The sequence below is a fragment of the Rothia sp. LK2588 genome, from assembly GCF_040946465.1.
Taxonomy (GTDB): domain Bacteria; phylum Actinomycetota; class Actinomycetes; order Actinomycetales; family Micrococcaceae; genus Rothia.
This window is the reverse complement of the sequence record NZ_JAYWLS010000002.1, coordinates 402,062-597,644: the sequence shown is the minus strand read 5'-3', so window position 1 is coordinate 597,644 and position 195,583 is coordinate 402,062. Positions and strand designations below refer to the sequence as shown.

175 protein-coding genes, 3 tRNA genes and 1 CRISPR repeat array (1 of these 179 only partly in view) are annotated in these 195,583 nt (G+C 62.5%); of the genes, 88 read left to right on the top strand and 90 right to left on the bottom strand.

Annotated elements, in window-relative coordinates; genetic code table 11:
* Positions 1–78: 78 nt before the first annotated feature.
* The 7 genes from VVR12_RS07095 to VVR12_RS07065 form a co-directional block, all read right to left on the bottom strand.
* Positions 79–897: a shikimate 5-dehydrogenase gene (locus VVR12_RS07095; RefSeq protein ID WP_368550493.1), complete on the bottom strand. Its 819-nt coding sequence runs from the start codon at positions 895–897 to the stop codon at positions 79–81.
* 22 nt (positions 898–919) lie between these two features.
* Positions 920–1,222 carry a glutaredoxin domain-containing protein gene (locus VVR12_RS07090; RefSeq protein ID WP_409349891.1) on the bottom strand — a complete coding sequence of 101 codons (303 nt, stop codon included), beginning with the start codon at positions 1,220–1,222 and terminating at the stop codon, positions 920–922.
* Positions 1,223–1,395: 173 nt separating this feature from the next.
* A complete protein-coding gene (locus VVR12_RS07085) occupies positions 1,396–1,578 on the bottom strand; it encodes a CsbD family protein (RefSeq protein WP_368550469.1) in 183 nt (60 codons plus the stop codon).
* 50 nt (positions 1,579–1,628) lie between these two features.
* Positions 1,629–1,784, bottom strand: a complete 156-nt coding sequence (locus VVR12_RS07080; protein WP_368550468.1) for a hypothetical protein — start codon at positions 1,782–1,784, stop codon at positions 1,629–1,631.
* A gap of 19 nt (positions 1,785–1,803) precedes the next feature.
* Complete coding sequence (locus tag VVR12_RS07075) at positions 1,804–1,977, bottom strand: ribosome recycling factor (RefSeq protein WP_368550467.1); 174 nt, start codon at positions 1,975–1,977, stop codon at positions 1,804–1,806.
* A gap of 264 nt (positions 1,978–2,241) precedes the next feature.
* Positions 2,242–3,615: a galactokinase gene (locus VVR12_RS07070; protein ID WP_368550466.1), complete on the bottom strand. Its 1,374-nt coding sequence runs from the start codon at positions 3,613–3,615 to the stop codon at positions 2,242–2,244.
* Between the two features lie 47 nt (positions 3,616–3,662).
* Positions 3,663–4,187, bottom strand: coding sequence for a TetR/AcrR family transcriptional regulator (locus tag VVR12_RS07065; protein WP_368550465.1), 525 nt, complete (start codon positions 4,185–4,187; stop codon positions 3,663–3,665).
* Positions 4,188–4,286: 99 nt separating this feature from the next.
* Here VVR12_RS07065 and VVR12_RS07060 point away from each other — a divergent pair, with 99 nt between their 5' ends.
* The 4 genes from VVR12_RS07060 to VVR12_RS07045 all read left to right on the top strand — a co-directional run bounded on the left by VVR12_RS07060 (position 4,287) and on the right by VVR12_RS07045 (position 7,287).
* Positions 4,287–5,045, top strand: a complete 759-nt coding sequence (locus tag VVR12_RS07060; RefSeq protein ID WP_368550464.1) for a hypothetical protein — start codon at positions 4,287–4,289, stop codon at positions 5,043–5,045.
* A 149-nt stretch (positions 5,046–5,194) separates the two neighbouring features.
* Positions 5,195–6,403 (top strand): biotin synthase BioB, encoded by a 1,209-nt coding sequence (bioB, locus tag VVR12_RS07055; RefSeq protein ID WP_368550463.1) that lies wholly within the window; start codon positions 5,195–5,197, stop codon positions 6,401–6,403.
* 206 nt (positions 6,404–6,609) lie between these two features.
* Positions 6,610–7,017 carry a hypothetical protein gene (locus VVR12_RS07050; RefSeq protein ID WP_368550462.1) on the top strand — a complete coding sequence of 136 codons (408 nt, stop codon included), beginning with the start codon at positions 6,610–6,612 and terminating at the stop codon, positions 7,015–7,017.
* A 9-nt stretch (positions 7,018–7,026) separates the two neighbouring features.
* On the top strand, positions 7,027–7,287 hold the full coding sequence (locus VVR12_RS07045) for a hypothetical protein (protein ID WP_368550461.1): 261 nt from the start codon (positions 7,027–7,029) through the stop codon (positions 7,285–7,287).
* Between the two features lie 27 nt (positions 7,288–7,314).
* Here the strand turns inward: VVR12_RS07045 and VVR12_RS07040 are convergent, their stop codons facing one another.
* The 3 genes from VVR12_RS07040 to VVR12_RS07030 form a co-directional block, all read right to left on the bottom strand.
* Positions 7,315–7,815 carry a MarR family winged helix-turn-helix transcriptional regulator gene (locus VVR12_RS07040; RefSeq protein ID WP_368550460.1) on the bottom strand — a complete coding sequence of 167 codons (501 nt, stop codon included), beginning with the start codon at positions 7,813–7,815 and terminating at the stop codon, positions 7,315–7,317.
* Between the two features lie 328 nt (positions 7,816–8,143).
* Entirely contained in the window at positions 8,144–8,962 is an 819-nt protein-coding gene (locus VVR12_RS07035; RefSeq protein WP_368550459.1) for a CE1759 family FMN reductase, read from the bottom strand.
* A gap of 12 nt (positions 8,963–8,974) precedes the next feature.
* Complete coding sequence (locus VVR12_RS07030) at positions 8,975–10,090, bottom strand: LLM class flavin-dependent oxidoreductase (protein WP_368550491.1); 1,116 nt, start codon at positions 10,088–10,090, stop codon at positions 8,975–8,977.
* A 160-nt stretch (positions 10,091–10,250) separates the two neighbouring features.
* Between VVR12_RS07030 and VVR12_RS07025 the strand changes: the two genes are divergently transcribed.
* The 3 genes from VVR12_RS07025 to VVR12_RS07015 all read left to right on the top strand — a co-directional run bounded on the left by VVR12_RS07025 (position 10,251) and on the right by VVR12_RS07015 (position 11,902).
* Positions 10,251–10,673 carry an Ohr family peroxiredoxin gene (locus tag VVR12_RS07025; RefSeq protein WP_368550458.1) on the top strand — a complete coding sequence of 141 codons (423 nt, stop codon included), beginning with the start codon at positions 10,251–10,253 and terminating at the stop codon, positions 10,671–10,673.
* Positions 10,674–10,824: 151 nt separating this feature from the next.
* Positions 10,825–11,523 carry a type 1 glutamine amidotransferase domain-containing protein gene (locus tag VVR12_RS07020; RefSeq protein ID WP_368550457.1) on the top strand — a complete coding sequence of 233 codons (699 nt, stop codon included), beginning with the start codon at positions 10,825–10,827 and terminating at the stop codon, positions 11,521–11,523.
* Positions 11,524–11,701: 178 nt separating this feature from the next.
* Entirely contained in the window at positions 11,702–11,902 is a 201-nt protein-coding gene (locus tag VVR12_RS07015; RefSeq protein ID WP_368550456.1) for a hypothetical protein, read from the top strand.
* Between the two features lie 120 nt (positions 11,903–12,022).
* A CRISPR array of direct repeats spans positions 12,023–14,248; the repeat unit is 29 nt; unit sequence GGGCTCATCCCCGCAGGCGCGGGGAACAC.
* Between the two features lie 76 nt (positions 14,249–14,324).
* Here the strand turns inward: VVR12_RS07015 and cas2e are convergent.
* The 9 genes from cas2e to VVR12_RS06970 all read right to left on the bottom strand — a co-directional run bounded on the left by cas2e (position 14,325) and on the right by VVR12_RS06970 (position 24,582).
* A complete protein-coding gene (cas2e, locus tag VVR12_RS07010; RefSeq protein WP_368550455.1) occupies positions 14,325–14,687 on the bottom strand; it encodes a type I-E CRISPR-associated endoribonuclease Cas2e in 363 nt (120 codons plus the stop codon).
* Positions 14,684–15,625 (bottom strand): type I-E CRISPR-associated endonuclease Cas1e, encoded by a 942-nt coding sequence (gene cas1e / locus VVR12_RS07005; protein ID WP_368550454.1) that lies wholly within the window; start codon positions 15,623–15,625, stop codon positions 14,684–14,686. Before cas1e ends, cas2e begins: the two co-directional genes overlap by 4 nt.
* Positions 15,625–16,296 carry a type I-E CRISPR-associated protein Cas6/Cse3/CasE gene (gene cas6e / locus VVR12_RS07000; protein ID WP_368550453.1) on the bottom strand — a complete coding sequence of 224 codons (672 nt, stop codon included), beginning with the start codon at positions 16,294–16,296 and terminating at the stop codon, positions 15,625–15,627. The genes cas1e and cas6e overlap by 1 nt, the downstream gene beginning before the upstream one ends.
* On the bottom strand, positions 16,296–16,988 hold the full coding sequence (gene cas5e / locus VVR12_RS06995) for a type I-E CRISPR-associated protein Cas5/CasD (RefSeq protein WP_368550452.1): 693 nt from the start codon (positions 16,986–16,988) through the stop codon (positions 16,296–16,298). Before cas5e ends, cas6e begins: the two co-directional genes overlap by 1 nt.
* A complete protein-coding gene (gene cas7e / locus VVR12_RS06990) occupies positions 16,988–18,112 on the bottom strand; it encodes a type I-E CRISPR-associated protein Cas7/Cse4/CasC (RefSeq protein WP_368550451.1) in 1,125 nt (374 codons plus the stop codon). Before cas7e ends, cas5e begins: the two co-directional genes overlap by 1 nt.
* Before the next feature lie 27 nt (positions 18,113–18,139).
* Complete coding sequence (casB, locus tag VVR12_RS06985; RefSeq protein ID WP_368550450.1) at positions 18,140–18,799, bottom strand: type I-E CRISPR-associated protein Cse2/CasB; 660 nt, start codon at positions 18,797–18,799, stop codon at positions 18,140–18,142.
* The gene (gene casA / locus VVR12_RS06980) at positions 18,796–20,445 is read right to left on the bottom strand and encodes a type I-E CRISPR-associated protein Cse1/CasA (RefSeq protein ID WP_368550449.1); all 1,650 of its coding nucleotides are present in this window, start codon (positions 20,443–20,445) and stop codon (positions 18,796–18,798) included. The genes casB and casA overlap by 4 nt, the downstream gene beginning before the upstream one ends.
* The gene (cas3, locus tag VVR12_RS06975; RefSeq protein WP_368550448.1) at positions 20,442–23,303 is read right to left on the bottom strand and encodes a CRISPR-associated helicase Cas3'; all 2,862 of its coding nucleotides are present in this window, start codon (positions 23,301–23,303) and stop codon (positions 20,442–20,444) included. Before cas3 ends, casA begins: the two co-directional genes overlap by 4 nt.
* A gap of 424 nt (positions 23,304–23,727) precedes the next feature.
* Positions 23,728–24,582, bottom strand: a complete 855-nt coding sequence (locus VVR12_RS06970; protein WP_368550447.1) for a PRD domain-containing protein — start codon at positions 24,580–24,582, stop codon at positions 23,728–23,730.
* A gap of 671 nt (positions 24,583–25,253) precedes the next feature.
* Between VVR12_RS06970 and VVR12_RS06965 the strand changes: the two genes are divergently transcribed.
* Positions 25,254–26,633, top strand: a complete 1,380-nt coding sequence (locus VVR12_RS06965; protein ID WP_368550446.1) for a carboxylesterase family protein — start codon at positions 25,254–25,256, stop codon at positions 26,631–26,633.
* A 22-nt stretch (positions 26,634–26,655) separates the two neighbouring features.
* Here the strand turns inward: VVR12_RS06965 and VVR12_RS06960 are convergent, their stop codons facing one another.
* Positions 26,656–27,633 (bottom strand): sugar-binding transcriptional regulator, encoded by a 978-nt coding sequence (locus VVR12_RS06960; protein WP_368550445.1) that lies wholly within the window; start codon positions 27,631–27,633, stop codon positions 26,656–26,658.
* 28 nt (positions 27,634–27,661) lie between these two features.
* Between VVR12_RS06960 and VVR12_RS06955 the strand changes: the two genes are divergently transcribed.
* The 6 genes from VVR12_RS06955 (at position 27,662) to VVR12_RS06930 (ending at position 32,797) form a co-directional block, all read left to right on the top strand.
* Positions 27,662–28,228 (top strand): CrcB family protein, encoded by a 567-nt coding sequence (locus VVR12_RS06955; protein WP_368550444.1) that lies wholly within the window; start codon positions 27,662–27,664, stop codon positions 28,226–28,228.
* The gene (locus VVR12_RS06950) at positions 28,225–28,659 is read left to right on the top strand and encodes a CrcB family protein (protein WP_368550443.1); all 435 of its coding nucleotides are present in this window, start codon (positions 28,225–28,227) and stop codon (positions 28,657–28,659) included. The genes VVR12_RS06955 and VVR12_RS06950 overlap by 4 nt, the downstream gene beginning before the upstream one ends.
* A gap of 199 nt (positions 28,660–28,858) precedes the next feature.
* Positions 28,859–29,308 (top strand): hypothetical protein, encoded by a 450-nt coding sequence (locus tag VVR12_RS06945; RefSeq protein WP_368550442.1) that lies wholly within the window; start codon positions 28,859–28,861, stop codon positions 29,306–29,308.
* Positions 29,309–29,528: 220 nt separating this feature from the next.
* Complete coding sequence (locus tag VVR12_RS06940; RefSeq protein ID WP_368550441.1) at positions 29,529–30,185, top strand: VanZ family protein; 657 nt, start codon at positions 29,529–29,531, stop codon at positions 30,183–30,185.
* Between the two features lie 105 nt (positions 30,186–30,290).
* Positions 30,291–30,596: a hypothetical protein gene (locus VVR12_RS06935; RefSeq protein ID WP_368550440.1), complete on the top strand. Its 306-nt coding sequence runs from the start codon at positions 30,291–30,293 to the stop codon at positions 30,594–30,596.
* A gap of 962 nt (positions 30,597–31,558) precedes the next feature.
* Positions 31,559–32,797, top strand: coding sequence for a hypothetical protein (locus tag VVR12_RS06930; protein WP_368550439.1), 1,239 nt, complete (start codon positions 31,559–31,561; stop codon positions 32,795–32,797).
* On the opposite strand, the gene argE is transcribed toward VVR12_RS06930, so the two are convergent.
* Complete coding sequence (gene argE / locus VVR12_RS06925; RefSeq protein ID WP_368550438.1) at positions 32,794–34,023, bottom strand: acetylornithine deacetylase; 1,230 nt, start codon at positions 34,021–34,023, stop codon at positions 32,794–32,796. The two genes, VVR12_RS06930 and argE, sit on opposite strands and share 4 nt — an antisense overlap.
* A 74-nt stretch (positions 34,024–34,097) precedes the next feature.
* Positions 34,098–34,598, bottom strand: a complete 501-nt coding sequence (locus VVR12_RS06920) for a flavin reductase family protein (RefSeq protein WP_368550437.1) — start codon at positions 34,596–34,598, stop codon at positions 34,098–34,100.
* A 165-nt stretch (positions 34,599–34,763) separates the two neighbouring features.
* Between VVR12_RS06920 and VVR12_RS06915 the strand changes: the two genes are divergently transcribed.
* The 6 genes from VVR12_RS06915 (at position 34,764) to VVR12_RS06890 (ending at position 40,950) form a co-directional block, all read left to right on the top strand.
* Positions 34,764–35,291 carry a gluconokinase gene (locus VVR12_RS06915; protein WP_368550436.1) on the top strand — a complete coding sequence of 176 codons (528 nt, stop codon included), beginning with the start codon at positions 34,764–34,766 and terminating at the stop codon, positions 35,289–35,291.
* Positions 35,292–35,349: 58 nt separating this feature from the next.
* Positions 35,350–37,464, top strand: a complete 2,115-nt coding sequence (locus tag VVR12_RS06910) for a DUF6541 family protein (RefSeq protein WP_368550435.1) — start codon at positions 35,350–35,352, stop codon at positions 37,462–37,464.
* A gap of 92 nt (positions 37,465–37,556) precedes the next feature.
* The gene (locus tag VVR12_RS06905; protein WP_368550434.1) at positions 37,557–38,300 is read left to right on the top strand and encodes a glycosyltransferase family 2 protein; all 744 of its coding nucleotides are present in this window, start codon (positions 37,557–37,559) and stop codon (positions 38,298–38,300) included.
* Positions 38,301–38,711 (top strand): DUF2304 domain-containing protein, encoded by a 411-nt coding sequence (locus VVR12_RS06900; protein WP_368550433.1) that lies wholly within the window; start codon positions 38,301–38,303, stop codon positions 38,709–38,711.
* Between the two features lie 33 nt (positions 38,712–38,744).
* Positions 38,745–39,620, top strand: a complete 876-nt coding sequence (locus tag VVR12_RS06895) for a glycosyltransferase family 2 protein (protein WP_368550432.1) — start codon at positions 38,745–38,747, stop codon at positions 39,618–39,620.
* Position 39,621: 1 nt separating this feature from the next.
* Positions 39,622–40,950, top strand: a complete 1,329-nt coding sequence (locus VVR12_RS06890; protein ID WP_368550431.1) for a hypothetical protein — start codon at positions 39,622–39,624, stop codon at positions 40,948–40,950.
* On the opposite strand, the gene VVR12_RS06885 is transcribed toward VVR12_RS06890, so the two are convergent.
* Positions 40,928–41,923 carry a glycosyltransferase family 2 protein gene (locus tag VVR12_RS06885; RefSeq protein WP_368550429.1) on the bottom strand — a complete coding sequence of 332 codons (996 nt, stop codon included), beginning with the start codon at positions 41,921–41,923 and terminating at the stop codon, positions 40,928–40,930. The two genes, VVR12_RS06890 and VVR12_RS06885, sit on opposite strands and share 23 nt — an antisense overlap.
* 22 nt (positions 41,924–41,945) lie before the next feature.
* Complete coding sequence (locus VVR12_RS06880; RefSeq protein ID WP_368550428.1) at positions 41,946–42,941, bottom strand: glycosyltransferase family 2 protein; 996 nt, start codon at positions 42,939–42,941, stop codon at positions 41,946–41,948.
* Between the two features lie 170 nt (positions 42,942–43,111).
* On the opposite strand from VVR12_RS06880, the gene VVR12_RS06875 reads away from it, so the two are divergent.
* Entirely contained in the window at positions 43,112–44,401 is a 1,290-nt protein-coding gene (locus tag VVR12_RS06875; protein ID WP_368550427.1) for an MFS transporter, read from the top strand.
* Positions 44,402–44,469: 68 nt separating this feature from the next.
* Here VVR12_RS06875 and VVR12_RS06870 read toward each other — a convergent pair whose 3' ends face one another.
* Positions 44,470–44,946, bottom strand: a complete 477-nt coding sequence (locus tag VVR12_RS06870) for a GyrI-like domain-containing protein (protein WP_368550425.1) — start codon at positions 44,944–44,946, stop codon at positions 44,470–44,472.
* A 24-nt stretch (positions 44,947–44,970) separates the two neighbouring features.
* On the bottom strand, positions 44,971–46,416 hold the full coding sequence (locus VVR12_RS06865) for a sugar porter family MFS transporter (RefSeq protein ID WP_368550424.1): 1,446 nt from the start codon (positions 46,414–46,416) through the stop codon (positions 44,971–44,973).
* Between the two features lie 200 nt (positions 46,417–46,616).
* Between VVR12_RS06865 and VVR12_RS06860 the strand changes: the two genes are divergently transcribed.
* Entirely contained in the window at positions 46,617–47,147 is a 531-nt protein-coding gene (locus VVR12_RS06860) for a PTS glucose transporter subunit IIA (RefSeq protein ID WP_368550423.1), read from the top strand.
* A gap of 28 nt (positions 47,148–47,175) precedes the next feature.
* Here VVR12_RS06860 and VVR12_RS06855 read toward each other — a convergent pair whose 3' ends face one another.
* Positions 47,176–49,287, bottom strand: a complete 2,112-nt coding sequence (locus tag VVR12_RS06855) for a fructose-specific PTS transporter subunit EIIC (RefSeq protein WP_368550422.1) — start codon at positions 49,285–49,287, stop codon at positions 47,176–47,178.
* Between the two features lie 112 nt (positions 49,288–49,399).
* Between VVR12_RS06855 and VVR12_RS06850 the strand changes: the two genes are divergently transcribed.
* Entirely contained in the window at positions 49,400–50,341 is a 942-nt protein-coding gene (locus VVR12_RS06850) for an aldose 1-epimerase family protein (RefSeq protein WP_368550421.1), read from the top strand.
* 20 nt (positions 50,342–50,361) lie between these two features.
* Entirely contained in the window at positions 50,362–50,904 is a 543-nt protein-coding gene (locus VVR12_RS06845; RefSeq protein ID WP_368550420.1) for a GNAT family N-acetyltransferase, read from the top strand.
* Between the two features lie 48 nt (positions 50,905–50,952).
* Here VVR12_RS06845 and VVR12_RS06840 read toward each other — a convergent pair whose 3' ends face one another.
* On the bottom strand, positions 50,953–51,564 hold the full coding sequence (locus tag VVR12_RS06840) for an arsenic metallochaperone ArsD family protein (RefSeq protein ID WP_368550418.1): 612 nt from the start codon (positions 51,562–51,564) through the stop codon (positions 50,953–50,955).
* A gap of 225 nt (positions 51,565–51,789) precedes the next feature.
* Between VVR12_RS06840 and VVR12_RS06835 the strand changes: the two genes are divergently transcribed.
* On the top strand, positions 51,790–52,275 hold the full coding sequence (locus VVR12_RS06835; protein ID WP_368550417.1) for a PTS glucose transporter subunit IIA: 486 nt from the start codon (positions 51,790–51,792) through the stop codon (positions 52,273–52,275).
* 129 nt (positions 52,276–52,404) lie between these two features.
* On the opposite strand, the gene VVR12_RS06830 is transcribed toward VVR12_RS06835, so the two are convergent.
* On the bottom strand, positions 52,405–53,814 hold the full coding sequence (locus tag VVR12_RS06830; RefSeq protein ID WP_368550416.1) for an MFS transporter: 1,410 nt from the start codon (positions 53,812–53,814) through the stop codon (positions 52,405–52,407).
* A 31-nt stretch (positions 53,815–53,845) separates the two neighbouring features.
* Positions 53,846–56,911, bottom strand: coding sequence for a glycoside hydrolase family 2 TIM barrel-domain containing protein (locus VVR12_RS06825; RefSeq protein WP_368550415.1), 3,066 nt, complete (start codon positions 56,909–56,911; stop codon positions 53,846–53,848).
* Positions 56,912–57,138: 227 nt separating this feature from the next.
* Here VVR12_RS06825 and galT point away from each other — a divergent pair, with 227 nt between their 5' ends.
* Both galT and galK read left to right on the top strand, forming a co-directional pair.
* Positions 57,139–58,275, top strand: a complete 1,137-nt coding sequence (gene galT / locus VVR12_RS06820; RefSeq protein WP_368550414.1) for a galactose-1-phosphate uridylyltransferase — start codon at positions 57,139–57,141, stop codon at positions 58,273–58,275.
* Positions 58,275–59,603 (top strand): galactokinase, encoded by a 1,329-nt coding sequence (gene galK, locus VVR12_RS06815; protein WP_368550413.1) that lies wholly within the window; start codon positions 58,275–58,277, stop codon positions 59,601–59,603. The genes galT and galK overlap by 1 nt, the downstream gene beginning before the upstream one ends.
* A 123-nt stretch (positions 59,604–59,726) precedes the next feature.
* On the opposite strand, the gene VVR12_RS06810 is transcribed toward galK, so the two are convergent.
* From VVR12_RS06810 to VVR12_RS06800, 3 genes are all read right to left on the bottom strand, one after another.
* Entirely contained in the window at positions 59,727–61,118 is a 1,392-nt protein-coding gene (locus tag VVR12_RS06810) for a hypothetical protein (RefSeq protein WP_368550412.1), read from the bottom strand.
* Positions 61,119–61,354: 236 nt separating this feature from the next.
* Positions 61,355–61,678 carry a hypothetical protein gene (locus tag VVR12_RS06805; RefSeq protein WP_368550411.1) on the bottom strand — a complete coding sequence of 108 codons (324 nt, stop codon included), beginning with the start codon at positions 61,676–61,678 and terminating at the stop codon, positions 61,355–61,357.
* A 251-nt stretch (positions 61,679–61,929) separates the two neighbouring features.
* Positions 61,930–62,973 (bottom strand): nitronate monooxygenase, encoded by a 1,044-nt coding sequence (locus VVR12_RS06800; RefSeq protein ID WP_368550410.1) that lies wholly within the window; start codon positions 62,971–62,973, stop codon positions 61,930–61,932.
* Positions 62,974–63,241: 268 nt separating this feature from the next.
* Between VVR12_RS06800 and VVR12_RS06795 the strand changes: the two genes are divergently transcribed.
* Entirely contained in the window at positions 63,242–63,424 is a 183-nt protein-coding gene (locus VVR12_RS06795) for a hypothetical protein (protein WP_368550409.1), read from the top strand.
* Positions 63,425–64,216: 792 nt separating this feature from the next.
* Here VVR12_RS06795 and VVR12_RS06790 read toward each other — a convergent pair.
* From VVR12_RS06790 to VVR12_RS06775, 4 genes are all read right to left on the bottom strand, one after another.
* A complete protein-coding gene (locus VVR12_RS06790; protein ID WP_368550408.1) occupies positions 64,217–64,819 on the bottom strand; it encodes a GNAT family N-acetyltransferase in 603 nt (200 codons plus the stop codon).
* A gap of 149 nt (positions 64,820–64,968) precedes the next feature.
* Positions 64,969–65,940, bottom strand: coding sequence for a sucrase ferredoxin (locus VVR12_RS06785; RefSeq protein ID WP_368550406.1), 972 nt, complete (start codon positions 65,938–65,940; stop codon positions 64,969–64,971).
* Between the two features lie 107 nt (positions 65,941–66,047).
* Positions 66,048–67,304, bottom strand: a complete 1,257-nt coding sequence (gene fmdA / locus VVR12_RS06780; protein WP_368550405.1) for a formamidase — start codon at positions 67,302–67,304, stop codon at positions 66,048–66,050.
* Positions 67,305–67,367: 63 nt separating this feature from the next.
* Entirely contained in the window at positions 67,368–67,652 is a 285-nt protein-coding gene (locus VVR12_RS06775; RefSeq protein WP_368550404.1) for an FmdB family zinc ribbon protein, read from the bottom strand.
* 162 nt (positions 67,653–67,814) lie between these two features.
* Between VVR12_RS06775 and VVR12_RS06770 the strand changes: the two genes are divergently transcribed.
* On the top strand, positions 67,815–68,201 hold the full coding sequence (locus tag VVR12_RS06770) for an RNA-binding S4 domain-containing protein (protein WP_409349890.1): 387 nt from the start codon (positions 67,815–67,817) through the stop codon (positions 68,199–68,201).
* A 70-nt stretch (positions 68,202–68,271) separates the two neighbouring features.
* On the opposite strand, the gene VVR12_RS06765 is transcribed toward VVR12_RS06770, so the two are convergent.
* A complete protein-coding gene (locus VVR12_RS06765) occupies positions 68,272–69,948 on the bottom strand; it encodes an FAD-binding dehydrogenase (protein WP_368550402.1) in 1,677 nt (558 codons plus the stop codon).
* 299 nt (positions 69,949–70,247) lie between these two features.
* Positions 70,248–70,457: a hypothetical protein gene (locus tag VVR12_RS06760; RefSeq protein WP_368550401.1), complete on the bottom strand. Its 210-nt coding sequence runs from the start codon at positions 70,455–70,457 to the stop codon at positions 70,248–70,250.
* A gap of 330 nt (positions 70,458–70,787) precedes the next feature.
* Here VVR12_RS06760 and VVR12_RS06755 point away from each other — a divergent pair, with 330 nt between their 5' ends.
* The 6 genes from VVR12_RS06755 (at position 70,788) to VVR12_RS06730 (ending at position 77,553) form a co-directional block, all read left to right on the top strand.
* Entirely contained in the window at positions 70,788–71,786 is a 999-nt protein-coding gene (locus VVR12_RS06755) for an NADPH:quinone reductase (RefSeq protein ID WP_368550400.1), read from the top strand.
* A gap of 29 nt (positions 71,787–71,815) precedes the next feature.
* Complete coding sequence (locus VVR12_RS06750; protein ID WP_368550399.1) at positions 71,816–72,757, top strand: arylamine N-acetyltransferase; 942 nt, start codon at positions 71,816–71,818, stop codon at positions 72,755–72,757.
* A 307-nt stretch (positions 72,758–73,064) separates the two neighbouring features.
* The gene (locus tag VVR12_RS06745; RefSeq protein ID WP_368550398.1) at positions 73,065–74,102 is read left to right on the top strand and encodes a GNAT family N-acetyltransferase; all 1,038 of its coding nucleotides are present in this window, start codon (positions 73,065–73,067) and stop codon (positions 74,100–74,102) included.
* Positions 74,103–74,440: 338 nt separating this feature from the next.
* Entirely contained in the window at positions 74,441–74,932 is a 492-nt protein-coding gene (locus tag VVR12_RS06740; protein WP_368550397.1) for a pyridoxamine 5'-phosphate oxidase family protein, read from the top strand.
* Positions 74,933–75,734: 802 nt separating this feature from the next.
* On the top strand, positions 75,735–75,926 hold the full coding sequence (locus VVR12_RS06735; RefSeq protein WP_368550396.1) for a hypothetical protein: 192 nt from the start codon (positions 75,735–75,737) through the stop codon (positions 75,924–75,926).
* A 250-nt stretch (positions 75,927–76,176) separates the two neighbouring features.
* Complete coding sequence (locus tag VVR12_RS06730) at positions 76,177–77,553, top strand: MATE family efflux transporter (RefSeq protein WP_368550395.1); 1,377 nt, start codon at positions 76,177–76,179, stop codon at positions 77,551–77,553.
* Between the two features lie 39 nt (positions 77,554–77,592).
* Here the strand turns inward: VVR12_RS06730 and VVR12_RS06725 are convergent, their stop codons facing one another.
* The 3 genes from VVR12_RS06725 to VVR12_RS06715 form a co-directional block, all read right to left on the bottom strand.
* Complete coding sequence (locus VVR12_RS06725; protein WP_368550394.1) at positions 77,593–78,171, bottom strand: LGFP repeat-containing protein; 579 nt, start codon at positions 78,169–78,171, stop codon at positions 77,593–77,595.
* Positions 78,105–79,475, bottom strand: coding sequence for an SGNH/GDSL hydrolase family protein (locus tag VVR12_RS06720; protein ID WP_368550393.1), 1,371 nt, complete (start codon positions 79,473–79,475; stop codon positions 78,105–78,107). Before VVR12_RS06720 ends, VVR12_RS06725 begins: the two co-directional genes overlap by 67 nt.
* A gap of 113 nt (positions 79,476–79,588) precedes the next feature.
* Positions 79,589–80,083 carry a GNAT family N-acetyltransferase gene (locus VVR12_RS06715; protein ID WP_368550392.1) on the bottom strand — a complete coding sequence of 165 codons (495 nt, stop codon included), beginning with the start codon at positions 80,081–80,083 and terminating at the stop codon, positions 79,589–79,591.
* 193 nt (positions 80,084–80,276) lie between these two features.
* Here VVR12_RS06715 and VVR12_RS06710 point away from each other — a divergent pair, with 193 nt between their 5' ends.
* Positions 80,277–80,594 (top strand): hypothetical protein, encoded by a 318-nt coding sequence (locus VVR12_RS06710; RefSeq protein WP_368550391.1) that lies wholly within the window; start codon positions 80,277–80,279, stop codon positions 80,592–80,594.
* A gap of 223 nt (positions 80,595–80,817) precedes the next feature.
* Positions 80,818–82,311 carry a DUF1846 domain-containing protein gene (locus VVR12_RS06705; RefSeq protein WP_368550390.1) on the top strand — a complete coding sequence of 498 codons (1,494 nt, stop codon included), beginning with the start codon at positions 80,818–80,820 and terminating at the stop codon, positions 82,309–82,311.
* On the opposite strand, the gene VVR12_RS06700 is transcribed toward VVR12_RS06705, so the two are convergent.
* From VVR12_RS06700 to VVR12_RS06690, 3 genes are all read right to left on the bottom strand, one after another.
* A complete protein-coding gene (locus VVR12_RS06700) occupies positions 82,308–83,222 on the bottom strand; it encodes a transcriptional regulator (RefSeq protein WP_368550389.1) in 915 nt (304 codons plus the stop codon). The genes VVR12_RS06705 and VVR12_RS06700 overlap by 4 nt on opposite strands.
* 134 nt (positions 83,223–83,356) lie before the next feature.
* The gene (locus tag VVR12_RS06695) at positions 83,357–84,730 is read right to left on the bottom strand and encodes an L-serine ammonia-lyase (protein ID WP_368550388.1); all 1,374 of its coding nucleotides are present in this window, start codon (positions 84,728–84,730) and stop codon (positions 83,357–83,359) included.
* Between the two features lie 77 nt (positions 84,731–84,807).
* A complete protein-coding gene (locus tag VVR12_RS06690) occupies positions 84,808–86,178 on the bottom strand; it encodes a serine/threonine transporter (RefSeq protein ID WP_368550386.1) in 1,371 nt (456 codons plus the stop codon).
* A 604-nt stretch (positions 86,179–86,782) separates the two neighbouring features.
* Here VVR12_RS06690 and VVR12_RS06685 point away from each other — a divergent pair.
* Entirely contained in the window at positions 86,783–89,695 is a 2,913-nt protein-coding gene (locus VVR12_RS06685) for a DEAD/DEAH box helicase (protein WP_368550385.1), read from the top strand.
* A 111-nt stretch (positions 89,696–89,806) separates the two neighbouring features.
* Here the strand turns inward: VVR12_RS06685 and VVR12_RS06680 are convergent, their stop codons facing one another.
* A complete protein-coding gene (locus VVR12_RS06680) occupies positions 89,807–91,618 on the bottom strand; it encodes a tryptophan-rich sensory protein (protein ID WP_368550384.1) in 1,812 nt (603 codons plus the stop codon).
* A gap of 48 nt (positions 91,619–91,666) precedes the next feature.
* Here VVR12_RS06680 and VVR12_RS06675 point away from each other — a divergent pair, with 48 nt between their 5' ends.
* The 3 genes from VVR12_RS06675 (at position 91,667) to VVR12_RS06665 (ending at position 94,253) form a co-directional block, all read left to right on the top strand.
* Entirely contained in the window at positions 91,667–92,332 is a 666-nt protein-coding gene (locus tag VVR12_RS06675) for a CPBP family intramembrane glutamic endopeptidase (protein ID WP_368550383.1), read from the top strand.
* On the top strand, positions 92,332–93,096 hold the full coding sequence (locus VVR12_RS06670; RefSeq protein WP_368550382.1) for a fructosamine kinase family protein: 765 nt from the start codon (positions 92,332–92,334) through the stop codon (positions 93,094–93,096). Before VVR12_RS06675 ends, VVR12_RS06670 begins: the two co-directional genes overlap by 1 nt.
* 218 nt (positions 93,097–93,314) lie before the next feature.
* Positions 93,315–94,253 carry an SPFH domain-containing protein gene (locus tag VVR12_RS06665; protein WP_368550381.1) on the top strand — a complete coding sequence of 313 codons (939 nt, stop codon included), beginning with the start codon at positions 93,315–93,317 and terminating at the stop codon, positions 94,251–94,253.
* Between the two features lie 66 nt (positions 94,254–94,319).
* On the opposite strand, the gene pdxT is transcribed toward VVR12_RS06665, so the two are convergent.
* Positions 94,320–94,901, bottom strand: coding sequence for a pyridoxal 5'-phosphate synthase glutaminase subunit PdxT (gene pdxT, locus VVR12_RS06660; protein ID WP_368550380.1), 582 nt, complete (start codon positions 94,899–94,901; stop codon positions 94,320–94,322).
* Positions 94,895–95,812 (bottom strand): pyridoxal 5'-phosphate synthase lyase subunit PdxS, encoded by a 918-nt coding sequence (gene pdxS, locus VVR12_RS06655; protein ID WP_368550379.1) that lies wholly within the window; start codon positions 95,810–95,812, stop codon positions 94,895–94,897. The genes pdxT and pdxS overlap by 7 nt, the downstream gene beginning before the upstream one ends.
* Before the next feature lie 89 nt (positions 95,813–95,901).
* Here pdxS and VVR12_RS06650 point away from each other — a divergent pair, with 89 nt between their 5' ends.
* The gene (locus VVR12_RS06650) at positions 95,902–97,428 is read left to right on the top strand and encodes a PLP-dependent aminotransferase family protein (RefSeq protein WP_368550378.1); all 1,527 of its coding nucleotides are present in this window, start codon (positions 95,902–95,904) and stop codon (positions 97,426–97,428) included.
* On the opposite strand, the gene VVR12_RS06645 is transcribed toward VVR12_RS06650, so the two are convergent.
* The gene (locus VVR12_RS06645; RefSeq protein WP_368550377.1) at positions 97,419–97,640 is read right to left on the bottom strand and encodes a hypothetical protein; all 222 of its coding nucleotides are present in this window, start codon (positions 97,638–97,640) and stop codon (positions 97,419–97,421) included. The two genes, VVR12_RS06650 and VVR12_RS06645, sit on opposite strands and share 10 nt — an antisense overlap.
* A 314-nt stretch (positions 97,641–97,954) precedes the next feature.
* Between VVR12_RS06645 and VVR12_RS06640 the strand changes: the two genes are divergently transcribed.
* Entirely contained in the window at positions 97,955–98,383 is a 429-nt protein-coding gene (locus VVR12_RS06640) for a hypothetical protein (RefSeq protein WP_368550376.1), read from the top strand.
* Positions 98,384–98,392: 9 nt separating this feature from the next.
* Here VVR12_RS06640 and VVR12_RS06635 read toward each other — a convergent pair whose 3' ends face one another.
* From VVR12_RS06635 to VVR12_RS06620, 4 genes are all read right to left on the bottom strand, one after another.
* On the bottom strand, positions 98,393–100,699 hold the full coding sequence (locus VVR12_RS06635) for a heavy metal translocating P-type ATPase (protein ID WP_368550375.1): 2,307 nt from the start codon (positions 100,697–100,699) through the stop codon (positions 98,393–98,395).
* Between the two features lie 107 nt (positions 100,700–100,806).
* Positions 100,807–101,022: a heavy-metal-associated domain-containing protein gene (locus tag VVR12_RS06630; protein WP_368550374.1), complete on the bottom strand. Its 216-nt coding sequence runs from the start codon at positions 101,020–101,022 to the stop codon at positions 100,807–100,809.
* A 40-nt stretch (positions 101,023–101,062) separates the two neighbouring features.
* On the bottom strand, positions 101,063–101,383 hold the full coding sequence (locus VVR12_RS06625) for a metal-sensitive transcriptional regulator (protein ID WP_409349889.1): 321 nt from the start codon (positions 101,381–101,383) through the stop codon (positions 101,063–101,065).
* Between the two features lie 155 nt (positions 101,384–101,538).
* A complete protein-coding gene (locus VVR12_RS06620) occupies positions 101,539–102,921 on the bottom strand; it encodes a glycoside hydrolase family 1 protein (protein WP_368550372.1) in 1,383 nt (460 codons plus the stop codon).
* A 137-nt stretch (positions 102,922–103,058) separates the two neighbouring features.
* Between VVR12_RS06620 and VVR12_RS06615 the strand changes: the two genes are divergently transcribed.
* Positions 103,059–105,149 carry a glycoside hydrolase family 15 protein gene (locus VVR12_RS06615; protein ID WP_368550371.1) on the top strand — a complete coding sequence of 697 codons (2,091 nt, stop codon included), beginning with the start codon at positions 103,059–103,061 and terminating at the stop codon, positions 105,147–105,149.
* A gap of 59 nt (positions 105,150–105,208) precedes the next feature.
* Positions 105,209–107,368, top strand: a complete 2,160-nt coding sequence (locus VVR12_RS06610) for a prolyl oligopeptidase family protein (protein WP_368550370.1) — start codon at positions 105,209–105,211, stop codon at positions 107,366–107,368.
* A gap of 25 nt (positions 107,369–107,393) precedes the next feature.
* On the opposite strand, the gene VVR12_RS06605 is transcribed toward VVR12_RS06610, so the two are convergent.
* The 4 genes from VVR12_RS06605 to pta form a co-directional block, all read right to left on the bottom strand.
* On the bottom strand, positions 107,394–108,368 hold the full coding sequence (locus VVR12_RS06605) for a bile acid:sodium symporter family protein (RefSeq protein ID WP_368550369.1): 975 nt from the start codon (positions 108,366–108,368) through the stop codon (positions 107,394–107,396).
* Between the two features lie 100 nt (positions 108,369–108,468).
* Positions 108,469–109,677: a M48 family metallopeptidase gene (locus VVR12_RS06600; RefSeq protein ID WP_368550368.1), complete on the bottom strand. Its 1,209-nt coding sequence runs from the start codon at positions 109,675–109,677 to the stop codon at positions 108,469–108,471.
* A 157-nt stretch (positions 109,678–109,834) separates the two neighbouring features.
* Positions 109,835–110,971 carry an acetate/propionate family kinase gene (locus tag VVR12_RS06595; RefSeq protein ID WP_368550367.1) on the bottom strand — a complete coding sequence of 379 codons (1,137 nt, stop codon included), beginning with the start codon at positions 110,969–110,971 and terminating at the stop codon, positions 109,835–109,837.
* Positions 110,972–111,054: 83 nt separating this feature from the next.
* On the bottom strand, positions 111,055–113,151 hold the full coding sequence (gene pta, locus VVR12_RS06590; RefSeq protein ID WP_368550490.1) for a phosphate acetyltransferase: 2,097 nt from the start codon (positions 113,149–113,151) through the stop codon (positions 111,055–111,057).
* A 238-nt stretch (positions 113,152–113,389) separates the two neighbouring features.
* Here pta and VVR12_RS06585 point away from each other — a divergent pair, with 238 nt between their 5' ends.
* Positions 113,390–113,701: an MTH1187 family thiamine-binding protein gene (locus VVR12_RS06585; RefSeq protein ID WP_368550366.1), complete on the top strand. Its 312-nt coding sequence runs from the start codon at positions 113,390–113,392 to the stop codon at positions 113,699–113,701.
* An 83-nt stretch (positions 113,702–113,784) separates the two neighbouring features.
* On the opposite strand, the gene VVR12_RS06580 is transcribed toward VVR12_RS06585, so the two are convergent.
* Positions 113,785–114,408: a GNAT family N-acetyltransferase gene (locus tag VVR12_RS06580; protein ID WP_368550365.1), complete on the bottom strand. Its 624-nt coding sequence runs from the start codon at positions 114,406–114,408 to the stop codon at positions 113,785–113,787.
* 55 nt (positions 114,409–114,463) lie between these two features.
* Between VVR12_RS06580 and VVR12_RS06575 the strand changes: the two genes are divergently transcribed.
* A complete protein-coding gene (locus VVR12_RS06575; RefSeq protein ID WP_368550364.1) occupies positions 114,464–115,378 on the top strand; it encodes a spermidine synthase in 915 nt (304 codons plus the stop codon).
* Between the two features lie 33 nt (positions 115,379–115,411).
* The gene (locus tag VVR12_RS06570; protein WP_368550363.1) at positions 115,412–116,566 is read left to right on the top strand and encodes a polysaccharide pyruvyl transferase family protein; all 1,155 of its coding nucleotides are present in this window, start codon (positions 115,412–115,414) and stop codon (positions 116,564–116,566) included.
* Positions 116,567–116,659: 93 nt separating this feature from the next.
* On the opposite strand, the gene VVR12_RS06565 is transcribed toward VVR12_RS06570, so the two are convergent.
* From VVR12_RS06565 to VVR12_RS06540, 6 genes are all read right to left on the bottom strand, one after another.
* Positions 116,660–117,085 carry a YchJ family protein gene (locus VVR12_RS06565; RefSeq protein ID WP_368550362.1) on the bottom strand — a complete coding sequence of 142 codons (426 nt, stop codon included), beginning with the start codon at positions 117,083–117,085 and terminating at the stop codon, positions 116,660–116,662.
* A gap of 7 nt (positions 117,086–117,092) precedes the next feature.
* Positions 117,093–118,589, bottom strand: coding sequence for an NCS2 family permease (locus VVR12_RS06560; RefSeq protein ID WP_368550361.1), 1,497 nt, complete (start codon positions 118,587–118,589; stop codon positions 117,093–117,095).
* 749 nt (positions 118,590–119,338) lie between these two features.
* A complete protein-coding gene (locus VVR12_RS06555) occupies positions 119,339–120,925 on the bottom strand; it encodes a DUF4041 domain-containing protein (RefSeq protein ID WP_368550360.1) in 1,587 nt (528 codons plus the stop codon).
* Between the two features lie 1,081 nt (positions 120,926–122,006).
* Entirely contained in the window at positions 122,007–122,195 is a 189-nt protein-coding gene (locus tag VVR12_RS06550) for a hypothetical protein (protein WP_368550359.1), read from the bottom strand.
* A 410-nt stretch (positions 122,196–122,605) separates the two neighbouring features.
* Positions 122,606–124,531: a hypothetical protein gene (locus VVR12_RS06545; RefSeq protein WP_368550358.1), complete on the bottom strand. Its 1,926-nt coding sequence runs from the start codon at positions 124,529–124,531 to the stop codon at positions 122,606–122,608.
* Between the two features lie 10 nt (positions 124,532–124,541).
* Positions 124,542–125,270 carry a hypothetical protein gene (locus VVR12_RS06540; RefSeq protein WP_368550357.1) on the bottom strand — a complete coding sequence of 243 codons (729 nt, stop codon included), beginning with the start codon at positions 125,268–125,270 and terminating at the stop codon, positions 124,542–124,544.
* Positions 125,271–125,454: 184 nt separating this feature from the next.
* On the opposite strand from VVR12_RS06540, the gene VVR12_RS06535 reads away from it, so the two are divergent.
* Positions 125,455–125,991, top strand: a complete 537-nt coding sequence (locus VVR12_RS06535; RefSeq protein WP_368550356.1) for an NADPH-dependent FMN reductase — start codon at positions 125,455–125,457, stop codon at positions 125,989–125,991.
* 206 nt (positions 125,992–126,197) lie between these two features.
* Positions 126,198–127,595, top strand: coding sequence for an FAD-dependent oxidoreductase (locus tag VVR12_RS06530; protein WP_368550355.1), 1,398 nt, complete (start codon positions 126,198–126,200; stop codon positions 127,593–127,595).
* Positions 127,596–127,831: 236 nt separating this feature from the next.
* Here the strand turns inward: VVR12_RS06530 and VVR12_RS06525 are convergent, their stop codons facing one another.
* Positions 127,832–129,208, bottom strand: a complete 1,377-nt coding sequence (locus tag VVR12_RS06525) for a D-arabinono-1,4-lactone oxidase (protein ID WP_368550354.1) — start codon at positions 129,206–129,208, stop codon at positions 127,832–127,834.
* A 214-nt stretch (positions 129,209–129,422) separates the two neighbouring features.
* On the opposite strand from VVR12_RS06525, the gene VVR12_RS06520 reads away from it, so the two are divergent.
* The 4 genes from VVR12_RS06520 (at position 129,423) to VVR12_RS06505 (ending at position 131,148) form a co-directional block, all read left to right on the top strand.
* A complete protein-coding gene (locus VVR12_RS06520) occupies positions 129,423–130,442 on the top strand; it encodes a universal stress protein (RefSeq protein ID WP_368550353.1) in 1,020 nt (339 codons plus the stop codon).
* A gap of 362 nt (positions 130,443–130,804) precedes the next feature.
* Positions 130,805–130,877, top strand: a tRNA-Glu gene (locus VVR12_RS06515).
* Between the two features lie 69 nt (positions 130,878–130,946).
* A tRNA-Asp gene (locus VVR12_RS06510) sits at positions 130,947–131,020 on the top strand.
* 55 nt (positions 131,021–131,075) lie between these two features.
* Positions 131,076–131,148: transfer RNA gene (locus VVR12_RS06505), tRNA-Phe, on the top strand.
* Positions 131,149–131,300: 152 nt separating this feature from the next.
* Here the strand turns inward: VVR12_RS06505 and VVR12_RS06500 are convergent.
* On the bottom strand, positions 131,301–132,056 hold the full coding sequence (locus VVR12_RS06500; protein WP_368550352.1) for a type 1 glutamine amidotransferase domain-containing protein: 756 nt from the start codon (positions 132,054–132,056) through the stop codon (positions 131,301–131,303).
* A 79-nt stretch (positions 132,057–132,135) separates the two neighbouring features.
* On the bottom strand, positions 132,136–132,936 hold the full coding sequence (locus VVR12_RS06495) for an exodeoxyribonuclease III (RefSeq protein WP_368550351.1): 801 nt from the start codon (positions 132,934–132,936) through the stop codon (positions 132,136–132,138).
* A gap of 379 nt (positions 132,937–133,315) precedes the next feature.
* On the opposite strand from VVR12_RS06495, the gene VVR12_RS06490 reads away from it, so the two are divergent.
* From VVR12_RS06490 to VVR12_RS06455, 8 genes are all read left to right on the top strand, one after another.
* Positions 133,316–134,578 (top strand): hypothetical protein, encoded by a 1,263-nt coding sequence (locus tag VVR12_RS06490; RefSeq protein ID WP_368550350.1) that lies wholly within the window; start codon positions 133,316–133,318, stop codon positions 134,576–134,578.
* 72 nt (positions 134,579–134,650) lie between these two features.
* Entirely contained in the window at positions 134,651–136,600 is a 1,950-nt protein-coding gene (gene pelF, locus VVR12_RS06485) for a GT4 family glycosyltransferase PelF (RefSeq protein ID WP_368550349.1), read from the top strand.
* A 3-nt stretch (positions 136,601–136,603) separates the two neighbouring features.
* Entirely contained in the window at positions 136,604–137,758 is a 1,155-nt protein-coding gene (locus VVR12_RS06480) for a putative glycoside hydrolase (RefSeq protein WP_368550348.1), read from the top strand.
* 83 nt (positions 137,759–137,841) lie between these two features.
* Positions 137,842–138,906, top strand: coding sequence for a 3-hydroxyisobutyryl-CoA hydrolase (locus VVR12_RS06475; protein ID WP_368550347.1), 1,065 nt, complete (start codon positions 137,842–137,844; stop codon positions 138,904–138,906).
* A gap of 68 nt (positions 138,907–138,974) precedes the next feature.
* The gene (locus VVR12_RS06470; RefSeq protein WP_368550346.1) at positions 138,975–139,259 is read left to right on the top strand and encodes a DUF6457 domain-containing protein; all 285 of its coding nucleotides are present in this window, start codon (positions 138,975–138,977) and stop codon (positions 139,257–139,259) included.
* A complete protein-coding gene (fdhD, locus tag VVR12_RS06465) occupies positions 139,246–140,076 on the top strand; it encodes a formate dehydrogenase accessory sulfurtransferase FdhD (RefSeq protein ID WP_368550345.1) in 831 nt (276 codons plus the stop codon). The genes VVR12_RS06470 and fdhD overlap by 14 nt, the downstream gene beginning before the upstream one ends.
* A 305-nt stretch (positions 140,077–140,381) precedes the next feature.
* Positions 140,382–140,990, top strand: a complete 609-nt coding sequence (locus VVR12_RS06460) for an RHS repeat-associated core domain-containing protein (protein WP_368550344.1) — start codon at positions 140,382–140,384, stop codon at positions 140,988–140,990.
* Positions 140,991–141,956: 966 nt separating this feature from the next.
* The gene (locus VVR12_RS06455) at positions 141,957–144,251 is read left to right on the top strand and encodes an FdhF/YdeP family oxidoreductase (protein WP_368550343.1); all 2,295 of its coding nucleotides are present in this window, start codon (positions 141,957–141,959) and stop codon (positions 144,249–144,251) included.
* A 199-nt stretch (positions 144,252–144,450) separates the two neighbouring features.
* Here the strand turns inward: VVR12_RS06455 and VVR12_RS06450 are convergent, their stop codons facing one another.
* Complete coding sequence (locus tag VVR12_RS06450; RefSeq protein WP_368550342.1) at positions 144,451–145,545, bottom strand: 2,3-butanediol dehydrogenase; 1,095 nt, start codon at positions 145,543–145,545, stop codon at positions 144,451–144,453.
* Between the two features lie 254 nt (positions 145,546–145,799).
* Complete coding sequence (locus VVR12_RS06445; protein WP_409349892.1) at positions 145,800–147,182, bottom strand: glyceraldehyde-3-phosphate dehydrogenase; 1,383 nt, start codon at positions 147,180–147,182, stop codon at positions 145,800–145,802.
* 364 nt (positions 147,183–147,546) lie between these two features.
* Between VVR12_RS06445 and VVR12_RS06440 the strand changes: the two genes are divergently transcribed.
* The 6 genes from VVR12_RS06440 (at position 147,547) to VVR12_RS06415 (ending at position 152,069) form a co-directional block, all read left to right on the top strand.
* Positions 147,547–148,494 (top strand): carbohydrate kinase, encoded by a 948-nt coding sequence (locus VVR12_RS06440; protein ID WP_368550340.1) that lies wholly within the window; start codon positions 147,547–147,549, stop codon positions 148,492–148,494.
* 102 nt (positions 148,495–148,596) lie between these two features.
* Positions 148,597–149,115 carry a YbhB/YbcL family Raf kinase inhibitor-like protein gene (locus VVR12_RS06435; RefSeq protein WP_368550339.1) on the top strand — a complete coding sequence of 173 codons (519 nt, stop codon included), beginning with the start codon at positions 148,597–148,599 and terminating at the stop codon, positions 149,113–149,115.
* Between the two features lie 12 nt (positions 149,116–149,127).
* Entirely contained in the window at positions 149,128–149,934 is an 807-nt protein-coding gene (locus VVR12_RS06430; RefSeq protein WP_368550338.1) for a Cof-type HAD-IIB family hydrolase, read from the top strand.
* A 197-nt stretch (positions 149,935–150,131) separates the two neighbouring features.
* Positions 150,132–150,641, top strand: a complete 510-nt coding sequence (locus tag VVR12_RS06425) for a hypothetical protein (RefSeq protein WP_368550337.1) — start codon at positions 150,132–150,134, stop codon at positions 150,639–150,641.
* Between the two features lie 72 nt (positions 150,642–150,713).
* The gene (locus VVR12_RS06420; RefSeq protein ID WP_368550336.1) at positions 150,714–151,127 is read left to right on the top strand and encodes a hypothetical protein; all 414 of its coding nucleotides are present in this window, start codon (positions 150,714–150,716) and stop codon (positions 151,125–151,127) included.
* Positions 151,128–151,259: 132 nt separating this feature from the next.
* On the top strand, positions 151,260–152,069 hold the full coding sequence (locus VVR12_RS06415; protein WP_368550335.1) for a glycerophosphodiester phosphodiesterase: 810 nt from the start codon (positions 151,260–151,262) through the stop codon (positions 152,067–152,069).
* On the opposite strand, the gene VVR12_RS06410 is transcribed toward VVR12_RS06415, so the two are convergent.
* Positions 152,026–153,474, bottom strand: coding sequence for a uracil-xanthine permease family protein (locus VVR12_RS06410; RefSeq protein WP_409349888.1), 1,449 nt, complete (start codon positions 153,472–153,474; stop codon positions 152,026–152,028). The genes VVR12_RS06415 and VVR12_RS06410 overlap by 44 nt on opposite strands.
* Positions 153,475–153,604: 130 nt before the next feature.
* Here VVR12_RS06410 and VVR12_RS06405 point away from each other — a divergent pair, with 130 nt between their 5' ends.
* From VVR12_RS06405 to mnhG, 6 genes are read left to right on the top strand one after another with little or no spacing between them, the layout of a single operon-like run.
* On the top strand, positions 153,605–156,775 hold the full coding sequence (locus VVR12_RS06405) for a Na+/H+ antiporter subunit A (RefSeq protein ID WP_368550334.1): 3,171 nt from the start codon (positions 153,605–153,607) through the stop codon (positions 156,773–156,775).
* Positions 156,772–157,248, top strand: a complete 477-nt coding sequence (locus VVR12_RS06400) for a Na(+)/H(+) antiporter subunit C (RefSeq protein WP_368550333.1) — start codon at positions 156,772–156,774, stop codon at positions 157,246–157,248. The genes VVR12_RS06405 and VVR12_RS06400 overlap by 4 nt, the downstream gene beginning before the upstream one ends.
* The gene (locus VVR12_RS06395; RefSeq protein ID WP_368550332.1) at positions 157,245–158,918 is read left to right on the top strand and encodes a Na+/H+ antiporter subunit D; all 1,674 of its coding nucleotides are present in this window, start codon (positions 157,245–157,247) and stop codon (positions 158,916–158,918) included. Before VVR12_RS06400 ends, VVR12_RS06395 begins: the two co-directional genes overlap by 4 nt.
* Complete coding sequence (locus VVR12_RS06390; RefSeq protein WP_368550331.1) at positions 158,915–159,529, top strand: Na+/H+ antiporter subunit E; 615 nt, start codon at positions 158,915–158,917, stop codon at positions 159,527–159,529. The genes VVR12_RS06395 and VVR12_RS06390 overlap by 4 nt, the downstream gene beginning before the upstream one ends.
* Positions 159,526–160,014 (top strand): monovalent cation/H+ antiporter complex subunit F, encoded by a 489-nt coding sequence (locus VVR12_RS06385; protein WP_368550330.1) that lies wholly within the window; start codon positions 159,526–159,528, stop codon positions 160,012–160,014. Before VVR12_RS06390 ends, VVR12_RS06385 begins: the two co-directional genes overlap by 4 nt.
* A gap of 8 nt (positions 160,015–160,022) precedes the next feature.
* Positions 160,023–160,376 carry a monovalent cation/H(+) antiporter subunit G gene (gene mnhG / locus VVR12_RS06380; protein ID WP_368550329.1) on the top strand — a complete coding sequence of 118 codons (354 nt, stop codon included), beginning with the start codon at positions 160,023–160,025 and terminating at the stop codon, positions 160,374–160,376.
* Between the two features lies 1 nt (position 160,377).
* Here the strand turns inward: mnhG and VVR12_RS06375 are convergent, their stop codons facing one another.
* The 6 genes from VVR12_RS06375 to VVR12_RS06350 all read right to left on the bottom strand — a co-directional run bounded on the left by VVR12_RS06375 (position 160,378) and on the right by VVR12_RS06350 (position 166,434).
* On the bottom strand, positions 160,378–161,115 hold the full coding sequence (locus VVR12_RS06375) for an ABC transporter permease (RefSeq protein ID WP_368550328.1): 738 nt from the start codon (positions 161,113–161,115) through the stop codon (positions 160,378–160,380).
* A 3-nt stretch (positions 161,116–161,118) separates the two neighbouring features.
* Positions 161,119–162,312, bottom strand: coding sequence for an ABC transporter substrate-binding protein (locus VVR12_RS06370; protein ID WP_368550327.1), 1,194 nt, complete (start codon positions 162,310–162,312; stop codon positions 161,119–161,121).
* Positions 162,305–163,027 (bottom strand): ABC transporter ATP-binding protein, encoded by a 723-nt coding sequence (locus VVR12_RS06365; protein ID WP_368550326.1) that lies wholly within the window; start codon positions 163,025–163,027, stop codon positions 162,305–162,307. Before VVR12_RS06365 ends, VVR12_RS06370 begins: the two co-directional genes overlap by 8 nt.
* Positions 163,028–163,035: 8 nt before the next feature.
* Entirely contained in the window at positions 163,036–164,094 is a 1,059-nt protein-coding gene (locus tag VVR12_RS06360; protein WP_368550325.1) for an acyl-CoA dehydrogenase, read from the bottom strand.
* Positions 164,095–164,241: 147 nt separating this feature from the next.
* Entirely contained in the window at positions 164,242–164,781 is a 540-nt protein-coding gene (locus VVR12_RS06355; protein WP_368550324.1) for a DUF4242 domain-containing protein, read from the bottom strand.
* Between the two features lie 177 nt (positions 164,782–164,958).
* Positions 164,959–166,434 (bottom strand): peptide MFS transporter, encoded by a 1,476-nt coding sequence (locus VVR12_RS06350; protein ID WP_368550323.1) that lies wholly within the window; start codon positions 166,432–166,434, stop codon positions 164,959–164,961.
* A 187-nt stretch (positions 166,435–166,621) separates the two neighbouring features.
* Between VVR12_RS06350 and VVR12_RS06345 the strand changes: the two genes are divergently transcribed.
* The 9 genes from VVR12_RS06345 to VVR12_RS06305 all read left to right on the top strand — a co-directional run bounded on the left by VVR12_RS06345 (position 166,622) and on the right by VVR12_RS06305 (position 174,736).
* Positions 166,622–167,176: a hypothetical protein gene (locus VVR12_RS06345; RefSeq protein ID WP_368550322.1), complete on the top strand. Its 555-nt coding sequence runs from the start codon at positions 166,622–166,624 to the stop codon at positions 167,174–167,176.
* Between the two features lie 90 nt (positions 167,177–167,266).
* Complete coding sequence (locus VVR12_RS06340) at positions 167,267–167,596, top strand: rhodanese-like domain-containing protein (protein WP_368550321.1); 330 nt, start codon at positions 167,267–167,269, stop codon at positions 167,594–167,596.
* Between the two features lie 41 nt (positions 167,597–167,637).
* Positions 167,638–169,017, top strand: coding sequence for an anthranilate synthase component I family protein (locus VVR12_RS06335; RefSeq protein WP_368550320.1), 1,380 nt, complete (start codon positions 167,638–167,640; stop codon positions 169,015–169,017).
* Between the two features lie 58 nt (positions 169,018–169,075).
* The gene (locus VVR12_RS06330) at positions 169,076–169,486 is read left to right on the top strand and encodes a hypothetical protein (RefSeq protein WP_368550319.1); all 411 of its coding nucleotides are present in this window, start codon (positions 169,076–169,078) and stop codon (positions 169,484–169,486) included.
* Between the two features lie 35 nt (positions 169,487–169,521).
* Entirely contained in the window at positions 169,522–170,103 is a 582-nt protein-coding gene (gene pyrE, locus VVR12_RS06325; RefSeq protein ID WP_368550318.1) for an orotate phosphoribosyltransferase, read from the top strand.
* 2 nt (positions 170,104–170,105) lie between these two features.
* Positions 170,106–170,828: a TrmH family RNA methyltransferase gene (locus VVR12_RS06320; RefSeq protein ID WP_368550317.1), complete on the top strand. Its 723-nt coding sequence runs from the start codon at positions 170,106–170,108 to the stop codon at positions 170,826–170,828.
* A 316-nt stretch (positions 170,829–171,144) separates the two neighbouring features.
* On the top strand, positions 171,145–172,788 hold the full coding sequence (locus VVR12_RS06315) for an MFS transporter (RefSeq protein ID WP_368550316.1): 1,644 nt from the start codon (positions 171,145–171,147) through the stop codon (positions 172,786–172,788).
* A gap of 173 nt (positions 172,789–172,961) precedes the next feature.
* Positions 172,962–173,984: a class II fructose-bisphosphate aldolase gene (gene fbaA, locus VVR12_RS06310; protein WP_368550315.1), complete on the top strand. Its 1,023-nt coding sequence runs from the start codon at positions 172,962–172,964 to the stop codon at positions 173,982–173,984.
* Positions 173,985–174,316: 332 nt separating this feature from the next.
* Entirely contained in the window at positions 174,317–174,736 is a 420-nt protein-coding gene (locus VVR12_RS06305; RefSeq protein ID WP_368550314.1) for a DUF3151 domain-containing protein, read from the top strand.
* Positions 174,737–175,055: 319 nt separating this feature from the next.
* On the opposite strand, the gene ald is transcribed toward VVR12_RS06305, so the two are convergent.
* Positions 175,056–176,138 carry an alanine dehydrogenase gene (ald, locus tag VVR12_RS06300; RefSeq protein WP_368550313.1) on the bottom strand — a complete coding sequence of 361 codons (1,083 nt, stop codon included), beginning with the start codon at positions 176,136–176,138 and terminating at the stop codon, positions 175,056–175,058.
* Between the two features lie 237 nt (positions 176,139–176,375).
* Between ald and pheA the strand changes: the two genes are divergently transcribed.
* The gene (gene pheA, locus VVR12_RS06295; protein WP_368550312.1) at positions 176,376–177,326 is read left to right on the top strand and encodes a prephenate dehydratase; all 951 of its coding nucleotides are present in this window, start codon (positions 176,376–176,378) and stop codon (positions 177,324–177,326) included.
* A gap of 101 nt (positions 177,327–177,427) precedes the next feature.
* Here pheA and VVR12_RS06290 read toward each other — a convergent pair whose 3' ends face one another.
* A complete protein-coding gene (locus tag VVR12_RS06290) occupies positions 177,428–178,669 on the bottom strand; it encodes a diacylglycerol kinase family protein (RefSeq protein ID WP_368550311.1) in 1,242 nt (413 codons plus the stop codon).
* 64 nt (positions 178,670–178,733) lie between these two features.
* Between VVR12_RS06290 and serS the strand changes: the two genes are divergently transcribed.
* Positions 178,734–180,044 (top strand): serine--tRNA ligase, encoded by a 1,311-nt coding sequence (gene serS / locus VVR12_RS06285; RefSeq protein WP_368550310.1) that lies wholly within the window; start codon positions 178,734–178,736, stop codon positions 180,042–180,044.
* Between the two features lie 99 nt (positions 180,045–180,143).
* On the opposite strand, the gene VVR12_RS06280 is transcribed toward serS, so the two are convergent.
* Entirely contained in the window at positions 180,144–181,145 is a 1,002-nt protein-coding gene (locus VVR12_RS06280) for an SDR family NAD(P)-dependent oxidoreductase (RefSeq protein ID WP_368550309.1), read from the bottom strand.
* Between the two features lie 230 nt (positions 181,146–181,375).
* On the opposite strand from VVR12_RS06280, the gene VVR12_RS06275 reads away from it, so the two are divergent.
* Positions 181,376–182,569 carry a zinc-dependent alcohol dehydrogenase gene (locus VVR12_RS06275; protein WP_368550308.1) on the top strand — a complete coding sequence of 398 codons (1,194 nt, stop codon included), beginning with the start codon at positions 181,376–181,378 and terminating at the stop codon, positions 182,567–182,569.
* A gap of 132 nt (positions 182,570–182,701) precedes the next feature.
* On the opposite strand, the gene VVR12_RS06270 is transcribed toward VVR12_RS06275, so the two are convergent.
* Positions 182,702–184,912 carry a catalase gene (locus VVR12_RS06270; protein WP_368550307.1) on the bottom strand — a complete coding sequence of 737 codons (2,211 nt, stop codon included), beginning with the start codon at positions 184,910–184,912 and terminating at the stop codon, positions 182,702–182,704.
* 209 nt (positions 184,913–185,121) lie between these two features.
* Between VVR12_RS06270 and VVR12_RS06265 the strand changes: the two genes are divergently transcribed.
* Positions 185,122–185,640 (top strand): hypothetical protein, encoded by a 519-nt coding sequence (locus VVR12_RS06265; protein WP_368550306.1) that lies wholly within the window; start codon positions 185,122–185,124, stop codon positions 185,638–185,640.
* Between the two features lie 7 nt (positions 185,641–185,647).
* Here VVR12_RS06265 and VVR12_RS06260 read toward each other — a convergent pair whose 3' ends face one another.
* The 10 genes from VVR12_RS06260 to VVR12_RS06215 form a co-directional block, all read right to left on the bottom strand.
* On the bottom strand, positions 185,648–186,676 hold the full coding sequence (locus VVR12_RS06260) for a HoxN/HupN/NixA family nickel/cobalt transporter (protein WP_368550305.1): 1,029 nt from the start codon (positions 186,674–186,676) through the stop codon (positions 185,648–185,650).
* A gap of 27 nt (positions 186,677–186,703) precedes the next feature.
* A complete protein-coding gene (locus VVR12_RS06255; RefSeq protein WP_368550304.1) occupies positions 186,704–187,624 on the bottom strand; it encodes an urea transporter in 921 nt (306 codons plus the stop codon).
* A gap of 8 nt (positions 187,625–187,632) precedes the next feature.
* Positions 187,633–188,514, bottom strand: a complete 882-nt coding sequence (locus tag VVR12_RS06250) for an urease accessory protein UreD (RefSeq protein ID WP_368550303.1) — start codon at positions 188,512–188,514, stop codon at positions 187,633–187,635.
* 3 nt (positions 188,515–188,517) lie between these two features.
* Complete coding sequence (gene ureG, locus VVR12_RS06245) at positions 188,518–189,135, bottom strand: urease accessory protein UreG (RefSeq protein ID WP_368550302.1); 618 nt, start codon at positions 189,133–189,135, stop codon at positions 188,518–188,520.
* A 22-nt stretch (positions 189,136–189,157) separates the two neighbouring features.
* Positions 189,158–189,841, bottom strand: coding sequence for an urease accessory protein UreF (locus VVR12_RS06240; RefSeq protein WP_368550301.1), 684 nt, complete (start codon positions 189,839–189,841; stop codon positions 189,158–189,160).
* On the bottom strand, positions 189,841–190,332 hold the full coding sequence (ureE, locus tag VVR12_RS06235) for an urease accessory protein UreE (RefSeq protein ID WP_368550300.1): 492 nt from the start codon (positions 190,330–190,332) through the stop codon (positions 189,841–189,843). The genes VVR12_RS06240 and ureE overlap by 1 nt, the downstream gene beginning before the upstream one ends.
* Positions 190,333–190,350: 18 nt before the next feature.
* Complete coding sequence (gene ureC / locus VVR12_RS06230; RefSeq protein WP_368550299.1) at positions 190,351–192,066, bottom strand: urease subunit alpha; 1,716 nt, start codon at positions 192,064–192,066, stop codon at positions 190,351–190,353.
* A gap of 33 nt (positions 192,067–192,099) precedes the next feature.
* The gene (locus VVR12_RS06225; protein WP_368550298.1) at positions 192,100–192,531 is read right to left on the bottom strand and encodes an urease subunit beta; all 432 of its coding nucleotides are present in this window, start codon (positions 192,529–192,531) and stop codon (positions 192,100–192,102) included.
* Positions 192,532–192,552: 21 nt separating this feature from the next.
* Positions 192,553–192,855, bottom strand: a complete 303-nt coding sequence (locus VVR12_RS06220; RefSeq protein WP_368550297.1) for an urease subunit gamma — start codon at positions 192,853–192,855, stop codon at positions 192,553–192,555.
* A 324-nt stretch (positions 192,856–193,179) separates the two neighbouring features.
* Positions 193,180–194,736 (bottom strand): FMN-binding glutamate synthase family protein, encoded by a 1,557-nt coding sequence (locus VVR12_RS06215; protein WP_368550296.1) that lies wholly within the window; start codon positions 194,734–194,736, stop codon positions 193,180–193,182.
* 244 nt (positions 194,737–194,980) lie between these two features.
* Here VVR12_RS06215 and VVR12_RS06210 point away from each other — a divergent pair, with 244 nt between their 5' ends.
* Positions 194,981–195,583: the 5' portion of an HAD family hydrolase gene (locus VVR12_RS06210; RefSeq protein WP_368550295.1), read on the top strand. 246 nt of this gene lie beyond the right edge of the window; only the first 603 of its 849 coding nucleotides appear in the window; the start codon lies at positions 194,981–194,983; its stop codon lies off the right edge, out of view.

The window sequence follows — 195,583 nt, the reverse complement described above, 5'->3', positions numbered from 1 at the left end:
TAAAGCCCGCGGGGGGGGGGGGGGGGGGGGGCCCCCCCCCCCCCCCCCCCCCGCCCCCTGTATCTGAATGGCAGACGCCTAGCTAGCCTGTGCCTCCGACTCGGCGACGTCCTCCGGGGTGAGCTCGTGACCGGTGTAGAGGCGGAACTGCTCCGCCGCCTGCAGCGCGATCACCTCACCGCCGGTGATGACCTCCTTGCCGGCGTCCCGCGCCGCGCGAATCAGCGGGGTCTCCACCGGCATGGCCACCACATCGAAAACCACCTCGGTGGCCTCGATCGTGGACTGCGGGTACGAGAGCTTGTGCTCCTCGGCCCCGCCCTCCATGCCGATCGGGGTTACGTTCACGATCACCGGTGCGGTTAGCGAACCCGGCTCGGGCGCCCAATCGTAACCGTATTTGTCGGCCAGGGCGCGCCCGGTCTGCTCGTTGCGGGCGATGATCGTGCCGCGGGTGAAACCGGCGTCGTGGAAGGCGCCGGCCACCGCCGCGGCCATACCTCCGGAACCGCGCAAGAGAATCGGCAGCGAGGGATCTACACCGTGCGTGCGCAACAGCGAGGCCACCGCGATCACGTCGGTGTTGTAGGCGTGCAGGTGCCCGTCGGTGTTCACGATCGTGTTCACCGCGCCGATCACCGACGCCGAATGGTCCATCTCATCCATGAGCGGAATGACGTCTTGCTTGAACGGCATCGACACCGAACAACCGCGAATGCCCAGCGCGCGCACGCCGGCGATAGCGGCCTTGATGTCGGTAGTCGTCATCGCCTTGTACAGGAAGTCCAGCCCGAACTTCTCGTACAGGTAGTTGTGGAACTTGATGCCGTGATTCGAGGGGCGGCCCGAGAGTGAAATGCAGACGGTGGTATCGCGATTCAGCGGCGGGCGGCCCACATGCTTCTTCTCTGCCATCGCTTTAACGACCCGACTTCTCGATCATCAGCGACACGATCTTCGCCGCCTTCGACGACGCTGCCACGAAGGACTTCTCGGAGTTGGTGACGGTCGGAACCACGGCGTTGCCATCGTTGACCGACTCCACGAAAGCCTTCGCGTCGTCGTCTTCGTAGATATTCACCCAGGTTGCGCGATCACCGATATCACCGAGACCCTCGTCCAGGGCCTCGCAGTACGGGCAACCGGGGCGCCAGTAAATCACCACGCCGCCGTCGTCGATAACCTGCTTCGCTTCGGCCTGGGTAGCCTGTGCACGTGCCATGATGTCTCCTTCGATGGGGAATGTTCTTCCAGAGGTAGCCTAACGCGGCCGCCAAAAATTCCTCCCCCGCGCCGCTAGGGCATAAGAGCGGATAAAGCGATTAAACGGCGGACGCCGCAGAACGGGAAAACCCGAACCGCGGCGTCCGATGCTGAAAGGGGGAGGCGCAAGCCTTACTTGTTGAAGGAATCCTTCAGGCCAGCTGCGTGATCCTTGACGTCGTTGACGGTGTCCGAAACCTTAGCCTGAGCCTGATCGCCCTGGCCCTCAGCCTTCAGACGGTCGTTATCGGTTGCCTTGCCAGCGGCTTCCTTTGCCTTGCCAGCCATATCGTTGAGCTTGTCTCCAAGTGCCATGATGTTTCTCCTTTGTTTATTGTTAAAAATCTTGAGTGACCGAAGCGCTGTTACTTGCCGAAGCGCTCGCGCACGTCATTAATCTGCTGATCAGCCTCGACGTTCGACTGCTGCGCCTGCGCCTGATCGATGACCTTGCCATCGTCGTTCTTGACGTTCTCGGCGGCTTCTTTGGCCTGCTGTTCGATGTTGTCTTTTTCTAACATGGTCAGCTTCCTTAAAGTCTTACTTGCCGAACTTGTCGGTCAGGCCGTCGATCTGCTCGCCAGCTTTGTCCTTGGCGGTGTTGGTGTGATCGTCGTTGACGATGTCCTTGCCAGCCTTCTCGTTGATGGCGTCCTTGCCGCCGTCAAGGCGCTCGTTGGCCTGATCCTTGATGCCATCGGTGTTGAAATCCATGTTTCTTCCTTTCGGTAGAAGTGAGCCTGTGTTCTACGACTCGTTGTGTTCCTCAGTCTACTGATCGATGGTGTGTGTTCCAATACTTTCCCGCGAAATCGCCACCCTATCGCCCCATTTCCCACCCTCTATGTGAGCCCAAAAACCCCGGAAATCCGGGGTTTTCAGAGAGAACTCGACTGTCTCTTGAGAAAACCCCGTGAATCCGCGACACGACCAGACATCTAGGGGCGGCAACGGGCGCCCGTTCTGGCGGCGGGCGTCCTAGAGGTCTTTGTCGGCCGCGAACCCGGCGACCATCGGCAGGAACTCGGGTGCTGCGTAACCGTGGGCGGCGTAGGCGTTGGCCACCGCCTGCGAGGTCGGGTGTAGCTCGTTCTGTTTGACCAGTGCCATCACGGCCCCGCCGAAACCGCCGCCGACGATGCGTGCCCCGAGCGCTCCGGAGTCGAGGGAGGTCTGCACGGCCAGGTCGATCTCCGCGCGGGAGACGCATAGCTCATCGCGCATAGATACAAATGATTCGGTGAAAAGATGACCCAGCTCCACCCAGGCGGGCTGGCCCAGAGTGGATGTATTCTTCAGCAGGTATGCGGCGCGTTCCACCAGCGCCATGTCGTGGAAGACGTGACGGATCCACCCACGCGGGAACTTCGGGGGTTGATTGGTTCCCTCGAGCGCGTCCAGGGCGCGGGTGGTGGTTTCGTCCACGAGGTTCAACCGCCAGAGTTTGGCCTGACGCTCGTCCATGGTTGCGCACCGCAGATCCTCGGGGAGGGCGTCGCGCAGGTGGTGCAGCCCCAGCGCTTCGGCACACGCCTCGGACGCCGCCCGCCGCGCCGCGAACTCCCCGCCGGCCAGCTCGTGCGGGGTGTTGGTGTTGATGACCAAGAACGCCAGCTCGGCCGATTCGAGGTCGGCCTTGATGGGTTCGATCGAAAAATCGCGGAAGTCGATCAACAGCGCCTTGCCCGGTTTTGAACGTAGCGAGGTGGTCTGGTCGAGGCCGCCGGTGCGGGCGCCGGCCACATCGTTTTCGGCGCGGATGCACACCTGCGCCAATCGTGCGCGCAGGGCGTCGTTGGTGGGGCCGCAGTCCGAGGGTAGGGGTTCGGTGGTTTCACAGTCCGCACGTAGCGGGCAAGAGAGGTCGAGTAGGGCCAGCGCGGTGGAGCACTCCAGGGCTGCCGAGGACGACAGCCCGCCGCCCACGGGTACGCGCGAGTCGATCACGAGGTCGGCTCCGAAGTTCTTCGGTAGCGCGATGTCTCGGCCGCCCTCCTGATTCATCGACCAGGCCACCCCGGCCACGTAGGTGAACCAGCCTTTCAGTCGCCCGGGTTCGATGTCGCGGATCACCACGGTGCGCTCGTCCCCGGGCATCTGCAGGGACTCTGCGCGCAGCACGCCGTCGCTGCGCATCTTACCGGCGATGTAGGTGCGGTAGGGCAACGGCATGGGCATGCACGAACCGCCGAGAAAGTCGATGTATTCCCCGAGCAGGTTGAGCCGGCCGGGAGCCGACCAGACACCGTCGGGCTCCTGGCCGTATTTCTCGATGAAGGCGTTCCGGACGGCGCGCACCTGTTCTTCGTGGTCGGGCAGCACGCCCCAGTGGGGTTCGGCAAAGGTGCTCATGGTTCTAACTTTCTGGTGGGTGCGGAATGCTGGCTGGGCGATGCGGGTTAGCTGTGCGCGGCGGGGTGGGACCACCCGGTGATGGTCGCGCGCACAACCGCTCGAAAGCGGTCGGGAGGGTCACCCGGGGCGGTGGTCCCGGCCAGCAGGGCACGCGTCTGTTCCTCTTCGATAATGCTCATGCAGGCATGGAGTAGTGAGGCCGCCGCGAGGCGGTGTTTTTCCTGGTCACCCTCGGGATCGAGCGCGCTGAAGCATTCCATTCCCGCCGAGACATACTTGAGTTCGCTCGGGTTGAGGGCCAACGCCAACCGGATCACCTCGGCCGATTCCCGCACCGGCGAGAGCTGCCGGTAGAGCTCTTCGGCCGAGAACTGCAGGCGTGCGGCGGGGTGGGGGCCTTCAAAATACACGTTCTCAAGCATGCGTGAGGCCAGCGAGGCCAGCAGTTGCTGTTTGTTCTTTACGTGGTAGTACAGCGCACCCGGGGCCACGCCCAGTTCGGTGGCGAGACGGCGCATGGAAAGATCCGCCAGACCGTACTGGGTCAGGAGGTTAAAGGCGGAGTCCATGATTTTCTCGCGGGTTAAAGGCACCCGTTCATTGTAAAACGTGTGCGCGCAACCGCGGACAACAGACCATTACCCATGAGTCTGAGGTTGAATAGAGATATGACGTTAAACTTTGCTGAATTCACCCAGAAGATGCGCGCCGGCGCGACCCCCACCGAGCAAGACCTGCTCGACATCATCACGGCCGGCCCCGGCGCAACATTCGCGTTGGTGGAATTTGCCGCTGAATACCGCCGCACGTACTTCCGCAACACCGTTGAGGTGGTGAACCTGTTGGGCGCCTCGGGGTCACTTCCCGAGACGGGCGAGCCGGTCGGCGCCGTGGTGAACGTGGGTGACGGCGAGAGTGCCGAGCAGCTGGCGGCGTCCTTGGCGAAGGCCGGTGGCGACGATTCGACAGGGCGTGTGATCGTGAACTTCCTCGTACCCACCCCCGAGCAGGATGCTCCCGGCGCCGCTGATCTGACCCCGATGCAGTGCCTGCGTGTATTGGCCGCGGCGCGTCTGGCGGCTCCCGCGAAGAGCCTGCGTGTGGGTGAAGGCCGCCGCGTGCACCTGCGCTCCTTGCAGTCCCTGGCGATGCACGTGATCGACTCGATGTATCTCAGTGACTACCGCGAGTCTGAGGCCGCCGCGGTGTTCGAGGACCTCAAGCTGATTCAGGGTGCCGGCCTGCAGGTGATCGGGGCCGAACAGCGTGATCTGGCCGCCGACTACGTGTCATATCTGCGCGGTGAGGGTGTGGAAGACGCCCAGGCCTACGCCGATACCATCCTGGGTGAGGATGAGCCGGACGCGGCGTCCGGCGGGGGCTGCGGCGGCAACTGTGCCTGCGGCAGCGGAGGGTGCGGGGCGTAACCTCCCTGAATCGGGTCGCGGTCTGATTCGGGTCGCGGTTCGCGTCGGGTCGTGGTCTAAGAGAGGTTTCACGGGCGCTCGCCTGGGTGCCCGCTACCTGCCCGCGTCATCAATTTGAACACTGTTCAAATTAAGTGTTCACTAGGGGCATGACAGTAAACTTCTCAGACATCGCCGCCCGCGTGCTGGAAGGTGGCGCCCCGGTCAGTCGCGATGAGGCGCTGGCCATGATCATCGCTGACGATCTGCACACCTTTCCCCTCGTCGAGGCCGCCGCGACCCTGCGTCGGCACCACTTCGGCAACACCGTCAAGGTGAACTACCTGGTGAACCTCAAGTCTGGCCTGTGCCCGGAAGACTGCACCTATTGTTCGCAACGACTCGGGTCCGAAGCGGAAATCCTCAAATACTCCTGGATCAAACCCGACGAGGCCATCACCCAGGCCGGTTTCGGCATCGCCGGCGGAGCCTCTCGGGTGTGCATGGTCGCCTCCGGCAAGGGCCCGACCGACCGCGATGTCGAGCGTGTGGCCACCATGGTCGAGGGTCTCAAAGACGAGCACCCCGACGTTGAGGTCTGCGCCTGCCTGGGCATCCTCAAAGACGGCCAAGCCCGGCGCCTGCAGCAGGCCGGCGTGGACGCCTACAACCACAACCTCAACACCAGCGAAGACAAGTACGCCGACATCTGTACCACCCACAGCTTCGAGGATCGCGTGAACACCGTGCACTCGGCTCAGGACGCCGGCCTCTCGGCCTGCTCGGGCCTGATCGTGGGCATGGGGGAGACCGACGAGCAGTTGGTAGACGCCATCTTTTCGCTGAAGGATCTCGGCGGCGATTCGATCCCCGTCAACTTCCTGATGCCTTTCGAGGGCACCCCGCTGGCCGGCATGAACGAGCTGACCCCGATGCGCTGCTTGCGGATCTTGGCCGCGGTGCGCATGGTCAATCCCGACACCGAGGTGCGGATGGCCGGTGGCCGTGAGATGCACCTGCGTTCTCTGCAGCCGGTGGCGTTGAACGTGGTCAACTCGCTGTTCTTGGGCGACTACCTGACCTCGACGGGCCAGTCGGCGCTGGATGACCTGAAGATGATTCGCGACGGCGGGTTCGTGGTACTCGGTGCCGAGGATCGCGACCTGGTGGCCGAACACGAACAGCATCTGCGCGAGCACGGCGTGGTGGGCCACGAGGCGGACGGCTGTGGTTCCACAGCGGACGCCGGGTGCGGCGGGTGCGCCTCGGCGGCCGGGTGTGGAGTAGCTTCCCCGGCCGACGCATCGGATACCAAGGTCACGCTCACCCCGGAGTTGCGGAAACGCGGTGTGGGAACCGACCTCTCACCGAACGCCTAATTTGGTGAGGAGAAATTCCGGGGAAAGTGCTAGTCGCTAGCTGTCAGTGAAAGGCGTGAAGGCTCCAACCTAACGGTCAGAAAAGTGCCCTACACTTAAGGGAAGACTTTTACCGCACAGGCTGGATTGAGGGCCCCCGCCTATACCCTCTCAGCTATAAGTACAGGTGAGACCGCACAATCGGCCGCCGAAGAAGTTAAGGAACAATGAACAGCAAAGATCTTTCCCCGGCATTCTTGACCTCTATTGCAGTGATCTTCGTCGGAGCGCTCTTTATCGGTAGCGCCTCGGGTGGCGCCAGCGCGTTTGGCTGGCTCCTGTTGCTCGTCGGGTTGGGTCTGAACGTGTTCTCGGCGTGGGTCTCTATCCAGCGTCTCAAGGGCGGCCCGCTGCCACCGATGCTGACCGGCTCGGCGCACGAGCAGCACGACGAGTTTATTGAGGTTGAAGAGGTTGAGCACGAGGAGCAGCCGCGCGAGCGTCGCTCGGTGGCCGCGTCCGAACTCGATACCGAGGAGCACCCGGTGATCACCACCGAGCAGCTGGATCAGGTGGAGCCTTCCGACGAGAAAATCTTCCGTTCCTCGCGCACCCCGCGCCCGCGTAACCGATAGGGGAGTGCCGTGAATACTAAATTTTTGCTGTCCCCGGCGTACCTGGCGTCCGTTCTTGCTTTGCTGGTGGGTGCGTTGCTGAGTAGCACCCGCTTCATGGTGCTGGGGTGGATCATCTTTATTATCGGCCTGGCGCTGAACACGATGGCGCTGGTGGTGCTGGCCAACCGCGAGCACCTGCACCGTGCGCAGATGGTGGGGTCGGTACCGAAGGCCTCGGCGAAGCCGCATTCGGGCGAGGTGCACGAGGCGGACGCCACCGAAAAGTAGGCGCCGCGCCCGCCTTAATCGAGGCGATTAGCCGTGGAGCTGTTCTTCCATGGCTTCGAGAATGTGCTTGATCACCCGGTCGACGACTTCGTAGTCGCCGTCGGGGATTCCGGAGAGCAGGGTTTTGTTCAGCGAGTCAATGTGGAGCGTGAACGCCTTGCAGAAAATTTCGTACCCGAGGTCAGTAATGCGTGCGCCCTTGCCGCGGCGGTCGTGGGGGATCTCTACGCGTTCTACCCAACCCAGCTGTTCGAGGCGGTTGACCTGGTAGGTCAGGCGCGAGGGGGAGGCGTTGAGGGCCTTCGAGAGCTCGCCCATGCGAATGAGGGGGAAGTCGTCGAGGTCGGGGTCCCCATCGGTGAGCACCGTGAGGATCTGGTAGTCGTCTAGCTTAATCTGTGCGCCATCACGCAGGGAACGGTCGAGATGGCTGTTGAACCCGCTGTAGAGCTTGGTGTATTGCTTCCAAAGATTCGAGGTGCGCACGGTTTGCAAGCGGATCTCTTCGGGGGAGAGTTCGGTTGTCATCGCGGGGCAATCATACCTTTCTCGGTATCTCTCGATGCACCTTGTGTGGTTCCCTGGTGGTTCATCGTGATGGGCAGGACACGTGACTACTTAGGTCACCCTCACCATTCTACGGCAGATTATGTAAAACAAGGGCCTTGTATAGCAGAAAACTTCAAAAGGTGGTATCGAACACGCCGATGAAAGTTGACTAAGAAAGTTAATCCCTGAATTAGTTAACCTCTGCTTAACCTTGTCAGGGCGGAATCGGTGCGGCGCACCCTAAACCGTTAATGCACCGGCGGCCGGCACCTCCTCGCGAGGCACCGGCCGCTGGCGTTTTTGCTGTCTAGGAGTTCAAGAGTTGCTCAAACGGGGTGACCTGCAACGGTGGCAGACCCGTGCTCACACCCTTCTTCGTGCCCTTATCCTCGGCGGTCGGTTCCACGGCTACCCCGAAGAAGTGGCCGCTGTTCGCGCCGGCGCGCTCGACGTCGTCCTCGACGGGATCGCTTGCAACGCCGGACGCTCCGCCCGCGGTGGGGTCGGTGACCTCCGCCCCGGAGTCGGTCGCGGCGTCTGCATTATCGACCGACGCGGTAAAGGTCGCCCCGGCAGTACCGGCGCTCCAGCCCAGCATCTGCACGAGCTGGCCGGCGGCGGCGTCGATGCGGTGCTGTAAACCGGTGTCGTGGCCGAAATCGTCGGTGGCCGCGAAGACCCCGGTCGGCACGATCTGCATCTTCAAATAAGAGAACAGCGGGCGCATCGCGGTGTCGATCATCAGCGAATGACGCGCCGTGCCGCCGGTCGCCGCCAACAACACCGGCTTGCCGTGCATCGCGTCTTCATCCACGACGTCCCAGAAGCTCTTGAAAAGCCCCGAGTAACCGGCCTTGAATGTGGGGGTGACGGCGATGATGGCGTCTGCCTCGCGCACCGCGTCCAGCGCCTGGGCGAGATCGCCCACCGGAAAACCGGTGAGGAAGTAGTTCGTGATGCCGGTGGCCAGCTCCCGCAACTGCAGGTGAGTGACCTCAACACCGTCAAGGCCAGGGTGTGCCTGCGCCGCGGCGACCGTCGCCTCGGAGAGCTGGTCGGCCAGCAGGGCGGTCGACGAGGGCACCGAAAGCCCCGCCGAAATCACTACGATCTGAGGTGTCTGCATAGCTAAGCCTCCTTATGCCTGGTTGCGGGTACCGCCGGGAACCGGATCCTCTCCGCGCTCGTGGCGGGCACGCAGGGACTCGTGGGTCGGGGCGTTGGGAACGGCGGCCGGGCGGTTCTTCGCGAACTCCTTGCGCAGTACCGGCACGACCTCCTCGCTCAGCAGATCCAACTGCTCGAGCACGGTCTTCAGCGGTAGTCCCGCGTGATCCATCAGGAAGAGCTGGCGCTGATAGTCGCCGGCGTACTCGCGGAACGAGAGGGTCTTCTCGATTACCTGCTGCGGGGAGCCCACGGTCAGCGGGGTCTGCGCGGTGAAGTCTTCCAGCGAGGGGCCGCCACCGTAAACCGGCGCATGGTCGAAGTACGGGCGGAACTCGCGTACGGCGTCCTGCGAATTCTTGCGCATGAAGGCCTGGCCGCCGAGGCCCACGATGGCCTGCTCGGCGGTGCCATGGCCGTAGTATTCGAAACGCTCGCGGTAGAGGTCGATCATCTGGCCGGTGTGTTCCTTGTTCCAGAAGATGTTGTTGTGGAAGAAGCCGTCACCGTAGTAGGCGGCCTGCTCTGCGATCTCGGGGGTGCGGATCGAACCGTGCCACACGAAGGGGGCCACGCCGTCCAGCGGACGCGGGGTGGCGGTGAAACCGTTGAGCGGGGTGCGGTACTTGCCGGCCCAGTTCACGCGGTCTTCGCGCCAGAGCTTGTGCAACAGTGCGTAGTTTTCGATGGCCAGGCCTACGCCTTCGCGGATGTCTTTGCCGAACCAGGGGTAGACGGGGCCGGTGTTGCCGCGGCCGAGGGTGAGGTCCATGCGGCCGTCCAGGTGGTGTTGCAGCATGCCGTAGTCTTCGGCGATGCGTACCGGGTCGGTGGTGGTGATCAGCGTGGTCGCGGTCGAGAGGATGATGTTCTTGGTCTGCGCGCCGATGTAAGCCAGCGTGGTGGTGGGGGAGCTGGTGACGAAGGGCGGGTTGTGGTGTTGGCCGAGCGCGTAGACATCCAGGCCGACCTCTTCGGCCTTCTTAGCGATAGTGACGTATGACTTGATGCGTTCGTGCTCGGTGGGGGTTTTGCCGGTGGTCGGATCGGTGGTGACGTCGCCGACACTGAAAATTCCGAATTGCATCATGGCTGGCTTCCTTTGGTTGTGACTTGTTTCTTCGACAAGGTCGAATCTACACCCCAATACTTTCTTTGTAAAGTAATAATTGAGGTGATGCTCTCCATTCAGACCATCGTGTGGAGTAGAGTTGAGCTGTTCACCGCCAAATCGTCAGGAGTACCCCATGGAGTCCGTCTACACCACCGAAGCCCGCTCGACCGGCTCGGCGCGCGACGGGCGAGCCTACCTCACCGACCGCACCCTCGAGATCCAGATGGGACTGGTCGAAGAACTCGGCGGCAACGGGGACGGCGCGAACCCCGAACAACTCTTCGCACTCGGTTACGCCACCTGTTTTCACCAGGCCGTGAAGATCGTCGCGGGTAACGACCGCGCAGACGCCACCGGCTCCTCGGTGCAAGCCCGCGTGCACCTCTATATGGACGATGACGGCAACTACAACCTCGCCATCGACATCGCTGTCTCCCTGCCGTTTGTCGAGATGGATCGCGCCCGCGAAATCGCGGCCCGCGCGCACAGCGCCTGCCCGTACTCCCGCGCCACCCGCGGCAACATCGACGTCAAGGTGACCGTCGTCGAACAATAGGGCTAGTCAGCTCCTGGTTTTGGGGGAGGGGTGGCGCTCGCAGAATTAACCCCCACGCCGAGCGATGTAAACCCCGTGTTTTTCTCGCCCGGATAGGTTGAGGGTCAATCCTGAACCCCCTGCCATCTGCGGAGGACCCGTGAAGATTCTGATGCCCCTCACCGCTTGCGACTTTGATCGACTGGGGTCTTCGCGCGCGCCCACAGGTTTTTGGGCCAGCGAAATGGTCGACGCCCACCGCACGTTTACCGTTGCCGGTTGCCAGGTGCAGGTGGCTACTCCTGGCGGCGCGGTACCCACGCCGTCCGCGGCGAGCCTGAGTGAGGCGTCCTTGGGGTGCCGGGCCGACGCGAAAGCCATGCGCGACCGGCTGGATGAGATCGCCTCGTGCTGGCAACACCCAGTTGCACTAGAGGACGTGCGGGCCGAGGACTGCGTGGGGGTGTTCATTCCCGGCGGCCGCGCGGTGCTCAGCGACTTGATGACACACCGCGGGTTGGGTGCGGTATTGATGGACTGTGTACGGACGGGTCACCCGGTGGGTGCTGTTGGGTATGGTGTGGCGGCGCTGCTGTCGGCGCGCGAGGCCGACGGACGCTGGGCGTTTCGGCACCTCCGCCTCACCGGACCCTCCGACGAAGAGCGGCGCCTGGCCGGTTCCCGCGACAAGTTCGGGTTCTCGGTGCAGGCCGCGATGAAGGACGCCGGCGGCAGGTTCTTGGCGAACCGCTCCCCGTTCGAACCGCACGTGGTGGTCGACGAGCGGCTGGTGACCGGCGCGAACCACGCCTCGACGACGGCCGCGGCGAAGTCGCTGTTGGCGCTCGCGCGGCGGGGTGCGCTGGTTTAGGCCCGCTGCCTTGCGCCGAAGTCCGCGTATCTTCTCGGGGTCCTACCAGCCTTGGTAGGATCTCGGCGTTTAGGTAGGACGTCGGGGCATCCCTTGCCCATGATTCACTTCACAGATAATCTATTTTTTAGGTGCAAGCCTTATTCAATCGCCCGTAAATACCGGAGAAAACCCCACTATGCCACAGACTGCTGCCCAGAAATTTACTGTTGCCACTCTGTTGACCATCGCTTTCTATGTCGGGTTCGTGTGCATCAAGGCTCTCTTGTTCGGAGCCGGTTGGCAGTGGCAAGAAACCATCGTTACCGCAGTAGTCTTTGCACCCATGGCTACTTGGCTGATCTGGAGCCTTTCGAAGCATAGCTCTGCCCAGGAGTAACGCCGAAGTCCGCGTATCTTCTCGGGGTCCTACCAACCTTGGTAGGATCTCGGCGTTTAAGTAGGACTTCGTCGCGAGGATGCAGTGCACACTCCCGACCGGGCCTATATCTATTGGGCTGGGCTCATCCCCGCAGGTGCGGGGAACACGCGGTCGTAGTCTTGCCTACGCCGCCTTTGGCGGGCTCATCCCCGCAGACGCGGGGAACACCACCTCGAAGGGGACGTATCCTCCGGTGGTGTAGGCTCATCCCCGCAAGCGCGGGGAACACCGCTGACCTCTCATCGAACACCGGCATCGGCCAGGCTCATCCCCGCAGGCGCGGGGAACACCCGAGAGGGCTGTTGGTTGTGGTGCTAGTACGAGGCTCATCCCCGCAGGCGCGGGGAACACTAAGTCGTATCGGCTCGGAGTAAGCTGCCGCAGGGCTCATCCCCGCAGGCGCGGGGAACACTCACCCGTGTGATGAACCTTCGCGACCTCACCGGGCTCATCCCCGCAGGCGCGGGGAACACGCCCACTTCGATTACAGCGCGTGCCACGATTTGGGCTCATCCCCGCAGGCGCGGGGAACACGATTATTGCCGTGGTGAGGGGCAGGGGCGGCAGGGCTCATCCCCGCAGGCGCGGGGAACACGGCATGGGCAACCGTGACCTACCAAAGCAACGGGGCTCATCCCCGCAGGCGCGGGGAACACCCCGGTAGCACCTTATCGCCTACGCTATCAATGGGCTCATCCCCGCAGGCGCGGGGAACACGCGGAGACCCCGCTTGGACCCGATTTCACTAAGGGCTCATCCCCGCAGGCGCGGGGAACACGTGTGGATACTGTTTCCTTGGAGTCTGGAACCGGGCTCATCCCCGCAGGCGCGGGGAACACACCGTTGCCACGGGCTTGTTGGTACTGAGGGTGGGCTCATCCCCGCAGGCGCGGGGAACACAGCACCGCCACATACTCCTGTAGCTTGCGCCGGGGCTCATCCCCGCAGGCGCGGGGAACACCAGAGCCGAGTTGTTGCAGCCCGGTGATGCCAGGGCTCATCCCCGCAGGCGCGGGGAACACTTGTGGCCGGGATCAGTAATCAACCTCGTGGAGGGCTCATCCCCGCAGGCGCGGGGAACACACGCGGCGGCCGCAATAGTCGAGCTTGAACTGCGGGCTCATCCCCGCAGGCGCGGGGAACACTCCCTCATTTGTGGGTGGTGTCGGTGAGTCCGGGGCTCATCCCCGCAGGCGCGGGGAACACTCGGTGGCTTGACCGGGGGTTGGGGTGTGGTGGGGCTCATCCCCGCAGGCGCGGGGAACACCCAGCGCGACGGTGTTTTTAGCTTTGCCGCTGGGGCTCATCCCCGCAGGCGCGGGGAACACCATCGTTCGAGTACCACGCAAGAAGGTGCGGAGGGCTCATCCCCGCAGGCGCGGGGAACACTGCGGCGACGGTAAGCGTAGGTGTATAGATCGGGGCTCATCCCCGCAGGCGCGGGGAACACAGCGGGCCTAGCGTCGTAGTGTAGAGGCTCTTGGGCTCATCCCCGCAGGCGCGGGGAACACGTCGGTGAGCTGTTGCTGGCCGACGCTATCGAGGGCTCATCCCCGCAGGCGCGGGGAACACAGCCACATGAGCGGCTTTTGGGTGAGCCACAGGGGCTCATCCCCGCAGGCGCGGGGAACACGGCCAGCCGCTGACCGTAACGCACCTGGGTTCGGGCTCATCCCCGCAGGCGCGGGGAACACGCAGGACACGAAGATGCATTTCGCGCTTCAGCGGGCTCATCCCCGCAGGCGCGGGGAACACACCTCCAAAAGCTGATAGGCGTACCCGGATCCGGGCTCATCCCCGCAGGCGCGGGGAACACTGGGATAAGTCCACGACGCAGGAGACTAAAGAGGGCTCATCCCCGCAGGCGCGGGGAACACCAATGGGGACGGAACGGCGACCATTGGCTAGTGGGCTCATCCCCGCAGGCGCGGGGAACACGCGGTCCACGAAGATGAGTTTCCGCTTCTCGAGGGCTCATCCCCGCAGGCGCGGGGAACACTTGCCGATGCAGGCCAGTTCGATCTCGGAGGTGGGCTCATCCCCGCAGGCGCGGGGAACACACGCGAAGAGTTCTTCACGCTTGCTGCATCTTGGGCTCATCCCCGCAGGCGCGGGGAACACACGCAAGGCGAAAATGTGGTTTCGCCGACATTGGGCTCATCCCCGCAGGCGCGGGGAACACCTGATGGTGAAGCTCCGCTGGGGTTGATGTTGGGGCTCATCCCCGCAGGCGCGGGGAACACCAAAAGTAATCCCAGGTGCAACGCACGATGCCGGGCTCATCCCCGCAGGCGCGGGGAACACACTTGCTGACGTGCGGAAATACCTCACATCAATGGGTATTCCATTTACTTTTGCAACAAATGATCTATGACCTAGTCTACAACTTGTCTCGCCAGGAGGGATGGCGTGATCGTAGTTGATTGCGGGCATTGCTCCACCCGGTGCGTCTCTGAGCAGACTTGGCAGGAGCAGTAGGGCGCAACATCAGAGTCAAACCTTCAAAATCAGTAGGTTCCCACTCATGCTTATTAACTCTGAATTTCATTCGTTGTTCATTGTCCGAGTTATAAACCATAAGAGCACGGCCTGTTCCTGTGTTCATGCAAACGCGTTCCCAAAGGGCGTCTCGTACGCGAGCTGAAACATTGCCCACAAAAGTCCCAGGACTGACCTCAAGCAACCACCGAGTAAGGTCGCCACGTAACCCTGTGGGGCAAGCGGAGAGAACAACCACAATCATGAATACTGATCCTCATAATTCAATCCGGCTCCCACCTCACCTTTGCCAGGCCCAGCCCACAATGACAATTCATCAATTTGTTCCCATTCGGTTGCTAGGTCAGGCGCTAACAGATTAGTGATATCACGGGCACACCGCTCTAATAGACGATTCTTTACTACCGCATCTCGAACATGACGCCGCACGTCAGAAGCTAAATTCTCACTTCCAGCGGCCACCGCATCAAATGCAGCAGGAATTGTAATTTCAGCTTTATATAAATCAGCCACATCAAACACGAAAGAACGATCATGACCGGTGTGAACAAAACCTAAACCGGGGGTGCACCCCAATGCCACCACCACTGAATGCACTACTCCGTAGAGGGCCGCATTAGCAGCGGTTAAAGCTTGATTGATTGCATCGCTTTGATCAAAAGCACCAGGTGCGTAATTACGCTTACCCCAGATAACGCCCGTGCGCTCGGAATGTTCACGATAAACCTTACGCACACGGGCACCTTCACGACCACGTAATTGTTGCATGGTCAATCCAGAGACATCTTCGCCTGGAAAACGGTATGCATACATCTTCCGAGCCACGTCTAGACGCGCCCTATTATTCGAAACCAAGTGCGCTTGAGCTTCAAGTAACCTAGAGCTTCGAGCTAGAGAACTCCCATGAGCGTAGAATCGAACCCCATTCTCACCACACCACACAACGCTTGCACCACAATCCCCTAATAGAGTCATCGCCGCGTTGGTTATCTTCGTGCCGGGACCCAACAAGAGACAGCCGAGCGTAGCAGCCGGGATATGTGCTGTGCCTCGGTCGGTGGTAGCAGTGACGGCGTTGGCATCCCGATGGATTGAACACCTCTCCAAATAAACAAAAGAGAGGCGGTCTCCCACACGAGCCAGTTCGGTTCGTGTGGGAGGAGGTGTGCCTACCAAACCCATTAACTTAGCCTCCGCAAGGTCATGAGACCGCAACCATACGCTTTACCCTTGCCGATGCCGTTGATCAGCGCAGATTTCAATGCGTCTGCATCGGTTACTTTCAGCACGCCATCGAACTGTACGTTTCGTAAGGTTACTTGCCGGCGACGTCCACCGAGGTTCTCATCGTTACGGTCAAATCGTAGATCTTCACGACGAGTGACCGAGACTGAGGGTTCCTCACCTTCATGAGGCATTGTGGTAAAACCTAGTCTTTCGCTACGGTTTACCAACCAGTGAACCTGTTGAATGGGGGTGACGTGAGGCAAAACCTTACCTCTGCCTCCAGCAATATGCTGGCGCTTCACAGGGTTAGCTTGCAGGCGGAAACCCCACTCTTGACCCACCATTAACTTCTCCAAAAAACCGCCGTAATCAATAGAGTTCCACGTCTGAGATAACCAACCGGCGTTTTCCACGATGTGGGTGAAATCTGGTTCAACTGGGCTAACCACATACAACGTATGTGCATGTTTCTCGCTATCGAGCCGCCACAGTACGCGACCGCCTGTCTGTCCAATTGCATGCGGTGGAAACGCCTGCAGGACTGCCTTATGCATTTCTTGGCGGTTGGCCAGAAGTATACGGCCCATGCGTTTCTGTGGATTAATCGAAATAGAGCTAAACCACACTAGAGACTCCTTACCGTTTCTAGGAAGGGATCAATATTCTTCTTGCCCTGTGGATTGTCGAGAGTAACAGGGGCGGCCTCAAACACCGTGCGCCAATGGTAGGAACGATTTTCCTGTGAGAAGCTACGGGGAGTATCCCGCAACGAGTCACCATCCTCTCCTGCCTGCGCGTCCCGAAAAAGCGGCAGATGAACCTGATCTGCGCGGGAGGCTCGATGCCATTCAGACGCGTGCCACGGTTCGGCACGTAGCGCCTCCTCGATTCCACCGTCTCGCAACCCGAGGAACAAATCTGGGTTAGCGGGGCATGACCGTCGACCAAGAAAGAGCGGGAACTGCGGAGACTTAACTGCGTCAGCCAATGACTCGATGAGTGAATCCTCCCCGCTCACAGCGGCGATGAAGACGGCATCTGCGAGGAAATACCGGTAAGAAAGACGGGGATTAACCGCCTTTTCTTCCCGCGCGGTCTGAAAATCGCGTTCTAACGTGCCCGGTTGATCAACACGCACACCAAACTCCAACTTAGCCAAATCGGCGATATCGTCTGTGCGGGCACGTCCTTGAGCTGCTGCCAGCAACCCCAGGACGCCCGACTTAGTGGGTTCGGTGTGGGTTGAGCGGGTTCTGTACCTGCTACTAGAACCCCAAGACTGCAGAGGTCCTTTTAGCTTGAGAACGAGGGTTTTCACTACTGGTCACCCTCTGCAACCAAACCCTCCAGAGCGGAACGAAGCCCGTTCAAGAGCTCCGAGCGGTTAACCCCCTGTCCCAAAGCCTCTAGTTCTGCCTTCAATGCGGGGAGAGCAACTACCCAAGCGGATTCGGGTTTTGAATCATACATTTCATCGATTGCCTGAGCCTCTTCCGCCATCTTGCGTGCGGCCAGGACTCGACGCCCGGTTTCAGAATTCGGAGCGACCGGGGTCTCGAAAGCATTGACCCAGCTCACCGGTCGGTCGGACCGCACAGTCACCACTACTGCATCAGGCAGAGTGCGGTTTGCGAAGGTGTTCTGTTTGCCGGTCGGCATGGAAGTCATGAACGCATCTACAAACTCCACGCTTGCCTTGATAGCGGCCTCGGAATCCCCCAGATTCTTGGCGAGGTCATCAAGATTGATGGTGGCGAATCGGTAGAGGGTCGAAGACATCATTTCCACCGTACCCATCATTCCCGCGCCTGTTTCTTCTGCATCGCGCACTGCATCGTCTACTGCAGTGAAAAAATCGAACTCGGGTTCAGCGCCCGAGACTCCGATGGCGTGAGCGACCTGTACCGAAGCATCCACATTGTATGAAGCATCGTCAGCAACCATACGGCCAAAGAGCGCTAGATCAATGGAATGATTCTGATCGAAAATCTCCTTGGCTTCCTTCTTGGCGATCTTCTCACCGGAGACAATTGCCTGAGCTGCGTTGTGAATCTGACGGTTGCTCAAGAACAAAAGGTAGCCAGATTCTGCGACACCTTCGTCTTCGGTCCCCTGTTTCTTCTTCGGTTTTTCAACCTTAAATCCGGCCGTCTTGAGAAGCGCCTCAACCTGGGTCTCAGCATCGACCTCGCTCCAGGAATCGTCAATCTGCATCACTGCGGCACCAATCTTTTGAACCACACGCTTGGTGCGAATGCCCATTTCTTCAGCGCTGAGACGGGTCTTCAGGTCATTGCGAATAGCGTGCTTCCAGGCCTGTGAGGAGACGCGTTGCCGGGCGACGCCGCCAAAAGTCGCCGTCTTCGGGGAGCCAGTATCGTCTCGGTTAATGTTGCTCGGAGGGAGGGTCTGCAGTGCGTGAATGTCGATGTACAGAGACATGTTTTTCTTCTTTCTGTGAGAGATATTTTAGGAATTCAGGTCGTTGTCAGTAGGTGATTGGTGGCTTGCTGAACCACCCCACAAGCCACGGGCATAATCGCGCCCCCAGCGAAGGATCACTCCCTCTTTATCGTGGGGGTAACGGTTGTTCCACAGCCGTCGGAGATCTTCAGCTAAGCGTCCATAATCGAGCGGGATATCGTGACTGTTGAGCATATTGACGATAGAGCGTAAGTGATAGGTTGTAGCGTTCTGCGTCGATGCCGTTACAAGTGCGTCAAGACGGCTCTTAGTAGATCCGCTCTTGGTGGTCTTTTCTAGCTGAGCCACCGCGTACCCGAGTGATCGGTTGCTCTTGACATGCATAGGTTGTGACTGCGACCGCTGGTGTAAGGCATACAGTGTGAGTGCTGTATACGCGGCAACTTCAGTGGTGCTCGGTTCGTCTCTATTCCATGAGCTGTCGAGCTCTGGGAGGATTTGCTCGAGCACAACCGCCCAGGCCAAGGGATCCTTCTCCGGGGTGCGGCCAGCAGCTTGGCGGAGACGTGCCAGTTGGGCCCGCGTAATCGGTGAATCGTATGTTCCCGTTACACCGCTTTGCAACCGGTGAACCGCTGAGGCGACTGCACCGTAAAGAGTAGGTTTTCCGGGAGTAGATACGACGGGGTGATCAGTTTCCGTCATCGTGTTTCTCCTGTTCTTTCGAGGGTTTTCTTGAGCGATCTGTGGAGGCGGTCGAGAGCTGTTGCAGTGGAGAACACACGTGGTGAACCTGTGGCAGACTCTGATTCCTCTACTCGCCCGATGAGCGCTTTCTGACCCGCGCTCCGGGTTAACACCGTGGCGTGTTCTTTAATGCGTGATTCAACCAGGTCGTACCAGGCATTGCGGGCTTTGATGGCATCCGTCTCAGGGGTAAAGGAAATCAGCCAGCGTTTGAAATCGGCTTGCAGGTCGTGGAGAACGCGCTCTGTTGCACCGGGAACGAACTCGTAGGTGTCTCCCGCCGCTTCCTTGAGAAAGCCCGCGAATTGACCAAGGTTGATTGCGGCGGCAACCGCCTGTTGCGCACCTGACACGATCGCGTTTGCTTGAGAACTGTAGTCTTCAAGGAATGTGGTGAGCTTGAACGGGATGACCTCGTGGATCGACTCCGTGATGATCGATGACTGGGGGCCGTAAACGAAACCCACCAGCTCTACTCGGATTGTTTGATCTCGCGAAATCAGCCTGTCGCTCTTGAGGGTGGCGAGCCGTTCGATAGTTGCTGCCCGGCGATCAGAGGTTTCACGTTGGGCCGGAGTTGCATCCGCAAGCTCCCTGATCAGAAGGGCGTCAATACCGCGCCAGAGAGTGCGCTCTTCAGCATGCGTTTTCGCGAAAAGTACCGGAGCGCCCTTCTTCGACTGGTTCTTGCTGTAGCGGTATGCGGTCATGGGGTCGGCGAACTGATTGCGAATCTCGATTTTGTCGCCGTTGGTAACAAGAACCCCCGTTACTAACCCTTCGTCCGTAAAGAGACGTACGCGGCGGGTCTGCCACGTCAGCACGTCGCAAGGACCTGCAGGGTAGTCGGTGTCGCGAGGGACAGAAGTTTGAGCTTCGCGTTCCCACGCCGGAGCATCTTGCAATGCTTCCTCGCGGCTAGGAAAGATCTCCGAGGGATCAGTGTTGAGCAAAAGGGTCTGGCCCAGGTTGTCACCGTGGATTACGATGCCACCGGTGTTACCCGACCACCCCGTACCGATGGGATACCCCTTGCCGCCTTTGACGCGAGGGTCTCCCCACGCGCCGGGTTTGATGCCTGAATAGTCCCAAGCGTGAATTGCGATGAGCCACCGTGCCGCCTCGGCAAAGGTGAGGGTTTCGCGCCCAGAGCCTGCCCTTAGCGTGAAATAGTCAAGTTCAGCTTCCGGTATCAGTCGCCGAACACCGGAGCGAACACCCTTGCTGGTTTCCAACGTCCCGGCCTGCATGAAGGGCGCCGTAGCGTCAAAGAGCTCAAAGCGTTCTTTCCACTCGTCGAGATAATCGAGGATCGGTCCAACGAACTCCTCTTCATCGACCTGTTCGAAAAGATCGGCCCACCAATCATCCGGGTAGTCAATTTCTTCGTCGAGTCGTTGATGAGTTCGCCAGAAGATCGCTAACAGAACCCGCATGACGGCATAGTCCTGCTGCGGTGAATCGCCGGAGAGTTGTCGGATAGAAGCCCGGTCTTCGAAGACCTGGCGCAGAGAGAGTAGCGAGATGGTTCCGTCCATCATCTGACAGGAGACCCAGGGGTCATCTACCAGATTGAATGACTGTACTGTATTCGTTTCACTCATTCCTGCTCCTTTCGTGAGTAAGACGGAGTCAACAACTGCAATCCAAGCTCGGGGCTGTATTGCACAGTGAGACCGCTGATGGTTGCTGAAAAGTTGTGGTCAAGATTGAGCTGCAGCTGCCCCTTAAGGAACAATGACTTCTCCCAGCCTCTGTCGGTGTTTTCCTCAAGCTCTGATATCGCCTGATCGAAGAGACTCGGATACCTAGAGAATTGGTAGGGGAGGCGCACCGTTGAGGTGGCTAATAATCGAGCGGTTTCCCTATCCGGCTCCGTTCCCCGCGCAAGCTGCTGATCAGCGAGCTCGCTATCTAGCCAGGGGAGAGGGGAATAATATCCGTCCCCAGTGGCGCGGGTCAGCACAACTTCAATCGTGGGGTCTGTATCGCGCACCTGAGCCACCCCCTCTTCTTCCGTGGCGTCTTGCTTGTTCCCCTGCCAGAGTTTTACAAAGGGAGGATTCTTGAACGGCGGAGGGAACTGAAAGGTACTGGCTCTGCGTTGTGAGGTCTCAAGTTCATTCTCTAGGTCATGTCGAGCTTCGCCATAGGCCTCTTGCCATCCCGGATGAACCTGCGGGTTCGAGTACACCGCTTGGACTAGTTTCGGGATGTCGTGAGGCAGGCTGACTTTAATCGCAGAGCTTTCGTCTACGAGGCAAAGCTCCGAGCACGTGGGCAAGAGAATAGCGGGATGGTAGACGGCATCGACTCCCCTGCTAAATTCCGGAGGTGTCGTCTCTGTGCCGAGACGCTGCATGCCGCGGATATACACTCGGGGTTCACGAGCCCACGCAGGACGGTCGCTCTCCGGCCGCGCATGGCGGTGCACTCGTCCCATGCGCTGCAGTAGCAAATCGATGGGCGCGACGTCGGTGATGATGCAGTCGAAATCCACATCGAGTGACTGCTCTACGACCTGGGTAGCGACAACAACACGACATGCCGGTCGCCCATGATCGCGGTTAGCTCTCGGACCCAACTCTTCGACGAGATCCTGCTCCTTGCCCACCCGCTCAATAGCGGTAAATCGAGCATGCAGAAGGCGCGCATCATCCCCCACGACATCCTGGGCAACGGTGAAAGCCTCTTGAGCTCTGGCCACCGTATTGCACAAAACGAGAACACAACCGCCTTTTTCAGCCACCGGTTCTAGCAGAGACCGTAGAGTCACCTTGTCATCATTGACCGGTTGAACAGAGAAAGTCTGAACGGAGGCGCTCTGCTCTACCTCCGAGACCTCCACACCGTGAGCGGTAGCGGTGGTAATGACCGGGTACGAGAGGCCTGTTTCTGGAACCTCAATGGATTCGCGATCTGAGCCGCGGAGGCCACGATGATATGCGGTGACGAGCTGAGACTTGATGGAATGGGGGAGGGTAGCCGAGAGCAGAACGACGGGCACGCCATAGTACCCCAACCATTGCAAGGCCTTGGCTAAATAGGACCCCATAAAGGCGTCGTAGGAATGCACTTCATCAATCACGACCACCTTGCTGGCCAAACCCAAGTGGCGTAACATGGCATGTTTGCTCTGAAGCGCCAGCATGAGTATCTGGTCAACGGTACCCACCACCATGTTGGAGAGGATGCCTTTCTTCCGACCCCACAGCCACTGATGCGCAATAACATCTGTGTGATCACTGCAGTCTTGTTGATTGGGCGTCCCTTCCGGGGCGACTCGCATACGCGACCGTCGAGGCATAGAACCGAACTCGGCGTTCAGCTGATTCTTCGAATGCCCGAGGTACATGGAAGTCACACCGGCCTCACCTAGCTGGGCCCACGCCTTCGTTCGACTGAAGAGGGAGTCGGACGTCGCCATGGTGGGTGCTCCGAAGAAGACCCCACTGCGGCCTGTTTTGTGAGCAAGTATTTCGCTCGCCAGAAGAGCAGCCTCTGTTTTGCCGTTGCCCATGGGCGCTTCGATGCAGATCAGGGCTGGGGCTTCAAGTTTTCGCGCGATATCGAAAGTCGCCCGTTGCATAGGACGCGGGGCTACTGTTTCCGGCCAACCGAAACTTGCGCGGTAGGCGTCGTCTGCGCTCGCGGTATCGAATCCTCTCGGTTGCCAAGGCCCGGGAAGGCTTACTCGTGAGATCCCGGTGGCGAAGCGTTGATTGTTATCGCCGGAGGGTGCTCCGACGAGGGGAAAGAAGTCTGCGTTCGAGGCGATCCAGTCGGCCATGATGACTACTCCGGTCAGAATCATCTTGAGATCTGAGCCGGGGCGGTACTTGCGGTTCATGAGTTTCTTGAGGACCTCTTCGGTCTTTGTGAACTCGATGATGTTGCTGATGAGCTCGTCCTGAACGCGGATCCAATCGGGAGCGTTCTCGCGTCGGTCCGTCGACCGCTTCATCATTTCGCTGCTCGCGGGCAAACCGTGATGAGCCCCGAAAATGTCACCGAGGTGGTTAGCGAAACGGGGGTGTGTTCCGAAATGTTCTTCAGCGTAGAAAGCCCAGGCGGCCCGGCTTTCTGCGGAGTGTGGGTACCAGTCATTTTCTGCGACATTACGCGGGAGGGGTAAACCCTGTTGCTCGATCTGATCGCATAGCCAAGCTCTGCCCTGCTGCTTGGACACTTGCGCGGCAAAGGGTACGGATGCCTTGCCTACGTCGTGAAGACCACAGACCCACGAGACGAACTTGGTGGTCTCCTCGGTAGAGAGCTCGAGTTTATCCTCGGCGTGTTTGCGAACTCCAGGCCCCACCCAGTGATCCCAGAGATAGGAGCCAACCATAGCGCTGTCCATCATGTGCTGGGGGAGGCATAGCCACTCGTCTTCTTCTTGACCGGTCTTGGCCCATAATGACGCGGCCGCAGGTGACCAGGTGAGGGCGGGGAAGTCGTTCATGAGCTACCTCTAAGTGACGGTGATTGGGCGGTTATTGTGTTGCCTAGCTCATACTTTAAGGTCGCCCGCAATTTAAGTCAATAACTTATTAGATATATTCGATTATTTATATGTAAGAGATGAAAAGGTCGAAAAAGGCCCCGGAGATCCTCCGGGGCCTTGGGCCTCGCTGAAGCGCGAGGAGCATATTGATATATCTAATAAGTTGGGCTCATCTACACCAATGCGCGTAGAACACGTGGTGCAGGGTCTCGTGTACGTCCTATATAGGTACGGCTACACCACACGCTCCATGTTCTCATCTCTGGGAAGCAGGTGCACCCCCGCCTTGTGCCGAAGTCCGCGTATCTTCTCGAGGTCCTACCAACCTTGATAGGACGTCGGCGTTTAAGTAGGACTTCGGGGACTGCGGCGCAGGGGCGTCCTACTCCACCAAGCCCAAGTCCTTCGCCAAGCGGGCGAGGTGGATCGTCAGGTAGGTCAGCTCGTCCTCGGAAAGCGCCAACCCGAACTGCATCTCCAGCAGCAGGTAAACCTTCTGCGCGCAAGCGAAGGCCTTCGGGTACGAGGTGCGCACGGCATCCAGTAGAACGGGGGAGGCCGTGTCTTCGGAGGGTTTGCGCCCCTCGGAACTGCGCACGAACAGGTAGCGCAGGTGGGTGACGAAGCGGGCGGCGCTCATCGAGTCTTGGTCGATCTCGCGCCCGTAGGCGGTCTTGAAGAGGTCGAAGATCTTCGAGAAGATCTCGGTCATGCGGTAGGTCTGCGACATGTCCGCGGTGGCAAACTGCGAGTTGACCAGGTGTAATGCCAGCGGGATGGCCTCGTGCTCGGGTAGTTGCACGCCGGTGCGTTGGGCGGTGAGAGCCACGGCGCGGCGTCCAAATTCGACCTCGCGCGGGTAGAGCTGCGAGACCTCCAGGGCCAGCGGGTAGTCAACCGTGATGCCCTCGCGGGCGCGGGTCAGCGCGAAGTTGAGGTGGTCGGCCATCGGGATGATGAACGAGTGGGAGACCGAGAAGTTGCTGTCGGCGCGCACCTGTTGCTCCAGCTCGGTGGCCAGCGCGAGAACCTCGGGCGGGATCTCGGCCAGGGACCAGCGTAGCCGCTCGTCGGAGGTGCCTTCTTCGGGTACGAAGGTCTGTTCAACGCGCGTGGGGTCGATGAGGTCACCCTTACGCTTGCCGAAGGCCAGACCGCGGCCGATCACCACGGTCTCTACGCCGGTGTGGCTCGTGGCGAGGGCAACGTTGTTATTGAAAATACGCGAGATGCGCAACGGGCCCTCCTTCGAATCGTGCTAGGTGCCGCCAATGGCGCGTTCTTTACCCTAGTTTAGGTTACGAGGACGCCGCGGGCGGGGGCCGTCGGTTGGGGCAGGATGTTGCGGAATAGTTGCGGATTATCGCGTAAGTACCTGCGGGGCTGGCGGAAGTGTGAGGTGGCTAGCCGTTTCTTAAAGAAGAGAGGCTCGTGCCGGGGGGAACCACAACCACCGACACGAGCCCGTCTCAACGAATCGTGAGCTTGGCTCAGCGATTCAGTCTCGCACACACCCAAAGGGTGTAATAGTTGACAACGAAATCACTATATCGCTAAATCGGTTTCGCGGGCAAGTAATTTTAGAAATGTTTCCAAAAGTTTACTGAACGGTAGCTGTTAATCGGGTTTATTATCTACCCCTGTCGTCTGAGGTGCATAAAATACCTAGTCAGAACGATGTTTTCACCGATAACTGGGTGTCTTATATAAAACAATTAGTCAGGTTGAGAGCCCTTACCTAATCAAATGACCTAACCAAATGACCCACAAAACCGCAAGCAGTTTTAAATCCTCCTTCAAAAATGAAGGTTTCCTTGCTACCTCTCTCACCCACCGCCACGCGGTAGGCTGGAACCTGCTCCCGGCGTCCTGACTAGTCAGCCCCACAAAACGCGCGAAAGGTAACCCGTGCCCTCGACCACCACCCATTCCGAGCCGCTCATTTACGCGCCCGCCGGCACGATTCAACCGACACTCCGCCAGACCCGCGGCGGCACTGTGTGCGAGGCCCTCGGCATCCCCTACGCCCGCGCCGTCCGATTCGGCTACCCGGCCCCGGTCAACCTCCCCGACTTCGGTGACCCCTTCATCGCCGACACCCCCGCACCCGCCGCGCCCCAACACCTGCGGGGTGCCTCCGACGACATTCGCCAGTCCGTGCTCATGAGTGAAGAGTGCCAAAACCTCTCCGTCATCGCCCCGGCAGACGCACCCGCCTCCGCCCGCGAACGAGCAACCGGTGGAACAACCGCGGCACCCACCCTGCCCGTCATGGTCTACTTCCACGGCGGCTCCTACGTGGTTGGCAGCGGCGACGGTGCCCGTTACAACCCCGAACGGCTCGTGCTCGACGAACGCGTAATCGTCGTGCGCGTGACCTTCCGTCTCGGCCTGCTGGGATTCCTCGGCGGCAGCGAAGAACGGCCGGCGAACCTCGGCCTGCTCGACGCCCGCGAAGCCCTCCGCTGGGTCAAGGCCAACATCGCCGCATTCGGCGGCGACCCCGACAACATCACCATCTTCGGGCAGTCCGCCGGCGGCGACCTCGTCACCCAGCTGCTACTCACCGAGGGCGTGCTGGACGAAGGCCTCGTGCACCGTGCGATCTGCCAGTCCGCGCCGATCGAGTTCGTCAACCGCAAACAAAAACTCAACGCGGCCATGCTCAAAGCCACCGCGAAAATCCCCGCCGACGCCCCCGCCGAAGTCTTCGGCACCCGCGCCTGGAAGATGGTCGTGCAGAGCCCGCTCCACGACGGCCTCTATTCGGCGATGATGCCCTTCGGCACCCAATACGGTCACTACCCGCTACCCGACCTCGCCGACGTACCCGCCGCCTGGGAGGCCATCGCACCCCGCGTGCAGGTGCTCATCGGGGCGAACCTGCGCGAATCCGCCTACTTCGTGCCCGACCCCGCCCGCAAGCTCGGCCGACTCGGACGCGCCGCGCACCGCGTTGCCGAATACTTGGTGCACAAGGGCTCCACCGAGATGTACATCGAACCGGCCCGCCGATTCATGCAGCGCCACCGCGCTGCCGGGGGAGAGGGAGCCAGTTACACGCTGGCCGTGGGCCACCCGCTCAACCACCTCTACTCGGCGCACTGCACCGAGCTCGCGCTACTCTTCGATAACCCGGCCTGGGCAGGTTCAAAATTGCGTGCCGGGGCGTTGCCGGGCGAATTCCAACCCCAAGGGGTTGCCTTCCGGGGAATCTGGGCTGGCTTCGCGCGCACGGGTGAGATCCGCGAAGACCTCGCGGCGGTTGCGCGCATCTCTTTCGAATAGAGTGGCGTGAGCCCGGGGGGGTCTAGTCCTCCAGCAGCGCCGCGGCGGTTTCGCGGTCCGTGACCAAAGCCGAAATGTAGCGTCCTTTCAGGGCGCCGCGGATCGCCGCCAGCTTCTGCTCACCCCACGAAACACCCACCACCAGCGGCAGCGAACGCAACTGCTGCAGGGTGATGCCGATGGTGCGGCCACTCAGCGGGGTGAGCACGTGCTCGCCCTCCGCGTTGTAATGATGACCGCAGATGTGGCCCACCGCGCCCGCCTCATCCAACACACGGCTGGTCTCGGGATCGGTCAGGCCGTTGAAGATGTGCGCCGAATCGTCGCGGTCGATGGCCCCGATGCCCACCAGGCCCATGTCGGCGCGGGCGCCCACGTTCAAAATAGATGCCACCTGCGGCGACTGCCCCAACGCGGTCGCAACCTCGGGGGAGGAGACCACGAGCGGGGCCGGCAACGCCACGTGTTTGCCGCCGAGCTGACTGGCCAGGCGTCGGCAGGTCTCGGAGGCGTCCACCGATTCATCAGGCGCCTGCACCGAACCCAGCGCCTGCACCACGCGCGACTGCGTCCAGTTCAACTTCGGCATCGCTTCGATCGTCGCGTTGACCGCGTAACCGTTCGAGATCGTGATGATCGCGTCTTCATAGGAGGTCTCGACCACGTAATCCGCCGCGCACCGGGCCACCTTCTGCGTGAGCGAGGCACCCTCGGTCGGCTCGGCGATGCGGGCATCTTGCAGGCCGAACTTCTCGACCAGCGCGCGCTCCATGCTCATCGCGCGCTCGAGCGGGTGGTGGATGCGGATGTGAACCACGCCCTCCTCGCGGGCCTGGGTGAGCAAGCGCGAAACCGTAGGACGCGAGTACCCGACCTTCTTCGCGATCTGCGCCTGGGTCGCGCCCTCCTCGTAGTACATGCGCGCCACCTGTAGCAAGAGGCGAACATGCTCGCGCTCGTCTGAGGTAGACGAGCGGTGCAGTCGGGGAGGGGTTTCCATGAGACTCCTGTGCTGAGGCGGTGCGTGAATGCTGACATTCATTGTAGGCGAGTTCCGGGTTCGCCGCGTCGGCCGCTCGGTGTACCGTAAAAACGTGAAATTACAAGAAATTCCGGCCGGTGTATTGGTCGCCGTGGGTGGCGGCCTGGGTGCCGCACTGCGTTACGGTCTCGGGTTGGCGGTGCCCGCCTCGGGCGCTGACTCGACGGGCGGCCCGTGGGGTGCCGTGGGTGCGCTCGCGGTGGCCCCGCCGATGGTGCTAACCCTTCTTATTAACGTGTGCGGTGCATTGATACTCGGGTTCGTGCTGACCCTGTTGCCGATGCTGGGCGACGAAGACGAGTCCTTCGGCGGCGGGGTGCGGCGCGCCGTGCGCCTCGGCGTGGGCACCGGCGTGATGGGTGGATTTACCACCTACTCGACGTTCTCGATGCAGTCGGTGCAGTTGTTCCACCAGGACGCCTGGGGTGGCTTTTTCGTCTATGCGTTGGGCACGCTGTTGCTCGGGTTCTTGGCCTGCTGGGTGGGTGTCGTGGCTGCCGAAAAAATGGGGTTTCACGTGAAACGTCAACCGCAGCGGGGTGATTTCTCGTGAGTTTGCTGTTGTTTCTCGGGGTTTTCGTGTTCGGCGGACTGGGGGCTCTGTGCCGGTTTGCGCTGGATTCCGCGGTCAAGCGGCACTGGCGTGGGTCGGTTCCGGTGGGAACCTTTCTGATTAACGTGCTGGGGTCTTTCGCGCTGGGTCTGCTGACGGCTGTGGTGGCCGGTTTTGCTGCCGGGGCCGGGGTCGCTGGCGCGGGGGCCGCCGGGGGTGGAGGCGCCGGGGGTGACGCTGTATGGTTGCATGCGGCGTCCACGGTGTTGGGCGCCGGGTTCTTGGGTGGCTTCACCACCTTCTCGACGGCCACGGTAGAGCTCGTCACACAGGCCCGCAAGGGTCGCCCCGGCGGCACGCTGGTGCTCGGCCTGCTGCAACCGGCGGTTGCGATCGTGGCGGCCCTGCTCGGGTTCGTTCTGGGTGGGTAGGGTTTCGCCACCGACTCGGTTTTCCGCCGAAAGGCCGTGTGGAGGGCGGCCTTTCGGCGAGGGGCCGTCTCCCTGTCGAGAGGCCGCATGTAGGACGGCCTTTCGACGATAAGCCGGCCTTTCGACGGGGAACCCCCTGGGGAATGCGACCTTTCGGCGAGCGTCCGGCCAGGGGCCACCACCCAGTACCCTTAAGTCCATGAAGAACACCCAAATCAAAGAGACCGCCTACGCGCTGGCCCGCAAACACGGGTGGGAGCTTGAATACGCCGGCGGGATCGAGCTCGACGGCGAATTCCTCGACGACGCCGATCTTTCCTGGCCCGCACCGGCCTCCGGCGGGCGTCCGGAACAATACGTGCTCAACATCAGCTGGGCCGAAACCACCGCATACGGTTTTACCCTCACTCGCGAAACCGCCGCGTCGGCCGGCGCGCCATCGGGGAATTCCTTCGGTGCGGCGGGCGGATTCTCGGGCAGTTCCTTCGGCTCGATCGTGACCGACCCGGACGCCGGTGCCTCCTTCGTTGACCTCGGCGCCTTCGCGTCGCAGGGCCCCACTCTGGCGGAAAAGTATTACATCACGACCGTCGCCGAGCTGGTCGAAGTGGTAGAGGCGGCGGTGACCGGTTTGCCGTCCGGTCAATAAAAGAGGTTGAGGGCTACGGTTCTTTGGGGGTTTTTCATCGAGGGGCCGCATGTAGGGCGGCCTTTCGGCGATGAACCGGCCTTTCCGCCGGAGGGAGGGCGGGGCAGGCCTCAGAAACCCGGCCTTTCGACGGGAACGTGCGGGAACGATCGGGAGTGGACGCGGGTCCACGGGGTACCCTGGAAAAGCAAACGATGAGCGAGCCATCCTTAAGGAGATCATGAGAACGCTCCTCCGATGGGGTGGACCCATCCTAGAACAGGCCCTCGTCCTGGGCCTCTTAACCTGCCTCGTGGTGCTCCCCATCGTGGCCTATCTTCACCGCCGCCGCCACGGGACCTTCGCCGGTTCGTGGAGGTGGCGCGCGCCGGTAGTGATCCTCTACCTCGTGGGCATTGTCTCTTTCACGTTCCTGCCCCTGCCCGATCCTCACAGCCTCGTCTGCAACGGCACCGTCAATTATCCGCGCTTCTTCGCCGGGTGGAGCGTGCGGCATGCCCTCCGAGAAACCGCAGGGTCGGGGCCTCTCGGGCTGTTCACCTGGTATTTCGTGCAGATCTACCTCAATATTCTGCTGTTCGTACCCTGGGGTGTGGCGGCCCGCTGGTTCTTCCGTAGCTCACTGCGCACCGCATTCCTGAGCGCCTTCGCCGCCTCGTTACTCATCGAACTCACGCAGCTCACCGGCGTCTGGGGTTACTTCGACTGCCGCTATCGCACCTTCGACGTCGACGACATGATCACCAATACCCTCGGTGCGATCATCGGTTGGTTCCTCGTGTGGGCGGTGACCACATATCGGCGGGCACGTGTGGGCGCTCGAGCCCCGCGTCGTGCGCTAAAGAGAGAGGAACCACATGCCGGCACCGGGTGCTGATCCCCGGCATAATGGAAATCTCCCCGCATTCCCCGTAATTACTCAGAACTGTCCTGGTGGAACTTCCCCCAACCACTGCACTTTTAGATGAATAAAGGGAACTCCATGTCATTACTCGCGGACCACAATGCCCAGAGCATCGCCGCTTCGGTGACCGCTTGGCGGGGCGAAAGCACCTCTATCGACGTTCTCGAGCTACTCAACATCTCCGATGAGGGCGCCACCGTGCACCTGGTCAATTTCAACGGCACCGCCCTGAACTGGTTGGGCACTCCGCACGGAGCTGCTTACGTTGTGCGCGACCGGGTGATCTTCGATGGGGATTCCACGGGGGAGACCGTTCTCGAGGTATGCGCTTGCTTCCCCGACGGGTCAGAGCGCAACGCTAGCATCCACCTTCGCGTGCAGTAGACGCACGATAGGCCGGCAGGACGCCGCACGCGGCAGGTGCCGCTCGACCGTCCCACCGTGCCTAGCCTCGCCGCCGCGTGCATGAAACGGGCAGGACGCCCGTGGCTGCTTCTCGGGCGCATCCACCAGACGGGTTTCGCGCCGGCGCCGTGCCCGGATGTGAATTTTAAACTAATATTTTTGTCCCACTTCACACCGGTGTATGGCTAAGCGGTCAAATCCCTCAATATCCTGCTGACCTGCGGCGATGCCCCGTGACGACAAAATGGCCGCGGAGAGGTGTACTTTCTTTTTAGCCCAGCGAGAGGCCCCTTTTTTGTAAGGGAGGGGGCTGAAATCCCCATTTGTGTTGGTATAGACTCGTGAGCAACGAGAAGGGGACAGTCGGAATTTCCCCCAAGTAGCCGACAATAACCTCTCGTGGGGACTGACTCTCTGATTGAAGAGAGCGACAGCCCGTAAAGGTTTACTACCCCATGGTGAACCACATAATTACAGATGATCTGAAGCCGGTGGCCAGGCGTGCAAGGTGTGGTCACCGGCTCTTCTGTATCCCGGGGTTGTGGGTCGTTTTGAATTAATACCGTGTCTGAGTTTCTCTCACGTACCACTACATTCATCCCCGTTGCCCCCTAAAAAGCGACAGTGACACGCCGCTGTGTGGCTCAATATTTAATATTTGTACTAGTCAAAGACTGAGTTTTGGGTGGAGCGAGGAAAATAATCCTCTATCCCCCTTACAATGAACATGTCCACCAAAAAGCGTCTATATACTGTGTTCTGCGGTCCTCACGAGGTTCCCCCCAAGTGTCACCCCCCATGTGGCGCACCCCAGCCCCATCGTGAACGGTTCACTCTTTTCCGCGACTCACGCCGACTCTGGCGCCCGGCGCGATGCAAAGCAGTAGTCGAGAACCGTCAACAACACTCCCTCAACACACAAGAGACGCCTGAGTTCCCCCATGAAGAATAAATTCCTCAGCCTCGCCAGCGCCGTAGCGATCACCGCATGTGGCTTCGGTTTTGGCCTCCCCGCCGCACACGCCACAGAGCATGACCCGTCTGTAGAGAGTGTGACTTATTACCTCATCTTCCACCCCGCAGACTCTTCACCGGTGGAGCGTAGTATCGACGATAGGTTCAAGAATCCGGAATCGGTGCCCTTGCCGAATGAGACAGAATCGCCCGAACCCTACCAGACGTTGGAACCGAACCCCACCCCGGAACCCACTCAGGCGCCGACGCCGCCCCAAAGCTCCGAGTCTCTTCAAGCTCAGGAAACTTCGCCGTCCGTACAACCGAGCGATACGCCCACTGAGGAGTCCGCTCAGTCTCCCACGTCGACCCAGGCGCCTGACTCTCTCAAGTCAACGGAACCGGCCCAGGCTCCCGCCCCTGTCGATACTCCTGCCTCGAAGCCTTCTCACGAGCACGCCCCCACCCAGGACGCACTTGGTGACGAGGACACCCAGGGTGACGAGGACGAGCTGGGTGATAAGGACGCGCAGTCCCACAAGGCGGTCGAGCCGGCACCCGTTCAGACCCCCGAGCACCGTGAGTCTTCGGTGCCCGACGAGGCCGCCCAGCCCGCAGAGTCGCAGAATCCGCATCCCGGCGAGGGCGTTCAGCGTAGCGAGACGGCACAACCCGCCCAGCCCAGCGAGGCTGTGCAGCGCACCCACTCTGCTCAGCCCAGTGCGCAGCCTGGTAAAGCAGTTCAACTCGGTGAAGCAACTCAGCCCACCCAGGATTCTCCTGCCCCGGTGACCGGCCATCCTGAACCCTCTCAGCCCGCCGCGCCGTCTGTACCGCAGACCTCGGCCACAACGGTTGCCGGCTCGGCCCCCTGGGCGCACACGGTGACCGCGGCGGCTCAGGTCTTCACTGGCGTCCCGCAGACGTCAGCACCGCTGGCCGCGATGCCCGCGGTGGCACCGGCTCCGCTGGCGCAGACCGTTCATCAGGCGGCTGCCACTCTCGCCCCGGCCCAGCCGAAGTCTGATTTTGCGGTGTCACAGGGCAAGAGCGCCGCTCAGCCGCCCGCGCCGAACTCCACCCAGGCCGCGGCCCAGCCCCAGGCTTTGCCCGCCATTGATCCGGGTAACCCCGCCACGAAGCTGATCGTCGGCGGCGCGGTGGTCACCGCGTTACTCTCCGCGGGAGCCTCGATTTTCTCCCCGCGCAACTACATCGTCGACTAAGCCTGAACCCACTCCAGCACGCGCTCCATGAAGCGCTCGCACTCGCGCACCTGCTCCAGCTCGATCCACTCGTTGGCGGTGTGCGCCTGGGCGATGTCGCCGGGGCCGCACACGATCGCGCCCATGCCCGCCTGCTGATACTGGCCGGCCTCGGTGCCGTAGGTGACCTTGACCGGGTCCGCCTCTAGCACCTCGGGCTTGCCCACCAGGCGGGCACCCAGCGCCACGATCTCGTCGTCGGGTCGATCCTGCAGGGCCGGCACCTCCGCCAGAAGCTCGTGCTCGATCGCCACCTGCTCGCGCAGGGAACCCGCTTCGGCCCCCGAAAGACGCTCGGCCCGTTCGGCCTTGGCCTGCAACTCGGGGAGCAGATCGTCGAAAAGCTTGCGCTCTAACCGGGCCACGACGTCCTGCGTGGTCATTGCCGGGATGGTGCGGAAGTCGTATTCCACCGTGGCCTCCTCGCCCACGATGTTGTACTGCAGGCCGCCGCGCATGAAGTTCGCGCCCGCCGTAGAAGTCGGCGTCACGAAGCCGTCGTCGAAGGGGCCGTTCTCGAGCCAGTCGTCGGCCATGTCTTCGATAAACGCCACGAACTTCGCCGCGGCCGCCACCGCGTTCACCCCGTAGGGGGCCAGCGAACCGTGCTTGGCGACTCCGCGGAACGTCGCCCGCCCGCGATGGGCGCCCTTGTGCGCCACGATCGGATGCATCGACGACGGCTCGCCCACGATCGCGAACTCCGGCAACACGTCGCGCTTCTTCAGCTCCGCGATCATCGATGGAGCGCCCACACAGCCGATCTCTTCGTCGTAGGTGAAGGCAAAATGCAGAGGACGCTTGCGGTCGGCCTCGGCGAACCGCGGCAACATCCACAGGGCGGCCGCCAGATAAGACTTCATGTCGGCCACGCCGCGCCCGTAGAGCTTATCTCCCTTGACGGTGGCGGAAAACGGGTCGGTATCCCAGGCCTGACCCTCCACCGGAACCACGTCGGTGTGCCCGGAGAGCACCAGGCCGCCGGAGGTTGTGCCGTCGTGGGCGGGAAGAGTGACGAAGAGGTTCTTCCGCTGGCCGTCCTCCGAAGAGGTGTACCACGGGGTGAAGCCGTGCTTTTCGAACTCCGCCGCGACCGCCTCGATTAACTCGATGTTGGGGGTCTGTGCAATCGTGGGGTACGAGACGAGCTTCTCGATCCAGGGGAGGGAAGCAGGCAGGCTACTCATGGAATCACCTTCGGTCGCTAGAGAAATAAATCTTTACTCCACCATATCGAGCGGCCCCTGGGGTCGGGGCAAAACTAGATCTCGTAGAACTCCCCGAGCTGGTGGAACTTGCGCGCGTGATAGACCACCGGGGTCGCCTCGAGGTCGTGTCGCACGAAATCGGTGACCTTGGCGAGGAACACCACCGCCGGATTCGCCTCGACCACCGAGACCGGCTCCACGCGGAACACCCGGCCGACGCCCGCCAACAGAGGCTCACCGGTGGGTAGTAGCTCCCAGGTGGAGGTATCGGCAAACTTGGGGAACTTGCTCGTGGCAAAGTTCTGGGCCAACTGTACGTTTTCACCGCCGACCAGGTGAATCAAGAACGACGAGGCGTCCACGATCTTCGCCGCCGAACCGGTGCGGCCCTGAAAAGAAAAAGCCACCATCGGTGGCTCCGCAGAAACCGAGGATAGCGACGAAATGGTGAGCCCGGCGGGCTGACCGTCGGAACCCTGGGCGGTAATGATCGCCACGCCGGCAGCCTGTGCACCGAAACTTTCGATGAAAAGTTCTTTATCGGTCTTATCCATCGTTACCTTCTTGCTGGATTACTCGTGGAGACAGTGACGGCAAGCCCTGCGTGCGCCACGCGTTTACAGGGTAAAACTCCTCTCCACCCTAACGCCACGTTGTGTCGCTATGTGTAAGAGAAGAAGTTTTGTTACGCCCACTACCGCGGTGGAACAATACAGAATATGGATCACCACCGGCTCACCCACTATGTGGTCATGGGCGTCTCGGGAACCGGCAAAACCAGCCTCGCCCGCGCGCTCGCCCGCACCCTGGGGTACACCTTCATCGAGGGGGATGACCTCCACCCCGGCACCAACATCGCCCTCATGCGATCCGGCACGCCGCTCACCGACGCCGACCGCGCCCCCTGGCTTCAACTCATCGCAGACGCTGTGAGTGAGCAGCACGCCCTCGGGCAGGGCACCGTGGTCACCTGCTCCGCGCTCAAGCGGAAATACCGGGACGTGCTGCGCACCGCGTCCGGAAAAATAGTGTTTGTGCACCTCACCGCCCCACGCGAGGTGATCCTGCAACGCGTCACCGACCGCCGCGGCCACTTCATGCCCCCGGCGCTGCTGGACTCGCAACTGGCCACCCTTGAGGTCCCCGGCGACGACGAACCCCACCTGAGCGTGGACGCTACCGGCTCCTGTGAAGAGGTACTCAACGCGGTGATGAGCCGGCTCCCAGCTACGCCTCCCTATAATTGAACGGATGAGGGGAGCTCACCCCCGAACCACAGTGTAGAAGCGAACGGAGAACCCTCTCGTGTCATGGTCAGCGATGTTCCTGCCGGCAGTCTTGTGCGCGGTCGTGATCTTCCTTCCCGGCATCTTGGTTGCCCTGGCCTCGCGCCTGCGTGGATTCGACGCGTTCGCTGCCGCCCCGGCGCTGTCGGTGGCCATGATCTCTATCAGCGCGATCCTCGCCCCCATGCTCGGGGTGGGCTGGTCGCTGTGGATTCCCCTGGTCTTCGCTCTGCTGGTGGCCGCCCTCGGATTCGTTTTAACCTGGGCCGCCGGACGCCTGGGGTCACGCCGTAACCGCACCGCAACTGCCAACGGGGCAGCTGACGAGGTGGCGGATGTCCGCGTCGGCGAGGGCGCCACCCTCCTGCCGCAGCGCTGGTTCTCGCGCGATCAGGGCCTATACTGGATCAGCTTCGCCATCGGCGCGATCCTGCTGGCCCGTAACACCACCAACTCGCTGGGAAATCCCGAGTGGATCTCGCAGACCTGGGATAACAACTTTCACCTTAACGTCATCCGCTTCATCGAAGACACCGGCAACGCCTCATCATTGCACGTGGCTGCGCTGACCTCCGGAGACAATCCCGTCTTTTTCTACCCGGCCGCCTGGCACGACATCGTCTCCCTCGTATTCCTCAACGCGGATATATCGATTCCCGCGGCGACCAACGTGGTGGCGCTTCTGACCGCCGCCGTCATCTGGCCCCTGAGCGTACTGTTCATGGTGCGCCAGATCGTCACGCTGAACGCCCCGGCCGTCCTGAGCCTCGGCGCGCTGTGCGCCGCCTTCACCGGCTTCCCGATTCTCCTGCTCTTCTTCGGCGTGCTGTACCCGAACCTTCTGGGCATCTCCGTGCTCCCGGTCGGCATCGGCCTCGTCGCGCAGCTCTTCCGCGTGGGATGGGTGCGCCGACTCGGTCTGACCCAAACGCTGTTCCTCGGATTCTTCGTCGGCATCGGCGTGGCGATCTCCCACCCCAACGCCGTGATGTCTCTGCTGGTGATCGTCGTCCCGATCTTCATCACCCGCGCGATCCTGCAGATCGTGGCCGCGGTGCGCTCGCGCACCCCCTGGTGGGTGGCCGCGTTGCAGGTAGCCGGCATCGGCGTACTGCTCTGGGTCGTGAACTACCTCTGGGGTGTGGTGCGACCCGAGAAAGAGGCCGGCATCATTTGGAACCCGATGATCTCCCAGGCTCAGGCCTACGGTGAGGCGGTGCTCAACGCACCCATCGGGGGTATCCCGCAGTGGTTCGTCACGATCCTCTTGTTGCTGGGCATTTTCGCCCTCTTTAAGGACGGCGGCCGCCACCTCTGGCTCGTGGCCAGCTGGTGCGTTGTGGCGTTCTTCTACGGCGCCGCCCGTTCCCTGCCGTGGGAGGAAGACCGTTACTGGGTGGTAGGCGTCTGGTACCACGACTCTTACCGCTTGGCAGCGTTGTTACCCCTCGTATGTATTCCAGTTGCGGCATATGGCATATCTTGGCTGACCCGGAAGATCGCGGATTCCGCCGCATTCGGTGCCGCCACGCGCGCACTCGCCGATCGTAAAGCGGCCGGATTCGGTTCGCGCGCGGAAAGTGGCGAAGCGCTCGGCGCCGACCGCGCCCGCCAGCTGGTTACCGGCGTGCTGGCCGTGATCGCCGTTCTGCTCGTGAGCTACTTCGGGCAAACCGCCAAGGCCATCACCGACCAGGTCGCCTCCACCTACTTCTCTTACGTGCCCGGCCCTGACTCCCGTCTGCTCTCCACGGACGAGAAGAAGTTGCTCGACGAGCTCGACAGCTACGTGCCGGCCGACGAGCAGATTCTGGTGCAACCCTTCACCGGCGGCTCCCTGGCCTACGCCTACGCCGATCGCAAGGTCAGTGCCGCGCACGCTATCTACGAAGCCACGGACAACGTCTACTACCTCGAACAGAACCTCAACAAGGCCAAGACCGACCCCAAGGTGTGTGAGATCGTCAACAAGGACAACCTCAACTACTACCTCGATTTCGGCAAGAAAGAGGTCAACGGAGACGATCACACCCACCGCTTCCCCGGGTACGAGAACCTCAAGGGCAACGGCATTCTCAAGGAAGTCAAGCGTGAGGGTGACGCGGCTCTCTACGAAGTCGCCGCCTGCGACTGATCGTCTCAGCCTGCGTGGAGGTTCAACTGTTAGACTGAAGCGCAGGCTGACACCGCCTGCAACCACCCTCAACGACCCTTGGAGCAACGGAGATGATGAGCGACAACCCAGCGCCTGCCAAGCGCCCGCGCGTGCTTGTCATCATGCCTGCCTGGAACGAGGAAGAAGCCATCACTGCTAGCATCCGCGAGTTGCGACGCGTGGCGCCGTGGGCTGACCTCGTGGTGATCAACGACGGCTCCACCGACCGCACCTCCGCGGTGGCCAAGAGCGCCGGAGCGTTCGTGATCGACCTGCCTTACAACATGGGTGTGGGCGCGGCCATGCGAACCGGGTACAAGTACGCCCGCCGCATGGATTACGACATCGCCTTGCAGATGGACTCCGACGGTCAGCACCCACCCGAATACATTGAGACCCTCATTGCCGGTCTCGAGCGCGCCGACATCGTGATCGGCTCTCGCTTCGCCGAGGCAAAGAACTACAAGGTCACCGGCCCCCGCAAGTGGGCGATGGGACTGTTGTCGGTCATGTTCTCGGCGATCTCGGGAGAGAAATTCACCGACGTCACCTCCGGATTCCGCGCCGCCAACCGCAAGGGCATCAACCAGTACTGCGAGTTCTTCCCCGCAGAGTACTTAGGCGATACCATCGACTCCACCGTGATGGCGATCCGCGCCGGCTGCAAGGTCATCCAGGTGCCCGTGCAGATGCGCGAGCGGCAGGGCGGCACGCCGTCCTCTGGCCCGATCAAGTCCGCGATCTACCTGGTGCGCTCGTTCTTCGCCTTCGGCATCTCCATGACCCGCAAAAAGACTTCGGTGCAGGAGCCCTAAATGCCCTCCAATATCTTTTTCTTGATCCTCGCCATTCTCATCTTCATCATGGTCTTCGCGCAGGTGCGCAACCAGAAGATGAAAGAGAAGTACGCCGCCCTCTGGCTGATCGTCTCGGCGGTGATCATCGTCTTGGCGATATTCCCCGGGTTACTGTATTGGTTTGCAGAAGTAACGGGCGTGGTGATGCCCGTGAATCTGCTGTTCCTCTTGGCGATCATCATGCTCATCGGCGTGAGCCTGCACTTGACCCTCGAAGCCTCCCGTAACGCCGACGAGACCCGCGCCCTGGCCGAAGAGGTGGCGATTCTGCGCGCCGCCCTCGAACAGGGCAACCCCGGCGACCACCGCGGTAGCCCGGATCGAGTCGAAGAAGACCCCTCCGCCGCGATCTCCCCCGATCCTCGATAAAACGACTAAACCCCCTGACCACAGGAGTTAAAAATGACCGTTGATGTGCTGTTCCCGTACTACGGCGACGTTGATTTCATGAAGCAGGCCGTGCATTCCGTGCTGGGGCAGACCAACCCCGATTGGCGCCTGATCGTGGTGGACGACGGCTATCCCGACGACTCGATTCCCGGCTGGTTCGCCTCGCTGAACGACGACCGCATCACCTACATGCGCAACGAAAAGAACCTGGGTGCCAACGGCAACTACACCAAGGCCCTGACCTTCGTCGAGAACGAGCTGGTCACCGTGATGGGTGCCGACGACGTCATGCTCCCCAACTACATCGACTGGTTCATTTCCGCCGCTGAGCGCAACCCCAACGCGAAGATCTTCCAGCCCGGTTGCGTGGTGATCGACGAAAACAACGCGCTCTCGAACACCCTGGTCGAAAAGACCAAGGCCTACTACCGCCCCAAGACCACCACCGAGCTCTCCGGTGAGGATCTCGCGGTTTCCATCTTGCGCGGTGACTGGCTGTACTTCCCCTCGCTGGGTTGGCGCGCCGAGACCATCGTGGGTCTGGGCTTCCGCGAAGGCCTGAACGTGGTGCAGGACATGGCGCTGGTGCTGGACGTCGCGATGTCCGGTGGATCGCTCTACTACGACGAGGCAGTCGCCTTTATGTACCGCCGCCACAAGGCCTCCGATTCTTCATGGCGTGCCCTCGAGGGTACTCGCTTCGACGAGGAGCGCACCTACTTCCAGACCATCGCCGGCGAGATGCAGGCACGGGGCTGGAACAAGGCCGCCAAGGTCGCCCGCCTGCACTTCTCCTCGCGTATGCACGCCGCCACCCTGCTGCCCAAGGCCGCTATGGCGAAGAAGTGGAACGGCGTAAAGAACCTGGCTACCCACCTGGTCAAGTAGGTTGAGCCAAGAACGCACGATCACCAAGAAGGAATCGACCTCGATCCTTCTCGCCTCAGTACTGGCCGCCGCCTCTACCTTTATCGCCACCGTCATCGTGCAGCGGGTGCTGGGTGGCACAGCCGTGACCGAGTTTATGCTCTTTTGGGCGTTGCTCTTCGGCGTCTACGGCGTGATCGGGGGCATTACCTCTGAGGCCACCCGCGCCGTCGGCGCACAGCGGCTCCGCGAGATCGCGCAGAGCGACCCGTCCGGAGAGAGCCTGAGCGGCTCGGTCTCGACGGGGCCGGCCGGGGCACGCCCAACGTATGTTGCCATGGGAATAGGTGCGGTGATCGGCGCCGTGCTGGTGCTCAGCTCACCGCTGTGGATCGGCGAATTCCTCAAGCAGAATACCTTGGGGGTTGTGGTAGCGATCGGCGTGGCCTGCCTTCTGTACGCGGTACAGGTTGCCATGAGTGGTAACGCCGCCGGCCTCAATAGCTGGTACATGATGGCCTCCATTACCGCTAGCGAAGCGCTCTGGCGTTTAGTGGCGATGCTCGTTGTGGGCATGGTAGTGGGTTCGCTGTGGGGTCTGGAAGCGGCCGCTATCTCACCGGCACTTCTGTGGCCACTGTTGGTACTTTTCTCGAAGACTGGCCGCAAAGTTTTCAACGCCCGCGCCGACGTCCCGGTTGCACGACTCACCCGCAATATCTTGCTGGCCATGGGATCTTCGGCGGCCTCGGCTGCGCTGACTGTCGGGTTCCCGCTCATGATGCAGGCCTCCGGCGACGAGAAGAATGATGCCTACCTGAAGATGATGATGGGCGCGCTGATCCTGGCCGTCTCGATCACGCGAACCCCCATCATGTTGCCGCTACAGGCGTTCCAGGGCGTGGCGATCTCGATGTTCCTCAAGCAGGCGCATCGGCCGCTGGCCGCCCTCCTTAAACCTGCGGGCGCCCTGTTGGGTGTCGGCGCGATCGGTGGCGTGCTCGCGTTTTTGATTGGCCCCTGGCTCTTCCTGCTGATCTACGCGCCGAAACCCGAGCAGGTGCAGGCCTACCACGAGGTGGCGCAGGGGTGGACGCTGGGCGCCCTCACCTTCGCCTCCGCTTTTATGGCGCTGTTGGTGCTCACCGGCACCGCGGTGCTCGCCCTGAACCTCCACAAGGTGTATGTGGCCGGCTGGGTGATCGGCGCCGCCGTGAGCCTCGCATTGCTGTTCCTGCCGATGGACCTGGTGCCGCGCGTGCTGATCGCCCTTTACGGCGGCCCCATCTGCGGTATCGCCGTGCACCTAGCGGGCATGGTGGCCCGAGCTAGAGACCGTAAGTCCGCTTAACGTAGGCGCCGTAGAGCGTGCGGTACAGGGCCGGTGAGACCTTCAAGAGGATCGCCGCGGCGCCGAACATCTTGTTCGCCCGTACCGCCGAGAGTGCCTGCCCCCAGCCGATCTCGCGGCGGCAGTCTGCGATGACCTGGCGGCCCGCGGCGTCGTCGCGGAAAAGCGCCTGCTGGGCGTTGTTGAGGTAGGTGATCACCGACGAGGTGTCGTAGGCGCGTTTGCCGGGGCCGGTATGGAGGAGGTCACCCAAGATCTCCCGTTGCAGCTCCATGAGGCGACGAGATTCCTCGAGGGGCGTGATGCGGCCCCAGGTCAGGCCCGTGGAATCCATGAAGTATTCGTTGAGCACTTCGTCGGTCATTACAACCTTTTGGGCGGCGCGGCAGAGCGCCAGAATGGTGAGCGCATCCTCGCCGCGATGGATTCCGGCGGGGAAGCGAATGTTCTCGAAGAGGCTCGCGCGCACGAGTTTGTCGCTCACATACGGGGTCATGCCCTGGCCCGTGAGAAGCGAGATGGCGGCCTCATCACCGGTATATTCCGTGGTGGGAATGCCCGTGCGGTCGTTCACGGAACCATCCGCGGCCTTGACGATCGAGAGCAACGAGCCGACCATATCTGCCCCGTACTTGTCCGCGTACCCGTGCAGAGTCTCGAGGAGAGCCGGGCGCATCGTATCGCCCGAATCGAGGAAGGCGATCCACTCACCGCGGGCTTCATCGAGACCCTGGTTACGTACGGTGGAGACGCCGCGGTTTTCGGGATTGTCGAAAACCCGCACGCGCTCGTCGGGGCGGTTCTGGAGGTATTCGGCAATCACACGGGAGGAATCGTCGGGGGAGCCGTCGATGAGCACGAGCAGCTCGAAGTCGGGGTCGGTCTGAGCCAGCACCGAGTCGATCGAGAGCGCAATGCGGTCTTCGGCGTTGTAGACCGGCATGATGATGGACGTGCGGGGCGAGGGGGTCATGACTTCCTTGGGTTCTCGAGGGTTACAGGCCGTAGACGCGCTTGATATATGCGCCGTAGAGAATGCGATAGAGCTCCGGTGAGGCCTTCAACAGCACGGCCGCGGCACCGAAGACCGGGCGGCTGGCCAGTGTCTGGCAGGCGGCGGCCCAGCTGATTCTTTGCCGGGCTCCGCGGATCACCGCGTCGGACTCGTTACCGCCGACGACCAGCGCCTGCTGGGCGTTGTTGAGAAAGGTCAGCACCCGTTGCGTGGTCAACGCCTTGCTCCGCGCCCCGGACGCCGGCAACGACTGCGCGGCCGAGGTCAGGTAGTCCATGAGCCGTTCGCTCTCGTCCAACGGGGTGATGCGGCCCCAGGTGAGACCGCCGGCGTCTACCGTGTAGAGGTAGACCGGTTCGGCGCAGGCGACCACGAATCGGGCCTGGGTGAGCGCGGTGAGCACCACCACGGCGTCTTCGGCGCGGTGAATGTCTTCGGGGAAGTGCACCCCGCCCAGCGTCTCGGCGGTGAAGAGCTTGTCCCAGAGATAGGGGGTGAGCGAGTCGTCCAGAAGTTTCAGGCTGGCCTGCTCGCCGGTGTAGAGCCCCGGGGTGGCGCGGGCACGAACGGTCCGGGTACCGTCCTGCTCGGTGAGGGTGTGCGCCCCGATGGCGATGTCTGCGCCCGACTCCCGGGCGTAGATGTGCAGCGTTTCGAGAAAGTGGGGTTCGAGGCGGTCGTCGGAGTCGAGAAAGGCGATCCAATCACCGCGGGCCTCGCTCAATCCCTGGTTGCGCACTGCCGATACGCCGCGGTTTTCGGGATTGTCGAAAACCCGCACGCGGTCGTCGGGGTGGTTCTGGAGGTATTCGGCGATCACACGGGAGGAGTCGTCGGGGGAGCCGTCGATGAGCACAAGTAGCTCGAAGTCGGGGTCGGTCTGGGCCAGCACGCTCTCTACGGCCCGCACCACCGTGGTCTCGGTCTTGAAGACGGGCATGATGATCGAGGTGCGCGGAGCGGAAGGTGTTGCCATGTGGTTACCCATTCTGTGCGGCGAAAGGCTCTGAACTAAAAGTATAGGTGCTCGGGTTTCATTCACTGGGCACGGGGTTACCGCCTGCCCTCACTTGCGGGTATGGTTTTTCTACCCCTAGATTGCTCACCCCATGACTATGGGGGAGGGCACTACGCGAAAGAGGACACATGGCAGAGACCCCGCAGATGAAGTCGCCTCGTCGAGCCGCCGTCGCCAGCTGGATCGGTTCTGCCCTGGAATATTATGACTTCGCGGTCTACGGCACCGCCGCCGCGATCGTGCTCAATCACATCTTCTTTCCCGAAGACGCTCCCGCCGCGGCAGTTCTGAAATCTATGGCCGTGATCGGGGTGGCGTACGTGGTGCGCCCACTCGGCGCGATGCTGGTGGGGCCGCTCGGTGACCGGTTCGGACGCAAGTTCGTGATGATGCTGACCCTCTTTCTCATGGGCGGTGCCACGTTTGCGATCGGGTGCCTGCCCACTTTCGATTCGGCGGGGCTGCTTGCTCCCGGTCTGCTGGTGCTCTGTCGTATGCTCCAGGGGTTATCGGCGGCGGGCGAGCAGGCCAGCGCCATTTCGATGTCTCTGGAACACGCGCAAGACCATCAGCGCGGGTTCATCACCAGCTGGACGCTCCAGGGCACCCAGTTCGGCTCGCTACTGGCGACCGCGATCTTTATTCCGTTTGCGGCATTGCCCGAGGAGCAACTATATTCCTGGGGCTGGCGCGTGCCTTTCTGGCTTTCGGCGTTCGTGGTGGTGGCCGCGTGGTTGATTCGCCGCCGTCTGCACGAGCCGCCCTCCTTCACGAAGCGGGACGCCGCGTCCCGCACCCCGCTACGCGCCGTGCTGGCCGGCCATAAGGTGATGGTGGCCCGTATCGCGGTCTGTGCGATGGTGAATACCGTGAACATGGTGTTCACGACTTTCGCGCTCTCGTACGCCACCCACGCGGGCATTGAGCGCACCACGATGCTGTGGGTGCCGGTGGCCTCGAACCTGCTGGGGCTGCTCGCGATCCCGCTGTTTGCCGTGCTGTCGGACCGCGTGGGGCGGAAACCGGTGTTCATCACTGGTGCGTTGGCCTCGTCGCTGACGATGCTGCCCTATCTGCACGCGGTGCACGAACAGCAGATCGTGTGGGTTTTCGTCTGGGGCGTGATCATGCACGGTGGTTTCTACTCCATGGCCAACGGGATCTGGCCGGCGTTCTACGCCGAGATGTTCCCCGCCCCGGTGCGCGTGACGGGCCTGGCGCTGGGAACCCAAATCGGGTTTGCGGCCTCGGGTGGTTTGGCTCCGGCGGCGGCCACGTACTTTGCCGGCCCCGAGTTGGAGAGCTGGCTGGGGCCGTCCTTGTTCACCGTGGCCATGTGCCTGCTGGTGGTGGGTGCGGCGGTCACCGCTCGCGAGACCGCGCGCACGCCTCTGTCAGCTATCGACGAGCGCCCCTAACCTTTCGTGGATATGCACCCTTAAAACCGGTTTTAAGGGTGCATATCCACGAAAAGTGAGTACGGGCTTTAGCGATGCTCGGCGGCCTTGATCGGAACCCACACCTGCATCATGTAGTCCTCGGCGGTGGTGTCTCCGGGGCCGAAGATCTCCATGGCCGGGCCGGTGGGCACGAGGCCGCGGTTGGGAATGAAGTCGCCGATGAGGTAGTCCATTCCTGTGGCCGACGCCAGCAGGGCCGGGCCCTGGACGTCCACGATGGCGTATTCGCCGGCCGGCACCTCTGCGGCGTTGAGGCCGAGCTTGGCCGCGCTTTCACGGGAGTCGATGACCACCCCGGCCATGTAGTCGAACTCCTGGTTGGCGTTGGCGCCGAACATGATCGCGATCTGCTGCGCCTGGGAGACGTCTGCCCCGGCCAGGGTGATCGAGTTGACCACTTCTTTCCACAGCTCGGCGTAGCCTTCGGGCGGTTTGATCGTCTTGCGCAGGCCCGCAACCACGAGGTCGGGCTGGTGCTCGATACGGGCGATTTCTTCAGTCATAGGCTCAATTCTAACGAGCGGGCCTTACCGCGAGCCATGGACGGTGTGGATGGCACCGGTGGCCACCTCGGCCTCGACCTCTTCGAGCGACTTGCCGCGGGTCTCGGGGATCATCTTGAACATGACGAACACCGCTACCGCATTGATGATCGCGAACGCGAAGAAGGTGGTGTTCAGGCCCACCGCGTTCAGCGCGATCGGAAAGACGTAGGCCACCAGGGCGTTCGTCAGCCACAGGCAGAGCACCGAGAAGCCCATGCCGAAGGCGCGGATCTTCTGCGGGAAGATTTCCGAGAGCAGCACCCAGGTTGCCACGTTGAGGAAGGTCTGCATCGAGCCCACGAAGGCGACGATGAGGATCAGCAGGATCCACGGACGCGCCGCGAGGTGATCGGGGATGAGCAGGGCTCCTAACCCGATGAGCAGGTGCAGGAGGGTCACCAGCGCGTATCCGGTGATCATGGTGGTACGGCGGTTGATGCGCTCCATCATCCACAGCGCGATGAAGGCACCGATCACGGCGATCACGCCGTTGGCGGTGTTGGCAATGAGCGCGGCGTTGGTGGAGAACCCGGCGTCTTCGAGCACGATCGTTCCGTAGAACATGATCGAGTTGATACCGGTGAGCTGCTGGAACACGGCGATGGCCACACCGGTCAGCACGATGTGCCGCATCCAACCGGTCTTGAGGATTTCCCCGACACTCGGGGTCTCTTGGTGCTTCTCGTCGTGCAGCGCTCGTTCGATCGAATTCAGCTCGGCCACGGCGCGGTCTTCGGAGCGTACGGTCTTCAACACTGCCAGCGCCTGGTTGTGCTGCCCCCGGTCGAGGAGCCAGCGGGGTGACTCGGGCATGCGTAGCATACCCACGAAGAGGAAGATGGCCGGCAGGGCGCAGATCGCCAGCATGTAGCGCCAGACGTGGTCGTGGTGGCCCAGCGTGGTGCCCAGGATGGCGTTGATGACGAAGGCGGCGAGCTGACCGACCACGATCATCATCTCGTTGCGGCCGGAGAACGAGCCGCGCACTTCGAAGGGGGCGAGCTCGGCGAGAAAGACCGGCACTACCGTGGACGCGCCACCGACCGCCAGGCCGAGCAACACGCGTCCGATCAGCAACAAGACGAGGTTGGGGGCCAGCGAGCAGGCGACGGCGCCGATGAAGAAGAGTACGGCCAGGGCAAGGATGATCTTGCGCCGCCCGATCGCGTCGGAGATCTTCCCGGAGACAAGTGCGCCGATCGCGGCGGCCAAGAGCAGGGACGAGGTCACCAGGCCGATGCCGGAGGCCTCCAATCCGAGTTCTTTGGTCATCGGCGTGATCGCGCCGTTGATCACGCCGGTGTCGTAACCGAAGAGAAGTCCACCGAAGGTGGCCACGAGCGCGACCCTGCCGAGGTGCTTCTTGTGGGGTCCTTCGGTGAGCGGGGGGAGTGAGGCTTCATATCCGGTGGGTTGATAGCCCGACATGCATGCTCCTTTGATCAGTCTGCTGATCCTGAGTGTATAGCTTTTCAGACGACCGGGGGGCGGGGTCGGTGGCCGCCGCGCACCCCGGGCGGCAAATTTTTCGAATTTTGAATACCCTCGGCCCCGGTTCTGATGTGACCTAAACCTCACGGGGCGGGTAGGCTCAAAGGAAGAACACAATCACCACTGAGGGAGTATCCATGTTTGGTTTTGGAAAGAAAAAGAAGGACGTCGCCCAGCAGCCCGCCGCCACCCCGTCGGCTTCCGCTGTGGCCGAGCCGCTCGTCGCCCCGGCGACCGGGCAGTACAAGAAGCTCGCGGACGTCCCCGACCCGGTGTTCGCACAGGGCACCATGGGCGATGGTTTCGCCGTCGTGCCGGAGGATGGCGTGGTCGTCTCTCCCGTGGCGGGCGAAGTCGCCATCCTGCAAGACACCCTGCACGCCTTCCTGGTCAAGACCCCCGCCGGGGCCGAGGTGCTCGTGCATGTGGGTATCGACACCGTTGAACTGGGCGGCCGTGGGTTCACCGCGCGCGTTTCCCGCGGGGACACCGTGGCCGCGGGTCAGCCCGTGCTGGAGGTCGACTGGGCCGCGATTGCCTCCGAGGTGCCCGCCACCGACGTCATGGTGATGGTGACCAACTCTAAGAAGTTCGCGCTGACCAAAAACAACGACGCCGCCCACCCGGTCACCGCAGGTGAACAGGTAGGCAGCGCCGCCGCTCTCTAAAAACCGGTTGTCTCGACCGCGCCCTGGGCTAGTTCAGGGCGCCGTTGATCGCGGTCAGCGCCTGAGTCTCGGTGCGTGCGGTCAGCAACTCCTGGCGGAAAGGTTCGCGCATCAGCGACCGCGCCAGTTTCGAGAGGATGCGTAGGTGCTCGTCGCCGGCGGACTCCGGCACGGCCACCAGAAACACCAGGCGTACCGGTTGCGCGTCGGGTGCGGACCACTCCACGCCCGGCTCGGCCAGCCGCGCAAAGACCAGGGTGGGTTTCTTCACGGCCGCGCACCGGGCGTGCGGGATGGCCACACCGTGACCGACCGCGGTGGTGCCCTGATCCTCGCGGGCGAAGGCGGCGATCACTACCTGATCGGAGTCGGTGAAGCGACCGTGCACTCCGGCCACGCGCGCCAACGAGTCGATCACGGAGTCGCGGCCTTCGCTGTCGACGGGTTGATCGAGCACGATCAGGCCCTCGTGAATGAGGTCTTTGATGCCGGTGTGGTTATATTCCGCATCGGTCATCGGTGCGGAACCGCCGGCGGTCGTCGTCGACGCGCGTGCCGGCTCGGTCTCGCCGGCCTCGGCGGTAGCCGCCGCGGCGGTGGCGGGAACGCGCTCGTCGTTGCGGTCAGCGGCGTCCTCAAGGCCGTGGCCCGCCCGCGCCGCGCGCCGGGTCGAGAGTCCCAGCAGGGTGAGCATGACCGCGACCGTGACCGCGATGCCTGCCAACAGGGCCAAGAAGAACAGGGCGACGCCGTCCACCGCGCCCAGGAGCGCGACGATGGGGCCGCCGTGCATCACGTTATCTTTCACGCCCCACAACCCGGCCAGGGCTCCGGCGGTCGCACCACCGGCCACGTTCGCCGGGATTACCTGCAGCGGACGCGCCGCCGCCAACGGAATCGCGCCCTCGGTGATGCCGAAGAAACCCATGAACAGGGCGGCGATTCCCGAGTCGCGCTCGGTCTGCGTGAAGAGCTTGCGGCGCAACAGCGTCGCCACGCCCACGGCCAGCGGGGGAACGGCGATGGCCGCCGCGGTCATGCCCATGGGGGCCGCGTTGCCCGAGGCGATCATGCCGCCGCCGAAGAGGAAGGCGGTCTTGTTGAAGGGCCCACCCATGTCGAAGGCGATCATGGCACCTAGGATCGCGCCGAGAATGATCATGGACGCGCCGTCGAGGGTAGAGAGCCACTGCGTGAGGTTCTCAAACAGGGCGGCGATCGGGTTGCCCAGCAGGTACACGAAGAGCAGACCCACGATGGTGGTCGTGAGGATCGGGATCACGATGATCGGCCAGATGGCGGCCAGATACTTATTCACCCGAATCTTGCGGATCGCCAGGGCCACGTAACCGGAGAGGAAACCGGTGATGATGCCGCCGATGAATCCCGCGCCGGTCTCGGTGCCGTAGAGCGAGCCGGTGGTGGCGATCAGGCCGGTGATGAAGCCGGGAGCCAGGCCGGGGCGGCCGGCGATGCCCGAGGCGATGAAGGCCGAAAGCACCGGAACCATCAGGCTAAACGCCAGGGAGCCGATCTGCAGGATGGTGTTCCAGAACGAATCTTCAGGAACTTTGAGGCCCTCGGGGGTGGGTTGGCCGCCCAGGGAGAGGGCCACCGCGATCATTAGACCGCCGCAGACCACGAAGGGGATCATGTGGGAGACGCCGTTCATGAGCGCCTGGTACATCGAGCGGCCCAGCGAACCCTTACCGGTTTCATTGCCAGCCACCACGGACGTCCCCGCGCGGCCGGTCTCGGACGCCGCCACAGACTCGCCACCGGCCGCCTGGCCTGTCCCGGCACCCGCCCCGGCACCGTACACCGGGGCAGACTGGGCGCGGGTTAGCAGGTCGTTGGGGTTCTTAATCGCCTCGGAGACCGAAGCGGTCAGCAGGCGTTTGCCGGCAAAACGCTCTTTATCGACGGCGGTATCGGCGGCAACGAGCACGGCGTCTGCTGCGGCTACGTCTGCCTCGCTGAAGGTGCCCTCCACGCCGATCGAACCGTGGGTCTCGACCTTGAGATCCATGTTGAGCTCGGCCGCCGCCGCGGTGAGCTTCTCGGCGGCCATATAGGTGTGGGCGATACCGGTGGGGCACGCGGTGATCGCCAGGATGCGTGGCTTGTTGTTACTTGTCATGGGTTCCTTCTCGGTTTGTCCCCGCACAACAACGGCGCATGTCGCGAGTGACACGCTCAGATAATTCCGGGGTACATTAGCCTTAATCATCCCACTCCCGCGAAGGAACATCATGACACAGCGCCGCACACCGTCCGTCCTCGGAAAAATCGTGACCATCAACGCCGGCGGGTACACGGCCCGCATCGCCGAGGTCGGCGCCACCCTGGTTTCCCTCACGGGCCCCACCGGGCGGCAGCTGGTGCTCCCGGCGTCCGAAACCGAGATCAACACCGCCTACCGCGGTGCCCTGCTCGCGCCCTGGCCCAACCGCCTCGAAGACGGCCGGTACACCTGGGAAGGTGCGGAATATCAGGCGCCCATCACCGAGGTGGAACGCAACAACTCCAACCACGGCCTGCTGGCCTGGCAACGGTTCTCGCTCCAGGCCACCGAGTTGGAGGAGAACCACAGTCTCACCGCCCACCTGGATCTGGTGCCGCAACCCGGTTACCCCTTTCAGCTCGAGTTCACCGTCACCTACACGGTCAGCGGCGAGGGGTTGCACTGCCGGCTGAGCGCCACCAACATCGGTGCCGACACAGCCCCTTACGCGATGGGCGCCCATCCCTACCTCGTCGCCTCCGGTGAGCCCGAAACCCCCGGTGCGGTGGACGAGTGGACCCTGCGCGCACCGGTGACCTATCAGTTGCCCGTGACCGACCGCATGATCCCGCTGAACGGCGACCAAGAACTGCCCGCCAACCGCCGGCTCGACGAAGGCCTGGCCCTGGTCGGCGTGAATCTCGACGACGCCTTCGGCGGCATCACCCGCGAAGGCGACGGTAGCGCGGTCGTGCGGCTCACTACCGCAGACAACACCGGCACCGGCCTCAGCTTCGGGGAAGACATCGCGTGGCTACAGTGCTACACCGACGGCGAGACCCGGCGCGGGGTGGCCGTCGAGCCCATGAGCGCCCCGGCCAACGCCTTCAATTCGGGAACCGATCTGACCCGTCTGGAACCCGGTGAGACCCACACCGCCACCTGGACCATCTTCGAGATCACCGCCTGAGACCCCCTCGAGAGAACGCCATGCAGAGAACCACCCACGACCCGCAACACCCGGCCACCAGCTATCGGCTTCGCGTGCCCAGACCTGAGGACGCCGAGGCCTTCGCCGCCGTGCGTCTGGCCAGTTGGCGGGCGGCCTACCGGGGCGTGTTTGACGAGCGCGTTTTCGTGGAGCAGGAACAGCAGAACCCCCAGCGGGTGGAAGGGTACCGCTGGTGGTTTGAACAGATGGACGCCACCGGTTACGACACCGAAGCCCGCACCGAGGCGCAGCGCCGCGGCTTAGTCGCAGTGGACGCCGCCGCCCGACTCGTCGGGGTCGCCTCCACCCGCACGGCGCCCGGCGAGATCACCGAGCTAACCCTGCTCTACACCCTCCCCGAGGTCTTCGGCGCAGGGGTCGGGCGGATGCTACTGAACGAGCTTCTCGGCGACCAACCCGCCCGACTAGAGGTGCTCGCCGCCAACCCGCGCGCCATCGCCTTCTACCGCAAACACGGCTTCGCCGAGACCGGCAAAACCGCTACCTTCGGCGGGCACAAAACACTGGTGATGGCCCGCTGAGCGCGGGGATCATCCGTTGACCGCGGGGCCATCCGTTAAACCCGGGGACTAGCTACAGCCGCAACCACCGCAGCCGCAACCGCCGGCGTTGGGGGTGGAGCCTTGGGCCGGGTTGGCGCTCGCGGAGGTGGCCGATTCGCCCGCACCGGGCAGGCCCTGGCCGAAGTCGCCGCCCATGAGGTTGCGGCGCATGCCGATCTCGGGGCCGCCTGCGGGCTTCTCTGTTACCCCGGCCAGCTTGGCCGCGAAACCCGCCGGCTCCATGGTGGGCGCCACGGGGGCGTCCGATGCGCCACCGCCACAGGCCGCCGCGGCCGCGGGGAGCTTCTTCTGCTTGACCGTGCGCGCTTTCGAGAACCGTTCTAGCTGCTCACGGTCGGGGTAGTTGTACGAAACCTTGACCGTGCCGTCCACCAGCAGGATCGGCAGTACCTCGGCGCCGGCCATCTCGATCTGCTCGGCCACCGGGGCGCAGTCGGTGAAGGCGGAGGGGTAGGAGTCGGTGGAGTAGACCGCGATGTCGTGCCCGGCGTCCAGTAGCTGTTGCGCGGTGGCGAGGAACTCCTCGCGCTCGACGTCCTTCGGGTCGTCCTCGTTCTCACCCGGGCCGGGGATGAAGACTTCCAGCTCGGCGTAATCGGGGGTTTCGGTCTGCGTCACGGTGATCTCCTCGGGGCCTTCTACCGGGGCGCAACTTGCGGGTGTGCACCCCCGGTCATGTCTCTTCAGTACAACGTTACAACCAGGGACCAAAATTCCACCCCCTAAAAGTCGCGCCTGCATCTGTCGAGGGGGTAGGCTCAAATGAAAGATAGATCACTGCATCCGTGAGGAGCGAGAGAATTGTTCGGTTTCGGCAAGAAGAAGAAAAAAGATTCTGCTTCTATGAAGCCCGATGGCCGTCAGGGCCTGCTCGGTGAGGAGCTGGTGGCTCCCGTGGGCGGCCAGTACCAGATGCTGTCTGAGGTGAGCGATAAGGTCTTCGCCAGCGGCCTCATGGGGGAGGGCTACGCGGTGATTCCCCACGAGAACACGATCGTCGCCCCCGTCTCCGGCGAGCTGGTGCTCATGCAGCGCACCCGCCGCGCGTTCATGATCCGCACCCCCGACCGCGCCGAGGTGCTCGTGCACATCGGCGCCGAACCCGGAGAGCATAAAGGGCGCGGGTTCACCGTTCTCACCGAACCCGGCCAGCAGGTCACCGCGGGTCAGCCGATCGTCGACATCGACTGGATGGCGGCGAACATGGTGCAGCCCGAAACGGAGATCATGGTGATGGTGACCAACAAGAAAGATTTCGGTGTTCGCCCGATTCAGGACGCCGCACGCACCGTAGTCGCCGGCGAGCAGGTCGGCAACGTGGAGCGTTAACCCCTGTACGGTAGCGTTAAATCTAGAACGCGGGGCGCCCAGTGTAGAACCACTGTGCGCCCCGCGTTCGTTTGGGAGTGAATCCCCACCGGCGGAGGATAACCCCCGCCGTCGGGGCGATGCTAGATACTAGCGATCGATGATTTGGTAGTTGAGCGGTGCATTCTCGCGCAACTCCCGGTTAGCCTTCTCCACCTTGAGTTTGGAGAGAAGGAAAATGACCAACAGATTGATGATGGCGGGGATCCATACGTACATGACGTACAACATGTTGGTGGCCGATTCAGACTGGGTCTCGGCGTTGGCCACGTAGCCGGAGGCCGCCAGTAGCCAACCGGTCACCGCGGTGCCGATGCCGCCGCCAATCTTCACACCCAGCGAGGTCGCCGAGAACATGGTTCCGTCGATGCGCTTCTTCTGGGTGAGGAAGGTGTGTTCCGATGCCTCGGCGATGAGGGCGTTGATGGTGCCCTGCAGGGGGCTGATACCCAGGGACGCGATCGCCGAGAAGACCAACATGAGCGGCACATTGCCCATGTAGGCCGCCACGATAACCAGCACACGGCCGATGAAACCAAGCATGTAACCGTAGAGGTTCACGTGGTACATACCGCGCATCTTCTGCACGATCATCGGGGTGAACAGCAGACCGACGATCATCGGGATGTTGATGGCCCAGGCGAAGGGTCCGAGCAGGTTGCCGTCGCCGAGGATGTAGATCATGAAGTAGATGCCGATGCCCAGGGTGGCGTTGTAGATCTGGTTAAGCAGGAACACCGAGAGCAAGATCAGGTAGTACTTGTTCTTGAGAATGAGGCTCAGGGATTCCCGGAACGAGTAATTCTCATTGGGGAGAGGATGATTCTCGCGGATGACGGGGATCGACTGGGTCTCTTCTTCCAGAACCTCCTTGGGGAGTTCCTTGACCGAGAACACCGAGATCGAGTTGACGATCAGTCCGATCACCGCGTAGATGATCGCCACGGTGCGCCACGCTTCAGCGCCGCCGCCGAAGTACTGCACGGCACCGACGGTGATGGTCTGGATCAACATGGAGGTACCGAAGGCGAACATGAAGCGGGCGGAACCCATCTGCACACGCTCGTTGCCGTTCTTGGTGATGAGCGCGGTCAACGCACCGTAGGCAATGTTGTTGGCGGTGTAGAAGACGGAGTTCAGCAGGGTGTAGGCGATGAAGAACCAGGCGTACTGGGCGAACTGACCCATGTTGGTGGGAATGGCGAAGATCGCGATGATCATTGCCGCGCAGCCGAAGAAGCCCCAGAACATCCACGGGCGGGCCTTGCCCATCTTGGTGTTGGTTCTATCGATGAAGCCGCCGAAGATCAGGTCGGTGAAGCCGTCGAAGAACTTCGAAACCATGATCAGGGTACCGACGATACCGGGGTTCAGGCCGATGGTGTCGGAGAGGTAGATCATCACGAAGGAGGCGATGAATGCGTAGACGACGTTACCGGCAACGTCCCCCGAGCCGTAGCCCACTACGTTGTACCAACGTAGGTATTTCTTTTCAGTCATGTGCTGTGCCTTTGTGTGTGGGAGCGGGTGCTCAGATCAATGAGGTGAAGGGATTGAGAGTAACTTCGAAGAGAAATTCCTCATCGTTGAACTGGTATCGTTCGAGGACCTCGGGCCCACAACTATTGGAGCCGATACCGTTCTGTGCAAAGTCGATGCACAGAACCGTCGAACCGCTGTGTTCGAGTTCGAAGCTGTGCTTCTTTGCGGTGAGCTCTTCCTGGGTGAAGGGAGAGGCGTTGAAGGAGAACTTTTCGCGCGCGGTAACGCCGAGCGCGTGGGTGCCCTCGCCGACCTGCACATAGGAGCAGTCCCAGTGGCTGCCGTTCTCCTGGGGCATGAGGTAGTCCTCATGCAAGTCTTCAACCGTGGCTTCGAAAACGCCGTGGTAGCTGGCCCGGTGCTTATCGCGGTAGCTTTCCTCCGGGCCCATGCCGTAGTAACGCACGGTGTTCATCGACTTCGGCAACTGCAGGCGCAGCCCGAAGCGGGGCAAGACCGGGAACTCACTGGCTTTGGTGACCTGCAACGAGGTGCGGATCAGGCCCGAGGGTTCGATCTGCCAGAGGGCGTTCACGCGCAGAATGGGTTGCACGGTGGGCGCGACCACGCTCAGCACGCTCTTGATCACCACGTTCTCACCGTCCTGGACGACGGTGCTCGAGTAGGCGTGGGTGTAGGCCTGGTGAAAGCGGGCCTCTTCCCACTTCTCGCGCAGGTACATGTCGTTGTCGGTGGGGGCGCGCCAGATGTTGATGTCCATCGGGGCGTCCAGTAGCTCGTAGCCGTCGGCGGTGAGCTGGTGGAAGACGCCGGTGAGCTTGTTGAACACGTAGGTGAACTTCTCGCCAGAGACCTCAACGTAGCGGTCGCTTTCGGTGACCTGCAGGTCCTGCGAGAAGCCCGGGGTCTCGAGAACCTTCTGCACGTCTTCGTTCGTGGAGTCCACCACCTGAATCGGGGTTTCGTCCAGGCCGAGGAAGGTCCCGGCGGGCAGCAGCGGGCGGTCTTGGACGGCGGTGAACTTCACGATCAGGTAGCAGTCGCCCGAGGTAGGCAGCTCGGCGTCCAGGGTGAGGGTGACGTCCCGGTGCGGGGCGGCGTCCTCGGGGAGCGTCAGTGTGCCCTCCGAGACGACCTTGCCGTTGCGGCGGATCTCCCACGCGGCGTCCACGTACTCGTTGAGGTGGGTGAAGTCGAGGTAATTGCGCAGGGTCAGCCGGCCGGTGCTCGAGTCGAAGGCGACGACGCGAGCGGGGCGGGCGACGTTGCGGTACTCGAGCAGGTTGGTGTGCGGGGTGCGGTCGGGGTAGACCAGGCCGTCCATGCAGAAATTGCCGTCGTGGACCGTCTCGCCGTGGTCGCCACCGTAGAGGTAACGACCCTTGCCGCTGGGTGCCAGGCCCGCGTAGACGGCGTGGTCGCACCATTCCCACACGAAGCCGCCGCACATGGCCCGGTTGTTGTCGATGAGCTGGAAGTAATCCTCGAAGTCGCCGGGGCCGTTGCCCATGGCATGGCAGTATTCGATGAGCAAAAACGGCTTGTCGGGGTCGGAGGAAAGGTACTTCTGTACGTCCTCGAACGGCGGGTACATGCGGCTGTAGAGGTCGATGTTGGAGTAGTCGTAGGAACGCTTGTGGTCGTCGTAGTACGAGCTCTCGTAGGCGGTGATGCGCTCGGGATCGTAGGCTTTGACCCAGGCCAGCGCGTTCTCCAGGGTACAACCGTAGGCGCACTCGTTACCCGCCGACCAGGCGATCACCGAGGGGCGGTTCTGCTCCCGGATCACGCACAGCTGCATGCGGTCCAGGGTGGACTCGTTGAATTCGGGGTTATCGGCGATGCGCTCGTTCCAGTGCTTCACCTGGTTCTCGAAGGAGCTGTCTTTCAGGTACTGCACCTGGGTGCCGTGGCTTTCGTTGTCTGCTTCAGACATCACGAGAAAGCCGTACTCGTCACACAGCTGGTAGAAGTAGGGCGAGTTGGGGTAGTGGCTGCTGCGAATCGCGTTGAAGTTGTGCTGCTTGATGAGCTCGAGGTCGCGCTGCAGGTGCTCGATGTCTACGGCGGGGCCGAGAACGGGGTCGGAGTCGTGCCGGTTCACGCCGCGGAAGGTGAAGGGCGCGCCGTTGAGGTACAACACGTTGTGGCGGATCTTGATCTCGCGCACGCCCACGCGCTCGTGGATCACCTCGTTCTCGGTGTCCAAGAGGAGGTCGTAGAGGTAGGGGTTCTCGGGGTTCCACAGCTGGGGTTCTTCTATGTTCAACCGTAGCGCATGGGTGAAGCCTGCCCGTTCGCTGCCGGGTGCGAAGCTGCCGGTGGCCACGGTCTGGCCCGCGGCGTCCTGCAGGGTGGCGGTGACCGCGGGGGTTCCCGCGAAGGTGGCGTCGATACTGACGGTCGCCTGTCCGTCGGACAGCGCGGTGGAGACGAAGTAGTTGCGCAGGTGATCTGCGGGGCGGTTGAGGATGTAGACGTCGCGGAAAATGCCGGAGGTGCGGAACTTGTCTTGATCCTCGAGGTAGCTACCGTCGCACCACTTGAGCACGAGCACGGCCAGCGTGTTCTTACCCTCGGTGAGGTGCTCGGTGATGTCGAATTCGGCGGTGGCGTGCGAGACCTGGCTGTACCCGACGTACGCGCCGTTGACCCACACGTAGTAGCAGGAGTCGATGCCCTCGAAGACCAGGTGGGCGCGCTCGGCGTTGGCAGCGGCGGAGTAGTCGAATTCGCGGACGTACGCGCCGGCGGGGTTCTCGTGCGGCACGAAGGGCGGGTCTTGCGGGTAGGGGTACTTGAAGTTGGTGTACTGCGGGGTGTCGTAACCGTGGGACTGCCACACCGAGGGAACGGGAATCTCGTCGAAGTCGGAGTGGTCGAAATCGGCGGCGAAGAACTCTTCGGTGACGTCGTAGACGCTGGGGTAGTAGCGGAAAGACCAGGTGCCGTTGAGGTTGGTGTAGCGGTCGGACTCCGCGCGGTCCGCCACCAGCGCACCCATATCGCGGGAGGCCGGCACGTAGTAGTTGCGGGGTTCGAGCGTGTGCTCATGGAGAATCCCGAGGTTCTCGTAGTGTTTGGGGACGATCATGGTCTCCCACCCTTTCAAAGCAGACCGCATTCACCGTTGAATGTTTGTTTATGTTTATTCAAACATAATTCAACACCGCGCGCCACCACTTTTTAGGGCATGTTTACCGGTTTTCCTGCAGCTGTCCTGGCGAAACCTCGAGAACTAAGAGGTCTGTCCTTCGTCGGGGGCGCTGTGCAATAATGTTTATTACTGTTCACTTCTCGTTGAGAAAAGGTGTTGCCAGCATGACGACAGTCAAAGTCACCAAAGGTACGCTCGCCGATGGTCGCGAGATCATCTTCTTCGACGACAGCGAACCGTACGTCTCGGGCCACAAGACTCGACGCATCGAAGACCTCCGCCCGCTCGAACCGCGCACCCTGCCCCCGCACGAGGCCGCCTGCGTGCGAGTGGACCCGCTGACCGGCGACTCCGTGGCGATTGCCGCCCACCGCAACAACCGCACCTTCATGCCGCCGGCCGACGAAGACCCGCTGGCCCCGGCCGGCGTGGGCACCGTGCCCGGTGAGATCCCCGAAGAAGACTACGACGTGGTGGTCTTCGAAAACCGCTTCCCCTCCCTGCAGGGCCCGCTCGAAACCCTCCGCGACGAACCGCTCTTCACCGAAACCACCCCCGGCGGACGCTGCGAGGTCGTCAGCTTCACCCCCGACCACTACGGCTCCTTCGGCACCCTCGGTTACGACCGCGCCCGCACCGTCGTCGAAGCCTGGACGCACCGCACCCGCGAACTCTCCCAGCGAGAGGGCATCGTACAGGTCTTCCCCTTCGAGAACCGCGGCGAAGAAATCGGCGTGACTCTCCCGCACCCACACGGGCAGATCTACGCCTACCCCTACACGCCCGCCTACACCGCTGCGCTGGTGCGCCAGGCCAATCGCTGGAAGCACGAGCGGGGCGGGGACCTACTCGGCGACGTCCTCCACGCTGAGCTGCAGGCCGAGCAGCGCGTGATCACCCAAACCGAACACTGGGTGGCCTACGTTCCCTACGCCGCCAAGTGGCCCGTCGAATTCATCGTCATGCCCCGCCGCGCCGCCCGGGACTTCACCGAGCTGACCGAAGCCGAAAAAGACGACCTCACCCGCCTCTACCTCGACCTGCTGGGCCGCGTGGACCGCTTCTTCGACGGCGTCGAGAAACTGCCCTACATTTCGGCCTGGCACCAGGCCCCGTTGCGCGAGGGCGAGAATATCTCGCGGATGTTCCTGCACGTCTTCTCACTCATGCGCTCGCCGGGCAAGATGAAATACCTGGCGGGTTCGGAATCGGCCATGGCCGCCTGGATCAGCGACACCACACCCGAACGCATCGCCGCGCGCTTCAAGGAGCTGGCGCCCGGTGCACCTGAGGAGAACTAATGCACGTCTCGTGGAAAGAAAACATCCCCGCCGAACAGCTCGAAAACAACGTGGTGGAGCAGTTTCGGCAGACCTTCGGCGAGGCTCCGGCGGGCGTCTACTCCGCCCCGGGCCGCGTGAACCTGCTGGGCGAACACATCGATTACTGCGGCGGCACCGTGCTGCCTTTCGCCATCGAGCAGCGCACCTTCGTGGCCATGGGCCCCGCCGAGGGGCAGATCCGTGCCGTCACCCGCCAGGGGGACGCCGGCCAAGACAACACCGAGGCCTCTGAGGACGCGGTGCGGTTCGCCGAGGTTGCCCCCGGCAAGCTCTCGGGGTGGATGTCGTACGTGGCCGGCGTGCCCTGGGCGATGGCCCAGCAGGAGGGCGATTCATTCTCCGCTGCGGGCCGCGAGTTTGGGGCGCAGATCGCCATTGACTCCGCGGTGCCGCTGGGCGCGGGCCTCTCGTCTTCCGCCGCGCTCGAGTGTTCCATCGCGGTGGGCGTAGACGATCTGCTCTCGCGGCAGAACCCGCAACGCGAACGCCTGGCCGAGACCGACGAAGGCCGCAAGGCGCTCGCCGAAGCCTGCATCCGTGCCGAGAACGAGATCGCCGGTGCTTCCACCGGCGGCATGGACCAGTCCATTTCGTTGCGCGCCCAGCGCGGCAACGTGTTGGCGATCGACTGCCGCGATTTCTCCGCTTCTCCGATCGAGATCGACGTGGCTCAGGCCGGCCTGGCGATCTTGGTGATCGATACCCGCGCCCACCACAACCTCTCCGATGGCCAGTACGCGGCGCGTCGTGAATCCACCGAGGTGGCCCGCGAGGCCCTGGGCGTGCAGACCCTGCGCGATGTCTTCCCCGACACCCCCACCCTGGCCGGCGCCGAGAAGCTGTTGCGCGAGTGGGACGACCGCGTGGATTCGCTGAGCCTGCCCGCGCACGTTGACCGTGCCGTCATCCGCGATGCCGTGCAGCACGTCTGGAGCGAGATGGCCCGGGTGGAGGAGTGCATCGCGCTCTTCGCCGATCGCACCGAGGTTGACCCCGCCGACTGGACGCGCCTGGGCGAGTTGTTGAACCAGTCGCACGACTCGCTGCGTGACCAGTACAAGGTTTCGTGCCCCGAGCTAGATACCGCCGTGGACGCCGCACGCGAGGCCGGCGCGCTGGGTTCGCGTATGACCGGCGGCGGTTTCGGCGGCTCCGCTATTGCGCTCGTGCGTCGCGACGACGTCGAGAAGGTCGCCGAGGCGGTGGCTACCGCCTTCGAGAAGCAGGGGTTCACCTCGCCGGAGTTCCTCGTGAGCGCCCCCTCATCTGCCGCCGCTCGGCACTAGCTCACGCGTTAAACGCTCAGCGCGCCGCTACCGTGATGGGTAGCGGCACGCTGAGCGTTTAACGAGCGTTGCGCGGCAAGACCGGGCGCGGGCTGCGGTTCGTTGTCACCGCACCCCGGGTAGTTACTCCCCGGTGAAGAACTTGCGGAGCGAGGCCATGAATCCCGACTGGTTGGCGCGGGCGGTGTCTCGATCGGAGGCTGCGCGGCGAGCGGAGGCAGACTCGTCGAGCGCCTCGGTGATCGGATCCTGGCGTTGTTCCGCGCGGGTCTCGGGCTGGCCCTCGGTTTCCGCGGGGCGGCGGCGATCCTGATCGACCGGAGCGTTGGAGTCGCCGGTAGCGGATTCCTCGCGGCGCGTCTTCTCCTTGCCGAACGCGATCGCCGCGAAGTCGTCGGCGAGGTGCCGCTCGGTCTCGTTGAGCTTGTCTGCGTTGTGGGTTTCTAGCTCGTATTGCAGGTTGAGGATGGCCTCTTCGTCTTGGGTAGCTTCGAGGTTTTCCTGCGGAATGGAGTCGGCGGAGTTCTGCGCGGCGATCTGGGCGCGGTAGCGCTCGTAGGCCGCGATCGGGTCTTCGGCGTTGCCTTCACCCTTGTTCTCGGAGCCTTCAGTCGGGGTCTCAGCGGGGCTTTCCTCCGAAGTTTCACGCGGTTTTTCGCCCGCATCGGATTCTTCCACCGACATCGTGGCAACCCACTTCTGTGAGTTGGCGGTCCCCAGGTTGGGGCTGACCCAGTCGCCGGTGATGAACTGGCCCAGCGAGCGGGCTACGAGGTAGGGCACCTGCGGTTCGGTGGCGGAGCGGCCGATCACCTGACCGATCTCACCGCTGGCGCCGGGTGCGGCGTCCACCGCGTACAGCACGTGATCGTCGTGGGCCAGCTCCACCCAGCCCTCGTGCGTCAGCAGCGGCTGCACTACGTCGGTGGGGGAGGGCGCGGGGAGGCTCATCTCGGCCTGCTGAAAGCGTGCGGCGCCGAAGTCTGCCTGGAGCGGGGAGGCGACGACGTTCTCGTGATCGCCCTGCACCACGCGCCCTTCGCGAACGAGCGAGCGGAAGAAGCGGATCTCGGGCAGCGACTCGCCGGCGCGGGTAGAGACCTCGCGCAGTTCGGTATCGGTGTAGCCGTGGCGGTGGCCCAAGGTGATGAGTGCCGCGCGCATGGCCAGGCCGTCGTTGTTGACGTGGACGACCGAGTCGAGGTCGCCGGGGTCGCCAACGGGAGCCGCGGCGCTCTCCGGGCTCTCTTGCGAGGCGGGAGAGGTGGACGGCTCAGGCACGGTCTGCAGGCGAAGCTGACAGTTCTCGGAGATCTCTCCGGCATCGACCAGGCGCGTGAGCTCGTCACGCAGTTGTGACGAGAGCGGCTGATGGTGCATGGGTTCACCGTTCTCATCGGAAAGTTCCATATGAGTCAACGAACCGCGAACTATCTCAGCCGTGACCGTGATGGTCTCAGCGATAGATGCGGAGTGATCTTCGAGGATTACTGCGAGCGTCGGCAAATGCGTCATAGGCGCACTCTCGAAAGTCATAGGGATATTTTCTCACAAGAGGTGACAAGTCTCCCGGTAGTGGGGGCAGGTGGGACTGAACACGACACTCTGCCGGGGCGGTGGCGAGTTTCTGGTAGTCAGAGAGGTTTTAAGGGGCTTACCATAGTTTGTTTGGCAAATAAAAACAAGGTGCTCTTTGTGGTCATTTTGGGGGTAAATAACCCGAAGAGCACCTTGGAAAGAAGGGTGGGAGCTTAGTGATATTGGTTCTCCTCGCGGCCCGCTGCGCGGACGCTGGAGACCACCATCGCGGCCACCACGAGCAGGCCCACGCCCATGGAGATCAGGGTGGGGGTGCTGGTGAAGTCAGCCACCGTGGCTTCGCTAGCTTGCTTGAGGGACTTTTCGGTTTTCGTCATGTCAGAGTGACCTTCGGGAGTTGAGTGACTCGTTGGGGCCGCGGCCGAGATGTGGACGGCGGTGGGGGAGTCTGTGGTGTTGTCGAGGGCCTGTGCCGGGGTGACAACCACGCCGGCGGCGAGGGTGGCTCCGGCCAGAGTTGCGAGAATGCGGCGCATTCGAAAATCCTTTCGTCAGCGGCGCGAGTGTGTTGTTGAAGGCCCCGCCAGTCCCCACTGGTCTACTGTTGCCTAGAACACACTAATCTTATCCTGTGTTGCCTAGTCAACGACAGTGGAAATCCGCTCTCACGGGCAAACTTTGGGCTAACTTTCGGAACCATCAAAGAAACCCAAAATTTACGTATCTAAGAGGGGCGTACGGGTGCGGGTCGCTCGGTTGACCCTTCTCTGAAAACTTTTCCTGCGCCCTATCCCAGCTGGGCGGCAAACTCGGCGATAACATCCCGAGCGGAGCCCGCGCGCGCAGCACGCCACCCCGTACCGGCCCACAGGTGTAGGCGTTCGGCGTCCCCGGCTTGGCCCGCCGCCGCGCGGAGCTGCTTGGTCAGATGGTGCACCTGGGGGTACGCCAGGATTGCGTGGTCATGGTGGCGCTGCAGATACTCATTCTTCAGGGCGCGCGCCGGGCGACCGGTGAATGCGCTGGTCAGCACTGTCTCGGTGAAACGCGGGTCGGCCAGGGCGGCACGGTGCGTGGGCGAGGTGCCCGCCTCGTCCGTGCGGAGCAATGCGGTACCCAGCGCGACGGCCTCGGCGCCGGCGTCCAGCAACTGCCGGGCGGTAGCCGGACTGTCGACCCCGCCCGCCGCGACCGCGGGAATTTGTGTAATTTCAAGAATGTCGTGCAACACCTCTACGGTCGGACGATCCCCGAAGGTTCGCGTGGGATCGAACGTGGCGCTGTGCCCACCGGCGCGTGGCCCCTGCACCACCAACCCGTCGGCGCCGTTGGCCTCGGCTGCGGCGGCCTCGGCGGCGGTCGTGACCGTCACCAGCACTCGCGTGCCCACCTGCTGTAAGTGGGCGATGACCTGGGCGGAGGACAACCCGAACGTGAAGGAGACGACCGGGACCGGGTTCCGCCGCAGATAGGCCAGCTTCTCGGTGTAAAGGTCATCGTCGGTGCGGGGTTCGCGGGGCAGCTCGACTCCTAGCGCGGCGGCCTCGGGCGCGATGCGGTCGGCGAAGGCCTCGAAGGCGGAACGGTCGAAGGGTTCCTGGGACGTCGGGGCGTCGTTGGCCGAGGCCGGAACGAACAGGTTCACGCCGAAGTCAACACCGAAACTGCGGGCGGCGCGCACCTGCTCGGCGAGTTGCTCCACGGTCTTGTAGCCTGCCGCAAGGAACGGGAACCCGCCGGCCTGCGCCACCGCGCGCGCCAGCTCCACGGACGACGGGCCGCCCGCCATGGGCGCGGCGACAATGGGGTGGGTGGAGGTGATAACGGACATGCGAGCCTCCTGACTGTAGCGGTATTGAGCCCCAACTTATCGCCACGTTCGCGGCTTTGGCTAGAGGTCGGGCGGTGGCAGGTGAATACACGCTCCCGGTTACGACCGCGTGAAGTCGTGTGAATGCAAAGTCTCACTCAGGACGTCTGTGGCGACCTAATCACGTAACTGCTGGTTTATTATGCATTTCCCCTTGTCACAGACCGACAGTATGGGTATACTGTGATGTACAACACTCAAACCGTATGAAAAATTTAAGGAGTCTCTCATGAAGGGATTGGGAAAGCAACTCCTTGCTCTTGGAGTTAGTGCAGCACTCACACTAGGAAGTTCTTCAGTTGCATTTGCTAATCAAACTCTATCGTCCGATAACAACTACACTTACAACACCCAGGCTACAGAAGCCGAGATTCAGCTTGAACAAGCTCTCGAGTTGATCTTCACAAATTGATCTTCACAAAATTTGTTATTCAAAGCACCGACGGTTCCTATGTGGTTGACGAGGTGGCCGTGACGTCAGCGGGCTATGCTCACAATCTGCAGCTCTTCCGCAGTCTTGCTGCTGAGATGAACGCTTCTGGGGTACAAGCATCTCTCTTTCATTTTTCAAGTAAAGGTAGCGTGGCCCCCCAGGGTGCGACAGAATACGCAAAGTGTTTGGTAGTGGGTGCTCTGGGAATCCCTTTTACAGCATTTTCTGCAGGTACCTGGGGCTCAATCGTAACTGCAATTAAAGCGGCGAAATGGGGCTTAGCGGCTACTACGATTGTTCGTGCACTAGGGCCGGCTTTCGTCTCTACTGCCGGCAAAGCTATTGGTGGCCCGGTGGTTGTTGCGTCGGTTCTCGCCTACGCCGCCTTCACTTGTCGAGGACAACTATAGCGGTTTTAGATCCGCATTGTGAAGGGTAGGTAAAACTATGAAAAATAAAAAATCAGTAGCACTTCGATTGCTAGGGATATACCTTTTGACAGTTGCGATCTTTATTGCCGGCGGCTTTGTCGTTAGGAGTTTCGGCGGAGACTCATCGTTGCCCTTTGGCAGTTGGATTACATCGGGACTTTTCGGATTTTTCATGGCCACAGTACTGGTCTTTACAACATTGCGTAAAGATATTTGGCAACGAAAACCTTGACGCATCCCTCCTTATAAATGCAGATGTACACCGTTGAACAACGGTGTACATCTCTCTATAAATTTTTAAAAACTATTAACGTCTCTTGAAATCCTGCCACGGGGGTGCTCATGCAGCCCGCGGCGTCCTGCGGCGAGTGGCACCAAAGTTTTCGGCGAAATGCTCCCAGCGCGAGCGGGTCAGCACCCCCTGCCAGGCGTCGAGCCGGGTGGGGCGTCCGGCGCTGTCGGGCCTGCCTGCGGTGCCGCCGGGCACAAAGCGGATCTCGGCGAAACCGGCGCGTACCGCCGCCCGCCGCGAATCGATATTGCCCTCGATGCTGGTCCAGGTCAGGCGGTCGAGCGCGAGGTCTTCGTCGGCGAAGGCGGCTTGGGTGAGCGCGTGCAGGGCGCGGGTGAGCACCCCGTGGCCGCGGGCGTTCGGGGCCAGCCAGAAGCCGACCTGAGCGTTGCCCTCGGTGATGTCGAAGAGCGATACCATGCCGCGTAGTTGGCGGTGCTCCTCGATCGCCCAGATGAACTCGGTCTCGGCTTCGGCCAAGATGTGGGCCATGGCCACGAACTCCCGCACGTCCCCGGGCGCGAAAGTCAGCGGCACCGCCATGCACCAGCGGCGGATCTCCGGGTCTGACCAGGCGTGGGTCAGCGCCGGAACGTCGCGCTCGGCCAGGGGGCGGAGGGTCAGCGAATCAGTGATGATCTCCGGTTGCATATTCCGTTGTGTGTGGTGTGTTGTTGGATGCAATCCATTGTAGAAACGAAAAAACCGGGTGTGGAGCTACCGAGGTTTTGCCCAAGAAAGAGGGCGTGTTCACCAGAGCGGGGCGTGGACCCACCCACCGCGCCCGCCAGTGGACGGTGCTAACACGACGAGGCGGGGCGCTCCTGTGCCGGCACCCACGAGGCTCCCGGCTTGGCCTCCTTGCCGCACGATGCCGGACGCGGCGGCAGCCCCTTCTGTTGCAGGGCCAGCTCCCAGCGGCGTCCGTCGCGGTGGGTGACCACCACGTGATGCACCCCCGCAGAACGCGCGCCGGGCTTGGCCAGCTCGCTGATCGTCAGGTCGCCCACGCTTGGGGTCTCCCCTCTCTCGGCCAGCTCGCGGCGCACCAGCACCTCGGCGGCCTGCTCCGCGCCGTCCAGGGTGGAACGACCGCGCAAACCCAGGGTGCTGGGGGCGTTGTGCTCGGCCAAGCTGCGGTAGGCGCTCAATCCGGAGGCCGCGTTCAACCGGCCGTAGGTGTAACCGGTCGGCAGAGCGATGGCGACCGGGGCAAAGCGGTGCCCACCGGTGTGGGAGCACTCCCAGACCGTATCGGCAGGCAGTTCACGGGCGAGGAAATCCGCCAGGGGGCGGCCGGCGAGGGCGCAACAGCGGTCCCGCTTGGCGTTCGTACACACCAACATGAGGGTCTGCTGCACCTGCCGCGCGCCGGCGATGAGCTGCGGGGTGTCCAACGGGAGGTCGAGCAGGTCGCGGGCGTCTTTGACGGTCAGGGCGTACAACCGAGCTTTGGCGGCGTCGGCCACGAAGACGCGGTGAGAGCCGGCCGCGCGGGCGGCCTGACCGGCGCGTCCGGGTTTGCGAATGAGCAGGAGGCGGGCGCCGGCGTCCGCCATTTTCTGTTGGAGCGCGGCGGAGGTCTCGGCGTCGAAGGCGTGGCCGTCGTAAATGTCGCGCCCCCAGTTGCCCGGGTGTTCGAGGGCCACCCACAGGTTTTCGTGGGCGGCGGTGCCGGCGAGCTCTTCGTCGGTGAAGGAGGAGCAAGACCCCGGCGGCAACGGCGGGGTGACGAGGCGGTGTTCGGAGGGGCGATCGGCGCAGGAGCTCATGGGTAGAGTCTATCGCCCACCCTCTGATCGGCGAGTTCCCGATTTTTGCGCGAAATCCCGAGAAATTTTCGGGGATTCGCACAAAAATCGGGATGTCGCGGATCGGGTTAGGCGGGGTTGGCCGACTTCGGCGCGCCCTGACCCGGATCGATCTGCGTGGGACCGTCCGCACCCGGACGCACGTCGAAGTCGAAGATCTCGGTTGGCAGGTAGACCGTCGCGCACGAGTTCGGCACGTCTACCACACCCGAGAAGCGTCCCTCGATCGGGGCGGCACCCAGCAACAGGTACGCCTGCTCCGGGGTGTAACCGAACTTGGTCAGGTAGTCGATCGCGTGCAGGATCGCACGCTGGTAGGCCAGCTGCGAATCCAGGTAACGCTGTTCGCCCTCGAGGGTCACCGAGGTGCCCGAGAACGCCAGCCACTCCGAGTAAACCGGGCCGCCGCGTCCGGGCATGAAGATCGCGTTTTCGCTCACGCCGTACTTCTCCATGCCGCCCTTGATGACGTCCACGTGCAGGTCGATGTAACCGCCCATCTCGATCGCGCCGCAGAAGGTGATCTCGCCGTCGCCCTGCGAGAAGTGCAGGTCGCCGACCGAGAGGTTACCACCGGGCACAAAGACGGGGTAGAACACGCGCGAACCCTTGGTGAGGTTCTTGATGTCTTGGTTACCGCCGTTCTCGCGCGGGGGAGCGGTTCGGGCTGCCTCGGACGCCACGCGGGCGTACTCGGCGCCGGTCAGGGTTCCGAGGATCGCGCCGTCCGGTTCGGGCGGCAGGGCCAACGGGGGAACGCGCTGCGGGTCGGTGGCGATCAGGTCGCCCTCGCGCTTGTTCCACTTCTTCAGCAGGTCCGCCGACGGCGCGGTGCCCATGAGGCCGGGGTGGTGGATGCCGGTGAACTTCACGTGCGGGATGTGGCGGGAGGTGCACTCGCTACCCTGGAAATCCCAGACGGCCTTGTAGGCGTCGGGGAACTGCTCGGTGAGAAAACCGCCGCCGTTGTTCTTGGCGAAGATGCCAGTGTATCCCCAGCCCTGGCCCGCCAGCGGGCCTTCCTCCTGCGGGATGGCCCCGATGTCGACGATGTCGACGATCAACAGGTCGCCCGGTTCGGCGCCTTCCACCGCGAAGGGGCCGGCCAGGGCGTGCACCTTGTGCAAGGGGGCGTCGCGGATGTCGTCGGCGGAGTCGTCGTTCTTGATGAAGCCGTCGAACCACTCGCGGCAGTCGGCGCGGAAGGTGGTTCCGGGTTTGACGGTGGCGATCGGCGGGATGTCAGGGTGCCATCGGTTGTGGCCGATCTTCTCTTGTTGGTCGAAGGGTTTGCTGGAATCGAGCGGGAACAATACCTCGGGCATGGTGCCCTCCTTCTTCATCTGTGGTTGATTTTTGGGATGGCTTGAGGACGCCGCCGGCCGCCGCTAGGGGCGCGGCAGCTTGGCGTGGAGCGGGTTGGTGGTGACGGGCGTGGGTCGGCCGCGGGTTCCGGGCATCGAGGTGACCACCTGCGGTTCGTGCGCGGAGGCTTCGGCGGAACTCAACGCTTTACCGCGCGCCGAGTTCAGGTGGGAGAGCTTGATGGAAGACATGATTTTGCGAGCATCGGCGCCGCATTCGTGGCAGGCGGTGGCGCGCGGGATGTTGCTCATGGGGTGGTGTTCTTCGAAAACACCGCAGGTGGGGCACTTGAATTCGTAGAGGGGCATCGTTGGTTCTTCGCTGTCTGTGCTTGTGTCTTGAATCACAGTCTAGCGTGATACGGCCCGTTCGCCCAGATCCGCGAGATCCCGATTTTTGTGCGAATTCCCTAAAATTTCTCGGGAGTTCGCACAAAAATCGGGAGTTCGCGGATCGGTAGGATGGAGAGCATGTCTGAAGAACCCCAGAAACCCACGCGCGTGGACGTCTGGCTCTGGTCCGTACGCATTTTCAAGACCCGCTCGCTCGCCTCCGATGAGTGCCGGGCCGGTCACGTGCGCGTCAACGACGACCACGTGAAACCCTCGCAAAAACTGAAGGTCGGTGACATCGTGCGGGTGCGCTATCCCGGATGGGAGCGCGTCTTCGAAGTAAAGAAGCTGATTTCCAAGCGAGTGGGGGCACCGGTGGCGGTGACCTGTTACGACGACCTCTCCGAACCGCGTCCGGCATATCTCAGCCGCGGTGGCCTACCCCGTCGAGAACGCGGCGCCGGACGCCCCACAAAGGTCGAACGCCGCGAACTCAACCGCCTGCGCGGTTACGAAAAAGATTAAAGGACGCGGCCGGCAACCCAGCCGGTCGGCTCCTCAGCTCCCCGGCCCCTCGGCCCCTCGGCGCGCCGAATTACAGGCGGGCGGCCAAGGTGCGGCCGACCGTGCGTCCGGTGAACACGCACTGGCCCAAGAACGTGCCCTCGAGCGCGTTGTATCCGTGGGCACCACCGCCGCCAAAACCGGCTGCCTCTCCCGCGGCATATAGACCCTCCAGAGGGGAGCCGTCGGCGGTGAAGGCGCGGCCGGTGAGATCGGTCTGAATGCCGCCAAGGGTCTTGCGGGTGACCGTCCACAGGCGCACCGCGATCAGCGGGCCGTGCTTGGGGTCGAGAATCCGGTGCGGTTTGACGGTGCGGAAAATGCGGTCGCCGAGGAAGCTCCGGGAATTGCGGATGCCCACCGTCTGCGCGTCTTTGGAGTAGCGGTTGCCGACCTCGTTGTCGCGGGCGCGAATCTGCGCGGCCACCTGCTCGGCGGAGAGCAGGCCGTCGCCGGTGAGCTCGTTCATCTTCGTCACCAGCTCGTCGAGGGAGTCGGCGACCACGAAGTCTTGCCCGTGTTCCTTGAAGGCTTCTACCGGTCCCGGCGCGCTCGCACCCAGGCGGCTCTTGGCCAATAGTTTCAGGTCGCGGTTGGTAAAGTCGGGGTTCTGTTCCGAGCCGGAGAGCGCGAATTCCTTCTTGATGATGGACTGGTTCACCACGAACCACGAGTAGTCGTAGCCGGCGATGTCGGGGGTAGTGCGCAGGATCTTCATGGTGCCCAGGGTGTCGTATCCGGGCAGGCCGGGTGCGGGCAGGCGGCGGCCGCGGGCGTCCAACCAGATGGGGGAGGGGCCGGGCAAGATGCGGATCGCGTGATCGGGCCAGACGGGGTTCCAGTTCTGGATGCCCTCGGTGTAGTGCCACATGCGGTCGCGGTTGACCAGCCGCACGCCCTGGTCGGCGGCGGTCTCGAGCATGCGGCCGTCAACGTAGGCTGGCACGCCGGTGATCATCTTCTGCGGCGCGGTGCCGAGGCGTTCGGGCCACCAGCGGCGCACGGCCTCGTGGTTGCCGCCGATGCCGCCGGACGCCAGCACCACCGCCTGCGCGGAGAGTTCGAAGTCGCCGACGACCTCGCGGTTCGAGGCCACCCCGCGGGGTGAGTTGTCGGGTGCTAGGCGCTCCCCGCGGACGCCGGTCACGGCACCGTCGGTGAAGACGAGTTCGTTCACGCGGTGGCGGAAGGCGAGGGTGACGCGCCCTTCGGCTGCGGCGGCGCGGAGCTTGTTGGCAAAGGGTTCGGAGATGCCGGTTCCTGTACCCCAGGGCACGTGGAAGCGCGGCACCGAGTTACCGTGGCCGGTGGCGGTGAGGCCGCCGCGTTCGGCCCAGCCGACGATGGGCGTGAACTTCACGCCCTGGTCTTTGAGCCAGGGCAGTTTCTCCCCGGCGGCGAACTCGACGTAGGCGCGGCCCCACTGTTTCGCCCAGTGGTCTTCGGGGTTCTCGCCGGTCAGGCGGTCCCAACCGGCGGAACCCTGCCAGTCTTGCCAGGCGAGCTCGAAGGAGTCTTTGACACCCAGGCGGCGCTGCATGGGGGAGTTGACGAGGAACATCCCGCCGAACGACCAGAAGGCTTGCCCGCCGAGGTTCGCTGCGGACTCCTGATCGACGATCGTGACGGCCTTGCCCGCGTCGATGAGCTCACAGGCGGCGACCATTCCGGCCAATCCCGCGCCGACCACGATGACGTCTGCGTGCATGGGTTCCTCGTTTCTGCTGGGCGTTCTTTTACGCTTCGTTGGGGCCTGCCCCCTCGGGGTGGGGCGCTGAGACTATCCTACTGAGCTGGCCTGCAGGGTAAGGTGAGAACCTTGTTTTCTTCCGCGCTGGGTAGCCATCCGAGCCGCCCGTCTCTCACTTTTCGTGGATTTGCACCCTTAAAAACGGTTTTTAAGGGTGCAAATCCACGAAAAGTGAGGGTCGCCGAGGTGTGATAAGTCTTTTAGGGTGGTGGGTGGTTTTAGGTTGTGGGGTATTACGCGAAATATTAGAAGTAGATTTATTTTAAGTCGCGATGAGAATGCGTGAATAAATAAGCAAACCCAGTTGCGATAAATAAAATCAAACCGACCAAAATTAACACTCCAGGGGCTTCTGCAGGCACCTCTAGTGCGAATGATCGCATGGCCATTGCTAGCATCCATCCGCCAGCGATGAGAGCCAAAGAGAGCACCGAAACCGTCTTGAGTAGTGTGGATATTTTATTCATTGGGGAAATCTTCTACTGTGCATTTATGGGCGAGATGAAATTTAAAATCGACGAGGATCCTAATTAATATTAGGTATTTTGTTTTGTTTTATTCGGTTGCATAGCCTGGTGTGCCATCATTATGGCTGACCGTGTTGCACGAAGCACATCAAGAACTATCTGTTAAATTATCAAAGGTTTACCTCTGATGTTGTTCATTATGTGATGCAGGGGGTATTCTCACACCCCCAACGCCTTGTCGATACACCCCACCCCCACCCTTTCGCGCACAGAACATCGGGTGTAGAACTGAAAAGGTAAGCCAAACTGCCTTTTAAGGGGGATGAAGCAATGAATCAGAACCAACTTCCCGAGACCATGAAGGCCGCGTTCGTGCGAGAGCTGGGGCCGGCGTCCAACATCGAGATCGGCGACCTGCCGTTGCCGCAACCGGGCCCCGACGAGACGCTCGTGAAAGTCCTCGCCACGACCGCGAACCCCGTAGACACCTTTGTGCGCTCCGGTGCCTTCGAGACCGAGACGCCCTTCCCCTTCGTGATCGCCCGCGACCTCGTGGGCGAGGAGGTCGGCACTGGCCGCCTGGTGTGGTCGAACAGCATGGGCCACCACGGACGCCAGGGGGCGGCGTCCGAGTACGTGGCGGTTCCCAACGACCGCCTCTACCCGTTGCCCGAGGGTGTGGATCCGCTGCGTTTCATCGCCGCGGTGCACCCCGCCGCCACCGCTTACCTCGCCCTGTTTGAGCACGGCGGTCTGCAGCTGCACGCTGACGGCGATGCTCGCGGGGATCAGCGCGTGCTGATCGAGGGCGGCGGTGGCAACGTGGGGTCGATGTTGGTGGCGCTGGCCAGTATGGCGACCCCGCACGTGGTGGCCACTGCCTCGGCGCAGGACCTGGACCGGGTGCGTGAGCTCGGTGCCGAGACCGCTCTGGACTATCACTCCGAGAACCTAGGCGAAGAGCTCGCGCGAACCGCTCCTTCCGGGTTCGACGTGCAGGTAGATACGTCGTCCCGCAACGACCTCGAATCGGCCGTGGAAAGGATCGCCCTCGGCGGGCGGATTGTGGTGATGTCGGGCATGGGTGCGACCCCGGTGTTACCCGTGGGCAAGCTGTACACCCGTGATGGGTCGATCAACGGCTTCGTGATCAGCAACGCCACCGTGGACCAGCTGGCCCGGGCGGCCGAGAAGGTCAACGAACTGGCGGGCCGCGGCGAACTGCCCGAACTCAAGATGACGACGCGCCCGCTCGAGCAGATCGCGGACGTCCACCAAGACCTTGAAGAGGGCGCGTTACGCGGCCAGCGGGTCGTGCTGACTTTCTAAGTTTTTCTCGCCGAGATGAAAGGATTGCGATGACTCAGAATGTTTCACGTGAAACCCCAGACGGTTTCTTAGACGAATACTTCACGCGAATTAACCTCAAAACCAACCAAGAAGAGTTGAAGAAGCGAGTGGTTGAGGGCGAAGGGATGCAGGTTCTTACCGAACTCCTTCTCGCTCATGAGGCGGCGATCCCGTTCGAGAACATCGACCCGCTACTCTACGCCGCAGACCGGGTGAACGATCCCGCCGAATTTGATCCGGTTAAGATCGACCCTCGATCGGTCTTCGAGAAGCTTGTGCGCAACAAGCGGGGCGGGTTCTGTCACGAGCACGCTCTGCTGACTCGCATGGTGTTAGAAGAGCTCGGGTTCCACACCCGACAGGTGCTCGCGCGCGTGCTGATTCACGGCAAACCAGGTGTTGGTCCGCTCTCGCACCAGGCAAGCATCGTGCGCGTTGACGACCGGGAGGTTCTGGTCGACAACGGGTTCGGCGCGGGCACACCGCCGGTTCCGCTTGCGCTGGATCGGCTCGGCGAAACCCATCACACCGCCCAGGGCGAGTTCCGGTTGATGGCCGCCGCGGACGTCCTCGATGAATCCCGCCTCGCTGATCACGAGATCGTGGTTCAGCGTCGTTCTCGTGGGGAGTTCGACTCGATGTACGGTTTCTCGTTGCGCGAGGTGTTCGACATCGATCTGCAGATGTCTAATTGGTGGGCCGCCACTCGACCTGGCGGGCCGTTCACTTCTCAGCTGGCGGTGGTGCACGCGTTGCCCGAGGGCGGACGCGTTTCGCTGACCAATACCACGCTGGCCCGTCAGGCCGGTGGTGAGCGCGAGGAAACGCAGTTGACCTCTGCCGAGGACTTGGGGCGGATTCTGCGGGACGAGTTCGGCATCGCGGTGGATGCCGGCCGCCTGGAGGTGCTGTGGCAGAAGGCTGAGGGTTTCGCGGCTGCGGCGAAGTAGTTGCCCCTTCGCCGAAAGGCCGCTTCCCTGCCGAAAGGCCGTCCTATACGCGGCCCCTCGCCGAAAGGCCGCCCCGAGCCTTCCCCCGACACACCCCATCGTGTAATCTAGAACACACCTGTCAACAAGAATCCGAAAGGTGGGTGAGCACCATGGCCACCGCACAGATAGCGCCAACCCCTCGCGTCCTGAACGCGCAGCCCACCCACCGCATTCGTTAGCCCCTCGCGCACGCTGACCCGCGGGGCCGGTTCGTCCGGCGTCCGCTTTCGGTGGGAAATCCTCTCTACTTCAAGGACTTTTCACCATGACTGACAATGTCAACAACCCCTTTACCATCCGCGCCATCGACCTCGCCTCCGACAACGATATGCGCATGCTCAACGCCCTCGACGAGGCCTGCGACCGCGAACTCTTCGGCGGCGTGCAACCCATGACCGTGCACGAACGCCGCGCGGCGCTCGAACCCTCAGCCTTCGCCGACAAACACCGCTGGGTAGCCGAAGTCCGCGACCATAAGGGTCGCCCCGCGCTGGCGGGCATCGCCATGGTCAGCATGCCCACGCAGGAGCACCTCGACACCGCCACCGTCGGCCTGGGGGTGCACCCCGACTGGCGCGGGCACGGCATCGGAACCGCACTTGCCGCGCGTGTGCAGGAATGCCTCACCGAGAACCGACGCACCAAGGTGACCGTCTACGGCGCGGTGCCGTCCGGGGCAGACCCGCGCGACGCCTCCCTGCCCTGGAACAAATTCGCCCGCCGGCTCGGAGTGGCGGCGAGGAACACCGCCACCATGAAAACCCTCGCGCTACCCGTGCTGCCCACGCTTCTGGATGAGCTGGCGGCGTCCGTGCCAGAGGCGGGTTACCGGTTAGAGACCTGGATCAACGACGTTCCCGAGGAACACCTTGCGGAGTTCGGCGTTGTGCTGCGGCAACTCGAGCTGGACGAACCCGTCGGCGGCGCCGAGAAGCACGTGCAGGATATGCCGGTGGAGCGCGTGCGGGAGATCCTGCAGCGCGGCCGAGACATGGGGTTCACCTCGATCCACACCGTGGCCTTCGCGCCCGACGACACCATGGCCGCGCAGTCGGAAATCGCCTTCAAGACCACGCCGGGCACCACCATGGGGTACCAAGAAAACACCCTGGTGATGCCGGTTCACCGCGGACACAGGCTCGGCACGCTGGTGAAGGTCACCAACCACCGGCGTCTGGCGGAGATGGCGCCCCACCTCAAGGTGCTGGTCACCGGCAACTCGGACGTCAACGTTCACATGAACGCCATCAACGAGAAGCTGGGGTACCGGCCGGCCTTCACCGAGGTGATGTACCAGAGTTAGGACGCCGGGGGCGAGTTTGCGACCGCCGACGTCCCTGATCTCTTGGAACGGGGTGAGCTTGCAACCGCGAAAGTCTCTGGATGACCGTACTTTTCTGGTCACCGAGAGACTTTCGCGGTCGCAACCACTGAGAGGCCGCCTCCCTGGGGGCGCTCCGCCGAGAGGCCGCCTCCCTGTCGAAAGGCCGTCCTACACGCGGCCTCTCGGCGCACTAAACTCTCGCCAAAAACACGGCCTTTCGCCGAAACCCCCTGTGGCGGCGGTCTCTACAACCCGCTAGAGTGTAAGTAGACTTATCAATCCGTGCGGAGACACCGCACGGCAATCGAAGGAGAAAAATGGCAGACGCAGCACAAGACGGCATCACCCAAGATCAAATCGTCGAGATTATGCGCGGTGAGCGCTTCGTGATGATGGGGTCCGTTTCTGAGTCCGGCAAGATTCAGACTCACCCCATGACCCCCCAGCAGGTCGACGAAGACGCCGACGTCTGGTTCTTCATCACCCTCGACGGCGACCAGGCTCAGCAGTTGCGCCAGACCCCCGAGGTCAACCTGGCCTTTGCCGAGACCGGCTCCTGGCTCTCGGTCTCCGGCACCGTCGAGTTCGTGGACGACCGCGCCATGATCGAGGAACTCTGGAACGACTCCGCCAAGGCCTACTTCCCGCAGGGTAAGGACGACCCGAACCTGGGTCTGCTCCACTTCAAGAGCGAGTCGGCTCAGTTCTGGGGCATCCCCGGTGGCAAGGCAAACGCCCTGGCTCAGATCGTCAAGAACAAGGTCACCGGCAAGCGCGCTTCGGGCCACTCGGATACCGTCGAGCTCTAAACCCTTAATGTCACATGTCTGACGAAAAAGACCTCAACCCCTGGGAGGCGAACGACCCCGCTCGTACGATGCGGTCGCGTCCGGCTCCCGGGGGTATGTCTTTAAAGAACAAAAAGTTACTTGTGGTAGCCCTCGTGCTCGTGGCTGTAAACATGGTTTTTATTTCCATGGTTCGCTCCACTCATCCAGAAATCGGCCTTACGTGGACAAGCCCACTCCTCGCAACTCTTTTCCTCATTTTTGTGTTCTTTCCGCAGGCTAACAGTGCGTCGTATGCCCTCAATACTCCCCCGGAGGAATACCAGGAAGTCTATGAACATGTTCGCGAGTTTCACGCGGTGGTTTCATGTGGGGTGAGCTTATGTATGTTGACAATGTTATTGATGGTGCAATTGGGGATGGTGCAGGACGAGTCCCCGAGCTTTACCTGGACCTATGTTGCGCCGTTCATCGTGTGCACCATCATTTACTCGGTTAAGAGGCGTAGGGCATTTCAAAAACGAACAGAGTAGGTTACCGGCCTCGCGGTGGAAATGCGGCCTTTCGGCGATGAGTGAGCCTTCCGGCGGAGGCGGCCTCCCAGTTCATCGTCGAGAACATGGTCGATCTCGCCGCAGAACCTCCTCATTCCCATGCATGTGAGCCACTCATCTGCCGGGCACCACTGAAATTCCTTTTATAATATTTAAAGGCGGAATAACTACTAAATATTTCTTAGATCACCAGTGGCGCTGTAACCCGCACGCACATAATTCTGGTGCATAGTCCCTGTACCCCTCGAAAAGGATTGTCCTCGTCTATTATGTTCCGGTCTCAAAATAATAAGCTCCGCACCCTCTGGCTGGTCCTCTCAGTCATCCTCGCTGCTGTAGCTCTTCTGGGCGCAATGCAGTGGGTTCCTGTCAGTGATAACAGTACTGGCCTCCTGTGGGCCATCTTCGCCCTCATGGCCGTGCAGTCTTACTTCCTCTATAAGGAAGGCAAACAGTCCTAACAGACAACAAAAATCCCGCACTTCCTTTCTCTGATCATCCTCTTCCCCAGCAAAGCGAGGGAATAGATTGATGATGATGGGTTGAGGATGTGCGGGATTTTCCATAGGCGGCCCTTTGAAGGAAACTCCCTGAGGGGGTTTCCAGAAGGTTTCAGGCTTTCACCGAATTACTGAGCGGAGCCAGCCTGCTCGAAACGGGACTACCCACCCTGGTGCCTCACGAAGCATACCGCCCTAAAATAAGAGTCCTATGACTTCTCGCAACGCCGCACCCGAAACCCCCCAACCCGCCAACCACCCCTCCCTGAACCGCCGCATCCTGGCGCTGGCCCTGCCGGCGTTCGGGGCATTGGTGGCCGAGCCGCTGTTCGTGCTCGGCGACACCGCGATCGTCGGGCACCTGGGCACGGGGCCGCTGGCCGGGCTGACGCTGGGTTCCACCGTTATCCAGACCGTGGTGGGTCTGATGATCTTTCTTTCCTACTCGACCACGCCGGCGGTGGCGCGGGCCTTCGGCGCCGGGCGTCTTCGCGAGGCCTACACTGCGGGCCGCGACGGCATGGCCGCCGCCCTGCTCATCGGCGTGACCCTGGCCGTCGTCGGTTGGTTCGCCTGCGACCCGATCCTGCGGGCCATGGGCGCGAACGGGCAGACGCTGACCTTCGCCGCCGACTACCTGCGTCCGTCCCTGTTCGGCCTGCCGGGCATGTTGCTGGTGCTGGCCGCCGTGGGCGTGTTGCGCGGTTTGCAGGATACCGTCACCCCGCTGTACGTGGCTGGCATCGGCGCCGCCGCGAACCTGGGGTTGAGCTGGTTGCTGGTCTACCCGGTGGGCCTGGGCGTGGCCGGTTCGGCGATCGCCACCGCCGCGATCCAGTGGGTTATGGGCCTGGTGATGGGCGCGATGGTGTTGCGCGGAATACGCCGCCACGAGGTGGCCCTCCGCCCCGATCGCCGCGGACTAGGCCGCGTGTTCAGCCTCGGGTCGTGGCTGATGTTGCGCACCCTGGCCATGCGCGTGGCGCTGTTGGCCACCGTCTTCGTGGTGACCGCCCAGGGCACCGAGAACCTGGCCGCCTACCAGCTGACCATGACGTTCTTCAGCTTTCTCGCCTTCGCCCTCGACTCCCTCGCCATCGCCGCCCAGGCCCTGCTCGGCGAGCAGCTGGGGGCCTCCGACCTGAACACCGAGGCCGGACGCGCCGCCGTGGTCGACCTGAAAAACCGGCTCGTGCGCTGGTCGGTGGGCTTCGGCGTGATTACCGGCCTGCTCTGCCCGCTCGTTGGCTTCTTCGGCGCCTGGATCTTCACGCCCGACCCCGCCGTGCAGCACCTGTTCGCGCTGGCGCTCCTGGTAGTCGCGGTGGGGCAGCCGGTTGCCGCGTACGTCTTCATTCTCGACGGCGTGCTCATCGGTGCCCAGGATGCCCGTTACCTCGCGCTCGCCGCCGTCGCCGCCCTGTTCGCCTACGCCCCGCTACTCGTGGCGGTGCACCTTCTCGGCCGTGGGCAGGACGCCGGTTGGCAGCCTTTCGTGTGGCTGTGGGCCGCGTACGCCCTGGGATACATGGGCGCCCGCGCGGTCACGCTGGGGTGGCGTGCCCGCACGGGCGTCTGGATTCGTTAGGTGCAGGTCCCTGCGGGCCTGCGGTAGGGGTGCTGTTCGTTAGCGGCGGCGGACTCCCTCGTAGGCGCTCCAGGTCAGCTCGACACCGCTGCTGAAGCGCAGGTGCACGCGGCCGTCCGCCTGCAGGGCCTCGTCGGTCACGGGGAAGCCCATGGTGTTGACGTAACCGTGGTCGCGCCAGTAAGCGTAGAGCGCACCGTTAGATACCACTACATGGGTGCCGGTAGCCGCCGACCAGTAGATGCCGTATTCCTTACCCGAGCGGGTGCGGAAGTACTGCACTACGCCATTGCCGGTAGCGATCTCATCGGTGACCGGAAAGCCCAGAGTGTTGGCGTGGCCCATGTTCACCCACTTCTGGAAGATCGCGCCGTTGCCCTTCATGGCGTGTGCCCCGGTGTTAGGCGACCAGTAGATGCGGGTGGGGCCGTTGGGGCCTTCAAAAACCTGGCGCATGCCGTAGGCGAAGGGGGTCTCTTCCTCCACCGGGTAACCGTAACCCCGCTCGTAACCGGCAGACTGGTACTTGCCGCCGATCGCACCGTTGAACATCACCGAGTGGGCGCCGGTATTCGCCGACCAGTAGATGGTGTAATTCTTGGCGAAGCGCTGGTACACGCCGCCGTTGACCGAGGGGTCTCGTTGTTCAGCGGGTAACCGTACTTGGCGGTGCCGCCGGTGTTGGCGTGTAGGGTGCCCACCGCGCCCTTGAGAGTGTTTCCGCGTAGCGCGGCGCCGAAGGAGTCACGCATGGGGCCGGCGAGCACAGACTGGTACTCATCGCGGAAGTGCACACTGTCTCCCAGGTAGCCAGCGGCGTTGTAGTCGCTGACCCACCACTTGTAAGACATGAAGGTGACGCCCTTCTGGGCCGCCAGGGTGCGGTAGCGGTCGCCCAGCACGCCGCGGTTGCGCAGGTTCGGATTGTTCCCGTTAGCAACGAGGTCGGTGATGATGATCTGCGACCCGGGGTAAGCCTGGCGAAGCTTGTCGATCACCTGGCTGGCGGCGTTGACTGTCTCGTCATAGGGCTTACCGGTCCAGAGATCATTACCCGATCCGTGTACATAGATTGCTCGGGGGTTGCCCACGGGCAGGTCCCACTTGTTGCCGATCACGCCGGAGGTGTAAGAAGAGCACGTGCTGCGTTCAGCGAGATAACCCACACCGCCGCACCTGAACAAGACGCTGTTCAAGCCGTTGGCCTTAATTCCCCGGAAAACCCAGGACCCACCGGTGGCGGTTCCTGTTGTTTCCCAGACCTGCGAGTCACCGATGACCACAACGTCCTTATTGGTCAGGGCGCGGCTGGCACTACGGACCAGCTGCGAGCGTCCGTCGTAAACGAAGGAGCCGCGGTTGAAGGTGGTCTGCACGCCGGACGCGGTGCGGGTGCTATAGAGCGGCTGACCCCAGTTGAGGTTCTGGCCGTCAATCATCTGGGTGTGGAACTTGCCGGCCACCCACCACTGTCGGTAAACCTCATTGCTCATGGGCACCGCGCCACGGCCGGGGGAGTAGACCTCGGTGCCGTACTGGTAGAACTTCACCCAGTAACCGTTGCCCAGGCCGATGATGCCAGTGGTGGGGGTGCCGAAGCCCCAGTCGCGGGCGGAGGCGTCCAGAGCCTGCTCGATCGGCCCGGCAGCGGCAACGGTGGCGAGCTTCTCGGGGGCAGGAACGGACGACGGGTCGGTCTTGGGCGCGATGTACTCTTCGGGCTGGGACTCCGTGTAACCGGAGACGCCATCGGGAACGGGTGCGCCGTAAGCGGTGGTGGACTGCTGCGATTCCGCAACGGGTGCCTCGGTGGGCGGTGGGGTGGTGCCCGGGGCCGCGCCAGCGGGTGCGGTCAGGACGCCGGCGAGGCAGATGAGCGACGCCGCCAGGGCAGTGCCGCGATGGGAAAGCGGACGGTACATGTCGTTAATCCTTGGGGGTAAGGAGGAGGGGGAACGACAAGAAGTGTACTGCGCCGTTTTAGGTTAACTGGGTAACCGAAAAACGTGTGGGGTGATATTTCACCAATATTAATTTAGAAGCGTTTTTCCATGATTTGGTAGGTCTTTTCGTCGTTCTCTCCCACGACGGCGAAGCCCTTGTGCTCATAGACTTTCAGGGCTTTTTCGTTGGCATAGGCCACCGCCAGTGAGATGCCCGGGGCGCCGATCTTTTGTGCGAGCTTGGTGGCGCCGTCCAACAGGAGGCTGGCGAGCCCGGTACCGCGGAAACGGGGTTCAACCGCGATGGCCAGCTCGGGCATGGATTCGTCCACGAAACCCACGCCGCGTTCGGCGCTAGAGCCCCATAGCAGCCAGACTCCGCCGGCGGGCACGAGATCGGCCCAGGCGATGAGGCCACCCTCGTTCGGGTCCCAGTGGCGTACGTAAAAGTCGAAATCTTCGGCGAAGGAATCGGAGAGCTGGCCGTCTTCGGCGCCGAAGACGTCGGTGAGAAAGTTCAGGCGTGCGATGTAGGTGCGATCCTGCTCGGTGGTGGGGAGAAGTTCAAAATTGGGCTGAGCGGTCATAGGTTAATCATAGGTGGATCGCCTTACTTATTGCCGCACTTTTCGCCGTGGACTGGCGGGGTGTTGCCCGGGCCTGGCCGCGGTCACAAACCACCACTGAGAGGGGGCCTCAGTATTCTTCATAAATCTTTAATGTCGGGTTGTTACAGTTAAAAGGTCAGAAATTGAAATTAAATCCGCAAAGGAAAATCACATGGCATCGATCACCCGTAACTCTATGAGCGTTCTGGCGGCAACCCTGCTTGCATTCGGAGCGGTAGGCTGTGGCGCAAACGGAGAATCCGAGCAGGAGAACGCTCCCGTTCAGAATCAGCAATCTGAGGAAGACAATAACCGCGACAACAACGAAAACTCAGATGCCAATGATCAAGAAGATGGGGATCAGAACGATTCTCAAGAAACTGACTCTCAAGATGATCAGAATGAGTCGGATTCCAATGACGACAACGATAAAGATTCAGACGATAACGGCTCTAATTCCCAAGATAACGATAACGACGATAAGAACTAATTCTTAGTTCCGTCTCTTTTCCGCACCGCTCGGGTGGTTGCGATCGCCGACGTCCCTCAGCGACCAGCAAAGTACGGTCGCGAGGGGACTTTCGCGGTCGTAAACCGCCGCATCCCAACCCACCCAGGGACGTCCGCGGTCGCGAGGACCCGTCCGTGGTCACACACATCACGCCGAGACACCACTGGTCTCCGCAATCGGCGGCGTTGTATGCTTGTATTCCATGGTGAATACAATCGGCTTCGACCGTGAAAAATACATAGAACTCCAATCCCAACACATCCAGGCACGCCGCGCCGAACTCGGCGGCAAGCTCTACCTGGAGATGGGCGGCAAGCTCTTCGACGACATGCATGCCTCCCGCGTATTGCCCGGTTTTACCCCCGACAACAAGATCGCGATGCTCGAGAAGATCCGCGATGAAGTCGAAATTCTAATCTGCATCAACGCTAAAGACCTCGAACGTCACAAGATTCGAGCCGATCTGGGCATCAGTTACGAAGACGACGTGCTTCGTCTGGTCGACGTCTTCCGCGAACGCGGCTTTCTCGTCGAACACGTGGTGCTCACCCAAATGGAAGACGACAACCGCCTGGCCGTCGCCTTCAAGGAACGCCTCGAGCGCCTGGGTCTAAAGGTCTCTCGCCACCGCGTGATCGAGGGCTATCCCACCAACATGGACCTCATCGTCTCCGAAGAGGGCCTGGGCAAGAACGAATACGCCGAGACCACCCGCGACCTCGTGGTCGTCACCGCGCCGGGCCCCGGTTCCGGCAAGCTGGCCACCGCGCTCAGCCAGGTCTACCACGAACACCAGCGCGGCGTGCAGGCCGGTTACGCGAAGTTCGAGACCTTCCCCATCTGGAACCTTCCCCTGGAACACCCCGTGAACCTCGCCTACGAGGCGGCAACGGTTGACCTCAACGACGCCAACGTCATCGACCACTTTCACCTCTCGGCTTACGGCGAGTCCACCGTCAACTACAACCGCGACGTCGAGGCCTTCCCGCTGCTGAAGACCCTCCTCGAGCGCCTGACCGGCACCACCCCGTACCAGTCGCCGACCGACATGGGCGTGAACATGGCAGGCAACTGCATTACCGACGACGCCGCCTGCCGGCACGCGTCCGAGCAAGAGATCATCCGCCGCTATTTCAAGGCGCTCGTGGACGAAGCCCGCGACGGTCTCGACTCCGTGCAGTCCGACCGCGCCGCCGTGGTCATGGCCAAGGCAAACGTGCGCGCCGAAGACCGCGTGGTGGTCGGCCCCGCCCGCCTGCGCGAGGAACAGACCGGTCTGCCCGCCGCCGCGATCGAACTGCCCGACGGCAAGATCGTGACCGGCAAGACCAGCGACCTCGTGGGTTGCTCGGCGGCCATGCTGCTGAACGCGCTGAAGTATCTGGCCAAGCTGGACGACGCCGACCACCTGCTCTCGGATCAGGCCATCGAGCCGATCCAGCGCCTGAAGGTCACCCACCTGGGCTCGGAGAACCCGCGCCTGCACACCGACGAGGTGCTCATCGCGCTCTCGGTCTCGGCCTCCACCGACGAGAAGGCGCGCCGCGCCCTGGAGCAGCTGCAGAATCTGCGGGGTTGCGACGTCCACACGACCACCATCTTGGGCTCGGTCGACGAGGGCATTTTCCGCAATCTGGGTGTGCTGGTGACCTCCGATCCGAAGTTCCAGCGCAAGTCGCTCTACCAGAAGCGCTAGTCGCGTACCTCCACGAGGTAGCGATAGATCGTGGGCTCGGAGACGTCGAGGTGCTTGGCGGCGGCTGAAATGCCGCCCTTGAGCAAGAAGAACCCGGCGTCTTCGAGATCCCGCACCACTTCAACACGCTCGCACCGTTGCATCCGCTCCGGCGGAATGCCGCGGTGCGAGATTGCTTTTTCGAGCATGGAGTCGAGCAGGTTCTGCACATTTGCACGCAGGCTCTCGACGACCTCTTCGTTTTCGTCTTCCGTCTCGAGCTCGGGGTTGGGTGCCACGGGGGCGGACGCCGGGGGAGTCGGCACGGTCGCATTGGTCGCCGCGGTGGCACCCTTCAGGAGCGAGGTCACGTTGTCGGGCAGCGCGTCGGGCGCGGGGATGGCCGCGGCGGGGGCTGCCACCGCAGGAGCCGTGGCACCAGCGCCGGTGGGCGCGGGCGTCCCCGTAGCGGCGGACGCCGGGCCGGGGTAACCACCGAAGGCCTGGGTTTTCTCGGGGCCGGTCACATCGGTGGCGCTCATGAGCTTGGTGGCGAGGTTCTTGATCTGAATCAGGTCGCTGACGTCTACGTTAATGCAGAGCATTCCACGCATCACGTTATTCTCGTCGCGCAGGAAGTAGCTAGAAGATCGGCACACGCGGCCTTCGGCGTTGACGGCGCGGTAACCGGTCATCATCGGCACATGGTTGGCATCGCCCTGTTTCATAAACCAGAGCGCGAAGTCGGTCACGGGGCCGCCGATCTTGCGGCCGCTGATGTGTGCGTTGGCGATGGCCACGATCGACTGGTCGGGTACGTCCAGGTCGTGGAGCACGATCTCGACGTTCGGCCCCATAGACTGCCCGAGGAACTCCACCAGCGGGATGTACTGGTCGAGGAAAGGTGAGTGGCGGGGAGCGAGATCTTCCATGGTTTTCTCTTTTCAGGTGGGCAAAGCTGAAATGTGTGGGTGGGAGAGAGTTTCCCTAAATTTAATGCACGAAGGGGGCCCAAGCCACGTCGAACACGGCGAGCCCCCTTCTATGACGTCAATTTAGACGATTTTTAGCCACATACGGGAGGAACCGGCAGCACCGCGGTGGCCAGGCCACCCAGCGAGGTCTCACGGTACTTGGAGTTCATGTCCTTACCGGTCTGGTACATGGTCTCGATGACCTTGTCCAGCGAGACCAGCGGGGCCGACTCGCGTTGCATGGCCATGCTCGAGGCGTTGATGGCGTCCACAGCGGCCACGCCGTTGCGCTCGATGCAGGGGACCTGAACCAGGCCGCCCACGGGGTCGCAGGTCAGGCCGAGCTTGTGCTCCATGGCGATCTCGGCGGCCACGAAGATCTGCTCGGGGGTGCCGCCCTCAAGTTGGCAGAGACCGGCGGCGGCCATCGAACATGCCACACCGACCTCACCCTGGCAACCGACCTCAGCGCCGGAGATCGAGGCGTTCATCTTGTACAGGCCGGCAACCAGATTGCTTGCCATGATGTAGTCGGCGAAGATCTTCTCGTCGACCGGCTTGACGAACTTGTCGTAGTAGTGGATCACACCGGGAACGATGCCGCAGGCACCGTTGGTGGGAGCGGTGACCACGCGACCGATGGAGGCGTTCTCTTCAGACACCGACATCGCGAAGAGGTTGACCCAGCTCATGAGGGTCAGCGCGTTGTTGGTGTGGTCTGCCTCGAGGCGACGACGCAACAGGCCGGCGCGACGCGGCAGAAGCAGGTTACCGGGCAACGGGCCTTCGCGACGCGAACCGCGCTCGTAACCGTCCTTCATGACCTTCCAAACCTTGCGCAGGTGCTCCTTGATTTCGTCTTCGGAGTGCAGCGCCAGTTCGTTGGCCCAGGCGAGTTCGGGCAGGGTCAGGTTGTTGTCGTTGCAGAGCTTCAGCAGCTCTTCTGCGCTGGAGAACTCGTAGGGAACCTGAACCGAGCTCTCGCCACGCTTGGCAAAATTCTCCTGGTCGACGATGAAGCCGCCGCCGATGGAGTAGTAGGTCTTGTGGAGCAGTTCTTCGTCGCCGTTGAAGGCCACGATACACATGCCGTTTTCGTGCATGGGCAGGTACTCGTCGTAGAAGAACATGCCGCCGTCGCGGGGGAAGTCGACCTCGTGGGTGCCGTTGAGGTTGAGCTTCTCGGTGTTCTTGATGTCCGCGATGAACTTGTCGATGCCGTCGGTGTCGACGGTTTCGGGAACCTCACCGGCCAGGCCCAGCAGGGCTGCCTTATCGGTGGAGTGGCCGACGCCGGTCAGGGAGAGCGAGCCGTAGAGCTTGACCTCAACGCGAGTGGTCTGCTCGAGCTTACCTTCCTCGATCAGCTGATCCACGAATGCCTTACCGGCCTTCATGGGGCCCAGGGTGTGGGAGCTGGAAGGTCCGATACCGATCTTGAACATGTCGAAGATGCTGATGTACATGGTGTTTCTCCTGTGGAGGTTTTCATTGGGTGCTAGCCCCGTGGTTCGGCGCTAGCACCCAATGAGAGTGGTTTGCTTTAGAGAGCGTGAATGATGGAGTAGATGATGGTTGCCAGAGCGACCAGACCCATCGCGAAGATGAAGTAGTTCGAGGGCTTGCCCTTGAAGCGCTTCAGAGCGGGAACGGTGTGGATTGCCCACATCGGCATCAGGAAGAGCAGGATTGCGATGGTCGGGCCACAGAGGGTCTCGATCATGCCCAGCACGGAGGGGTTAGCCCAAGCAACCAACCAAGCGGTCAGGAGCATGAAGACCAGGGTGATGGTCGAGAGCTTCTTGGTGTGGGTCATGTGACGCTTGCCGCCTGCGTTGGCGGTGTTGATGATCAGACCTTCGAAGCCTTCAGCAGCACCGAGGTAGTGGCCGAGGAAGGACTTAGCAACTGCAACCATAGCGATGATGGGGGCTGCCCACGAGATCACGGGGTTGTCGAAGTGGTTGGCGAGGTAGGACAGGATGGTGATGTTCTGTTCCTTAGCTTCTGCCATGTTCTGCGGGGTGAGCGAGAGTGCGCAGGAGAAGACGAAGAACATCACGACGATGACCATGAGAGCCTCAGCGCGGCGCAGGATCTGGCCGGTCTTGAAGTCTGCGTGCTTGCCGTAAGCCTCGCGGCGGTCAACGGCGAAGGAGGAGATCATCGGGGAGTGGTTGAAGGAGAAAACCATCACGGGAACGAGCAGCATGAGGGTGACGGCCAGACCGTTGCCCGAAGCTTCCTTAACCAGGCCAAGGTCGAAGGTCTGGAAGAGAGCGCCGTTCCACTTGGGGATCAGGTAGAGGCCCAGCAGCACGAGCACTGCAATGAAGGGGTACACCAGGTAAGACATCACGCGAACAACGGTCTTACGGCCGAGGCTCACGATGAAGATCAGGCCACCGACGAGGATCAGCGAGAGGAGCCAGCGCGGGGGCTGACCTACACCCAGCTGGTGCTCCATGAAGGAGCCCACGGTGTTGGTGATGGTGACCGAGTAGACCAGGAGGATCGGGTAGATCGAGAGGAAGTACAGGATGGTCAGGATGGTGCCTGCACCGTGGCCGAAGTGCTCTTCAACGGTCTCGGTGAGGTCTGCGCCTTCACGGCTGCCGGAGAGCACGAAGCGGGTCAGGCCGCGGTGTGCCCAGTAGGTCATGGGGAAGGCGATGATTGCCATGATGAGCAGCGGGATGATGCCGCCGATGCCTGCGTTAATGGGCAAGAAGAGGACGCCGGCGCCGATTGCGGTGCCGAAGAGGCTCAGCATCCACATGGTGTCGGTCTTGTTCCACTTGGGAGCGTTTTCCGAGGAGTTCAGTGCGGTGTGGTCTGCGCCCTCGTGGGTGTCGAGGTGACGGGCGCTGTCTGAGGTGACGGAGCCCGAGTTGGGCTGTGCGACGTGTGACATGGTCTTTCTCCGAGTTCATGCGAACTAGGAGCCGAAGAATTGGGAACATGCGTTGGTTGCTTCTGCGAAATTTTCTCTCACTGACCCTCTTCTCTGAGAATCAGGCTGAGAATTTTTCGTTCAGCGACTCGCCTTGTCGGTGCGGTTGTTGTGAGGCAACTTCCCGTTTTCTAGGGCTCAATCAATGTTTGATGTCACTCAGACTACTCTTAAAAAAATTTTTTATCAACGTGAGAAAATCTTCTCATATAGGGTCATTTCCGACTTATCTACGGATGGCGCAGATGTGTGGTTTAGGCGGCTGAAGTCGCGTTGGTGAAACGGTGATTTTGGGGTGGCTGGGCCGCGGTGCGGCGTCTATCCCGGCGGACGTTTCGCCTAACCCGGCGTCCCTTTGCGACCGCGAACGTCCCTTCCTGACCGCCGGCGTCCGGCCCTGTTGGCGTTTGCGACCGCCAACGTCCCTTCGCGACCGTACCTTTCTGGTCGCTGAGGGAAATTCGCGGTCGCAAAATGTGTGAGCTGCACCCAAAACCTTTAAGCTGCAGGTATAGACCCGCAAACCCATGCATCCCGAACACCCCGCGCACCCGGAGACCTCACCGTGAGCACCCAGAGCACCACCCTCGCCGCCGACACCCACTTCGGCTTCCTCGACAAAACCCACGCCTCCGACCGCGTCTTCAACCCGGCCCTGGTCTACAACCAGGCCGAGCACACCATGCTCCAGGCTCTCCTCGGCGAGTTGCGTCGCGCCGAGAGCTTCGTGTTCTCGGTCGCCTTCATCACCGACTCGGCCCTGGCGATCCTCAAGCAACACCTGCAGAATTTCACCGGCCGCGGCGTCATCTACACCTCCACCTACCTCGACTTCAACGAGCCGGCGGTCTTCGAGGAACTTCTGACCTTCCCCCACATCGAGGTTCGGGTGCTCGACGACACCATCGACGCCTTCCACAGCAAGGGTTACATCTTCAGACACGCAGGGTCGTCCTTCACCCCGCCGACCACCACCGCGATCGTGGGCAGCTCCAACCTCACCCGCTCGGCACTACTCGCCAACGAGGAGTGGAACCTGAAGTTCTCGGCGTTGGCCGAGGGAGATATCGTCGAGCAGCTCGACTCCGCCATCACCCGCCTGTACGACCGTTCTCAGCGGCTCACGCGGGAGTGGATCGCGGCGTACGAGTCCCGCCGGAAGGTGATGGTGCCCCCGTCCGCTCTTGAAGAAGAGGGGCAGCGCACCGTACCGGTCGGCGCGATCCGCCCCAATGACATGCAGGTCGAGGCTCTGGCCGAGATCAAGAAGGTGCAGGACGCCGGTGAGCGGCGAGCGCTCGTCATCTCGGCGACGGGCACCGGCAAGACCATCCTGGCGGCGCTGGCGGTGCGGCAGATGCGGCCGCGGCGGGTGTTGTTCGTGGTGCACCGCGAACAGATTCTCAACAAGGCGATCGAGGAGTTTCAGAAGGTACTCGAAGAACCCCGGGCGGCCTTCGGCAAGTTCGTGGGCCAGACCCGGCAACAGGATCGCCGCTTTGTGTTTGCTACGATCCAGACCCTCGCCAACCCGGCCAACCTCGAGCAGATACCCCGCGACCACTTCGACCTGGTGATCATCGACGAGGTGCATCGCGCCGGTGCCGAGAGCTATCGGCGGGTGGTGGATTACCTGAAACCGGAGTTCTTGTTGGGGTTGACTGCCACCCCCGAGCGTTCCGACACGGTGAACGTCTACGAGATTTTCGATCACAACGTGCCCTATGAGATCCGCCTGCATCGGGCGCTCGAAGAGAAGATGTTGGTGCCGTTCAGCTATTTCGGGGTCACCGAATACGTCGATGAGGCCGGCAATACCGTCGATGAGACCTCCCAGCTTTCTGCCCTGGTGGTTGAGGAACGGGTGGACTACATCGTGCAGATGCTCGAAAAGTACGGCCACCCGCGCGATGTACACGGCCTGGTGTTCTGCAGCCGCAACGACGAGGCCCGCGAGCTGGCCGAGGAGCTCAACCTACGCACGGTCAATGGCCGCCGACTCAGGACGCTGGCCCTGGCCGGTTCCCACACCCAGGCTGAACGCGAGGAGGCGGTGCAATGTCTTGAGGTCGGCGAGCTGGATTACCTGGTGACCGTGGATATCTTTAACGAGGGCATCGACATCCCCTGTGTAAACCAGGTGGTGATGCTGCGCAATACGCAGTCCTCGATCATCTTCACCCAGCAGCTGGGCCGTGGCTTGCGCAAGATGGTGGGGAAGACCCACCTGCGGGTGATCGATTTTATTGGTAATTACAAAAATAATTTCCTGATTCCGATCGCGCTCTTCGGCGACTACTCGATGAGCAAAGACTCGATCCGCAAGCAGATGATGCGCGCCCAGCAGTCGGGCGTGATCGCAGGGGTGTCCAGTGTCAGCTTCGACGAGATTTCTCAGCAGCGGGTCCTGGAGTCGCTGGCGGCGGCCAAGATGGATACCCTCGCCCCGCTCAAAGCGGCTTTCCGCGAGCTGGAGTTCCGACTGGGCACAACGCCCATGCGCTACGACTTCGCCCGCTTCGACACCGCCACGCCGACGGCCTTCGTCACGGCCGGCGGTGCGCGTCCTACCTACTGGCACTTCCTGAAGCAGATTAAGGCCACCGACCAGGAGCTCACCCCTGCCGAGCAGGGGCATCTGACGCTCTTCGACCGGGAATTCCTCAACGGCAAAAGGCCCCACGAGTTATTGCTCCTGCGCGAGCTGCTCCGCCATGAACGGATCTCGGTGCAGCGATACCGCGCGGTGTTAGAGGACTACGGGGCAACGCACGACGATGCCGTGATCCGCTCGGTGGAGGCCCTGGTCTCGTTAAGCTTCTTCCCCAACAAGACCCGCTACGCTGACCTCCCGGTGGCCACACGTGCCGGCGATGAGTTCGTGGTCGCCCCCGAATTCTTCGCTAGCTACCGCGCCAACCCGTACTTCGCTCGCCACATCGACGACGTGATCGAGACCGGCCTCTACCTCAACCGACACCACTACACGCGTACGGGCGAGCTGGCCATCGAACAGCGCTATAGCCGCAAGGACGTCTGCCGCCTGCTGAACTGGCGCTCGAACCAGGAGTCGACGATCTACGGGTACAAGGCAGACCCGGCGACCGGCACCTGCCCGATCTTCATCACCTACCACAAGGACGATGAGATCGACGACGCGATCAAATACCAGGATCACCTCGACGACGAAAAGACCCTGAGCTGGTTCACCCGCCACGGCAAGACCCTCAACACCAAACTGGAACGCGAGATCATCTCCGGGGTCTACCGCCTCGATATTTTTGTGAAGAAAGACGATGCCGAGGGCACCGACTTCATCTACCTCGGACGCGCCACCCCGCGCGACGCCCGCAACGCCACCATCGAGGCCGGTGGCACCATCAAACCGATCGTGAACATGAAGCTGGACTTTGTCACCCCGGTGCGCCCGGTGATGTACGACTACCTCACCAAGACCCTGGAGAGCATCGAGGCCTAAAACAAAAGAGAACGGCGCCACCGGTCACACTCGACCGGTGGCGCCGTCACAAAGCGCTACGCCGCCACCCCGCCTGCTTCATACGAGGCAGGGTAGCCGCGGCGGGCGTCCTTAGCGGGTGTACTTCTTCAGAAGCTTACGGCCGCGCTGAACCGTGCGGTAGATCTTGAAGCCGCGCTGAGCCACCACGTAGGGCGGGAAGAACTTCAGCGCCATGCCCAGACCCTTGCGGGCGGCGAACATGCCGAGTGAGCCGGCGCCCGCTCCGCCGAGCACCTTGTCCAGGGGGGTGTTCTCGCGGGCGTACTCCACGCCGCGGTTGAGCGACTCGGCACCCGAACGCGCCAGATCCGCGCCCTTTTCGAAGTAATCGGGGGCCTGCTCGTACAGCTTCTGCGCCAGCACCGCGCCTTCACCGGCGTATGCCGAAGCCTGATCGTAGAACTTCTGCAGGGGAGTGCGGTGGCGGTTCATGCGGGCGATGGTGCCGTTGAGGAACACCGCGAACGAGGTCCAGGCACCGTAGGGAGCCAGCGCCACGCCGCGTTCCGGCGCGGAATTGTAGGCGCGACGCACCAGATCCAACGAGCTGGCGGCCAGCAGACCCGCCTCGGCGGTGGAAACCCACGGCTTGCGGGAACGGAAGAACAGGCCGCTCCAGCCGGCGTTGAGCACCAGGTTCGCACCCAGGGCCGCCGCGTACGACTTCGCCTCGCGGGCACCCGACTCGTGGCCCTCGCGAGCCTTCTCGAGGGCGTCGGCGATGACCAGCGCAGAGACGCAGGTGATGTGGCCGTAGAGCACCGTCCACACGACGGGGAACACCGGTGCCGGGGGCTGGAAGGCGGGCTTTTTAAGGTTGCGGTACCAGCGGTTATCGGGATCGGTCAGCAGGGAACCCGCCACGGCGGTTCCGACCACCGCGGCGCTCACACCCGCGAAGGTCTTCATCCACAGGTCGGTATCCACGGTCTTGATTGCTTCGCCAACCGCGCGCTCGAAGGACTGCACGCCGCCCGCGGGAACACCGGCGTACTGCTCGATGTCGCGCTCCTTCACCACGGTGTCGTGCTGCAGGCTCTCGATCAACGGCAGAGCCATGTTGCGCCCCAGCGGGGTGACCAACGAGATGGCGTGAGAGGCGATCTTCTCGTTCATGATCGGCGCGATCGCGGTGACGCGCGGGATCTTTAGCGCATACTCGGCGTAGCGGCGGATCATCTCCTTGTAGGGGATCTCTTCGTGCGAACCGATGTCGAAGGTACGGCTGATCTCGGCGGGGAGATCGGCGGCGGCCTTCAGGTAGTACAGGGCGTCGCGGATCGAGATCGGGGAGACCTTGTTCTCCATCCACGCGGGACCAATGATGCCTGGCAGACGCTCGGCCACGTGACGCAACAACGCGAAGGATTCCGAACCGTCGCCGATCACGATGCCCGCCTGGAGCACGGCGGTGGGCACGCCGGAGGCCATCAGCAGTTCGCCGACCTCCACGCGGGACGCCAGGTGATCGGAGAGCTCGCCGCCGGCGGGGTGCAGACCGCTGAGGTAGACGATGCGGCCGACCCCTGCGTCATAGGCGACCTCGCCGAAGTTCTGTGCCATCTTGCGGTCCTGCTCCTTGAAGTCAGAACCGGCCGACATCGAGTGCACCAGGTACCAGGCGACGTCCACGCCCTCCATGGCCTGCTGCAGAGCGGCGCGATCCTGCATCTCGCCCTCGACGATCTCGACCATGCCGGGCCGTGCCTGCTCGCCGGCGGGCACAACCTTCTTGCCCCAGTCTTGCTTGAGGGCCTTGTCTCGGTCGCGCGAGAGGGCCTTGACCGCCCAGCCGTCCTTGATGAGTTCGGCGGTGAGCTGGCCACCGATGTACCCGGTGGCTCCGGTCACGAGCGCGACTCTGGTGTTTGCTTCTGCCATTGCCATATCCTTAGATGAGTTTCTTCGATTTTGAAAGCTTACTTATCTATGGTGACACATAACACTGACTTCCTGCGAGAGCGCAACGAGGCCTCCACCCGCGAGATACTCCTGGCCGTGGTGTTGCCCGGTGCGCTCGCGGCGCTGGGTCTGGGCATCGCGTCCCACGCCCCCGACGGTGGTGTGGTGTTCTACGTGGCCACCTTCGCCGTGGCGGCTGTCTACTTTCTCACCTGGGCGTGTTTCCGCACGTCACGCCCGCTTTTTGATACCTCCCGGCTCGGTAAGGACGTCGTGCGCGGCTTGGTCATCGGCATGGCCCTGCTCGCGCTGTTCTTAGCCGGCGCGCTGCTGGTGCGCTTCATCCCGTTCCTCTCCGAGCCGGTTCACGCGCTGCTCGATAATGCCCGGTACGGGGCGCTGTGGGTCACGATTCTTACCACCGCGATCAACGGCATCGGCGAAGAGGTGTACTTCCGCCGGATCGCCTTCGATCGCCTGCCCGGCACTTGGCTGGCCCGCGCCGTGATGAGCCTGGTGCTCTACATTGCGGTGACCGCCGCGATGGGTGTGCCGCTGTTGGCTCTGGCGGCCATTGCAGTGGGTGTGGCGGCCTCCTACGAGGCGCGACGCACCGGGTCGCTGGTCTCACCCTGCGTGCTGCACCTCTCGTGGAGCCTGTCTATGCTGTTGATCCTGCCGCACCTGATCTAATGGAAACCTTCCGCAAACAGGGCACGCAACGCGCCGTCGATTGGGAGGCCGCCGGTCTTCGCTGGCTGGCTCAGGCGCAGGACGACGGTGGGGCGCGGGTCGCGCAGGTTGTCTCGACCGAGGGCGAGTTGGTGATCGAACGCATCCGCGAGACTTCGCCTTCTCGACGCGTGGCCGGCGAGTTCGGGGCCGCTTTGGCGGTCACCCATGCCGCCGGGGCGCCCGCCTTCGGTGCCGGCCCTGACGGGTGGAACGGTCCCGGGTTGCAGGGCCCTGCCGGTGGGCAGATCGAGCTACCCTTGACCTCCCGGGATGCCTGGGGCCAGATGTGGGCGCGCGACCGGGTGATGCCGCTGGTGGGTCGGTTGAAGAAGCTGAGCTCCGCCGAACGTGCCGTGTTCGAGAAACTTGCCGAGCGGCTGTGTGCCGGTGAGTTCGATGGCTCCTATGGAGCCGGGGCGCGGCCGGTGCGTGTGCACGGCGACCTCTGGTCGGGCAACGTGCTCTGGGGTGAGGAGCAGGCGGTGCTGATCGACCCCGCCGCCTACGGGGGCCACCCCGAAGACGACCTCGCCGCGTTGGCGCTCTTCGGCGCCCCGCACCTCTCCGAGATCATCGCCGGATACCAACAGGTCACCCCGTTGGAGGCCGGCTGGGAAGACCGCGTGGAGCTACACCAGTTGCACCTCTTGCTTTTGCACGCCGTGTTGTTTGGCGGCGGGTACGTGGGGCAGTCGGTGACTGCAGCGCGGCGCTACGTGTAGCTCGCGGGGGAGGACGCGGCGTCCGGGGCTTCGGGGCTGCCTCGCCGAGGGGCCGCTTCCCTTTCGAGAAGGCCGCCTGTAGGACGGCCTTTCGACGATGAACCGGCCTTTCGACGCGTGGATCACCGGGTACCTCCGCGTTACGCGAACCGATATGCGGCATTTCCCCAGCTCCCGTATGCTTAAAAAGCAGACAAGCACACCACAGGAGCACACACATGCTAGCCACACTTGCCGCTTTCTTCATCATCGCTCTCATTGTCGCGATCGCACTGCTCTTATTGATGAGCGTGGTCGTTGTGCCGCAGTCCGACGTTTACGTGATCGAGAAACTCGGTAAATACAACCGCACCCTCTTCTCGGGCCTGCACTTCCGCGTGCCGCTCATCGAGCGCATCGCCTACAAGCAGACCCTGCGCATCAAAGAACTCGACCTCATGGTCGCCACCAAAACCAAGGACAACGTCTTTGTGCAGGTGCCCGTGAACGTTCAGTATTTCGTCAACGAGAACGAAGCCGATGTGCGTAACTCCGTCTACCGCCTCTCGAACCCCGAAAACCAGATGCGCTCCTACATTCAGCAGAACATCGTGGGGTCGCTCTCCAAGCTGGATCTGGACGAGGCGTACGGCTCCCTGCACCAGGTGGGTATCGCCCTGCAGGGTGAGTTGACCGAGAAGATCGGCGAGTACGGGTACGTCATCAAAGACACCAACGTGATCGACGTCGAACCCGCGCCCGAGGTCAAAGACGCCATGAACCAGGTCAACGCCTCCGAGCGTAAGCGTCAGGCGCAGATCCTGGCCGCCGAGGGTAACAAGGCCGCCGCGATCCTTGAAGCTGAGGCCGAGCGCGACTCCCGCCGCCTGCGCGGTGAAGGTATCGCCCAGGAGGGCGACGAGATCGCCAAAGGTATGAAGGAGCGCATCGACAAGCTGCGCGACGCCGGCCTCTCCGCAGAGGCAGCCGTAGAGTGGTTGAAGTTCAATGACGGCATCGCGGTCTACACCGCCCTGGCCGCCAGCAACAACGCCAAGGTCATCATGATGGACAACAACCTGGCCACCAACCGCCCGATGACCTCCGAAGACATCACCCGCAGCATCATCCAGGCGGACGAGGTGCAGAACCCGGCCCGTTCGGTGGTTGCCGACTAGAGACTTATAAAAAAGTTCTCAGGGGTTCTAAAATATTTTTTAGAGCCCCTGAGAACTTTTTAATACCTAGGCCAGCGCTAACAATTCCTTGTGGATCGAGGTGTCGTCGGTGAGCTCCGGGTGGAATGAGATGCCCAGCAGGTTGCCCTGGCGCACGCCCACGATCTCACCGCGATAGCGAGCGCACACGGTCACACCCTCACCCACGGACGCCACGCGCGGCGCCCGAATAAACGCCGCCTTTACCTGGCGCGGGTGACCGGTGCCGTCGTCCCAGTCGAGCACGGTCTCGGCCGAGGCGACCTGCGAGCCGAACGCGTTGCGGTCCACCGCGACGTCCAGCAGACCCAGCGATTGCTGCCCCGGCGCGGGGTCGGTGATCTCGCGCGAGAGCATAATCAACCCCGCGCAGGTGCCGAGCGTGGGCAGGCCCGCCGAGATCGCCTCGATGAGCGGTTCACGCAGACCCAACACGCGGGTGAGTCGATCGATCGTTGATGACTCCCCGCCCGGGAGCACGAGGGCGTCAAGGCCGGTGAGCTGCTCGGGTTTCCGCACGCCCACCACGTGCGTGCCCAGCGACTCGAGCATCGCCACGTGTTCGGCCACCCCGCCCTGCAGGGCGAGAACGCCCACATTTTTTACCATCCGCGCTCCGCCAGGCGATGGGGTGCCGGCAGGTCGGCCACGTTGATGCCGACCATGGCCTCGCCCAGGCCGCGGGAGGCGTCCGCGATGGCGGCGGGGTCGTTGTACTGGGCGGTGGCTTTCACGATCGCCTTGGCGCGCGCCTCGGGGTTGCCGGACTTGAAGATGCCCGAACCCACGAACACGCCGTCGGCGCCGAGTTGCATCATCATCGCGGCGTCTGCGGGGGTGGCTACGCCACCGGCGGTGAAGAGAACCACGGGCAGCTTGCCGGTCTTGGCGACCTCGAGCACGATGTCGTACGGTGCGGCGAGTTCCTTCGCCTTCACGTAGAGCAGGTCGGGGGAGGTGGCATAGAGTGCCTGCAGCTCGGCGATCTGGTTCTTGATGGTGCGGATGTGCTTAGTCGCCTCGGAGACGTCACCGGTGCCGGCCTCACCCTTGGAGCGGATCATGGCCGCACCCTCGGCGATGCGGCGCAGGGCCTCGCCCAGGTTGGTCGCGCCGCAGACGAACGGCACGGTGAAACCCTGCTTGTCGATGTGGTTGACGTAGTCGGCGGGGGAGAGCACCTCGGACTCGTCGATGTAGTCCACCTTCAGCGCCTCGAGAATCTGCGCCTCAACGAAGTGACCGATGCGGGCCTTAGCCATCACGGGGATCGAGACGGCGTTGATGATGCCTTCGATCATGTCGGGGTCGGACATGCGGGCCACGCCACCCTGGGCGCGGATGTCGGCGGGTACGCGCTCGAGGGCCATGACGGCCACGGCGCCGGCGTCTTCGGCGATCTTTGCCTGTTCGGGGGTCACGACGTCCATAATGACGCCGCCCTTGAGCATGTCGGCCAGACCGCGCTTGACGAGCGGGGAGCCGGTGACGGTGGTGTTCTTCTCAGCGTTTTCAGTCATGGTTTCTAGCATGGTGGCTGAAGTGGTCTAGAGGCCACACCAGTTATGAGAAGATTTTTTGTACCAGTCCACTCTCGAAGGGGAAAATAATGCCCCGTTACTCCAACGCTGCGAACCTCCCGCTGAACATCGTGCCGCACGCCGGGGCCTCCCTGCCGGCGCAAATCGCCGAGCAGGTGCGCGACCTCATCGTGGCAGGGACGCTCGCCCCCGGCGACCCGCTACCCTCCACTCGCGCGCTCGCCACCGAGCTGGGTGTCTCCCGCGGAACCGTCGTTGCCGCCTTTGAGCAGCTCTCGGCGGAGGGGTACCTGGCACCCACCAAGGGCGGCACACGCGTCACCGAAAACTTGAAATTACAAAAAATGCCGGGGCGAACGTCCGGCCAGGCGCAGCGCGCGGACCGGATGGAACACCCCCGCCCCGAAGCGATCAACATGCAACCCGGCCACCCCGACACCTCTCTGCTGACCTCTGCGGTCTGGCGTGCGGCATGGCGCACCGCCGCCGCGTCTCCCGGAACGCAGCACCCGCCGCAGGGTTCGGCGCGACTCCAAGAGCAACTGGCCGAGCACCTGCGCATCATGCGCCACGTGGTGCGTGAACCGCAACAGGTGCTCATCACCGCGGGCGCTCGTGACGGCTTCCGCCTCGTGCTCACCGCCCTGCGTCAACAACGGCGCAACCGCCCGCTCCGCGTGGCCGTGGAGAACCCGGGCTACCCCTCCCTGCATCGCATCCCCGCCACCTTCGGCCACGAGATCCTGCCCATCGCCGTCGACGACAACGGCCTCAACCCCGCGCGCCTGCCGCAGCGCCAGGCCCCCGACGTGGTGCTGGTGGCCCCCAGCCATCAATACCCGCTCGGGGCATCCATGCCGGTGGCGCGACGGTTAGAACTCATCGAGTGGGCGCGCGCCAACGATGCCTATATCGTCGAAGACGATTACGACTCCGAGCTGCGGTACACGGGTGAACCGCTCCCCGCCTTGGCCGCGCTCGATGACGCCGCTACCGGGCGCGTGATCACCCTCGGCTCCTTCACCAAGACCCTCACCCCCGGGTTGGGGCTCGGTTACCTACTGGCCCCCGACGCCACCCGAGAAGCGCTGGTGGATCTACGGCGGGATCTCGGCACCCCGGTCTCGTCGATCGTCCAAGACGCCATGGCCGACTTTCTCGCCGACGGTGGGGCCCGCCGCCACATCGCGAGGATGCGCCGCGTCTATGGACGCCGCCGCGAGGCTCTGTTGCACATGCTGGAACACGTACCGCAGTGGGTTCAGGTGCTCCCCATGGACGGCGGCCTGCACCTGGTACTGCGGTTTACCTGCGAGCAGTCGACCCCGCAGGTCGAGGCGCAGATTGTCGAACGTCTGGCGCAGCGCGGGGTGGCGGTGGCGCGTCTGGGGGAGTACTGGTCGGGGCCGGTATCAGCGCCCGAGCGCCCGGTGCACACCCCGCCCGGTCGCGAACGAAACCGCGCACAACAAAACCCCACCGACCCCCACGAACGGCGCGATATCGGCCTGATCGTGGGATTCGGTGGGGTCAGCGAGCACGTGCTGGCGCGCGGGGCGGAAGCCCTCACGAGCGTGCTAGGCGACTATTCCTGAGGAGCTTCAGTGGTGGCGCCGGCGGCGTCGTCTTGAATCGGCGCGTGCTGGCTCGTTGTTGATTGTTGTTCGGGGCTCCCCGCGTCGGTGTGTGCCGGGGTGATTCCGGAGATCAGCGATCCGCAGACGATGGCGGCGGCTCCCGAAGCAGAGGCAAAGAGTACCCGCATATCTACCGCGGGCAGAGTGTGGTGACTGCGATGACGTTTCAACGTGTATGGTTCTCCTGGTGCAAGGTGTTTTCGTGCAAACAAACATTCCCCAATGATTTGCACGACCTCAATTTTATAACGGTTCTCAACCCAGATCACGGGGACTGTTTTCACGCGGCTCAGAGGTGGTTTCCGTGGCAAACAATGTGACCTGATCAGCTAATTAATAAGGCACCTTTCATTAAAGTCAAAATTAACTCTCATCACAAGGGGAGAGTGACTTTTTTACAACGCAGAGGGTGGTGTCTGTCGTGCTACCCGCGGCCCGCATCGACCGCGTAGACTGGTAGTCGATCTAGAACAAGGAGTATGTAGTGGCTCAGCAGCGTCCCCGAGGTCTCAAAGAACAGGTAACCGGCCCCCTCGTCATCGCGGCGGTCTTGGCGATCATCGCCTTCTTCGGAACCTTCTTCTTTGCTACCGGAGGAACCAACAACGCCCCCCAGTACCTGTTGGCGCTCACGGTTGCCGGAGGCGTGTTCGTGGTGGTGTTGGTCGTGTGCGCCACCCTCATCATGGTGGAGAAACCGAACGATCCGCACCTGGGTGAGGGCACTGGCATCAACCGTTCCTCCGCCAAGCTCTACGCCGAGGCGCGCGCACGCCGTCAGGCACGCGAGGCCGAAGAGGCCCGCGCACGTAAGGCCGAGGGTTCGAGCGCGGCGTCCACCGCAGAACCCGCTCCCCGCCAGGACGCCGGCGACGACCAGCGCCCGGCAGGCGGCTCGACCGCGGCCCGGTAAGGCGGAACCCTACCGCTCGAAGCGGGCCAGCCGTAGCGAATTCAGCACCACGAACACCGAGCTGAACGCCATCGCCGCCCCCGCCAGCATCGGGTTCAACAGTCCCGCTGCGGCCACCGGGATCGCCACCACGTTGTAGCCGAAGGCCCAGAACAGGTTCGACTTGATGAGCTTCAGCGTGGCGCGCGAGAGCCGCACCGCACGCGCGATCGACCCCAGATCCGAACGCATCACGGTCATGTCGGCGGCCTCCATCGCCACATCGGTGCCCGAGCCCATTGCGATGCCGAGATCCGCGCGTGCCAGGGCCGCCGCGTCGTTCACGCCGTCGCCGACCATGGCCACCCCGCGTCCTGCCGATTGCAGCTGCTCGATCTTGGCGACCTTCTCCGCAGGGGACACCCCGGCGAATACTTCGTCGATGCCCACCTCGGCGGCCACCGCGCGCGCGACCGGTTCGGCGTCACCCGTCAGCAACACCGGGGTCAGACCCAGCCGCTTGAGCTCGGCGATGCCCGCGACGGCGTCCGGTTTCGGGCTGTCTTGCAGGCAGATCAGGCCGGTCACCTCGTGGTCTACGGCCACCAGGATCGTGGTCAAGCCGCTTTCCAGCCGGGCGCGAAGCTCTTCGCGCTGCTCCCGGCTCAGCTCGATTCCCTCGGCTTCCAGGTAGGACGCCTGCCCCACCCGAACGGTGCGCGCGGCACCGACCTCACCCGACTCGGTGGTCTCCGGGGCGAGAGCCTGGCCGGGAATCTCACCGCGCACCCCGCCACCGGGGGCTGAGGTGAACTCGGCGACCTCCGGGAGGGCTCCGTGGCGGCGTCCGGTCTCTGCGATTGCACGCGCGATGGGGTGCTCCGAGCGGGACTCAACGGCGGCCGCCGGAAGAAGCACATCGGTGAGGTAGTCGTTCTGCCCGAACGGCACGGTTTGCACCACCGCCAGGCGCCCCTCGGTCACGGTGCCGGTCTTATCCAGAACCACGGTATCTACCCCGCGAGTGTCTTCGAGAACCTGCGCCGATTTGATCAGAATGCCCAGCTGCGAACCACGCGAGGTGCCTGCCAACAGGGCGGTCGGGGTCGCCAGGCCCAGGGCGCAGGGGCAGGCGATGACCAGCACCGAGACTGCCGCCACGAAGGCCGCGTTGAGGTCGCCGCTGAACACCAGCCAACCCGCCAGCGTGAGTACCGCGAGGGTAATCACCGCGGGCACGAACACCGCCGAGATCCTATCGGCCAGGCGTGCAATCGGGGCCTTAGTCGACTGTGCCTCGGCCACCGCGCGGCCCATCTGAGCCAGCGTGGTTTCGGCCCCCACGCGGGTGGCCTCGACGGTCAGCGCACCCGAGGCGTTGATGGTCGCACCGGTCACCTGGTCGCCGGGGTTGACCTCCACGGGCACAGATTCGCCGGTCAGCAGCGAGGTGTCCACCGCCGAGCGTCCCTCGAGCACCACGCCGTCGGTGGCGATCTTCTCTCCCGGACGCACCACGAACTTATCCCCGGGCAGCAGGTCTTTGACGGGGATGGTGACCTCGCGCGTGCCGCCTCCCTTGAGTGGCTGCAGCACCGTGACCGATTTCGCGCCCAGGTCGAGCAACTTGCGCAGGGCCTCCGAGGAGCGGCGCTGCGTGCGGGCCTCGATGTAGCGCCCGATCAGCAGGAACAACGCCACCATGGTGGCCGAGTCGAAGTACAGCAGGTGGTCCATGCCGTGGCCGCCATGAGACCCGTGGCCGGCGTGGGCCGTCATCGCGGGATCGGTGAGCAGTTGCACGAGCGAGAAGAGGTAGCTGGCGATGATGCCCAGTGAGACCAGGGTGTCCATCGTGGACGAACCGTGTCGTGCGTTGACGAACGCCGCGCGGTGGAAAGGCCACGCCGCGTAAACCGCCACCGGCACCGCCAGCAGCGCCACCACCCAGCCCCAGTGCGGGAACTGGAAGGTGGAGAACATCGAGATGAAGAAGACCGGCATGGCGAAGATCGCGGCGATGCCAATGCGGCGGCGCATCATCGCCAGCTCCGCCTCGGCGGTCTCGTCGGATTCGACCGCGTTCGCTTCGGTCTTGATGGAGGCCCCATACCCGGCGCCCTCGACCGTCTGGATGATCTGCTCGTCGGTCACCCCCGCCGGCACGATCACCCGGGCAGACTCCAACGGCAGGTTGACCGAAGGCTGCACACCCTCGATCTTGCGCAGTTTACGCTCCACACGCCCCACACAGGAGGCACAAGTCATGCCCGAGACCTTGAGGTTCAGGATGCGTTCGTGGGATTGCCCGAGGGTTTCCTCGGCCTGGGTGGTCATGGTGATACTTTCTACGGTGGGGTGAAAAAGATTTCAGGACGCCGCCCTGCCTGCTCGCCAGCTCAGGGCGGGGTAGGCGCGCGGCGGCGTCCTGCTGGGGTTGAGCGCTACTTGACCAGGGTGAAACCGGCCTCGGTGATAGCCTCGTCGATGGCCTGTTCGCTGAGTTCGCCCTCGTGGTTGATGGTCACGGTGGACTCGCCGCCGTTGACGACCTCGACGTTCACGTCTTTGACGTTCTCGATCTCTTGCAGCTCTTCGGTGACGCTCATGGCGCAGTGGTTGCAGGTGAGGCCGGTTGCCTTGACGATGGTTGCTGACATGGGGTTTCTCCTTGTTATTGCTTGGTTTTCGGGAGGTCTGTTAGCTCTTCATGAGCCGCGAGATGGCGGCGCTGGCTTCTTGAACTTTGGCCTGGAGGATCTCAGGGTCGCCGGTGGCCTCCGACTCGCGGGCGGCGCCGACCACGCAGTGGCTGATGTGCTCTTCGAGCAGGCCGAGAGAGACCGCGTGCAGGGCCTTGTTGATCGCGGCGACCTGCGTGAGGATGTCGATGCAGTATTGGTCTTCGTCGATCATGCGCTGCACGCCGCGCACCTGCCCCTCGATGCGGCGCAGGCGCTTGAGGTGGGCGTCCTTGTTGGAAGAGTAGCCGTGGTTCGCGTGGTTGCAATCGGTGCTCATGCCTACACCATATACCCCCATGGGGTATCTAACAACCCCTCTGCGCCCCGAAATATGAAGCCTTTTACGCACCCTTCGCCCCACTTTTCGTGGATTTGCACCCTTAAAAACCGTTTTTAAGGGTGCAAATCCACGAAAAGTGAGGGGAGAGGGGGTTAGCGCTTCAAAACCGACCCGTTGCTCTCGATCACCCGGCGGTACCAATCGAAAGACTTTTTCTTGTACCGGGTCAGGCTGCCGGATCCGTCGTCGTTGCGGTCAACGTAAATGAACCCGTAACGCTTGGACATCTGCGCGGTGCTCATCGAGACCAGGTCGATGCAACCCCAGGCTGTATACCCCAGCAGTTGAACACCGTCGGCGATCGCCTCACCCGCCTGCACCAGATGGTCGTTGAGATATTCGATGCGGTAGTCGTCGTTGACCGTGCCGTCCACGAGCTCATCCTTCGCACCCAGCCCGTTCTCCACGATGAACAGCGGTTTCTGCCAGCGGTCCCAGTACTCGTTGAGGATGATCCGCAGACCCACCGGGTCGATCTGCCAGCCCCACTCCGAAGCTTGAAGGGTGGGGTTGGGCACGCCGCCGATGAGATTGCCCTCACCGCCTGTGCGTTCTGTCGCCGATTCGCACGCCGACATGTAGTAGGAGAACGAGACGAAGTCGACCGTGTGCTGGAGGTCGGTACGGTCGTCCTCGGTGATGTTCAGCTCCACGCCGAGGTCGCGGAGCTTCCGCAGCAGGTAACCGGGGTAGTAACCGCGGCAGTGAACATCCCCGAAGGCGAAGTCGTCGTGTGCGGCGGTGAGCGCGGCCAACGCATCGTCAGGACGCGGGGTGAGCGGGTAGCGCGGCACGGCCAGAATCATGCACCCCACCTTGTTGGCGGGATCGATCTGGTGGGCAATCTTCGTGGCGCGGGCCGAGGCCACCAGCTCGTGGTGGATCGCTTGGTAGAGGTTCTGCGTGCCGACCTCTTCGGGTGTGCCCTCGATGCCGGAAAGGATCGGGAAGTGCAAGACCGAGTTGATCTCGTTGAAGGTCAGCCAGTACCGCACGCGACCGGCGAAGTGCTCCATGAGGGTGCGGGCATAGTTCTCGAAGAAACCGATGAGTTTGCGGTTGGTCCAGCCGCCATACTCGCGGGTGAGGTGCAGCGGGGTTTCGTAGTGGCTGAGAGTGACCATCGGTTCGATGCCTTTGGTGAGGAGGTAGTCGATCACCCGGTCATAGAACTCGAGGCCGGCCTGGTTGGGCTCTGCTTCGTCGCCCCGGGGGAAGATGCGGCTCCACGCGATGGAGAGGCGGAAGACCTTGAAGCCCATCTCGGCGAAGAGGTCGATGTCTTCGCGGTAACGGTGGTAGAAGTCGATCGCTTGGAGCTTGAGGTTGTCGTCGGTGGCTCCCTCAGACGCCGGCCCCTTGATGCCTCGCGGGAGCACGTCTTGCACGCTCAGACCCTTGCCGTCGGCATCGTAGGCACCTTCGATCTGGTTGGCGGCGGTGGCTCCGCCCCAGAGAAATTCATTGGGAAACATGGGTGGTCCTTTCAATCGTTGGTGATATGAGGAATGCTACGTGGGAATCTAGCGTCACTCTCAGAAATCTGAGGCACGATGTAGAGCGCTCCGGTCGTTCGAGGGGCCTTCATAGGCCATGCGTTAGGCTTAACTTCATGGCTTCTTTTATTGAGGACTACGCCCTGCTCTCCGACATGAACACCGGCGCGCTGGTCTCGCGTGCGGGTTCCGTCGATTGGTTCTGCGCACCCCGATTCGACTCGGGCGCCGTATTCGCCGCCCTGCTGGGTGACCGCGAACATGGACGCTGGTTGCTGGCCCCGCTCGAATCCGTCAACCCCGATCCCGTAGAAGAAGTCCGCACCGAACGCTCCTACCGCGAGAACTCCTTCATCCTCCAGACCGTGTGGCACGTGGGGGATTCCAGCGTTCGAGTCACCGACTTTATGCCGCTCAACGGCGGCACCTCGATCGTGCGTAGCGTGGAAGGCCTCACCGGCGAGCTCACCATGCTCCACGAGCTGACCCTGCGCTTCGACAACGGCAAGACGAACCCCTGGGTCACCAGCTATGAGGGGCCCGTCGACCCGACCACCGGTGTGCCCGACGAAGACCAATCGATGCTGGTCGGCATGGCCGGCCCCCACGCCTTGGTCTTCCGTGGATCCCCGATCCCCGAAGGACAGTACGGCAACAACACCGACACCTTCACCGTCTCCGCGGGCCAGCACTTCACCTTCTCGCTGAGCTACTTCACCTCGAACCACAACCCGCCGGCGCCGGTGGACTACCCCACGGCGCTGAACTACGCGCTCGAACAGTGGAGCGAATGGTCCGACCTCTACGTGCCCACCCCGCCCGCCGAATCCGAGGGCAACCAGCCCGGCGCGTCCGCAGGGCAAACCGGTGGCTCGCACGCCGCCAGCCAGAAACAGCCGCAGAGCCTCTCCCTGGCCTCGCTGCAACAGGCCGCCGCCGAGCGCGAGCGTCAGCATACGTCCTTCACCTCAGACGACACCTCGAACACCGCCACCCCCGAGGTGGACCCCGAGATCTACCACGAGCTGGCGCAGACCGCCGCTCACCCCGTGGTCTCCTCGGCAGACGAGGCCCAGGCGGAATCCGACGAGGCCTACCGCGAGGCGCGACTACGCTCGCTGTTGGTGTTGCGCGCGCTGATCTCTCGCGAGACCGGTGGCCTGGTGGCCTCCCTGACCACCTCGCTACCCGAGGTCATCGGCGGACGCCGCAACTGGGACCACCGCTTCTCGTGGTTGCGCGACGTGGCCATGGCCATGGAAGTCACCCTCGTGCACGGTCACGAGCGCGAGACGGCGCAGCTGCGCAACTGGATTCTGCGCGCGGTGGCCAATAACCCGCAGAAACTGCACTCCGTCTATGGCGTGGCCGGCGAGAAAGATGACTTCGACCGCCGTCTGGCCCTGCCCGGGTATGAGGGTTCGCAGCCGGTGCGCTGGGGCAACGGTGCCGACGACTACTTCCAGGGAGACGCCCTGGGGCAGGTGCTCGTCACCTTCGCGAACCTGCGCGATAACGGCGTGGGCGAGGACCACCTCTCGTGGCCGCTACAGAAGGCATTGCTGAACGCCGCCGCCGAACGCATCTCGCAGCCCGACCGTTCCATGTGGGAGATCAAGGGCGAGCCGCAGATCTTCACGCACTCGCAGGTGATGCTCTGGGCCGCCTTCGACGCCGGCGTGGCCGCTGTCGAATCCCACGGTCTCGAGGGCAACGCCCAGCTCTGGGCCGCCTGCCGCGACGAGGTCGCCGAAGAGATCATCACCCGCGGCTTCAACGTGGAGCTGAACTCCTTCGTACAGACCTACGACGGTCACGAGGTGGACGCCGCGCTCTTGCAGTTGCCTCAGGTCGGCTTCATCGCCGCCGACGACCCCCGCATGGTCGGCACGGTCGAGCTGATCGAACAGCGCCTGCAGCACTCCTCGGGCATGATCCGCCGCTACCTGAACACCGACGGTTTCGACGGTTTCGAAGACCAAGACAGCCCGCACTTCGCGGCTTCGCTGTGGCTGGCGGAGCAGTACGTGCGCTCGGGTCGGGTGGCCGATGGCCGGAAGGTGCTAGACGCCGTGCTGGCCACCGCCAACGATCTGGGCCTGATGGCCTCGGAATACGACTTCGACCTGAATCGTATGACCGGCAACTTCCCGCACTCGCTAGCTCATATCGCGCTGATTCGCGTGGTGGAGGCGCTGGGCGTCTAGGGCCCTGTTCGTTCAGGGGACCGCCCCGTCCGGTTTAAGGGGCGGGTGATGGTTTCGGTATGCTGAAACCTATGTCACACCTCACCTCGCCCGACGGTGCCGCCGGCAACTCTTCCGCCGCGGTTCTGCCCCACCGTAACCACCCGGAGCACGACCCCTTCGCCTACCTGGAGGAGCTTAACGACGAGACCCTGGAATGGGCTCGCCAACGCACCGACAAGACGCTGAGCATCTTCTCGGGTAGCCGGTTCCACCGCCACCTGGCGGAGTCGAACGAGATCATGGCCTCCAAAGACAAGCTGGTGGTGGGCACCCGCCGTGGCGAGTACGTCTACGTCTTCTACGCCGATGGTGAGCACCCGCGCGGTCTGTGGCGCCGCACTCCCAAGGCCGATTACGACGAGTGGCGCGGCCCCGAGACCGAACCCGAGTGGGAATTGCTCCTAGACATCGGCGCGCTCGGCCGCGAGGAGGGGCAACCCTGGGTTTTCGGCGGCATGAAGATATGCCGCGACGGCTATGATCGCGCGCTGGTCACCCTGCGCCCCGGCGGTTCCGATGCGAACGTGATCCGCGAGTTCGACCTCGTCACCCGCGAATTCGTACCAGACGGATTCGTCAAACCCCTCAGCAAGGGTGACGCCCGCTGGCTCAACCGCAACACCGTGCTCCTCGCCCACGACTTCGGCGACGCCACAACCCGCGCCGGCTACCCCAGCACCGTGCGGTTGTGGCAGCGCGGCACCCGAATCGAGGATGCCCGTGTGCTGCTCGCCGGCGAAAAGACCGACACCCGCGTGGGCGGCCACAACTTCAACCTGCCCGGGTTCGAGAAAACGATGGTGTATCGCACGATCAATTTCCGCAACACCGAGCTCTACGACATGGATCGCACCACCCACGAGATCACGCGTTTTCGGGTGCCCCGCTCGGCGGACTGCGCGGCGGTCCGCGACTGGCTGACCGTGCACCTGCGCGAGCCCTGGGAGGTCGCGGGCCAGCGCTTTGCCTCGGGTTCGTTGTTGGCCCTGCCCTACGAGGCGGCCAAGGAACAGGCCGACGACTCCGAGCTGCGTGCCGATCAGGTGCGTGTGATCTTCGAGCCGACCCCGGCGTCCTCCCTGCTCAGCTATGCGGGGGTCAAAGACGGCATCTACTTCACCGTGCTCGACAACGTGCGCACCCGCCTGTACTTCGCCGAAGATACCGCCGAGGGGTGGAAGATCAGCGACCTCAACCCCGATGTAGGCGAGTTCAACACGATTCGCGTGCAACCGATCAACGCCGAGGCGCGCAACAGCGTGAATATGGTGGTCAGTGGTTTTCTCACCCCGCCGACCCTCTACAAGGGCAGCTTCACTGGCGGGTTCGCGGGGGAGAACTTCGGGGTGGAGAAACTGCGTTCGACCCCCGACCGCTTCGACACCGCGGGCCTGGAGGTGCGCCAGCGCTGGGTGACCTCAGCCGACGGCACCCGTGTGCCCTACTTCGTGGTGGGCCTCACCGCGGCCCTCGACGGGGAGAAAACGGCACCCACCCTGCTCAGCGCCTACGGCGGGTTCCAGGTCTCGCAGACCCCCTCCTATTCGAGCTTGAACGGCAAGGGTCTGCTCGAAAAAGGCTATGTATACGCGCTGGCGAATATTCGCGGCGGCGGCGAGTTCGGCCCCGCCTGGCACCAGGCCGCGCTACGCGAAAACCGCGCCCGCACCTTTGAAGACTTCGCGGCAGTCGCCCGAGACCTGGTGGACGCCGGGATCACCACCGTGCCGCAACTGGCGGCCATGGGCGGGTCGAACGGTGGATTGCTCGTGGGGAATATGTACACCCACTACCCGCACCTCTTCGGCGCGCTCGTCTGCCAGGTGCCCCTCTTGGATATGAAGCGGTACTCGCACCTGCTCGCCGGCGCCTCGTGGGTGGCCGAATACGGCGACCCAGACACCGACGACTGGGAGTTCTTGGGCGAGTTTTCGCCGTACCACTGCGTGAACCCCGATGACCTGCACCCGACCCTCCTCCTGACGACCTCCACCCGGGACGACCGCGTGCACCCGGCTCACGCGCGAAAGTTCATGGCGCTGTTGGAATCCCTCGGCAAACCCGTGCACTACTTCGAAAACATCGAAGGCGGCCACGCCGGAGCAGCCGACGTGCACCAGCGGGCGGCCATGCATGCGATGATCTTCACGTATCTCGACAACGCGATCTTGCCCTAGCCTCGGTCGGGGGCCCGCTCGGTGGTTATTGTTCGGGCGTGGTCGCTTCGAGCTCGCGACCGTACCGGGCGGCCCGTGCCGCGCAGATCATCAACTGCACCTGGTGGAAGATCATCAACGGCAGAATGAGCGTGCCCACCGACGCCCCGCCGAAGATCACCGCGGCCATCGGCAGCCCCGAGGCCAGGGACTTCTTGGTGCCACAGAACTGCACGGCGATGCGGTCGCCACGGGAGAACCCGAGCCGGCGCGCCACGAAACCGGTCAGCCACAGCATGGCTTCGACCAGGGCTACCGAGAGCACCACCAACGCCAACAACTGCCACCACGCCACCCGCGTCCAGATGCCTTCGACCATGCCCGCCGAGAATGCCGAGTACACCACCATCGAGATTGAGGTGCGATCCACGTGCTTGGTGACCTTCTTCTGCGCGATCTCGGCCACCCAGCGGCGCAGGAGCTGACCGAGAATGAAGGGGGCCAAGAGCTGCAGGGCGACGTCCCCAAAAACCGAGGGGGTGATGGTGAGGTGATCGCTGCGCAACAGCACCATGGTCAGCAGGGGAGTGGCCAGCACGCCCAGCAGGTTTGAGGCAGAGGCGCTGACGATCGCCCCGGCCACGTTGCCGCGCGCCACCGAGGTGAAGGCGATCGAGGACTGCACGGTGGAAGGCACCACCGTCAGGTAGAGAACGCCGAGGTAGAGTTGCTCACCCAGAATATACTTCAGCGGGAATAAGGCCAGGCCAACGGCGGGAAAGATGAGAAAGGTGAAGGCCAGGATGGTCGCGTGTAGCCGCCAGTGTTTGAGACCTGCCAGCGCCTCGCGCGGGGAGAGCCGCGCCCCGTAGAGAAAGAACAGCAGCGCGACGGCCAGCTTGACCGCCATCCCAAACGCCTCGGCGAAGTTGCCACGTGCCGGAACGATCACCGCGAGGACGACCGCGGTCAGAATCATCGCGATGAGCGGGTCGATGCGGGGGCGGGTGAGTCGAGCCATGCAACGATCCTATACCGCGTTTGTACTCCGAAAATCACCCAGTAAGTCAGGAGGGACATACTGGGTGATTTTCGGGGTACAAAACTGCGCGGGGTGTGACCTAACCGCGCAACTGCGGCGGGATCCACCCGTTGAAGAGGGTGTCTGGCACCTGACGGTCGCGTTCGGCGGCCGGCTCCTTCTCCTGCGTGCACACCACACCGAAGTGCTCGTTGGCGGGATCCTGCGGGTAGGTATTGATGTGATCGGTGGCTTGCATCGGGTCTGCCCAGACCTGAGCGGGTTCGGCAGCGGGAGCCAGCGACATCGGGTAGGCGGGGTTGCGCTTCGGGCGCCAAATCAGGCGTCCGGGTTCAGAACGGTCGCGCAGGGCGTGGGCGCGCCAGGTCAGCGCCGGGTGGGTCTGCCCCAGGTTCGCGTACCAGGTGAAGAAGCCATCTTCGTACACCGCGCGGTTGGCGAACTCGTGCATGTTGACCTCGCGGTTGAGGTACTTGCCGGCCGCCAGCACGCTCATGGCCTCCAAACCGCCGCGCGGGGTCAGCCGGTAACCGAGGTTGTCGGCGGTGTACTCCTGGGCGCGCGAGAGGGTGGTGCCGGCGAAGGGGATGTTCATGAAGAACGAGGTGAAGATCAGGCGGAAATATCCCGTGTGACCTGCGGCGATGTGGCCCACCTCGTGGCCGATGATAAAGCGCAGCGCCTCGGGGTTGCGGGCCTTACCACCGATCTCGAACAGGTCGGAATAGATCGCCACGAAGCGACGGTGGCCATGGCCAGAAGCGAAGGCGTTAATCTGCCCGTTGCCCAGCACCACGTAGGCGTCAGGAACGCGGCGCAGGCCCGCCGACCGTGCGGCTTCGACCAGCATCGCGTACGCCTCGGGGAACTGGGTCGGTGAGATGCGCACACCCGAAATGCGCATCTGGGCGTACATGACGGCGCGCACCCAAAACACCGCCAGCGGCAGGTAGAACGCGAAGAGGGCCATCTGACTCCAAATGCCACCGGGGTCGCTTGGAATATCGTGTTTGAAGAGCGCCACGATGGACGTCACTAGGAACACGCCCACCCCGATGTAGACCGTCAGCGTCACCAGGTAGGCCGCGATTAGCCAGGGGATTTCACCGGGGTGACGCAGCGCGTTGAGGTACTTGAAGGGCAACAACGACTGAAAGGCGAAGAGCTGCGGTTCCGGTAGCGGGGAGACCGGCCGTTGGCGGGTGTCCTCGGGGAGCCACCCTGCCGAGAGGTCGTCGGGAAGCGGCGCGGAGGTGCCGGACGCCGGTGGCTGGGGTGGCTGGCTCATGGAGATCCTTCAGTCGGAGGGCGTGCTAGGTTTTCTGGGTTCTACTTTAATGATCTCTTTATCTTCGCTTCCAGATGATGACGAGACTGCTACGCAAAAACACCGCCCCGGGCAGCAAGCCCGGGGCGGTGTTTTTCTCGGAGAGTCTGAGCAGACCTTAGCGGCCCGAGACGATCTCTTCGGTGGCGATGGCGATCGCGAGCTCTTCGTTGGTGGGGATCACCAGAACCGGCATCGCCGAGTCTTCGGTGGAGATCACGCGGGGCTCGGGGGAGCGAACGGAGTTCTTGCTCTCGTCCAGCTTCACGCCCAGCGCACCCAGGCGCTCTACCACGCCGCGGCGAACCACGTCAGAGTTCTCGCCGATGCCTGCGGTGAAGACCAGTGCCTGCGCGCCGCCCACGGCAACGTGGTACGAGCCGACGTACTGGGCGATGCGGTAGGTGACCATGTCCAGCGCGAGCTTGGCGTTCTTGTCGCCAGCCTCGGCTGCGTTCTCGACCTCGCGCATATCCGAGTGGCCGGTCAGACCCTTCAGGCCCGACTCCTTGTTGAGGATGCGATCCATCTCTTCGGCGGAGATGTTGCCGCGCTGCTGCACGATGGTCAGCACCGAGGGGTCGATGTCACCGCAGCGGGTGCCCATGATCAGGCCGGCCAGAGGGGTGTAACCCATGGAGGTGTCGTAGCACTTGCCGTTCTTGACGGCGGTCATCGAAGCGCCGTTGCCCAGGTGGGCGATCACGGCGTTGAAGTTGTCGCGCTCGATGCCCAGCAGCTCTGCGGCCACGCCGGTGACATAGTCGTGGGAGGTGCCGTGTGCACCGTAGCGGCGAACGGCGTACTTGTCGTAGAACTCGTGCGGCACGGCGTAGCGGTAGACGTGCTCGGGCATGGTTGAGTGGAAGGCGTTATCGAACACGGCAACCTGGGGCACGCCCGGGTAGGTCTCGGTAGCGGCCTTGATACCCAGAACGTGGGCGGGGTTGTGCAGCGGTGCCAGCGGAGAGAGGTCGTCGATCTGCTGGAGCACCTTCTCGTCGATGAGCACGGGCTCGGTGAAGATGTCGCCGCCCTGTACCACGCGGTGGCCGATAGCGTCGATGGTGCGGCCGTGCAGGGGGCCCTGGAGCTGCTCTGCCATGATGGCCAGCGCCTCGGTGTGGTCGGGGATCTTGGTGCCGATCTCTTCGATCAGGCCCTTGGCCAGAACCTGCTTTTCACCTTCGAGCGAGGTGTCGCGGGCCTGGTACTTGACGGAAGAAGAACCGCAGTTAACTACGAGAATAAGCAAAATATTTTCCTTTAGGTTGAAAGGGGCGGGCCGGTGTGTGCCGACCCGCCCGAGGTTTGTGGGGGCGAGCGTCCGGGTCAGGCCTAGAGGGTCTGAGCCTGGATCGCGGTGATCGCCACGGTGTTGATGATGTCGTCCACGGTGCAACCGCGGGAGAGATCGTTGACCGGCTTGTTCAGACCCTGCAGAACCGGGCCCACGGCTACCGCGCCGGAGGTCTGCTGCACGGCCTTGTAGGTGTTGTTACCGGTGTTCAGGTCGGGGAAGATGAACACGGTTGCCTGGCCGGCGACCTTGGAATCGGGCAGCTTCGACGACGCGATCGACATGTTGGACGCGGCGTCGAACTGGATCGGGCCCTCGAACTCGAAGTCGGGGTTGGACTCGCGCAGTGCCTCGACGCCGGCCTTGACCAGGTCCACGTCTGCACCCGAACCGGAGGTGCCGGTGGAGTAGGAGAGCATAGCGACCTTGGGATCCACGCCGAACTGGCGGGCGGTCTCAGCCGATGCCTTGGCGATGTCGGCCAGCTGCTCGCCGGTGGGGTTCGGGTTCACGGCGCAGTCGCCGAAAACCAGCACGCGGTCCTTCATGAGCATGAGGAACACGGAGGAGACGATGGAGACGCCGGGGCGGGTCTTCACGAATTCCAGCGAGGGGCGGATGGTGTTGGCGGTGGTGTTGACCGCGCCGGAGACCATGCCGTCCACAATGCCCTTCTTCACCATCATGGTGCCGAAGTACGAGGGGTCGGTCATCTTCTCGCGGGCCTGCTCGATGGTCACGCCCTTCTTGGCGCGCAGCTCGGCGTAGGTGGCCGCGAAGTCTTCGGAGTACTCGTTGTTTTCGATGTCGATGATCTCGACGCCCTCACCCACGGGCAACTTGATGCCCTCGGTCTGGCAGATCTCCTGGATCTTCTCGGGGTTGCCGATCAGTACCAGGTCGCAGAAGTCGCGGCGGGCGATGATCGAGGAGGCACGCAGAATACGCACGTCGTAACCCTCAGGCAGCACGATGGTGCGGCGGTTTGAGCGGGCCTTCTCGATGAGGTTGTGCAAGAAGCGCAACGGAGTCATGGTCGCGGGGCGCTCCAGTTCCAGGCGCTCCAGCAGCTCGTCGGGGTCAACGCTGCGGGACCATTCACCCAGGGCGGCCGCTACCTTGCGGGGCTGGCCGGTGGAGAGGGTGCCCGAGACGCGGGAGACCGCGCGGCCTGCGCGGAAGGTGTCCAGCGCGGTGTGGAAGATCGGGAAGGGTGCTCGCTCGGTGAGCGATTCCAGCACGGGGCTGCCGGTGGCCTCGGTCAGGTTACCGGTGAGCAGCATGCCCGAGGGTGCCGGGAAGCTCGGTGCTAGCGAGGAGGCCATGGTTGCCACGACCACGTCGGTGCGGTCGCCGGGGACGATCACGAAGTCGCCGTCGGCAAACTGGTTGAGGAAGTTCGAGACGGTCATCGCCGCGACCTTCACGTTGGCGATTTCGCGGTCGAGGTCCTGCGAAGAGACGCCCTCGGCGTCCAGATCGAGAGCCTCGACGACCTCGCCGACGCTCGGCAGGGTCAGCTCGGGGATCTCGGGCAGAACGTACACGGGGCGCTTGAGGGGGCCCAGCTTGGCGGACTTGGAGATTTCATCGCGCAGCTCGGGGTCGCAACGGTTGACCATGATGCCCAGCACGTCGACGTTGGCGGCGTGCAACTCGGTGCGGGCGACGTCCACTGCGTTGGAGACGTCTGCCACGGTGGCGTTCTGCGCGCCGATGACGGCGATGGTGGGGATGCCCAGGTCGAGGGCGAACTGTGCGTTGAGGTCGAACTCGACGGTCACCGCGTTATGAGCCACCAGGTTGGTGCCGTCCACGATGATGACGTCGCAGTGCTCGGCCATTTCGGAGTAGATCGAGACGGCCAGCGAAGACATCTCATCGTGCTTGCCCTCGGCGAGCAATTCGCGGCAGCGTTCCAGGCTCATGCCGCCGCGAGCCTGCTGCTCGGTGAGATCGAAGTAGCGGCGCATCAGCTGGATCATCGGGTCGTTGGCTTCTTCGGTGCCCATGAAGATGGGGCGGAAGAATCCGACGCGGTCGGCGCGTTTGATCAGGGCGTCGGCGAGTCCCAGCGCGATGAGGGATTTACCCGACTCTCGGGTCATGGCGGATAGGTAGATACCGGTAGTCATGGTCTTGCTACTCATCTCTTTCTGGCTTCATCGCAATCGATGACAGCCCGCTTGACGGTTTGTCGTGACGACAGTGTCTCATGCTCGATTTTATGGTCTGAGTCTGTGCGCACCACCCATGAAGCGGGGAGATGTGCCGGAATTCATACGCCGTTTACAATGTTGCGTTCGAGGTAATTTTGACCTTTTCTCGCGGGGTGTGGGGGCGGTTTCACGGGGCGAGCGTTAGTGTGGAGACATGTTGTTTGCATTCTCTGTAGCGCCCACCGGCGGCGCCTTCGAAAACGGTTCCGTTCACTCTGCCGTGGCGGCCGCCGTCCGCATCGTCAACGAGTCGGGGCTACCGCACGAGACCAACTCGATGTTCACCATCATCGAGGGTGAGTGGGACGAGTGCATGGCCGTGGTCAAGGCCGCCACCGAGGCGGTGGCCGAGGTCGCCCCGCGCGTGTCTTTGGTGGTCAAGGCCGATATTCGCGCCGGCCACGATTCCGGCGAGATCACCGGCAAGGTGGAGCGGTTGAATAAGGCCCTGGACGACCTTTCTTAAAGAACGCTCCTTCAACTTTTCGTGGATGTGCACCCTTAAAAACAGTTTTTAAGGGTGCACATCCACGAAAGGTTGTAGCGCCCCTAGAGTCGCCGGAACATACGGCCGGTCTGCGGCGCGGCGGCCTCATCCCCGGACGGGTGCGCCCAGCTCCCGCCGCAGGGCGCGAAGACGCCCTCCACCTCGAAGCCGTTCTTCTCGTAGAATCGCACCGCCTGCTCGTTGCCCTTGATGAACCAGAGATAGGCGGGTTCGTTGGGGTGGATGACCGCCTCGAAGAGGGCTTGGCCCAGCCCGGTGCCGTGGGTGCGCGCCAGGGTGTAGAGCTGGGCGAGCTCCCGGAGGCCAGGGGTCACGGGTTCCACGGGCATGTGCGACTCCCACGGCAGCGGCCCCGGCCGGGAGAGCGCGAAGCCGACCGGGTGCGTCCAGTCGATGGCGGCGCCGATCGCGCAGGTCAGGCCGGCGTGGGGCGTCCATCCGGGGACGTCGTAGGCGAGGAAGGCGCGGGTGGCGGGGTCTGCGATGTTCTCGGCGAATTCCTCGTCGAGTTCGGCGCGGCCGGCGCGCATACGGGAGCCGAAGGCCGGGTCGATGATCGCCGGGTAGGTCTCTTCGAGGCAATCCAACTGAAGGTTCACGTAGGTCTCGGCGTCGGCGGCGTCTACCGGCGTTATCACGTACCGGCCATTGCAGACGAAACCCATGGGCCCTCCTTCGTGTGTACTGGTCTCTACCGTATCCTGTACTACCCTTGACTCCGTGGCGAAACGTAGAAGAAAACCGAAGGCACAACCCGATCATTCCGGACTCGTCGAGGGTAAATACGAGATCTCGACCGGCACCGCCGAGCTGATCTCCGACGACTACACCCCCGACGGCTGGGTGCTGGAGATCAACGGCATGGAGTCTTCACACGTGGTGATCGGTCGCCCGCGCGAGTTGGATTTCGAGTATATGCGCTGGTTGGCGGCCGTGGTCGAGGCCCACGTGGAGGTCTCGCTTGACCCGGCCAAGTTGCGTATCACCCACCTGGGCGGTGGGGCGTGCTCGCTCGCGCGTTACTTCGCCGACGTTTACCCGCAGTCTCGCAACACGGTGGTGGAACTCGACTCCAAACTCGCCGACTATGTGCGCGAGTGGTTCGACCTGCCCAAGGCGCCCACCGTGAAGATCCGGGTGGGCGAGGCCCGCGCGGTCACCGAGACCTTCGCCCCGGCCTCCCGCGACGTCATCATTCGGGACGTTTTCGCCGGCTACGTGACACCCACCCCGTTGACCACGCTGGAGTTTACGCAGATCGCCGCGGAATCCCTCTCTGAGAAGGGTCTTTACATCATCAACTGCGGTGACAACCGCGACCTCGCCGGTGCCCGCGCCGAGGCTGCTGCGATCGCACAGGTCTTCCCGCACACCGCGGCCGCCGCCGACGCGGCGATGTTCAAGGGACGTCGGCGCGGCAACGTCATTCTGGCTGGCTCGTTCGCCCCGCTACCGATGGCCGGTGAGGACGCCACCGCGCAGATCACTAAGCGCCTGCTCGGCGGCGGGGTGCCCGCCCAATACAAGGACGACGCCTGGGTTCGGGATTTCGCGCGCGGTTCGTCCCCGCGCCGCGACGGGGAGGACTCCGTGGATCTGGCCGCCCTGGATCAGGCACTGCGGCAGGGCCAATAGGATTCCCCCAGGTCACGCCGCTAAAATGGACACATGCTGAATAGACTGCGTGACCGAGCCGCAGCGCTGGCTCCTTCCGCCTCAGCGGGAGAGAGCCGCGCCGCCGCGTCCACCGCCCCCATCTACCTCATCGCGATGGCCGGCTACCCGAACTACGGCGACGAGTTGATCGTCGCCCGCTGGCTCAAGTTCTTCGCCCGGCACCTGCCGAACACCGACGTCTGGCTCGACGTGCGCGAACCGGGCAACGCGTCCTCGATCTTCAAGGGCATGCACCCGCGCCTGCACGTCACCAACACCGTCTTTCGCACCCTCTTCGAGCACCAGCACTTGGGCAAGCAACACCCCGCCGAGGCGGTACGCAACCTGGGCACCCCGCTCTTCGACCTCGGTCTGCTCGACCTGCGCGAGGCCGGCACCATTCACCTGGTCGGCGGCGGCTTCATCAACGCCGAATGGCCCGAACAGAAGGCCCTGGTAGACATGATGCGGGCCGTACGTGAGGTATCCGGGGCGAAACTGGTGGCCACCGGCCAGGGCCTGATGCCGTTTGTCGGCGAAACCTTCGTCGACTTCGACCACGTCAGCGTGCGCGACACCCCCAGCGCCGATGCCCTCGGCATCACCCGCGGTTTCGACGACGCCTACCTCGACCAACACCCGGCGACCCCGGCAGAGTCGGCACCCGGCAAAGACGCCCTCGAGGTCTTCGTGTGTGTGCAGAACGACGCCGTGGACGACGGCGCCCACGAGGCCATGGTCGACTTCGCCCGGCGACAGCTACAGCAGTGGGACATCCCCCGCGAACGCGTGCGCTACGTCGAGGCGATCCCCGGCAACGATCACGCCGGGTACGCCGCGCTCCAAGACCTCATTGCCGAGGACGGCTTTATTCCCTTCACCCGGTTCTGGCGCTCCGACTTCGCCTACGCCCCGCACCAACTGTGGCTGACGAGCCGTTTTCACCACCATCTCATGGCGTCCCTGCACGGCGCTCGCGGGGTGGCGCTGAGCGGGAAGGCCGGGTACTACGACGTCAAGCACGGCTCGATCATCGAATCCGGTTCAAACTGGAAGCTGTTCACCGGATCCGAGGCCCCCGTGCACCTGGCCGATCTGCAGGTTCCGGCAGATTTCGCCCCCGTGGTGGAAGCCAAAAACAAGGAGGCCGCCGAGATCTATCTCTAGATCCTCGCGACCTCTAACTGAACAAAGCAACGGGCACCTCGGCGTAGAACCGAGGTGCCCGTTGCATGGTGCGGGTCTTTCAACCCGGCAGTTTTAGCTGACGTTCCCGTCTAGGTAGTACCAGGCGCCGCCGTTGCGCACGAACCGGGAGTTCTCCCGCTGCACGCCCTTGACCCGCTGCCCCTCCGGCGTGCCCGGAACCGAGCGGTAGTGGGCGGCAAACTCGACCGTTCCGGCGGCGTCGAAGGGCCCGCCGGTGCTGCCGAGAACGTCCAGCCGATACCAGCGCAGACTCTCGTCTAAGCCCAGCGATTCCGGACGCGTCTGCGGCGCCCAGGTGGCCAGCAGGTAGGCCTCGTGCCCCACCGCGAAGGCGGTAAAGCGGGAGCGCATGAGCGCCTCCGGGGTGGGCGCGGTGAGCGAACCGTCGGCATCGAAGGCCGCGTGCAGGCGTCCACAACAGGAGCCGTAGGTCTCGCCCGTGCCGCACGGGCAGCGGGTGTCTGCGGTGATGTTCATGGTCGGGCTACAGGGCCAGCGACTCGATGAAGCCCATGCCGAAGTACAGCACGAACGCCACAGACACCGCGTACATCAGCGGGTGGATCTCCTTGGCGCGGCCCTGCACGAGGCGGATCAGCACGTAGGAGATGAAGCCGGCGCCGATGCCGTCTGCGATGGAGTAGGTGAAGGGCATCATCACGATGGTCAGGAAGGCCGGGATGCCCAGGCCCCAGTCGTTCCAGTCGATGTTCACGGCCTGGCGCACCATCAAGAAGCCGACGACCACCAGGGCCGGGGCCACGGCCTCGAAGGGCACCACGTTCACCAGCGGGGAGACGAACACGGCGATCAGGAACATCACGCCGGTCACCACGTTGGCCAGGCCGGTGCGCGCGCCCTCGCCGATGCCGGTTGCGGATTCCACGAAGATCTGGTGGGCCGAGCTGGACGCGCCACCACCGGCCACCGAACCGAGGGCGTCCACGAGGAGCACGCGGTTGATGCCCTCGATCTGGCCGTCTTCACGCAGGGTGCCGTTCTCGGCGGCCAGGCCCACGGAGGTGCCCATGGCGTCGAAGAACACGGCTAGCAGGATCGCGAAGACGAGCAGGGCCGCGGCCATGCCGCCGAGTGAGGCGAACGCGCCGAAGAGGTCAGCCTGGCCGATGAGCGAAAGGTCCGGGGTGCCCAGCCACTGGGTGGGGATGCCGGGGACCATGAGCGACCAACCGGTGGGGGAATCCACCGAGGAGCCCGAGGGCGCGACGGTCTCGAGGATGATCGAGAGGACGGTCGAGGCGATCACGGAGATCAGGATCGCGCCGCGCACGTTGCGGATGAACAGCGCGATGGTGAGGAACAGGCCGAAGAGGAAGACCACGATCGGCCAGCCCATGAGCGAGCCGTGTACGCCGAAGGAGACCGGGACGGTGGTTCCGGCGGCGTCGGGCATGCGGCGCACCACGCCGGCGTTGACGAAGCCGATCAGGGCGATGAACATGCCGATGCCCACCACGATCGCGGTTTTCAGCGAGGGTGGCACCGCGTTGAACACGGCGGTGCGGAAGCCGGTGAGCACCAGCACGAGCATGATCACACCGGACCAGACGACCAGACCCATGATCTGTGCCCAGGTCAGGTTCTCGGTGGTGGCGATGGTGGAGGCCAGCAGGGCGTTCACGCCCAGGCCGGCTGCCATGGCGAAGGGCTGGCGTGCCCATACGCCCATGAGGATGGTGAGGACGCCGGCCACGAGTGCGGTGACGGCTGCAACGCGCTGCGGGCCGAGGGTGGCGCCGGTGGAGTCTTGGCCCAGGCCAAGGATCAGCGGGTTGAGCACCACGATGTAGCTCATGGCGAAGAAGGTGGCCAGGCCGCCGCGGATCTCGGAGCCGACGGTGGAGCCGCGCTCGGTGATCTTGAAGAAGCGGTCGAGGCCGTTCTTGGGCGCGGGGGCGGTATTCGAGCCGTGTGTGGCACCGATGTGTGCGGAAGGAGCCGCGGTTTTCTCAGAAGACATTCGTTGAACCCGTAGTTACTCTCTGGATGAAGGGCGCCGAGGGCGACCTGAAAAAATAAAGAAGCGCCCGCTTATCAGGCGTAGCGCTGGTGGTACAGGCTCATTCTACGCCCGGGGCCGCTGGTGGGGACAGCGCGACTTGTGTGGTCTTAAGCAATGCGTGACGCAGCTCATATGTGTATATTTTATACATGACGACGAAAAAAAGCTGAGATGCTTGCGGCTGCAATGTTGCTCACCCTACTGGCCGCAGGATGCTCAAGTCAGCAGGACGCAGACGGTCAGCAAAACCCTACGCCATCAGCAACTACCTCACGTATGCCGGATACGGGTCTGGCTACCGATGTCCCGCAGACTATCGATAAGACCTCGAATGGTCCATGGATATCTATGGAAGATAAGAATAAGGGGATAGCAGAGGGGAATCCCTATGTGGTTTATTCCGGCGTAATGTGCTTCGGTGGCACGCTACAAACTCCTGAGGAGTAAATAGCGAGAAAATCCCAGCCCGAGCGACTATGACAATTTCGTGGCTCAATACAACTCCACTCCAGAGGCTGTTAAGGCTCAGAGTCAGGAAAATAAGAAGCTACAGACTTCTTTTGTCGCTCCCAAGGAATGCTCGGATGCTGGTTGGAAAAATGTAGGACCCGTTTAGAGGTGGGGTCTTAATTCCAATTCTTTCTATTTTATTCCTCAGGGTTAGTCTGCATGAATTGCACCGTTTATAAACGGGGGAAATCGCGGTTTCACTGGGATGAGCGGGTACTTGAGGAAGACATCAGGCCCGCTAGAGATCTTCCCGGAACAGCTGGCAGTCCTCGAGACTCACGTAGCTCTTGAGACTGATTGAACTCAGGCGCCGTCCATTCCTCATGGAATTCCAGCACATGAGCGTCCCCGATCTCTTCCAGGGCTTCTTTCACCTCATGCGGGGTGGCATAGAAATACTCACGTCGCATATTGACCAGATTTACGCGCCGATCTGCAAAATAGCGATGGAGCTGAGCCTCAAGGCCCACAGCATCCGGGGAGAAGATCATAGCGTGTTGATCAAAGAGGAACGGCACGGAAGCATCTCCGAGTTCGCGGATGCGATCTTCCGGATTTAACCGTCGAGTCATACCGATCTTTACCATGCCTTCCCCAAAGGCTCCGATGTTGGAGATGACATAGACATGTCCGGCTCGAGTAAGGGTCATGCGCTCTTCCAGATCTTCAAGCATCTCTTGAGCCGCCACGAGTTGGCTCTCCACTTGTGCGGCAGCCTCAAGATCTCCAGTGGCGCGTAACTGTTCAAAGGCTGCCCTGAATTGCGCTACCTCCTTCAGCTGTTTTGCTTTCACCTTTTCGAACTCCCGTTGAGCCTGAGCTTCATCACGCTGACGCTCACGTTCCGCCCGTTCCTCTTCTTTCTGGGCTTTAAGCGCTTCTAGGTGCTTGTGGGTGAGCTGGAGTTCTCTCTCGCGTAAGTGCAGGTATGAAGGTTCGATGCGGATGTCCATGCTCTTGCCTAAACGAGCCACGGCGTCAGCAGATTTTTGGAGGCGAGTACGCGCGGTGCTTAAGCGTCCGGCTTTGACGGTCTTAATACAGTTCTCAGCCTCGGCATTAAAGGCACGCAATAACAGCTTGGTCATGTCATTGACCATCTTTTGGCCTTTGGTCACTGAGTTGTTCAAAGTGAAAGCAGTCGAACCAGTTGCTGCTTTTTTAGAGGAGATAGCCTCTTTGATCTGGGTTTGAATGGTTTTGAGCTCCTGACCGACGAGCAAGGAATCTTGGGCAGGGTTCTCAAAGTTGTAGAGGCCGAAGTCATTGATTTCAACGCCTGCCTGCAGATCGAGAATCTGCTTTTTGAGAGAAAGGGTCTCTGCCCGCGTTGCTTGGAGTTGTTTATCAGCTCGTGCTTGAGCTTTTTGGAAGTTTTTCTCTGATTCCACCTGAAGAGTGCTGATCCGATGTTGTAGGTCGTCCAGTTCAGTAGTGCGATGGTGTAGTTGAGCGTTCAGATGATTCAGGTGTTCTTGGCGCTGATGGATATCCATGGCGCCTACCTGTTCAATCACAGATTGTTGATGGTTGATAAACTCATGGGCTGATTTGAGCTGGTCCGCACCTTGTAGAGCTTCTTTGCGAAGACTGTTGATATAGATTAATCCGATGATTCCAAAGGGTAACCCGACGAGAGTGCACATGAGAAGGATAAGGCCGATCACGGTAGTGATATAGAAGCCTCGACGCAACATCATGGGTTTTTGAGAAGCCGATTGAGGAGAGGCTGGAGCGCTTGAGCCATTCGGGGGAGTAGCGCCAGCAGATGGGGGTTGAGTCATACTCCTCAGTTTAGGGGGGGGTAGGGCTCAGCATAGGTGCTGTTGATGTTATTGACGAACTTATGAAGAAATCTCTTGCCTCACGCTGTCCAATAAGGGTCATTATTGACGGACCGCCTCGATGCTCTGAAACGATGGCCTCTATCGCCGTGCGGAGCGATCTGCACATCGTGCCGACCGAACCGGAGAAGGAACCCATGAAACGGTTAACGTTCTTGGTCGCGGAGAGCCAGCACCAGAAACTGAAAATGGCCGCATTGAATCAGAAGCGCACTATGACTAATTGCCCATTTTCGGCCGCCGCTACGTTTTCCAGTTGGCACTGGCCTACTTGTCGGTGTTCTTCGTAGTTGCGTGTAGGGCGTACATCCCCTCGTGGTCTTGGCTTGGATCCCCTAAGGTGTTTAGCGTACGAAAACGCGGGTATATGGCTATTCATATAACCACATTTTCATATATTTAAATATATTTAATTCTCTCAATATGTTATCGGTTGCGGTTAGCAAAGGTTGGCGCTTGACGTCGTGCATCCCCTTCCTTGTTAACCGTGATCATGTTGTTGGTGAGCAACTTAGTTTTAGCTGCTGTCACGTGTTGAGGACTGTGAGTTTACCTCGTAATCTCGTCCCTCCTGTTCCGTGCGGGTTTCACTTCGATGAGTGCCACTTCCGATATTCCGTGTAGACCTTATGGCCTTGAGAACCTGAAAAGCGAACACCACAAGACACACGAAGGAGAGAGCATTGAGAATGATCGCTAAAGTACCCTGCGGTTTAAGTGATATTGTTATGAGAATGATCGCGAGTGCTACGATCCAAGAGCCAAAGAAAAGCGGCTTATTGACGTATCTATATATATTGATAAACATATGCGTTTCCTTTTTGTATATATTTGATTAGTGTATGTGCAAATGGCAAGGTAATTTTAATTACGGGATGGGTTCTTTGGATTCAAGGTCGTCGATGCATGTTCGTTGAAATACTTCAAGGGTTCGGCGGGTATTCTTTATCTTGCATTTAGCGCTCTTAGTCATGTGATTGCATTACCCTTAAGGGTAATGCAATCACATGACTAACCGATACTAAATTTTATCTTTGCCTCTGGTCATCTTGATGAGTTTCATTACAATCAGTAGGGATCCGGTGGCAAATAGAACGATACCAGCAATTCCGGGGATGCCAGGTTTTCCTATTAGGAATACTCCTGCCATGGCTATAAATAATGCGATGCTACCTGTTGTTTTTGTGTTTGTGTCATATTTTGAAGACATGATATTTATTCCTTTTTAATTTATCTAAGGAGGTAAGAATGTGTTGCTTGTGCACTACAGCTCTGGCCTGTTCGACCACGACCCTCACCAGCCATAATTGTATGCGCCGGGAGTAGCTTTTATTTTGAAAGCTACTTCGGTGCTAGATTATCGATTACATATAATTATCACTAAAAATATGGCAACCATGACGCCTAAAAATATTATTATCAAATCACTTTTTTAAATTTCTTATTCCCAGTGACCCCAATGAAATCTAAAAAATTTTTCAATTCGATGCCTCTCTTCCGATGATTGCTACCATAGTATTTTTGCAACATTGAAAACCGATATCTCAATGCAATGGAGTACCGGTCACCGGGTAATACCCCACAAAGCGGTAGCGCCATCATGGCGGATCTTCTCTGTTATTAGCGCAACACCTCAGACTCCACACCCATCACAATGCGGTCGCCGGGGCGGCCCTCGCGCAAGAACTGAGACATGCGCTCGGGGGCGATCGCGATGCAACCCCAGGTCTGGTAACGATCCACGCTGCTGGTGTAGGGGATCGTGTGGAGCATGATCGCGAAACCGGCCTCGCCGTTGAGAGTGCGGGTGCCGTCGTCCGACTTGTTGTAATTGATCAAGATGCCCTGGCGGTAATCACCGCGGGTGGCGAAGTACCACATGTTCTCGTTGGGGAATCCCAGCCCTGCGTTCTCGATGTAGGAGTTGTAGTACCAGGTGTTGATGTCACCACCCCAACGCGAGGCGCTGTTCACCGTGTGGTACCCGGGAAAGCCCGAACCGGGGTTCGCGATACCGAAGGGGTTCGAGAAAGTGTACGAACCCGTGGGGCTGTAGGCGGACTGGGTGTCACCGGTGACGCCAGGCGGCAGCAACTTACCGGTGCGGAAGTCCTTGATCTGACGCCACGGCGCCAAGAACCCGTTCTCACCGTAGGCGGCCGCGGTGCGCCAATCCAGCACGTAGGTACCGTAGACGTTCTTGCACGACCAGAACGAACCGTGCGCGGCCACGTTGTCACCGCGGTATTGCGCGTAACGGGGCGCCAAGGCCAGGGCCACACGGTTGGCGCCCTGGGCGGAGTACTTCGAACGGCCGTCGTTGAAGACCTGGCACTTCTGCGCCTGCATACCCGTGGTGCCGCCACCGAAAGCGTTCCAGGTGATCACGCCGTACTGGAACTTCTGATAGCAATCCCCGTTGGAGCAGGTCTCCTCGCCGACCGGTAGGCCGTAGCGCTGCGGGGTGTCGATGCCGGCGGCGCGGAAGTTACCGTTATCGGCCCAGAAAGACCCGATGGCCCCGGCGAAGTTCACCCGGTGCGTGCCGGTTCCCCAGTTAGACCAGTACAGGCCGCTCGTTTGCCCGGTAGCCGACTTGAAGATCTGCTCGGCGACAGCCCCGTTGGAGAACACGGTTTCGTCGCTGATGGGCACACCGTAGGGGGCCTGCATGCCGCCGTCGGCCTCCCACTTGCTCCGCAGGGCGCCGCCGATGCGCACCGAACCGTAGGTCGGCGTCCAGACGATGGTGCCGGCGCTGAACCGCTGGAAGCAGGAATTCTGCGCGAAGCCGCAGGTTTCGTCCGAGGTGGGGTAGCCGTAGCGGGCGGCGTCGCGGAAGTTGCCATCCTTGGCCCAGTGCCCGCCGATGCCGCCGGAGAAGTTCACGAAGTGGGTGCCGGTGCCCCACGGGGTCCAGTACATGGCGCCGTCTTTGCCTCCGGGTGCGACGAAGAGCTGCTCGACGGCCTGGCCGCCGGACTGCTTGATCTCGTCGGAGGCGGGCACGCCGTAGGGTGAATTGTTACCGCCGGCGGCCTTCCACTTGGCCTGGATAGCGCCGGTGACCAGGTGGGTGCCGGTGGTTGGCGACCAGGTCAGGGTGCCGCGTTCGAAATCTTGGTAGCAAGAGTTCAGCGCCTGGCCGCAGACCTCGTTGGTGATGGGCTGGCCGTAGCTGGCGTTGGGGCCACCGTCTGCGGCGTAACGTGCCCCAATGGCGCCGCGGGTGACAATCGCGGCCGCAGCCTGGCGGGGCTGTTCAGCGGGGGTGGACGTCGCCGCGGGGGTCTCTGCCGGAGCCGGTGAGGAGGTCGCGGTGGGTGCAGTCGACGGCGCGGTCGAAGGAGTCTCGGTCGCAGTTGTGGTGACCGGGGTTGCGGTGGTCGGTGCCGTGGCCGCCGGTTCCGTAGCTGCGGTGGCGGGCGTCGGCGCAACCGTCGCGGAAGGGGCGGGCGCGGGGGAGGGCGCCGCCAGAACCGGGCCCGCCGCGGAGGTGGCCAGCAGAACGGCGGTGGTGATGCTCAGGGGGATACGCATCTTCATGGGGGATGTCCTATCGAACGGAGTGAGTGATGGTGTGGGTGGTATTGGGGTTGGCCGGGTCGGCCAGCTTGAGGGTGATTTCTTGGGGTTTCTGGTCGGTGGGGAAGACCACCTCGAGCTCCTGCGAGCGGGTCGGTGCGATCACGCCAAACACCGCCTGGTCGGGGTTCTTCGTGTCTGTTCCGCCGGGGATCTCCTGGCCGTTGATGACGGCGATGGGGAAGCTCAGGGTCGAGGCGTTGGCCGGTTCCTTGCCGGTATTGGTCAGTTTCAGGGTCACGCGCACCGCGGGGGAGCCGGGGCGTTCGTGGCCGATGGGTGACTCCACCTTACCCAACGTCGCCTCGGTGATCTCGGTCTTGAAGATACCTACGTCGGCGCTACCCGCCGCGACCGGTTCGGGCTTGGTGGTCTGCGTAGAAGACGCCTCGGGAATCGCGCCGACGGGGGTCTCGGTCGGGGAGGCTTCAGGCACCGCAGTCACCGGGGACTGGCTGGGGTGGGAGGGTTCACCGGTGTGCTGAGGTTCTTGTGTGGCGGTCGCGGTAGAGGAGGCGGCGGAGGCCGGGCCGGTGGAGGCCTCGGCGCTCGCGGTGGCGCTGGCGGAGGCCTGTGCGGGGGAGGGTTCCGTGTTGGACGCGGGTGCGGCGTCCTTCTCGGCGGAGCTGCACCCTGCCAGGGCGAGTGCGGCAACGGCCGATACGGCGAGGAGGTTCAGGGAGCGGGTTATGGTTCTCATGGTGTGACCTCTTCGGGGTAGGTGTGTGAGGTACGTCTTATTCTAGGGGAGCCGCCGATGCCTATGGGGTGACGAGGGTAAATATTTTTAGTGAAAGTCACTTAACAGAACTTTCCCCGGGGTGTATCCGGGCGGTATTCTCAACATGGGTAGTTTACGAGTAAACAATTTTTAAAGGAGGGGCATGAAGATCGCCATCATCATTGGTTCCGTACGTCAGGGTCGCGTGGGCGAACAGATCGCCCACTGGGTCACCGAACAGGCCGCGCAACTCGGTTCATCGCTGACCTTTGAAAAGGTGGACCTGCTCGACTTCGACCTGCCCATCTTCAACAGCCCCGTCTCCCCGCGTCAGGCCGAGCGCAAGTACGAGGATCCTCGCGTGCAGAAGTGGTCTGCCGTGGTCGACTCCTACGATGGCTTCATCTTTGTGACCCCCGAATACAATCACTCGGTGCCCGGAGCCTTCAAGAACGCCTTCGACTTCTTGGCTCCCGAATGGACCGGCAAGCCCATCGGCTTTGTCGGCTACAGCTACAGCAACGCCGCCTTCGCGATCGCCCACTGGCGCGAGATCGTGGCGACCATGTCGATGGACGCCGCCGAGAACGAGGTCACCGTCAATCTCGGCTCTGATTTCACTGACGGCACCTTCACGCCTTCCGAGGTGCAGGACAACGCCCTGCGCGCCATGGTCAAGGAACTCGACCCGGAGGTCTGAGGGCGAACCGGGCGGCCTGTCGCCGAGAGGCATGATTTCGGCGGATGAAATTAAGTTACAGAAACGTGTCCTTTTTCGTCACAGAGGGCCGCCCGCGGGTGCATAGCCGCGCTACCGGTGAGTAGACTTGTGGGCAGTGTAAAAACCAAGCCCGCGCGTCCTACCACCACCGAAGACGCAGAACGCGCACGCGAAAGGAAGACATAGTGACTGAAGCACGCCCCCTGCGCGTAGCCGTTATTGGCTCCGGCCCCGCAGGCGTATACGCCGCCGACATCCTCACCAAGTCCAAAGAGGTCAAAGACGGCGAAGTACAGGTCGCCATCGACATCTTCGACCGCTACCCTGCACCCTTCGGCCTGATCCGCTACGGCGTGGCCCCCGACCATCCGCGCATCAAGGGCATCATCGGCGCCCTGCACAAGATCATGGACCGCGGTGACATCCGCTTCTTCGGCAATGTCGACTACGGGACCGACATCAGCCTGGCCGATCTGCGCGAGCACTACGACGCGATCATCTTCGCCACCGGCGCGATCAAAGACGCTACCCTGAACATCCCCGGTGCAGACCTCGACGGCTCCTACGGCGCCTCCGACTTCGTCTGCTGGTACGACGCCCACCCCGACTACCCGCGCGAATGGCCGCTGAACGCCAAGGAGATCGCGGTGCTCGGCAACGGCAACGTGGCCCTGGACGTCGCCCGCGTGCTCTCGAAGCACGCCGACGACCTGCTCGTCACCGAGATCCCCGACCACGTCTACGAGGGCCTGAAGGCTTCGCCCGTGACCGACGTGCACATCTTCGGTCGCCGCGGCCCCGCACAGATCAAGTTCACCCCGCTGGAGCTGCGCGAACTCAAGCACTCCCGCGACGTAGACATTGTGCTCTACGAAGAAGATTTCCAGTTCGACGAAGGTTCCGAAAAGGCCATCGAAGAGAACGCCCAGATCAAGGTCATGAACAAGGTGCTCAAGGACTGGCTCGAGGAGCAGAAGCAGACCGAGCAGACCGCCTCCCGCCGCCTGCACCTGCACTTCCTGCAGTCGCCCGCCGAGATCCTCGGTGAAGACGGCAAGGTCGTGGGCCTGAAGATGGAACGCAACAAGCTGGACGGCAACGGCGGCATCATCGGCACCGGCGAGTTCATCGAGTACCCCATGCAGGCCGTCTACCGCGCGATCGGCTACTTCGGTTCCGAACTGCCCGAGGTCGGTTTCGACTCCAAGCGCGGCGTGATCACCAACATCGAAGGTCGCGTGACCGGCGCCGAGGGCCAGCCCGTTCCCGGCCTGTACGCCACCGGCTGGATCAAGCGCGGCCCCGTGGGCCTGATCGGCTCCACCAAGTCCGACGCCCTGGAGACCGTCACCCACCTGCTGGCCGACCGCGAAAACCTCTACACCGCGGCCAAGCCCGAAACCGAGGCCATCGAGGAATTCCTCGACTCCAAGGGCATCGAGTACACCACCTGGGAAGGCTGGCACAAGCTGGACGACCACGAGAAGTCGCTCGGTGCGGCCTCGCAGGACGCTTCGGGTGAGCCGCGTAAGCGCGTCAAGGTGACCGACCGACAGGAAATGGTCCGCATTTCGCGTTCGTAAAGCGACGCAGAAGCTAGCTAACGCTCCAGCCCGCTAAGTTCTCCTCCCACAGTCGGGAGGGGGCTGGGCGGAGAGGGCAGATGGTAGCTGACGCGACTCGCGAGTTTTAAACGTAAGGACGCCACCCCTGACCCCTCGAGAACCATACGGAACTCAGGAAGCCGACGGGTGGCGTCCTTGCGTTTAATGTTTGAGCTGGAGCGGTAGCTAGCTTCTGCCCTATAACCCCAGACGACCTAGCGCATCAGTACCCGGCGGAGGTAGGGGTTGAGGAATATTCCTTCCGGGTCCATCTCCTCGCGGAGCTCCGCGAACGAGGAGAACCCGGGGTAGAGCCGCGCCAGGTCGGCCGCCGTCAGCGAGTGTTCCTGGCCCCAGTGGGGGCGTCCGCCGTGGGCGGTGAACACCTCTTCCAGGGTGTCGAAGAAGTGCGCGGCGTCGTTCCGCCAATATTCCCGAGCGGAAATATAGACGGTGGGGCGGCCGAACGCCGGGGAGAGCGGCAAGTCGTCGGCGGCCGAGGTGGTGACGACTAGCGGAAAACTGGGGCTGACCTGCGTTTTTTCCAGGGCGCGCTGCACGTCACCCATCACCGATTCGAACTCGGTCAGGTCGAAGGCGTACTCCATCGTGTTTTGTTGCACGCGGCGATCCACCACGAACACCGCCGGCGCCAAGTCGGCGTAGCGGCGGTTGGTGCGCGCGAAGTTGGCCACCTTATTCACGGTCGCCTGCGCCGCCGGCCACTTCGACCCCACCAGGCTGGCAGCCTCGAAAAGACCGTTGCTCAGGGCGTAGTCCCGGCCGTAGCGCCGCGCCTGCGAAATGCGTGCCGAGGGAGGCATATAACCCTCGGTGAGTAGCGGCAGGCGGGTCAACCGCCGGGTGCGTACCGTGTGCGAACCGGGGTACCAGGCGAACTCGTAGTGGTCGGCCCCGGCGGAGCGCTCGGCAAAGCTGTGGACGATGGTCTTGAGCTGGTGCCCGCGTTCCACCGCGTGCACGCGGAACATGGGTACCACGCGGAAGGTCAGCGAGACGATCACGCCCAGCGCACCCAAGCCCACCAGGGCGGCCCGGAAGATCTCTTCGTTGTGCGTTTCTGAGCACTCGATAAGTTCGCCGGTGGAGGTTACCAGCTGCAACGAGAGCACCTGGGTGGAGAAGATGCCATACCCCAGGCCGGTGCCGTGCGTACCCGTGGAGACCGCGCCGGCCAGCGTCTGCTGCCCGAGGCGTCCTAGATTCTCGAAGGCGAGCCCGTAGCTGGCCAGGATCTTGTTGGCGTGCTGCACCGTGGTGCCCGCCCAGAACGTCACGGTGCCGGCCGTGGCGTTCACCTCGGTGGCCCCGACGAGGTTGGCGAGGCTCAGCATGCGGTCGGTGGGCTGGGCGATAGCCGAGGACGATCGCGAGGCCCCCACCACTTTCAGCTGCGACCCTGCCGCGGCGGCTTCGGCGACCAGGTGCTGCACTTCGGCGGCGTTGCGCGGGGCGAACACCTGGGTCGGTTCGGACGCGTGCCGGTGCCCCCAGGTCTGCCACCGGTACCCCTCGCCCTGCGGTGGGGCGGATTCGGGTGTGGCGGGGCTGGTTGATCGATCGTTGGCCACGGTTGTGATCCTTTCGGACGCGGTCGGTTCTGGGCTTATTCTCTCACTGGAGGCGACCGGCCGGGAGTGGGTGAACGCAAAATGTGTGCCCCGCCGAGGCGGAGAGTGTCAGCTAGCGCACATCGGACTAGACTGGTTAATGTAAACCCTGGCTTAGGAAAAGAAGCCAGATGGGCAAGGAGGGCCGGGGTTTCTTCGAGATAAGGAGACAACCATGACCGACCGCGAACTCTCCCAGAAATCCTTCGGGGGCCAGGCTATTGCCGCCCGTGACGCCGGCCAGGACCTCACACAGATCTCCGGCGAGATCATCGTGGGTATCGATGGATCCGAGCAGTCGTATGGGGCCTTGAAGTGGGCCGTCGGCGAGGCAAAGCGCCGCGGCAACCTTCCCGTTCGCTTGGTCACCGCTTACTCGTTACCCACCTTCACCGGTGGTTACTCAGACGCCTACTCGATGATCGACGAAGAGGCCCTGCGCGAGGGTGTGGCACAGATTCTTGACGAGGCGCACGCCCGCGTGGGGGAGACCGACGTCGAATTGCGTGCGACCGTAGATACCGGGGACGCCACCGGCATTCTCTTGGAGCTCTCCAAGCGGGCCGAATTGATGGTGGTAGGTTCCCGCTCCAACGGTGGCCTGCTGGGCCGTCTGCTCGGTACCGTTTCCACCTCACTGCCCGCGCACGCGCATTGCCCGACCGTGGCGGTCCCGGCGTCCTACGGCAAGGAGATCGAAAACAACCCGGCGGTGCTCGATACCCCAGGCCCGATCATCGTCGGTTCGGACGGCTCAGACCAGGCTCGCGTGGCCATCTTGAAGGCCGCCGACGAAGCCAACCTGCGCGGCGAGAAGCTCATTCTCGTCAACGCGCTGGCTCCCTACACCGGAGCCCTGAATTGGGTGCCGGCGGCGGTGGACTTCGAGGCGATGTACAAGGAGATCGCCAACCTGCAGCGCGAGGCGGCACTCTGGTTGCGCGAGATCTACCCCGAGTTGGAGATCGAGTTCAAACTGATCGACGGCTCCCCGGTGCACGTTCTGCTCGAGGCAGCCGAAAGTGCCGACCTGATCGTCGTCGGTACCCGTGGACGCGGCGGCGTGGCCGGCATGCTCCTTGGCTCGACCTCACAGGGTGTGTTGCATAACACCAAGATCCCGGTGATGATCGTTCCCGAAATTGAGGACGACCGCACCAAGGACGCCCCCACGGCGGGTATTACCTGGGGCTAGCCTGCCCCGGGTTCAGCGCGGTAAGCTGAACACAGAATTTTTGAGTATGCACGGCAGAGGAGTGCCGCCGGTTTCTCTCCACCTTTTGAGGTTGCAGAGCACCGACGGAGCTCCTCTGTTCGCTTTTTCGAAAAAAGTTTAAAAAATTTTTGGGGGCTTGCGGGTGAGTCGTCTACCTTGATTTTTAGCGGTTTTCATACCCTTGTACGACCTGGGTCACCACCGAAAAAGAGATGTAGGTTACGCATTTTTGAGCATCGGGTGAGGTTGCGGTGAATTTCAGGTTTGCACCGGTCAATTTTGTGTCGTAAGCTAGTTGAGGTTCGAACGACGGCCTGAGAAATCAGGTCAAGCGAGACCAGGCCCCCATCGTCTAGCGGCCTAGGACGCCGCCCTTTCACGGCGGTAACACGGGTTCAAATCCCGTTGGGGGTACTGCAAATCTTCGGATTTGCTAAGCCACGTTGAATGAAGTAGAGTTTCACTCTGTTGCAATCAACGAATGGCCCCGTAGCGCAGTTGGTTAGCGCGCCGGCCTGTCACGCCGGAGGTCGCGGGTTCAAGTCCCGTCGGGGTCGCTTTGACCGCGTATTCATTGAATAACGCGGTCGTGGCATATCTAAGGGTATGCCTGGCTCTGTAGCTCAGTTGGTAGAGCGTACGACTGAAAATCGTAAGGTCACCGGATCGACGCCGGTCGGAGCCACAAATCCACTTGCATGGGCTTCTAACGTGCGAGTGGATTTTTTCTTTAAGTTTCTGTGTGAGAAAAGCCCGGTGGGTGCTGAGTAAATCAGCGACCCACCGGGCTTTTTCACGTTCTATCGCTAGCCGAGAAGGCGCGATGCCACGGTCGTACTACTGAGCATTACCCGCGTTAAGCTCGTTCTTCTCGGTGAAACCGGTGGTCTTCACATCGGAGCGCAGGTCTTTCACCAGACGCTCGGCCAGTGCGACCGACGACTGCGGGTTCTGGCCCGAGTACAGGTTGCGGTCTACGACTATCTTGCTCATGTACGGGAGCTTGTTCTTCTCGTACTTCAACCCGGCGTCCTTAAGGGCGTCCTCCAATAGCCACTTAGCCTTGAACGAGAAGGGGTTGAAGCGCTCCTCGAGGTTGGAAAGGCCGGTGACCTGGAAGCCGGCGAAGGCGTTGCCGGTGTTGGTCTTCGCCGCCAGTAGCGCAGCCGGTGCGTGGCAGAGAACCGCGACGGTGCGTCCTGACTGGGCGCGCTCGAGCAGAATCTTGCCGCTGGTGGGGTCGGTGGCGAGGTCTTCCATGGGGCCGTGGCCGCCGGGATAGAACACCAGGTCGTACTCTTCGTGGTTAACCTCGGAGAGGTTCACCGGGTGGTCGATCTGGTCCTTGATCTTCTTGAGGTAGTCGACGATCTTCTCGCGCTTGGAGCGGGAGCCGCCCATGGGACCGATGCTGATGCGATCCAGGGTGGGGGCTACGCCGTTCGGTGCGGCGATGGTGGCGTCAAAACCGGCCTCGGTGAAGATGCGGTGCGGCTCGGCCAGCTCCTCGGCCCAGAAGCCGGTGGGGTGCTCGGAGCCGTCTTTGAGGGTCCAGTGATCTGCCGCTGAGACAACGAATAATACGTTTGTCATGAGATGTCCTTTCTGAGAACTACGTATGCTTACTAGCTTAGTCCTGTTGGCTGTACGTTCCCCGAAAGGCCGCTCGACACTAGTCGATTTCTACAACCACCGGAGTGTGGTCCGAGGCGCCCTGGCCCTTACGCTCCTCGACGTCGATCTCGGCTGCGACCACGCGGGAGGCCAGCGCGGGGGAGTGCAGCTGAAAGTCGATGCGCATCCCTTCGTTCTTGCTGAAGCGCCCGCCGGTGTAGTCCCAGTAGGTGTACTGCCCTTCGGTGTAGGGGCGTACGACGTCCACGAGGCTGGATCCGTCGATGAACGAGTGGAAGGCCTCACGCTCGGGCGCGGTCACGTGGGTCAGGTTGTTCTCCCGGAAGAAGTCGATGTCCCAGACGTCTTCGTCGCGGGGTGCGACGTTCCAGTCGCCCACCAGCGCGAACTGGGCTTGCGGGTCTTCGGCGAGCCAGGCGTCCACGTTCTCGCGTAGCTTGCCCAGCCAGTTCAGCTTGTAGGCCATGTGTGGGTCGTCGATGCCGCGCCCGTTGGGAATGTAGAGGCTCCAGACGCGCACCCCGCCGCACGTGGCGCCGAGGGCGCGGGCTTCGACCGTCTCGTCTTCACCCGGCTTGCCGAAGGCGGGCTGACCATCGAACCCGCGGACGACGTCGGTGAGGCCCACGCGGGAGGCGATCGCCACTCCGTTCCACTGGTTGAGGCCGAAATGTGCCACCTCGTACCCCATGAACTCGAAAATCTCGTAGGGGAAGGTTTCGTCTTTGGTCTTGGTCTCCTGAATGGCCAGCACATCTACCCCGGAGGAGTCTAACCACTCCTCGACGCGGTCGGCGCGGGCACGAATTGAGTTCACATTCCAGGTGGCAATCTTCATGCTCCCAGGGTACAGGCCGCGCCGGGATCCCCTCTACGGCGGGCAACTCTGTGCGTTCTGAGGGCACATTTATTGGGGTCCCTTATTTTTTCTGAATAAAAACCTGAGCAAACACGGGGAACGATGAGAATTGCCTGCATGTGATCTAAAAGACTTATTAATTTTAAGCAAACTAAATCAACAATCGACCACGCGGGCACAATTAGCGGTAGAGTCGGGTTCTGATCACTCGTGAATTGTTATGCCTAGTGAGACCCCACTTATTCTGACAAATTGGGGGACAATCTCGCTCATTTAGGGGACAAATAAATGTGCACGGGGGACAAAAAATCAGTTAGTAGGGGCTGATTAGTTGGCAAAAAACTTTAGGGAGCATAATTTGTCTACATCTTTGGTGACAAAAACCGTAAGATCCAAAAACCGCTATAAAACCGGTCGTTTTCTCTGGCAATTCGCGCTTTACCTCTCGCCGGTTCTGCTCCTGATGTTGATCTTTCCGTTCGTCACCGAGCGGATCTCCTCCATCAGCGTCGGCGGCGTCAACCTCACCCAGATCGTGCTCGCCGCCTCCATCACCGTGCCGTGGATGAGCCAATGCGTCTGCCTACCCATCTACAAGGCCATGGAAGACCTGCTGGGAGAGAAAGAACTCAACTCCTGTATGAAGCGCTTCTGCGAGTACTGGCTCGCCACTTGCGTGGCCATGGTGCCCGTGCTCCTGGTCTTCGGTCTGCCCCTCTTCTTCGCCCTGAACTGGACGTGGACGGCCCTGCTGGCCTACCTCATCCTCGGCTTCCTCAACATGGCCTTCGGTCAGTTGCTGGTCATCGCCAACATCCCCACCAACCGCACCTACTGGGCCGCCGCCTGGGTTGCCTACTCGATGGCGCTACTGTTCTTCCCGACCGTCTGGTTCCTGCCCCCGGTAGCCGGCATCATCGTCCAGCTGATCGTCATGCGCAAGTACCTGCGCTACCTGACCACCTTCCGCCGCCTGCCCGCGCTGACGCTCACCCGCGAAGCGGTCCGCGGCTTCCTCATGGGCGCCGTGCTGTGGGCCGACAAGTACTTCCTCTTCGCCGCACAGGGTGGAACCATGGACGTCATCGCCGTGTACATGGGCCTCATCCCCGCGGTGATCGCTTACAACTACTTCTTCGCCGCCGAAGCCATGGGCCTGGACCGCTCCATCGCCAAGCTGCGCGGACTGATCGAGTACACCAGCTACCCGCTCGTCGACCGCTTTGCCACCCGCGTCTCCAAGCGCGTGCACGCGGCAACCCACCGCACCCTGATCCTGTCGCTGGCCACCTCGGTGATGACCGCCGTCATCATGTACTTCGCCACCCCGCAGTCCTTCGCGCTGGCGCTGGTCGTGATCCTGACGTCGTTCTTCTTCCTCACCGCCGCGATCTTCAGCTACCAGGTCGACTACATGGGCAACCACGTAGCACCCCAGATCATCGGCGGCGCACACCTGCTGCTGTGCATCATGGCCTTCTCGATCATGCCCAACATCGGCGGGTACTACATCATCCTCGGCGGCGAAATTCTCATCGCCATCGCCAGCTACCTGGTCTTCCGCAAGACCTGGTCCGCCCCCGCCTACGACCTGTTCTGGAAGCACGCGATGAGCTGGTAGCTCACGCCGCAACGCCCGCCTGGCAACTTCGCACCGACCCACAGAATGTTGAGAAAAAGCACCATGACCGCGATGCATACCTCAAACCAAGACCACACCACCGATCCCATGACCGCAGAAGTGGCGCCCTGGCAGTCCGAGGGCGCTTCCCCGTTCAAGGAACTGCGCCTGCCCCCGGCCGGCGAGCACTACTCCGACCCCGAGTACCCCGACGTTGACGTCGCCATCGTCATGGAATCCACCTACCCCTACCTCAAGGGCGGGGTCTCCGCGGTGGTCCACGACATCATCACCGCCAACCCCGACATCACCTACGGCATCATCCACATCGCCTGGGACACCGATTCACCGCTGGAAGACCTCTACGGCATGCCCGAGAACGTCGCCTGGGTGAAGCCCGTCTTCCTCAGCATGGAAGAGCACCGCGACGGCTTCGCCAACGCCGACAAAGACCTCAAGATGAATCGCCGCGAACGCATCGCCACCTCGCACAAGCTCATGGACGCCCTCTTCGCCCTCTACGAAGACGCCGACGTGAACCCGCTGTGGGAGATGTACGACGAAGGCTTCAACCCCAAGACCCGCCGCTACCCGCTGTGGTCGCTACTGGGCACCAAAGAGTTCATGAAGGTCATGTTCGACCGCCTGCCCCTGCAGCGCATGAGCTTCTCCGATAACTTCTGGCTGATGCGCACCTTCTTCTCGCTGGCCTACGCGCTGCTCCACGAGCGCATGCCGCACGCGAAGGTCTACCACGCCCACACCACCGGTTACGCCTCGCTCATCGGCGCGGCGGCAGCACGCGACCACGGCACCAGCTTCTTCCTCACCGAGCACAACCTCTACGTGCGCGACACCGTCAACACCCTGCTCGACCGAGACATGTCTAAGCCGGTCAAGTTGGGCGACTGGAACACCTTGCCCAACAACGAGGAACAGCGTGCCTGGACGATGTGGTGGATCCAACTGGGCCGCTTCTGCTACCCCAGCGCAGACAAGATCACTTACCTCTACCCCAAGGCCCTAGACGAAGCCCGCGGCCTCGACGCCCCTGTGGATGTACCCGACCGCGCCATCGTGTTGCCCAACGGTATGCAAATCTCCGACGTCAACGAGGCCTACGCCCAGCGTCGTATCGCCCGCGAAAAGATCGAGCTGCAGGGCACCAACCACCACTGGCGCATCGTGTTCATCGCCCGCGTGGTGCCCATCAAGGGCCTCATCGACCTCATCGACTCCGTCGAAATGCTCCGCGACGAGGGGTACCAGAACCTCCACATCGACGTGCTCGGCCCCACTCAGCACGTGCCCGCCTACTACGACCTCTGCCGCACCGCGATCGCCGAGAAGGAACTCGAGGACTACTTCACCTTCCACGGCACCGTCAACGTGCGCGAAATGCTCGGCCAGTTCGACCTGCTCATCATGCCCAGCTACAACGAGGGTCAGCCGATCGTCGCGCTCGAGGCGATGAGCGCGTCCTTGCCCGTGGTGGGCACGGACGTCGGCGGCATGTCCCAGCTCATCGAAGACACGCTGACCACCACCGACGGCGTGAATGTCGAGGGTTGCGGCATTCTCACCCAGCCCGGTGACGCCCGCGGTTACGCCGACGTGCTGAAGAAGATCATGGACTACCCCGACACCTACGAGCAGTGGTGCATCAACGCCCGCGACCGCGTGGTCGGGTGCTTCCAGCTGGCTGACATGATGGAACGCTACAATGTGCTGTATCGCCAGCTGGGTAACCTCGGGCCCAAGCCCGAGAAGTACCACAACGGCGCGGAGACCGCAGAGTCCCTGGCTATCCGGCCGCGGACCGAACGGGTTGAACAGCCGCAGACCCCGCACCAGATCCCCGATCGCGACGTCCTGGCCCCCGTGCCGCTCATCGAAAAGGCGAAATCTTCGCGACGCGCCAAGCAGGAATCCCCCTTCAAGCCTGCCTCCGCGCCGAAGGAAGATCACCGCCCGCCGCAGCTGGATGACGTTATCGACTTCCGGGAAAAGATCAGGAACTAATTCATGGCTCAGGCCCCCCACCTACCCATTGAAAGTAGCTACACCAAAGGTCTCTGGGTCCGCTACGGCGGCCAAGACATCACCGACGAACAGATTAAATTCGCCGCCGAGCACTACTCGGTAGCCATCCTCCAGCCCGACGACGAACCCGCCGCCGCGCGCCTGAAGGAACTGCGCCCCTCCATGGTGGTGCTGTGCTACAAGTGCCTCTCCTCCACCCGCAATTACGAGAACCCCGGCAAGTACATCACCTCCGGCGTCTCGTACCGCGAGGCGGAGGAGGCCGAAAAGGCCGGCGGAAAGTGGTTCGCACGCCGCCTCAACGGCGAAAAAATCGAGTGGAACGGCTACGGTGGCCACTTTCAAATGGCGGTGTGGAACCCTGAGTACCGCGCCCGCTGGATCGAGAACGTCTGCGCGATGCTCAAAGATTCACCCTTCGACGGTGTGATGGCCGACAACGATATTCACGGCGACTACTACGGGCTGAACCTGCCCATCCAAGACGCCAAGGAACTCAAGGTCTTCCACGACGCCCTCGAACGCCTGGTGATCGACGCCGGCACCGCGCTGAACAAGATGGACAAGATTCTGGTGCCCAACATCGCCGAGTCGCGCGAAAACCCGGGCAAGTGGGAGCGGCACAGCGCCTACGGCGGCGGCTTCGAAGAGGTCTTCCTCGGCTGGGCCGTGGACACCTACCTCGACTTCAGCGCCACCCGCGCGATGATCGCGCAGATGCCGCCCGAGTTCAAGCGCGTGCAGCTGGCCAGCAAGTGGGTGCCGCGCCTGACCCTGCTGCGCGCGTCCACGGACGGCTCCGACCGGCACTACGGGTTCACCGGCGCGCTGGCGGCGTTCTGGGTCTTCGGCGGCGGCCAGTGGACGGCCATCAGCGCCGGCGGGATCGACGCCCACAACGACACCCCGTGGATCGAAGAACAGGGCTGGGACCTCGGCCACCCGATGGGTGAGATCCAGTTCGTCAACGGCGCCTACGTGCGCGAATTCTCTGCCGGCTGGGCCGCGGCGAACATCTCCGGGTCTCGCAGCGGCAAGGTCAGCATCCCCAGCGGCTACGTTGACTACCAGGGACGCTCGCTGTCGTCTATCTACCTCGACGGCCACCACGGCGTGGTGCTACGCAAACCCGAGTAACCAGGCTCATGCGGTTCCGACGGGAGCCCTCCGCGATAGAGTGGGGATAGTTTTGGCCCCACCGTAGCGAAGGAGCTCCCGTCATGGCCGATGAAACTTTGATTCTCACCGAGGTGCGCGGCACCCTGGGCGTGATCACCCTCAACCGCCCCCGCGCCATCAACTCGCTCAGCCTCGAGATGCTACAGGGCATCGACCGCGCCCTGACCGACTTCCAACACGACTCTCGCGTGGCCGCGGTGCTGATCACCGGCGCCGGTGAACGCGGGCTCTGCGCCGGTGGAGACATCGTGGCACTGCACCGCCACATTACCGCCGGGGAGCACCCCGAGATCGAGGAGTACTTCCGGGCCGAGTATTCGCTGAATTACCGAATCTCCACCTATCCCAAGCCGATCGTCGCCCTGATGGACGGCGTGGTGCTCGGCGGCGGAGTGGGCGTTTCGGCGCACGCATCGCACCGCATCGTTACCGAGCGCTCGCGGGTTGGCATGCCCGAGACGATCATCGGTTTCGCCCCCGATATTGGGGCGCTGAAGTTGCTCTCCGCGGCTCCGCGGCAGTTGGGCACCATGATGGCGATGACCGGCACTCACGCGTTGACCTCCGACGCGCTGGTGACCGGGTTGGCCGACTACTACGTGCCGTCCGAGAAGCTCGACGAGCTGTTGAAGTACCTGCAGACCGCCACGGACGCGCAGTCGATCGAGCTGGTCATCGACAAGTTCGTGGCCGAGCCGCCGGCCTCGCGCTTCGCCGAAAACGCCGCCTGGATCGCCAAGGCGTTCGCCGGCAACGACCCGGTGACGATCCGCGATCGCGTAGTGGCTGAGGCTGAGCGCGGGAATGAATTCGCCGCCGAACTGGTTAAGGCTCTGGAACACAACAGCCCCACCGGAATCTCCATGGCGCTAGTGGGCGTGCGCCGCGCCAAGACTGCGACGCTGGCAGAGACCCTCAACGCAGACCTCGTCATGGCGGTCAACTCGGCCACCCATCATGATCTGCGCGAGGGCATCCGCGCCCAGGTGATCGACAAAGACCGCAATCCCTCGTGGGAATACGACGGGCTGGAAAGCGTGCCCGCCGGTTACGCCGCCGAGTTCTACAGCGCGCCGGAGGGTTTGAAGCCGCTGGGGTTGAAGTAACCCTGCGCGGTGGCCGCGCGTGTGCGGCCGACCAGCCTCCGCCGTCCCCGTGGAAAGAAGAAGGAACCATGAGCGAGAAGAAACCAGACGACCTGCGCCGTGCCCAGGAGTTTTTGACCCTGGTCGCCGAGAACCTTGAGATCTCCCCGTCGGTGATCGAGCAGAACATGCCGTATCTGCTGGGCATGACCAAGCATGTGGCGCACGATGCGGTGCGTCCGGCGGCTCCGCTGGCCGCCTTCTTGGTGGGCCTTGCGGTAGGACGCGCCGGCGAGGCTGCTCCCGACGAGGTGAAGGCCCGCATCGCGCAGGTGGAGCGCGCCATCGAGGAGTACGCCGATGGCCAGGCTTAATCTCTCGACGCCGATGGCGAAGGTGATCCGCCGCGAGGACGGTTCGTTCACGGTCAATCGCCGCTCCGACGCGATCACCGCCGAGGAGCCGCTGGAGATCCGCATGGGTGGGCAGACCATCACCACCACGATGCGCACCCCCGGCCACGACCTGGAGCTGGCGCACGGGTTCTTGCACTCGGAGGGGCTGATCCGTTCGGCGGCGGACGTCGAGAACGCCCGTTACTGTGCCGGCGCGACCGGCCCCGACGGGCAGAACACTTACAACCTGTTGGACGTTCAGCAACAACTGTTCGTGAAGGCGCCCACCCTGGATAACCTGCGGTTGACTACCACGAACTCGGCCTGTGGGGTGTGCGGTTCGACCTCGATCGAGACGATCATGAGCAAGCGGCACCGCCCGATCACCCCGATCAAGCTCAGCCCCGAACTGGTGCTCGAGTTGCCGCAGCGCCTGCGGGAGAACCAGAAACAGTTCAAGCGCACCGGCGGTATTCACGCGGCGGCGGTGTTCGAGTCGGACGGCACGCACATCGTGACCCGCGAGGATATTGGCCGGCACAACGCGGCGGATAAGGTGATCGGCCACCTGATGCTCAACGATTCCCTGGACACTCCGGGCCGGATTCTGGTGATGAGCTCGCGGGCGTCGTTCGAGCTGGTGCAGAAGGCGATCATGGCCGGTTTTTCGGCGCTGATCGCTGTCTCGGCGGCGTCTTCGTTGGCGGTGGAGATGGCCGAGGAGGCCGGGCTGACGCTGATCGCCTTCGCTCGGGACGACCGCTTCAACCTCTACGCGGGGGAGTTGGATATGTAGGGGGTTCCCTCCCGGGCGCATAACCGGTAGTGGCTGTGCAGATGCAGGTATATGAATGTTCATATACCTGCATTTTTATATACCCATAAGCAAGAAATTCTGATGACGGGTTTACGTAAATAAGAAATGTTTGAGTTTATAAATATCTAACTTCATAACCATTCATCAATTCGTGAAAAACCTTAAAACATCGGGATGACCTGGACAAAGAGGAGAATCTCAATATCATCTGAAGTGTTGTAACCCGCAATACAATCACTTACGAGGGAATCATTAATGTTCGTTCACAGGACGCCGATGAGGCGATGACGCTGTCAGAGAAGAAGTACTGCTACGTGCCCGGTGTGGATCCGCGCTCGTGTATGACCTCTACGTATAAGGAGGTTGATCCTTATGGTGCTCGTGAGGAGAAGACGACGGTGGTGCCGCGTGATGTGTTTGATCCGCTGAGGTATCGGTTTGGTTTGGTGGATCGTGGTGGTACGGGTCGGTTTTTGTTTGGTGTGCGTTTTTATGACCCTGGGCAGGGTGTGTGGACGCAGCAGGATTCGTTGGATGCGCCGTTGGATCCGGTGAATGGTAATCGGTATGCGTATGCTGGCGGGGATCCGGTGAATGGGTTCGACCCCACCGGAAAGTTCTGGGAAGAGATCGCCGGAGCGGCTGTCGGGTCTTTCACCGGCGCTTTCATTGCAGTGCCTGCAGCGTTACTCCTCCCTGGCGCTGGAGCTGTCGTGGGAGGAATAACAGGTGGGTGTATTGGCGGAGTTGTCGGATCACTTGTCACTAATGAGTTAAAGAATGAGGATCCAGATCTTGAGGTCGCGGGAACACGATGTGTGATTGCCGGTGCAGGGGGGGTAGGAGTCGGGGGCTTGGCTGTAAGTAAGTGGGCTCCACTATTCCAACCATAGGGAATTAATTATGAGAAATGGAAAATCTAAAAAATTATTAATATTTGAAATTTCAACGATTTTAATTCTTTCCATTATTGGTTTCGGTCTTGCGATTTTTACCAATTCTTGGAATTGGACGGTGATAGTATTTTGGATACTAAGCATTTCAGCCTATGTGTACACAAATTTTTATCGACGAAATAATAAATGAACATTTGCCTCAGTGAAATGTATGTGCTGGGTGTTCTGAGTTCTCAGGGTGCCCAGCATGTTTATAAATATCGGATTTGATCAAGGGTAGGGCGTCACTTGCATGAAGGATGCAATAAAAATATACGGTAAAAATATTCTTGCTTGCATAGGTGTATATCTAGTCGTTTTAATTGCGCTGGCATTTATTTTACCTTCCGATGTCCCACATTTTATTTTAATTTTTCCCGTATGGATGCTGGTAGTGTCCATAATTGTTTGGAACGCCAATAATCACAGGAAGAAGAGGTTGTCTAAAAGAACGAGATGCGAATAACAGATTAACATATCTCTTAAAGTTGCAGTCTTATAAATTTATTAAAATAAGCTAAATAAATTCTATTTTAAGGGGGTGAATTATTTATAAATATTTTTTATAAGCCTATTAAATTGTGCAAAGAAGAGAGAAAATATAAAGATGCGAAATGATATCTCATGTAAAACCGTTACATCGTAGTCAAGGCCTGTGCAGTTGACGATCATACATTTATACGATGTCATGCGACTCAGGAAAGCGTGCATGCTTGCATATCGGGCTCGGCAGAACCGGTAATCCCTCGATGGACCTGGTCTGTCTTTCTGTGTCTCGCCCACAACTTCCCCGTCGCACCGGCTGCCACCGCCGACGTCCGGGTCGAGCAGGAAGGCCAGCCAACCCCTATGAACCCGTAACTTAACTCCAAATCTGAAGCAAAAACTTCTACCATCAACCAGCGTGATAGGTAACATGGGCACATGAGCGCTTCACAGAATCCCGTATCCACCATCAGTAGCCTGAGCGAAAAAGCCAACGCCTACGACTACCCCAAGATCGGCAATCGCACCAAGTCGGCCGCCGGCCTCCCCGGCGTCTACCATGCAATGAAGCATGCGGTGCCCAACAACGGCGTGCCCACCCTGCTGAAGATGAACCAGCACGGCGGCATCGACTGCCCCAGCTGCGCCTGGCCCGAGCCGAACCAGAAAGACATCAACATCGTTGAGTTCTGTGAAAACGGCGCTAAGGCAGTAGCCGAAGAAACTACCTCCACCCGCGCAACCCCCGAATTCTGGGCGAAGCACAGCATCGAAGAGCTGCGCGACAAGACCGACTTCTGGCTCGGCAAGCAGGGTCGCATCACCAACCCGATGTACTACGACCGCGAAGCCGGTGACACCCACTACCACCCCATCACCTGGGAAAAGGCATTCAGCCTCATCGCCGAGCAGCTGAAGAGCCTGGACGACCCCGACCAGGCCGTCTTCTACACCTCCGGACGCGCGTCCAACGAGGCCGCCTACAGCTTCGGCCTGCTCGCCCGCCGCCTGGGCACCAACAACCTGCCCGACTGCGGCAACCTCTGCCACGAGTCCACCGGTTCCGCACTCTCGCAGACCCTGGGCCTGGGCAAGGGCTCGATCACCATGAAGGACCTCGAGACTACCGACCTGTTCATCTCCGTGGGCCAGAACCCGGGTACCAATCACCCGCGTTCGCTGACTACCTTCCAGAAGATGAAGGAAAACGGCGGCAAGATGATCTCCGTCAACCCCATGCCCGAGACCGGTCTGATGAGCTTCGAAGAGCCGCAGTCTCACCACATGGTTCTCCCCGTTGACTTGACCGACGAGTACCTGCAGGTACGCCTCGACGGCGACCGCGCCTTCTTCCAGCAGCTCAACCGCGAGCTGATCCGCCGCGACGCCATCGACCACGTCTTCATCGAACGATTCTGCTCCGGTTTCGAAGAGACCAAGGCCCACCTGATGAGCCTCGACGACCGGGAACTGGAACGCGGCTCGGGCATCTCCGCCGAACAGGTCTCCCGCGTGGCAGACATGGTCGAAGAAGCCGAGACCGTGGTCGTTGGCTGGACCCTCGGCGTGACCCAGCACCGCGACTCGGTGGCCACCATCCGCGAAATGGTCAACTTCTGCCTGCTGACCGGCAACATCGGTAAGCCCGGCGCCGGCACCGCGCCCTTCCGCGGTCACTCCAACGTGCAGGGCGACCGCACCATGGGCATCTGGGAGAAAATGCCCGACTCCTTCATGGACGCACTGCAGAAGGAATTCGGCTTCGACGTGCCCAAGCACCACGGTAAAGACGCCGTGGGCTGCCTGCAGCAGATCCGCGACGGCAAGAACAAGTTCGTGATGTCGCTGGGCGGCAACCTGGTGCGCATCGCCTCCGATACCGTGGTGTTGCAGGATGGCATGAGCAGCCAGGAGATGACCGTTCACGTCTCCACCAAGCCCAATGGCTCGCACGCCTGGCCGGGCAAGAAGTCGCTGATCCTGCCCGTCCTGACCCGCACCGACCTGGACATGCAGAAGTCCGGCCCGCAGAAGGTCAGCGCCGAGAACTCGGCCTCGGTGGTCTCCGCCTCGATCGGCAAGCGCACCGCCAACAAAGACCTGGGCCTGCGCTCCGAGGTGGACGTCGTCTGCTCGATCGGCCGCGAAACCTTCGGCGACGACTTCTGGCAGCCCATGATCGACGACTACAGTGTGATCCGCGATCACATCGAAGCCACCATCCCCGGTTTCGAGCGCTACAACGAGCGCCTCGAACAGCCCGGCGGCTTCAACCTGCCCAACGGCCCGCGTGAGCGCGTGTTCAAGACCAACGACGGCAAGGCACACCTGACCGTCAACCAGACCAACGTCAAGGAGATCCCCGAGGGTCACCTGCTGCTCTCGACCGTGCGCTCTCACGACCAGTTCAACTCCACCATCTACGGCATGGACGACCGCTACCGCGGTGTGCGCCACGGCCGCCGCGTGGTGTTCGTCAACCCCGAGAACCTGGCGGAGCTCGGCCTGGCCGACGGTGACATCGTGGACATCGTCTCGGTGTGGGAGGACGGCGAGCGTCGTGCCCCCAACTTCCGTTGCGTTTCCTACGATCACGCCCGCGACTGCGTTGCGGTCTACATGCCCGAGGGCAACGTGCTGGTTCCCCTGGACGCCACCGCGAAGGAATCCAACACCCCGATCTTCAAGTCGGTGCTGGTGCGCCTGGAACCGCAGGGTAAGCGCTACATGTAGCCACCGCGTGTGAGGCCGGGCCCGGCGTCCGGCAAAAATGCCGAAAGGCCGCTTCATCGTCGAAAGGCCGTCAGTAGGACGGCCTTTCGACAGTGGGGCGGCCTTTCAGTGATAGGGCGGCCTCTCAGCGAGGTGCAGGCCCCAAAATAAACGCCCCGGAGGGAAATCCCCCGGGGCGTTTGTCGTGCAGATCGCGCTGTTATCCCTGTGCCTCGGTGAGGCGCTGCTCATCGGTGGTGACCAAGATTTTCACCGCAGTCTCGTTGTGGTTGATGAGGGTGTCGAAACCCTGACCGATCAGATCGTCCACAAAGATGCGGCCGGTGATGAACGGAGCGAGATCCACCTTGCCAGACTCAACCAGCTTGATGGTGTCGGGGTGGTTGTTCACGTAGGCGATAGTGCCGCGCAGATCAACTTCCTTGAGCACCAGCTTCTGCATCTCGAGGCTGGCAGGCTTGCCCCAGATCGAGACGACCACGATCACGCCGGTGGGTTTGATCGCGTCGAAAAGGGTGTCGAGCGCCGGTTGCACCGAGGTGCATTCGAAGGCGACGTCGGCGCCGCGTCCGTCGGTGAGCTTTGAGACCTCAGCGACGACGTCCGTCTCGGCGGGGGAGAACGTGTGGTCAGCCGCGCCCGACTCCAGCGCCTTCTGGCGGCGTAGCTCCGAGAGTTCCGAGATCACCACGGTCGCGCCCAGGGCCTTGAGCACGACGCCGGTGAGCAGGCCGATGGGGCCGGCGCCGGTGATCAGGGCGACGTCGCCGGGTTTGATCTCTCCGGCGCGTTCCACCGCGTGGTAACCGACGCTCAGTGGTTCGATCAGGGCCGCTTGATCCAGCGGCACGTCCTGAGAGATCTTGTGCACCCAACGACGCTTGACCGCGACCTTCTCGGACAGCCCACCGCCGCGTCCGGCAAGGCCAATGAAGTTCATGTTCTTGGAGAGGTGGTAGGTCTTGGACTCGGGGCCGGTGTCGACCGAGTCGTCGATAATGTAGGGCTCGACGATCACGTGATCACCCACGGTGAGGTCCGTAACCCCTTCGCCGAGCGCCTCGACCACGCCGGAGAATTCGTGGCCGAGAGTGACCGGTGCGGTCTCACCCGAAATCGGGTGCGGGGTGTGGTGCGTGGGGCAGAAAATGGGGCCGTCGAGGTATTCGTGCAGGTCGGTACCGCAGATGCCACACCAGGCGACCTTGACCAACACTTCACCGGCGGCGGGGGTGGGTTCCTCAATGTCTTCGATGCGGATGTCTCCACGGTCGTAAAAGCGCGCAGCCTTCATGATGTCACTTTCCTCCATGTGTTTGATGTGTGGAGCCGGGGGCTCACTTCCACCGTATGCCGGTTGAAAGGAGCATTCACCGGTGTCAGCCAACATTTCGCGGTTGTGACGTTGAGGTCGTTGAGGCCTTAATGCGGGGCGGCGCCGCGCGTCCTGCAAAACGGCGAAAGGCCGCCCCACCGTCGAGGGGCCGTCAGTAGGACGGCCTTTCGACGATGAAGCGGCCTCTCGGCGAGAAGAGCCCCCGAGGGGCCTTATTCGGCAGCCGGGAAGGTCGGGGTAGCGGCCCCAGCCATCTTCTCGACCACGCGGATCACCTGGCAGGAGTAACCGAACTCGTTGTCGTACCAGACGTAGAGGATCGCGGTGTTACCGGTGACAATGGTCGCCAGGCCGTCCACGATGCCCGCGGTGCGCGAACCAACGAAGTCGGTGGAGACAACCTCGTGAGAGTCGGTGTAGTCGATCTGGCGGCGCAGAGCCGAGCTCAGCGAGGTCTCGCGGAGCAGGGTGTTGAGCTCTTCCTTCGAACCGGGAGCCTTCTCCAGCTGCAGGTTGAGGATAGCCATCGAGACGTCGGGGGTGGGAACGCGGATCGCGTTACCGGTCAGCTTGCCTTCCATCTCGGGAAGCGCCTTGGCCACGGCCTTGGCGGCACCGGTCTCGGTGATCACCATGTTCAGCGCGGCCGAGCGTCCGCGGCGGTCGCCCTTGTGGTAGTTGTCGATCAGGTTCTGGTCGTTGGTGAAGGAGTGAACGGTCTCCACGTGGCCGTGGGTCACGCCGAATTCTTCGCCCATGACCTTCAGGACGGGGGTGATCGCGTTAGTGGTGCAGGAGGCAGCCGAGATGATCTGGTCGGAGTCTTCGATGATGTTGTCGTTCACGCCGAAAACGATGTTCTTCAGGTCGCCCTTGCCGGGTGCGGTCAGCAACACGCGGGAAGCACCGGGGCACTGCAGGTGCTGCGAGAGGCCCTCGCGGTCGCGCCAGCGTCCGGTGTTGTCAACCACGATGGCGTCGTTGATGCCGTGGGCGGTGTAGTCGACCTGGGTGGGGTCGGAGGAGTAGATGAACTTGATCGGGGTGCCGTTGGCGATGATGGTGGAGTTCTCGGCGTCCACGCGGATGGTGCCGTTGAAGGCGCCGTGCACGGAGTCGCGGCGCAGCAGCGAGGCGCGCTTGTAGAGGTCATCATCGCCGTTCTTGCGCACGACGACGGCGCGCAGCTTCAGGCCGGAACCGGAGGAACGCTCGAGCAGGATGCGGGCCAGCAGGCGGCCGATGCGACCGAAGCCGTAGAGCACGACGTCCTGGTTGGCGGGCTCGGTCTCGCCCTTCTTGCCGACGACCTCGGCGAGTTCTTCGCGCAACCACGCGTTCAGGTCGGACGCGCCGGACTCGTTGAACTTGCGCAGCAGCTGGGCGAGGCCGATGGAGCAGGGGCCGAGGTCGAGCTTGTCGAGTTCGGTCAGGAGCTTGAGGGAATCGGCGGGATCGAGCTCAACGGCGTCGATCTGACGCGCGAAACGGTGCAGCTTGAGGATCTGGATGACCGACTGGTTGACGAGGGAGCGGCCATGAATGCTGGTCACCACGCCATTTTCGCGATTGAGTTTACCGATGAGAGGGATCATTGCCTCTGCATGTGCTTCTCGGGTGAGCCACTGTTCGTGAGCGTTCTCGGGAGAAATTGCCACGGAATTCCCTTCGTTGTCGATCGAGCGTCGTTGCCATCGATCGGTTTCTTTGTGCGATTTATGCTTTTCGCGGAGGGTTTCACACATCGTCGTGCGAGGTGCCGCGCGAAAGCGCACCACAAGCATAGCCCGTTTTGATTGCGCGGTGGGCGCGGTATGCGGGGATTGCCAGAATCGACAAAATCTTTTCTCTCCCACCCCTGAGAATGCTTTTTTTCGTGTGGTTTTATGTGCGGTTTTGGCGCTCAGACCGCACACAATCCGTCGCCGCTGTGACCTGCGAAACAGGTAGGATAAAGACATGCTTACAGTGATCGGTGAAGCCCTCGTAGACGTTGTCAATCGCCCCAACCAGCCGCAGCAGGCACATCCGGGCGGATCGCCCATGAACGTGGCCGTGGGCGTGAGTCGGCTCGGCCACGAGGCGGAGTTCATCGGTCGCTACGGTGACGACGACTACGGTTCGCTCATCGACGAGCACCTGCGGGCCTCCAACGTCAACCTCCCCGTGGGCGCCGACGGCAAGAAAACCTCCGTGGCCCAGGCGAATATCCAGCCGAACGGCGCGGCGGAATACGAGTTCGATATCGACTGGTCGCTCGAGCAGGCCGCCGGGGAGCTGGAATACGCCGCGCAACGATCCACCGCCGTCCATATCGGCTCGATCGGCGCGATGCTGGAGCCCGGCGCGTCCGCGGTACTCGAAACCATCGCCGCCGCGGGGGAGCGGGCGCTGGTCTCCTACGACCCCAACTGCCGCCCCTCCATCGTGCCGGATGCCTCACACGCCCGCGCTTGGGCCGAACGCATCGTGCCGCACACCGACCTCATCAAGGCCTCCGACGAAGACCTGCTCTGGCTCTACCCCCACCGCACCGTCGAAGAAACCGCGAAGGCCTGGCTCAAGGCGGGGGCCTCGCTCGTGGTGGTCACCCGCGGATCGATGGGCCTCTGGGCGATCAACAAAGCGGCCGCGCCCACCGGCGTGCAGGTGCCCGCCCACCGGGTGGAGGTCGTCGACACGGTCGGCGCCGGCGACTCCCTGATGGCGGCGTTGCTTGCGGCTCTGCTCGACCGCGGCATTGAAGGTGCATCGGCGGCGGGGAAGCTGGCCGCGCTGACCGCCGAAGAACTGCGCGAGATCCTGACCTTCTCCGCCGTGGCCGCGGGCATCACGGTCTCCCGCGCCGGGGCGAACCCGCCCACCCGCACTGAGCTGGACGCCGCGCTCGCCGAGTTGCCGCGCTGAGGCGTCCGCAGGTTGTGGGCGGGGTTATCAGCCGTGGCCCCGGCTCGTTAGACTAAAAACATATTCCGTTGAAGGATTACGTCGATTTATCTAGGAGGAACCGTGTTCGACCGCCAACCCTACAAAGACCTTCCCGATCTGCCCACCTTTACCCTGACCTCGGAAGACATCACCGACGGCGGCACCGCCCCGACCTGGATGCTCTCCAAGGCCTTCGGCATTGAGGGCGGCGAAGACGTTAACCCGCAGCTCTCCTGGAGCGGTTTCCCTGAAGAGACCAAGTCATTCGTGGTGACCTGCTTCGACCCCGACGCCCCGACTCCCAGCGGCTTCTGGCACTGGTGCGTCTCGAACATCCCCGCCTCGGTGACCTCCATCGAGAAGGGCGCCGCGGGCAAGGTACAGGGTGTGAAGCACTCCAATGACGGCGGCACCGACGAGTTCTTGGGCGCGGCCCCGCCGCAGGGCCACGGCCCGCACCGCTACATTTTCTGTGTGACCGCGGTGGATGTCGAAGAGATGGATGTGGATTCCTCGGCGACCCCGACCGTGGTGAACTTCAACCTGTTCACCCACGGCATCGCGCGCGCCTTCCTGACCGTGACCCACGAAGAAAAATAACCGGATCGGCATATGATCAGGCTGATCGCCAGCGACCTCGACGGCACGCTTCTGGATCGTGACTTCACCTTCCGTCCGCGTACCCTCGAGGCGCTGGCGGCCGCCGCCGAGGTGGGCATTGACATCCTCTTCGTTACCGGGCGGCCGCACCGCTGGCTGGATCCGTTGCGAGATCAGCTCCGCCACGACTCGTATGCGATCTGCTCCAACGGGGCGGTGCTCTACCACCTGGGCACCGACGAGGTGGAGATCGCCGAGCTGACCGAGATGTCGGCGGTGGCCGAGGTGCATGAGCTCTTGCAGAAGAGGTTCCCGAAGGCGTCTTTCACGTTGGAAACCCTCGACACCGTGTTTCTGCAGGGCGAGCACGAGCACAGCCCGGTGTTGGCCGGGGTGCCGCTGGTTGAGGGCGACCTCGACCCGGTTTTTCACCGGGAGGACGGCGTGGTCAAGTATCTGATGCGCCTGCCCGGTGCCGATCCCGAGCGGCTCTTGGACGAGGCGCGCGAGGTGGTCGGCGACCGGCTGGGCGTGACCGCCGGGGTGCCGGGGGTGCCGCTGATCGAGCTGGCCCGCTCGGGCGTGAACAAGGGCACCATGCTGCAACGCTTCGCCACCGCCCGCGGCATTACCGCCGACGAAACCGCGGCCTTCGGCGACATGCCCAACGATCTCGAGATGCTGCGCTGGGCGGGTCATGCCTTCGCGATGGCCTCGGGTTCGCGGCAGCTCATCGCCGAGGTCGGCCGTACCTGCCCCGCCTTCGACGAGGACGGCGTCGCGCAGGTGATCGAGAAGATTGTGGCTGAGCGCCGTTGAACGTTCGAATAGCTTCAGGGCCCTCATCGCCCACACTACATACCTTTAATTATTGCTTATTTTTTGAAAAGTTTCGTCTGTGAGACTCCGCTTTGTAACATTGAGTATTTTTCTTGAAAACACTATCTTCTGTTTATAAGATCGTGATGACTAGTCAATAATACTTTCTGTACCTATTGCTTCCGAGAAGATCTGTTGTGGAAAGAAAATATTCTCGAAAAGTTATGGTTTGCGCGGCTCTCGTTGCTTCCTCTTTTATGATTACTCCCCTGGCTGGAGCCAATCCGTTAAACCCTTCTGCATCAACTACATCGCCTAGCTCCTATAATGAAATATCAAGTTTTTCTCAAATGACGGTTTCAGACTGGCGTGAAATTGAGAGGCGAGCTAGGGTTGCTGGGGACATTCCTAGTGCAGATTTGGCTTCTTACTTTGCAAATGGTAAACATCGCGAGACCTCTTCAAATTACGGGGTTGCGGGATGGATTAAGAATGCCGTCAAAATTACCCTAAAGTATTATAAGGATCGACTCCCAGCTTCTATTCGTCCACATGCAGACAAGCTTTATAACGTACTAAATCGGCTTGATGAATGGACGGAAGGCTCTATTGCAACAGGTCTAATCCAGCTCGGGATGGATCCCGTAACTGCACAAACGACTGCCCATCATATGTCACTCTTTATCAGCACTTTTGGACCAATTTAATTATTTAAAATAACTCTAGGGTCAGTGGGGCAACTATTAGTTTGCCTCACTGGCCTTAAGGTGATGGAACAGATGAGAAAAATTCAGGAAGTAAAATCAATATTTGCCATCGTTGTATTGGCCGTATTGCCAGGGTTTTTGTATATCCTGTCGCTAAGAATTTCCAATATATTATTCCACGCATCATCCTTTAATCTCGTCGGTGATTTCAGCATTGGAATCATCGCGTCAATTTTGCTCTTCGTCATCACCTGCATCCTGGACGTGGTGTTTCGTCGTCTGAAGATCACTGGCGTGAAAGAAGCTGTCATGACCGCGACGATAGCTCTTGTGTCGATGCTCTCCTTTACATTTATAGTCTTTCAGCAGGAAAAACAGGCGGTGCTGACTTCCTTGCTCTTCACATGTTTTTCATTTGCCTACGCTTACGCCGTAAAAACAAGATATGAAAAACTATCGGCCGATGATGATACGGCCTCAGAATAGGTGTAGCTCTCAACGGCACGGTGGTTTTGAGGTGTCACCAGTTGCAAGAGGTTGCTTTAGGGTTCAGCGCCGCTGAGAGAGCCGCGGCCTGAAATCCCGGCAGGTTACCAACCGGTAGGTTAGGGTATTGGCGTGACTCTTTCCCCCAAAAACTCCGCCCCGAGTAGGCGTTTTGAGTCTTACGCGCATCGTGGACTCGCCCTCGAACACCCCGAAAACACCCTCGAAGCCTTCGCCGCCGCCCTCGACAGCGGCGCCTGCTGGATCGAAACCGACGTGAACACCACCGCCGACGGCGTGGTCGTGATCTTCCACGACGAAACCCTGGAACGCGTGACCGGCGTCCCCGGTTATATCGGTGAAAAGACCTGGGCCGAGCTGCAGGAGATCGAATTCGGCGGCGGCTACCGGATTCCCACCCTCGCCGAAGCCCTCGAGCGGTTCCCCCAAGCCAAGTTCAACATCGACGTCAAAGACGACGGCTCCGCGCAACACCTACCCCAGGTGGTCGTCGAGGCCGACGCGATCGAGCGGGTGCGCATCGCCTCGTTCTCCGAAGAACGCCGCGCCCGCACCCTGGAGAACCTGCGACAGCTTGCCCCGCAGCGGAGCCTGCGCACGAGCGCCTCGGTGCGGGCGATGTACTTCTTCATGATCGGCTCGTGGCTGCCCTGCATCTGCTACCCGGTGATGCGGGTGCTGGCCCTGCGAGTCATCGACCGCTTCGACTCGATGCAGGTGCCGCGCACCTACCGGTTACTGGGCATCGACGTGCCCGTGGTGACCCCTCGCATGCTCCGCGCGGCGCACTGGATCGGGGTCACCGTGCAGGTCTGGACCATCGACGATGAGACCGAGATGCGCGAACTCATCGACATGGGCGTCGACGGGATCGTGACTAACCGCGTCGACCGTCTGCAGCAGGTGCTGCGTTCGGCTTAACCCCGTCGTGAGCCGCCGATTTGGCGGGAACCTCGGCGGGGACGTCCCCGGTAGCGGTGGAGGGCGTCAGCGGCTCGGGCGCCGAACCGGTCTTGCGCGCCAAGAACGCCATGAGGTGGTAGACCACCAGCGTGGCGGCGGTGCCCAGAGCGATGCCGGCGAACTGGAGCTGGCCGATGTCCCAGGTGTAGTCGGCGATGCCCACGATCAGCGCCACCGAGGCGGCGGTCAGGTTCACCTGGTTGGAGAAGTCCACGCGGTTCTCAACCCAGATGCGCACACCCAGCATGCCGATCATGCCGTAGAGCACGGTGGCCGCGCCGCCCAGCACGCCCGCGGGGACGGTCGCCACCGCGGCGCCGAAGACGGGGAAGACCGAGAGCAACAACGCGAAGATCGCCGCGACCCAATAGGCGGCGGTGGAGTACACCTTGGTCGCCGCCATCACGCCGATGTTCTCGGCGTAGGTGGTGGTGCCGGAACCGCCGCCCATGCCGGCGACGGTGGTGGCCAGGCCGTCGGCCATGAGCGCGCGACCCGAGTAGGAGTCGAGGTTCTCGCCGGTCATCAGCGCCACCGACTTCACGTGGCCGATGTTCTCGGCGACCAGCACCAGGATCACGGGGATGAACAGGCCCGCCAGCGACCAGTGGAACTCCGGGGTCTGGAAGTGCGGCAGGCCGATCAGGCCCTCCTTCTCCCAGGTCTGGTTGATCGCGGCGAAGTCCACCTCGCCGCGGATCACAGCGGTAATGTAACCGACGATCACGCCGAGCAGGATCGACAGGCGGCCGATCATGCCGCGGAAGATCACCGAGATGAGCACGATGGAAGCCAGGGTCACCAGTGCGGTGATCGGTGCCTTCATGAAGTTATCTTTGGCGCTGGGGGCCAGGTTGAAACCGATGAGCGCGACGATCGCACCGGTGACCAGCGGCGGCATGAGCTTGGTGAGCCACCCGGTGCCGGCCACCTGCACGATGAGACCGACCCCGAACAGCGAGAGACCGGCCATGACGATGCCGCCGAGCGCGCCGCCGGGACCGTACTGGTTGGACGCCGCGGCCAGCGGGGCGATGAACGCGAAGGATGACCCAAGATAGGAGGGCACGCGTCCGGCGGTGATGAGCAGGAAGATGATCGTGCCCAGGCCCGAGAAGAACAGGGTGGTGGCCGGCGGGAAGCCGGTGATCAGCGGCACGAGGAAGGTCGCGCCGAACATGGCGACCACGTGTTGGGCGCCGATGCCGATGGTGCGGCCCCAGGTCAGGCGCTCGGAGGGCGCCACCACGTGGCCGGGGGAGACGTGCTTGCCGTCACCGTGTAGGCTCCAGGCGAAGGGGGAGCGCCGCGCAGGACGCGCCTCGTGGGTGGATGGGGGCTGGGGTGCCGGGTGTGAGCTCAAAAACTGCTCCAGAGAAGAAGGGTGCTATAGGTAACCGCAGAATATTGTACGCCCGCAACGAATACCACGGAGTCCTACGACGATCCCCGATAGAATCGTTGTGCATCAACCACAGATACCAAGGGGCCCTGTGAATCTTATTCTGCTTAGTTTTGCGCTCATCTGGCTTGTGACACCTTGGCTTCACTCTCGCCTGGGGGCGCGAGTCTTCTACGTTCTGGCCGCGGTGCCGGCTCTTGCGCTGATCTATGTACTCACTCATACGTCTGACATCCTCCACGGCCACGCCTGGGAGGAGTCTTTCACCTGGGTGCCGCAGCTCGACCTGCAGCTGACCTTCCGCATGGACGTGCTCTCGTGGATCATGAGCCTCTTGGTTCTCGGCGTGGGCTCTCTGGTGCTCTTCTACTGCGCCTCGTACTTCAAGCACTCCCACGAGGGAGTCGGTAGCTTCGCCGCGCACCTGTTCAGCTTCTGTGCGGCTATGTTCGGCCTGATCACCGCCGACGACTTCATTCTGATGTTCGTCTTCTGGGAGATCACCACCATCCTCTCCTACCTACTCATCGGCTTCTCCCGCCATCGCCTCTCCGCGCGTCGTAACGCCCTGCAGGCGTTGATCATCACCACCGCCGGCGGTCTGGCGATGTTCATCGGCATCGTCATGCTGGCCACCGCGGCCGGTACCCAGTCGATGCACCAGATCGTGCAGCGGGCGCCGTCCATCATCGAAAACGCCCAGGCCGGCACCGGCGCCCCCGGTGGTTCCTCGGCGTTCATGCTCTCGATCGCGTTGTTGCTGATTCTCTGCGGCGCGATGAGCAAGTCGGCACTGTTCCCCACCCACTTCTGGCTGCCCGGTGCGATGTCTGCGCCCACCCCGGTCTCCGCATACCTGCACGCGGCGGCCATGGTGAAGGCGGGCATCTACCTCATGCTCCGCCTGGCCCCCGGATTCGGCGAGGTTCCCGTCTGGCACGTGACCCTCGTGATCTTCGGCGCCTTCACCATGCTCTTCGGCGGCTGGGTCGCACTCAAGCAGACCGACCTGAAACTGATCCTGGCCTACGGCACCGTCTCGCAGCTGGGCTTCCTCACCCTCATCCTGGCCGGCGGCACCGTAGACGCCTTCTACGCGGCAATCGCGATGATGCTCGCGCACTCGCTGTTCAAGGCGGCACTGTTCTTGACCGTGGGCATCATCGACCACCAGGCCGGCACCCGCGACATCCACAAGCTCTCTGGCCTGTACCGCCGCGCGCCCAAGCTCGCGGTGATCGGTACTGTCTCGGCGGCGTCCATGGCCGGTGTTCCGCCGCTGGCCGGCTTCGTCGCAAAAGAGGCCGTGCTCGAAACCGAGATTCACAAGATCACCCACCCCGGGCCGGACGCCTGGCTCGCCTGGGTCGCGATCATTGCCTCGGTGCTCGGTTCCATTTTGACCTTCGCCTACTCGGCCCGGTTCGTCTGGGGCGCCTTCGGCCGTAAGACCGCCGACTTCATGGCGGAGACCGACAAGCTGAAGTTCGCCGACGAGAAGGTCACCGAAGACCCCGAAGACCATCAGGGCACCGTCTCGTCCAAGCGGCAGGTCAAGCGCCGCCGCGGCCCGGCCGAGGAGCTCAGCCTCGACACCCAGTTCCGCCCCGTCAGTTACGCGTTCATCTTTGCTCCCGCCGTGCTGACCCTGGGCACCATTGTCTACGGCCTCTATCCCGAGCCCGTACACAAGTGGGTCAGCTCCTACGTGAAGAATTTCGGCCACTACGAGCTGCATCTGGCGCTCTGGCACGGCGTGACCCCGGCGTTGTTCACCAGCTTGGGGATCATGGCGCTCGGCGTTCTCATGTTCTTGGCTCGTAGCAAGGTGCTCGCGTTCCAGACCTCGCTACCCGAGATGCGTACCGCGCACCACAACTACCGCGACGTTATCGACGTGCTCGACCGCCTGGCGATCCGCGTCACCGGTTACACCCAGCGTGGTTCGCTGGCCTTCTACCTGGGCGTGATCCTCACCGTGGCGGTGGTGGTTCCCAGCATCGTGCTCCTGCTCGCGGAGAACCCGCCTACCGACAACATCCACTTCGCTATCAGCCCCGCCGAGACGGCGGTGGCCGTGCTCATGATCGTCGCGACTACCGTGATTCTCTGGGCACGCAAGCGTTTCTTGGCGGTGCTCATGGCCTCGGTGAACGGTTACGGCATCGCCCTGATCTTCGCCCTGCGCGCCGCACCCGACCTGGCTCTCACCCAGATGCTGGTGGAGACCATCTCGCTGGTGGCCTTCGTGCTGGCCATGCGCGTGCTGCCCCGCAACATTCGCTCGCAGACGCTCACCCGTCACCGCGAACGAGCCGGCCACACCTGGCGCATCATCATCGCCGTAGGATTCGGCGTGCTCATGACCGCCCTGGCCGCCTTCGCGTTCTCGGCTCGTAACCTAGACGCTCTCTCGCTGGCCATCCCGAAGATGGCCTACGAAGAGGGCGACGGTAAGAACATTGTGAACGTGATTCTCGTGGATATCCGCGGCTGGGATACCTTCGGCGAGATCTCGGTGCTGGCGCTGGCCGCCACCGGTATCGCCTCGCTACTCTTCATTGAAGGACGCCGCGACCTCGAACGCCACTCGCAACTGGACACCCAGGCTATTGAGCTGGCGGAGAAGAAGTGGTCGCAGCGCCCGAACCAGACCCGTCTGCAGCGCATCGCGGGTGAGTTCACCAACGTGCACCGCGACCCCTTCATCGTGGCCGGTCGTACCCTCCCGCCGGAGCGCCGCTCCATTCTGCTGGAGGTTATGACTCGCCTGCTCTTCCACACCCTCATCATGGTGTCGCTGTACATGTTGGTCGCCGGTCACAACCTTCCCGGCGGCGGCTTCGCGGGCGGTCTCTTGGTGGGTCTGGCCCTGGCCGTGCGCTATCTGGCCGGTGGCGGCAACGAGCTGCAGGCGGCGTCCCCGCTCTCGGCGGGTGCGTTCCTGGGACTCGGCTTGGGCATCGCCGCCCTGTACGCGGCGTTCCCGCTGCTGCTGGGAGATCCTCTCTTCACCAGCTACACCCTGCACTGGCACCTGCCGATCTTCGGCGACGTGAAGTTCGTGACCGCAACCATCTTCGACATCGGCGTGTACCTGCTGGTGATCGGCCTGGCCCTGGACGTCTTACGGTCACTCGGCCAGCGCGTCGACCAGAAGCTCGAAGAATGGCGTAAGAACAAGAACAAAGAGACCAAGTTGCACAACAACGAACGGCTGGAGACCGCACTGCGCTCCGCAGAGGAGGAATCAGCTCGATGACTATCGATCTCAGCCTCATCCTCATCATGGGAGTCATGTACGGCGTGGGTGTGTACCTCATCCTTGACCGCACCATGACGCGCGTGCTCCTGGGCCTCATGCTACTGACCAACGCCACCAACCTGCTGATCATGCAGGCTTCGGGGCCCACCGGTCTGGCACCCCTCTACGACAAGAATATTCCGGCCGAAGAATACTCGGATCCGATCCCGCAAGCCCTGGTGCTGACCTCGATCGTGATCTCCTTCGCGGTCACCGCCCTGGTGCTCGGTATGATCTACCGCGCCTGGTCGCTGTTCCTGGCGGATGAGATTCTCGACGACACCGAAGACCAGAAGGTCGCCACTAAGGATTCCTACGACCGTGAGGAAGACGCCCTCCCCGATATCGAAGACACCGACTTCGAAGAGGACGAAGCCACTCGCGCTCAACTCCACGAACAGATGCAGGCCAAGAAGGAAGGCAAACGATGAATACCGTTCAGTTAGCGCCTTTGGTCGTTGCGGTTCTCTTCTTCGCCGCCGCCATCACCTTCTTGCTGGCAGGCCGCCAAAACCTGCAGCGTTGGGTCTCGTTCGGGGCCATCGTGGTCGCCCTGATCATCGAATCCACCCTGCTGGCCTCGTCGTGGAGCGCTCCTCCGCAGACGGTCCAGCTGGGCGGCTGGGTAGCGCCCTTCGGCATCACCATGGTCGTCGACCAGCTCTCGTCGCTGATGTTGGTGGTCTCCTCGACCATCTCGCTGGCCGTGTTGGTCTTCGCCACCGGCCAGGACCGCTCGGACGACGACCACGAAGTGCCGATCTCCGTGTTCTACCCGACCTACCTGCTGCTGCTGGCAGGCGTCTCGAACGCGTTCTTGGCGGGAGATCTCTTCAACCTCTACGTGGGCTTCGAGATCCTGCTGATGGCCTCCTACGTTCTGATCACCATGAACGCCACCACCCCGCGCATCCGCGCGGCCACCACCTACGTGGTGGTTTCCGTGGTGTCGTCCCTGCTCTTCCTCACCGCGCTGGGCCTGGTCTACGCCGCCACCGGCACGATCAACATGGCCGACCTCTCGCTGAAGTTGCAAACCCTGCCGGAGAGCTCGCAGATGCAGCTGCACCTCATGCTGTTGATCGCTTTCGGCATCAAGGCGGCGGTCTTCCCGCTCTCCCTCTGGCTGCCCGACTCCTACCCGACCGCTCCGGCACCGGTTACCGCCGTGTTCGCCGGTTTGCTGACCAAGGTGGGTGTCTACGCGATCATCCGTACCGAAACCCTGCTCTTCCCCGGCGGGGCGCTCAACACCATGCTGGCGATCGTTTCGGTGCTGACCCTGTTCGTAGGTATCTTGGGTGCGCTGGCGCAGACGGACATCAAGCGTATGCTCTCGTTCGTGCTGATCAGCCACATCGGGTACATGATCTGGGGCATCGCCGTCGATAACCAAATCGCGATCACCACCGTGGTGTTCTACCTGGCACACCACATCGTCATCCAGACCGGACTGTTCTTGGTCGTGGGCCTCATGGAACGCCGCGGTGGTTCGACCGACGTCGAGAGCATCGGCGGGCTGGTCAAGATCGCCCCCTGGTTGGCCGTGCTGTACTTCATCCCCGCGATTAACCTCGGCGGCATCCCGCCGTTCTCGGGCTTCCTCGGCAAGCTGGGACTGCTCCAGGCGTCCGTGTTGGCGGGCACCTGGCAGGCGTACCTGATGGCCGGTATGGGCATCCTGGTCTCGCTGCTGACGTTGCTGGCCCTGGCGCGCGTGTGGAACAAGGCGTTCTGGCGCCCGGCGCGGGACGCCACCAACCCCACCACCGCCCTGTTGCGCGCGGTGGAGGCTATCGAAGACGAATCGCAGGAAGAACGAGACCGTCACGATCACAAGCCGATCCCGGCGTCCATGATCGTGCCCACGGTGGGGCTGGTCGTGGTCGGCACCGCGCTGACCTTCGTGGCGGGCCCGCTCTTCCAGCTGGCACACAACGCCGAGAAGAACCTCTCGAACCCCAACTCGTACATCGAGGCGGTCTTCAAGGGGGAGTCACCCTCTCGCGAGGAGTACCTGCAGACCTACCTGGATCGCCAAAACGCAGGTACCAATGAAGACGCCGTCAACCGCAACCAAGAAAGCGGGCGAAACCAATGAGCAAACAGTCCCGTTTCTCCCTCGGTCACCTCATGCAATGGATTCTTCCGATGCTCTGGTTGGCCTTCGTCTGGTGCGCTCTCTGGGGTAAGTTCACGCTCCCCTTCATCGTCTTCGGTCTGATGTTGGCCTGGTTGTGCCTGATCGTTTTCCGCATGCCCTCGCTCTATATCTCAGACCGCCTCAACCCGCTCTCGGCCCTGCAGTTCATCGGATACATGCTGTGGCAGATCGCAGTCTCGTCCATCGAGTTGCTGTGGGTGGCTATGACCTACCGCCCGCCGCTGCGCAATTCGATTGTGGCGGTGCAGCTACGCACCGAATCTGATCTGTGGCTCACGGCTGTCTCCCACGCGATGTCGCTGATCCCCGGTTCAGTAGTGGTGGAGGTCGACCGTCTTCGCTCCATCATCTACTTCCACGTGATCGACACGCACGGCAAGAAAGACGTTGCCGAGTTTCGCGAGAAGGCACACCGCCTGGAGACCATGATTCTCAAGGCCGTGGGTAGCCGAGCAGAATACGAATCTATTAAGGATGACGACCACAAGGGACGCCGCGCGCAGATTAGCGAAGCCACCCCCGACCTGCTGGAGGAGCGAACTCGATGACTACCGTGATCTGGATCTGCGGCGGAATCCTCACGCTCGCTGCAGCGGGCTCCGTCTACCGCATCTTCCGCGGGCCCACCCTGTTGGATCGGGTGCTGGCCACCGACGTCCTCTTGGCGATCGTCATGGCCGCCCTCTGCGTGGACATGGTCGCCCGCGACTCCTACAAGTTCGTGACCCTGCTGGTGGTGCTGGCGATGATCGGCTTCGTGGGCTCGGTGACCGTGGCCCGCTACGCGGATAACTCGCCGTCGGGAGAGAAGAAGCTCAAGCCCTCCCGCCTGCAAGCTCGTAACCCCAACCGCACTCAGCCGGCGGGATGGGTCGACCCCGAGAGGCTCGAACAGGCCGAGGCGCAGGCCGAACCCGAGCACCGCGTCGAGCGGCCCCAGAACAGTGCCGGTGTTGACGGTAGCGATCCCGACAACTTCGACCCGTCCACCGCCGAGGGCAACGAAGGCCCCGAACCGGCCAAAGACAACTAGGAGAGATCGTGGAAACCCTCACCAACGTGCTCACCGCGGCGTGTCTGCTTCTCGGCTGCATCATGTCTCTGGGCGCCGCCATCGGCCTCATCCGCTTTCCCGACCTGCTCTCCCGTCTACACGCGGGAACTAAACCGCAGGTATTCGGCCTGACGCTCCTGTTGCTGGGCGTGGGCTTCGCGGCACGCGACTGGGCTATTTGGCCCCTGCTGCTCGTGATCCTGCTACTGCAGTTGCTGACCATCCCGATCTCGGCGCACATGATGGGCCGCTCGGGTTACCGCAACAAGCATTTCCGCTCGGCAGACCTCGCGCAAGACGACCTGCGTACCGTGATTGAAAGCGCCGAATCGGGCAAGTAACTCACTTCAAGAGTTTTTGTGCTAACGCATCGAGCACCATGCCGAGCAGGCCGATCACCACGATGACGGCCAGCATCTCGTCGTAGGCCAGGCGGTCGCGGGCGTTGAGAATCTCGTAGCCCAGGCCCGACGAGACACCCAGCATCTCGGCCGGCACGATGATCACCCAGGCGATGCCGAGCGCCAGCCGAATGCCCGAGAGCACATACGGCTGGATACTCGGCATCACGACGGTCTTCAGGATCTCCGAGCGCGTGGCGCCCAGGGTCTGTGCCACCTGCACGTGCTGTTGATCCAGGGCGTGGACGCCGGAGATCGTGTTGAGCGCGACCGGCCAGACCGCCGCCATCGCCACCAGGAAGATCACCGGGGAGCTACCCACGCCGAAGAGGGCCACCGCGATCGGTGCCCAGGAGAGCGGGGAGACCATGCGGAAGAACTGCACTAGCGGTGCCGAAAACCCGCTGGCGGTGCGGGAGAACCCGATCACTAGCCCCAGCGGAATGCCGATGACGATCGCGATCAGCAGGCCGGCCAGCAGACGCCAGAGGCTCACGCCGATGTCGGAGAGCATCACCCCGCGCGAGAACAGGTCGTTCAGCGCTCCGGGTACGTTCTCGGGCGCGAACGCGGTGACCATCGTGTTGCCCTGGGCCGAATGGGTAAACACCCACCAGAGCAGAACGGCGCACGCGATACCGAGCAGGCCTAACAGGGCGCTGTGATGTTTCTTAGCCATGGGTTACTCTCCGTCGATGTGTTCGGTTCGCGTGAGGCCACTGGGCCCGAATTGTTGTATGCCGCCGGCAGCATTGATAGCTGCCGTCACCATCTCTGAGTTGACCAGCTCGCGGTGCACCGTGGCTGGGTCGAGGTGATCGAGAAAGGCGGTGGGGGCGTCCATCGTGGTCTGCCGCATGTGGGCGATGAGCTCGTGGGTAAAACTCTCAAACGGGTAGGGCTGAAACTGCAACATATGCCCGCCCCACTCGGGGTGGCGGATCACCGAGCGGTGTTCGGCGCCGTGGTCGGTCATCGCCCGCAGGATCGCCGGCGGTTTCTGCGGCAGGTACTTCTTCTCCGAGAGGATTTTTGCGGCCTCGGGGCGGTGTTCCCGCCCGAAGCGCTGGGCCTCGACGAGGGCGTCCACGAATTTTTGCCCCGCCCCGTCGGAGCGGTCGATCAGCTCGGAGCGCATCATCGTCACGCAGCAGGCGTGATCGCGCCAGACGTCGCCCATGTAGCGGTGAATCGTGCCGACCTTCTGGATCTCGGCGGCGGCGTTGAAGGGGTCGGCCACGGTGAACGCGGCGATGGTTCCGTTGGCCAGCGCGGGAATCATGTCGGCCGGGGCCATGACTACCAGCGCGACCTCCCGGCGGGAGGCGTCGGGGGTTTTGCGGATGACCGGGGTCAGCCCGGCCTCACGCAGAATCTTCTGCACAAGAATGTTATGGATCGAGAACCAGCCGGGAATCGCCACGGTGGTCCCGGCGAGGTCTTCGGTGCGGTCAATCGAAGGTGCCACCGTGAGCGACGAACCATTGACGTGGTTCCAGGCCACGATCTGAGCGTCCGCGCCGAGGTCGTATTTGAGGTATACCGCCATCGGCATGAGCAGGTGAATGACGTCCACCGTGCCCGAGAGAAACGCCTCGGTCAGCGACGACCATGAGCGGAACAGCACCGGTCTTTCCACCTCGATGCCGTGTTTGGCATACATCCCCTGGGCGTGCGCCAGCAGCAGGGGAGCGGAGTCGGTGATCGGCAGGTACCCTACGCGCACCGGGGCGGACGCCGAACCCGAGTCCTCGCCGCTCTCGGCACCCGTTCCTGCGGCTTGCCCGAGGGCGTGTGCGCCCCAGACCGCGCCGCTACCCAGTGCCGCGCCGGCCACACTCAATGCGCCGCGACGGGAAAACTCTGTATCAAACATGGCTCTCCCGCGGGGTTCGAGACCCGGTGGCGCGGTAGTGTTCGAGGATCTCGGCCTCGCTGACGTTACCGGCGGCGGGCTCCCAGAAACGGGTGAAGCCGGAGCCTGCCTCGAAGAAGCCGATGCGGTCGCCGACCGTGACGGCCTCGTGAATGTCGTGGGAGACCATGAACACTGTCAGGCCCAGCTCGTCGATCAAACCGCGCAACCACCCCTGTAGCTCCTCGCGGGTGGCCGGATCCAGTGCCGAGAACGGTTCGTCGAGCAAGAGCACCGAGGGGCGAATGGCCAGCGCCCGGCCTATGGCCACGCGTTGCGCCTGGCCGCCCGAGATCTCGTCAACCCGCCGGTTCTCCAGCTCGCTCAACCCCAGCGTCCTCAGCAGTCCCGTGACGTACTCGGGGTCGACGCGGCCCTTGTTCGCCGCGTAGCGGGCACCGAGCTCGATGTTTTCGCGCAGGTTCAACCACGGGAACAGCCCCGGGCGCTGGAAAACTACCGAGAGGCGTCCGTCGTCTGCCATCGCGATCGTTCCCGAATCCAGCTCATCGAGGCCGGCGATGGCGCGCAACAGAGTGGACTTCCCCGATCCGGTGTGGCCGAGCACGATGAACGCCTCGCCCGCCTCGACCTGAAGGTTCACGCGGTCGAGGGTGGGCGCGGGGGCGCCGGGGTAGGTCTTGACGGCGTCGGTGACGCTCAGGGCTGCAGACACGGGCGTTCCTAACTCTTGGCGCGGCTGAGCTCGTACCGCAGGTGCCCCTCGGTGGGGGACTGCACGGGGAGGAAGAGCGATTCGCGCAGGCGGCGGCCGGAGGGGGACTTCACCGCGTAGGCGCGCCCGCCGATGACCGAGAGCTCGAGCTTGGTGGCGTCGGTGGCAAGGTGGCTGACGTCCAGGCGCATCTGCAGCAGGCGGGTGCGGTCTGCGGTGGCCGGGGACTCGGCCAGCTCGGTCAGCTCCTGACGCAGGCGACGGTACTCGGCGGCGGCCCGTTCGAACTCGTCGATGAACACGCCCTGGGAGACCTCCGCGTGGTCTGCGGCGGAGTTCAGCGCGGCCCCGGCGAGGCCCAGGCAGAACGAGGACTGCAGGGTGAGGAAGGGCGCGGTAATCTTCGCGAGGAACCCCGGCACGTCTTGGCTGAGGATGTCTGACTGCGGCACGAAGAGGTTCTCGAACTTCATGAAGCCCGACTCTGTGGCGTCGAGGGCCAGCAGGCCCTTCTGGTGCTTGATGTTCAGGCCCTCGGTGCCCACCCGGGTGGTCACGATGTACTTGGCGGTTTCTCCGGCGGGGGCGTCGTCCACGGCCACGGGCAATACGATCACGCCACCCTCGTGCAGGTTAGAGGCCCACGAGATGATGCCGTTGAGTTCGAGGCCGCCCTCCACGTGGGTCGCGTGCACCTGCAGTTCGCCCACGCCCGAGGCGTCTTTGAAAGCGGGTGCCATCGCGGTGGACGCGGTCAGCTCGCCGGTTGCCAGGCCCTCGGGCAGTTCCCGGCCCACGGCGTCGAAGAAGGCGATGGTTGAGCGATGCGCCCAGAGCGAGAACGCGGTGGCGGTGCACTCGGTGGCCAGGTCAAAGACCACGGCGGCCTGGGGCAGGATCGATCCCTCTCGACCCAGCGTCAGCAGACCCTCGGCACCTAGTTCTTTGAGGGTTTCGAAGGGGTTGCGTTCGTCCTGATCGACGGCGGTGGCGTGCTCCGCGGCGAGGGAGATAACGTTCTGGCGCTGTGGGTAATCGTAGAGCGGTTCGAGCTGAAAGTCTGTCATGATGGGGTGCCTTTCGAGAAGTGAGCGGCGTTTTGGGGCATAGAAAACGCCGCCGCTGTGGGATCGGGGCCGGAAGGTGGGCTTGGCGATCGGGTGGCGGCGGCGTCCTCTACTGAGAGCTAAACGAGCGGGGCTACCCCGCGGCGGTTAGCTGTTCTGGTTCAGCTTGAAGATGCGGTCGATCGGGGTGTTGACTGCCGCACGCGCGCGCTCCAACGCTGCCTCGTCGGGAGCATCGTAGAAACACAGGCACTTGGCGGTGTCTTCGCGGACGTAGGTACGCAGGAACGAGACCTCGGGAACCTTGGCGTAGTTCGGGGCGTTCTTCTTCTTGCGGGCCAAGTACTCGTCCATGGTGATCTCGGCGGGGATGTCCCACTCGATGAGGTACTCGGCGTCTTTCTTCAGCTTCTTGATGTCTTCGAGGTCTGCACCGACCAGGCGAACCTCGTCGGGACCTTCGAGGCCGGCGACATCGCGGAAGGTGTCTTTGTAGGACTGTGCGAAGACGGCGGGATTCTCTGCTTCGAGAATCGCGTAGACGGTCTTGAAGTCGGAGGTCACCTGGGTTTCGATGACCTCGGCGTCCAGACCCTCGAGGGCCTGGTGAGCCTTCTCGATGATGTCGGTTGCGGTTTCTTTGGATGCTTCAGCCTGGGGCGTGAACTCAACGAGATACAGAGCCATGGGGTGTCTTCCTTTCGTTGTAGCGTCAAACAATTTCTAGTTCTGCTCCGAAATGTACGCCAGCCGGCCAGGGCGTTTCTAGATTTACTTCAAAAAACGTCATATAACGTCAATCTTCTTCGTAAACCCAGATCGGCCCTGGCCGGCTGGAGAACATATGCAGTTATCAGAGGCTGATTAGCGGACGCCGGCCATGCGGCGAGTGATCCATTTATTCATGGCCCAGAGAATACAACCAATGATGATGGTTCCGATACCCAGGCTCAAGAAGTAGGGGACCTCAGTTTCCATGGAGTAGAACTTGCCGAGCCAGCCTGCCAAAACGGTTCCCAACGCCACCGAAGTGAAGTACAGGGCCACCATGTTCACGCGGTGCTTTTCAGGCGCCAGTTTGGTGGAGAGTGAGGTTCCCACCGGTGAGATGGAAAGTTCGGCGAGGGTGCACACGAGCAGAATAAGGACGATCCAACCCACATTGACACTCATGTTTCCTGCCTGGGTCAGGAAGATCAGGAAGGCGAGGCCAACACCGATGATGCCCAACGAGAACTTCGAAACTGAACCGGGCTGGCGGGTTCCCAACTTGGTCCACATCAACGTGAAGATAGGGGCAAAAATGATGATGAAGATCGGGTTAATGGAGTTGACCAGGTTCGGGGTCAATTCCATGCCGAGAATATGCCAGTTGAGGCGGGTGTCTGAGTAAACGGCCATCACAGTGAATTGCTGCTGGTACAACGCCCAGAAGACCGCGTTACCGATCCACATGGGAATAAACGAAACCACACGAGAATGCTCATCAGCTGTAATCTGCTTATCACGCAGGATCATGGTAAAGAGAGCCACGGCGCCGATCGCAATAAGAGCCATAACCCAGTTGGAGAGGTTAAAGGGATTAATAATCCCGGTAGCGACCAGAGCAACGATCGCAATCAGAATAACCAGGCCGATCAGTGAAAACTTCTTCTTTTCCGACGAGCTCAGCGGAGCAGAAAGGCGATGGGCGGAAGCTGGCAGGTTCTTGCGGGTGAGGGCGTACTGAATTAGACCGAAGGCCATTCCCACGGCGGCCAGCAGGAAGCCGGCGTGGAAACCCCACGCTCCCCAGCCGAGACCAGTCAACAGGGGGCCAATGAGCGCACCGATGTTCACGCCCATGTAAAACAGGGTGAAACCACCATCACGTCGTTCGTCCGTTTTGCTGTAAAGCGAACCAACGAGAGCCGATGCGTTGGTTTTGAGACCACCGGAGCCGATTGCTACGAGAACAAGACCAACGACCACACCGGCTACCCCCGGAATGAGCGAAAGGGCGATATGGCCGAGCATGATGAGCACGGCGGAATAAAAGAGAGTGCGCTCGGGGCCAAGAACGCGGTCGCCCACAAAGCCACCCAAGATGGCCAAAAGATAAACCATGCCGCCATAGGCGCCGATGACTCCTGTGGCTACCCCCTGGTCGATGCCGAGACCACCGTCGGTCACCGAGTAGTAGAGGTAGTAAATCATGATTGACTGCATGCCGTAGAAAGAGAATCGCTCCCACATCTCTACGGAGAACAGGTTGGCAAGCATGCGCGGGTGACCGAAGAAGGTCTTACCGCTCGGGTTGTGTTCTACGTCGGGTTGCGACGGAGACGCTGAAACGCTCATAGAAATCTCACTTAAATAGTGGTGTGATCGAGCTTAAGCTCTGATTGCTTTTCAGGGAAAGTTTAGACCTGTATCACGTCAAATCAACAACTCGCAACGGCTACCAGAGGGTCAATTTTTGGGAGTAATGATGCTCTCGAGGGGCAGAACCTCGATAACTCCCCGAAAACATGAGATATTAAGAAGTATGGATAACAAAAATAAGAACCACCATTTAGACCACAATTTCGATTCCAATAATGAAGGCGTTCAGCAGGGTTCGTCCTACGCCTACGACGAGCGTTCGGCGGACGTTAACCATGCCGACCGCGACCTTCACAACGGTGCACCCGCCGCACCGCAGTACAACGAGAACCGCGACGGCCTGGGTCGTAACGGTATGGAACAGCGCGGTGATCACCACCTCGGCCACGATGCCCACGGCGTGGGTCACGACAATCTCGCTCACACCGAAGGTACCAGCGCCGCCAGCACCTCCAAGGTGCTCGGCATCGTCGCCCTCGTGCTCTCTATCCTGATGATGCTCTTCTGGATCGGCGAGATCATCCCCCTGGTGCTCGGCTTCATCGGCCTGGCCAAGGCCAAGAAGGCTCAGCGTCTGGGCGTGAAGGCCTCCGGCGGCAAGATCATGAACATCCTCGCGATCGTGCTCTCGATCATCGGTCTCCTCGGCGGCCTGGCCCTGAGCATCTGGCTGTTCAACGATCCGGAATTCCAGAACCAGATCCGCATGAACTTGTAGTTCGCCCCGCTTCATCCCCTACGGACGCTTGCCCGAGGCTGGCGTCCGTGGGAAAGTAGGTGGCAAACAGACCCGCTTCAAAGGAGCATCATGAACGACGATCTGCGCCAGGTTACCGTCGACGAAATCCCCGCCGACGCCAAAATTTTGGACGTCCGCGAGGACTACGAGTGGGAGGCCGGGCACATCAAGGGCGCGCAACACCTGCCACTGGGTGATGTACCCGCCCGCTACGGCGAGGTTCCCCTCGATGAAGACGTCTACGTGATCTGCCGCGCGGGTGGCCGTTCGCTGAAGGCCACCGCCTACTTGCAGGACGCCGGATTCGACGTCATCAACGTGATCGGCGGCATGGGTGCCTGGGCAGATGCCGAGAAGCCCATTGTTTCCGACAACGGTGAGACCCCGCGCGTTCTCTAGGCCCGTATAGAAAGCACCCACCCATCTCCTAAGATGGGTGGGTGCTTTCTTTAACCCTCCGCCCGCTCAGCGTGCCCGTGCGCCCCGAGCGCGTTTTCACCGCGCTCACCGACGGCGCCGACTACGCTTTCTGGCTGGATTCCGCGCGCAACGAGTCTCCGATGTCGCGGTTCTCTTACCTCGGGGTCGTTCCTGACGGGGCCGATATATTACGCGTGGAGCATGCTTCTGCCGCCGAGAACCCCTTCGCCGCGCTCGAGCGGGCCGCGGCGTCCGCCCCGCAGGTGCAGAACGCACCCGCCGAGCTGCGCGACGAACTGCTCGGCGGTTACGTGGGGTACTTCGGTTATGAGGCTCGGCGCGCGCTGGGGTTCCCCGCGCCCCATGAGGCGGCGACTCCCGACGCACTCTGGATGCCGGCGCTGCGCTACCTGATCATCGAGAACGCTTCCGGACGCGCCTGGCTCGTCGGCGACGAAGAGTGGGTGGAGAGCACCTCGGCCTGGCTGGATCGCGACGGCGGCGAGATGATGGGCGACCTCGCAGCGGAGCCCCAGCCCCTGGACCTCGACCTCACCCTGCCCGAGCGAGAGGCCTACGAGGCAAAGATACGTGAGTGCCTGCACGAGATTTACGAGGGCAATAGCTACGAGGTGTGCCTGACCGCGGAGACCCGCGGCCGCCTCCCCGAAACCCTCTATAACCCGCAGGGAATTATTGATCTGTACCTGGCCCAACGAGACCACAACGCCGCCCCTTATGCCGCGTTGCTCAAATGCGGGGACCACTGGGTGCTCAGCTCCTCGCCCGAGCGGTTCTTGACCGTGGACTCCACCGGTGCCGCGGAGACCAAACCCATCAAGGGGACGGTGCCGCGGGCGTCCTCGGTTGAAGAAGACCGGACGCGCGCTGCGTGGTTACGTGAGGACGCCAAGACCCGTGCCGAGAACCTGATGATCGTGGACCTGCTCCGCAACGATCTCTCCCGGGTAAGCGAGCCCGGCACGATCGAGGTGCCGGTGCTGATGGGCGTGGAAAGCTACGCGACGGTGCACCAGCTGGTCTCCACGGTGCGCGGACGCTTGCGGCCCGGTGTCGGCGCGGTCGAGGCCGCCGCGGTGTGCTTCCCGGGCGGGTCCATGACGGGCGCGCCCAAACCGTCGACTATGCAAATCATCGACCGGCTCGAAGATCGCCCCCGCGGCATATATTCCGGGGCGTTGGGTTTCTTCTCGGCATCCGGGGCGGCCAACCTCTCGATCGTCATCCGCACGCTGGTGGTGTTGCCCGGTGGCAAGGTGTCCCTCAGTGCCGGCGGTGCGATCGTGGCAGACTCCGATCCCGGCGCGGAATACGACGAGATGGTCACCAAGCTGCGCGCGGCGCTTCCGCCTTCCGTCGCTCGGCGTAGCGCGCGGTAGAGCGCCTTAACGGGTTAGGTACCGGGGATTCTTTATTGCAGGGAAGTAGGGTAGAGGCATGAGTATTTTTTCCTTCGATCCCAGCGAAACCCGCGGCCAGAAAGCGGCCCGACTGGCTCTCGGCACCGGCCTGACCTTGATGGGCGGGCTCCACTTCAAGCCCAGCTCGGTGCCCAGTTTTGCCAGCATCGTTCCACCGTGGGTACCCGGCACCTCTGAACAGGTCGTTTATGCCTCGGGGGTGGCGGAACTCGGTCTGGGGCTCGCCTTACTGACGGCACCCCAGGCGCGGCGGGCGTCCGGACTGGGCGCGGCGGCGCTGTTCACTGCGGTCTTCCCCGCTAATGTTTACCAATACACCCACCGCATCGACATCCCCGGCGTGTTCGACTCCGACGCCAAGCGCCTGCGTCGACTGCCCCTACAGATCCCCATGATCGCCGCCGCCCTGTATGTGGCGAAACGGTAGACGAGGATCTCAGCCAGCCCGCTAAACTGGAGAGCATGACTAAGCTTTCTGAATCCCTCCCCATCGAAGAAGCACGCGAACGCCTGCGCCAGCTGATCTCGGAGCTGGCCGTGGTGCGCGGCAAGGTGACCCTGGCGTCCGGCAAAGAGGCCGACTACTACGTTGACCTGCGCCGCATCACCCTGCACCACGAGGCCTCGCGCCTGGTCGGTCAGGTAATGCTGGATCTCATCGACTCCGCCGGCATCGAGTTCGACGCCGCGGGCGGTCTGACCATGGGCGCCGACCCGGTAGGCCACGCGATCATGCGCACCGCCGGTGACCAGGACCGCGCGATCGACACCTTCGTGGTGCGTAAGGCGCAGAAGTCCTACGGCATGGGCCGCCAGGTCGAAGGCCCCTCCGTTGAAGGACGCCGCGTGGTGGCCGTCGAAGACACCTCTACGACTGGTGGTTCGGCACTGACCGCCGTGGAGGCGCTGCGTAACGCCGGCGCCGAGGTGGTGGCCGTGGCCGTGATCGTCGACCGCGCCACCGGAGCCAAGGAGCGCATCGAGGAAGAGGCCGGCGTGCCCTGCATCTACGCGTACTCCAAGGACGACCTCGGTCTCGACTAAGAATGACTGAATCTTCCGATCTCATCCCCGAGCCGACGCCTGAGGCGCCGCTGACCGAAACCCCCACGCCCGCCACCGACGGGGCCGCCGCGACCCAGTTCGAGGAATCGAAACACAACGTGGGTGTGGGGCCGTGGGAGGGCGAGTGGCCCTCCGGTGACCACTGGGACCCCGAGCTCCTGCGCAACGGCGACCGCCGCAACGTGGTCGACGAGTACCGCTACTGGTCGATGGACGCCATCATCGCCGACCTCGACTCGAAGAGGCACACCTTCCACGTGGCCATCGAGAATTGGCAGCACGACCTGAACATCGGCACCGTGGTGCGCACCGCCAACGCATTTCTGGCCAAAGAGGTGCACATCATCGGCAAGAAACGCTGGAACCGCCGCGGGGCCATGGTCACCGACCGGTACCAGCATGTGCGTCACCACGCGACGGTTGAGGAGTTCGTGGCCTGGGCGCAGGGGGAGGGATTGACGATCATCGGCATCGACAACTTTCCCGACTCCAAGCAACTGGAGACCTACGACCTCCCCGAGAACTGCGTGTTCGTGTTCGGGCAGGAGGGGCCGGGCCTCTCGGACGAGGTCTATGAGGTCGCCCAAGACACCCTGAGCATCGAGCAATACGGCTCGACCCGCTCGATGAACGCCGCTTCGGCTGCGGCGATCGCGATGCACGCCTGGATTCGTAAGTTCGAGTTCGGGCAGAGCGTGCGGTAGGGGCTTTCGGGGGGTCTGCCTGTTTTTGACCGTGAGATTTTGGGTCTTCGAGCCATCCCGTTTGCTTCTGACCGTGAATCTGTCGAAATGACCGCCACGTTGCGGTCATTGCGCACATTTCGCGGTCAGGAGGGCCCGGGTACCGCAATCTCACGGTCTGGTAGGGGTGGCGGGGGTTTGCGGTCGCTAACGCCGGGTTTCCCCCAGTCAACCGCACATGTGACCAACGGAATACTTGATTCCGAAAGTAATTGAGGGTGTATTCTAGAAAGCAGATGGGTTACCAGAACCACAAGTCCAATAAAGCGAGGCGCCTATGAAACCCGACGAATACCCCAAACCCTTCTCAGAACAAAGCGCAGGGCACGAACCTCTCCACGCGGACACCAGCTCGTTTCAGCAGGTGCCCGCGCCTTCGTCCTCGGCGGATCGCCTGAACCAGGCCGCCGGCAGTGAGCGCGGCACCCCCAGCTCCGCCAACCAAACCGACCAAACGGACCAACCGGGCACCTTCACCCAAAGCCTCATGGTGCAGACCCCTGCGGCACGCCGCAAGATGCTCTTTGCCCTGATGGTGCCGCTCTTCATGGCGCTCGTGGCGGTCTCGGTGGTCAACGTGGGTATGACCCCGATCGGCCACTCCCTCCACGCCGAAACCAGCCAGTTGCAGTGGGTGGTCTCGGGTTACGCGTTGGCCTTCGCGGTCTTTCTCGTCTCCGCCGGACGTCTCGGTGATGCCACCGGACGCCGCCGCGTCTTCGTCTCCGGGGTCGCACTCTTCACGATCGGTTCGCTCGCCAGCGGGCTAGCCCCCACCGCCGACTTCCTCATCGCGGCCCGCCTGCTCCAGGGTCTCGGCTCTGGTCTGCTTAACCCGCAGACCACCGGCATCATCCAGCAGCAATTCAGCGGCCAGGCACGCGCTAAGGCCTACGGCATGTTCGGAACCACGGTGGCCGTAGCGACCATGGTCGGCCCGCTCCTCGGTGGTATCCTCATCCGCTCCTTCGGCGAATCCCTCGGTTGGCGCATGATGTTCCTCGTCAACGTGCCCATCGGCATTATCGGCATCGTGCTGGCGATCCTGTGGTTACCCAACGACCGTCGAACCGCCGCCACGCGTCCGGGACAGGTCAAGGTTAAGACCGATCTCGACCCGGTTGGGTCCCTGCTGATGGCCGTGGCGATCTTCGCGATCATGTGGCCGTTCGTGGAACGCTCCGCAGGTGTGATCAACTGGATCGCCCTCCCCCTCGGCCTGGCGCTGTTCTGGGGATTTATTGTGTGGGAAAACAAGTACAAGGGCCGCGGCCGTGAACCGATGCTCGACACCTCCCTCTTTAAAGAAGAGGCGTTCCGCAACGGCATTTTGATTGTGGGTCTGTACTTCTTGGGCGGCACCAGCGTGTGGCTGATCGTGGCCGTTTACCTGCAGACGCACCTGGGGCAGTCGGCGTTGACGGCCGCGATGATCGGGCTCCCGGCGTCCATCCTCTCGGGCATCTTGGCGTCGGTCGCTGGCCGTTACGTGCTCCGCGCCGGTCGTCGTCTCATCATGGGCGGCATCGCCTTGATGTTGGTGGCGCTGGCCGGCACTGTGGTGGTCATGTGGAACATCGAATCGGGCGCGTTGCCCGTATGGACCGCGGCGATCCCGCTGTCGCTGGTGGGCGCGGCCGGTGGCATGACGATCTCGCCCAACCAGACTCTGACCATGAAGTCGGTCTCGCCCCGCATCAGCGGCGTGGCCGGCGGCGTGATGTCGCTCGGTCAGCGCATCGGCACCGCCGTGGGTACGGCTCTGATTCCCGGCATCATGTTCAGCTTCGCGGACGCCGGACGCGGCTGGACCCTCGGTTTCGCGGCTTCCTTCGGCGCGATTTTCGTGCTGATGATCTTCGGCCTGGTCTTTACGATCAAGGATCGCCGCCGCGAGGTGCGCGAACAGCTGGCTGCCTAACTTTACATTTCAGAGGATTTGGGATTATTTGGGTTTATGCCCGAAATATTGCGAAAAACCCTCTGTGATTGGCGTGACCTGTTGCTAGGATAGAACATAAGAGGTGCACCTCGATCGTGCGCCGCGACAACTTACTCATCGCCTGATGAGACTTTCCAAATTGAGGAGTCAGTATGCCTATTGCAACCCCTGAAAAGTATGCAGAAATGCTGGAAAACGCAAAGACCAAAGGCTTTGCGTACCCCGCCATCAACGTGACCTCGTCACAGACCCTCAATGCCGCCCTGCAGGGCTTCGCTGAGGCTGGTTCGGACGGCATCGTGCAGGCCTCGACCGGTGGCGCCGCATACTGGTCGGGCTCCTCCAAGAAAGACATGATTGCCGGTTCGTTGGCTTTTGCCGCTTACGCCCGCGAGGTGGCTAAGCAGTACGACGTCAACATCGCGCTGCACACCGACCACTGCCCCAAGGACAAGCTCGATGGCTTCGTGCTACCCCTGATCGAAGAGTCCGAGAAGGCTGTTGCTCGCGGTGAAGACCCGATCTTCAACTCCCACATGTGGGACGGTTCCGCCATCGCCCTCGACGAGAACCTTGAGATTGCCCAGCAGCTGATCGCTCGCACCTCGAAGAACCACCAGGTGCTCGAGGTCGAGATCGGCGCAGTTGGCGGTGAGGAAGACGGTGTTGAGGGCGCGATCGACGATTCGCTCTACACCACCGTTGAAGACGCCATCAAGACCGTTGAGGCTATCGGCCTGGGCGAGAAGGGCACCTACATGGCGGCCCTGACCTTCGGCAACGTGCACGGCGTGTACAAGCCCGGTAACGTGCACCTGCGCCCCGAGCTGCTCAAGGAAATCCAGGACGAGGTCGGCAAGAAGTACGGCAAGGAGAAGCCTTTCTATCTGGTGTTCCACGGTGGTTCCGGTTCCACCGAGCAGGAGATCGCAGACGCAGTCTCCTACGGCGTGATCAAGATGAACATCGACACCGACACCCAGTACGCCTACACCCGCCCCGTCGCCGGCCACATGCTGGGCAACTACGACGGCGTTCTGAAGATCGACGGCGAGGTTGGCAACAAGAAGGTGTACGACCCCCGCGTTTGGGGTGCCAAGGCTGAGGCTGGCATGGCCGCCCGCGTTGTTGAGGCAGCTCAGCAGCTGGGCTCCACCGGCACCTCCCTCAAGTAAGCTCCGCGCATTCCGCGTAGAACCCGCTCCCGCCGCACGGTGGGGGCGGGTTCCGCCGTTTAAGGGCGATGATTCGCGGACGCCGGCCGTAGCCGGGTGCGGACGGGGCAGGCGGGATACAGTCGGCGGGTGCCGGTGCTTTATTCCGAAATAGGGGGTTTTGCGAAGAAAGGTGCCCGTTGAAGAGCGGCATTCTTACAAAACTGGGGGTTTTAAGAAAAAAGGATGATCGTTGAAGGCGTTATGCCAAGCCGGTAGAGAACTACTTTTCCCCGAAGATCATTCTGACTAGCATGGAGGCGAGTACAAGATCCCTAACGGAATGAGAAAAAATGTCGCTAGCAGGCAAGAACCTATTGGACGAACCCCAGCCCACCTTCCTCCCCAAGGAGGCCGAGCTGGAGAACCTTCTCGGTGCGGGCGAACCCGCCGAAGATGTCGTGAAGAAGTTCCCGAAGTCGTCCCTGGCCTGGGCGCTGCTGGCTGAAGAAGCGCTGGACGCCGGCCGCACCGTCGAGGGGTACGCCTATGCCCGCGTGGGTTACCACCGCGGCCTGGACGCTCTGCGCGGCCACGGCTGGAAGGGCCACGGCCCGATCCCGTTCTCTCACGAGCCCAACCGCGGCTTCCTCAAGGCTCTCTACCTGCTGGGCGGTGCGGCCGCTGAGATCGGTGAGACTGATGAGGCGGAGCGCATCGAGAAGTTCCTGAACGATTCCGATCCGGAGGCTAAGGCGCAGCTCGCCCAGTAGTTGTCAGCCCCGACGAAGGACGCCGCTCAGTCAACATCCCTTAAACGCCAGACCCGTGCCAGTTGACTGAGCGGCGTCCCTCGCCATGGGCAACGCTCCTGCAGACAAGCAACGGCGCCAGCTGGCCGGGTCTGGCGTGAATCGCGGGCGAGCGCCCGCGCGAGCACGCGAGACGGATGCTGGCGCCGTGCTTGGCTGCAGGGGTCTGTCAGCGCAGTTGGCTAAGCGGCGTCCTGCGTCTGAGTAGGCGCCGTGCTTGGCTGTGGGGGCCTGTCAGCGCAGTTGACTGAGCGGCCGTCCTGCGTCTGAGTTGTCGAGCCTAAGCCAGCTCGGGGAAGGCCTCCGCCACACCGGCGAAGGTGATCTTGCCGGCGTCGGTGTTCAGGCCCAGCTTCAGTGCCGGGTCAGACTCGAGCGCGGCGTCCACGCCTTCTGCCAGGTTCAGCACGAAGGGCAGGGTTGCGTCGGTCAGCGCCACGGTGGAGGTGCGGGGGACCGCGCCGGGCATGTTGGCAACGCAGTAGTGGCGGATGCCGTCCACCTCGAAGATCGGGTCCTGGTAGGTGGTCGGGCGGGAGGTTTCGAAGCAGCCGCCCTGGTCGATGGCGACGTCGATCAGCAGAGCGGAGGGCTTGAGCAGCGCGAGGTCTTCGCGGCTGATCAGGTGCGGTGCCTTCGCGCCGGGAACCAGCACGGAGCCGATGATGACGTCGGCGTCCTGGATCTCGTTGCGGATATTGCCCGGGTTGGAGGTCAGCACGCGGGCCTCGGTGCCGAAGCGTTCGGCCAGTTCGCGCACGCGGGGGCCGTAGCCTTCGAGGATGGTGACTTCGGCGCCGAGGCCGATGCACATCTGGGCTGCGTGGGTGCCCACGTTACCGCCACCGAGCACGACCACGCGGGCCGGCTGCACGCCGGGGACGCCGCCGAGCAGCATGCCGGGGCCACCCTGGGTGCCGAGCAGGTACTGGGCTGCTGCGGAGCCGGCCAGACGTCCTGCAACCTCGCTCATGGGCAGCAGGAGCGGCAGGGCGCGTCCGTTGCGTACGGTTTCGTAGGCGATGGCGCGGGTCTTGGAGTTAAGCAGCGCCTCGGTCAGCGGCTTGTCGGCGGCCAGGTGGAGGTAGGTGAAGAGGGTCAGGTCTTCACGCAGGAACTTGTATTCGGCTTCGATGGGTTCTTTGACCTTGACGAGGAGTTCAGCTTTCTCCCATGCCTCGTCTTGGCTGACGAGCTGTGCGCCCATCTCGGTGTACTGTTCGTCGGTGAAGCCGGCCCCTTCGCCAGCTCCCTTCTCGATGAAAACTTCGTGGCCCTTAGCGGTCAATGCGAAAACGCCTTCGGGGGTTAGTCCGACGCGCTGTTCTTGCGGCTTGATCTCGCGGGGAACGCTGATGCGCATTTTTCCTCATCTTTCACAAATAATTAAGTGATGCACGTCTATTGTCCCGCTATGTGGGAATTAAGCAAAGTACCGGGCCGCCCCATTTTTGCGGTAGTTGCGAACTCCGGCGCGGAGGGTGTTTAGGGTGATTTTCCCGAGGCGTTTTAATACCCCGACGATCGCCAGCGTCCGCTCCACCGTTGGGGAAACCCGAATGCCCCACCGTTCAATCTGACCTCGCATACACTGGAAATCATGCGTTACACCTTCCTCGGCCCGTCCGGCACCTTCACCGAAACCGCCCTGCTCACCCTCGACGAGGCGGTCACCGGGGAACGTTTTCCCTCCAACTCGGTGCCCGCCGCTCTGAACGCCGTGCGCGAGGGCGCGGCAGACGCGGCGATGGTGCCCATCGAGAACTCCGTGGAGGGCGGCGTGACGGCCACCCTCGACGCGATCGCGCTCGGCGGCAACCTGCGCATCATCCGCGAGGTGCTGGTGCCGATCCGCTTCGTGCTGGTGGCCCGCGCCGGGGTCACCCTGGCGGACGTTCGGCGCATCTCCACGCACTCGCACGCCTGGGCCCAGGTGCGGCAGTGGTCGCAGGAGCGCCTGCCCGAGGTCGAGTACGTGCCCGGGCAGTCCACGGCCGCCGCCGCGCTACAATTGCTGAGCAACGACAACCCCGGGTACGAGGCCGCGATCTGCGCCCCCGCGGTGGCCGAGGCCCACCCCGAATTGCAGATCCTGGAATCCGATATCGGCGACAACAAGCAGGCCGTGACCCGCTTCGTGCTCATCGCCCGCGACCCCGAGATCCCCGCGCCCACCGGCGCCGACAAGACCACGCTGATGGTCCCGCTACCCGAAGACCGCCCCGGCGCGCTGTTGGAGCTGTTGCAACAATTCTCTACCTGCGGCGTGAACCTCTCCCGCATCGAGTCTCGCCCGACCGGCAACTTCTTGGGCTCGTACTTCTTCTCCATCGACCTCGACGGCCACTTGCACGACGCTCGCATGCGCACCGCCCTGCGCGGGTTGCACCGGGTCTCTCCGGGGGTCACCTTCCTGGGTTCCTACCCGCGGGCGGACGTCCGCCGCACCGAGGTCGACGCCCACCATCAGGACGCCGCGTTCGACCAGGCCCGGGACTGGGTGGAGTCGCTGTTCCCCGGCGGCCGCCCCGACCACCTGAGCCAGCGCTAGGGCAAACAGCGAGGCGGCGGCCCCTCACACCGAGGGGCCGCCGCCTTGTCTCTTCAGACTAAGCGAAATCTCTTCAGACTGACCGAAGGTAACGCCGTCGACTAGTTCTCACCGCGGAACCACTTTTCGATGGTTTCGCGCCGTTCAACCGCGTTCTGCGTGAACTCCTTGAGCAGGGCGTCCGAGGTTTCCTCGAACTCGCGCTGGATGCGCTCGCGGGATTCGAGAAGCTCCTGCGGGATCTCTGAGAGGCGGCGGGTCTGCGCCTTGCCCTCAGGGTAGAGGTTGATCGCTACCGCGCCCGGGTGAATCTTGACGGTCAACGAGGTGGCCTCACCGATCACGTCACCGTCGATCTCCACCGGTTGTGCCTGCTTCAGGAAGCTCACCTTGGCCTCCGAACCAACGAAGTTCTCGACTGCGGGGAAGCGTTGCTTGCGGCGGGAGAGCACTTGGGTCGATAGGCTCAGCCAACCCAGCAGGTTGCGCGGGGTAAGCACGACGATTTCGAAGTGGCCGTCCTGCAGATTGGTATCGGGGGCCAACTGCACGCCACCCTGCAGGGTGCCGGTGTTGGCGATGAGCACGGAGCGGATCTTGCGGCCGAAAGCGGGCTTGCCGTCGATCTCGATGCGCACCGAGCGGCGCTGCGCCGTCAGGTTCTTGGCGGCGGCCTCGAGGTAGGCGATCCAGCCAAAGCGCGACTTGAGCTCTTCGCGGGTGTCGGTCATGATCTGCGCGTCGAAACCGGCGCCGCCCATGACCATGAAGTCGTGTTCTTCGGTCTTGCCTTCGGCGGTCTCCATGGTCAGGGAGACCATGTCGATCTGCTGCCGCTCACCGTGGAGCGCCATGTTGATGCAGGCCGGGGTGTCATCGAAGGGGATGTCGAGGTTGCGGGCCAGCAGGTTGCCGGTACCCAGCGGCACGATGCCGAGGCGGACGTCCGTGTTGGATACCGCGCGGGCTACCTCACGCACGGTGCCGTCACCGCCGACGGCGATCACGATCTCGGCGCCGGCCTCAACGGCGTCTTTGGCCATCGAGTAACCGGGATCTTCGACGGTGGTCTCAAAGAAAATAGCCTCGTCCCAACCGGCTTCTTCTATCTGGTCGCGGATCACGCGGCAACCGTGCAACGCCTTGGGCTTGGAGGGGTTGAACACCACGGCCACGCGCTTGGGTTCAGTGGGGTCGAGCATGACGTGCCAGGGCGAGTAGGTCGGCATCAGGTCAGGACGCTTCTCGCGGCCCGCGCGAACGGCGAGGTTGGTGCCCACAATGTATGCGGCACCGGAGGCCAGCGCACCGAGCGCCATGAGTTGTTGACGAGTAATCTTCATGCGAGAAAGTTTAGTTCAAAAAGCAAATAACTTGGTGAGGCTGTTATGGGGTAGATTTAAAGATGTGATTGATATTAATCTTCTGCGCGAAAATCCTGAACTGTTCCGTGAATCCCAGCGTAAACGCGGCGCTGACGTGACTCTGGTTGACCAGATCCTTGAAGCGGACACCACCCGCCGCTCGAGCATCTCGGAGTTCGAGACTCTGCGCGCCGAGCAGAAATCGTTCGGCAAGAAGGTTGCTCAGGCATCGGGTGACGAAAAGCAGGCCCTGTTGGCCGAGGTCAAGGAGTTGGCTGACCGCGTGGCCGCGGCGAAGTCGACCGCCGATGCCGCCCAGGAGAAGCAGGACGAACTGCTGCTGACCATCGAGAACCTCGTGATCGACGGAATTCCCGCCGGCGGTGAAGACGACTTCGAGGTGCTCAAGACCGTGGGCGAGCCCCGCGATTTCTCCGCCGAGGGCTTCGAACCCCGCGACCACCTCGAGATCGGTGAGCTGGTCGACGGCATCGACATGGCCCGCGGCGCCAAGGTCTCTGGCTCGCGCTTCTACTTCCTCAAGGGCCACGTCGCTCGTCTCGAGCAGGCTCTGATGACCATGGCTCTGGATCAGGCGGTCGAGAACGGGTTCGTCATGATGACCACCCCCACCCTGGTGCGCCCCGAGACCATGAACGGCACCGGCTTCAACGTCAAGCACGACGACGAAATCTACCGCCTGGAGCGCGACGACCTCTACCTGGTCGGCACCTCTGAGGTGGCCTTGGCCGGTTACCACGCCGACGAGATCCTCGACTTCTCCGATGGTCCGCTGAAGTACCTCGGTTGGTCGTCCTGCTACCGCCGCGAGGCCGGTTCTGCGGGCAAGGATACCCGCGGCATCATTCGCGTGCACCAGTTCAACAAGGCCGAGATGTTCATCTACTCGTCCCAGGAAGACGCCGAAGCGCTACACGATCAGATGCTGGCGTGGGAAGAAGAGATGTTGGCCAAGTGCGAACTGAGCTACCGCGTGATCGATACCGCCGCCGGCGACCTCGGCTCCTCGGCAGCCCGTAAGTTCGACTGCGAGGCGTGGATCCCCACCCAGGGCACCTACCGCGAGCTGACCTCGACCTCGAACTGCACCACCTTCCAGGCCCGCCGCCTGAACGTGCGTGAGCGCATGGCAGACACCACCGACGAGAACGGCAAGGTCAAGAAGGGTGGCACCCGTTCGGTGGCCACCCTCAACGGCACCCTGGCGACCACTCGCTGGTTGGTGGCTATCCTCGAGACCCATCAGAACCAGGACGGCTCGGTCAACGTTCCGGCCGCTCTGCAGCCCTACATGGGTGGCCTGAAGGTCATCCCGGTGGCGAAGAAGAAGTAGCGTTTCACGCCGCAGGCGTGAGCGTAGAACAGGGGCCCGATCCGTGGTGGATCGGGCCCCTGTTGTCTGCCGGCGTCCTCGAGGGGCCGGCCGAACCGGTTACTTGCGGTTGCCGCGTTCGGGGTGTTCCTGGTTCTTCTTGCTCACGCGGTCGCCGAGGAAGGTCAGCGCCTTCATGGGCAGGGACTTGCGTAGCCCGCCGATGGTGCGGCCTTCCCGCGGTTGGTGCGAGTCGGCGGCGGTGGAAGCGTTGGGGAAGAACTGCGCGGCCACGCTCATGCCCTTGACGAAGAGCTGCGGGGAGAGCCCGTGCAGGCGCATGGCTACCTTGGCGATGGGCGTGAGGATCACGTGGGACTTGCCCTCGAGGGTGCCCTCGACCATGCGCTTGGCGGCGGTGGTGGAGCTGATGGAGACCACCGGGATGGAGGCGCCGGGGGCGAACCAGGCGTATTCGCGGTCGCGCTGGCCGAAGTACTGGGCGCGCTCGTGGGAGCCGGTGCGCATGGGGCCGGGCAGGATGGTGGTGGCAGTGACGCCGGTGCCGCGTAGCTCCGTGGTGAGGCCTTCGCTGAAGCCGTAGGCGCCGAACTTGGCGGTGCTGTAGGGCAGCAGGTGGGGCACGGCGATGGCGCCGCCGATGGAGGAGACGGTGCCGATGTGTCCGCGCCGACGGCGGCGCATGTGCGGCAGTACCGCCCAGGTGACGTTGATGGGGCCCATGAGCATGGCGCCGATGGATTCGTCGAAGAGTTCTTCGGTGACGTTCTCGAGCGGGCCGACCTGGATGATGCCGGCGACGTTGAAGAGCACCTCGATGGGGCCCTGGTTCGCCTCGATGGTTTCGACGACCTGCTGGACGCGGGTGCGGTCGGAGACGTCGGCGGGGTAGTACTCGACGGTGATGCCGGGGTAGTCGGCGCGCAGTGTTTGGGCGGCTTCGGCGAGTTCGGATTCGGTGCGGGAGATCAGCGCGAGGTTGAATCCGCGCTGGGCCAGCTCGCGGCCGATGCACAGGCCGAGGCCGCGGGAGCCACCGCTGATCAGCGCCAGGCGGGTTCCGGCGGCGGGTACGTTCCGGGTGGTGGGGTGATTGGTCATGATGTGTTCCTTGTCGTAGAGGGTGGGGCGGGAATCTTTTAACTGAAATTATCAGTACCCTGACCTTATCACCGGGGGTGGCGCTCAGGTAAGGTGAATCCTAAGCATGCTGAGAAATAATTTCAGCAGGCTGTCCCGGGTCTCTTCCGCATGGACCCTCACCACAGATCCCCCTCAACTCACAGACCGACGCCGCCCACCGGCGTCCTGAGAAAAGAATCGAGCGATACATGCGAGCCCTTACCTGGCAAGCCCCCGGCAACGTCGAAGTTATCGACGTGCCCCGTCCCACCCTGCAAGAACCCACCGACGCAATCATCCGCGTGACCTCCACGGCGATCTGCGGTTCCGACCTGCACCTCTACGGCGTGCTCGGGCCCTTCCTCGACAAGGGAGACGTGCTCGGCCACGAGTTCATGGGAATCGTCGAAGAGACCGGCTCTGCGGTCACCAACCTGACCCCCGGCGACCGCGTGGTCGTACCCTTCAACATCTCCTGCGGTAAATGCTGGATGTGCTCGCGCGGTTTCTACGCCCAGTGTGAGACCACTCAGAACCGCGAATACAACAAGGGCGCCTCCCTCTTCGGCTACTCCAAGATGTACGGCCAGGTGCCCGGTGGCCAGGCCGAGTACGTGCGCGTTCCCCACGCGGACTTCGGCCCCGTCAAGGTGCCCGAGGGCTTCACCGACGAACGCGCGCTGTACCTCTCCGACATCCTGCCCACCGCCTGGCAGGGCGTGAAGTGGGCGCACGTACCCCGCGGCGGCACCCTGGCCATCATGGGTGCCGGCCCCATCGGTCAGCTGGCGCTACGTTCGGCGAAAGTGCAGGGCAACGCCGAGCAGATCATCGTCGTTGACCTCGTCGACGAGCGCCTGGAACTGGCCCGCCAGTGGGGTGCGACCGTGATCGACCTGCGCGAGGTAGACAGCGTGGGAGACGCGATCCACGACCTCACCAACGGCCGCGGCGCAGACTCGGTGCTGGACGCCGTCGGCATGGAAGCCCACGGAAACCCGGTACGCGAGAAGCTCATCAACGGGGTGGGCCGCCTGCCCGCGCCCCTCGCTAAACCAGCCATCGAGAAGGCCGGCATCGACCGAACCGCCGCACTCATCAGCGCGATTGACGCCGTGCGCCGCGCGGGAACAGTCTCACTCAGCGGTGTCTACGGCGGACAGGCCGACCCGCTGCCGATGATGGACATGTTCGACAAGGGTATCCGCATGACCATGGGCCAGTGCCACGTGCGTCAGTGGACCGACGAGCTCTCCGAGATCCTCTTCCAAGACGAGGACGTCTTCGGTGTGGAGCAGCTGGCCACCCACCGCCTGGGCCTCTCGCAGGCGGCCGAAGCCTACGAGATGTTCCAGAAGAAGCAGGACGGCTGCATCAAGGTGGTGCTCGACCCCACCCGGTAAGGGCGCTGCTCACGCAGAAGGGGCCCCGGGTCTGTTCACACAGACCCGGGGCCCCTTTCTGCTTCTGAGATGTTCTCCGCCGAGATCTTCCCAGCCGGGAATTACTCTGCCGAGATCACCGGCAACGGCTGTTTAGAAGGAGGTGTCGAAGCGCTCCCAAACGCGGTGTGCACCCAGCAACTCCTTGAGCTGCTGTACGGCCTCGGTACCCGAACCTGCCGCGACCACGCCGGCCGAATCGGCTACGCCCGCAGACTCGGCCAGTTGCTGACCGGCGTTGAGGGTGGCGATGGCCTTGCAGTGACGCCACGACTCGTTGAGCATCTGCATCACGCGCGGGTCGGTCTGGGGGTCCTTCGCGGCGCCGCTCTTAGCATCGCGGGAGACGCGTGCGTCGGCGCTGGGCGCGGGGTTGCCGGCCAGTAACAGAGCGTCGAACTCCACCGAGCGTCCCACAGAGAAGGGACGATCGACCGGCACACCGGCCACCTCGCCACCGGTTGCCGAGATCACCAGCGGAACCATCGACTCGTCGGTGATGGCGCGGTGGATCTCCGCCAGGTCGGCCGGTGGGTTCTGCGGATCGACCACGATGCCGATGATGCGGCCGTCCACCGGCCAGGTCTTGCCCAGCTGCGAGAGCGCGGCGCTAGGCTGCAGTGAATCCTCCACCTTCAGGCGAGGCGCGGGGGCCTCCATACCCAGGGCGGTGGCGACCTCCTGGCAGAGCGTCGCGTCGATCTCTGCGAGGTTCTGTAGCTGGCGCTCGCGGATGGTGGTCTCGTAGACCTTGCTCAGCTCGAAGGAGTAGGCGGAGATGATGTGGTCCTTCTCCACCTCGCTCATCGAGTTCCAGAACAGGCGAGCCTGGCTGAAGTGATCGTCGAAGCTCTGGGGGTTCTCCCGCACCTTGGCTGATTCCGCCAGCGGCACCGGAACGTCGATGAAAGGACGTTCGGAGTCGGGAGTAGTGGAGGGGTTACCGCCGTCGAGCGTGTTGGGGTAATAGGGTGCCACTCCGGTGTGGGTGGCCTGCTGCCCGTACCCGTCGCGGAACATGTCGTTGACCTCGGTGTGCGGGCGGTTGATGGGCAACTGGTTGAAGTTCGGCCCACCCAGGCGGGTCAGCTGGGTATCTACGTACGAGAACAGGCGGCCCTGCAACAGCGGGTCGTCGGTGACGTCGATGCCGGGCACCAGGTGGCCGGGGTGGAAGGCGGCCTGTTCTGTTTCGGCGAAGTAGTTGCGCGGGTTGCGGTTCAGGGTCATCTTGCCGATGGTCTGCACCGGCGCGAGTTCCTCGGGCACCAGCTTGGTGGGGTCGAGCAGGTCGATGCCCTCGAACATCTGGTCTTCTGTGTCGGGGAAGACCTGCACGCCCAGCTCCCACTCGGGGTACGCGCCGGACTCGATGGCGTCCGCCAGGTCGCGACGGTGTGCGTCGGGGTCGGCACCGCCGGTGATCTGAGCTTCGTCCCAGGTCAGCGAGTGCACACCCAGCTTGGGCTTCCAGTGGAACTTCACCAGCGAGGTCTCACCCTCGGCGTTGGTCAGGCGGAAGGTGTGAATGCCGAAGCCCTCCATCATGCGCAACGAGCGCGCGATGCCGCGGTCAGACATGTTCCACAAGGTCAGGTGCTGCGCCTCGGTGTGCAAGGAGACGAAGTCCCAGAAGGTGTCATGGGCACTCTGAGCCTGGGGGATCTCGCGGTCGGGGTGGGGCTTGCCGGCGTGAACGATGTCGGGGAACTTGATGGCGTCCTGAATGAAGAACACCGGCATGTTGTTACCCACGAGGTCGTAGTTGCCCTCTTCGGTGTAGAACTTCACGGCGAATCCGCGGGTATCGCGCACGGTGTCTGCCGAGCCGCGGGAACCCAGCACAGTGGAGAAACGCACGAAGACCGGGGTCTGCTTGCCGGGCTGGAGGAAGGCGGCGGTGGTCAGCTGGGACGCGGTGCCGTAGCTTTCGAACACGCCGTGAGCCGCAGCGCCGCGGGCGTGGACGACGCGCTCGGGGATACGCTCGTGGTCGAAGTGGGTGATCTTCTCACGCAGGTGGTGATCCTGCAGGAGGGTGGGGCCGCGGTTGCCGGCCTTCAGCGAGTGGTTGGTGTCGCGCACGCGGGCGCCGGCGGAGGTGGTGAGGTATTTGCCCTGCTGACGCACCGACTCGGGGTCGGAGCTGGGCTGGGCGCCGGTGGCGGTGCGGGGCGCGACGTCTTGGAGATCGTCCTTGGTCTCGAGGGGTTCGCGCGCGGTCGTGGGTTCCTCGATGGAGGGGTGTTCGGAGGTGGGCTGGCCGGGGGCCGGCTGCAGATTTTCGTTATGGGGAGTAGTCACGGTGAAGATGCTTTCTCTGTGGGGATAAGCTCTATTACGCCGAACATGGTCAGCATGCTTATTTGATAACTGTCTCACGTTGTCAGCGCTCGGTGCAACGGTGTCGTCCATATTTCAACCAAACGAAGAAGCCGTTGTTACAGGCAACGGTATGCCGCTAGGCTGAGAAGTATCTTTACAAATCTGAAATTCTTGGTGAAGGAGAGACGATGACTCAGCAGAACCCGAACAATAACCTAGAACCGCTCACTACCGACGACGTACAGCTCTACCTACAGCAACACCTCACCGCCGCCAAAGGTGGCCTCGCCCTCTTCAAGCGTGTGGCCGAGAACCACCCCGACATGCAGGTACGCGAGACCGTGACCGAGCTGAAGCGCGAAGTGGAAGAAGACTTCAGCCGTCTCGAAGAGATCGCTCGCCGCTTCGACGCCTCCCGCGCTCCGGTGCAGGAGGGCATGGCCGCGCTCGGGGAGAAACTGGGAAGGTTAAAACTTAACGGCCGCATTACTTCCCGCTCTCCGCTGAGCGACCTCTTCGAGGTAGAGGCCCTCATCGACGGTGTGTTCGCCAAGAAACAGTGCTGGAACACCCTGCGGTTGTGGGCCGCCCACGAGGCATCCCTCGACGTCGCCCAGATCGACTCGTTGCTGGCACGTGCCGAACGTCAGCTGGAACGCCTGGGTCAACTTCACGACGCCACCGCCGCCCGTTACCGGGGCGAGTAGCGAGAACCTAGACCTCTTCGCGGTGGCGGGCCAAGAAGAAGTAACCCCAGATCAGCGCGAAGGCCGCGACCAACACCAAACCGGCATTGCCCAGGTCGATCTCCGCCAACCAGGAGGTCAGCGGGTCTTCCAGCTCGAACAGGTCGTTGAAAAACCCGCCCAGGGTAATGACCGAGATAAACAGCGCCGAGACCGAAGAGACCAGGGTGACCGTCAGGTTGAAGTGGTCGCGGCTACGGCGGTCGGTCAGCGCCGAAGAATACAGCTTCATCATGCCCAGCCCGTTGACGGTGTCGCAGAGCGTCATCGCCGCGGTGAACGCGATCGGCAGACCGATCAGCGCGGTGGCCGGCACCCCAGCGAAGGACGCCGAAACCGTCAGCAGCAACAGGCCGATGGTGGTGGCGGTATCGAAGCCCAGCCCGAAGAGCAGACCGAGCACGAAAATATCGCGCGGTTTGCGCACCTTCGAGAGCGGTTTCTTGATCAGGCGCGTCATCAACCCATCGGCCGCCACATGTTCGTGCGCGGCCACCTTGCGGTGACGGAAGAGGCGGTAGGCGATGCGGCTATTGAAGAGGCCGATGAACAACAGGTAGAACCCCGAGACGCCCATGCCGATCAGGCCCAAGACGCGGTTGGTATCGCTACCCTCTTCGAAAGCGCCGTTGACGAATTGCGCGCCGGCAACCACCATGACGCCGGCCATCGTCACCACCGTCGAGTGGCCCAGGCTGAAGGCAAACCCCACGCTGGCTGGGTTAGAACCCTCGGCCACGAACTTGCGGGTGGAGTTGTCGATGGCCGAGATGTGGTCCCAGTCGTAACTGTGCTTCAACCCCGCCGTGTAGGCCGCGATGACCATGCCCAAGGCGATCGGGGTGGCCCCCGGCGTCCACGCCGTGGCCAAGAGGGCAATAGCGAGAACGTGCAACAGCGCCACCGCGCCGAAGGTAAACGCCACCCGCACCTTCAGCGGCAGGGAACTGCGGCCCACCACATAGTGCCGGTAGTAGCTGATCGGGGACGTGCTCATGGGTGCTCCTTCGCGAGAGATCAAGGTTTAGTGAGAGGTGGGTACGGCTCCGTCTTGCGGGGAGCGGGTCGCCGAACGGGAACGCACCGCGTACCAGGCCAGCATGATCAACCACATCGAGATCAAGAAGGGCCAAGTGAACACGGGGATGGGCGTGTGGCCCAACCCGATGCCGATACTTACAGCGAGCGCCGCACCGACCACCGCGCCCACCACGCGGGTTACCGTACGCTCCCGCGTCCAGAAGGTAGCGCCCAACGCGATCGCCACCAGCACCGCGCTGTACCCGTGCAAACCTGCGGAGACGGCACTCAGCGGGTGACCGAACAGGAGGGCCACGAGGTTGGCGACCAGCATGCCCAACAGACCGAAGAGGCCGATTTGCACGCTACCGATGAACAGGGCAACGATGATCAGCAATCCCGTGAAGATATTGTCGGAGAGCACCACCTCAGAGAAACTGTGGGCGATGGTCAGCTCCAGCGATTCGGCGACCCCGCTGCCGGTGGTCGGATCCAAGGGATGCGCCAGCTGGGCCGCGAGGGTCATCAGCACGCCGCAGATGATGCAGAAGGGTGCCGTGGAAACCGGCAACTGGGCGCCGGCGAGGGGGCGGGACGTAAACAGGCGGGTCACCACGTCGTGCATCGGAACGCACGCGGTGGCGCCCAGAATCGTGACGAAGATAGCCAAGACCGGGGGAAGCTGCGCGAACCCCGCGAAGGCACCCACCAGGGCGCCGTTGAAGCCCATCAACCCCTGGGGCACCAATTCTTCATGACGTTGCAGGTAACCCACCCCGGTCTGCACCAGGGTGCCGAGCAGCATCAACAGGGCCATCAGCGGGTTATCGATAGCCACCGCCATCAGGATCAACGCCCCCGAGATGGGGTTGTTGACGAAAAAGATCTGCGAGACACCGCGCAGCGTGTAGCTCAGCCAGTTCACTAAGACTCCTAATACTTACGTAATTCCAGCGGTCCTAAACCGGCCGCCCGATCACGGAACATGGTGATGATGTGGGTGTGGACGGCCGCGATCTCGGCGGTGGACTGCGCCAGCGAACGCACGGCTAACCCGCGCATCCCCAGGCTGCGCTCGCCGCCGAGTACGCTCAACCCCACGGTGTACCCGCAGTCGTCCAGAACCTGCTGGGCGGCGTCCACGAACTCGTCGGTGATGACCGGCGAGGCGAGCAAGAGCTGCCCGGTGTGGGTGTGGCCCTCCATGAGGCCCGCGGCGTTGACGTCGGCCTCTTCCGCCGGGCGCACACGCAGGTGGTCCAGCGCCAGGCGGCGGGTGTTCTCCCCGTCGGTCACGCGCACCTCGGCACGCATGGAGAGCCCCGCGTAGGTGAAGTGCTCACCGCGCGGGGACCACCCGGGGGTGACGATCTCAGACATCACCAGCGACGCCCCGGTGTGCAGGGTGACGTCGGTGCGCTGAATGTAATCACCGTTTTCGTAGACGATCAGCTGATCGGGCACGTACTCGCAGTAACCACCCTCCTCGACGACCACGTTCATCTGCTGGAAGGCAGGCCCCTGCGGGGTCTTGTAGACCTTCGTGGCCGACTGCGTGGTCAGCGTGGCCGAGGCCCCGGCGCGGACGGTGAGGTCCAGCAGGTAGTTGTCGGCGCCGAAGTAGGCCCCGCCCGGGTTGATCACGGTGTAGGTGACGTGCCCGGTACGGTCCAGGTAGTGGGGGCGCAACACGCGCAACGCCCCCTCGTGGTACTGCCGGGTGGCGCGGTTGGTGCCTGCCTCGCTGGCAATGTCCAAGCGCAGGACGCCGGCCCAGTCTTTCTCTGCCGCAGTGCGGCTGTGTTCGGCCGTCACGGATTAGGAGGTGAGGTCGAGCATGAGCACGTCGCGGCGAATCCAGTTCTCCACGACGTCCAGGCCCTCGTCGGTGACCAGGTTGGTGAAGGCGTAGGGCTTATCTTTGCGGAACACCTTGGAGTCGGCCTCCATGACGGAGAGGTCCGCGCCCACGTGCGGGGCGAGGTCGGTCTTGTTGATCACGAACATGTCTGACTTGATCATGCCCTGACCGGCCTTACGGGGGATCTTCTCACCCTGGGCCACGTCGATCACATAGATCGAGAAGTCGACCAGCTCGGGGCTGAAGGTCGCCGAGAGGTTGTCACCGCCGGATTCGACGAAGATGATCTGCAGGTCGTCGAAGCGCTTCTTCAGCTCTTCAATGGCGGCCTCGTTCATCGAGGTGTCTTCGCGGATCGCGGTGTGCGGGCAGCCGCCGGTCTCGATGCCGATGATGCGCTCTTCGGGCAGCACCGAGTTGCGGGCCAGGATCTTGGCGTCTTCGATGGTGTAGATGTCGTTGGTGATCGCGGCCATCGAGATTTCGTGGGACATCGAGCGGGTCAAACGCTCCACGAGCTGGGTTTTACCCGCGCCCACGGGGCCGCCGATACCGATGATAATAGGGTCTGACATGGTGTTTCTCCTTGAAAAATTGTTAACTCATGAAGAGGCGGGCGCGTTGGCGCTGATGCTGCATCTGGGCTATCTCTAGTCCGGGGGAGATCGCGCCGAGGTCATCAAGACTCAGCGTGGCCGAGACCTCCACGGCGTGAATCACCTCGGGTTGAACCCGGGCGATCACGCGCTGACCGGCGGATTGCCCCAGCGGGATCGCGCGCACCGCGTTCTGCGTCAGCGCGATGACGGTGGCGTAGACGTGGGAGCTGACGGCTTCGTCCACGGGCACCTCCAGCGAGCGGGCCAGAACCGCCCAGACGGACGCCGGGTGCGCGAACAGCTCGCCGGCGGCGACCCCCTCGGCGTAGCGGTCGACCCAGTCACCGGGGTACGACTCGGCGCCGATCGTCAGCAGGCGCTTGCCCATGGTGATGGAGCCTTCGCGGATCTGAACCGGTAGGGCGCTGACGGTCAACAGCTCGTCGAGGTCGGCGACCTGCTCGAAGGTCTCTGCCCGATAGACCTCGCGGATCGCCAGCGCGTCGGTGTAGGTCAGCTGCTGGCGGATGAACATGGTGACCCACTGTTCGAATTCCGCCTCCGACTCCAGCCCGCCCCGGGCCATGTACGTCTCGAATCCTTGCGAATGCGAGAACGAGCCCGTGGGCAGGGCGGAGTCCGCCAGCTGCATGATGCCCAGCAGTGAGTGCAAACGATGCATTAGTGGGTGTGCTCCGCGTGGCGGAACGGCACGGGCATCACGCGTTCCTGGCGGGAGTAGGGGATCTCGTGGTGTTTCAGGAAGTCCTCGACCGTGTGGTCGTACTGCACCACCATCACCTCGGCCTCGTACTCGCTGTCGGCGTCAAAGAACTGCGCCTGCAGGTGACGGTTGCCCAGCGAGTGCGCCACGAACGCCATCTCAACGATGGTGCGCGCGGCGATGACCAGGACGTCGGTGGGCAACACCGAGACCACGATCGCGTTGCCGCGCTCGCCGGAGTCGTCGATAGCCAGGATGTCGCCGTCCTTGAGGTCGGGGGAGCCGCCCGGCAGGCGCAGGCCCAACTCGTGACCGTGATCGGTGTCCAGTCGTTGGATGCGCTTGACGAGGTCGGCGCTGGGCAGCACCACTTTTTCGACGTGGCGCTGCCCCACCAGCTCGGCACCGGCCGGCTCGTGTGTGTTTCCTAGGATTTCGGTGATGATCATCGTTTCTCTTTACGTGGCTTAGAAGAGGAAGTAACGCTGAGCCAGGGCGAGTTCTTCGCGCGGCTGGCAGGTGACGACCTCGCCGTTGACCTTGACCTCGTAGGTCTGCGGGTCAACGGTCAGATCGGGGGTCTCACCGTTGAACTTCAGGTCAGACTTCTGCAGGTTGCGGATGCTGTGGCAGGTGCGAATCTTCTTCTGCAACCCCAGCTGACGAGCCACGCCGTCGCGCATGGCCGCTGTGGAGAGGAAGGTGATCGAAGAGTCGTAGACTGCCGAACCGTAGGCGCCGAAGACCTTGCGGTACCAGGCGGGCTGCGGGGTGGGGATCGAGGCGTTCGGGTCGCCCGAGACGCCGTGAACCATCTGGCCGCCCTTGATGATGACCTCGGGGCGGGCACCGAAGAACTTCGGGTCCCAGAGAACCAGGTCGGCGAACTTGCCGGGTTCGATGGAACCCACCACGTGGGAGATACCCTGGGCGATCGCGGGGTTGATCGTGTACTTCGAGACGAAGCGCTTGATGCGGAAGTTATCACCTGCGGTGCCCTCGTCTTCGGGCAACTGGCCGCGCTGCTTCTTCATCGAGTCCGCGAGCTGCCAGGTGCGCAGGATGACCTCACCCACGCGTCCCATCGCCTGCGAGTCGGAGGAGGTCATCGAGAAGATGCCCATGTCGTGCAGAACGTCCTCAGCCGCGATGGTTTCCTTGCGGATGCGGGAGTCGGCGAAGGCGACGTCCTCGGGGATTGAGGGGTTGAGGTGGTGGCAGACCATCAACATGTCCAGGTGCTCTTCGACCGTGTTGCGGGTGAAGGGGATAGTGGGGTTGGTGGACGCCGGGAGCACGTTCTTGTCACCGGCCAGGGCGATGATGTCGGGGGCGTGACCGCCGCCGGCGCCCTCGGTGTGGAAGGTATGAATCACGCGGCCGTCGATGGCGGCGCGGGTGTCTTCGACGAAACCTGCCTCGTTGAGGGTATCGGTGTGGATCGCGATCTGCACGTCGTACTCGTCGGCGACCTCCAGGGCGGTGTTGATGGAGGAGGGGGTCGCACCCCAGTCCTCGTGCACCTTCAGGCCGATCGCGCCGGCGCGGATCTGCTCGGCCATGGGCGAGATCGAGGAACCGTGGCCCTTACCCAGCAGTCCGAAGTTCATGGGGAACTCTTCGAAGGACTTGAGCATGTTGTGGATGTTCCACTTGCCCGGGGTGATGGTGGTTGCCTTGGACGACTCGGAGAGGCCGGTGCCGCCGCCGATCATGGTGGTGATACCGGAGACCAGCGCGGTCTCGATCTGGTCGGGGCTGATGAAGTGGATGTGGGTGTCGATGCCGCCGGCGGTGAGGATCTTGCCCTCGCCCGAGAGCACGTCGGTGGAGACACCGATGGTGATGTTTACGCCCTCCATGGTGTGAGGGTTGCCGGCCTTGCCGATCTTCTGGATGTGGCCGTCGCGGATGGCGACGTCTGCCTTGTAGATGCCGGTGTAGTCGATGATCAGCACGTTGGTGATGACCAAGTCGGGCAGGCCTACCTCGCGCACCAGCTGGCTGTTCTGGCCCATGCCGTCGCGCACGACCTTGCCGCCGCCGAACACGGCTTCTTCACCGGGAGTAGTGAGGTCTTTCTCGACCACGGCAAAGAGGTCGGTGTCGCCGAGTCGAACGGCGTCACCGGTGGTGGGGCCGTAGAGGCTCGCGTAACGTTCGCGATCTAGTTCAAAGCTCATTGCTACAACTCTTTTCTTACTGCCGGGAAGTTCTTACTTGGTTTCTTTGTGGGTCTTCAGCGGCTGCGGGGCATCGCCGGCGACGGACTCGTGGCGGCGCTTGGGGGCCTGGCCGTGGGCGCTTGCCCTGTCCTTGAGGAAGGGCTGCGCGTCGCGGGCTTCCAGCGGCCCGTCGACCAGGTCGCGGAATCCGTAGACGATACGGTCGCCGCCGAGCGGGATGAGTTTCACAGTGGTCTTGTCGCCGGGTTCCAGACGCACGGCGGTGCCGGCGGGGATGTCGAGGCGGCGTCCCAGGGCCTGTTCGCGGTCAAACTCAAGATCGGGGTTGGCTTCGGCGAAGTGGTAGTGCGAACCGACCTGCACGGGGCGGTCGCCGGTGTTGGTGACTTCCAGTTCGATCGCTTCGCGGCCGGCGTTGCAGGTCACGGTGCCTTCGGCAAGCTTGTATTCTCCGGGGATCATGGTCTTCTTCTCGCCTTCTCTCTAGCGGATGGGGTGGTGCACGGTGACGAGCTTGGTGCCGTCGGGGAAGGTTGCTTCCACCTGGACGTCGGTGATCATCTCGGGCACGCCCTCCATGACGTCGTCGCGGGTGAGGATGGTGGAGCCCCAGTTCATGAGGTCGGGCACGGTACGTCCATCGCGAGCGCCTTCGAGCAGTTCGTAGGTGATGATGGCGACTGCCTCTGGGTAGTTCAGTTTCAGCCCTCGCTTCTGGCGGCGACGCGCGAGGTCTGCGGCGACGACCACCAGCAGCTTTTCTTGTTCTTTGGGTTGGATATGCATACGATGCCTCTCCCTGAGAGAAAGTATGAAGCTCGCCGTCGACCCCGGAGGCGGGCTCAACGACGAGCGGGACATCATTTAGTTATACGCCTTAACTTTTCAGTACTGTAAAAAAATCTCTAGATTTAATTCAGATTTGGTCGAATTCCTGTACAAAAACCAGCCGATTCAGAGCATGTTCTCAGGAAGAATCCCCTAGTGAGACCCATTTGTGGGGTGAGCTGGGGGCAGATGGCCGGCTGTGATTAGGCATACACGAAGGCGCCCCCTCTGCCATGCGGCAGAGGGGGCGCCTTGGTGTTCGCGAAGAACGATAGCGGTCTGTTAGGAACGCTGGTGCTTGGAGTGGATGACCACGAAGGTGCTCGGGTCGGCACGCTCCCACCACTCGTCCCACGGCTCGGGCGCGGTGCCCTCGAGCAGCTGGCCGGGTTCCAGCCAGTCGTAGAGGCGACGGTAAGACAGCGAGTGAGTCGAGTCAACGCGGTGGAAGACGTGCTCAGGGCCGAGATCGCGGAAGTCTTCCAGACCCATAGAGGCCAGGATGCGCATGGCCGAGTGCATCACGCCGAAGTGGTAGTTGCGCACGCGAGCGCCCTTGTCGTCCACGTCGATGCCGCGCTGCAACCACTTATTCTGGGTGGCCACGCCGGTGGGACATTCGTTGGTGTGGCACTTCTGCGCCTGCACGCAACCGGTGGCCATCATCATGCCGCGTGCGGAGACTGTGAAGTCGGCGCCGAGTGCCATGCGGCGCACAACGTCCGCACCGCCGGTGATCTTGCCGGCCGCGCACAACGAGACCTTGTCACGCAGACCCGAGCCCACCAGCGCGTTCTGCACCATGATCAGGCCGTTGGTCAGCGGCTGGCCCACGTAATCGGTGAACTCAATCGGAGCCGCACCGGTGCCGCCTTCGGCACCGTCCACGGTAATCCAGTCGGGGCTAATGCCGGTCTCCAACATCGCCTTGCACAGCGAGAGCACCTCGATTTCCGAGCCCACGCAGAACTTGATGCCGATCGGCTTGCCGCCGGAGAGTTCGCGCAGCTGGCCGATGAACTGCATGAGTTCCAGGGGGTTGCTGAAGGCGGAGTGTGCCGGCGGGGAGGGCATATCCTTGCCGACGGGGATGTGGCGGATCTTGGCGATCTCTTCGGTGACCTTGTCACCGGGAAGCATGCCGCCCAGGCCGGGCTTAGCGCCCTGCGAGAGCTTGAGCAGAATGCCCTTAACCTCGGGGGTCTTAGCCTTCTCGGCGAACATCTCGGGGTTGAAGTTACCCTGTTCGTCGCGGCACCCGAAATAACCGGAACCGAACTCCCAGATGAGGTCTGCCCCGTACTTCAGGTGGTAGGGGGAGATGCCACCCTCACCGGTCTCTTGCACGAAGCCGCCCATGGCCGCGCCCTTGTTCATGGCCAGTACGGCGTTGGCCGAGAGGGCACCGAAGCTCATCGAGGCGATGTTGAACAGGGAGATGTCGTAGGGCTGGGTGCAGTTGGGCCCACCCAGGCGCTGGCGCGGTTCTTCCTCCATCATGGGAACCGGGGCCATGGTGTGGCGAACGATGTCGAAACCAACCGCCGAGACGTCTTGCTCCGTACCGAAAGCCTTCTGCCCGCTGTAACCCTTAGCGTACTCGTACACCATTGAACGAGTATCGCGGGAGAACGGGCGGCCGTCGCGGTTAGATTCGAAGAAGTACTGGCGGATTTCGGGGCGGATCAGCTCGAAACCGAAACGCGCCCACCCCAACACCGGGAAGTTGCGGATGATGGAGTGCTTCTTCTGGGTTACGTCGTGTGCGGCCACTCCGGCAAGGGATGCGCCGGCCACCGCTGCAGTGGTCTTCAAGATCTTTGAAGCTTTGCTAGACATCTTTGTCTTGTCTCCTGACTTGAGGTGTACACCTAAGCGTAACGGAAAAGACTTTAAATCTTGAGAGTTATACGGCGTGTATTAGGGTCAAAATGACAGTTTCGATGGCGGCGAACATGACTTGTTTTTTGCCCCCGGCGCGCTACCGCCGACAGGGCAAATTCACCGGGCGTTAGCCTGCGCTTCACGCACACGCCGGGTACTGTCTTAATGCGTAGCAGAGAGTAGAGGGATGATGAGCGTGATGAAACACCAGACAGTGCACCCACCAGTCGCCGGAGACTGGAAGAAAGAGGAGGGCGCACGCTACTTTGTGGCCATCGATATCGACGGCACCCTCGTCCACCACGACGGCACCCTCACCGACCGCGTCCACGACGCGGTGCGCAATGTGGTCGCCGCCGGTCACACCGTGGTGATCGCCACCGGACGTTCGCGGCAGGCGGCCCTGCCCATCGCCCAGCAACTGGGCATCGAGCACGGGTACATGGTCACCTCGAACGGCGCGGTGACCCTCGAGTTGGCGCCAAAGTTCGACAACGGCTACCGCGTGGTCGACACGGTCGAGTTCAATCCGCAACGCGCGATCGGTCTGTTGCAGGAGAAGATTCCCTACGCCCAGATGGCGCTGGAGACGCCCACCGGCGAGATTTACGCGACCGACGATTTCGAGGACGGCTCCTTCGGGGCCAAGACGATCCCGGTGACCAAGGAACAGTTGCGCGAGAAGACCTGCGCGACCCGCGTGGTGGTCTTCGCCGAAGAAGTGGAACCGGCGGAATTCAAGCGTGCGATCTACGCCGCCGGTCTGCACGGGGTCAATTACGCCGTGGGTTGGAGTGCGTGG

Excerpts from the sequence above, each read along its gene's own strand:
- VVR12_RS06440 (WP_368550340.1), top strand. The coding sequence starts at position 147,547 with ATGCTTACAGTGATCGGTGAAGCCCTCGTAGACGTTGTCAATCGCCCC.
- VVR12_RS06540 (WP_368550357.1), bottom strand. The coding sequence starts at position 125,270 with ATGAGAACCATAACCCGCTCCCTGAACCTCCTCGCCGTATCGGCCGTT.
- VVR12_RS06445 (WP_409349892.1), bottom strand. The coding sequence starts at position 147,182 with ATGATCCCTCTCATCGGTAAACTCAATCGCGAAAATGGCGTGGTGACC.
- cas7e (WP_368550451.1), bottom strand. The coding sequence starts at position 18,112 with ATGTCTCTGTACATCGACATTCACGCACTGCAGACCCTCCCTCCGAGC.
- VVR12_RS06220 (WP_368550297.1), bottom strand. The coding sequence starts at position 192,855 with ATGCATATCCAACCCAAAGAACAAGAAAAGCTGCTGGTGGTCGTCGCC.
- VVR12_RS06390 (WP_368550331.1), top strand. The coding sequence starts at position 158,915 with ATGAGCAAACAGTCCCGTTTCTCCCTCGGTCACCTCATGCAATGGATT.
- VVR12_RS06870 (WP_368550425.1), bottom strand. The coding sequence starts at position 44,946 with ATGACTGAAGAAATCGCCCGTATCGAGCACCAGCCCGACCTCGTGGTT.
- cas2e (WP_368550455.1), bottom strand. The coding sequence starts at position 14,687 with ATGATTGTGGTTGTTCTCTCCGCTTGCCCCACAGGGTTACGTGGCGAC.
- VVR12_RS06565 (WP_368550362.1), bottom strand. The coding sequence starts at position 117,085 with ATGAACATCACCGCAGACACCCGCTGCCCGTGCGGCACGGGCGAGACC.
- VVR12_RS06720 (WP_368550393.1), bottom strand. The coding sequence starts at position 79,475 with ATGTACCGTCCGCTTTCCCATCGCGGCACTGCCCTGGCGGCGTCGCTC.
- VVR12_RS06880 (WP_368550428.1), bottom strand. The coding sequence starts at position 42,941 with ATGGCAACACCTTCCGCTCCGCGCACCTCGATCATCATGCCCGTCTTC.
- VVR12_RS06610 (WP_368550370.1), top strand. The coding sequence starts at position 105,209 with ATGCTGAAACCTATGTCACACCTCACCTCGCCCGACGGTGCCGCCGGC.
- VVR12_RS06555 (WP_368550360.1), bottom strand. The coding sequence starts at position 120,925 with ATGACTCAACCCCCATCTGCTGGCGCTACTCCCCCGAATGGCTCAAGC.
- VVR12_RS06580 (WP_368550365.1), bottom strand. The coding sequence starts at position 114,408 with ATGGGTTTCGTCTGCAATGGCCGGTACGTGATAACGCCGGTAGACGCC.
- VVR12_RS06915 (WP_368550436.1), top strand. The coding sequence starts at position 34,764 with ATGGATCACCACCGGCTCACCCACTATGTGGTCATGGGCGTCTCGGGA.
- VVR12_RS06795 (WP_368550409.1), top strand. The coding sequence starts at position 63,242 with ATGAAGGGATTGGGAAAGCAACTCCTTGCTCTTGGAGTTAGTGCAGCA.
- VVR12_RS06470 (WP_368550346.1), top strand. The coding sequence starts at position 138,975 with ATGAGCGAGAAGAAACCAGACGACCTGCGCCGTGCCCAGGAGTTTTTG.
- pdxS (WP_368550379.1), bottom strand. The coding sequence starts at position 95,812 with ATGACTGAAAACGCTGAGAAGAACACCACCGTCACCGGCTCCCCGCTC.
- VVR12_RS07085 (WP_368550469.1), bottom strand. The coding sequence starts at position 1,578 with ATGGCACTTGGAGACAAGCTCAACGATATGGCTGGCAAGGCAAAGGAA.
- VVR12_RS06920 (WP_368550437.1), bottom strand. The coding sequence starts at position 34,598 with ATGGATAAGACCGATAAAGAACTTTTCATCGAAAGTTTCGGTGCACAG.
- VVR12_RS06835 (WP_368550417.1), top strand. The coding sequence starts at position 51,790 with ATGAAGCCCGATGGCCGTCAGGGCCTGCTCGGTGAGGAGCTGGTGGCT.
- VVR12_RS06280 (WP_368550309.1), bottom strand. The coding sequence starts at position 181,145 with ATGACCAATCACCCCACCACCCGGAACGTACCCGCCGCCGGAACCCGC.
- VVR12_RS06350 (WP_368550323.1), bottom strand. The coding sequence starts at position 166,434 with ATGAGCGTTTCAGCGTCTCCGTCGCAACCCGACGTAGAACACAACCCG.
- VVR12_RS06705 (WP_368550390.1), top strand. The coding sequence starts at position 80,818 with ATGGTGAATACAATCGGCTTCGACCGTGAAAAATACATAGAACTCCAA.
- ureE (WP_368550300.1), bottom strand. The coding sequence starts at position 190,332 with ATGATCATCACCGAAATCCTAGGAAACACACACGAGCCGGCCGGTGCC.
- VVR12_RS06695 (WP_368550388.1), bottom strand. The coding sequence starts at position 84,730 with ATGTACATCAGCATCTTCGACATGTTCAAGATCGGTATCGGACCTTCC.
- VVR12_RS06330 (WP_368550319.1), top strand. The coding sequence starts at position 169,076 with ATGAGTATTTTTTCCTTCGATCCCAGCGAAACCCGCGGCCAGAAAGCG.
- argE (WP_368550438.1), bottom strand. The coding sequence starts at position 34,023 with ATGAGTAGCCTGCCTGCTTCCCTCCCCTGGATCGAGAAGCTCGTCTCG.
- VVR12_RS06675 (WP_368550383.1), top strand. The coding sequence starts at position 91,667 with ATGGTGACACATAACACTGACTTCCTGCGAGAGCGCAACGAGGCCTCC.
- VVR12_RS06900 (WP_368550433.1), top strand. The coding sequence starts at position 38,301 with ATGCCCTCCAATATCTTTTTCTTGATCCTCGCCATTCTCATCTTCATC.
- VVR12_RS06355 (WP_368550324.1), bottom strand. The coding sequence starts at position 164,781 with ATGGCTCTGTATCTCGTTGAGTTCACGCCCCAGGCTGAAGCATCCAAA.
- VVR12_RS07040 (WP_368550460.1), bottom strand. The coding sequence starts at position 7,815 with ATGACAACCGAACTCTCCCCCGAAGAGATCCGCTTGCAAACCGTGCGC.
- VVR12_RS06450 (WP_368550342.1), bottom strand. The coding sequence starts at position 145,545 with ATGAAGGCTGCGCGCTTTTACGACCGTGGAGACATCCGCATCGAAGAC.
- casA (WP_368550449.1), bottom strand. The coding sequence starts at position 20,445 with ATGAGTGAAACGAATACAGTACAGTCATTCAATCTGGTAGATGACCCC.
- pheA (WP_368550312.1), top strand. The coding sequence starts at position 176,376 with ATGCGTTACACCTTCCTCGGCCCGTCCGGCACCTTCACCGAAACCGCC.
- VVR12_RS06500 (WP_368550352.1), bottom strand. The coding sequence starts at position 132,056 with ATGACAAACGTATTATTCGTTGTCTCAGCGGCAGATCACTGGACCCTC.
- VVR12_RS06935 (WP_368550440.1), top strand. The coding sequence starts at position 30,291 with ATGTCATTACTCGCGGACCACAATGCCCAGAGCATCGCCGCTTCGGTG.
- ureC (WP_368550299.1), bottom strand. The coding sequence starts at position 192,066 with ATGAGCTTTGAACTAGATCGCGAACGTTACGCGAGCCTCTACGGCCCC.
- pyrE (WP_368550318.1), top strand. The coding sequence starts at position 169,522 with ATGACTAAGCTTTCTGAATCCCTCCCCATCGAAGAAGCACGCGAACGC.
- VVR12_RS06370 (WP_368550327.1), bottom strand. The coding sequence starts at position 162,312 with ATGTTTGATACAGAGTTTTCCCGTCGCGGCGCATTGAGTGTGGCCGGC.
- VVR12_RS06495 (WP_368550351.1), bottom strand. The coding sequence starts at position 132,936 with ATGAAGATTGCCACCTGGAATGTGAACTCAATTCGTGCCCGCGCCGAC.
- VVR12_RS07030 (WP_368550491.1), bottom strand. The coding sequence starts at position 10,090 with ATGCAATTCGGAATTTTCAGTGTCGGCGACGTCACCACCGATCCGACC.
- VVR12_RS06360 (WP_368550325.1), bottom strand. The coding sequence starts at position 164,094 with ATGACAGACTTTCAGCTCGAACCGCTCTACGATTACCCACAGCGCCAG.
- VVR12_RS06215 (WP_368550296.1), bottom strand. The coding sequence starts at position 194,736 with ATGTCTAGCAAAGCTTCAAAGATCTTGAAGACCACTGCAGCGGTGGCC.
- VVR12_RS06375 (WP_368550328.1), bottom strand. The coding sequence starts at position 161,115 with ATGGCTAAGAAACATCACAGCGCCCTGTTAGGCCTGCTCGGTATCGCG.
- VVR12_RS06305 (WP_368550314.1), top strand. The coding sequence starts at position 174,317 with ATGTCGCTAGCAGGCAAGAACCTATTGGACGAACCCCAGCCCACCTTC.
- VVR12_RS06875 (WP_368550427.1), top strand. The coding sequence starts at position 43,112 with ATGGCAGAGACCCCGCAGATGAAGTCGCCTCGTCGAGCCGCCGTCGCC.
- VVR12_RS07075 (WP_368550467.1), bottom strand. The coding sequence starts at position 1,977 with ATGGATTTCAACACCGATGGCATCAAGGATCAGGCCAACGAGCGCCTT.
- fdhD (WP_368550345.1), top strand. The coding sequence starts at position 139,246 with ATGGCCAGGCTTAATCTCTCGACGCCGATGGCGAAGGTGATCCGCCGC.
- VVR12_RS06570 (WP_368550363.1), top strand. The coding sequence starts at position 115,412 with ATGCTGAATAGACTGCGTGACCGAGCCGCAGCGCTGGCTCCTTCCGCC.
- pdxT (WP_368550380.1), bottom strand. The coding sequence starts at position 94,901 with ATGGTAAAAAATGTGGGCGTTCTCGCCCTGCAGGGCGGGGTGGCCGAA.
- fmdA (WP_368550405.1), bottom strand. The coding sequence starts at position 67,304 with ATGCCCGAGGTATTGTTCCCGCTCGATTCCAGCAAACCCTTCGACCAA.
- VVR12_RS06605 (WP_368550369.1), bottom strand. The coding sequence starts at position 108,368 with ATGGCTCGACTCACCCGCCCCCGCATCGACCCGCTCATCGCGATGATT.
- VVR12_RS06945 (WP_368550442.1), top strand. The coding sequence starts at position 28,859 with ATGAAGAACACCCAAATCAAAGAGACCGCCTACGCGCTGGCCCGCAAA.
- VVR12_RS06760 (WP_368550401.1), bottom strand. The coding sequence starts at position 70,457 with ATGAATAAAATATCCACACTACTCAAGACGGTTTCGGTGCTCTCTTTG.
- VVR12_RS06395 (WP_368550332.1), top strand. The coding sequence starts at position 157,245 with ATGAATACCGTTCAGTTAGCGCCTTTGGTCGTTGCGGTTCTCTTCTTC.
- VVR12_RS06735 (WP_368550396.1), top strand. The coding sequence starts at position 75,735 with ATGTTCCGGTCTCAAAATAATAAGCTCCGCACCCTCTGGCTGGTCCTC.
- VVR12_RS06460 (WP_368550344.1), top strand. The coding sequence starts at position 140,382 with ATGACGCTGTCAGAGAAGAAGTACTGCTACGTGCCCGGTGTGGATCCG.
- VVR12_RS06930 (WP_368550439.1), top strand. The coding sequence starts at position 31,559 with ATGAAGAATAAATTCCTCAGCCTCGCCAGCGCCGTAGCGATCACCGCA.
- VVR12_RS06475 (WP_368550347.1), top strand. The coding sequence starts at position 137,842 with ATGGCCGATGAAACTTTGATTCTCACCGAGGTGCGCGGCACCCTGGGC.
- VVR12_RS06700 (WP_368550389.1), bottom strand. The coding sequence starts at position 83,222 with ATGGAAGATCTCGCTCCCCGCCACTCACCTTTCCTCGACCAGTACATC.
- casB (WP_368550450.1), bottom strand. The coding sequence starts at position 18,799 with ATGACGGAAACTGATCACCCCGTCGTATCTACTCCCGGAAAACCTACT.
- VVR12_RS06730 (WP_368550395.1), top strand. The coding sequence starts at position 76,177 with ATGACTTCTCGCAACGCCGCACCCGAAACCCCCCAACCCGCCAACCAC.
- VVR12_RS06665 (WP_368550381.1), top strand. The coding sequence starts at position 93,315 with ATGCTAGCCACACTTGCCGCTTTCTTCATCATCGCTCTCATTGTCGCG.
- VVR12_RS06520 (WP_368550353.1), top strand. The coding sequence starts at position 129,423 with ATGACCGACCGCGAACTCTCCCAGAAATCCTTCGGGGGCCAGGCTATT.
- pta (WP_368550490.1), bottom strand. The coding sequence starts at position 113,151 with ATGACTACCGGTATCTACCTATCCGCCATGACCCGAGAGTCGGGTAAA.
- VVR12_RS07035 (WP_368550459.1), bottom strand. The coding sequence starts at position 8,962 with ATGCAGACACCTCAGATCGTAGTGATTTCGGCGGGGCTTTCGGTGCCC.
- VVR12_RS07065 (WP_368550465.1), bottom strand. The coding sequence starts at position 4,187 with ATGGACTCCGCCTTTAACCTCCTGACCCAGTACGGTCTGGCGGATCTT.
- VVR12_RS06630 (WP_368550374.1), bottom strand. The coding sequence starts at position 101,022 with ATGTCAGCAACCATCGTCAAGGCAACCGGCCTCACCTGCAACCACTGC.
- VVR12_RS06805 (WP_368550411.1), bottom strand. The coding sequence starts at position 61,678 with ATGCGCCGCATTCTCGCAACTCTGGCCGGAGCCACCCTCGCCGCCGGC.
- ureG (WP_368550302.1), bottom strand. The coding sequence starts at position 189,135 with ATGTCAGACCCTATTATCATCGGTATCGGCGGCCCCGTGGGCGCGGGT.
- VVR12_RS07060 (WP_368550464.1), top strand. The coding sequence starts at position 4,287 with ATGACGTTAAACTTTGCTGAATTCACCCAGAAGATGCGCGCCGGCGCG.
- VVR12_RS06885 (WP_368550429.1), bottom strand. The coding sequence starts at position 41,923 with ATGACCCCCTCGCCCCGCACGTCCATCATCATGCCGGTCTACAACGCC.
- VVR12_RS06825 (WP_368550415.1), bottom strand. The coding sequence starts at position 56,911 with ATGATCGTCCCCAAACACTACGAGAACCTCGGGATTCTCCATGAGCAC.
- VVR12_RS06790 (WP_368550408.1), bottom strand. The coding sequence starts at position 64,819 with ATGCAACCGGAGATCATCACTGATTCGCTGACCCTCCGCCCCCTGGCC.
- VVR12_RS06830 (WP_368550416.1), bottom strand. The coding sequence starts at position 53,814 with ATGACTGAAAAGAAATACCTACGTTGGTACAACGTAGTGGGCTACGGC.
- VVR12_RS06265 (WP_368550306.1), top strand. The coding sequence starts at position 185,122 with ATGACTCAGCAGAACCCGAACAATAACCTAGAACCGCTCACTACCGAC.
- VVR12_RS06800 (WP_368550410.1), bottom strand. The coding sequence starts at position 62,973 with ATGTCCGTTATCACCTCCACCCACCCCATTGTCGCCGCGCCCATGGCG.
- VVR12_RS07050 (WP_368550462.1), top strand. The coding sequence starts at position 6,610 with ATGAACAGCAAAGATCTTTCCCCGGCATTCTTGACCTCTATTGCAGTG.
- VVR12_RS06650 (WP_368550378.1), top strand. The coding sequence starts at position 95,902 with ATGCCCCGTTACTCCAACGCTGCGAACCTCCCGCTGAACATCGTGCCG.
- VVR12_RS06275 (WP_368550308.1), top strand. The coding sequence starts at position 181,376 with ATGCGAGCCCTTACCTGGCAAGCCCCCGGCAACGTCGAAGTTATCGAC.
- VVR12_RS06770 (WP_409349890.1), top strand. The coding sequence starts at position 67,815 with ATGTCTGAAGAACCCCAGAAACCCACGCGCGTGGACGTCTGGCTCTGG.
- VVR12_RS06535 (WP_368550356.1), top strand. The coding sequence starts at position 125,455 with ATGAAGATCGCCATCATCATTGGTTCCGTACGTCAGGGTCGCGTGGGC.
- VVR12_RS06850 (WP_368550421.1), top strand. The coding sequence starts at position 49,400 with ATGACACAGCGCCGCACACCGTCCGTCCTCGGAAAAATCGTGACCATC.
- VVR12_RS06740 (WP_368550397.1), top strand. The coding sequence starts at position 74,441 with ATGGCAGACGCAGCACAAGACGGCATCACCCAAGATCAAATCGTCGAG.
- pelF (WP_368550349.1), top strand. The coding sequence starts at position 134,651 with ATGCATACCTCAAACCAAGACCACACCACCGATCCCATGACCGCAGAA.
- VVR12_RS06635 (WP_368550375.1), bottom strand. The coding sequence starts at position 100,699 with ATGACCACCCAGGCCGAGGAAACCCTCGGGCAATCCCACGAACGCATC.
- VVR12_RS06845 (WP_368550420.1), top strand. The coding sequence starts at position 50,362 with ATGCAGAGAACCACCCACGACCCGCAACACCCGGCCACCAGCTATCGG.
- VVR12_RS06750 (WP_368550399.1), top strand. The coding sequence starts at position 71,816 with ATGACTCAGAATGTTTCACGTGAAACCCCAGACGGTTTCTTAGACGAA.
- VVR12_RS06385 (WP_368550330.1), top strand. The coding sequence starts at position 159,526 with ATGACTACCGTGATCTGGATCTGCGGCGGAATCCTCACGCTCGCTGCA.
- VVR12_RS06960 (WP_368550445.1), bottom strand. The coding sequence starts at position 27,633 with ATGGAAACCCCTCCCCGACTGCACCGCTCGTCTACCTCAGACGAGCGC.
- VVR12_RS06340 (WP_368550321.1), top strand. The coding sequence starts at position 167,267 with ATGAACGACGATCTGCGCCAGGTTACCGTCGACGAAATCCCCGCCGAC.
- VVR12_RS06430 (WP_368550338.1), top strand. The coding sequence starts at position 149,128 with ATGATCAGGCTGATCGCCAGCGACCTCGACGGCACGCTTCTGGATCGT.
- VVR12_RS06755 (WP_368550400.1), top strand. The coding sequence starts at position 70,788 with ATGAATCAGAACCAACTTCCCGAGACCATGAAGGCCGCGTTCGTGCGA.
- VVR12_RS06690 (WP_368550386.1), bottom strand. The coding sequence starts at position 86,178 with ATGTCACACGTCGCACAGCCCAACTCGGGCTCCGTCACCTCAGACAGC.
- cas3 (WP_368550448.1), bottom strand. The coding sequence starts at position 23,303 with ATGAACGACTTCCCCGCCCTCACCTGGTCACCTGCGGCCGCGTCATTA.
- VVR12_RS07015 (WP_368550456.1), top strand. The coding sequence starts at position 11,702 with ATGCCACAGACTGCTGCCCAGAAATTTACTGTTGCCACTCTGTTGACC.
- VVR12_RS06315 (WP_368550316.1), top strand. The coding sequence starts at position 171,145 with ATGAAACCCGACGAATACCCCAAACCCTTCTCAGAACAAAGCGCAGGG.
- bioB (WP_368550463.1), top strand. The coding sequence starts at position 5,195 with ATGACAGTAAACTTCTCAGACATCGCCGCCCGCGTGCTGGAAGGTGGC.
- fbaA (WP_368550315.1), top strand. The coding sequence starts at position 172,962 with ATGCCTATTGCAACCCCTGAAAAGTATGCAGAAATGCTGGAAAACGCA.
- VVR12_RS06625 (WP_409349889.1), bottom strand. The coding sequence starts at position 101,383 with ATGAGCACCGATTGCAACCACGCGAACCACGGCTACTCTTCCAACAAG.
- cas1e (WP_368550454.1), bottom strand. The coding sequence starts at position 15,625 with ATGGGTTTGGTAGGCACACCTCCTCCCACACGAACCGAACTGGCTCGT.
- VVR12_RS06545 (WP_368550358.1), bottom strand. The coding sequence starts at position 124,531 with ATGAAGATGCGTATCCCCCTGAGCATCACCACCGCCGTTCTGCTGGCC.
- VVR12_RS06240 (WP_368550301.1), bottom strand. The coding sequence starts at position 189,841 with ATGCATCGTTTGCACTCACTGCTGGGCATCATGCAGCTGGCGGACTCC.
- VVR12_RS06865 (WP_368550424.1), bottom strand. The coding sequence starts at position 46,416 with ATGTCGGGCTATCAACCCACCGGATATGAAGCCTCACTCCCCCCGCTC.
- galK (WP_368550413.1), top strand. The coding sequence starts at position 58,275 with ATGCACGTCTCGTGGAAAGAAAACATCCCCGCCGAACAGCTCGAAAAC.
- VVR12_RS06550 (WP_368550359.1), bottom strand. The coding sequence starts at position 122,195 with ATGTCTTCAAAATATGACACAAACACAAAAACAACAGGTAGCATCGCA.
- VVR12_RS06710 (WP_368550391.1), top strand. The coding sequence starts at position 80,277 with ATGGCATCGATCACCCGTAACTCTATGAGCGTTCTGGCGGCAACCCTG.
- VVR12_RS06715 (WP_368550392.1), bottom strand. The coding sequence starts at position 80,083 with ATGACCGCTCAGCCCAATTTTGAACTTCTCCCCACCACCGAGCAGGAT.
- VVR12_RS06810 (WP_368550412.1), bottom strand. The coding sequence starts at position 61,118 with ATGACGCATTTGCCGACGCTCGCAGTAATCCTCGAAGATCACTCCGCA.
- VVR12_RS06480 (WP_368550348.1), top strand. The coding sequence starts at position 136,604 with ATGGCTCAGGCCCCCCACCTACCCATTGAAAGTAGCTACACCAAAGGT.
- VVR12_RS06620 (WP_368550372.1), bottom strand. The coding sequence starts at position 102,921 with ATGTTTCCCAATGAATTTCTCTGGGGCGGAGCCACCGCCGCCAACCAG.
- VVR12_RS06260 (WP_368550305.1), bottom strand. The coding sequence starts at position 186,676 with ATGAGCACGTCCCCGATCAGCTACTACCGGCACTATGTGGTGGGCCGC.
- VVR12_RS06400 (WP_368550333.1), top strand. The coding sequence starts at position 156,772 with ATGACTATCGATCTCAGCCTCATCCTCATCATGGGAGTCATGTACGGC.
- VVR12_RS06600 (WP_368550368.1), bottom strand. The coding sequence starts at position 109,677 with ATGAGCCAGCCACCCCAGCCACCGGCGTCCGGCACCTCCGCGCCGCTT.
- VVR12_RS06940 (WP_368550441.1), top strand. The coding sequence starts at position 29,529 with ATGAGAACGCTCCTCCGATGGGGTGGACCCATCCTAGAACAGGCCCTC.
- VVR12_RS07020 (WP_368550457.1), top strand. The coding sequence starts at position 10,825 with ATGCCCCTCACCGCTTGCGACTTTGATCGACTGGGGTCTTCGCGCGCG.
- ald (WP_368550313.1), bottom strand. The coding sequence starts at position 176,138 with ATGCGCATCAGCGTTCCCCGCGAGATCAAGCCGCAAGAACAGCGCGTC.
- VVR12_RS06955 (WP_368550444.1), top strand. The coding sequence starts at position 27,662 with ATGCTGACATTCATTGTAGGCGAGTTCCGGGTTCGCCGCGTCGGCCGC.
- VVR12_RS06560 (WP_368550361.1), bottom strand. The coding sequence starts at position 118,589 with ATGTCTTCTGAGAAAACCGCGGCTCCTTCCGCACACATCGGTGCCACA.
- VVR12_RS06345 (WP_368550322.1), top strand. The coding sequence starts at position 166,622 with ATGGATAACAAAAATAAGAACCACCATTTAGACCACAATTTCGATTCC.
- VVR12_RS06895 (WP_368550432.1), top strand. The coding sequence starts at position 38,745 with ATGACCGTTGATGTGCTGTTCCCGTACTACGGCGACGTTGATTTCATG.
- VVR12_RS06775 (WP_368550404.1), bottom strand. The coding sequence starts at position 67,652 with ATGCCCCTCTACGAATTCAAGTGCCCCACCTGCGGTGTTTTCGAAGAA.
- galT (WP_368550414.1), top strand. The coding sequence starts at position 57,139 with ATGACGACAGTCAAAGTCACCAAAGGTACGCTCGCCGATGGTCGCGAG.
- VVR12_RS07025 (WP_368550458.1), top strand. The coding sequence starts at position 10,251 with ATGGAGTCCGTCTACACCACCGAAGCCCGCTCGACCGGCTCGGCGCGC.
- VVR12_RS06765 (WP_368550402.1), bottom strand. The coding sequence starts at position 69,948 with ATGCACGCAGACGTCATCGTGGTCGGCGCGGGATTGGCCGGAATGGTC.
- VVR12_RS06615 (WP_368550371.1), top strand. The coding sequence starts at position 103,059 with ATGGCTTCTTTTATTGAGGACTACGCCCTGCTCTCCGACATGAACACC.
- VVR12_RS06855 (WP_368550422.1), bottom strand. The coding sequence starts at position 49,287 with ATGACAAGTAACAACAAGCCACGCATCCTGGCGATCACCGCGTGCCCC.
- VVR12_RS06680 (WP_368550384.1), bottom strand. The coding sequence starts at position 91,618 with ATGGCAGAAGCAAACACCAGAGTCGCGCTCGTGACCGGAGCCACCGGG.
- VVR12_RS06860 (WP_368550423.1), top strand. The coding sequence starts at position 46,617 with ATGTTTGGTTTTGGAAAGAAAAAGAAGGACGTCGCCCAGCAGCCCGCC.
- VVR12_RS07080 (WP_368550468.1), bottom strand. The coding sequence starts at position 1,784 with ATGTTAGAAAAAGACAACATCGAACAGCAGGCCAAAGAAGCCGCCGAG.
- VVR12_RS06320 (WP_368550317.1), top strand. The coding sequence starts at position 170,106 with ATGACTGAATCTTCCGATCTCATCCCCGAGCCGACGCCTGAGGCGCCG.
- VVR12_RS06420 (WP_368550336.1), top strand. The coding sequence starts at position 150,714 with ATGAGAAAAATTCAGGAAGTAAAATCAATATTTGCCATCGTTGTATTG.
- VVR12_RS06745 (WP_368550398.1), top strand. The coding sequence starts at position 73,065 with ATGACTGACAATGTCAACAACCCCTTTACCATCCGCGCCATCGACCTC.
- VVR12_RS06905 (WP_368550434.1), top strand. The coding sequence starts at position 37,557 with ATGATGAGCGACAACCCAGCGCCTGCCAAGCGCCCGCGCGTGCTTGTC.
- VVR12_RS06785 (WP_368550406.1), bottom strand. The coding sequence starts at position 65,940 with ATGAGCTCCTGCGCCGATCGCCCCTCCGAACACCGCCTCGTCACCCCG.
- VVR12_RS06455 (WP_368550343.1), top strand. The coding sequence starts at position 141,957 with ATGAGCGCTTCACAGAATCCCGTATCCACCATCAGTAGCCTGAGCGAA.
- VVR12_RS06670 (WP_368550382.1), top strand. The coding sequence starts at position 92,332 with ATGGAAACCTTCCGCAAACAGGGCACGCAACGCGCCGTCGATTGGGAG.
- VVR12_RS07090 (WP_409349891.1), bottom strand. The coding sequence starts at position 1,222 with ATGGCACGTGCACAGGCTACCCAGGCCGAAGCGAAGCAGGTTATCGAC.
- VVR12_RS06290 (WP_368550311.1), bottom strand. The coding sequence starts at position 178,669 with ATGAAGATTACTCGTCAACAACTCATGGCGCTCGGTGCGCTGGCCTCC.
- VVR12_RS07070 (WP_368550466.1), bottom strand. The coding sequence starts at position 3,615 with ATGAGCACCTTTGCCGAACCCCACTGGGGCGTGCTGCCCGACCACGAA.
- VVR12_RS06585 (WP_368550366.1), top strand. The coding sequence starts at position 113,390 with ATGTTGTTTGCATTCTCTGTAGCGCCCACCGGCGGCGCCTTCGAAAAC.
- VVR12_RS06225 (WP_368550298.1), bottom strand. The coding sequence starts at position 192,531 with ATGATCCCCGGAGAATACAAGCTTGCCGAAGGCACCGTGACCTGCAAC.